The organism is Mesorhizobium sp. ISC15 (genome assembly GCF_037162615.1).
Lineage (GTDB): Bacteria > Pseudomonadota > Alphaproteobacteria > Rhizobiales > Rhizobiaceae > Mesorhizobium > Mesorhizobium mediterraneum.
Genome location: NZ_JAVSPX010000001.1, coordinates 1 through 229,698 on the forward strand (window position 1 = coordinate 1; position 229,698 = coordinate 229,698).

Here is a 229,698-nt window from a genome sequence, read left to right on the forward strand (position 1 = left end):
GAATGTGATCTCTCCGAACTCGCCGAAATACGCCACCTGGTCGTTCTTTGCGCTGACCTGATCGAAGGCTTCCACGAGCGAAGCTTCGTTCTCATATACCTGCTCAGGGCCCCTGAGCGCGTCCAGCATGGCGACCTCCGAGGGGCACAGGCAGGTCAGGGCGACAATCGGCTCAGCCGGCCTCTCGAAACAGGCAGCAATAAGGTGGCGAAGATTGGCGGCCATGCGAGCGATCAGGTCACTTGAAAAAATGTCTTCTGCATATGCCAGTTGCAGCGCAATCTCATCGCCCTGGTCTTGCGCATACAGGGTAAGGTCGAACTTCACATAGCCTGTGTCATATTCACGAAAGGTCAGATCCAAATCGCGTTCGGCCGTTGGCTCTTGGGGTTCGGAGTACATGTTGAACATGACTTGGAAGATCGGTGACCGACCGGCTTCGCGGTACAATCGAGCGTCCCTCACCATCCAACTGAATGGATACGCCGAGTTCGCGATGGCATCGCTGACAAGGGCTTGCACATGAGTTACGTGAGCCACAAAGGACTTATTGACATCAATCGTGGTTCGAATTGGTAGCATATTGAGGAAAAATCCAACAATTTCCTCGGTGCCTGTTTTGTCGCGAACGACGTGCGGTATACCGACAATGACATCGTCCTGGCCGCTATACATCCGCAACAGGAGCTTAAAGGATGCCAACAGGATCGTGGATGTGGTGCACCTGTGCCGACGTGCAAAACCCCTCACTTGATCGGACAGTTCTTCACCAAGGGGAACCGCATGCGAGGCCCCACGGTAGGAATTCCCTTTCGGCCGGGGTCGATCACTCGCTAGCAAAAGCGCGGGTGGATTGTCGCCAATCTGCCCACGCCAGTAGCGCCGCTGCTCAACCAGCAAGTCCGGTGTAACATGTACACTTTCCCAGAGCGCATAAGCCGAGAGTGACACACGATGCCCTGGAGAGAACGGGGCAGCATTGGAGTATCTCGTTCGCAAGTCTCTGAGCAGGATGGAGATCGACCAAGCATCTATGATGATTTCGTGTGCGGTTATCAGTATTAGGTGGTCATCCGCGGCAAGGCGGATCATGCGCGCACGAAACAAATGGCCATGGCTGAGATCAAAGGCGTCGTTGAGCTCGGTCTGCCGCATCTCCGCCACAAGCTCCTCAGCGTCCTGTTGCGTAAGGTGAGTGGTGTCAACCAACTCTAAACTGGCGGAGTGCGGATCATCAAAAATCTGGACCGGCCCGTTTTCATCGCTGAAACGTGCCGAAAGCGCGTCGTGGGCCCCGACAACATCGATCCAAGCTTCATTGAAAGCAGTCAGATCCATTGTCCCTCGTATACGCAGGCCGCCCTGAATGATGTAGTTCTTCGCATCCGGATCGAGCTGCCAGAGGAACCACAGGTGTTCCTGTACCCGTGTCAGCGTTGATCGTCCGTGCTTCCGGCCCGCTGGAAGCACGTTCTGTGTCGTTCCGGATTGGCTTGATAGCGATGCCGCCAGCGACCTGACCGTCCCATTTAGCACCAGCCTGAAATCCACCTTCGCCCTGAGCTGCCTCTGCAGCTGGGCTAATATAAGCATCGCCCGGAGCGAGTCCCCACCAAGGTCCATGAACTGGTCGTTCACGCCGATACTTTTGATGCGAAGAACGCTGGACCAGATATCGCGCAGCTTTTGTTCGAGTTCCGTCTTTGGTTCCTCGAACGGATTCAGCAGCTGAGGGCGAATGGTCGTCGGGTCCGGCAAAGCCGCAAAGTCTACTTTGCCGTTTCTGGTAATTGGAATGGCATCGATATGAATGATTCGCTCCGGGACCATGTATGCAGGAAGCGTTTCGGCAACAAAGCTTGGAGTCCACTTTCCAAGACGTCGGGAGGGGCCGATACATAGGCCACTATCCGTCTTGGCCTGAACCCTCCGTCGGCCTTGGTTATTTCTCTTGCTGTGAGCTTCACGCCTTCATTGACGGGTGCTACGGCGACGGCGCCACTTACCGAAGGATGGGTGCAGAGCCGAGACTCAATCTCTCCAAGCTCGACTCGGTGCCCCCGGATCTTGACCTGACGGTCTCGCCTGCCAAGACATTCCAGGAGGCCGTCAGCTCTGAAGCGTCCGAGATCGCCTGTCTTGTAGAGGCGCCGATGGGAGGGATGGTTGGAGAACGGGTTTGGAAAAAAAGCATCTTTGGTACGCGAGCTATCATTGATATAGCCAGCAGCGACACCGACTCCGCTGACACAGATCTCGCCCACTTCACCCGTCGTGCACAGCCGCCATCCATCGGCGACATAGACCTCAAGATTGGAGATCGGCCGGCCGATCGGCACATAGGCTTCAGATGCACTAGGCGGGACAGAAATCACATGGTGGGTAACCCCATCCGCACATTCTGTCGGGCCATAGTGATTAAGAATCGGGACTTGGGGATACAGTGCCAGCCAGGCGCGCGCCAGGGCAGGCGTCAGCGGCTCGCCGACCGTGGAGATCATGCGCAAGGCGATGAGAAGCCGCTCATCGGCCGCGAGTGTCTGCAGATACTCAACAAATATGGCAAGCACCGATGGGACGAATTGGACAATTGTGACGCCTTGTCCCTGCAGCGCCTTAAGAAGAGCGATCGGAGATTTAAGCGTGGCATCGTCTATAATCGCGACGCGGCTTCCAACGCATAGCCCTGCCAAGAGCTGCCACAGCGAGATGTCAAAGCAATGCGATGCAGTTTGAGCGATGCAGTCCTTCTCGGTCAACTCAAGCGCATCGATCTTGGCTATCAAATGGTTGTTTAGTCCGGCACGCTCGACCGTCGCACCCTTGGGCGACCCTGTCGACCCGGACGTAAACAAGATGTAAGCGGGACCGCACTCAGCCGAAGAGGGCATCGCAGGAGAGGCACGGTCCCCAATCAACGCGGTCTGCACCGTCATGAATTCCCGATTGCCGTGACGGTTTTCTTGAAGCAGACCAAGGGCTTCCGGTCGCTCTTGCCCGATAATCAGAGTGCATCCGCTCTGCTCGACCATGAATGAAATGCGTAAGGCCGGTGAAGATGGGTCGAGCGGCAAATATGTTGAGCCCCCCTTCAGAATTGCGATTACTGTAGCGGCCCAATTGGGATTTCGTGCACCACAATAGCTCACTACCGCTCCCACCGCGCAGCGCTCTCGTAGAGTGCTCGCGATTCTAGCCGACATGACTCGCAGTTCACCATATGTGAGTTCCGTCGTGCCATGCGTAATCGCGATTCTGTCCGGAAACGATGCCCCGATTTCATCGATAGCCGCGATCACATCGGTGAGCCGACGTCCGACCAGCTTGTGCTTCTCACGTGAATCTTCGTTAAACATGCGCATCCAGCTCTGCGCCGCTAGCTCCGCGACACTCGAAACCTACAATTTTTGGGGCAGGCCCCGTTCTAGAGTCCAAGTTGCGCCGGCCGTCGGTGACCACGAACGAGGTCGGAATTCGGACAGAAAAGCTGGGATCCATCCAAGCTTGTTCATTTCGCCTGTTGCGACTCCGATAACCCAAGTCCGCTCTTCTTGTATTGATGCAGCTGGACCAGATGGGGCATGGCCGCGACACATGTTCCGCACCAAGTTGCCCAAAATTCGTCGACGCCAGCCTGGAAGCTCGTGAGGGGCTCGCCAGGCGACCAGGTCTCCACCTTTGATCGAAGGATCCGAGGCTCCATCTGCAAGACCATGTTGCTCTCCAAAGGTTGCGCCACTCTATGCGCGAGGTTGTCTTCCTCTTAGAGATGAGGCAGCCCTCACCCAATGTTGCCGCATCTCAATCAGCAAAGGCCGTGCCAGCGCGCTCAGCGCACGGGAGCGCATGATTGCGCATTGAAAACCACTACAGTGCCCAAGATGGCAGGTTGTAATGAACCTGACATGTTTTCTGATGCTGTCAGGTTTTGGACACGCATCACGCGCTTTCGCGCCGCCAGAAAAGCGTGGCCAGCTACGACGCGACCGCGCGGACCTCACCGTCTTTGACCTCGAGATCAATGTCGCTCAGCGCCTTGACGCCGCCAAAGGAAATGCCGACCCGCTCAGGGCCAGCATCGCATTAGCCTTTTGCCGATTGGCGCGCCTGGCGCGTGTCCTCGTCATTGTATTGCACGAGATCCTCGAAGGAGGATTTCGCCCAATTGCCTTCGCCTTCCGGCGAGGCCTTGCCGGCATTCTTGACCTGATCGGCAAAGCCCTGCACCGCCTCCGGATTCGCCTTGGCGATGATCTCGTCGAGCACGGCGCGCGCTTCCTGCTCGCTCTCGCGGGCGATGGCGAAAGCGTTGACGCCGATCCTAACCTTGTGGCCGTTGGCTTTCGCCTTGGTGCGGATGTCGTCGACCTGCTTCCGGATCTCCTCCGTCGTGTTGCCGTTGGTGAAATACCAGTCGGAGACACGAGACGCCATGTCGCGCGCCGCGCGCGACGAGCCGCCCTGGAAGCGGGCAAGGGCTCGATCGGCTTGGGCTTCATCGAATAGTTGGTGAAGCGGTAGAAATCGCCCTTTCGCGTGAAACTGTCCTCCGTCCAGATGCCACGCAGCGCTCGGATAAATTCTCTCACAGAACTTGGTTGCAACATGATCCCAGATTCATTGGCGATCGTGCCCTAGGACATCCATTCCGACCCTGCCGACGCGTCAATGATCGCAACTTCACCCCAAGAATTCGGATGAACTGTCCACGTCTCGAAGTGGGCTACGCGTGCTGCTACTTGGTCTAACCCAACAGAAGGCGCCGCATCCAGGCGAGAAATCCTCCCTTGCGCGGCTGCTCCGGATTGGATTCCTGCATGGACGTTTTCCGCAGGCGGTCGCGCTGAGCGTCTGCGGGGTACTCGGCGAGCCCGCGGTCAACAAGCTTGCGTGCGGCACGCGCCACGTTCCACGGAATCTCGTTGAGCTCTTCCGCGATCTCGTGCGTGGATCTGAATCTGACGGCGTCCAGAGCCGCCAAGACGTCGGCCTCAAGAGCTGCATCATAGGCCGGCTCTTGGTTGCCCATTTCAAAGCGGTCGCACCAGATAATCCGGCTTTGCCACACGATGAAGTGGCTCTTGCAGCCGCCATCGCGCCAAACGGATGGCGAGAGGCTGATCGCGTTGCCTTTGCGGTAAAGACGCCAAGCCTTTCCCGCCCGCGGATCGAGGTTGACGGAAAGAGACCCGCCACAGCCGTCCGGGCAGGCAATGAGCAGTGAACGGGGCTTTCCCCGGTGCACGAGAACGGCATCACCGGGTTCCCGCAGCAACGGATCGCCGTCGTGCCGGTGCTTTGCCAAGCACGAGACCGTGAAACATTCCAGTGGTGAGTATGTTCGCGACGCCGTCCACGTCAATTCGGTGGAGGGCTTCAACGCCCGCGTCCGCCGTACCATCGCCGGCATCTTTCATCATATCAGCCCGCAACATGCCGACCTGTATTTCCACGAGATTGGCTTCCGATGTTCGCAGCGCGTGGTGTCTGGGAGCGCCGTTCGGAAAAACCGGCATGGTCGAGAAGTCTTGAGAACCATCTGGTCGCGCGTGCGCCGGCGCTGCAACTACTGAGCGTCTTTCGCGCCGCCACGGGGCGTCAGATGCGCCGAAGCCCGGACGGCGGAATCATCATCAAATCAACCGTAGCTGCCTTTGGTTGATAAAGGCCACGTACGATTTCGCACTGCTCTTGTTCCTACCCCATGACGGCGTGAAGCGGCTGATGACCATTTCTGGTGTCGACAAGACCGTCGCGTTGGCGACGAAGGGGGTGATCGGCAGCGCGTCCCGCTTCGACGAGCCACAGAAGCTTGTAAGCTAGCTCGGGCTGAATCCCAGCGTCAGGCAGTGCGTGCCAGGGCTCGCCTGTCAGGGGCGGATCAGGAAATAGGGCCGTGGACAGCCCGCGGCATGCTCGTCGAAGCGGCTCGGGCGGCAGCACGCGCGCCGGCGCCATTCCGTGATTTCGCTTGACATACTGAAGGCGACCGACCGGTGCCGACCACATGGTGTTTCACTCCTACAAACAATACTGTCGCTATTGACCCAAACTGTCGACTATCGAACAGACGCAGCATAGCGAAACGTGTTGCATTTCGTGCGCTGCCCTCAACGCGAGAAGAAGGAAGAGCGCGACGCGAAGGTGCGCCGGCCCAACTTGAGTATCAGCGCGCGCAGCTACGTCCTCAGGATGGCACCTCACTTGCACATCAACTTTGGGAAGCCGTTGTAACGGCTTTGTCCCCAACCAAAGGAGATGACATGGCAATTGGCCCAGAAGTACTGAATTGCCCTTTCGCAGCGGCTGGTGGGGATTCTCGGCACTGTTGTTGATGCCCTAGCGCGCGGTGCTCGCCATTCGGCATGACCTGCCGTTTCTCCGCTCCACGGGAACGCAGCTTGGCAGTGATGATGCTTTGCTGCCAGGCAGTCCTGATCGACAGCCCGCCACAACCAAAGTTTCTTCCCGGGATGGTGATGAGGACTTCGTCCAGGTGCCAAACATCATTGGGGCTGGGCAGCTTTGCGCGTAGTCGTCGAACGCACTCGGGGCCGAACTTCTTCCTCCAGCGGCGGATCGTTTCACAGGAGACGACGATCCCGCGCTCCAGAATTTCCTCGACCAGGCGCAGGCCCAAAGGGACCGCTAATAAAGCCACACCGCATGGGGGACAAGCTCGGCGGTAGAGCGCTGGCGTTTGTAGCTGGTGTGCATGAACCTGCGTCTACTCAGCGCCTCCCCACGAGAAGTTACCGCGACAACGCCCCAAATTATAAAGACCCGGGTGGGACATTTTGGACAATGCACTTAAAAAATATCTTTCTGCCGAACTCGCCCGCGGAACCATTTCGGTTGAAATCGATCGCAGCCTAATGCCCCCCGATGCAATGTTCGGGTTCGCGGAGCGCATCAATCCCAAACGGTCTTTCCTGTTCGCTTCCAAGCTGCTTGGACGTCACAGTCCCGTTCGGCCTTCGCTGATGCGAAAGACGTACAAACTTCTGGCCGACCAAATTTCACCCGATCTCGAAGGGCCAATCCTGTTCATAGGCATGGCCGAAACTGCTGTCGGGCTGGGAGCGGGCGTGCACCAGCAATATTCAGAACAATATGACCGGGACGACACCGTTTACATTTGCACTACCAGGCACGCACTAGGTTTGCCCCTAATCTGTGAGTTCCAGGAGGAGCACAGTCACGCCCCAGGACATCTCGTACACTGGCCGCTCGTGCCGGGCCTGGTCTCGATGGTCAAGAACGCCCGGACGCTTGTTTTAATTGACGATGAAGCGTCGACCGGAAAAACATTCGGTAATCTGTTCGCAGCTCTGCCTGCTAGCATCAGGTCGAACCTTCGCAGTACGGTGCTCGTCACCCTTACGGATTGGTCAGATGGTGCTGCCGAACAGATGATCGCAGCCAACGTGAAGCGCGCGTCAATCCTTTCCGGGCGGTATCGCTGGGATGCAAACGGTTTGAACATCAACGCGCCAGAAGTGCCGTCTGTTGAGACAAAAAGGGGTAAAGTCATTTCGCCCGACAAGGATATCGACTGGGCTCGGCTGGGTGTCTCCCGGCACCGCCTTCAACTGGATGGTGAGGCGGCATCGTCGGGCGCTACGCTGGTACTTGGTACAGGAGAAAACGTTTGGCAGCCGTTCCTGCTTGCGGAAAAATTGGAGACGGAAGGAGCTGACGTCCACTACTCATCGGTTACCCGATCACCGATTTCAGTGGGTCACGCGATTGTAAAGAAAATCTCATTTGAGGACAATTACGGCGGGCATGTGTTCAATTATCTGTACAATGTCGCCCCGTCAGAATACGTGAAAATTCTCCTGTGCTCCGAGACGAATGAAGCGGAGATAAGTCCTATACTTATGCACTTCTTGGAACGGGCAACCGTAGTAATTCCCCAGTAAGTGTTTTCTCATTGAGACTCCTTATCGTACCAACATTCCACGTGGTGTTGCAGTCGTACGCCTGAAGTTCCGGTAAGTGGCGGAGGAAGGGAAGACTTTGTTGAAGACGCAAAGTAAATTCATTTCGGGTACGTATCGCAGTACGGACGTCACGTTTCTTTTGAAGATCGTTACTTTGGAGGCAATCGCCAACGCTTCGAAGGAAGCGGCGATACAGTCCGGCCTACGCCATTATTCGGAAATGATTTCTTTCGAAAGCGTGCCCGAAGCCGCCTACATGGCGATATTCTATGAAGCGATGTCAGTTGGCGCTGCGAGAATGGGACGCGAGGTAGCAGCTCTCGCGCGGTCTATCTCAAATCAAATTAAAGGCCCGATCACGTTGGCGAGCCTCGTTCGGGCCGGGGTGCCTTTGGGTGTTCTCCTCAAGCGTGCGTTGTCGCGCATGGGAAAGGACGTCCAACACTTTGGCATTTCGGTCATCCGGGACCGCGGAATTGACAGCAATGCAATGCGCCACATCATTGAGCGGCGGCCCATTGAAGGCCTGCTGTTTGTTGATGGCTGGACCGGCAAAGGCGCTATCGCCACCGAGCTGGAACGGAGCTTCCATTCATTTTCTGCACAACCGCCAAAGCTGGTGGTTCTGTCTGACCCCTGTGGCCGGGCGTGGCTTGCGGCGTCGGGCGAAGACTGGCTCATTCCATCGGGAATACTCGGAAGCACCGTGTCCGGGCTGATCAGCCGTTCGATACTGAACGAGGAGGTCACAGGTCCGGAAGATTGTCACGGTACAGTCAGATGGGATCACTTGATGTCCCACGACATCTCAGCTGCTTTCGTGGACAGTGTATGGACACATGCCGTCACCGCATTGGACCGAAATATTGATCTCGCGCAGTGGACGATCAACGACCGCTCAAGCCATCAGAGACGATCGCGGCAGGCAATCAATCGAGTTGCTGCAGAGTTTGCCGTTGAGAATACCAATCGGATCAAGCCAGGAATTGCGGAAGCCACAAGGGCAATTCTGCGCCGCATGCCTCAAATTGTCCTCCTGTCTTCCGGTGAAGACGCTGAGCTGGCAGCGCTGCGGCATTTGATTCGGGAGAAAAATGTCCACTTCCAAGTCGTTCCGAAAAAAATCCAGCCATATCGCGCCATTACCTTGATCCGAAAGGTTTGAAAAAGTTGATCACAAATACATCGCCGTTTGAGCCAAATTTCCGCACTGTTTCAACCAGGATCGAGCGCGGGGCCGGCGTTCGATTCATGCGGCTTGCTGATCGGCGTCGTGACTGCAATTCTTGTTAGCGGACAGAATGTCACTTTTGCGATTAAAACAGGGCTGGCCGTCGCTTTGAGGGAAGCGGTTGGCCTAGCTGTGAACGCAAAACAAAAGTCATCTGCCCGGGATCTTTCCGAGTTGACGAAAAACGGATTCCGAACATGTATGACGGATCAAGTGCAATGTCTGATCAACCCGCCAAATTCGCAGATCATGCCATGCAGCCAATCGTCTTTGCCGATCTGGATGATACATTGTTCCAAACGCGCGCAAAGTGTCCGAAAGGCAGCCAGCATAAACTAGCGCTAGCTGCGATCTCCTCGAACGGACATCATTCCATGATGACCCCGCGGCAGGTTGCGATAATCGATTGGCTGCTGAGTACGTCACAAGTCATTCCCGTCACGGCACGTGGCACAACGGCCTACGGGAACGTCAAGATCGCGTTCAACAGCTATGCAATTGTTGCCAACGGCGCTGTCATCCTTAAACCGGACGGTGCGCATCTGAAGGAATGGCACGATGTCATTTCTAAGGAACTGATCCCTCACAGGGAGGCACTGAACAAGGTACTTGAAATAGGTCGGCAAGGAGCCGAAGCTGGCAAAATGTCTGTTCGTTCGTGGATCGTTGAAGAAATGGAGATGGCCACATACGCAGTCTTCAAGGAAAACAACGGTGATGGCAAGAGGCTGGCGGAACTGAAATTTGAGTTCGACGATGCGGGTTGGATACGGCATCACAACGGAAACAACTTCGCGCTCATTCCCCCGCCGGTTTCAAAGCGCCGGGCAGTAGAATTCCTCTTGAAGAAACTCCGCTCGGAGTCCGGAGATAGGCCAGCGATCGGATTCGGTGACAGCGCAAGCGATCTCGGGTATCTCAATTTGTGCGACTGGTGGGGTGCGCCATCGCGCTCGCAGATTTCGGCGATGCTGAACGTGCCATCGAAGACTTTTTTTGCGGGCCTTGCTTGAACGACGGGAAAATGTGCACTGCGTGGCCCCGCGCCGCGCGATTCGCCTTGACGCAACTCGCCGACCAGATCGAGGTGACCGGCCAATTATTACCGCTGTGGTTTTGCTTTGATAGCCGAGGCCGCCTGATGGCTACGATCACCTACGTTTCCACCATCAACCGCGTCGCGAAAAAGCTTGGAGAATATCCTGAGCTCCTTCAGGCGATCGTCAGCAACGACGACAACCTCTACGGCAGTGTCATCAGGGCGCCGGAAAGAGCAGCAGCTCGAGGCCTTTGTCATCCATCCCTTCAGGCAGCCGCCAGCTCAGCCCAGCAAGACGGGCGCGCCGCAGATAACATCCACGATGCTATTGGGTTCTGTCGCAAATCGTGCTTTTGGTCACAACGGCACGCTTTCGCGCCGATGATCATGCTGCAAGGATTTCGAACTGCGCTGCGATCGAGCGACGTGGATTATCAGCGAACCTCGCCTGCCGTTTGGTAAGCGCGTAGCTGATGCCGTTTAGCGCTGGTATTTCCAAGGCATGAGCGCCTCGATGTCGCTGTTTGGCCAGCCATTGGCGATACGCTCGAGGGTCTGGGTGAGCCAGGCGTGCGGATCGACCTGGTTCATCTTGGCGGTTTATGCCGACCGCCGAACTATGCCGAGCGCCTCTTCCGATCATGGCGGTATGAAGCGCTTTGCCCGCCATTTCGACCAAGAACCGGTCGTTGACACTCGGCATAGTTCTCATGCTTAAAGGGCGTTCAGGAACGCGAGAAGCCGGTCGTTTGGTCGAAATCGTTCGGCCTTTGCGCGTTCGTATGGCTTCAGCTTGGCAAGTGCGGAGACTGCGACGGAGACCTGCCAAGGCGTGTCTGCGCGAACGCAAACAGGAGCCGGAAGGTGTCGCGATAGGAGGCGATGGTGTTGGAGCTTACGCCTCGATGTCGCATGAGCCGATCGGTGAACCACCGCTCGATCAGCACGGCCAGATCGTTCGAGGCGCTCATGAGCGAACCTCCCACCGCTTATCCAGCAGTCGCGCGGCATGGGTCATTAGCTCCGGCGCGGCGGATAGATACCAGTAGGTGTCGCGAACATTGGCGTGGCCGAGAAAGGTCGAGAGGACCGGCAGTTCCCGCTCGACATCTTCGCCCGCACGATACCAGTTGGTCAGGGCCTGGACGGCGAAACGGTGACGAAGATCGTGAATCCGCGGACCATTGCGCTGCCCCCGCTGCCGCAGACCGATCTGTCGCGACAGCTGCCAGAACACCCGGTGCACGTATTGGTGCAGCAATCTGCCGCCCTGCTCGGCGACAAAGAAATAGGCGCTACGAGGCGCGACGAGATGCGCGTCGCGTCGCGCGGCATAGTCAGACAGCACGGCGACCGTCGTGGCATGGAGCGGGACCAGCCGCGACTTGCCGAACTTCGTCTCACGAATGGTGAGGATACCTTGGTCGAGATCGACGTCGTCCCGGCGCAGGTCGAGCGCTTCGGAAAGGGGTAGCCCGGCGACCGCTATCAATCCGAACAGGCAATGATATGTCCAGCGACGCAGGGCGTTGGCCGGCGGCAGCGAGAGTGCCGCCGCCACAAGCGCCGTGATCTCAGCATCGGTATAGATGTAGGGCTTTGCCCGCCGCGCCGGCGGCACAGCGTCTTGAGGGAGCACTTCCGTCATGGGACCGAAATGAGCGAGATGCTGAGCGAAGCAGCGCACATCGGTTAGGCGGATGGACCAACTCGGTTGTCGGCCGATCAACGTCACCCACTTCATTGCCAGCGCCGTGGTGACGGTCTCGGTGCCGCGAGCCTCCATGAAGGTGACGAAATCCGACAACCGTCGAGCGGGGCCATGATACTTGTACCCCAATCCCTGGCGCATGCCCACATAGCGCTCGAGCGCTGTTCGAAGACGGCTCATTGGACACCTCCCGGCCGGGGCAGGCTCAGTTCGCGCAGCTTCTTGGCATAGATCCTTGTGCTGTCGACGCTCCGGTGACGAAGCAACTGGCCGATCTCGGCAAAGCTGGCCCCCGACCGCAGCAGGTCGGTCGCAAGGCTGTGGCGGAAGAGGTGCGCGCCGTGGTGCGCATAGCCGTGAATACCCGCCCGCTCGAGGGCCTCCTTCGCGATCATCGTGATGGCGCAGCCTGAGGCAAAGCCGACGTGCGGAGCAAGCATTCGCAGAAATAACCGGCGACACGGTGAAGCCGGTCGCCCATGCCGGATGTAGGCGACGATAGCCACACCGACGTCGTGGCGTAGCGGCATCATCGCTTGCCGCCGCCCCTTGCCATGGACGAGGACACTGCCCGACTGCCAATCGATATCGTCAAGACTGAGCGCGGCAACCTCGCTGGCGCGCAAGCCCAGCTTGGCCAGCGCCATCAAAACCGCATAGTCGCGAAGCCCCATTGCCGTGGTCCGATCGCAGGCATCGAGAACCACCTGAACCTTCTGTGGTGGCAGGAAGGTTGGTAGGCCAGCAAGCCGCCAGCGACGGATCGACGGCACACAATCGGCCAAGGCCACCGAAATGAAGCCCTTCAGATGCAAATAGCGCAGGAAGGCGCGCACCATCCCGCACATCGCCTTGCCGCTGTCGGCGGAGCCATCGAGAGCATGTCGCTCGACATAACCGATGACGATCTCCGGGGTGAGCGCCGCAAACCCATCTGCGCCAGCCGGACAAACCTCCTGCAGAAATCGGCGTGAGAGCAGCTTGTGGCTTTCCACCGTCGAGGCGGCGAGCCCTCTCGCATTCGTGAGGTAAGCCGCGACCACATCAACAATCTGCTCCTACTCCGTGCGCTCAATCGGAAGGGCGGTTGGTATCAAACCTTCTTGCCGTAACGCGGCAAGCAAGCGCCGAAGCGCCGATCGGTCGCCCGAATCGATGCTCCGGTATTTGGAACGGTGCTCCAGAACCGCTCAACATGAAGTTCGCTTAAATCCCGGAGATCGTGCCAGTTGCCGACATGCCAGTCTCTCAGCTCACGAAATAGGCCTAGCGATCGCCAGGTGCATTGCCGACCGAAGCCTTTGCCCGACAATCTGCCCGCATAAACGCATGCAAACTCGCCATATGGCCCGTGGATCAGCTTCCGATACAGTGTGCTGCGTTGCAGAAGTCACTTGCGTTCATGTTTCCTCTCCTTCGCGTCTATTGCGACGGAGAGAGCCTTGCCGATCCAGCTACCGCTACGTTGAGGAAAGTGTTGGTAAAAACTCGCTCACTTGGCATAGTTCGGCGGTCGGCATAAACCTGCAAGCTCAACGGCGTGAGCCGCTGGGCTATCTCGACGATGTCCTCACCAGGATCGTCAATAGCATCTGGTCAGATATCGTGCTCGACCGTCTGCCATCAAGCATTCCCGCAGCCATCAGGTTGACGAGCTGCTCATTGTAAAATTCGGCAATGTTCTCGATACTGATACCATGCTTCGAAGGCTCAGACTGATGGATTGCGCGAGGCGCTCCATCTCGTCCCGATTGTCGAGTAATACCAAAGGCTCTGAGGGCTGACTCTCTAGGGGTTCCCGCCTCGACTGATCCGTGATTCCTTGTTGCGAGGAGGATTCGGGCGATGGGATCAGCGGTGAAAATGCGGACGGACTATTCGGCTGTGGCGCTTCGGCGACTGGCGAAGGCGGCGAAGGACGTGAACCAGAGGCAGACGCTTGTTGTCACTGGCTGGGATCATGGACGGGATGAGCCGGGAAGATGCTGCACGGATCGGCGGCATGGACCGCCAGACGCTGCGCGACTGGGTGCATCGCTTCAACGAGGATGGCCCTGACGGACTGAAGGATGCCTGGTATGGCGGCCCCATGCCGCGCCTGTCGCCGGAACAGAAGGCCGAACTGGCGCAAATCGTCGAGACGGGACCGGACCTGGCGGTTGACGGCGTGGTGCGCTGGCGGCGCATCGATCTGCAGCGCGTCATCGAGGATCGTTTCGGCGTCGCCTATCACGAGCGCTACGTGGGTAAGCTGAAGGAACTCGGCTTCTCGCACATGAGCGCGCGGCCGCGCCATCCGGCGCAGGATGCCTGGATCGTGGAAGAGTTCAAAAAACTTTCCGCGCACGCTAGACGCCCACCTCGCCGATCTGCCGAAGGGCAAGCCCGTCGAGGTGTGGTTTCAAGATGAAGCCAGAATTGGCCAGAAGAACGGTGTCGTGCGGCAATGGGCGCGCCGTGGCACGCGGCCCAGGCAGCCCGCCGACCAGCGCTATCAAAGCGCATACCTGTTCGGCGCCATCTGCCCGGCGCGCGGCAAGGGAGCAGCCATGGCGCTGCCGTTTGCCGACACCGCGGCCATGCAGCTTCACCTCGACGAGATCAGCCGCCATGTGGCGCGCGGTGCGCACGCCGTGCTGCTGCTCTACCGGGCAGGCTGGCACACGACCGCCAAGCTGAAGGTGCCGAAAAACATCACGCAGGTGCTGCTGCCGTCGCGAGCCCCGGAACTCAACCCGGTCGAGAACGTCTGGCAATATCTGCGCGCCAACTGGCTCTCCAACCGCGTCTTCGGCGGCCACGATGCCATCATCGACGCCGCCTGCGAGGCTTGGCAGAAGCTCATCGCCCAACCCGAAACAATCACATCAATCGGAATGCGAGAGTGGGCTCACGTCGGTCGAGCTTCATGACCCTTGGTATGACTCGGGCGGACCGTCGCCATGAACGATTTGATTTCGAACAAGATAAGTACTGCGAACGGCATCGTAGATTTCATTCGCGATGTCTATTTCGCCCCAGCAGCCTGCCCAGGCCGAGTGCAAAGCCAGACCGTGGGCTTTGTCCTCGCGAGGCAGTAAAGCCAAGGCCTCAAAAGCCGAAATGAGCCGAACCAAGCGGATTCGATCATGTGGCTCGCTGTAGGCTTCCGCAATCAAGGCGCTGGCATATCGCAGCCTCTCCAGGATCGGGGAGCGCCAGCAATCAGACGTCAGCTAAACCCTACCGGGACACCAAACCCTGCCGGTCAACTGTCGGCCCCAAGAAAGCGCAATTCATAGCCAAATCGTCTTGCGCTTCCCGCCGTTCTCGTCCCAAAACGTTTGAACGGCTGCCATGAAGGTGTTGAAGTTGGCGACCGACCAACAAATCTGCGCACCATCGCGCACGAGCCAATGAATGCCATTGGCGCACATAAGATGCTCTCGGTTCGACTGTCTAAGGTGGTTCATGCAGGCATTGAACATCTCCTGGAGCGTGCCGCTGAAGCAGTAGTCGGCGGCGTTCGAAAGCAGCCCCTCAATATAGTATGATGGCGCTATCCCGTCTTCGAGATAACCATCATCTATCATCTTGTTTCGCATGTTCTTGAACATACGGACCGCTGGCTTGAATCTGTGGTTGGTGGCCTGGTGCTTTGTGGTGCAATTGGCTGAATGCTGCTTTGGAAAATTGACGATCTTGGTGCCGTCGGTCTTCCAAAAGACGATACCTTTCGCCACGCTTGGATTGGCAGCATCTTTGAAGCCGAAGTAGTGGCGGAACTCGGCAGCGGGTAGAACGTCGGAATCCCGCCGATTGCCATTGCCTTCGATGAATATGGCTTTCGTGCCCGGTTTAACGGACGAACCAAACTTCGAAGTAAGCCAAGCCGTAACCTCTTTTTTGAAATCGGCATAGGAGTAGGTGTCGGCGGCTGGGAAGCTGGCGTGGAACTTTCCCTTTTCAACTTCTGGCAGCGCGTCGATATCGAAATAAAACATCGAGCCGGTGGCCAAGACGATGTCGACATCGCTATCCGCCCAGATGTTCGTGTCGTTTCCGTATGAGCCCTGCACATAGCTTTCAGCGGATCTGTTTGCATAAGAAGACTCTCGGTGATCGAGCGCGGCCTTGACGGTGGCGTAGGTCGCAGCGGACTGTTGGATAGAGCCTTGCGCTGTCCGGGTCTGGTGTCGCTTGGCAGTTAATTATGAGAATCCCGTGTCAATGATTTCCGTGACTTAGCCGTGCACTAAAATTGAGAATGAGCACTTAAATTGAGATTCCGTCGCGATTTTTTGCAGTTAAATCGAGAACGAGCTGGCAGGATATTTTCTGTATTTCTGTGTGCTAGATCAAGGGATTTGCCTTAGAAAGAGGCCGATAACTTCCCTACGATTTCAATGCCATAGTGTGTCGGCGTCGGGGTGTGTGTGGTTCACGCTTTTGCATCTTATTTGAGAACCGACGCGCTGAGATTCTTAAGTTAAGTGCCACCGCCCGCACAAACTGCCGCATTCTTACGTTTAAGTGCCAAGCGACACCTGGGAAGAGCAACTTGGTGACGTCCTCGGGGAGGCCGAGGGCCTTGCCGATATCGCGGACAGCGCCCTTGGTGTGATAGCGCACGACCGTCGAGCAAAGCGCGCTGTGATCGCGGCCATAGGTCTCATAGACCCACTGCATGACGATTTCGCGCCGCTCATGCTCGAAGTCGACATCGATATCCGGGGGTTCCTTGCGCTCCTGCGAGACGAAGCGCTCGAAGAGGAGATTGTTGCGCTCGGGATCGATGCTGGTGATGCCCAGCACATAGCAGACGGCGGAATTGGCGGCCGAGCCTCGGCCTTGGCACAGGATGTCCTTGCTGCGCGCGAACTGCACGATGGCATTCACGGTCAGGAAGTATGGCGCGTACTGCAGGATTTCGATCAGGCGCAGTTCGTGCTTGATGAGCGCCACGACCTTGTCAGGCACGCCTTCGGGATAGCGCCGCTCCGCGCCTTCCCAGGTGAGTTGTGCGAGCGCCTGCTGCGCCGTAAGCCCGGGCAGCATCTTCTCTTCGGGATACTGGTAGGCGAGTTCGTCGAGGGAGAAGCGGCACTGGCGCGCAATTTCGACTGTGCGCTCGAGCGCTCCGGGTAGCGTGAAAATAGTCGCGCCATTTCCTCGGGGGGCTTGAGGTAGCGGTCGGCATGGCGCTCGCGCCGAAACCCCAACTTGTCGATGGTGATGTTGTGGCGAATGGCAGTCACCACATCCTGCAGGATCCGCCTGCCGGGTTCGTGAAACAGAACGTCGTTCGTGACCACCGTCGGCACCACATTTGGGTCGCGAGGTTGGAAAGTTCGTGCAGCCGAACCTGGTCGTTGGGCCGGCGACGCAAGGTCAGGGCCAGATAGGCGCGATCGCTGAAAGTCTCCCGCAGGCGACGCAGTTGCAGGGCGCAGGTTTCATCGGCGCGGTCGGGCACGAGAACGGCGATGAGACCCTCCGCATAGTCGGCCAGGTCGCTCCACTCGAGATGGCATTGCGCCTTGCCGCCGCGTTTCTTGCCCAGGGTCAGCAGCCGGCACAGCCGGGAATAGGCGGCTCGATCGGTGGGATAGACGAGTAGGGACATGCCGTCGACGAGATCAAGGCGACAGCCGACGATGAGGCGGATGCCGGTGTCCTTGGCAGCCTGATGTGCCCGCACGATACCGGACAGCGAATTGCGATCGACGACAGCCAGGGCCTCGATGCCGAGCGCCGCCGCCTGCGCGAACAACTCGTCGCAAGAGCTCGCGCCGCGCAGGAAGGAAAAATGGCTGGTCACCTGCAATTCGGCATAGCGCGGGGTGGTCATGCGAAGACCCCATGCAGGAACCATTTGTGGGAACCGGTCCCGGGATCCTCGCCGTCGCCGGCGCGGTAGATCCAGAAGCGCTCGCCGGACTCGTCCTCCACCTGGAAATAGTCGCGCACCGCGATAAGTTCGGCATCGCGCTGCCACCATTCGCCATAAACCCGTTCGGGACCATCGGCGCGCGCCACGCGGCGGCGGGTGCCGCGCCAACTGAACCAGACTGGAGGATGGTCGGGCAGCAGCGCCATGGTCTCGATCGGCTCGGGATGGGCCAGCAGCCGCGGCGGCCGCGGCCAGTCGCCCGGCCAATTCGTCCCGTCGTCCGGCGCATTCGGGGCGATGCGGCGGACTGAGCGTTCGGGCACGTCACTCTCGACCGGGGCAAAGCGGTAGAGCCGTTGCTCGCCAATACGGTTGGCAAGCACATCGATGAGATCGGTAATATCGGGCTCCGGCTCCTCGACCAGTGAGGAGATGATCTGCTTGGCTCCGAAGGGCTCGGCGAGCGTCGCGGCAAGGGTCATCACCTCAATGCCGAAACCGGGATCGACAGTCTCGATCCGGTCGGTCAGGAGACGGGTCAGCCGTTTGACATCGCGCACGGGCACGGCAGTGCCGACGCGTATGGCCTCGACGCGGTTGTCGACGCGATGAAACAGGAGGTCGAGCCGGCGTGCGCCGAGCCCCTTGACCTCAAGCGCCGCGCATAGGGTTACGACGAGCTTGCCGGTATAACGGGCTATGGTCTCGGCGGCGCCGATCGGCTCGCCGAAGGCCCGACGAACCTCGATGAGTTCGGGAGAGCGGGCGGGCTCGAAGGGTTCGCTACGCCGCCCCATGGCCTGGTCCAGGCGACGGCCGAGTTCGGGCCCGAAGCGCAGGGCTAGAGAGGCGCGCGGCGCGGCCTCGACTTCGCTCACCCGCTCGAAGCCGAGCGTGAGCAGGCCTTCGATGATATCGTTGGGAAGCCGCAGGGCGCTGATCGGAAGATCACGCATGATCGCCGGGGCTTGCCCTACCGGGGCGACGAAGGTCGGCCGGGCGAGGAACCGCGCGCAGGCATGAGCGGCGCCCCAAGTGTCTGCGACGGCGGCACGTGCGTTGATGCCGGAGGCTGCCGTGCGCGACACCAGCCCCTCGAGCATCGCGTCCTCGCCGCCATGCAAATGGTCGGCACTCCGTGGTGTCGATGATAAGCCCATCGGGCGGATCGGTCGCGACGATCGGGGCATAGCGCAGCGACCAGAGCGCCATTCTCTCGAGCGCCTCGGCATCGGCGGCTGCATCCAGGTCGAAGCTCTGCAGGTTGGGCACCAGCACCTGAGCCTTGCTCGCCGGCATGCCCACGCGCAGGCCGGCCGCGCGTGCCGCCGCATCGGCGGCCAGCACGAGCCTCCGGTTTCCCTGCCGGCCGAGCATGACGATCGGGGTTTCAGCCGATGGCGCGGACTGGCCCATGGCGCGCCGCAGGCGATCGGTCGGCCAGGCCGGAAAAAAGAGCGAGACGACCCTTGGCATCGCAGGCTTCCACTTCAAAATCGGCGCTTTCTCCCGCCCGGGCGCGGATCAGTTCGAGCCGCCAGCGGGCGCGGCCGATACCGGGGACCGGTAGGGGGCGGGAGGGGAGCGCGGAGACGCGCCAGCGGGTGACCGCGGCGGTCGGTTGTCCAAATCGGTCGCTTCGGTCTGCCGACGCCAGCGGCGGATGGCGATGCCGATGGCGCCGGAGCTTTCGGCGGCCAGTTGCAGTCGGCGATGCGCGGTCATCGAGAGCCGGGCCAGTTCAGCAACGACCGCACCTAAACCGCAATGGCGAAGCCCTTCCTCAAAACAGGCGAGCACGGAAGCTTCGTCGCCGGCCTCGACATAGACGACGCGGCCGGGCAGCAGCCCGGCCTGGGCGAGGGCAAGGGCGAAGAGATCCTGCCGGGTGACGCACCAGAGAACCTTCCCTTTGGCGCGGGCAGCAATCCCGGCGGCAAAGAGCGCCGCCGCGGCGCCATCGATCGCCCCGTTGCGGCCGCCCGCAACCTCATGCAGCGCCCCGAGCGCCAGCCCGCCTCCCGGCAAGACCTTGTCGATCCTGGGAACACCGAAGGGCAGTGTCGCACGGTTGCGCGCCGGGCCGCCTTCGAGGCGTGCGATTCGCTCCCGAAGCGCAGCGATAGCAGGGCTGGCGGCCGGCTGACCCATGAACGAAACACTCTCAAACTGTCTTCCCAATGGATTTCGGGGCTGATATGTTCCTTATTTGTTCTCTTGGTGTCCGAGAGTCACTCGGACTCGTTGCGCCGCTTCGAGAGTTGATCCCAGATGCCCTCGATCGAGATGCGGTCTATCTTGATATGCCGCAGGTGATGCAGAGACGGCGAAGTGGGTGAGCGAAGCGACAAGGGCCAAGAAGCTGATGCACCGCGGGAAGGAACGGCCATCCTTCGCAAGATCATCCATGTCGACATGGATGCCTTCTTCGCCTCGGTCGAACAGCGCGACAATCCGGACCTGCGCGGCAAGCCTGTGGCGGTCGGTGGCTCGGCCGCGCGCGGTGTGGTGGCCGCTGCCAGCTACGAGGCCAGGAAGTTCGGGGTGCGATCTGCCATGCCCTCGATCACGGCGAAGCGCAAATGCCCCGAGCTGATCTTCGTGCCGCCGCGCTTTGACGCTTATCGCGCCGTCTCCCAGCAGATCCACGCGATCTTTGCCAAGCACACGTCACTCATCGAACCGCTCTCGCTCGACGAGGCCTATCTCGACGTCACCGACAATCTGCAGGGCATTCCAGTCGCCACGACGATCGCGGAAATGATCCGCGCGAAGATCAAGGCCCAGACCGGCCTGACGGCTTCGGCTGGCGTCAGCTACAACAAATTCCTGGCCAAGCTCGCCTCCGGCCAGAACAAGCCCGATGGCCTATTCGTTATCACTCCGAAGCAGGGGCCCGCCTTTGTCGAGGCCTTGCCCGTACGAAAATTTCATGGTGTCGGCCCGGCGACCGCTGACAAGATGGCTCGGCTCGGCATCGAGACCGGCGCCGACCTGCGGGCACAGAGCCTCGCGTTCCTCGAGGAGAAGTTCGGGAAGGCGGGTCCGTACTATTACTGGATCGCCCGGGGCATCGACGAACGCCCGGTGCGGGCCGACCGCGAGCGCAAGTCGGTGGGAGCTGAGGATACCTTCGCGAGCGATTTGTTCGATCTCGAAAGTGCTCGCAAGGAACTGGCGCCCTTGGTCGGCAAGGTCTGGCGCTATTGCGAGGAGCGATCGATCCAGGGCCGTACCGTGACGCTCAAGGTCAAGTTCGCCGACTTTCAGCAGATCACCCGCAGCCGCACGATCGGTGGGGTCGTCGAGGCGGAGACCGACCTCGCGACTTTAGCGGGCACCCTCCTCGAACAGGTGTTTCCCGTCACCAAGGGAATACGCTTGCTGGGCGTGACGCTTTCGAATTTGAGCGGAACGCGGACCGAGGCCGACCGGCAGATGTCGCTTACGATCTAGGACTCGCTGCTGCTATCGGACCGCTTTTCGGATGCGGGCTGTCAGCGTTTGTTCGACATCGAAATAGCCTTCCCACGCATCGGTCCCCTGAGCCCGTGCGGCGGCAGCGAAAACGTCGAAGGCGCTGGCACTTTTGAAGGTCGGCAACTCATCCCAGGTGACTGGCACGGCGCACGACGCACCAGACCGCGCCCGGGTCGACCAGGGGCATATTGCCGTGGCGCCTTGGCCGTTGCGGAGATAGTCAAGGAACATCCGGCCCTTGCGCCTCGCCTTGCTCATATTCGCGACGAAGCGGTACGGATCCGTGCGGGCCAGCAGTTCGGCGAAGTCCTGACAGAAGCTCTTGACCGCTTCCCAGTCAGCCTCGGGAAGGAGTGGCACGACCACGTGGACGCCCTTGCCACCTGATAACAGCGGCCAGGATTGGAGGCCGAGTGCCTCGAGAACGCCGCGGATGTCCAGCGCGGCCTGCTTGACGTCACCAAAGCCCAGGGCCTCGTCGGGGTCGATGTCGAAGATTATCCTGTGCGGCAAGTCTGGCTGCTGGCGAAGGCTTCCCCAGACGTGGAATTCAAGCACGTTCATCTGGACGCCGGCGATGAGGCCCGCCAGGTCATCGACCCACAGGATGCGGCTCTCCTTGCCGGACATCTTCTCCAACTGGCCGTCATGGATGGCCTTGGGCATGCCAGGCAGCTTGTGCTTCTGAAAAAAGGTCTGTTGCAGGTCGCCGTTGGTGTCGCGCACCAGCGATAGCGGCCGATCCTGGATATGCGGCAACATCTTCTCGGCGACCGCGGCGTAGTAGGCGACGAGCGTTGCCTTGGTTACCTCTGTACCCGGATACATGACCTTGTCGGGGTGCGTCAGGGTCACGCCGACGGCGCGGGCAATCTCCTTGGCCATATGAGGATCCAGATTGGCCGTGGTGGCGGTCGCGGCAGTCGTGGGCGTTTCCATCACCACCTGGTCGGCGCGCTTGTCTTCGCGCATGCCTTCAAAGCTCGGGTGACGCAGGCTGCCGTCGGGCGTCACCTCCGAATAGGTGACCTCGGCAACGAGTTCGGGCTTCACCCACCTGGCACGCCGCGCGATGTCGCGCGGCACGGATGAGAAGGCGGGTTTGTCCAGAGGTCGCTTCTCCAACTGCGCCAGAATGGATTTGCGCATCGCGTCGGTGAACCCGGTGCCGACGCGGCCGCGGTAGATCAGCTTGCCGTTCTCGTAGGTACCCAGGATCAGCGAGGCCATTCCCCGGCCGGTGTCGCTTGGGCGGTAGCCGCCGACGACAAATTCCTGACGTTTCGTGCACTTGATCTTGAGCCAACTCGCGGTGCGGTCGCCGACATAGCGACTGTCGGCGCGCTTGGCGATGATGCCTTCATGGCCGCCGGCGCACATGGTATCGAAGACCTTCTCGCCATTGTCGGCGATATGGCTGGAAAACTGCAGGCGGTCGTCCGGGTCCCTCTCGCCCAGAAGTTCAGCAAGCCGTTCCTTGCGCTCGAGCAGAGGCCGGCCGGCCAGGTCGTCGCCGTTCAATTCCAGCAGATCGAAGGCGTAAAACTTGAGCGGCATGCCGGCGGCGATGCCGGTTTTCAGCATGGAAAAGTTGGTGCGGCCCTTGCTGTCAATCGCCACGATCTCGCCGTCGATCAGAGCTGAGCCCTTGGTGAGCGCCTGAAGTGGCGGCAGGATCACCTTGAACTGGCGGGTCCAGTCATGGCCGTTGCGCGTGTAGACGACGACCTCCGATCCCGAGATCGCGAGTTGTGCGCGATAGCCGTCGAACTTCATTTCAAAGAGCCAATTGGGGCCAACCGGTATGTCGTCGGTCAGCGTGCAGAGTTGGAACGGACGAAACTGCGGTAGGGGGTATTTCGGGGTAGATTCTGAGTCCCTGCGCCGTGCGCGCTTTTTGGGGAGGCCAGCCTCTACGGCCGACATGGAGAGCCCGAATACATAGTACGATTCAATACTCTGCCCTGGGTTTCAGTTCCACACTGCGCGCCGATGAATTGAACCGGAAGAGTCCGGCCGCGTTGTTGGGAAATTGAAACGCAATCCTTGGAGGAAGAAATGGCTACGACTCAAACAACTCGCGGGCGCAGCCAGGACCGCGCGAAGGTCGCTGGTGGGCAGGATCACGAAGTGAAGTACGAGGCGGGCAAGACTGGCGCCAGCAAGGCGGACGTCAAGTCGGCCGTGAAATCGGTCGGCAACAGTCGCAAGAAGGTTGAGGACAAGCTCGCAAGAAGTGAGCCGCGGCCGCAGGGCAGATGGTCCGCATCGCCACCTTCAATGTGAACGGCGTCAATGGCCGGCTGCCCGTGCTCCTCAAGTGGCTCACGGCGACCACGTACGACATCGTCTGCCTCCAGGAACTGAAAACGTCCGATGAGAAGTTTCCGGCCGAGGCCATTCGCGAGGCAGGATACGGCGCGATCTGGCATGGCCAGAAATCCTACAACGGAGTGGCCATTTTATCTCGCGGGACGGACCCGGTCGAACGCCGGCGCGGTCTGCCAGGCGATCCAGATGATAGCCACAGCCGCTACATCGAGGCCGGCGTGGACGGGCTCGTCGTCGGCTGCCTTTACCTGCCAAATGGTAATCCAGCACCTGGTCCCAAGTTCGACTATAAGCTGCGCTGGTTCGACCGACTGATCAGCTACGGCCAAGACCTGCTCAAAGCGGGCGCGCCGACTGTGCTGTGCGGAGACTACAATGTCGTTCCGACTCCAATTGATGCGGTCGCGCCGCGACGATGGCTTGGGGATGCGGTTTACTTCCCCGAAAGCCGGCAAGCCTATGCCGGGATGCTTGAGGATGGGTGGATCGATGCGGTCCGGCGCATCCATCCGGAGAAGGGCGTCTACACCTATTGGAATTTCTCCTTCGGCGGCGGCTACGACAGGAGTTCTGGCTTGCGAATGGACCATCTGCTTGTCAGTCCCTCGTTGTCGCCCCGCCTCCGCAATGCCGGGGTGGATGTTGAGACGCGAGGGTGGGAGAAGCCGAGCGATCATGCACCGGCATGGATCGATCTCGATTGAGCATCGACGAATACCCGCGAAGAGGGATTAAGCACTGACCAAAGTTTGAATACAAATTCTGGTCGTAACAAGGTTGTCGATTGCTACTGACCAATTTTTATATATAATCTTCGGTCAGAAAGGCGGCCCAGATGCCAGACCCGACGTCCGACACGCTCGATCGCATTCACGACCGGATCATCCAGGCGGCGCCGGCCGGCGTATGGTCGCGCGCCGACTTTCTCGACATCGGCACACCGAATGCCGTTGAGAAGGCGCTGCAACGGCTCACCCTGCGGGGCGACATTCGCCGGCCCCATCGCGGACTCTATGACAAGCCCAGCGTCAGCAAGCTCACCGGCAAGATGGTGTTTCCGCCCCGGTCCTCGTTCGTCGACGCCATTGCCCGGCGCGACAAGCTGCGCGTCCTCGTCGACGGAATGACCGCCGCGAACGACCTCGGCCTGACGACAGCCGTCCCGGCGCGCTCAACGATCTATGCCGACACCTATCCGCGAACAATCGAGATCGAGGCAAGCGCCGGCGATCCGAAGGCGGTCCGGCCTGTCATCTACAAGCTTGATTTCAAGCGCATCGCGGCCAAGACGGCGTTTTGGGCTGGCCGGCCGGCCATGCGCGTGGTCCAAGCGCTCACATGGTTTCGGGACGAACGATCGAGCTTCGACGCGGCCATCAACGGGATCGTCCGGGATCTGTCACGCAATCCCGATCGGGACAAGATCGCACAGGACCTCCGCGACAACATTCATGCGGTCCCCGCGTGGATGTATCCACTGGTCGAGACAATCACGCGCAGAATCGCCGAGGATCAAACCGAAGGCGCGCCGGAGCCAGAACGCGCGAAGGGCGATCATGCAGAAGACGTTCATTGAGATCCTGCACTCGAGCATCGACGAACGCCGTACGCTCTTCGAGACAGTCGCCGCCCACTTGGGCACCCAGGCGGCAAATATCGAAAAGGACCTTTACGTCTGCTGGGTGCTCGACTTTCTGTTCAACCGCCGGCCGAACGATCCGGTTGGTCTGTATTTCAAGGGCGGCACCAGCCTGAGCAAGGCGTATGGGCTGGTCCGCCGATTTTCAGAGGATATCGACATCGGCATTTACAAAGCCGATCTGAACGTCCCGCTTGAAGCCGACATCGCCGCCCTGCCCTCCGTCAATCGCCAGCAACGCGCGCTCGCCGAGAAAGTCGACGAGGCCGCGCGGCAATATATCTCCGGACCGCTCAGAGAACTGCTGATGAAGGAGCTCGCCGTCGTGGAACAGGCGGCCGAGCGTCCTGGTCATTTCTCGCTGGGCTTCGGCTTTGATCTTTACCGCAACAAAGAAGCGCTCGACATCCTGGTGCTTGGCTACAAAGAGCGTCTTCGAGGCCGAAGGCAGCTATGTGCAGGCGGCCGTTCGCATCGAAGGCGGCGCGCGACCCGATCCCGAACCCGCCGAGCCGCGCGAGATCGTGCCCTATATCGCTGCCGAGATGCCGGAAGGGCCGAGCCTCACCGTTCAGAACGTGACGACGGTGAGGCCTGAGCGCACGTTCTGGGAAAAGGTGCTGATCTTGCATGCGATGACCGAGATGACGGAGAAGCGGCGTCACGATGCCAATCCGGAACGGCCCGTGCCCGATCTCAATCGGTACTCGCGTCACTACTACGACGTCCATCAGATCTGGACGCACCCCGACTACGGTGTCGCAACGGCATCCATGCGCGAACTTGCCGAGGCGTGCCGACAGCACAAGGAGTTGATGTTTCGCGCGCCCGATCATCGTTACGATCGCGCGATACCGGGCCGCTATCGCCTCATTCCGACGGAAGACATGCGAACCAAGCTTGCAGCGGACTACCGGCGGATGTCCGCGATGATTTTCGGAACGCCGCCAGCTTTCGCCGAAGTCATGGCGAGCATCGAGGCGCTCGAGCAATATCTCAACGTCGCGACTACCAATGGCGGGGCACCATGAGCGCCGCGCCCTTTGCCCGCGTGGAACCTCCTGCGCCATGTAAAGCGCATCGCGTTGAAAGCCCGCTAAACAACGCCAAGTGAAAGGCCTAATGAATACAAGAGGTTAGCGGCGGCATCCATACAGCTCATGTTTCTGAACAGGACCAGCCGGCGTCACACTGATCTGCGACGGACGCCTCAAGGATGCTAAAGAGAGCGGCCCGTTCCGTGTTCGTTCGACCTTATCGTTGCTGAGCGTACTTTCGACGCTGTGCCCTCAAATACGCATGCAGCGCGTCGAGATGGCCTTGCCGCGGCTGCGATTGACTTCATTCCTCCAAATCGGTGCCGGATTGGTACAATCTCAGGCGCTGCTCCCAATGATCCGGTAGATCTCCGCCATTGCTCTGATGGATAATTCGCTTGAGTTCGCGAATGCCCTCCTGGATCAGCGCCCGGCCAGCAGAGGTATCCAGGCTCTTCATTGTCCAGGGCCGCTCCCAGAAGGCAGCCGGTATGCCTTGCACGAGGTTAGCCGCAGTGACGCCCGCCTTCTCGCCATTGTCTGCCATCACGGGGTCGTTCGAGAATGCTGGGTCATAATCCGACTTCAGCTTTTCAACGACCATCTCGGAGATCGTCTGGATGGTCGCTTTGAGCATCAGGTTTGGGAAGCCGGCAGCTGTTGCGGCAGTGATACCGTACTGACCGAAAACCGCCCGCCAGATAGCATAGAGTACGGCGAGCGCATCGGACTCGTCCTCCCGGGTTTCCGGAAAGGCACGCACGATGGCGCGCAGCGAGTTCTCGAGCGCGGTCGGCGGAACGAGGAGGGCGGCGTCTTCGAAGCGGTTGTTCACCCAGTCGACCAGCTTGTTGAATGGGCTCTCCGAATCTTCATTGAGCACGTCGACTGCTGTCGAATAATGCGGAGCGGTAATGGATGCCTGTGAGCCGGCTCCGCAGATTCGCTTCGATCTTCGAAATTCGCCAGCAGCGCCTTCAGGTTGCCAGTCGGAACCTTGTGTGACTTGTTGTTGATAGTCACGAACTGAAAGGCGCGCTCCACCTTCGGCAAGGACAAGAAAAGGCAGATTGGGACTTTCACATCATAGTCGAGCATGGACATGCCCTTGAGGCGATGCTGCCCGTCGATGATGAACGCAGCCCCCCTGATCCGCTCTGGATCGAAGGTGATCTTGGTCATGCCGTTCGCTGTGTCTTCGAGCACAAAGCCGGCTGCGTTTGCGAGGTCCTCCACCGATTCGGCTTGGGGGATGGATTCATCCAGCGCGATCGTCACGCTGGTAGGGATCACGTTGTTTGGCGACGCGTTGAAGAATTTGCGGATCTGCCTCCAGCGCGATTCCACCAGCTCGCGCTGAACGTTGCCCCGGTCAAGCTTGATGTTGTCGGCTTCTGCCCAACCGACCACCTCCTTGGCATCTGCCACGAAGACGAGGAACTTGACCTGCGCACCGGGGCGCTGCTCGACGAGAATACCAGTATAGCTAATCACGTATCTTGATCCCTCTTCCTCCGCTCCCGCGTGCAGATCTCCGCAAGCGCCGCAGCCTATCTCGACGTTCAGGAAATGGTAGACGTCGCCCTGGTTCTTCCTGAACAAGAAAAGACGCTCGTCGGGCGCATCATAGAATTTTATCGAGCATCGGGCACACTCGCCTTTCTGTCGCCACAGGACTAGGAAACGCGCTCTGGCGTGGAACGCTCTTGCCACCTTCACGCTATCCATCGACGCCGTGATGAAGGCTTCAACCGCCTCATCAGCGAATCATAGCTTCACATCCTTGAACTTGTTGCAGGACTCACAACACCCCGCGAGGTTCGCCCGCGACCTGCTGCCACCCCGCTTCTGGGGGAACATGTGGTCCAATTCGAACGAACGATAATTCGCGTTCTTCATCTCGGCGTCGGGGTGCGGGCGATCCGCGTAATGCAGACCACGACCGCAGATATAGCATCGGTGGCCGTTGCCAGAGGCGAAGTCCTCGACCTCTCGCCGCTGCGTGGTTGTCAGGACTGCCCCCTTTCTCCGAATCCGAGCGCTGATTCTCGACAGCAGCCAGGCAATCTCCTGCCGCTGTTCCTCGCCGAGCGAGAGGACTTCCTCGACCGTGTCTGCCAGTCGATCCTGCCTCGCATCCTCCGGGAAGGTGGCCATCTCCAGATCAATCTGGCGTGCTCGGGTGACCAAGCGGGCGTGGATGTAGCTGATCATCCTGTCCCTGACGAACCCATAAGTCTCCCGATCGACCAAAACGACGGGCGGCTCAAAGTCGATTGCGGAGCTTATCAATGACCAAAGGCGGGGACCCCAGTCCTCCTTCTTGCCGTCAACGTCATCCCAAAACGCGTAAGTACGCGGTAAATCTATCCGATAGGGTTCCAATCAGAACCCCCGTTCTGCGGCACACTAAGACTCATCTTTCCTCCCTGATGCTGCGCAAGCGGCAGCATAATATAAGCCTGATATGCACTCCAACCCATTGTTTCCCAGTCGCCCTATTCGGCCGCAGCCTTCATTGCGGCATGAAGGCGATCTGTCACCGCCTTCATGCGTTCGTACGCAGGCAACAAGAAATCGCTCCGATACCGGACGGGGTCTTTTTCGTTTAGAGCGTCGATCGATTTGAGACCAAGATAGACGTCGACCTGGCTGCCCCCGTTCGTTGACGAGTGCGCAAAAGCGCCCAACACCTGATCGGGGCGGATCAATCCTTGCTCCGCGCACCGATCAAGCGCGGCGAGAGGCGTAGGACCAAGGCCAACATAAAGCGCATCAGGGTTCAGCATCGAAAGCGACGGCACAAAATCTCTTTCGAAACTCTCCCGGAAGACCGGAGTTCGCAGAACGTCGTCAAAACTGCCAGCAAAGGGCTTTCCCCTCCGGAATGCCGCATGGGGGACTATGGAGGTTGCATGCAGTAGATCACTTCGATGCGCCCATAGATCCTCTTCTCTTTCAATTCCCAGGAGTTCGGAGAAGCCGAAATGTCGCATCATTTGCAGCAGTTTGGGTCGCATCGTCGGACCGCCGAATGCTCCATGTTTCTTCGCTTCGGCGAGAATTTTCTCGTTAGTCAGCCCAACCTTGATCTTACTGCTGACTGTCCGGTATGCGAGCGCGATCTGGTCTGGGCCGGGAGTGATCCCGACGACCACCAGGCGAGCGGCCGAATTCACGTGTTCGAACGGAATATAAAAGAGTTCGTCTCGTCCATCGACATCGAGGAGCGTCTCTGGTGTTCGAGCTGCCGCTTCACCACGCCGATTGATGACGTCGCGATAACGATCAAAAAAAATTGGTACTGCCATGAAGTCCCCGACCCTCGGACCTTATACCGCGACGACGCGAATATCCAGTCCGCTCGTCGCCAATACCTGCGGTGACCACTGAGACGGCTCCGGCTAGATGTCGCATCGCAAACTTCAGTGGGATCCGGGTTTCAACCAGTGGAATGCGTTCAGTGAGTGTCATCTGGATAGCGAAGCCGCGCGTAAAGCGAGATGCGAAGATTAAGCCGGCAAGAGCCGCTACAGGGAGTATGTTCCCGAGACCGAGGAATACGGTATGCGCTCCTTCGTCTATCGCGAGCGGCGGCCGTTCGATCCGATGAGACTAAAGGCCTTGGTCGGCAGAGCATGGCCGGGCGTGGTGAGGACAAAGGGCTTCTTCTGGCTGGCGACACGGCCCCACCATGTCGGCGAGATCAGCCAGGCCGGCGCGCTGGTCAGGACCGGGAAGCGCGGCGTGTGGTGGGCATCGGTGCCGAGGCACCAATGGGCAGACCAACCAAATAGCGCGCCGCCATGAAGTCCTATCTCGATCCAGTCTGGAGCGACCGGTGGCAGGAGATCGTCCTCATCGGCTGCGACCCGATAGACGAGGCGGGATCCGCTCCGAGCTCGACGCCTGCCTCGTTCCAGAGCGCGACTTCATGCCCGACCGCTGGCGCGACCTTCCCGATCTTTCCGAGCTGGGAAACGCGGGCGGCATCAACATCAAGTCCCTTGTGGCGCTGTCGCGTCCGCAGCCGCATCGCAACTACAAGTGTCATTCCCGACTTCCCGACTGCACTATCGTCCAACCCTGCATAATGGGTAGCCGGCAACCTCCTGAAGAGGCGGAAGAGCCGCGGCAATCGCATCGAGACCGTCCGTAAAAGGAGCCGGCCCTGACTGCAGGATAAGCGGCGACTTGATCTCGACGATGCGGTTGTTGTCTGACCACTGGAATCGCTGCCCGACCGGGCGGCTCCTGATCCTGTCCGACCACGACCTTCTTGACGCACAAGGAGGCAAGAATGATATCGGGTGCGGCCGCGATGAGGCGCGATTTCGACGGTGACCAGATCGGCTCGCATGAGGCCTGATCGACAAAATTGCCTGAAGACAGGGGGCCGCCGAAAGGTCAGCGGCCAGCGCCGAGCCGTTCCATCTCGTCTTGAACCCTGCTGATCAGGTGACCGGTTTCGGCGTGGAGCAGTTTGAGCCGGCGTAGCTTGGAATTCAAAGATTCAGCCATTTCACCCCTTTCCGGTTCGGACGGCGCTGTGCCGACGCCGTGGAGGATCCACGAAATGCTGACATTGAGAATCCCGGACAAATTTGCAAGCCGATGCGATCCGGGCTGTGATCGATCGCTTTCCCATGCGTTGATAGTCGCCATTTTCACGCCGATCCGCCACGCAAGCTGTTTGACGCTCAAGCCGCTTGCCTCCCGCGCTCGGGAAAGGCGCCCGCCGCTCGTATCAAGATCCGGCATTTCCTCGTAAATATTCGTGGTGTCGGTCACCCGATTTGCCTCCAATTTTCATGAATCCACCGCCGTCGGCTGGCGCGCGACTTCTACGACAATGAAGCAGCGCGGACGGTATCACAAGCCGATGCGGGCTATACCCCTATTGAGACAGTTAGGCTGAATTCTTCAAAACCGGAACATCAGAGCTGCGATCTTTCCGGTAGCGCCGTTTCGACCGGCAGCAGATTGCCGTTGAGGCCCCGTGGGCCAGGATCGTCTGCAGGCGCCGTTGCTGAGCTTCTGGGTAGGTATCCGCTGCTGCAAAGCGGCGCTTGCCAGCAATGCCACTACTTTCTGTGCCGCGACAGGGAATTTTTCTCCCGTATGGGTTCACTTCTCGAAGCTTATGGGCTAAATAGTACCCTTCATCCGGAAAATAATGTCTTTGCGCACATTTTGTGCGGAGGCATGAATTTGTGATATAAGAAACGGAGTCGGTATATTGGAAAATATTAGCTACGATGCGACCGGCAAGATAAACTTAGACAATATTTATAACAATTCGGAGCCGACAGCTTACTTTTCCACTTTGTCTCGCCTTAGCTATCGGATTCCTCAGGAAGCAAAACCTCAATTCCAACGATTGATCGAAGCACGGCGGAGCGCCACCGAATCCGAACCGGCCAAGGTGATCGATCTTGGTTGCTCTTATGGGATCAACGGCGCGCTTCTTAAGCACGGACGTTCGATGGATGAACTCTACCGGCTCTACGGAGTGGCGGCCGACGATCTCGAGGCGCTTCTCAAGCGGGACCGTGACCTCTATGCCAAACCGACGGATGCCGCGCTCGAAATTGTCGGTGTCGACCCAGCAGATCGCGCGATATCCTATGCGGTCGATGCGGGCATGCTCGACGCAGGCGTTGCGACCGATCTCGAAAAAAGAGACCCGACGCCAGAAGACACGGCCGCGATCGAAAACGCCGACCTCATCATTTCGACCGGCTGCGTCGGCTACGTTACTGAGACTTCGTTGGAACGGCTCCTGGAGACGAGCCTCGACAGTCGTCCGTGGATGGCGCATTTCGTGCTGCGCATGTTCGATTTCGGAGGCCCGGAAGAAATGTTGGGCCGGCACGGCTATGTCACGGAGAAGCTGGAAGGACTGTTTCGACAGCGGCGTTTTGCTTCCGTCGAGGAACGGCAGCATGTGCTCGACAATCTCCGCCAGCTGGGGGTCGATGCCGCCGGCGCGGAGGAGAACGGTTGGTACCTCGCCGAACTGCATGTCGCACGACCGGAAGAGGTCGCGAAATCTATGCCCCTCGGCGAGATTCTAAACGGCAGTGCAAGGCAGATTCTATAGATTTAGGAGTCGCGAGACATCGTCACAAACTTGGGTTTGAATTGCACGGCCGAGTTTTGGAAGGCAGAGGCAAGAGGTTGAGGAAGACAAGCGTCATTGACGTGCTCAGGGCGATGGCTAGATTGCCTTCGCGCGGGTGAAGATTGCCCGCCTTAAACGCTTGGTTGCTGTGTTGGCGTAGATCAAGAACGCAACGGCACGCGCCTATTGCTGCGTTTGAGTTTGAATTCCTCCTCAGCCCGCCACGCAGATCCGGGCCAATGCAACCTTGAGCCGGGCATTTTGTCCTTCGCCGAGACGCTCACGTTCGGCGGCGACCACATCCGGATTCGCATTGGCAACGAACTTTTCGTTCGAAAGCTTGCCGGCAATAAGAGCGATCTCCTGCTCGGTTTTTGCAATCGCCTTCTCCAGGCGAGCCTTTTCGGCAGACAAGTCGATAAGACTGCCGAGAGGCAGGCAGACCGTTGCCTTGCCGACGACGATTTGGGCGCTCCCTTGGCGCGGTGTCGAGGAGCGAAATCGCCTCGACGCGCGCCACTTTGCCAAAACGCCCGAGGGGATCGCACGCCCAAAACTCTGCTCAGGGAAGTGCCGGCATTGGACGGACGGACCTCATTTCTTCAGTCAACGTGGCCCTTTCAAGCCTGGGGCAGCCGACCGTCGTTGACATGCCGGCGCAAAACCATCAACCCATAATGTTCCAAATTAAACTGGCTCGACGAAAGAGCCGTCTCCGTTGCTCCGGTCTCGGTGTTGAGTTCTCTCTGGGCAAGGAAACGGCGCGAGAGGGGGGTTTGATGGTGCAAGATCCAGCGCCGGATCAGGAAGGCCATCGCGGAAGCAACGGATTGGACGCCTGGACCAATCTGCTGCTGAGGAGCGCGGGTGTTGCCGCCCATTCTCCATTATCCCGCGAACAATTCTTTGTACCCTGTCGTCACCATCCAGTTCGCCCGATCGAGATGGCTTCGCGCGGCTTTGCGGGCACGCTCCGGTTCCTGACGCGGATCGATGCCGAGGATCTCCTGCGCCATCTCCCTCATAGCTGGCATCATCAGCGGCCGCATCCAGGAACCTCAGGTACAGCGTGTGGTGCTGCTTATCGTACGTGGTCAGGCTGTCGGACCATGGCACTTCTTCCTGGATTGCCGGTTTCGTTCCGACTTTCATGGCAGTTCGGTACTCCATCATTATTTCAGTGGGATATTCCTTCGACAGGTTAGCCAAAGCGGATGGGAATCCTAGTCCTAAATGACAATCCCCGATCTCTCTGCAAATGTCCCGCCGCGGTTATTCTGCCGCCGCCTCGACCCAGTCCGGGCTCAACGGCGGCAGATCCTCGAGTTCCCCTCCACGGACTGCGGGCGCGCGAGGCGCGGCAATCTTGCAGCGTTGCGGAGATGAACGAAATTCATGAGCGCGGTCCAAGCTCTCAGTCGCTGCGCAGAATCTTTGCTTCGAGCGCGGCTGCCACAAAAGCACGCCGAGCGACTGGTGGATGAGCCTCCCTCGCAACACCTGCAGACAGGCGTCCATTGCTGCCTTGCGCTTCGCGGTCTGACGATGGAGATGCCGCAGCAGGATGTTGGACGCGTCATTGACATCGAACACGACACGCTCCGAGCTATGACGGCTGACTTGAACAACAACTGGCCTTTCAAATCTGCTCGAGCCGGTTATCACTCCCCCCAGCGGCGACAGCCTCGCTCGCATTTATTTCCTTAGCCGAAACATTCGGCTGCACCCTCGCAGCTAAACTTGATCGCTGGCGTCCAAGCGGTGGTCACGAGCGCAGTCTGTTCATGTCCGGTGGCGCGGGATTTGGCTAGCTCAATCTCGACACTGTCGCCTTGCGCCAGTGTCGCACAGTTTGTGGAAAGCCTATGCCTGCACTTTTCCGCTGCCCGCCTTGCACGCAGCGAGCCACTGCATAGCGGAGGATGGGTCCTCCAATATGGCAACTCGCTTCGCAAAGCCGATAAAGGCATTGCTGGCAGCGCCTACCGGTATGTGCCCAGCATATGCGTCACAACACGCCCTCAGGGCGGTCTCATAGGTCAGGTCTCTGCGATCCTCGGGCCACTCATTGAGAAACTCGATAGCGTCCGCAGGACTGGCAATCTCTTGCACGATATAGCTGGCGCGCTTCACGAAAATGGGGCTGCTGAAAGCCTCAGCGTTCATTCGTTCCCTCCCACCTGCTCCATAGCCAATGGCGACGGGCCGCATCGATGCCCGCCGATCATTGCAGCAATGTGCTGTCAGGGCGATGACGATTCAAGAGGAAGAAGATGCGTGATCTGCATCCTCGGTAAGCAGTTCGGCTGCGCATCACCGCGAAGTCCGGCGAAGCCTGCTCAGGCATCTATCTTCCTTCCTGGCCTGATCTGTCGTCATTCTCTAATGGCGGATGAACGACACAATTTGAAAGGCCCATTTAACTGCCGAGCCACAATATGACCGCCTGCGAAGTGAGCGCCCGCATGGACTCTCCGACCGGCGACGCAACCTCGCGGCTTCGTGAGATCAGGGCTGGCTGACACTATTTCCCAAGACATTCCTGATGCGGCGGCTATGCACGGAACTGGGCATCTGTTCAGGGCCATGGGCGTGCTATACGGCTCTGATGGCTATTGGTTCGATGTTGCGCCGGCGCTGGCTGCCGGAAAAGAGCTTTCCATCCTACGCGTATCTGCCGGGCAGGCAACCGCATCCCGTGCGCGACCCCGCGGGACATAGCTACAATAGCGAAGCCATGCCGTTGGCGGCAGAGGCGTCGCTGGACTCAGACATATTCCTCTGGGGTCTCGACCTCTTCAACCATGGTTATTACTGGGAAGCCCATGAGGCGTGGGAGGGTCTGTGGCAAGTTGCAGACCGAGGCGCTCCGCTTCGGACGCTCTTCAAGGGATTGATCCTGTTATCGGCGGCCGGCGTGAAGATCCGCGAGGGCAAGCAGGCGGCGGCGATGCGTCATGCCGGACGCGCCGCGGCGCTCCTTCGTCGGCTGAACACGGCGGATCATACCTTCGAGCGCGCGCTCGGCATGTCACCCGCAGCGCTCGCCGAACGCGCAGAAGCCGCGGCACGGATCCCGGCAGCCTTGCAGGCGACAGCGCTCGGTCAGCCCCAACCCGTGTTTGACTTCATTCTCGGACCAAGCTCCGGCGAAAGGCCGATCAGCTCGCAAAAACAAACAGTCATCCGTAGAAGTCGCCGGGAATAGACACGTCACTGACGAACGACGAATGCCAGGTTTCGTTCACCTGGCCGTATTTTCGTGTAGCGCGGAATTTCGTCACGTTGTTTTCGGAATATAAAGCTCAAGACGGCATGGCTGCATATCGGTTCCGGCGCCTGGCAGCCGAAACGATTTCCGGGGCGAACGCCTATTAGCAATCGCTTATGGCGATACTTATGCTGCCGAGACATTTATTGCCTTCGGCCACAACCATCACTATGTAGCAAGACTTCGCCTGCTGTCTTTCCAGCCACCCGGAGAATTTCATGACGGAAGAAGCCGATCACAATCTCGACGCCCTCATCAAGCTTACCGCCGAGGTCGTCTCAGCCTATGTCTCGAACAATCCGGTCCCAGTGGGCGATCTTCCCGCCCTGATCGGCCAAGTACATGCGGCACTGAAAGGAACGGCGGGCAGCGTTTCCGCAGAACAGCCGCAGGCTCTCAAGCCTGCTGTCCCTATCAAGAAGTCGGTGATGGCGGACTACATCATCTGCCTTGAGGATGGAAAGAACTTCAAATCGCTAAAGCGCCATCTGTCGACCCACTATGGCCTCACGCCGGACGAATATCGCGCCAAATGGAGCCTGCCGGCGGACTATCCCATGGTCGCGCCGAATTACGCCGCTGCGCGCTCGGCCTTGGCCAAGACCATGGGTCTCGGCCGCAAACCGAAAGAGTCGGAAACGCCGACGCCGGCGAAGCGGACCGGCAAGAAGGTCGCAGTCTGATTTTATCTCTCGAGGGTCGTGCGGGAGCGCGCGGCTGCTACCGGCACGATCTGCGCAGAATAGGGAAAGGCGGGGGACCAAACCACGCCTTACCTCGCGCCCATTCGCTCTTGCCGGGACGCAGGAGAAAATTTCAGCCAGTCATCGCACAACCCACGCATCTACAAGCATCGCATCGTTGGCGACTACGCAGTCAATGGCACGCCACCACATATCAGTGGCGGATCGGCCGCAGCCCGGCATGAAGCTGCAAGCAAGGCTAATCGGTTCCGTCACAGCGTACTCCAGCTGAATATCGAGATCATGTGCGCCGACAGCCCGCAGGCCAAGGGCTGCCTCGAACGCGCCAACCTGACGCCGCCGTCTTGTGAAGAAGCTACCCTGGCAACATCAGCACGATGGACGCGGCGAACGCCTACGCGGCCGAGTTCGATATCCCTTCGCCTCCCTCAATCCGCGCCATCGCGTCCGCCGCGTCTCGGCCAAAGCCGCAATCGTCAGCGGCCTCTCGCGCGGGAGGCCGAGAAGGGCATGTTCCGGCTTCTTGTTCGCGTCAGGCTTAGCTGCAGTGCGGCCAATCGATGCCCGCACGCTTTTTCGGGAGGCCAAAGGCAGCGCATCGGCCTTGCCGCGCGCGCGCTCATGCTGCAGCCGGAGCTGCTTGTCGCCGACGAGCGCCGGCGCTCGACGTGATCTGCCCTCGTTGCGACAACGCAAAGGAGAGCAAATGACCAGCACCATTAATCTCTACAGCCGCCAGCTATGGCAACGATTTTGAGAGTGGATCTTTCGAGACCATGTCGATGCTTACACCCAGGTCACGCTTTCGCATATGCGATATGCAATTTGTGCATTGCAATATATGCGGCGATCGATATGATCCTGTTGTCGGCCATCTACTCCTCACAGATGCGATGCCGACGCTGAATGCGGTGCACCTCCTCCCGCGCTGCATTTCAAATCGAGCCCACTGCCACCTCCTCCGGCAGTGGGCTTTTTCTTTGTATGAGCGCCAATTTCGCCCTTGGCCGACGTATTGGCTTCTAGGCGAGGCGAACTACGCCAGCCCCGTTTGGAGCGGGAGGTGACCTGGAGGCCCTCCGCAACAGTTCAAATGAACCTTGTTATTGTGCAGTGACGATACTGCTGCATCCGCGTTCTGCGTAGCGTCGTGGCCATCTTAACGGCCGACCACAAGGAATACTGATTTGCGAAAAATCTCCGACACCATCACCCGCCTCGCCGCATTCCGCGCCGGGCCGGGTTTTCAGACCAAAGGCCAATGCCGCGATCGGTTATCGGATCTGGGCGATTTCGGGTCCAATCCGGGTGCCTTGCGTGCGAGGATCTACGTTCCGGATGATCTGCCCGAAGCCGCGCCTCTCGTCGTGGTGCTGCATGGCTGCACGCAGACCGCGGCCGGTTACGACGATGGTTCTGGCTGGTCGCAACTGGCCGATCAGGAAGGTTTTTCACTGCTGCTTCCCGAGCAGCAACCCGCGAACAACCCCAACCTCTGCTTCAACTGGTTCGTGCCCGGCGATACAAAGCGGAACCGCGGAGAGGCCCTTTCCATCCGCCAGATGATCGGGGCGGTTGTCGTCGAATATGGCCTCGACCGTAAGCGCACCTTTGTCACCCGGAGGCGCCATGACATCGGTGATGCTGGCTTGCTACCCGGAGGTTTTTGCAGGCGGCGCGATCATCGCGGGGCTGCCCTATGGGAGCGCAAAGACAATCCCTGAGGCCTTCGACCGCATGCGCGGTCATGGCATGCCCTCGGAACGGCAATTGCAGAAAGCCCTGCGCGATGCCTCACTGCATAAAGGTCCTTGGCCTACGATATCGGTCTGGCACGGCTCGGCCGATCAAACCGTAGCATCTTCCAACGCTGATGCCATCGTCGAGCAATGGCGGGCCATTCACGGACTCGATGCACGTTCGACCCGATCCGAAATGGTGGATGGTCATTCACGGCGCGTCTGGTGCAATGCTCAAGGACAGGAGCTGATCGAGGAATACCGCATTGCCGGAATGGGCCACGGGACGCCACTTGACACAGCCGGCGACGCCGCGCTGGGCGTTGGGGGTCCGTTCATGCTGGACGTCGGTATCTCCTCTACCCGGCATATCGCGCGGTTCTGGGGAATAGCGAAGCCGTGCGTAAAGCGAGATGGGATGACCAAGCCGGCAAGAGCCACCAGCGAGGCGCTCGCGCCCGGTTGCGCGCGCGCTTTCTCGATGCCCAAGGTTGGGATTCCCAATGTCCCTCACTCCGCGAAACGGGCAAACATCCCGCCTTCTCAGAAGCTCAACTCCGCCGCGGGGATACGAAAAGTCATAGAGGATGCCCTGCGATCGGCAGGCTTGATGCACTAGCGTCTTGCCGCAACACCACCACTTTAGCACCTCCGCACGTCAGCAATAATTCGATATCCGGCCAACCCTGTACTGCCTGGATTTCGTCCCGGTTCGACAGGTGCCAGCAAGACCTTTGTTGCCTTTTCGAGAATGATCGGCATTCTCGCCACAGATTCGGCAAGCCGGGCTTGGTCGGACCATCCGCACGATTCTTTCAAGACCGCTGGTGAACTGAGGGAAGCTCCTGGCGGGCGATTTGGATGCGAAGCGTTGGAAGAGCGATGTCCGTGTGGAACTGGGCGGACGCGACAATAGGATCAATATCCCTTCCACCCGAGCGGCGGCCGAATGTCTTCTCCGCATCTGGCCGACGGACTGGGGGCCGCGCCACAAGAAGGCCCGCGAAGTCTGCATCGCGGTCCTGAAGGGCGAGCAGCCGCCCCGTTTTGCGCGGCAGGCTTTCGTCGAGGCCGCCCGCGAGGCCGAAATACTGGTCGTGGGCGTTTTTCCCGGCTGACGCGGTCCAACGAAGCGATCGCGAGGCGACGGAATGGCTGCTCTACCAATGGCCGTCGATGACGTCGGCGACAGGTCGGCAGGATCATGTCGGGGTATTTCTAAGAGTTGCGGCAATGACATGGGATACAAAAACGGTCGACGTCAACTGCTCTGTCTCGAGTTTTAGGAATTGCGACAGCTAGTACGCAACAAGCGGCCGGCAGACTCGGGAAGTCCGGCTATCGCCCAACGGCAAACGCTGAACAGTCGAAGGTATTCACATAATAGCGGAATGCGGCCTGCGCCTTGGACTGGTTCGTCAGGTTGGGGAAGATCAGCATCATTTCATAGGGCGGAATTTCCCAGCCGGGTAGCAGTTCCACAAGGCGGCCGACCGCGACGGACGGCTGGCACACATAAGCGGGAAGGAGTGCGACCCCGCCGCCTGCGATACAGGATTGCAGCAGAAAGCCCATAGAGTCCGAAGTCGCGGCCGCAGGCGGACGCATGACGATCGGTGTATCGTCTGACGAGAACACCCATTCAGGCTGCGCATCATGCACCAGGCAGCGGTGATGCAGAAGATCGGTCGGTTCCCGCAGAGGACTGCCAGCCGCCAGATAGGCCGGGGCGGAGACGAGAACCCGTTTGATCGATGAGACACGCCTCACGATCAGGTCCTGACCTGTGGTCGTGCCAACGCGAAAAGCGAAATCAATCCGCTCGCTGATGATGTCGAGATGCCGGTTTGTGGCGATCAGCTCGACCGCGATCCGAGGAAACTGCGTGGTAAATCCGTGTAGGAAGGTCGGCATGAAATAGCTGGCTGTTACTTCCGGGCAGGTGATCTTCAGCGTCCCGACGAGCTGTTCCTTTAGATTGGTCATCGCCATGTCCGCAGCCGAGACCTCTGCGCGAACGCGGCGGCAGTATTCCAGGTAGACCTGGCCGCTGCCGGTAAGACTTACGTGCCGGGTGGAACGGTTGAGGAGCCGCAGTCCCAGGCGTGCCTCAAGCTGGGGCGATTCGCTGGCTGACTGTGGATTTGGGCATCCCGAGCCGCCCTCCGGCACGGGTAAAGCTGCCCGTTTCGGCGACTTCGGCCAAAAGGATCATGTCATTCACGCCGTCCAAAGCGCCGCATCCTCTTTCGTGTCGCTGCCATTGTGCAATAGCACGGACAAAATGTCCGTATAATCAGAATTGTTGGAACGTTCTCGGCTCGGTAACCTCGGCGCACGAAGAAGGGGAGGCGGAAATGTCGATCAGTGAGATGGCCCCAAAGGCTGACAGGGTGGGCATCGCCGTTGCGGCCATGATTTTCACTGACCTGACGCTTTCCATCGCGGACGCGATCATCAAGGTCACGATCTCGGCCATGCCGCTGTCGCAGTTCATTTTCCTGCGGTCCTGCGTCACGCTGCCTTTGTTGATCTCGATCCTGAAATGGCGCTTTCCGCAGGTATCGTTGCGCCCAGCCTATCCTGGCTGGGCCATCATGCGAAGCAGCCTGCTTCTGTCGAGCCTACTGATCTACTACGCTTCGCCGGACTTGCTGAGGCTGGGAAAAGGCGAAACATCGAGAAATAGACCAGCCCATATAGGGCTGCTGCGGCCATCAGGCTGGTCGTATTGGGGTGGAAGCACGAAGACAACAACACAGCGAGGAAGGGGATCGTGAGTGCTGTCCGGATGCCGGCGCGGTCGGCCATGAAGCCGATTGCGAAGCTGCCTCACATGCCGACAAAGCCGATTGCCGACCACTCACCGCCAAACTCATTGGCGCAGCGACGTTCCTATCGGGTCAGGCGAAGCTTCTTGAATATGCCGCTCATCTCGTTGCCATGGCACGGTCAATCGCCCTCTCAGTCTCGCCATTGACGGACTTGCTCTTCAAGCGTGCGCCGGCGAACTCGAGGAGCGCGTAGGTGATCTCTTGCTCGGTCCAGCCGGATTCCGCTGCGCGCTCAGCCAATTAGTGGAAGGCCGGTTCCAAGGCGAGCTGGCATTGAAGGCCGCGATCCGGATGGTCGGCTGGGCAGCTTGGTCCCACGATCGCCACGCTTGATCGCTTCATTGCAGGCCATGGGCTCTCGCCCCTCTCCTTTTGCCACACGAGGCGCGCCAGCTCACGGTGTTGTTGTTCGTGTGCGCCCCGGCAACCGTTTCATCTTGTCAACCAGCTGCTCCAGCGATCCCGCGCGTTCCAACTCCGCAAAGAAATGATGCGGCGTGACGCTACCCAGCCGGTGCCTCTCGTCCAGTTTCCACACATAGGGATAGTCGACCACGAAATCGGATCGAGGCGAGGCCTTGGACGGTTCAGCCTTGGTCAGGATGCCGCCGCCCACGAGCCGATCAGCCTTCTCGATGATTTGGCGCACCCTCGATTTCGACAGGCCATGTTCCTGCGCCAGGTCGGCGAAACTCTTGCCCTTCAGAAAGCCTTCGACCAGGGCGACATTCCTATCGACGGTCGGGCTAAACGCCCAATAGGCACGCAGTTTTTCCAGTATCATTCCGTTCGTTCATCCGGTTGTTCGCCCCCCTTGCAAACCTTACCCAGCCAAATCGGCGCTTGGAAGACACGACTCTCATCATGGCGTACGTTGCTGCGAAAACGGCCAACTGACATAAACGATCAGCGACTTCTGGTCTGATCTCGGCACCGATGCGGCCGACTGTGGTCGACGCGCCGGGGCCTTCAGGCATGTACGCGCTACCAGCATGTCCCGTCATGATCGTGCGCTAATGTAATGAACAAACGGTGAATGATCGCTATCGCAGGGGGAAATGGGCAGAGCGGCACAAGACGGCCGTTCGCGTCGGTCAAATGCCAACCCTTAGCAAAACCGGCGCATTCTTACGTTTAACTGCCAAGCGACAGGAGACGTAGATTGCGCCTGATGCCGCTTGTGGCAGTGGCTGCATCATCTGTGTTTTCAAAGAGGCCGAAAGTGAGGCCATTTTGCCTCTGACGTTGATGGGGCTCCAATCGCCAGCGGGCTGCTGCTTTGCGATCCGCGGCAACGTACTTCGCGACTAGAGTTGATCCGCGCGCTCTAGGCGCGCGAATAAAGAGTGAAATTCTCGTTGAATGAGCTTCCTGCCCGGCTCGTCTCGCCGCCTGGTCCTACAATTGCTCAAAGGAAAGATCGGAGCTGCGGTCGGTGGCGCCGGTGGGCTCTTGGCCGGTCTGGGAGCATTCGCCATACCCGGCATCGGGCCTGTAGTTGGCGCCGGCTGGCTTGTCGCAACTTTGGTTGGCGCGGCGGCTGGTGGCGTTGCCGGCGGTCTGCTCGGCATGTTGACCGACGCGTCAACGAGCGTGACGCCCATATTTACGCGGAGGGGGTGCGTCGAGGTGGATCATTGGTCAGCGCCGGTGTGGATGACCGACAGGTCGATGCAGCCACTGCCATACTGCCGCAGTCAGGTTCGGTCGATATCGGGGATCGCCGGAATGAATAGAAGCCGGCAGGTGGTCGGCGTTCGACGAGGGCGCCGGACCCTGGAACCCTGCGGACAGCGACACACGGCCCACCATCATTCCCCCTCCGCCACGTTAACCTGGAAGGTAACAATACTTCTGCGGCTTGGGATGAGGCACACATGGACGACCGATTTGCCCTTGGCGAGTAGCGGAGACGCTTGCGCGCCTCCGCTCTCTCAGAACCGTGCGTGAACCTCTCAGCTCACACGGCTCCCATCAGGCAAACGTGCCGATCAGACCGAGTTGCCAGTGCACGAAGAGATCGGTGCGCTGCTCGACGATCCGTTGTAAGAACCGACTTGCCCGCGCCTTACCCCTGCCAAAGCGCTTGAACTTCCGCCTTGCCCACGCAAGCACCGTCTGATTGACGTAGCGAAGTATGGGCTGCAGCCCCGTTGGCGCATACCGTCCATAATAGCTGATCCACCCCCTGAGGAGCGGATTGGTCAGCCGGGCGATGTCGTTCAACGAGAGCTGCGTCTGTCGGCGGATGTGCAAGTCCCTGATCTTTTCCCGCATCGCTTTCAGCGCCGAGGAACTGACCGCTGGTGTGAAGCCGCAAAACAGTCGCCCGCTTTGCGTTCCCCATACCGCGCGAGGTCGGAAACAATATCCGAGGAAGTCGAACGTCACGTTCGGATGTTGCCCTCTGCGTTTGGAGTCTCTGCAGTAGATGATCTTGGTCTTCGTCGGGTGCAGTTCCAGTTGGCATTCCGCCAACCTCGCCTGAAGCGCAGCCTTGACGGCTTCTGCCTCCTGCTCGGTCCGGCAGTGCACCAGCCCGTCATCCGCATACCGACACCATGGGAGGTCGGGATGTGTCCGTTTCATCCACAGATCAAACGCATAGTGCAGAAAAAGATTTGAAAGAATCGGCGAAACTACGCCCCCTTGCGGAGTTCCGCAGTTCCGTTCAATCCTCTGTCCATCCTTCTCCATGGGCGCTGTCAGCCATCTCTCGATGTATAGTAATGCCCATTTGCTCTTTACGTGCCTGCGAACTGCCGTGAGCAAAAGCTCGTGCGAGATGTTGTCAAACAGACCCTTGATGTCGAATTCCAGAACCCAGTCATATTTCCAGCACCGCTGACGCGTGATCCCCACGGCATCCAAGGCCGATTTTCTCGGTCTATAGCCATAAGAATCTGACAGGAAAATCTGATCGAGCTCCGGTTCGATGAGCTGCTTGACCACCATCTGCGCGATCCTGTCGCTCACGGTGGGCACACCCAAAATCCGCTGGCCCCCAGTCTTTTTCGGAATGGGGACGGCACGCACCGGTGGCGGAAAATAGCTTCCCGAGCTCATCCTGTTCCAGATCCTGTAGAGATTCCTCCCCAGGTTGGCTTCGAATGCCTCGATCGTCTGCCCGTCCACGCCAGCCGCACCACCATTGGATTTGACCGCTTTGTAGGCTTCGTACACCAGCCGCTTATCGATCATAAACGGCTTGTCTGCCATATTCGCCGTCGTCATCCTGTTTTCCAGTTGTTCCGAAGAATACGACCACCTGATCCGACCCCTTCGCTCCAGCCCCATTACAGGACCTTCGTCACTACTACGGGTCGATCCGCCCCAACTTCCTGCATCGGTACTCTCGCCTCACGGTGGTGTGCCGCTTGTGCTTCTCCCTTGGCATCAGAAAGCTGGTTCCTGCAGTTCCGCGCAAAAGCCTGCATCCGGCTCATGCCCCCTATACGCCGTCCACTGTCCGCCCAGTCATCAGGCTCCCGACGGACTTGTCCCGAGAGATCCATACGCCCTCGGTTTTAGTGGTGTTAAAGAGTTCTAACGACGCGTCATCGAAGGGTTTGCTTGCGCTCATCTTCCGGATGCCTACCTGCCCCGGATCATGTCCGCGGCTTTTGACCCAACGCTAACCACCATGGCTCTTCTACCACAGCAGCTTGGGCTGGTTTGAGACCCGCTCCTGAAAGCCGATCCCGAGGGGCCTACCCTCATCTTTCACGCAGCTTCTCAGCATGTTGTCAGTTCACCATCGAACCTCCCTCTGCTTGCTGCAGCACACTATGGACGGACACTAGCTAGCCTGAAAAATTCATGGGGGGGAGTTGGCGGATGTGGTGCAAGCCGTTGAAAGGACGTAGGATTTGGTTGCTTACGCCGATCCGCGCCATTTCCCAGAGACCACACCCGCCATGAATGATCCTACGCTGCCGCTGACCGGTTTGTCATCTGTTCGTGGCAAGTCCGTCGTCGCGCGTTTCGACGGCGGCATGCTGTCGTCCAACAGTGGGGTTCTGGCTCTGGCCGAGGTGGAAAAGCGGCTGCGCGTGGCTGACCGTCTGGCGCGCTGCATCGATGATCCGCGCTGCCCGGACCAGGTCATCCATAGCCTGGCCGATATGATCGGCTTCCGCATGAAGACGATTGCCGCCGGTTATGAGGATGGCAACGATGCCAACCGGCTGCGCTCCGATCCGACCTTCAAGATGGCCCAGGATGCGCCGGGTCGGGATCTGGCGTCCCAGTCGACGATGTGCCGGCTGGAAAACCTGCCTGGCGTGCGGGAACTGGTCGCTATGGGCCGTGCGATGGTCGACCTTTATTGCGCTTCCTTCCGCCAGGTTCCGAAGCGGATCGTGCTCGACATTGACGACACCTTTGATGCCGTGCATGGCGGCCAGCAATCGCGGCTGTTCAATGCCCATTACGACGAATACGGCTTCCAGCCGATCGTGGTGTTCGATGGCGCGGGACGGTTCGTCAGCGCGATCCTGCGACCGGCCAAGCGGCCGAGTGGGGCAGAAATCCGCCCCCACCTGCGCCGCCTGGTGCGGGCGATCCGGAGCAATTGGCCGAACACCCGGATCCTGATCCGGGCCGACAGCCATTATTGCAGTCCGCAGGTCATCGACTGGTGCCGCGCCAACGATATCGATTTCATCCTCGGCCTGGCGCTCACCACGACCTTGCGCAAGCATGTCGCGGATCTGGAGGCCAGCACGACGGCGCGCTTCGAAGCGTCGGCGAAGAGGGGCAAGGTCCGCAGGTTCAAGGAGTTCGTTGACGGCGCCGCCAGCTGGAGCCGCGTCGAGCGCATCATCGCGCGCGTCGAGGTCGGCGCCCAAGGTTGAGAACAACATCAAGTCGTGGAAGACGCATCTCGCCGCCGACCGCACCTCCTGCACAAGAGCGACGGCCAACCAGTTCCGGCTGTTCCTGCATGCCGGCGCCTACTGGCTTATGTGGGGCCTGCGCGCCGCGATGCCGAAACGCTTGAGCGTTGCAGCCGCCCAATTCGACACGCTGCGACTGCGCCTCATCAAGATCGCCGCGCGCGTGGTCGAGATGAAAACCCAAATCCGCCTGCACCTGCCGACATCCTGCCCGGACCAGCGCATCCTGCGCATCGTCCTCAGTCGCATCCCGCAACTCGCGACATAAACAATGGGGCGCAGACGTCCCGAAACAAACCCGCTGACCTCAACCCGCAAACCCCGCCTTCATCACGACGGATCACCGCCGGCGCCTGATGAGCCTTGGCCAAAGTTGCTGACCCAGGAGGTAGTGTTCAGCGTCAAAAACTGGCTGGCTTTTGATTGGAACGGTGGCCGGCTTCAAATCGGAACGGTGGCCGGTCTTTGATCAGAATGGCGGCCGGCTTCACGTCGGAATCCGCATCTTTCAATAGCGTAACGAGATGGCATTCTGACAGGGACCAGGCGTGGTGACGGCGATGTCCTTCCGCCATACCAGTGATGACCGTCCCGTTTCCGAAGCGCCGCATCAGTTGGCGCCTATCTGGGCCTAACGCCGCGGCAAGCAGTCGGCCGAGACGGATGCCACAGGCCATATCTCTGGACGGGCGATCCCCTACTGCGAACCTATCTCTTCGAGGCGGCCAGTGGCTGCTACATCGAACGAGGCGCTGGTGTGCGCTGAAGGCCTGGGGGCTGCCTCGCCTGGTCCGGGGCCGACACCGCCTTGAACGCCGGCCTCCTGGTGATCTCGCCCTTTGTGGCGCCAACGATTATGGCGGCATCCGCGGCGCTGAGATCGGAATGGGCCGCCTTCAGCGCGTCCGCCCAGGCTCCGTTGCTCTGCCCCGGCTGCCGCGGCGTCGCCGCCGCGATCGCGGCCAGCCTCGCCTGGTCCGGGGCCGACACCGTCTGGAACGCCGCCCTCCCTACGATATTGTTCTTTGTGTCGCCAACGATCACGGCGGCATCCGCGGCGCTGAGATCGGGATGGGCCGCCTTCAGCGCGTCCGCCCAGGCTCCGTTGCTCTGCCGCGGCTGCCGCGGCGTCGCCGCCGCGATCGCGGCCAGCCTCGCCTGGTCCGGGGCCGACACCGTCTGGAACGCCGCCCTCCCTACGATATTGTTCTTTGTGTCGCCAACGATCATGGCGGCATCCGCGGCGCTGAGATCGGGATGGGCCGCCTTCAGCGCGTCCGCCCAGGCTCCGTTGCTCTGCCGCGGCTGCCGCGGCGTCGCCGCCGCGATCTCGGCCAGTCTCGCCTGGTCCTGGGCCGACACCGTCTTGAACGCCGCCCTCCTGGCGATATCGCTTGTCTTTGTGGCGCCAACGATTATGGCAGCATCCGCGGCGCTGAGATCGGGATGGGCCGCCTTCAGCGCGTCCGCCCAGGCTCCGTTGCTCTGCCCCGGCTGCCGCGGCGTCGCCGCCGCGATCTCGGCCAGCCTCGCCTGGTCCTGGGCCGACACCGCCTTGAACGCCGCCCTCCTGGCGATATCGCTTGTCTTTGTGGCGCCAACGATTATGGCAGCATCCGCGGCGCTGAGATCGGGATGGGCCGCCTTCAGCGCGTCCGCCCAGGCTCCGTTGCTCTGCCCCGGCTGCCGCGGCGTCGCCGCCGCGATCTCGGCCAGCCTCGCCTGGTCCTGGGCCGACACCGCCTTGAACGCCGCCCTCCCTACGATCTCGCTTGTCTTTGTGTCGCCGACGATTATGGCGGCATCCGCGGCGCTGAGATCGGAATGGGCCGCCTTCAGCGCGTCCGCCCAGGCTCCGTTGCTCTGCCCCGGCTGCCGCGGCGTCGCCGCCGCGATCGCGGCCAGCCTCGCCTGGTCCGGGGCCGACACCGCCTTGAACGCCGGCCTCCTGGTGATCTCGCCCTTTGTGGCGCCAACGATTATGGCGGCATCCGCGGCGCTGAGATCGGAATGGGCCGCCTTCAGCGCGTCCGCCCAGGCTCCGTTGCTCTGCCCCGGCTGCCGCGGCGTCGCCGCCGCGATCGCGGCCAGCCTCGCCTGGTCCGGGGCCGACACCGCCTTGAACGCCGCCCTCCCTACGATCTCGCCCTTTGTGGCGCCGACGATTATGGCGGCATCCGCGGCGCTGAGATCGGAATGGGCCGCCTTCAGCGCGTCCGCCCAGGCTCCGTTGCTCTGCCGCGGCTGCCGCGGCGTCGCCGCCGCGATCGCGGCCAGCCTCGCCTGGTCCGGGGCCGACACCGCCTTGAACGCCGCCCTCTCGGCGATCTGGCTCTTTGTGGCGCCAACGATTATGGCGGCATCCGCGGCGCTGAGATCGGAATGGGCCGCCTTCAGCGCGTCCGCCCAGGCTCCGTTGCTCTGCCCCGGCTGCCGCGGCGTCGCCGCCGCGATCGCGGCCAGCCTCGCCTGGTCCGCGGCCGACACCGCCTTGAACGCCGCCCTCCTGGCGATATGGCGCTTTGTGGCGCCGACGATTATGGCGGCATCCGCGGCGCTGAGATCGGGATGGGCCGCCTTCAGCGCGTCCGCCCAGGCTCCGTTGCTCTGCCCCGGCTGCCGCGGCGTCGCCGCCGCGATCGCGGCCAGCCTCGCCTGGTCCGGGGCCGACACCGCCTGGAACGCTGCCCTCTCGGCGATATGGCCCTTTGTGGCGCCGACGATTATGGCGGCATCCGCGGCGCTGAGATCGGAATGGGCCGCCTTCAGCGCGTCCGCCCAGGCTGCGTTGCTCTGCCTCGGCTGCCGCGGCGTCGCCGCCGCGATCGCGGCCAGGTCGGGTCCGCCCTCCATCTTCTCATCGGAGGGATCCAGCTCTATGTCTTCATCCCTCGCCAATTCGCCAAAGTTTTTCCCGCGCTTCGGTTTCAAGTTCGACGCCGTATCACGCTGCTCCAAGACGATTGCCGGTCGCGCCCCGTGCCGCGCCAGTAACGCCGTACGATCGGCGACAACGCTTCGAAGATCCAGCGATGCGCCCTCTGGCGGCTGGCTGTTCGCCAGCCTGCTCACCAGTTCGCGCGTGGCCTCAAGCACGGAAACACCGCAGTCATATCCGTTGCCCTGCGGCGCCATCTGCCCTTCCTGGTACCATGTCTCCTCCCCCAGCTTGCGAGCGAGGTTGCGTGCAATAACGCCCTGCCCAGAGCCCGTCAGTGAATTGTAATGAACGGCCTGCTGCCCCTGGGGATGTTTTCGGTCGACGAACAGGAGCGACCAGTGCGTCCCGGCGGTAGCACTATTGGCATTGTTCACCCAAAACAGGAACCGTGGCTCTTGCCCAGCATCGTTGACATAAAGCCCTCGCAGCGTGTCCTGCAGATTATCTGCCTCGGCATTGACCAGCATGTGGACAACCGCGGGCGGCACAAAACTGGTCTGGGCAGCGAACTCTGGGTAGGTCTGTCTCATATCCCTGGCAAGACGATTGTAGTCCGCATGAATGTGCTCGTCGCCCAGCCATTCGGTGGGGCCGAGCGCCATACGCTGCGGCACTTCCACTTGCCGCCGTTGAGCCGCCGTGCCGTCTTGCTCATGTTCGGCGGCCGGCCTCCCGCGCTTGGCACCCGCCCGATCGCGTGCCTCCATAATCTCGTTCGGGATGGCAGGTTGCTCGGGGGGCAGCCCCGAAACCGTCGGATCGGCCCCGGCAGAGATTTGAGGGAAATCGGCGTGAGTGAGCGCATCGAGTTGGTCCGGACTCGCTGGAAAACCGTCTCGCCCGAACTGCTCGACCATCTGTCCGGAATAGTCCTCCGCTCTCTCAGTCGCTCCCCCGTCCACGGCAGGAAACCCAGGAGTGCTGTCGCTTGGCCCGGCAAGGGGCTGCGGCGAAAGCTCCACAAACTGCTGAACCTCCTCCATAGCGTCCGAGGGGAGAGCTTGCCGCGGATGCGCGTCGGTTTGCGGATATGTTCCGCTGGCCACGTCCTCATCCGCCGGCAGAACAAGGCTGCCGGCGCGAGTAGGCGCATCGTGTTCGACCCGGCTCGCTGGGTCTCCCCGGAACTGCTCGACCATCCGCCATGCCTGTCCGGAAGCCTCCTCCTCCAAGGCGAGCCAAGACTCCGCCACACTCCACTTCGCCTCCGGCAACTGTTCCCTGAGGATGCCCAGGGCGTGCTCGTAGTCCTCCGCTCTCTCAGTCGCTCCCCCGTCCACGGCAGGAAACCCAGGAGTGCTGTCGCTTGGCCCGGCAAGGGGCTGCGGCGAAAGCTCCACAAACTGCTGAACCTCCTCCATAGCGTCCGAGGGGAGAGCTTGCCGCGGATGCGCGTCGGTTTGCGGATATGTTCCGCTGGCCACGTCCTCATCCGCCGGCAGAACAAGGCTGCCGGCGCGAGTAGGCGCATCGTGTTCGACCCGGCTCGCTGGGTCTCCCCGGAACTGCTCGACCATCCGCCATGCCTGTCCGGAAGCCTCCTCCTCCAAGGCGAGCCAAGACTCCGCCACACTCCACTTCGCCTCCGGCAACTGTTCCCTGAGGATGCCCAGGGCGTGCTCGTAGTCCTCCGCTCTCTCAGTCGCTCCCCCGTCCACGGCAGGAAACCCAGGAGTGCTTCTGAAGGAAGCCATCAGGTCCGCTCGGGCTTGATCGGAGGCTTGGCCGATGGACGTCGTGGTTGCTTCGCTCGGCTGCCGCCCCATGGCGAGGCTTTGCGGATTTTCTGTCCTCTGCCTCTTCGCTGGTCTCAACAGTGCTGTGTAATGTTCAGTGTTGATGATGACGCCCCCGCTGTTCACGCAGTTGCTCCTGTCAAGTGTACCCGTCAGCTCGTCGTGGGCCTCGCGCGACTTGCTCAAGTGCTGGTCAAACGGCGCTGGCGCGACTTGTCGGGCTTGCTGCTCTTGCAACACGGCTTGTTGCGACCCGGCTGCTCCAAAAGCTTCCGCGGGGATTGCGGCAAGCTCGTGCGGCAAGCGGCCCTGCCTCAGTCGGTTTTGCAGCGCCTGCCGATCGGCGACGAGGTCGTCGAGGTGCAGCGGCCGCTGCCGTTCCGGCCACTCTTGGTTCGCCAATCTCTGAACCAGCGCGCGCGTGCCGTCCACCACGAAGACGCCGCAATCAACACCGTTGTTCTGCCGGGCCATGTCGGGTGTCACCACGGTGGTCGCGTCCAGTCTTGCTGCGAGCTCTCGTGCAGGCGCGTCATTGTATCCCCGTCCATCGCGCTGATGGATGGAGTCGTAGTGATAGGCGACCGCTCTTTCCGGGTCGCGGCGATCAACGAGCAGCAGCGACCAATGCTCGTTGCGTCCATCAGTCGCCACCGTAGCCATGGGATCGCCACTGTTCACTGGCAGGAACACGAATTCGGCTGCGACGTCGTTGTGATGATAGATGGACAGCAATGTAGGTTGCGGGTCCCGGTCGTGACGGCGCAGTTGCTGGGAGACCAAGGAATCCACCAGCCGCGTTCGGGCGGCGAGCGCTGGGTGGTCCACCTGCAGGCTCTGCTCCAGCAACTGGTAATCCCTGCTGATATGGGCGTCATCCAGCAGGTCGGGGCCGAGCACCGCCCCCCGGGGGAGGTTGGACGAACCTGACCGAAGAGCTGCGATCTGTGCATCGGAGGAGAGCATCGCGTCTGGGACGGCGAAAACGTTTATAGAGTCCTCGATCGCAGCGGGGGGTGCCTCAGACCTTGCGGAGGGCGCGGCCTCCGCATGCAGCCTTCCGATGTGTTCGGACCCAGTCCCTTGAACCGGTCCCCCTTCCAATGGCAATTCACCCAACTGCTGCATGGGCGGCTGCATCGGCACGCGGCCGCCTGAATTGCCGATTTCGCTCAGCGGCTGCTGAATGGCGGCGGCTCGCGGGGCGGCGGCCTGAACTCCGGCGTGCCCAGAGCCGGCCGCCGCCAAAGCGTCGGCCACGATGCTGTTGAGGTCACGCGGTCCAGCGGGCATCCCTGGGTCGCCGAAAAAAGACGAGGCTTGATCATCCTGCCGTCGCTGAAGCACTTCGCGGAACCCCTGTTCCAGTCGCAGAAGCTCCTCTGGATTGGTTGGCGACTCGTCAGCTTGATCATCGAACAGCGGCCGGAGCGCCTCGGGGACCCCGTCACGAACCTGTCGCAACGCGGAGGGATAGCGGTTGCCTGGAAACAACCTCTCGGCGAATTTGATCCGTGAATCGTGATCCAGCCCAGCGATCGTCAGGCCCCGACTCTCAAGCGCCTCAGAAAATCTGCGAAGATTACGACCATAGATAACACGGGTGCTTGAGGCCAACCTGCTTTCACTGGCCACTTGTTCTAAGATACGCGCGTCTGCCTTTGAGGGCACTGGCCGCCGGGCAGTCGCCGAATAGCCCGGCTCATGATACGCACGCAGGACGTTCAACGCCGCCTTTATTTCATCGTTTAGCGGAAAAAAAGCATCGACGTGATCGACCAGGGATTGGTGATTTTTTAGATCAGTCGCTTGGCCACGAGCGCCGAGATCATTCGCCAATCGGCGAAGTGCATACGTGTATGTTTGGACCGTGCTCACGCTATATTTTTGCTGAGCCGCAGCGTGGGCGATCGCCTGATCAATAAGGTCCCGGTGTTCGTCGGACAGATGGGGATAGCCGGTAGCACGGGCGCCACTCGCGACAGGATCGGCTCGGCGCGGCTCGGCCACGTGCTGCTCAAAGCCCGCTTGCCGCGCCTGGCCCGCATCCGGCAAGGGGTCATGGCGGTCCAAGAAAGAGAGCGTCGCGTCTGGGACGCGTTGAGTCCCATGGGAGAAGCCTTTGGGGACGGCGAATGAGACGTTTATGGAGTTCTCGATCGCAGCGGGGGGTGCCTCAGACCTTGCGGAGGGCGCGGCCTCCGCATGCAGCCTTCCGATGTGTTCGGACCCAGTCCCTTGAACGGGTACCCCTTCCAATGGCAATTCACCCAACTGCTGCATGGGGGGCTGCATCGGCACGGGGTCGCCTGAATTGCCGATTTCACTCAGCGGCTGCTGAATGGCGGCGGCTTGCGGCGTATTCAGGGCCCTCTGCCTCTCCGCTGGCCACAACAGCGCTGTGGAATGTTCATTGTTGATGATGACCCGCTCGGGTGGCAGGTGGTTGCCCTGGTCAAGCGCATCCGGCCAGGGCCGGATCTGCTGTTGGCTGGCAGCTAAAGCTGGCGGGGCGGCGGCCTCAACTCCGGCGTGCCCAGAGCCGGCCGCTGCGAAAGCGGCGGCCACAATGCTGTTGAGGTCACCCGGTCCAGCGGGCATCCCTGGGTCGCCGAAAAAAGACGAGGCGGCTTGATCATCCTGCCGTCGCTGAAGCACTTCGCTCAACCCCTGTTCCAGTCGCAGAAGCTCCTCTGGATTGGTTGGCGACTCGTCAGCTTGATCGAACAGCCTCCGGGCCTCGGCAAGGTGCTGCTCATAGCCCACTTGCCGGGCCTGGTCCGTTTGCCCCTCTTCCAAGCCGGCGTCCTGCACCTGCGACAAAGCTGTTACACGGGATGTACTACTATTTAGCGGGTCCATGCTAGCCTCACATCAAACTGTATCGTCAAAGTCCTGCGCCAATCCACGCAGCGGCTCATCGGGTTGAGATTCTGCCGAGAGCCCCTCGTCTGCTTTCATCAAACGCGCCGGCTCCGGGAGGGCGCCTGTCTGGTTTTCAAAGATGCGTTTCAGAATGCGATCCGAAAAATATCGCACCTTCCTCAATTGCAATGGTGGCAGACCTTTGACGAGAACGATCTCGTACTCGTCATTGAGCAGCCGCACCTGTTCGGGACGTAACAGCGGTGCACCCTGATGTGAATTCTGGATGTTCCAATCGAACGTTCGCGCCTGGCTGTAGGAAATCGATTGGGCTTGAAATGTGTATTCACCGATAGCTTTGGAAATGTAGTTCGGAGTCTCGTCATCGGCAGTGGCCATGAACACTTGCAGTCCGGTATTGCTGAGAAAATTCTGCTTGCCAGCCGCCTCGCCATAGGCCCCCGTCAGAGCCGAAAGGCTTTGGATGATGAACATGAAGCGACCCTTGTAGCCCGCGATGGTCGTAATTGCGGTCTCGATCGCCTCCAAACAGAACTTCATATTTTTCATCCCGGCGAGGCAGCGACCGCTGTAGAATTGAAACGACTTGCTGAAAGAACAGGCGTATCACAGACGCGACCACCTCAAGATCGTTCGGACCAACGCAAAGATAGATGCACGTTCTGCGACGGCGAAGATCATAGACCGAAAAATCTGAGCGACTTGTCGCCGCCTTTACAGCGGGATCGGCCCACAAATTGAGCCCGCCATCGCCAAGGACGGACGTGTAGGAGGTTAGGATTTTTGTATCGTTCCCCGCCATGTCGTCGAAGATGCGTTGTGCCTCTTTGTTCCGGGTCTCCATGGCGAGTCGCGCGAAGAGCTTAAACTTCTCCCCCGGCTGGGCGAAGAGATCATAGACGGCGCCGATTGTTGGCGTGCCCCGCTCGATGCAGGCGAGGATGCCAGCGACAAAGAGATCTCGCGCACCGCTGACGAAACCTTCCGCGCCCTCCCCCTTCGCCGTAATTAGGTTTGCCGCCAAGCGGCGGGCCTCGGTGAATTGCTGTTGTGGAGACAGCGCTATAAGGTCCAACAGCGGATTATAGCAATTCGTGCGCCGCTCCGAATCCAGCGGCGCAAATTTGAACACCTCGTCGCCGGCGGCCTGGCGCGCCCTCGAGGTGAGCTCAAAGAGCTCCCCCTTGACGTCGAGAGCTATCACTGAGCCTTTGAATGTAAGTAGCGTTGGAATGACTATGCCGACGCCCTTACCAGCAAAGCACGCGATGCTAAGAGCTATGGTGGGGGCGTCGTTTTTGTTGAAGCCATCGTTCGGTAGCTAACGCTGCGCTTGCTTTCAGACACCGAACCGTCAACGGTAGCAAAGCTCTTGAGCCAAATCATCCCAATGTCCCGCCAAGCTCCCTCCGTCACCAAACGTCACCGACAGTATCGCAGTTGCCACCGTACTCGCCTGACTTTCCGGTGAGCGTGGTCAGCGGACGACTTCTCCTCAGTCTGTGCGTCCTTTTGGAGGACTACGCATGCAGCGTGCCAAAGAACATCTTGCCCTTCGGGGCATTGTGGCCGCGATGGCCGGTATCGGCGACGATCCTGGCGAGGTTGGCGCCGATCGAGTTCTCGATGCGGGAAGGATGGTGGCCAGCGTGTGGCCGCCGTAGGGATTGCCGGGCAGCGCCGTGATATGGGCGACGAACTGACCACCGCGGCCGTGATTGGCGACCGAGACCTTGACGCCGCATTCATAGGGCTTGTGGGCCTTGCCTTCGCCGATGCATTCGACCTCGGGAGCATGCAGGGAGTAGACCTTCCTGCCGCTTTCACGCTGGCGCAGGTCCCTGACGCGGCGGGCCAGCGACAGCGGCAGACCGAAGGGCGCCATAAGTTCCGGCCGCCCGGCGATCTTGCAAGTGATGTCGCGGATCACCGCACCCAGCATGGTGCGCAGCCGCTTGAGCTGCCGGTTGGCCCGCTTGCACTGCTTGGCGTGAGCATAACGCTGATACTTGATCAGCGCGATCTTGCCGACCCGCGCATAGGACTGGCGTAAGCGAATGCCGTGCTTCCTGGCCAGCTTGACAGCCGCTCGCCGCGATGCATCAGCTTGGCGTCGGTCAGAAAGGTGATCGCCTTCTCCTGCACGGTGGTCTCGACGATCACCGCGGAAGTCGGCCGGCTTGGCCGCTTCAGCCGAGTCGCCGCCGCCAGGCTCTCCTGCAGCAGCGCCGTCAGCCGCTCATCGCCCATGCGCAGGCGCGCGATGCAAAAATGCGGCAAGGACTCAATGAGCACGGAACCTGTTCCATTCCGTCGGTCAGGAATTGGTGGCGATCCGTTTCCGACGCTTGGTCGAAATAAAGAACGGCGGGTTATCCGGAGAGACGAAAGCCCAAGCGCTCCCGTCCGTTTCACTCTCCTCATCGATTTCGCCCACCGGCAGTTTCCGGCGCTGCGGGCGCTCCGCAGCGTCGAGGACAGCAGCCCCACGCGACACACCCAAGGCTTGCCTCAGCTTCCTCAATCGAAAACACACACGCCTGGCAGAAAGGAGGCTGGCCAAATATGTTGTTAGGGCGGAGCGTTGATCGTGAACCATGTCCGATTATGCGCTTTTAGTGCGGAATACCACAAATCCGTTGACATTCGCCTGTCTGCTTTCGGACAGAGATACCATCAGGATTCCGCGAGCTCACCGGATGTTTTCGGCACAAGTTCATCAGCAGCGGCCTTGCACACAATAAGGGCGTTGAAGTGGCGCATTATTTGCACATCAGGATATGCCTGCCACAAACCACGCACCCGATGGGCCGTGGTGTCGCTTGGCAGTTAATTATGAGAATCCCGTGTCAATGATTTCCGTGACTTAGCCGTGCACTAAAATTGAGAATGAGCACTTAAATTGAGATTCCGTCGCGATTTTTTGCAGTTAAATCGAGAACGAGCTGGCAGAATATTTTCTGTATTTCTGTGTGCTAGATCAAGGGATTTGCCTTAGAAAGAGGCCGATAACTTCCCTACGATTTCAATGCCATAGTGTGTCGGCGTCGGGGTGTGTGTGGTTCACGCTTTTGCATCTTATTTGAGAACCGACGCGCTGAGATTCTTAAGTTAAGTGCCACCGCCCGCACAAACTGCCGCATTCTTACGTTTAAGTGCCAAGCGACAGCATTGCATCGAAATAGTCGGCGGTGATCGAGGGAGCAGCAAGAGCGCGAACCCCTCCGAGACGCCTCACTGCCAACGCAAGAGCATCTCTTGTAGCGGTCGCAATGACGACGATGTCTTCCGGGAACTCGAGCCGATCCGCACCCACGGCGACCTCATACTCGGGAGCGCTTCCGACAAACGCCGCCGCCTGCGTCTTGTCCAGCCACAACTCCCACGGAACGGCTCCATCGCCATCCGGGAACCTCGCAGCCGGGCTCCGCCACAAAGCGCGAAGCCCCGCCTCAACAATGGCGCCAATGCTTTGCACAAGATCCGCATGGTAGGGACGCCCTTCCGTGCCATCCTTCTTCGTGCGGTTCTTCTGTGCGAAATCCTCAATTTTACGGCGTAGCTTGGCCACACCGTCGCCAGTCGCAAAGACAGTTGCTCGCGGCGGTTGGTTGGCAGCGGTTTGGGCAGGCTCGAAACGCAGAAGCGTCAGATCGCTGGCGTTGAGGCCGGTGGTGACCATGATCTCGCCGGCTCGGCCAGCCACATCGAGATAGACGCCTGCGGTTCCTTCAGCTTTCACATCGGGAAGATGGTCGATGGCCTGTAGCAGCGCCTGAGCATGACCGGCACGATCAGCAACGTCACTTGGATGCTTTGTTGACGGCTGGCCTTTTGGTTTGAACTTTTCGGACTTTGACAGCCCGTTGAGAATGAAGTGTCGTCGATCCCTCGGCATACGTTCCCGCCCCTATGCTATGCAGCGACCGGCGGCGTTCGAGGGACGCGACCACGGCAGAAGTCCTGATCTCGCTTGAGTTGCCCAAAACCGCCCGTCTCGCGGCATCCTCCCCTGCAGCAACGACGTCCGCCGTGGACAGCCCCCCGGCGTGTTGCACCACATCATTCCAGTCGACAGCGCCGACATCAAAGCCTCGCAGCCGACGGCGCATTGCTTTTTCGATCGCCTCCGCATCCGGCAGTTGATAAGGGAGTACAAGATCGAAGCGGCGCAGAACGGCCCGGTCAAGAATCTCGGGAAGATTCGTGGTCGCGATCACGATCGACGGGCCAGTGTTCTCATCGAGGAATTGCAGGAACGAATTCAAGATTCGACGCGCCTCACCAATGTCGTTGTCCGCGCCTCGCGAAGCCGCTAGCGCGTCAATCTCGTCGAACAGATAAACGCCTCGGTTTGTCCGCACCGCATCGAAAATCATCCGCAGCTTCTGTGCGGTTTCCCCCATGAATTTCGTAATCAGACCGTGAAGGAGGACGGTGAACAGCGGAAACTTCAACTCGCCAGCGAGTGCTTCCGCGGTCAGCGTCTTTCCTGTGCCGGGTGGACCAGCCAGAAGCAAGCGTCGGCGCGGACGCAGACCTTTTTCTTCCAACTTTTGCGTCATTCGAGTTTCAGTGACGATCTGGGAGAGCTCGTCCGCCAGATGCACCGGCAGGATCAGGTCGTTCAACCGGGTTGTGGGATAGCTTGCGCTGAGAAAGGCCGCTAAGTCCCCACGCGGAGCCGCGATTGGCGTGGGCGCGGCACGTGCAGACCTCGGAGGCTGCTGACCCGCCTCAGCCCACTGGCGCAATTGCTCGGCCAAGCGGGCATGCCCCTTTTGTTCCTCGGCTGCAGCAAGCTGCATCGCAAGGTCGAAGAACCGCCCTTCGTCCCCCTCAGCGTGGCTCTTCACGAGCCCGATCAGTTGTTGAGCCGATGCCATTGTATGACCTTCCCGAACCCCCAGCAGCGCGACCATGGCAAATCACCGCCTGTCGCACTCTATAATCAAAATTCCTTAATGGACCAGCACTTCGGAACCCAGTGACGAATGGTCCACTTGTAATTCATCATCTCTACTGCCGGTTCCCGACAGGGGGATGCAACACGATGCCCCAGAAATACGGTTTCGGTGAGTCCGTCCTACACAATCCCCCACGCCCGGTAGCTCCCCCTGCCCGTCATCTCGCGCAGGTTGAGTGCGCCGACGAGGTCCAGCGCGCCCTGCCGGGAAACTTCGAGCGTGTCCTGGATCATGCTGGTCGACACCAGCGGACGTGAGAGGACCAGATCGAGCAATGCGGGCAACCTCGAGCTGGCGCGGCGGCCGCGCAGCACACGCTCCATCTGGCCCTTGGCAAGCAGCAGACGGTCATGCTCCTTCAGCCCAACGCTCGCCGCTTCGTATATTGCGTCGATCCAGGCAAGCAAGCGATCGGTTCGGCCGCGGGCACGACGTCGCTCCCGCGGAATGTTCTTGGCGCCGAGATGCAGGCACGGCAGATGATGGGCGGCCAGACCTTCCTGTCGCTTGGCAGTTAAATATGAGAATCGCTCTTCAACGATTTCAGTAACTTAGCCGTTCACTTAATTCGAGAATGTGACAGTTAAATTGAGAATCAATATCACAGATCGGCACTTAATTTGATAATCGCGGCGAACAACGTGGTGCCGTCGCATTGCAGACAACGGTGCACGATATTCAACGAATCCAACATCTTAGAGACAATGTGGCTACAGTAATTTGAGACTCCAAACTATTCCATTCTCGTATTTAAGTAGCCCGCAATGACCAGAACGGTCGCATTCTTGTAATTAACAGCCAAGCGACAGGTGGAAGCTGGACTGGGCCGTGGACATCGCGACTTTCGCGCGATCCGCCTGCACACCCTGCCGGCCTCGAGGCCGGCGTCGCAGATCTGGCGCGGCGCGCAGGCCGACGACCATGTTGAGGACCGCCCTGCATACCGAGGTCTGCTCACGAGCGGTGCGCTCGATCGATGCGGCGTCACTCTGCTCGCTGGCAAGGCCGTCGGCGCGCCATTCGTTGGCGCCGCGGCCGCAGCCCTCGCCCTAAGCGAAGTGCTGCGTCTTCTGCACGGCGGCGCCGTGCACGAGCTCATCGATCTCGATATCAAGGCGCCGGAATACCGCAGCACGGTACCAACACAACAAGACTTCAGCACGCTCAATCCCGGTTACGTCATGACCGGCGAAACGGCATAAATGAAGGCCGGTCCAACGCCAAGTGGCTAGCCTAGAGTGCGCGCGAGTGCCTCATGCACGGATGCGAGGCTTAGTTCGGCCGCGACGCGGGCCAGATATTTTGCAGCCTATTTCGGTCGAATGAGATCGGAAAAGTGGATTCGAATGGAACCGTTCCTGCGGTGCTTGCAACGGCGGGTCCACTTGGCCCGCGCACCTTGGAGAGAGGTTTATACGGGATTATCGTTCATTCCTGCCCGTGGGCTTCGCCAATGTGGACGGCAAGGCCGGATCAGCCATGCCCCAGCATAGGCGATTTGAATCGATCGGCAAGTTCAGCGAAGTCAATAGCCCGCCGAAGGGGACGTCCCACCCTCTTCCGGACGATGCTATGGGACGTTTTGAGCGGACGGACCTGTCAGCCCAAACCTTTCTTTCATCTCCTCGGTGCGAACCCAGGTGTCGCCGGCGATCTTTGCAACCAGCCCCTCGAAGACGCGCTCGAAAGCCTCTTTGGTGGCGTCGTCCGACAAAACCTCCGCCTGCGCCGGCGGCAGCAATGGCCGCATATCAGTCAAGAGCCGGGGATTTGCCAGTTTGGCGAACATCCGTTCCTCGGCCTGGGCCCGGGATATCGATTGGCCAGCAAACTGAAGATAGCGGCTGAACAGTTCGATGACTCGCGCAACATCAAGCCCTTCAAAAACATTCAGAGCATGGGAAAGATCATAGAGATCACGTCCCTTGTCGCGCTGCAGGAGAGCCCGCAGCTTGGTGGCGAGCATTTCCTCCCGAGAGAAGGTCGGAATGGCGGCTTCGCCGGTAAACCAGGGATTGTCTATCCGAAACGGCAGCGCTTGCGGCGCATCGTAAGCTTCGATTTCGCGTGTATTGATTTCGACTTTGAGGCGAATGGGAACGTCGCTTCCGTCTTCGGCATCCACACGGAAGCGAAATTTCGGCGCAACCGGGCTTTGATCGAATTGCGCCCGGCCACGGCTCGAGGACGACACGCAGTTGATCCAGAATCGATCCGATGGGTCCTGCGGTCGTTCGGACGAGATGTAGAGTAGGTGGCGAGCGCGGTGCCGCCTTGCAGCGGTCCGTTTCTCACCACCCCTCGCAGAACCGGACGTGCACCTTTCGTTATGCATCCGGCTCGCCAGAAGACGTGGCGAAGTTTGGCGTTCCCATCCACGCCAGACGAAACCGGCAGACGAGAGTCCATGCGAGCATATATTGCTCGACGGACCCATCGCGCCACAGTCTCACCGTCGGACGGCGACTGCTACGCTGTCGGCCTTTTGCGATTTCGCTCGCGTTGGCGTTTGGGCGAACTTTCCGTTGCCAGCGCCAGAGCCGATCCCCGGTGTACCAGTCGAGGCTGGTAAACACGTTGCTGGCTCCGTAGCAAAAGCGGAAGTAATTCGCCCATCCGCGCAGGATGGGATTAAGCTCCTGAAGCTTTGCACCAAGGGTGCCTCTCGCGCTGTCACGCCCAGTGCACTCCTTGACTTTGTGACGGAGATCGAGGGACTTGGCCTTGGGGATTTGTACGCGTGCACAATATCCGTAGCGCCCGTCCCATTCCATGACGAAGCGGAATCCGAGGAACTCGAACCCGTCCGTCATTGCGGTGATCTTCGTCTTTTCCGGTGACAACTCAAGGCCCGTTGTTTCCCGCAGGTATTTTGCCAGCGCGGATTTCTCCTCGATGGCCTGTTCCTGCGTGCCGGAAACCAGCACCACGAAGTCGTCTGCATAGCGCACAGGGAAGCACACGCAGTGCCCTGCTTTGCGATCCCACATACGTCTACCCGATGCCGCCGAGAGTATCGATTGTCGTGAAGACCTCCCCGTCAGATCAGGATGCACCCACCGTTTATATCTCTCCTCAATCGCGCTGAGCGCAATGTTGGCGAGCAGCGGTGATATGATCCCACCTTGCGGGGTTCCGGCTTCCGTGCGGAAGAACTGCTCCTCCGCCAGCACGCCGGCTTTCAGGAACTGCCCGACCAACCGTACCACCCGCTGGTCGGCGACGCGTTTGCGTAGCCGTTCCATCAGATAGTGATGGTTGATGTTGTCAAAGCAGCCCTTGATGTCTCCCTCGATGACCCACGGATATGGCATCCCGTGCCTCCGGGTATCCCCGCCGCGTTTATGCGACTGAGCAGCCCGTCGGATATGCTCCAAGGCGCCGTGCGTGCTCCGTCCGGGCCTGAACCCATAGGAAACATGCCAGAACTGCGCCTCGAAGATTGGCTCCAGAAGTGTTTTGACCGCGCTTTGTACGACGCGGTCCTTGACCGTGGGAATGCCCAGGGGCCGGAACTGCCCCGGTTTACCGGCTTTGGGGATGAGCTTGCGCCTCGCCGGGCTCGGTCTGTACGCGCAAGAGCGCAGTTCAGCCTGAAGCCTGTCGAGAAAGCGTAGCTCTCCTCTCTTCCGGATGCGTCCTACGGTCATCCCGTCGACCCCGGCCGTGCGCCCGCCCTTATTGGTGGACACGCGACGCCAAGCGTGACGAAGCATGCGCGAGTCTGTCAGCCAGCCCCACATGTCCCGCCACTGTTCGTCGGGATTCGCCTTACTCCACTGATACAGTTTGCGCTGAACGCCGAGTACCCAAGCTTCATCAGCCTGATGATCCATGTCCACAGATCACTCCTCCGTCATGCCAACCGATCGTCTTCCTGCCTCCCTTCGCCATGTGCCCAGCTTTCCTGGACTCGGACTACTACGGAGGCTCCGCCCCTGAACACGCCCGTCTCCGGTCGTCGCGGCTAGCCCGGTTCCTGCCGGGCAGACGGTTCAGGTTCCCGTGTTCCGATTTTCAACCTTCGTGCCTGTAGGTGGTGCGCTATACCCCTGGCGATACGGAGAGTGGGTTGAAGGAACTCGCCCACCCCGAGTGCGTATTTCTCGCACCCCTCAGCAGGGAACATTGAGCCCTGCCATGTCTGATCGCTCTGTTTGTCTCCCCCGCCATCACGGTTGGGAAACTTCTCGGATATTCAGAGGCTTCAGTCACGCACTTCGTTGTCTCACCATGAGCACTGCGGTAGCCCGGCCCGGTAGTGATGGCTTCCGTCCGGTACAGTTCAGACCGATCTGCTTATGGCACCGAACCGGCGACACCCGGTCCAGCTTTTCGGTCCCCTTCCTTTCGTTGTTCCCACGAAAGGGACGGCATTGCAGCCGTCGGTCGAAAATCAGCAAAGCTAGGAGGGTTCTAACTATGTCATACTACCCTCCCGCGCCGTCACGGCGCACCAATGTCTTCCGAATAGCGCAGCGGTTCGGGGAAGTGCAGCTTGTTAAGCGCCGTGCCGCCGCGAAAACGCAGTTCGGCGGACAGGAGATCGTCATTGAAGATGTCGACAAGCGCGCGGCTGATGATGAGGTCCTGCTCGATCTGACGCTGATCAGCCCACGGAACGACGTTGCCCCAGGCGACGATGTTCTGAGCGGGAATCATTCATCGACCTCCGGCCGACGGCGCACGATCACACGCCAATGGTCGTCGTGCTCCTGCGGAGCCGGCGTGAAATCTGGATCGCGCGTCTCATGCCGGTCGAGCTCCGTCCACGGCGCCGCGCCGCGCGCCATCAGCGCCGCGTGCATCGGATCGGCGCGATTCGAATGCCCCAGACGCTCCAGCAGGTGACCGAGACGTTGGACGACGGGCCGCTCGGCCTCATCGGACAGTGCGGCGAGCTGGGAAGGATCGACCTTTTCGGCAAGGTCCGTGAGAACCGTCGCGACATTGTCGATCCCGCCCGCCGCCTGCGGGTAGCGCAGGAGGTCCAGCGCCGTGAGGGCGGGGGAGGAAATTTTCATTCTGCCTGTATCCGTCTTCCGGTCCTCGATGCCCGACTCCACTGCTGCGATGTCTTTGCGGTAATAGAAGACGATGAGATTACGGCCGGCTTTGATTTTCGGCATGCGCTTGGCTGTGATAATCTGGAATTCCATCACGGCCTGGTGCGTGGCCCCGTGGAGTTCCGCTGCCTTCAGCAAGCCGACATAGTAGGGCTGCTGTTCGTGGCGCATAAGCGCATCGATGTACCATGAAGGCGGCGGCGCACCCCAGGAGGCAAACTGCGGGGGCACCGCGACATAGAACCCTTGCCGCGGCCGGATCAGCGCCTTGCGGCGTTGAAGGCGCTCAGCCGCATCGAGGAATGCACCGCGTCCGACACCGAGCGCCTGTTCGGCTTGCTCGCTCGTAAAGACCACCTGACCTGCGGAGAGCAGGCCTGTGATATGAGTTGCCAGCGCGGAGCGTTGATCGTGAACCATGCGTCATTATCCGCTCTTAGCGCGGATTTTTCAACATAACGCGAAGGGGTTGAACAAATCGTTTTCGGTTCTCCGCGCCAACGCCGGCTTTTTGAACATGATTTGGGGTAAAAGAGCACCGCTTAGTTGGATGAGCCATCCGCCGAAAACAGGGTCGGTATCAACCCCTCGCGAGCATGGGGGCCGGAGACGCCGGTTGACATGCGTACGAAACGCGGCTTTTCGGCTTGGGCTTGCTGCGGGTGCGCCTCTGCAGAACTCTTTGAAGAACAGACGTTGGTGATGGGCAAGTGCTGATAACTGAAAGATCTTGATAGAATGGTGGGGAAGATGCAGACGCGTGGTGATGCAATAGTCAACGATGCAGAGACGGTTTTGGACCGCATGAGAGCCTTAGGCCACGAGACATTCTCACGGTCAGACTTGGCGGAACTGATCGAGCCATTCACGTCCCGGATGGAATTCTTCCTGAAAGCCGTAGTTTTTCCAACCGCCAGTCGCCGGACGAACTTGTATCAGTTGATCGACAATCTCGCCGGTTTCGGTGCGCAGTCGTCGACTGTTGCCGCCCTCCATCACCTGCGAGAGCTCTATAACGACTCCAAACATGATCCGGACAAGGAGCTGAAATGGCGCAGATGCGTCGACAGGCTTTCGGGCGCTGTTGATGCGCTGAAAGACCTCGCTGGGCTCAAGCTCGCGACTGTGGATGCCGTGTTCGAGCCAGATCTCAGCTCGGTTGTCTATGTCGGCTTCTGGGACCATTATACTGGCGGCGAAACGGAAGTCGGGCTCTTTTTGCCTAGCGATCACTGGCTCGGAACGTCCCCGACGATCAGCACATTTCATCTGCCTATCTCGTCTTGGGAGAAGGTGAAGCCACTGCTTGCCGGTCACCCCCGTTACGCACGCGGCGAAGAAGCCTTGGGGCAAGTCCTCTGGAAATCATTTTCGGACGAAGATGATTTTCTGGATGCGGGTGTCTGGGAGGGGGATGTCCGCGAGTTGCTGACGCTTTTGTCTTCCTTCAACGACGAGTCGCTAGAGATGGCCGTCATTCCGTTTCTGGCACGCCGGAATGATCTGCTTTCCGTTGGCGTTGCTCTCGTGTCTGCCGCCGTAGACGTCGCCCGCGGTGATCCGAACCTTGCCGGCCCGGCATTAAAAATGCGCGTTTCGGATAGAGCAAAGTCGGAGTACGCCGCCGAGACGGGAACGCCGCACGGCCAGGCAGTTCTCGATAGGGTCGTTGAGCTCCTTGAGCGCGTTCCGGCTGGGCAGCGCGTTTCTATGGTAGGCCCGGCATTTCGACGGGCAAGAAACGAACCGACGGTTCAAAATGGCGTTCCGGTGCTATTGGAGGGGACGACATTCATCTGGCTGATCGCTTGAAGGCCCAAGCAATCCCGGCAGATGACGTGCGGTGATGCTGTTGTTCAGAAGGTCGAGATGATGCGTCTTGCTCATGTACGTCGGTCACCGGCGGTTTGCGCGAGCCAGTAAGATTGCCAGCGACTAGTCCAACATGCTTGCCGCCCGACAATTTATCAAGCTGCGCGCTTTGTCCGCCTTGTGAGCCGCACGAGCTCTGGCTACGAGAGATTCTTCGCGGAGACCGAGTTCATCTATCCGATGCGGGGGAATGAGATGCGCGTATTGTTCAGCCAACGTTACCTGCGGGCAATCGAAAGCAATGCCCTTTCCATTGAGATTCCCCAGGCCGCGCGCCGCAAGGTCTGGACCCAGCTCTCCGCGTTCAATGCGCCGATGCACATTCAGCGGGACCCCTATGACAACTGGATTTCACGTTCGTCGGTGCTCGAGGAAACCGAGAGCGACCTCCTCACCGAGAATGGCTGGCAGCGCGTTCCGGTGACGCCATATCCGGACGACACCCAATATCACGAGGCGCTGCGTCTCCTCGTGCTGACTGGCGAAGGCGCCTATGTGTTCGACACGATTGAAATCGCTTCCAGCTACATGGATGCGGCGGAAAAGGACGCGTTACGCCAGAAGGTCAACCAGATCTTCGAACTCCACGATTGCCCCTGGCGCATGTCGGATGGCGAGTTTTTCAAACTCGACGCCGATTTCGTTGGCGCCAGGCTTGCGGCCAATGCCCACGACTCTCTTGCCGCAAACCAGTTTACGGGTGCGGCGAACGAATACGCTAAGGCACGCCAGTATCTGGGTACCGGCCACGTCCGTGAGGCGATCTTTTTTGCCGGCCACAGCTTCGAGAGTGTCATGAACGTGTTGACGAAGCTCGAGCATGCCAATGGAGACAGGCTGATCAAGGAACTCGGTGCCCAAGGCTATTTCGACGACTTGCCCGAAAACGTCCGCGCCGGCTTCATGGATCAAGTCTTGCGAGCCCTGCCCTTCCTACGGAACAAGCTGGGCGGTCACGGCCAGGGCAAAGACATCGTCGCCATCCCACCCTCCTACGGTGATCTTGCGATTCAGATAGCGGCCGCCTTTCACAACTTCCTCATCACCAAACATCTCGAACGCTCGCCGCCGCCGAAGTCGGACTCCGAGCCGTCGATGCCAGCGGAGCTCACTGCCGATGACGACATTCCCTTCTGACGGATCACCTTCGCCAGTGCCGAACAAGCGCGTGATGATCTACCGGGAGTCCGGCTCTAATGGGGAAGAGGGCCGAGAAGTGCAGTTAGCGGATCTCACATTCGAGCCCTTGGACTACGAGGTCCTGGCGAATGCCAAGCTCGATCAACCGATGGTCATTCCCCTTGCCGGCCGCGGGACAATCATCGGCGGCGACGTCGGCCCCACTGAAATAGGGCAAATCGGAAGCTTCCGGGCGGAGCTACAAAGTCGCTTTGCATCGAAATCCATCGGCCTTGTCAAAGGAGGATGGCTGCCCTCGGCCATCGCGCTCGAGGACAATTCTATCGTGTTACCGGACCGGTGCGTGGTCGCCGAGTTGGATCGGCGGCTGCGGGGTGGGGTGGCCAAGAATGGAACCCGCGGCGACTTCATCGATCTGTTCGCGGACAGCCCAATATGCATCAACCCCGCGTTGTTCGCTCTCGAAGGTGACGCCAAGGAACACCCGACGGCAGAATCTGCACAACGAAGTCTCGATGAGGCGACGAGAAAACTGCGTTCGGCGCTCCCAAAAGCCATCCTAATCGCTGCCGACGCCAATGGTCTGAAGGGAATCCTGGGACTCATCGAAGACACCCGCGACGGCATAGGCAGCAAGCAGGATTTCCTAGTTCGCCTCAATCCCGCGCTTCAAGCACCGGTCGGCAAAAGGCGGGTGCAGGCGGTGTGCGATGAGATTGTCGCGACCGCGAATTCTTTCGGTCTTCCGGCTCGCTCGCTCGTGGTACTCGCGGCCCTCAGCGCTGCCTTGGTTCCAAACGGGAAAAGTCCGGCTAAAGGCGTTTTGAAATTCAAATCCGGCTATGGGAGCCGCCAAGCCTACAACGCACTGGCCGATCTACGGTCGCTCGAGCTCTTGATGCACATCTTTGCCATCTGGCCGGATCAGCCCGTCATGCTATGCACCGCCGACAAGGACCTGGCTTTGTTCTGGGCGGGTTTGCGTGCTTCAAAGTTCGTGCACCGTGCCGGCAGCATGACCTTCGAAATGGACCCGGCGCCTCTGGTCCCTGGAATTAGCAGGGAGCAGTGGCTAGCGTGGCTTAAGGGGTAGAGCCTGTCTGAGGGTTCAGCCGAGCAGAATGGCTATGCACCGATCTTTGGCTTTCAGTGGTCCACACCTCGCGCCACCCACGGGCACGTCTCGCCGCTGTAGCGGTTAGCAACTGGACTCTACATGGGCAGCACGGCGACGAAGTCGCCGCGACAGAAGCCGGCGTGCTCCGCCAAGGAGCGCAGTAGCACGGGCTGCCAATGGTTGAGATGAAACCTGGCGCTTTCCACGTCCGCCTGCGCAAGAAGGTAATTGCGAACACCATCGGCGCCACGCCACATTCTAAGCGCTGTCACCTGGCTCGTCAGATAGATATTGATCTCTCTCGAATAGCGTTCATTGAGCTTCAGGCGTTCGAGGACAAATGCCAGGCGCGATCTCACAAGGGAGTCGATCGCCGTGGGCCATAGCGCCCGTAGAGACCAGCATAGCCACAGCAGCCAGCAATGACGCCGCGTACCGATTCCATGGGTTCAAGGCACCGATCCTTCTCAACATTTCGCTTCGTCGAGAAAGTGTCACTTTGCAGTTAATGATGAGAATGGCTTGTCAACGATTTCAGTATGTTAGCCATACACCTAATTTGAGAATGTGCACTTAATTTGATAATCGAGCCCGGCCATTGGCATTTAATGTGAAAATCAACGTCAACACCTTACCGGCCTCGTATTTCTCGAAGACGGCGTATGGAATTCAATGGATGCGCGGCCTTTAGGCCGAGACGATTGCATTTAATTTGAGAACCCGAACTTCCAGATTCTCAAATTAAATGCCAATCCTGACCGAAACGACTGCATCCTTACAGTTAACTGCCAAGCGACACCAATCCTGATGGTTCGCTTGCGCACGGTGGCATGCGTCTCGGTCGGCTTAACGGGCAGGAATTCGGCAAGCACTCTCGCAGCCTGCCGGTACGGCATCATGCTCCCCAGCCGCGCCGTCAGTTCCATCAGCTCGGATGTCGCTCGATCCGGGCAGATCTCCCGCAGCGGCGCAAAGGCATCGACCATGCCTGGGTAACAGTCCCGACACAGCATCCAACGAGGATCGCGCACCTCCACGATGCCAAAGACAGTCCGGATCCGTCGCGTCGTGTAGTCCTTGACCGGCCGTAACCTGTGGCAATCCGGGCAGACCCGACGAAAGACGGAATACGTCTCCGCCTCATGGTTCACGACCGCGCTCTGCAGCGCCGCCATGATGGTCTTGCTGTCCTCGATCGACAGGCCGAGGTCGCCGTCAAACAGACGTTCCCAGCTCTTGTCGATGCGGACCGCCTTCCGGCAAACGTCACCGAACTCGTTCCTGCCCTCTGATCGTGATCGTCCATTCCACCGCCATCGCTTTCCCTCCGAACAAAGCGGCGCCCATGGACTACGGGCCTAACAACCTGTATTCGGCCCCAGAGAAATTACCGGTCTCCGACGCGGTTTCGTATCTGGCAGCTTGGCGCCGCATTGAGATGGAGCGGATAGTGCGCTCCGAGCGGCAACGCTTCCTGGAATCCTTTCTTGGCGGTGTTGCGGATCGGCTTCGCCCGGAACGGTCGCGCTGATGGACGAAACGCGCAAACCCATACATCCACTTCCTATTCCAAGAGTGAATTCTCAGGCGACGACGCCATACCGGTCAATCCGTTCCGGCAACGTTCCACAACTTGGCCAAAATCGCAGCTTCGGGCCGATTAGGCCTATGGAGCAGCCAGGCGACAGGTGATGCCGGACGTTGAGCATCGGTCGCATAAGGGATTGAACAACCGGGCGGAGAATGCACATGTGCCGCTGCGAAAACGGGAGCGGATGATGCAAGGCTTCCGATCACCAGGAGCACTGCAACGCTTCGTTTCGATCTTCTCGGCTCTGCGCAATCTCTTCGTCCCGCCTCGCTCAAAACGCGGCGCTCTCGCGACACATATTCACCGCCTGCAGGCCATGGCGGAATGGAAAGCCGTGGCCATGGTCAGCTGACATCAGCGGCCGCAGGTCTCAACGCGTGTATATGCAGACAACGTGACATCGCCGTCGTACCAGATCGACAGCAGCATCGCCTCAAACAGCGCAAGTGGCGGCCAGGCGGGCTCGCCTTGGCCGCGCAGGACTGTTAGGCCTCGATGCAGAGTCGAAATCGCCCCGAACACCGTCATGGCTGTTCTCGGTTTCAGTTTGAACTTGGTCGGGAGGAGCCAATACTGTGTTCAGCATCGGAGCCCTGATGAGCAACATTCTGACGACGACACCGCGAACCTCGGACACGTGCTCCCCGACATCGCAGAAGGCTTTCGAATCCTCGCTTTCCACGGCTAAGGGAAAGAGCCGGCAGTCGGCGGACAGCTCGTCCGCGACAGCGGCTTCCCCGCAGTCTCCGCCGCATTCGGGTGAGGCGGCGAAGCCGAGATCGGCGGGCGAGCGGGCGAGCCTTCACGGCCGCGACTCTCAGGAGGGGTCCAGCGGCGCCGGACAACATTCGGGCGACGCCAACACGGACATGCCGGGTCGGACCCAGCTTTCGGTCGGGCACGGCGGGACCGACGTCCCTTCCGGCTCCGCGCTTCAGCTCGGTGTATCGAAGACGGACGATCGGGCGCTTCCCGGTCACGACGATCGCTCCACCGCGCTGGCCGTGACGCCCCAAGGCGCCGAGGCGGCCGGGGTCGACGGCGCGAAATGGGGTCGCAATCACATGCCCCCGCCGAACTGGCCGGGGTGGCACAAGGGGCATGACTCCGCGGCGCCCCACCCCCGCGGCCATGCCCGGGCGTTTCAATACCCACCGTCCATGAGGCCGCATCCGCAGCCGGGCATGAAGGGTCCGGTGGGGCCTGGCCGGCCGAACCCGAGGGACCCCTTCGGGCGCGGGCCGATCGCGCCTCTTCCATTGACGACGAACGGCCCTCTGCCACCGCTCTCGGCGCTTTCCCCTAAATGGGACGGGCTCATGAAAGAGGTCGACGGACTTCAGAACGAGGTCCTGCTTGAGCAGATCGGTCGGATCGACAACCACTTCGAGTCTAATCCCGATTGCTTGTGGAGCAAAGGCGTCAATCTGACGCCGGCACAAAAGGTTCGTTACCTCTACGATCTCCAGTCGAGCCTCGGACGCTATGTCGGGCTCAAGGAAGAGGTCGCGCAGAAGAGTCCGAAGGCGGTCTTCACGAACGACAAGGAGACCTTACGATCGTTCCATATGCGGATCGATCGGTTACAGAACGACCCTGCCATTCAAAGCTGGATGCGAAACACCTTCGCTCCGGCCATGGCGCAGAAGATCTACGACACGCCCCCGATCCGGCAGATGCTTCTCGAAACCATGAAGTCCGATGTCGTGGACGGAGGCATTCTTAAGACCGCGACGGCGCATGGCGTCAAGGCAGGCGACGCCGTTCGGCTGCATATGCGCGAGTACGGGCTGCTGCAGAGCATGATGACGCCTGCGGATCTGAAGTATTATTCGCAAGGAGCCGCCGACGCGCTGGGACATTTCATCGATGGCTTCATGTCGCCGAACCATATCGATCGGCTGACCGCGACCCAGATGCAGGCGCATTATGGGATGGACTACAATAAGGGGCTCGGCTCGCTGGACATGACGGCCGATCCGGGCATTCGCTCGCTGGCCCAGGACACGCATCAAAGCGACGCCAAAGTTCGTGCGGATCTCGGCGCGCTCGTCAACGCGACTCTCGGATACGTCCGCAAGGGCCTCAAATACAGCGAAGCCCTCGACAAGGCGAAGATCTCGTCGGTCGAATGGCAACAAGTGCCGGCAGGGATTCGGGACGCCTACAGTAAGGGTCTTTTCCACCTTGCCAACATGGTGACGAGCGGCGGAGCCGTCGCGCTGAAGGTGCTTGCCGGGAAACCAGTATCCGACTTCGATCGGGCGGCATTGGCGTTCCAATGCATGGTCGTCGCGGGGCTGGGCTTCGATAGCGCCAGTAAGATGGGACCGGCCTATGCCGGGCTACCAAAGGATACAGGCCGTTTTAGCGGCGCCAATCTCGGCGGGGTGGGCTCGCTTTTGGGAGGGCTGGGAGGTGCCGTCGCCAGCTTCATGGGCTTGGTGAAAAGCGTCAAGAACGGGGACCCTGCCAGCGCCACCTTGGGCGCCATCGCGGGAGTTTCCGGCGCGCTCGGCTCCGCCGCGTCACTTGCGGAAGGGGCCATGTATTTCGCGGGCGTATCCAGGCTCGACGCTTTCGGCCCATTGAAGTCCGCTTTCTCCGCGATCAGCCGGGCTGTACCGATGAGCGCCTACGATTACGATAGCGCGGCCGCCCGCTTGGCCGCCCGCTACGAATGGAAGGGCCCGAGCCTCGTTCTCGAACGCGTGGGACTTGCCGCCATCGGCGAAGTTACGGCCGGTCTTTCCGATATCGTCGCTCTAGCCCTTGTCTTCTACGACACGTTCAAGGGCGAAATTGCAAGGTCCAGGCAGAATGCAGCCGTCTGGAACGATGTGAACGGGTCTCTGACCCGACTTTTTGGGTCCGGACGCAACATTCACGTCGATTATCCAAACTACAATCCAAAGCCGGGTCCAGGACATCCAAACTGAGCGCGCCCTCGGAGCGCCGATGCTGGGTCCGGCGCGCCACCGGACCTGCCATGACCTTGCAGGTGCCAAGACCTACGCGGCCATGGCCTGAACGACGCGCTCGAAGAAGCGGAGCTGGATGTAGCGGCCGGGAACGGCGGCGTCGAAAACCTCGTCCGCGAGCGGCGACTGCGTCATGATCGGAACGCAAAATCCGGCTCGGACGCGCTGCGTCCGGGCCGCGCCCTCGAGCAGGGCAAGGACCACCGGCACGGAGGTCATGCCGGCGCCGTAGTAGAGCCCGACGAGCCGGGTGCCGGAATCCAGCCAGAAGGTCGGCTCCGCCTCGCTCGACAGATCCTGCGGCGGCATGTCGCCGAGATCGTGCGCGAAGCTCTTGCGGCCCTTCCTCAGCTCCGGACTGCCGAACTCCTCCTTCTGTTCGCGCTTGAATTCGGTCTGCGTCATGCGCTGGTCGTGGCGGAACAGAGCACGGCTGATGCCGAGATCCACGAAACCGGCCAGGATCAGCGTCGCGCATCCGATCAGGGGTGATGGCACCGAAGAGATGCAGGCCGGTCCGCAGGACGCAGGCGTCCCCGCAAAGCGGCGCCCAAATCGCCGTATTGAAGAGAAACATCCCGATCAGGACCCCGCTGCCGCCGACGATCGCCACCTTGATCAGCGATTTCAGGAGTTCGGACAGCGCCTTGATCTCGAAGAACCGCTTCAGGCCCTTGATCGGATCGAGCCGCGTGAAGTTGGGCGCGACGCGCATGGGCGGAGGCGGGACCACGGCAGGGGAATGCCCGTCAGACCCGCGCGCCTTCCTTGCGACTGCCCACATGAAGCCGACCAGTTCACGGGCGATCGCGGTGCAGACGACCGTTGTCCGTTTGCCTCGAGCGCTCAGGATGCGGTAGCGGGCTGTCAGGCGGGACTGCGCCTTCCAGGCGATCTCACACACCTTCGGTGACGCCTGCTCCAATCGGTATACGCTTCGCCTTCCCGACCTTGGGCGGATGTCGATAGGTCCAGGCGCTCTCGACCAACATGTGGCGAACCCGCCCGTTGCCTGCCTTTGTGATGCCGCCGCGCCGGACAGTCTCCCCCGGTTGAGCGCTCGCCGGGAACCAGACCGAGATATCCCAAAGCTGACGCGGGCTTTCGAACCGGCTGGCGTCGCCGACTTCGGTGACGAACGTGACGGCGACAATCAGGTTGTGATTTTTCGTGGAATGAGGGCTCTGACGCACTCTCGCTGCGGCCACAGCCTAAGTTGCACCGACGAGGCGCGCCTGGAGCAGATCAATCTTGGCGCGGCCGTACATTTGCCGCTTGATGAGTTTGAGCTTGGTGATCTGGCCTTCGGTCTGGCCATTCGACCACGGAGAGATAATGGCGTTGCGCACTGCGGCGATGTCCTTCTCGACCCCGTTTGCAAAGGAGCCGACGAGGCTTGCTTTCGCGCCCTCGAGCCAAGCGCTCAGTTTTGCGACCGCCTTTGATCGGATCATCTGCTGAAAGTCGTCGATCAGCGTTCGCGCGGTGACGAGGTCAGGAACATTGCTCTCGATTGCCGCGATCAGTACAGCGTCCGATTTGGACAGGTCGTCACGCGCCAGCGTCATGAGCCTGGCGATGCTTCGTGCCGAAGGCGTGCGGGCAAGTGCGCTTTGATCGGCCCTTTCAGCAAGGCGTCTGCGCCGCGCCCATTCAGAGACGACGCCGATCTGGCCACGAAAGCCTTTCTTGCGCATTTCGCGCCAGAGCGCCGAAGCATTGCGCGCGCCTTGGTCCCAGCGGCCGTCAAGCCAGGGAAGCCATTCCTCGAGCGAACTCTGCCGGACGCGGAACATGTCGGAGCGCTGACCGCGCAGGACGCTGCGGACGAGCTTGCGGCTATGTCCGGTACGTTTGACGATCTGCTTGATCGGCACACCCTGCTTCGACAATTCCAGAATGGCCTCGTTTGTCTCCTGGCGACGCAGATATCCTTCATATTGCAGCCGTTCGGCATAGGTGAGAAGCTTTGGATCGATGATGGTGCTGCCGACGGTCTTTCGGATCTGCCGCATGGACTTGCTGACTGCATCAAGGAAAGCGCGGCTGGCGTTTTCCATCAGATGCCAGCGGTCGGCCACCTGATCGGCATGAGGCAAGGCCTTAGCGATCGCCTCGCCGTATCCGCCACCCCGATCGCGAGCGACAGTCATAATGGAAGATGGTTCGCCAGCCAAGCCTGCGATGTCGCCTGTTCGCGATCAGGCAGCAATGTCACTGGCCTGCGGCGCTCAAGATCGCAGACAATCGTTCCGTATCGTTGGCCGCGCCGGAACAGTCGTCGATGCCGATGATGGCGAGCTTATCGCGCGGCTGTTCGGTCCGCCGGCGCACGACACGCAACAGGGTATCATTGCTCACCGGCATCATCAGGCGATCGGCAAAGGCGGCTGCAGGCCTGCCGCCCAGCGCCAGTCCCAAGTGGTGAACGATGGTCTCAAGGCGTCCGGTTCTTCGCGACAACGGCCCAAGGCGCCAAACCGTTCGGCAAAAATGCGGCGGCGGCAAAGAACGGCGTCGCACCAGAAACGGCGAACCGTTACCCGCAAGACCACCCGCCGGCCAGCGATGGGCAGATCGGCGGCTTGCCGCATATATCGGCTCTGGGTCCGGCGTGAACTCGTCCCGCAGCACGGGCACGTTGCCGAAAGCGCCGTAGCGCGCACGTCAAGAAATACACAGTCCGTGTTGATTTCGGCATCCTCGACGAGCAACCCCGCCGGCGCCAGTCTCGTCGACCCAAATCTCTGTTCCATCGCGCTGATTCCCTCTTGTCACTTTGCAGTTAATGATGAGAATGTCTTGTCAACGATTTCAGTATGTTAGCCATACACCTAATTTGAGAATGTGCACTTAATTTGATAATCGAGCCCGGCCATTGGCATTTAATGTGAAAATCAACGTCAACACCTTACCGGCCTCGTATTTCTCGAAGACGGCGTATGGAATTCAAATGAGAACCCGAACTTCCAGATTCTCAAATTAAATGCCAATCCTGACCGAAACGACTGCATCCTTACAGTTAACTGCCAAGCGACACCGTAGCATTGAAGCGCCCCGTCGCAGGATCAACAACCCCAATTCTCCCGAACCAGAATTGAGCATCCAGAGTCGCCCCTAGCAAGAACAGGGTGCTCGGCTCGTCCTTCTCGACGAGACCCGTCACGCGATCAGGAACGGATCGTCGTGATAGATGAAGACGTCGGTGAGAGGGACTTGCGCATCAGGGACCGCGAACAAGCCTTCGGCCCCCTCCTGCCGAGAGGCGTAGGAATACTGATCAGCATCGGGGATGGCCGGATCGTTGTCCACCCCGAGACCGCTATAGTACCCGGAGGACCGGAAAAAATTCCAGTTTACGACAACCCCTTCCGTGCCCACTTCGGGCTGGTTCACGTAGGCGATCTTGTCGATGCCCGGTTCGTACCCATTGATCACGGCCGAATTGGACTCAGCCCCGGGAGACACCTCGGTGAATTCCATCACGAAGATGTCTGTCTGCCCCGGCGTCCCGAAGAGATTGTCGAAGGCGACGGTCGGATCCTGTCGAACGACATTCCCTTCAGGAACTGCGGGTTCCGATGGGATGATGGCGCTGATTTCAGTTGGGAACGGGTCATCGCTGAATACCAGGACATCGGTCGGCTGGACCTCCGCTTCATAAACGGATGCCGCAGCGGTACGAGAGATGTCAGTATCCGAACTCAAAGAGACATCACTATCAGTGATCCCTGGATCACCTCCAAAGTCGCCGTGGCCGACGCCCCTGCTCGTTGCAGTTGGAGCCGTCTCCACGTTCACAAAGGCAATCTTATCCAGACGGGTTCGAATCCTACTACGTCGGCGACCGTAATCTGACCATCGACGGTTACGCTGGACAGATCGAACACGAAAATATCCTGCTCCCCTGGCGTCCCGGTTAGAACGTCCCGCCAGACGGTAGGATCGTCCCGGAGGACGTTCGCCGCCGGTTCATTGTCGAAATTTATCGTGGCAGTGGCAATGCCGGTGTCACTTCCGCCACTCGAGATGCCATCACCGTCCTTGACTGTGACCGTCACGACGACGGTGAGATGCTGACCGAGATGTCGCGATCCTGGGTTGGGTCGCGGATCGCGCGCCGGAGCTCGCGCCGCACGGTGTGCTTCGTGATCGCCGTGGCCGCGATCGCTGGTCACAGGCCGTCGCGATAGTTGTGATTGCCGCCGTTGTCGGTTCGTAATTCTTCATACGAATTTCCCCGATGTGCGTGACGATGACGGAGGCGACGATTACGACACCACGCGCCTCTAGGCTGCCGCCGTTGCGGCGGTTTGTTTGGTTTTATGGATTTTGATAGGGGAGAGTTAGGCCGTCGTCTTATTTGACGCCGATCGCAATGAGACGGGGCAGACGCAATCGAAATAGTCGGACGGCAGCAGAAGTCACCCTCCAGTAAACTCGTGCTATTTCTCGGGACACCAAAGAAATGGAAAGGCTACGCTTCGCCTTGTTGGGCCGGGCAATCACCGATGGAAACCGTGGATTGGCAGTAAAGCGGTCCTGTTCACATAATGCTGGGCCAATTTTGTAGAACTTAAGGCCAGGGATGTCATTGAACAGGCTTTGGTCGAAATCCCGTCTTATTTCCGTGAAGGTTGCATATAGGTTTGCGGCGCAATCGCGCGAAATGATATAGCCTGCGGTCCCGCAGAAATTTGAGATTGCTCGGTAGAGATTCCGCCCAAAAACTTTCTGCCCAGCGTCGATGCCCCAGAAACGCTTACCCAACTTTTCGATATGAACAATGTCGGCATCAGCCGGGATCCATGATGAGTCAACCAAGAATGCCGATAAGTCCGCACTGAGATGCGCGTCGTCCTCAAAAATGGCCACATACTCATCAGGGCCGCTGGCGATTTCATTCCAGACGGCGCGATGGCTGTAGAAGCATGCGACAGTGGACTTTGATACCCCGAAACGAAGGGCCACACTCTCTTCAATCGCATCGCTAGCAATCGCGTCGAACCGCTCGATATTCAGCCCTAACCGTACCGCTTGCGCGTCGAACCAGTCCCGACGATCGGTCGAAGATGCCAAATTGATATAGAGTGCCCGCATTCAGGCGATTTATCCCAAATGCGGGCGATTTGGAACTACTTTATCTGACTCTGTCCACCAAGGCTCCATCCACGACGACTGCATCGCTGCGGCGATCGTGCCTGTCTGAGCCGGATTGCCAAGTAGCGGGTCGCCAGGCAAGGAAAGAATCTCGGCTGATCTCGAGGCGCTCACCTTGAAGCATGAGTTCTTTTCCGAGTTTGACCTGCTTGGCACCCGGAATGTCTTCTGTGGATAGCTCCCGCGTTGCAAGAGGTAATTCGACATTTTGGCGCATTGGTCGGGTGCAGTCTTCTGTCCGGCCTGTTGATGCAGCTAGATGGAGCTGCTGGCCCTGATGGGGTCGGCGAACTGGGTCCCAATCTGCTTATCAGGCTATGACGCCTCGGACATTCGACGGGTTGTCCCTGTTCCCGGCCTGACCGGTCTCGCCATCACATCGCGTCGCTCTCACAACCTCGTGGAGCGTTTGATCGGCTCGAACTGTTTTCTGCCTTAAGAACTGTCTTCTTGACGACCTTACCCGCCAGGTTTGGGGCATGGCGAGCTTGATAGGTCTCGCCGCGTACCATGATCGCCCAGACAACACGGGCCATCTTGTTCGCCATGGCCACACTGGCCAAGCGCACGGGTTTCCTGGCGAGCAACGCGACAAGCCGAGGATCCGCTCTCTCCGGTTTGTATCTCGCCCGACGGATTAACGATGTCGCGCCGACCACCAACAGCATTCTCAGATACACCGGTCGCCCATCTTGGTGATGCGGCCGAGCCGATCCTTGCCGCCGCTCGAGTTTTGTGAAGGTGTCAGCCCGAGCCAGGCAGCAAACTCTCGACCCGAGCGGAACTGTCCCGGATCGGCAACGGATCGTCGACAAGCGTCGTGCCACGTCGTCACCTCGTTGCAGAGCGCTGATCGCACGGTCGATCGGCTGGAGACGGCATGAGTGTCGAGCACCTGTTCGCACAAGAGGCCGAGGACCTGCGTCGCCTTGGCCGGGACTTCCGGCACCGCTTCACCGGCGTTGATCTGGCGCGCCAGCCCGAGCGCCCGCTCCAATCCTTGGGAATGTCGATGCCGAACTCTGCCAGCAGCCCGCGGATCATGTTCACCAGTTGCGTCCGCTGCTTGACCAGAAGACTGCGTGTGTGGTGAAGCGACAAGGCCGCCTGTTGCTCGGCCCTCGTTGCCACGAAGCGCATGGTCGGGCGTGTCACCGCTTCGCAGATCGCCTCCGCGTCCACCGCATCGTTCTTGCCGCGCTTCACATAGGGTTCACATGAGGAGGATTGGATCAATATGGAATTTCAGGTCATCGTTTTCTCCTCTGGTGTTTCGGATCCAAGGTCCGAACCCTTCATTGGAACGCGGGTCGCAGTCGACCTGCGCGCTCAAGCTCACATGCGGTCGCCGAAATAACGGCTGCACCAGAATTCCGCATCCTGCGGACAGGGCTCGGGAGGACGGGACCATTCTTAACTACGGCGTGCGAGGCCAAACCCTACGCCGGTTCGTCCCCCCGGATCCGCCGGAACTGATCGGGTTCCGGTGGAATTGGTTTCAGTTTTCCGGGTGGCGGTCAGGCGGCCTTCATTCTGGCGCCCTCGATCACGACACCGCCGGTGACGTACTTCCACAGAGCGACAAGCAGTTTGCGCGCCAGAGCGACGATCGTGACTTTCCTGGTGCGTGGGCCGAACCGGCGGACCCTCTCGTGATACCAGCATGCAAGCGCCGAACCCGGCTGATGCCGCAGCCAGAGCCAGGCCATTTCCACGGCAGTGGCGCGCAAACGGGGATTGCCCGCCTTCGAGACACCCTGTTCGTGGTTGATCGTGCCACTCTTCCAGGGCGTGGGCGCAAGACCGGCATAGGCCGCGACCTGGCGCCTGTTCGCGAAGTTCCGGAACAGGCCTTCGGACCACAAGGCGCCGGCAAAACCGGGGCCAATGCCCTTGAGCTCGAGCAACATCCGAACCGGCTCCAGTGCGGAACCGGCGGCCGGAGCCTCCTCCAAGAGCGCATCACGCTCCGCCTTCACGGCCTCGATCTGCCGGTTCAGCAGCTCGATGACTTCCAGCTCGCGCAGGGCCAGCGTCTTGAGATGTTTCGGAAGCGGCCGCCCGTCTCCGGTGCGCAGAGCCTCCAGGCGTTCCCGGCGGTCCTTGTTCCGAGGCTCGTACCCGCCGATCCCTTGCGCGAAGAACAGACCCTTCAACCGGTTTACATGACGGATACGCTCTCCGATCAGAGTCTTCAGTTCCCGGCAAAGGCGCCGACGATCCTCTTCTTCCGGTGTCGGTACGCAAACCATCGAACAGACCCGCGGTTCGCCCCTTTTCCACGCCATGAGTGTGCGAACAAGCGCCTCCCCGTCGATCCGATCTGTCTTGGCGCGGCGATGCCGGCGCGAAACCGCGATCGAAGCTGGGTCAACGACGTGGCTCTCGATCCCTTCCGCGACCAGGGCGCGGTGAATCCAGAACCCGTCCAGTCCGGCTTCCTGGATCACGATCACTGGGACAATCCGGCCGGTCCGGCGGTGGACATGGCGTTGCAGATCCGAAAACCGCTCCAGCAGCCCCGGCATATCCCCACCCCGCACCTGATGCCTCGACAGCTTGGACCCCACGGGGGCCGCAAGGGTGGTCACCAGCCACGTCGAGCGGCTGAGCTCCAGAGAAACGAAAATCGCGCCGCACTCAACGGTCGCAATCGTATGTGTGGTGGTCATTCTGGCAGTCTGCATGGCAAAGGTCTCCATCGAGAAAGTGAGCGACCCAACTCTTCCAGAGCTAGGCGCGCGCGTCTCCTCCTCATGGAATCTTCACGTAGCTCGGCGGCATCAAGCGGACCTCATGGCCGAGCTCCGTCAGTTCTCGAGCCCAATAGTGTGATGTTCCGCAGGCCTCCATGCCGATCAGGCAGGACGGCAACTTGGTGAAGAACGGCAGCACCTGCGACCGTCGCTGTGCTTTGCGAACGACAACGCTCCCAGACGCGTCGACGGCATGAACTTGAAAAATGCGCTTGGCCAGATCAAGGCCCACGGTGGTAATCTGCATGGCGGATGGCTCCTTTGCTCGGGTTGCCTGACAGCAAACCCACTGTGGCACTCAGGTGCCGGAAGCGGGAGCCATCCACCTCATCTGCTTTCGGACAACAGCAAAGCTTGCCCCTGCGGCTGACACGTGGCGCAAAGCTGCCATTGAAGTCGCGTTGCGACGTGCGGATCGGACGCAAGGACTGCTTCGTCGATACTGGCGGGGTCGATCTTATGATGTTCCGCCCACGCATTCAGATTGGGTTTCAGTAATCCAGATTGGCGCGTCATCGTTCGGATACCGATGCACCGATGGTCTCGTTAATTCTCGACGTTGTCTGCTAAGTGCCAAGCACACATATCGCTCGGGTAACCTTGCCATCCTCCTCGCGATGGGGGGGACTCGCCGGTGAGTTCGGTCTTCTGGCCGCTTCTGGCTTGGCCTTGACAACGCCCGCACCCTGGCGGCAACTGCATCGGCTTGGAAAGGGAAAACGGCGGGAAAACAATGCGAGTGACGCTCATTCTGAGAGGCGTGATACCCTGTCGGGGTTACGGCGGAATTCAACGTCAGGTCGATTGGCTGGCAACAGAGTTGGTCCGTCTTGGGCATCATGTTGTGCTGATAGCCGGAGCTGGGTCCAGTCATCCGCTGTGCGAGGTCCGCCACGCCTCGACTGACGTCGAATGCCGGGCGGCTATTCCGCGCGACACGCAAATCGTCCATACGCACAGTTGGCCCGTAGAGGTGCCATTCCCAACTCTGAATTCGCAACGCGGCTTCTTGCCGGATCTGGCCATGCCGCTTCCGAACTGGAGCTTTCTCAGTGGCAGCCACGCCGCCCAACATGGACGGAAAACGTTTGTCTACAATGGCTTCCCTGTTGACGATTATCATCTGTCGACTTCGAAGAACCGTCGCCTTCTGTTTCTCGCCGGCATCGCGCGGTCGAGCAAGGGCCTCAACCGCGCCGTGGATCTCGCCAAGCGGTTCGATTTCGGGCTCGATATTGCTGGCGGCTCGCGTTGGAAGCTATTGGGTCGCAGCCAGACCCGCCGAGATGGCGTGTTTTTCAAGAGCCTTGGCCGCCGATACTGCTTTCACGGTATCGTCGATGGTGAGCCCAAGCTTCGTCTTCTTGGAGAGGCGCGCGCCTTTCTCAACCCGATCGCCTGGGAAGAGCCGTTCGGCAATGCGCCAGTCGAAGCCATGCTGTGCGGCACCCCGGTATTGACGACGCCACGGGGAGCGCTGCCCGAGACAGTCGATGCCGACAGCGGGCGTTTCTTTGAGACTGACGAAGAATTTGCGGCCGCACTTGAGGCCATCGAGGAACTTACACCTCAACAGTGCCGCGAATCTGCTGCGACGAGGTTTCCAATCCAAAAGACGGCACGGGGCTACCTGGACCTCTACGCCCGAATCCTTGATGGTGAAGCGCTTCCTTGACAAAAGACGTCGGTCTTCATTTGTTGTGGCCAAATCGGCTCAAGCCTGCTTGTCAAACATGGTGCCCAAAGGTGAGAAACAAACACACGCTGGCTCGGAGGAGCAGGATTTTTTACCTTGCGATCCCCGCAACGCGCTCGGGATATTGCGCAGCCATCATGCACCGATCCGCATGGTCGGCAAAAACCGAGCTGACCTGTTCGGCGTCAAACCGGGATCTTCGTTTGCGCTTCTCGTCATTGATGAGGAAGCCGGTGATGGCATCGAGCTTTCGGGTGATGCTTTTGAGGGCGAATCGCGGCTGCCGGGCGAAATGGCCGGCCCAAGGCGTATCCTTTGCGAGTTGGCGATAGATGGCCAAGGCTTCGGGCTCGACGCCGATTGAACGCTGCGACCAGGGTTTACCCCGGGTGAAGTGGCGCGCAAACGACTTGCTGAACGATATCTGACTGCTGAAATTCGTCATGACGTTCCAGTAGGGGTGCATCGTCTGCCATCTGTCTTCAAAGGCAACGTTGAGTGCACCTTGGTCCATGCCGTAGGTATGCTGCGAAGAGAGCTCCCGAGTCCTCGCCAATAATCCCTCTCGCCGCACCAGCGGCATGTTGAATACCAGCACGCCCGCATTGAATTTCGGTGCGCCCGGCTTCATCGGCAGGTGCTTCCGGTACTTCGCGTCGAAGTAGCTCTGTTCGTCGTGAGCGGCCAGCAACGGCGCGTGCAGTTGCGTGTGGGCGAGATCGGCTATCGATCGATTGAAGAGCACGTCGCTGTCGGCATAGACGATGCGATCGTATGGCTCGAACTCAGGCAATTGATCTGCGAACAGCCTGATATAGGTTGCCAAGGTCAGGTGGCCCGGATTGAAGTCCATCGCTTCCATGAATTTTGACACATCTAGGATGGTGACTCTATCGCCTAGCAGACGGTTGCCAGCCTCCAAATCGTTGTTCCTGACACCAGTCTGAAGGACAAAGCCCTTGATAGGGCCGGATACGTCCAATGCTCGGCGCGCAGCCAAGCAGGCGTACGGGAAATAGTTTTGATCGGCAGCGAAAAAGAAACACGGATTTTGCGGCATATATAGACTCACCTCGGAGCGTATGCTCATCAACTGCTTTGCTTGCTGTCGCGGGTGCGGAAAGCTGTAACGTAGCTCTCTTGACTTCTCATGGCTGAAAGAAGGCGAGCACCGGCAGATCGGTGATACGGCGACTGCCGCCACCGCATCAGCCGATAGAACTCGAAAACGAGCCGATCAGGAGCGCACGAACCGAACCGGCCCAGTTTGCGGATTCGTCTCATGCCGCCATCCACGACGACTGCATCGCTGCGGCGATCGTGCCTGTCTGAGCCGGATTGCCAAGTAGCGGGTCGCCAGGCTGGATGCCCGTCCCTGACGGAGACGTTGCTGGATGGAACCCGGCCATGGCGGCGACAAGGGTTGCCACGTCGGAGTGGTTGAGTACCTTTCCATCGCCGGACTTTATCGTCTCGACGACGTTTCCGGGACCGGCGAACCAGTTGCTGATCGTCACTTTGTCGGTTGTTCCCAGCACCGACACGACGAGGTTGTTGCCCTGCTGGCTGAACCACAATTCGTTCGCGTCGATGCCGGCCCCGAAATCAGCACGCGTCTGGCGAGCATTGACTCCGAGGATTAGCCCGCTCGAACTGGCGCTCCCGGCGCCCGTGCTCGGGTGCGACCAGACAGACGACGCTTTCGTGCAGGCTGTCGGAGGCTCTGCAACCGCCTGCACGAACAAGACGCACGGACGGTGAAGCGAAAAGCGAATATTTCTTACCTCGCGCCGGATATGCACTCTGCAGTTGGCGCATCGAGTGCACATCGAGAATCACCTGAGATTGAATGTCAGTAACAAGGGTCCGGCTTTTCAGGCCGGATTCCACACTGCAATCTTATTGCGACTTTGATCCTGCCCCAGGTCGGTCAACCCGGTTCCGAAACAGCACAATGCGCCAGAAGCAGTCGTTTGATCCTTATAGCCAAGAGGCTGCTTAGCTGGTTAGCGGATGTCCGTCGCGCCGTACGCTTACATCGGGGAATTGCCGCACAATCCACATGAGCCGGAATTCTTCGTCCTCTGGCGAGTTTGACCCCAACCAGTCTACCTGCATTTGGCCCCTCAGGAATGATTGCGCCTAGCAAGACGTCACGGCGACGTTCGCTCTATTTGGATAAGACTGTCTTCTGGCATCAAAGGCGTGGGCATCCCTCAAATGCGCGCTATTCACGCTACGGAGTTCTTATAAATAGAGCGGAGCATGTGTTGGCGGACAATGGCAATGGTACGTGTCTCACACCCAGATAGCTCACAGGATCATTGAGTGCTGCGCTGGTAACGAGGAGGTAGCGGGCACGCCAGCGCTGGATGTTGTTTTCGGCGTGGCTCGCCTCCGCCACGTCGCTGCGGCTGATCGCGATGAAAATCCGGTCATGCCCTGCGCTCTCAAGGGCCGGAGCGAGCTGATCGTTCCAGGGACGGCTATCCGGCTCAAACTTGAAGCGCCCCCAAGGATCTTCAATGTCGTAGAGCACCGGGGGCACCGTCGTGTCGGTCCGCAGCTGATCCGGGCCATGGGTGATGTGGACGCGCTTGAGATCAGGGATGCCGCCCTTGAGGTGAAGTGATCCTGATAATGGAATGGAACAACAGAAGCAGGCGCGATCTCATCTGGCGTGGCATGAGATGATGGGCGAGAGATGATGACACTGAAGGAGCCGGGGAAGCTTACGGCGTCAATTTCTATGTCTGCGCCTATGTCTGATGACAGAAGTCTGCATGTTCTGAGGCGGCTCCGAACCGGCTGGACCGACGATGACGTCGGCACCGTCGACATGATCCGGCAGGCCGGCAAGTCCAAGAGCTGCATGTGGCGTTGGCAGAGCGCTTCGCCGCCGAAGGCTTCAAGGGCTGTTGCGACAAGACGCGGCCCTCGCGTATTGCGGCGCTCGGGCCCGAAGCCCTGCCGAGCGCGGTTCTGATACGCCATGAGAGGAATGGGATGACGGGCCAGAATTGTGAAATATATTGCGGAATTATGCGATTTTAGACATTTCCGTAACAAATAAAGTTAACATTCTTTCACTTGAATTTTGGGGCTTGTTATTCAATTAACTAGGACGCCCGAACCCGGCAAGATCAAGCGGGTTAGTCGAAATCCAATTTTGCTGGTTCTTGTTGAGGGATGAGACGTTACGCATCTTGCGCGAAGCTGCAAATGATTTTGTAATTTTATACATAATGGTTCTTTAAGGAGTTGTTGGCATGCGCGTAGAAAACGATCATTGCGATGTGATCGGTGTGTCGGTCGCTCCCACGCAACTTGATAGTCTGTCTGCTGCGATTCTGCAGCAGGGGGGGATGGCGCGAGTGTCGCTGCCAGGCAATGTGGTGACCTGGGCGGCAGGCCGTCACCAGACGCTCAGGCGGATGCTTTCCGACCAGCGTTTCAACAGGGACTGGCGACAGTGGCGGGCGCTGCAGGACGGCGAGATTCCCGAGGATCATCCGCTGATCGGGATGTGCAAAGTGGACAACATGGTCACGGCGCATGGCGCCGATCACCGGCGCTTGCGCGGCCTGCTGTCCAGGAGCTTCGCGCCCAGTCGTATCGCCTTGCTGGCGCCACGGATCGAACAATGCGTCGATCGACTCCTGGCCGAGATGGCGCAGCGCGGCGGCAGTGCCGATCTGATGTGCGAGTTCGCCGTTCCGCTGCCCACCAACGTGATCGCCGAACTGTTCGGTTTGCCGGACGAACAGCGCGAGGAGATCGTCGCGCTCACCTACAGCCGGGCCAACACCTCCGCCACAGCCGCAGAGGTGCGACAGACGCGGCAGCGCATCCCGGAGTTCTTCCGTCGCCTGATCGCGCTCAAGCGGGGCCAGCTCGGCGACGATCTGGCTTCGGCCCTGATCGTCGCGCGCGACAACGGCGAGCTCGTTTCGGACACCGAGCTCATCGACATGCTGTTCATGGTGCTCTCTGCGGGCTTCGTGACCACCACCGGCGTCATCGGCAATGGCGTGCTGGCATTGCTGACCCATCCGCAGCAACTGCACCTGGTGCGCAGCGGCCAAGTTCCGTGGTCACAGGCGATCGAGGAGATCCTGCGCTGGGGCAGCGCAGTGGCCAATCTGCCTTTCCGCTATGCCACCCAGGACGTGGAGATCGACGGATGCATGGTCCGCCGCGGCGACGCCGTCCTGATGGCGTTCCATGCGGCGAACCGGGACGAAAAGGCCTTCGGTCCCGGCGCCGACAGGTTCGATGTTACCCGGCGGCATAACCCTCATCTGTCGTTCGGCGAGGGGCCGCATTCCTGCCTGGGCGCTGAGCTGGCGCGCCTGGAATTGCGCTACGCCTTCCCCGCGCTGTTCGGGCGGCTGGAGGATCTGGCGCTGACCATCGCCGCGGAGGACGTCATCTACATGCCGTCTTACGTCATTCGCTGCCCGCAGCGCCTGCCGGTCACCTTCCGCCCGTCCATCGCTTAGAGAGTGAAGTGCCACCATGTGCGAACAACCCCTGCCGACGCTGCCGATGTGGCGCGTCGATCACATCGAGCCCTCGCCCGAGATGTTGGCGCTACGCGCCAACGGTCCGATCCACCGCGTGCGCTTCCCGTCCGGGCACGAAGGCTGGTGGGTGACAGGCTATGACGAGGCCAAGGCGGTGCTGTCCGACGCGGCGTTCCGGCCCGCGGGAATGCCGCCGCCGGCATTCACCCCGGATTCGGTGATTCTCGGTTCGCCGGGGTGGCTGGTCTCGCACGAGGGGGGCGAGCATGCCCGGTTACGCACGATCGTGGCGCCGGCCTTCAGCAACCGCAGGGTCAAGCTGCTCGCGCAGCAGATCGAGGCGATCGCCGCGCAGTTGTTCGAGACGCTGGCGACCCAGCCCCAGCCCGCCGACCTGCGGCGCCACCTCTCCTTTCCGCTTCCGGGCATGGTCATCAGCGCGCTGATGGGCGTGCTCTACGAGGATCACGCCTTTTTCGCCGGACTGTCCGACGAGGTGATGACGCACCAGCATGAAAGCGGCCCGCGCAGCGCGTCGCGCCTGGCCTGGGAAGAACTGCTCGCCTACATTCGCGACAAGATGCGGGACAAGCGCCAGGATCCGGGCGACAACCTGCTGACGGATCTGCTCGCGGCGGTCGACCAGGGCAACGCGATCGAGGAAGAGGCGATCGGCCTGGCGGCGGGCATGCTGGTGGCGGGGCACGAGAGCACCGTGGCGCAGATCGAATTCGGCCTGCTGGCCATGTTCCGCCATCCGCAACAGCGCGAACGCCTGGTCGGCGATCCTTCCCTGGTGGACAAGGCGGTGGAGGAAATCCTGCGCATGTACCCGCCGGGCGCGGGCTGGGACGGCATCATGCGCTATCCGAGGACCGACGTGACCATCGCAGGCGTGCATATTCCCGCGGAGAGCAAGGTGCTGGTTGGCCTGCCGGCGACCTCGTTCGATCCGCGCCATTTCGACGAACCGAAAATCTTCGACATCGGACGCGAGGAAAAGCCGCATCTGGCGTTCTCCTACGGGCCGCACTACTGCATCGGCGCGGCGCTGGCCAGGCTGGAACTCAAGGTGGTGTTCGGTTCGATCTTCCAGCGCTTTCCCGCGCTGCGCCTGGCCGTGGCGCCCGAAGAACTGAAGTTGCGCAAGGAGATCATCACTGGCGGGTTCAAGGAGTTCCCGGTGCTCTGGTGATGCGCGGACGCCGCCGGGAATCGCGATCTTCTCCGCAATTTGCCGGCGCGCCTGGCGCGCGGCCGGTCAGATCAGCCAGCCAACAGGTAACCAAGATGGACGTGCAAGAAACCACGGCAGCATGCCGGGACGCTTTCGCCGAACTGGCGTCGCCAGCGTGCATCCACGACCCGTATCCGTTCATGCGGTGGTTGCGCGAGCACGATCCGGTGCATCGCGCGGCGTCGGGCCTCTTTTTATTGAGCCGCCACGCCGACATTTACTGGGCGCTCAAGGCCACGGGCGATGCGTTTCGAGGACCGGCGCCGGGCGAACTGGCGCGCTATTTCCCGCGTGCGGCAACCAGCCTGTCGCTCAATCTGCTGGCGTCCACGCTCGCGATGAAGGAACCACCGACGCATACGCGTCTGCGCCGGCTGATCTCGCGCGATTTCACCATGCGCCAGATCGACAACCTGCGGCCGAGTATCGCGCGCATCGTCGCAGCGCGCCTGGACGGCATGGCGCCCGCGCTGGAGCGCGGGGAGGCGGTGGACCTGCATCGGGAATTCGCGCTGGCCTTGCCCATGCTGGTCTTCGCCGAACTGTTCGGCATGCCCCAGGACGACATGTTCGGGCTCGCCGACGGCATCGGCGCCATTCTGGAAGGCCTTAGCCCGCACGCCAGCGATCCCCAGCTCGCCGCGGCGGACGCGGCCAGCGCCAGGGTGCAGGCCTACTTCGGCGACCTCATACAGCGCAAGCGCACCGATCCCCGCCACGACATCGTGTCGATGCTGGTCGGCGCACATGACGATGATGCCGACACGCTGTCGGATGCGGAGTTGATCAGCATGCTGTGGGGCATGCTGCTGGGCGGCTTCGCCACCACTGCTGCGACCATCGACCATGCGGTCCTGGCGATGCTGGCGTATCCCGAACAGCGGCACTGGCTGAAGGGAGACGCCGTGGGGGTGAAGGCATTCGTCGAAGAAGTCCTGCGCTGCGACGCGCCCGCCATGTTCAGCTCCATTCCGCGTATCGCCGTGCGCGACATCGAACTGGGCGGCGTGGTGATCCCGAAGAACGCGGATGTGCGCGTGCTGATCGCGGCCGGCAATCGCGACCCGGACGCCTTCGCCGATCCAGACCGCTTCGATCCCGCGCGGTTCTACAGCACCAGTCCTGGCATGTCGACTGACGGGAAGATCATGCTGAGCTTCGGCCACGGCATGCACTTCTGCCTCGGTGCGCAACTGGCCCGGGTGCAGTTGGCCGAGAGCCTGCCGCGGATCCAGGCGCGCTTCCCCACGCTGGCATTGGCCGAGCAGCCGACCCGGGAGCCCTCCGCGTTCCTTAGGACGTTCCGCGCGCTGTCGGTGCGGCTGCATGCTCAGGGCGGGGCTGAGATGCGCGTCGTGGTCGACCAGGATCTGTGCGGAACTACCGGGCAGTGCGTGCTGACGCTGCCGGGCACCTTTCGCCAGCGCGAACCGGACGGCGTGGCTGAACTGTGCGTGGCGACGGTCCCGCAGGCACTGCACGCCGCCGTGCGGCTCGCGGCCAGCCAGTGCCCGGTCGCCGCCATTCGGGTCATCGAAAGCGACTCTGGCGATGGCGAGCGCGCCAGCGCCGACCCTGCGCCTTCTCCAGCGGAGGCCTGGCGGCATGCCGCGGACACGATGGGACGGTTTGAAGGCAAGGTGGCCCTGGTGACCGGCGCCGGCGCCGGCATCGGCAAGGCATGCGCCCTCGCCATCGCGCGCGAGGGCGGCAGAGTGGTTGTGGCCGACATTGATGGCTCGGCGGCCATCGCCTGCACCGCGCAGATCGCGGCCGAAGCGGGCCATGCGCTGGCCCTGGCCATGGACATTGCCGATGCGCAGGCGGTGGCAGCGCTGTTCGAGACGGCGGAGCGGCACTTCGGTGGTGTCGACCTGCTGGTGAACAACGCGAGCGCCATGCATCTGACCCCGCGCGACCACGCGATCCTCGACCTGGACCTGGCGGTCTGGGATCAGATCATGGCGACCAATCTGCGCGGCACGCTGCTCTGCTGCCGGCAGGCCATCCCACGGATGATCGCCCGCGGCGGTGGCGCGATCGTCAACATGTCGTCGTGCCAGGGGCTCAGCGGTGACACCGCGCAGACGTCCTACGCCGCGTCGAAGGCGGCGATGAACATGCTGTCGGCCTCGCTCGCCACCCAGTACGGTCACGCGCAGATCCGCTGCAACGCGGTTGCGCCGGGTCTCATCATGACCGAGCGTCTCCTCGCCAAGCTGGACGAGTGCATGCAACGGCATCTGCGCCGGCACCAGCTCCTGCCGCGCGTCGGCCGCCCCGAGGACGTGGCCGCGCTGGTGGCTTTCCTGCTCTCCGACGATGCTGCGTTCATCACTGGCCAGGTCGTGTGCATCGACGGCGGCATGCTGGCGCATGTGCCGACATACGCCGACGGTGGCAACAGCCGCGCCGCGCGGCCTGCCGGCGACATCGCCGAAGCGGCCGCGGCGCCGCGCTGCTGATGGACATGCTGCTCAACCCGCTGGACCGTCGGCACCGGCTGCGGTACGACATCCCGGTCGTGCCCGGCGCTTTCCCCCTCGTCGGGCATCTTCCCGCCATCGTCTGCGACCTGCCGCGCCTGCTGCGGCGCGCGGAACGGACGCTGGGCAGCCACTTCTGGCTCGATTTCGGCCCTGCCGGCCACCTGATGACCTGCGTGGATCTGGATGCGTTCGCACTGCTCCGGCACAAGGACGTGTCCTCGGCGCTGATGGAAGAGATCGCGCCCGAATTGCTTGGCGGAACGTTGGTCGCCCAGGACGGCGGCGCGCACCGGCAGGCGCGCGATGCGATCAAGGCGGCGTTCCTGCCCAAGGGGCTGACCCAGGCCGGCATCGGCGACCTGTTCGCGCCCATCATCCTGGCGCGGGTGCAGGCGTGGCGCGACCGCGGCGGCGTAACTATCCTGCGCGAAACCGGCGACCTGACGCTCAAGCTCATCTTCAGCCTCATGGGACTCCCCGCGCACGACCTGCCGGGATGGCATCTCAAGTACCGGCAACTGCTGCAGTTGATCGTCGCGCCCCCGATTGACCTGCCCGGACTGCCCTTGCGGCGCGGCCGCGCCGCCCGCGACTGGATCGACGCGCAGTTGCGCCAGTTCGTCCGCGACGCGCGCGCGCATGCCGCGCGAACCGGGTTGATCAACGACATGGTGAGCGCCTTCGATCGCAGCGACGATGCGCTCTCCGATGACGTCTTGGTCGCCAATATCCGCTTGCTGCTGCTTGGCGGTCACGACACCACCGCCTCGACGATGGCCTGGATGGTGATCGAGCTGGCGCGGCAGCCTGTGCTGTGGGACGCCCTGGTCGAGGAGGCGCAACGCGTGGGCGCGGTGCCGACCCGACACGCGGACCTGGCGCAGTGTCCGGTCGCCGAGGCGCTGTTCCGCGAGACGCTGCGCGTGCATCCGGCGACCACGCTCCTGCCGCGTCGCGCGCTGCAGGAATTGCAACTCGGCCAACGACGCATTCCCGCGGGCACCCATCTGTGCATTCCGCTCCTGCATTTCTCCACCTCGTCGCTCCTGCACGAAGCCCCTGATCAGTTCCGCCTGGAGCGGTGGCTGCAACGCACGGAGCCGATCCGGCCGGTGGACATGCTGCAGTTCGGTACCGGCCCACACGTCTGCATCGGCTATCACCTGGTATGGCTGGAACTGGTGCAGTTCTGCATCGCGTTGGCGCTGACCATGCACAAGGCCGGGGTGCGGCCACGGTTGCTGAACGACGCCGAAAAAGGCCGGCGCTATTACCCGACCGCACATCCGTCCGTGACAATCCGCATCGGATTCTCATGAGCTGGCTTCGCCCGCCCCCGGTGGCGAGGCAGCGGCGCCGGCGACGCGCGGCATTGCTGCACTCGGCGCGCGCGCTCGGTGCGACGCCGGCAACACCGCGGCGGCTCGCCGCTCGCCGTGGCCGTCTCCTGTCAGGTACAAGGACATGAACAACATGCAGACCGGTTCCACGCTACACGACGACCGAACTGGCTTTTCCGCGCTCGGCGGATTGGGCGCGCAGGCGCGCGGCGCATCCGGCAGGCTGCTGCCGGAGATCTGGATGCAGGACGGCGTTAAGCGGGTCGAACAGGCGCTGGCGCGTCTCCTCTGCGCGGAAGACGACGGTGAGACCGAGCTGATGGCGGCGATGCGCTACGCCACCTTGCATGGCGGAAAGCGCACCCGCGCCTTGCTCTGTCTGGCTGCCGGCGCACTGGCCGACACGCCGGCGCACATGCTCGACCACGTCGGCGCCGCCATCGAGATGATGCACGCCTGTACCCTGGTCCACGACGACCTGCCCGCGATGGACGACGACGTGCTTCGCCGCGGCCTTGCGACCGTGCACGTCAAGTTCGGCGAAGCCACTGCGATCCTGGTCGGCGATGCGCTGCAGGCGCACGCCTTCCTGACCCTGGCGAGCCTGGATGCGCCGGGCGACAACCGTATCGCGCTCGTGCGCGAACTGGCGCAGGCGGTGTCCGCCGAGGGTGCCGCAGGCGGGCAAGCCATGGATCTGTCGCTGGTCGGAAAGCACGTCAAGCTAGACAAGATCGTGGCGATGCACCGGATGAAGAGCGGAGCGCTAGTGCGCGCGTCCGTTCGCATGGGCGCGCTAGGCGCCATCGCGGAGGATTCCGCGCACGCTGCGCTGTACGATGCGCTCGATCGCTACAGCGCCTGTTTCGGCCTGGCGTTGCAGGTAGTCGACGACATTCTCGACGCGACAGCGGATACCGCGACGCTGGGCAAGACCCCCGGCAAGGACGCGGCGGCGCAGAAGCCGACCTGCGCGTCGATCATGGGGCTGCAGGCAGCGCGCCAGTTCGCGCTGGATCTGTTGAGCGACGCCGGGGAGGCCATCGCCCCGCTGGGGCCGCGTGCGGAACGATTGGCGCAGATGCTGCAGCGGGCCAACGCGTATCTGTTCAACGACGCGCCCTGCGCATGAGCGCGCGCGTCCGATGGAGCCGCCCCTGTGCCGCTGCGATCGGCTGGCGGCAGCGGCGCATGCTGCACTGTGTTCCGAGTCGGCGGCGCCGATCGCAGCGGTTGCCCAGCACGGCCGCGGCGCACGCGTCGGACCGGCGCCAGCATCGGGGCGCGTCGTCGAGCCGCAGCAGGGCGGCCGTCCGGCGCTGCCCGTGGCCAGGCCGCGACGGGCCTGCGGCGACGCGCGCGGCGTCTGCCCGATCCTGGTTCTCGTCAACCGTCTGCAGAGGAATATCCCACGTGAACGCGCTGTCCGAACAGATCCTTTCCGAATTGCGCCACCTGCTGAGCGAGATGAGCGACGGCGGCAGCGTCGGTCCGTCCGTCTATGACACGGCGCGAGCTCTGCAGTTCCACGGCACCGTCACCGGTCGGCAGGACGCATACGCGTGGCTCATCGCGCAGCAACAGGCCGATGGCGGATGGGGAAGCGCGGACTTCCCGCTGTTTCGCCATGCGCCCACGTGGGCGGCGTTGCTGGCATTGCAACGTGCCGATCCTCTTCCCGGCGCTGCCGACGCAGTCCAGGCTGCAACCCGGTTCCTCGAGCGCCAGCCCGATCCCTACGCGCAAGCGGTGCCGGAAGACGCGCCGATCGGCGCGGAGCTGATCCTACCGCAGTTGTGCGGCGAGGCCGCATCCTTGCTGGGCGGCGTGGCGTTTCCGCGCCACCCGGCGCTGTTGCCATTGCGGCAAGCGTGCCTGGTCAAGCTGGGGGCGGTGGCGACGTTGCCGAGCGGCCATCCGTTGCTGCACTCCTGGGAAGCCTGGGGCACGTCGCCGACCACCGCATGCCCGGATGACAACGGCAGCATCGGCATCAGTCCGGCGGCCACCGCAGCGTGGCGTGCGCACGCCGTGACACAGGGGAGCATGCCGCAGGTCGGGCGCGCCGACGCGTATCTGCAGGCGGCATCGCGGGCGACGCGCAGCGGCATCGAAGGCGTCGTTCCCAACGTCTGGCCGATCAATGTGTTCGAGCCATGCTGGTCGCTGTACACCCTGCATCTGGCCGGGCTGTTCGCGCATCCCGCGCTCGCCGAGGCGGTGCGCGTGATCGTCGCGCAGCTCGACGCCCGCCTGGGCGTGCGCGGTCTGGGCCCGGCCTTGCACTTCGCGGCCGATGCGGACGACACCGCCGTTGCGTTGTGCGTCCTGCGACTTGCAGGCCGCGACCCGGCGGACGATGCGTTGCGCCATTTCGAAATCGGCGAGCTGTTCGTCACCTTCCCCGGCGAGCGCAATGCCTCGGTGTCGACCAACATCCATGCCCTGCATGCGTTGCGACTGTTGGGAAAGCCCTCCGCCGGCACCAGCGCCTACGTGGAGGCCAATCGCAACCCGCACGGTCTATGGGACAACGAAAAATGGCACGCTTCTTGGCTGTATCCCACAGCGCATGCGGTCGCTGCGCTGGCGCAAGGCAAGCCCCAGTGGCGCGACGAGCGCGCGCTGGCGGCGCTGCTGCAGGCGCAGCGCGACGACGGCGGCTGGGGCGCCGGTCGCGCGTCCACATTCGAGGAAACCGCCTATGCGCTGTTCGCGTTGCACGTGATGGACGGGAGCGAAGAGCCGACAGGACGCCGGCGCATCGCGCAGGCGGTGGCGCGTGCGCTGGAGTGGATGCTGGCCCGCCACGCGGTGCATGCATTGCCGCAGACGCCGCTGTGGATCGGCAAGGAACTGTATTGCCCCACCCGGGTCGTGCGCGTGGCCGAACTCGCCGGGTTGTGGCTGGCTCTTCGTTGGGGGCGGCGCGTCCTGGCCGAGAGAGCAGGAGCGGCGCCATGATCCAGACCGAACGCGCGCTGCAGCAGGTGCTGGAGTGGGGGCGTTCCCTGACCGGGTTCGCCGACGGGCATGCCGCGGAGGCGGTTAGGGGCGGCCAGTACATCCTGCAGCGCATCCACCCGAGCCTGCGCGACACCAGCGCCCGCACCGGCCGCGATCCGCAGGACGAAACGCTGATCGTGGCGTTCTATCGCGAACTGGCGCTGCTGTTCTGGCTCGACGATTGCAACGACCTTGGCCTGATCGCGCCGGAGCAGCTCGCCGCCGTGGAGCAGGCGCTGGCGCAGGGCGTGCCGTGCGCGCTCCCCGGATTCGAGGGCTGCGCTGTGCTTCGCGCTTCGCTGGCCGCGCTCGCCTACGATCGTCGCGACTATGCTCGGCTTCTCGAAGATACCCGGTGCTACTGCGCGGCGCTGCGCGCCGGACACGCGCAGGAGGCAGGGGCGGAACGCTGGTCCTACGCCGAGTACCTGCACAATGGCATCGATTCGATCGCTTACGCGAACGTGTTCTGTTGCCTGTCGTTGCTGTGGGGGCTGGACATGGCAACCTTGCGCGCGCGTCCGGCGTTTCGCCAAGTCCTGCGGCTCATCTCCGCGATAGGGCGCCTGCAGAACGATCTGCATGGACGCGACAAGGACAGGTCGGCCGGCGGGGCCGACAACGCGGCGATCCTGCTGCTGCAGCGCTATCCGGCTATGCCTGTGGTGGAGTTCCTCAACGACGAGCTGGCCGGCCATACGCGCATGCTGCACCGGGTGATGGCGCAAGAACGCTTTCCCGCGCCGTGGGGACCGTTGATCGAGGCCATGGCGGCCATCCGCGCGCAGTACTACCAGACCTCGACCAGCCGCTACCGCAGCGACGCTGCGGGGGGAGGCCAGCGTGCGCCGGCCTGAACGCGCGGGAGGCGGCGGCGTGCGCGCGCTGCCGTCGGTCCGATCCGACGCAACGCCGTCGCCCGATGCGACGGATGGAGCGAGCATGAGCGACACCGCCCTGAGCCGGCGAAAGGACGAACATCTGGACATCGTGCTGGATCGGCGAACGGCGCCGGCCACGGTGGCCGCCGGCTGGGAGTACATCCGTTTCGAACACTGCGCACTGCCCGAGTTGGACCTGACGCAGATCGACCTGCGCGCCTCGCTGCTGGGCAAGACCATGCGCGCGCCGCTGCTGATCAGCTCCATGACCGGCGGCATGCCACGCGCCGAGGCCATCAACCGGCATCTGAGCGAGGCAGCGCAAGCCTTGGGGATCGCCATGTGCGTCGGTTCGCAGCGCGTGAGCCTGCAATCCCGCAACTCCCAGGGGCTGACGCGCGCGCTGCGCCGCCTGGCGCCAGACATTCCCTTGCTGGCCAATATCGGCGCCGCGCAACTGCGCGAGGCCGACGGCCTGGACCTGGCGCGCCGGGCGGTGGATGCGCTGGAGGCCGATGGACTCATCGTCCATCTCAATCCGCTGCAGGAAGCGGTACAGCCGGAGGGCGACCGCGACTGGCGCGGCGTCCTGGCGCTGATCGCTGGCGCCGCGCGCATCGTGGGCGTGCCGATCGTGGCCAAGGAGGTGGGGTCGGGCCTGTCCGCCACGGTGGCCTGTGCGCTCGTCGAGGCGGGCGTGGCGGTGATCGATGTCGCCGGCGCCGGCGGCACCAGTTGGGCCGCGGTGGAGGGCGAGCGCGCCCGCAATGCCGCCGACCGTGCAGTGGCGATGGCGTTCGCCGATTGGGGGATTCCGACCCCGGCCAGCGTGCAGGCGGTACGTCGGGCACTGCCCACGGTGAAGCTGATCGCGTCGGGCGGAATCCGCGACGGCGTCGACGTGGCCAAGGCCATCCGCCTGGGCGCGGACATCGCCGGGCAGGCGGCCAGCGTGCTGGGCGCGGCGACAGTGTCCACCGAGGCGGTTGTCGCGCATTTCGAGATCGTCATCCGCCAGTTGGCCGTCGCCTGCTTCTGCACCGGCTCGGCTGATCTGGCGGCGTTGCGTCAGGCGCGCTTGCTTGAGCCGGGCAAACCCTCAAGCACATTGGACCGCCTCCGCGCTCCGGACGCAGTTGACGTGGGCTCAGCCAGAGGCGTACCGGCATTCTGGAGGCCGAATAGGTCTTAGCGGAAACTCTGCTACGGTTCACGAATATGGAGCGTTTGGCAGAGCAGCGCAGCCAGCTAGCTCGGGTAGGAAGACGCCAGTGATATCATTCAAAGGCGCGATCAATGTTCTTCTCCGGATGCTCGGACTGTCGAAGTCCGAACCAGTGGAACCTCTGGGCGGGTGGCGGCCGGTCATCGGATTAGAGTGTTGGAAGAATGCTGGACGGCCGCCCCCTCTTATGTGGAAGGCATGTAACGCGCGGACGCGCGCCACCTTCAAAGCAGAGCTCCTGTTCGAACGGTCATGGAGTGTCACTGCGTAGACACTCGATTGCTGCGGATGGAAGGGTGTTGCCGAGTGTCGTATGCCTGGCGCCTGGTTGCAGCTTCCACGATTTCGTACGGCTCAACGGCTGGTCGGCAGGCGCTCTGTGACTTTGCTTAGGCTGCGGCGAGAACGTCGTCTTCGCCTGCCAGCGCCGACGCCTCGATACGAACTCCCTCATTATCGAAGGCATAAAGGATCGAGATGCGCTTCCCGTCCCACACGTAGCGAAAGTGCACCGTCTGCCGAGATCGCTCCAAGACGTCTCCCGTCACTATGGCGAGGCAAATGCCGGCCGGCCGCTCGACGGGACGGAAGAGGATGCCCTGGGCGCCCTCCGGCATCTTGGCCCCGATCTCGCGCCGCCGCTTCTCGTCCAGCCCAGCAGGCAACCCTTCAATATCGCGAAGATCCCACAAGGTGCCGTTGACTGGGGTGCATAGCATCCGCATGTCAAGCCCGATTGACGCCTCCTCAGTCGCCTTTAGGAAGGTTTCCCGCTTTGCGACGGATACCGCCAAAGCCGTTTGCCGCTCAAATGCGATCTCAAGGCACGGCCGGTCCTCACCAAAGAACGTAGTGCCATCGGGGTTACCGTATGCGAACGGCGCAAGGTTCCAATTCTGGAGCCGCGGGTCCGCACTGGCGTCGCCCTGCGTCGCCTGTTTCAGCCGGGCGAGGGAGCGAAGTCTGGGGTTGGTGAGGTTCTCAAGAGAGACGATCTCGTCCTGCCGATCACTGTTGATCAACCCCTCATAGACGTTGACTGGAGGAAAGCGGGACGGGATGAGCCGGAACGCGTCTCCGGACCACTTCACCAAAGGAGCGTTCTCAAGCGCCACGCTGGGCATCGAGGTATCTCCTTACGCGAATGATGCCCGACATGCCCTCAAGCATAACGTCGAGAGCGCTAGCGCCGTCAAAGTACCGGTTCTTTGCACGCACCCAAGCCTCACCACGCTCGTCCTGCGTGAAAAGGATGCGCAAAGATTTCCAGATCCCGAGCATGTGGGAGACTCGCTCCCGGGTGTCGGGGGGCGGCGTTCCGCCCTCCTTCTTCCACTTGAAGAAGGTCGATCTCCCCGGGGATCCGAGTAAGGTGATCTGTTCTTCGGTCGAAAGGTGCCACTTCTCTGCGACGGCGAAAAACGCCTCTAGCTCGACCGGAATCGTAGGTTGCCCAGCGCCCTGCCGGGCGGCGGGTGCTTCAACATGCATCAAACTCCTCCTGTCTAAAAATGGACTTGACTGGCAGACCGGTCCCGATATAGACCAGTCCACATCGGGACTCGAATCAAAGAATAGTCCAAACAAGTCTGACGTCAAGAGTCTGGCTGCAAGAGCCCCGGCCATACGGAGAATAGCGATGAACAAAGTAGTGGAAATGGAAGGCCGCACTCGCGGCGTTAACTACCCGGTCAATGGAATCGACGTGGAGTTCTCGGACAACGTCATTACCGGCCGCGAAGCACTCACGCATTCGGGCAACGTGCCCGCGAGCGAGCACCAACTCATCTTGGTCCGCGATCGCCGAACCCATCTGATCGGCACCGACGACGACATTGACCTCAAGAAGGAAAGGGGCGGCATCCTGCGCGCCTTCCTATCGGACCGCACCTATGGCTTCACCGTCGATGAAGTTGGTCAGGTATGGGGCACCGACGATATCGAGGTTGATGAATTCCTGTCGATCTGGCCTCCCCTCGACGGGCACCATTGGGTTCTCGAGCGCGAGGAGGAGCCGGACACGGTGCTTCGCCACGGCGGGTTGCTGTCGTTCGGTGAAAACGGCGTCGAGGATGTCGTCTCCCGCAAAGACGCGCATCCCGACAAGGTGCTCGTAACGGTAGTTACCACGGCGGGCACCTTCCCCGCCGAGGGAGCTAAGCGCTACCCGGCCTCAACTCCGATCACTCAGGTGCTCGCCGATGCGGCGCGCAAACTCCATCTCACCGGCACTGAGGGTTGGGTCGTCACAGTCGCCGGTCACGACGTAAGCCCGACGCAGACCCTCGCCGAGGCTGGTTTGGTCGGGCAGGTCGCGCTTGAATGGGGTGCGCGCGAGGGAGGCGGCGGTGCTTGAAGCGCTTTCCCGTGCGGCGTTCGACCGCGACATAGGGCGCATCGATCCACGATCCGCCCAAATGTACCGCTGGTCGATTCTTGAGTCGAGCTTCCCAATCCTGGACGTTCTTTTTGACCATAACACGGCCGCGCCGCTGAGGCTCCGCCTGAACTGTACCGAATGGGACGAGCTTCCCCCCGCAATCGAGCTTCTCGACAGCAAGGGAAGGCACTTGGATACGGCACCGCCGAATGGTGGTGGCGTATTCAACGGAGGCCCACATCCGAATACCGGGCGGCCGTTTGTCTGCATGCGGGGTGCGCGCGAGTATCACGTGCACTCCAGCCACACGACCGACCTCTGGGACAACTACCGCGGTGTGTCCGGAATGGACCTCGGCGGCATCGTGCTCCAGCTCTGGCGGGCATGGAAGAGGAGCGTCGGATGAGCGCCGTAATATGCACGCGCGAGATGTTGCGTACGACCATCGACATTCTCAGGCGCGGCGGAGAATGCCGCCATGAGCGAGTTGTACTGTGGCTATCGACCGCTGCCGTGCGCACGCCGGCTTCTATCATCGAGGTATACGAACCTGAGCAGATTGCGGACATCGACTACTTCAAACTGCCGCCGGCCTCTATGCAGGCCCTCATGGATCATCTCAGGTCTACTCGGCGACGGATCGTAGCGCAGATCCACACCCATCCAGGTCGCGCCTACCATTCCGATGTCGACGCCAAGTGGGCGATCATCCGGCACGTGGGTGCGCTTTCGCTCGTCCTCCCCCACTTTGCCGCAACGACCACCCCGGAGAACTTCCTGACGGAGGTCATGACGTACGAGTACTCGCCGGCCGGAGGTTGGGACCACTGCTCGAACTCGGGCCTCGATGCTCGTCTGATGGTAACGGCATGAGCACCGCCGCTCAGCAGAACGCACTAATGCTGGCCGCCCACATAGGCGTCAACGAGGTCGAAGCCAGCGAGCGGCTGAAGCGTACTGTACTCGTAACCACCGAACCCGGGTGGAAGTCGGCTTGGGCTTATGAGGTCGGTCAGCTCCTTGGGCGCACGGTCGAGGCCAAGTTCGATCTCGATGACACGGCGCCCGATTTGGAGTTGATCATAGGCTCTAGCGCTCCTCGCACAGGAGCCAGGCGCCTTTACGCGGACCTTGGCGCAATCGATGCAGCCATCTCCCTTTTGCCCACGGAGCGGCATTTCGATAAGCCTCATGGTCTCCATGCCGCGGCTGCTGCCTGTGCGGCTGCTGCGGCTGCGGTGTATGTCGTTATCGACGATACCGCGCTACCCGCAGTACGGCTGCCTATGCGCCTCGATTATGCGCAACTTGGGATTCCAAAGGGGGCGCTGTCTGGGTCGATTGAGCTGCAGGACGCAGTCATGGCCGGCGCTGGCGCTGTAGCGCACGGGTTCCTTCGCGCCGCGCGGCATCTGAACGTCCGTGGCGATTTGGCAATCGTCGACCCCAAAGTGGTTCAGGCCGGCATTTTGAATCGCTGCATGTACCTTCGGGACGAGGACGTAGGGAGGGACAAGGCCGTGGCGCTCGCTGAGCGCGCCCAGTCCGAGTTTTCCAATCTGGCAATTCGGCCGTACGTAACCGATTTCAAGGCACTTGTCCGCGATCTTCGTCATCCCCCGCAAACGGCCTTCGTAACTGTCGACAGTCGGCTCGCGCGTCGGTCAATCCAACTTGAGGTGCCTCACCGCATTATCGACGCCTCTACCACCGATGTGCGTGGTGTGGTGGTCCACTCGAACGTCCTGCCAACAGATCACGCATGCCTGGCCTGCATCTACCGGCATGTCCCAGAGGAGTTTGCGCGCGAACGGTCAATCGCGGAGGGTCTTGGGGTCGATATCGCGGATGTGCGTGTCGGTCTGATTACCGAGGACATCGCGCATCGGATAGTGAGAACGCATCCCTCATTCACCGCGGCGGAGCTAATCGGCATCGCGTTCGACACCTTGTTTCGCCAGATCTGTGCCGAGCAGGCGCTGGCGACACCCGAAGGCCGGCAGGTGCTAGCACCGTTTGCGTTCGTCTCCGCCTGGGCCGGCGTACTGATGGCAGTTGAGATGCTCAGGTCGTTTGCGGGAGCAGCCACCACGAACTATTGGTCGATCGATCCATGGAACCTGCCAATCGCACGGGGACGAACGCTGCGCCCGCGGCACCCCGACTGCCAATTCTGTTCAAGGCCAGAGTACGAACCGGTCATTCGGAAGCTTTGGGGTGAGCTGGGCTGAAGTGCGTTGGTCGTTTGCCATTGTGGCTGCCTGCGCTTCGCACAGCCTAAGGCCAATGGGCGAGCATTGGCGGGAAAAGATAATCGCACCTAGAAGGCCACCGTAATCCTGTGATCCGCGGCTTCTTGAAGGACTTGTTTGTTAACGAGGTCGCTAATCCCACGTTCGACCGATTCTTCTTGGTACTCTCCCTTCAGGCTTTCAACGATCATACGTCGGTCTGGAATAACGGGTCCTATGGCCTCTTCGTATCGGCCTTCCTCCAAAGCTACCGGGTCGTTGACCCTTGTCTTTGCAGCCAGGACGCAAACCTGTTGAAAAACAGCCTTTTCCACGGGGTCATGTATCTTAACGAAATGTGCCGATAGCCTCCGCACGAGTTCCGCAACTGAAATCGCCAGGCCTCCGCCTAGCAGCGCGGCGGATGGGGCGCTCGCAACTAAGACCGCAATGCCTGCAACACCAAACATGCTGTCTAAAATCGCGGGTGAGACGCGAAAAACTGCGTTATGACTAATCCGCACATGCATCAGCAGACGGCCGTTGAAGCGGGTTGGAGCTTCCTGGAGCGCCTTCGACTCGAAATTTTCTGTCAGGGTCTCATGGAAGCCGACCATCGCTTCTAAAACTCGTGGCCCATGAGGAACCTGAGCCGTTGCGAAAGAGGGATCGGCCCGCACGAGCTTCGCGTGGGCTTCGCCAGGCAACCGGTGTAAATCGGTATCGAACTGCCAATCGTTGGTCGCCACCAACTGCAAGACATCCGCGTAGGCGATAATTGGACGCCGATCAGTAAAGTGGTTTTCCATATCCCGCCCCAGTTGAGATCTAGGATAATGCCATAGGCACCAATCCTCGCAAGGCTCGGGGGTTCACCGGACGCAACTCTAATCCCCCAAATCATCAGCAGATGTAGCCTGTTGAACCGGTCACCGAAGGGTTTTGGCAGCGCTTCCTCAACATGCAGCCACCAAATGAGTGTCAGGCACCAAGCAAGTGCTTGGAGATTAAGACTCGGGCTACCCTTATCTAAACGAATCAAGCACATAATGGTCACGGCAAGCTATGAAGTCGTTTGTCGCGATTTGGGTGGGTGATTGCTTGGGATCAAAATCCGCCAGAAGTTCTGAAAGCACTGAGAGAGACGCGATACTTTTTGGGAATTCTTGACGCATGCGCTTTGTGCATGCCCCAACTGGGCACTGAAAAGTCGACGTTTTTCTAGTTCATTGCGGGCAGGGGCATGACTATGGGCAAATTTGCAACTGCAGCTATCGCAGCGTCTTGGGTCCGAGAGCTAGTGGCTCCGGCCGAGGTCTATGACCTTGCCGCGCGCGGTGTTGCAAAAATTTCGCCTTCGAGCGCCCCATCAACGTTTGCAAGGCGAGGTAAGGCTATGGTGTGCGATTTGCAGCAAGGACTCGCGTACGTTTGGGTCGGAGGACACGGTTTTGCTTGAGTTCCGTACCGCACCCGCCCTTGAGGAGTTTGCTGCCGTTGTTTCGGCAGCGCTGTCCACCCACCAGCCGAATAGGAGGCAACGGGATGCAATTGAGGCTGGGCCCCGCGTGCCCCTGTTGGTCGTAGCAGGGCCAGGCACGGGAAAGACGACTACACTCGTGCTGCGCGCCCTGCGGTTCACTTTCGTGGATGGCATCGCGCCCGAGGACATCTTGATCACGACTTTCACTGAGAAGGCCGGGCGAGAGATACGCTCCCGATTAATTGAATGGGGGACTAGTTTGCGCGCCTACCTGATCGCAAAGGCGCGAGACGCGGGCGACGGGGAGCATGTGCGCCACCTCACCAAGGTAGATGTGAACCGATACATAGCCGGCACGCTGGACAGCATCTGCGAGGATGCGGTGCGGGACATGCGCGAGCCAAACGAGGCCCCGCCTGTCATCCTCGAACCATCGGCCGCTCGAGCAGTCCTTTATCGCAGAGGCGAAGTTTGGTCGGAACTCCAGAAGCTAGGGGACCCCTTTAAGGCTTATCTCGGACGCTACGGGTTCTCCGGCGACCCCACGCGGAACAACGGCGAAGCGACTGAGATCGTCCGGACGATAATCGATCGCCTAGTGCAAGACCGAGTGAACCTGAGCAGCTATGCCGCTCCCCACACCGACAAAGTGTTCAGACAGGCCATTCTCCGAATTAAACAGCGTTACGAAGCACATCTATCGAGGACGAACCAAATGGACTTCGCGCTGCTCGAGCAGCGCTTCCTGGATCGTCTGGTCGCAGGCAGGCTTCCCCGCAGCATGCAGTCACTTCACATGCTTCTGGTCGACGAGTACCAAGATACCAACCCGTTACAAGAGGCGATTTATTTCGAGTTGGTGCGCCGCACAGGTTGCTCGATGACCGTTGTGGGTGATGACGACCAGTCGCTGTATCGCTTCCGAGGCGCCACTATCGAACTGTTCCGCGACTTTCGGGAGCGAGCCAGCGCCGAATTGGGATGCGGGGAACCGCTACTTGTGTGTTTGGAAGAGAACTATCGGTCGTCCCAGCAGATCGTGGAATTCTTCTCCCAGCATATCGGGAACGATCCGGACTTTGAGCCGGCACGGGTCATTCTTCCGTCCCCGCTTCAGCGGCGGGTAGTGTCAACTTCCGGCCATGCCGGTATTGGTGTGATTGGCATGTTTCGAGACGATCCGGCGACGCTCGCAGCGGATCTAGCCGACTTTTTGCACCGGGTCTTCCGACAGGGTGGTCGCATACCGCTCTCCAACGAAGACACGCTCCTTGAGCCAATCCTACCCGCAGATCCGGGTGGCGACCTGGGCGATGCTGTCTTGCTCGCCTCAACTGTGAATGAGCGGGGACGCCCCTTCCGAGGGCAGCCAGGGAAGGAACGCTTACCACTCCACCTTCGCCAAGAGCTTGAGAGGCGCGGGCTGAAGGTCTTCAACCCTCGTGGGCTGGCCCTTCGCGATATTCCCATTGTGCAGCAATTCCTCGGCTTGGTGCTCGAATGCATAGATCCAGCCCCGAGCCCCGGATCCCGCGGCGTCGTGCAGCAGTCTGCGTTCCTCACCAATGACGCCCACGATTTTATGGACCAATGGCGCGTCGCCGCTCAGAGTATGCTGACCTTCAACTCGCGGGGTCCTCGTGGGGATTTGCTGTCAGACAAAGTTGATCGCTGGCGCCGCTTTGCAGTGCACGGTCGCGACAATGAATCCGAATGGCCTGTGCTGGATATCTGCTACTCCTTCCTCCCCTGGTTCTCTCGTTTCCAAGACGACCCAGAAGCGCAGGTCTACTTGGAGGCGATCACTCGAACGGTGGCCGCAGCATCGACTTTCTCTGGTTACAAAGCGGCAATCCAGCGCGACGAGCCGCATCGCACTCGCTCAATAAACGGCGCGATACGCGACGTTCTCAACCCTATAGCTGAAAATCTCGTGGCGGTGGATGAGGAGATCATGCCGAGTGTGCCTCGAGACCGGCTCAACATCATGACCATCCATCAAGCGAAGGGGCTTGAGTTTCCCTTGGTGATCGTCGACGTATCGTCGGACTTCAAGACCAATCACCGTACGCAACGTTTTAAACGATTTCCCGATGAAGAAAGTTCTGTCGTTCTGTTGGAAGACGACCTCGCCGCCGTAACCCCGGTGGGGCCTGCTCGTCAACGCAGAAGCGGAATGCAACGAACCTTCGAGGACCTCATCCGGCTCTACTACGTAGCTTATAGTCGACCGCAGAGCCTCCTTATGTTGGTTGGTTGTCAGCAGGGCTTACAATTCCGAACCAGCATAAAAAATGTTGCCAACTTCTGGCGGCGCGACGAGAGTTGGGCTTGGGTAAGCGATCCACGGCTTCGACCGCCGCCCGTCGATGCCGATCTTCTTCCATTCATCAGGATTTGACATGCATCTCGCGCGCAAGCGTCCAGACCGGATCGTTCCGGAGTACTCACTGACGGGCGATCTCCTCTCGTTCCGTAGGTGTGCCCGGCAGTACCGCTATCAGAATGGGAGTGCGCTCCCACCCTCTCGGCCTGTGCAGCTCTGGTATGGCGAGTTCATGCACGGTCTATTGGAGAACGTGTACCGGCTTTGGGAGAGCCGGGGTGGCCTACCCTTCCCCATCCCCTACACCCAGCTGGCGCTGAGTGACCCCATCGAGCCGCCGAAGCCGGGCTTGCCCGATTTCGATTTGCGATACCTCGGTTGGCCGGTTGAGGAGTCGCTGTTCAATCAGAATAAGCGTGCCCGCAGTAGAAAAGCGCGGCTCGCCGCGTATCGGCGCGCCGAGGCTGCCGTCAACATGCTTGGACCCCACCTCTTTCCACTCATCGCCGAAGCTGAGGAGCGAGTCATTGGCACACGGGACATTCCCGGCTCACTCACCAGCCAACAGCGCGCCGCAAAATACGCTCTCACCGGCGTCATTGACGTGCTTACCGAGCTCGAACTCGGTACCGCAAACTCCGACAATTTGATACGTCGCGCGGTTCAAGCTGCATGCCCTGATCTGAACGGCGAGTTCGAGGTCATCGTCGACTACAAGGGCACTCGCAGGCCGGATACCGGAACGGCCGAATGGACCGACGGCGAGTGGCAGGTGCAGACCTATGCCTGGCTTCGCCACGAACAGCGGCGGAGCCGAAGAGTCGCAGCTGGTATTCTCGTCTACATCAACGAGCTTGCGCCGGGCGAAGGCGATATCCTGGCACTGCGGGCAGCCCTCCGTGCAAGTCGAACGGATGTCGCCGCAGTCCGCGATAGCGACAAGCGCATGCTGGAAAATTGGCGACCTGGCGCTCGAGCTGATTTCAGTCCCGAGTTCCTTTTCAGCCGCGCCGTCCGGGTAATTCCTGTCAACGATGCGAGCATCACCGTCGCCACCGGGGCGTTCGACCAAACGGTCGCCAGCATTGAGACGTGCGTTCAACTGGAAGAGACGGCGGTCAGCATCCTTCAGACCTGGGTAGATGACTGCAAGGACGCAAAGACGTGTGCTGCATGTGACTTCCGTTATTTTTGCGAAGGCTATCAGCGCACAGGCAACAAGATCGGTGAAGAAGACACCGTGCAGGATGAGATTTGAGCGCAGGTCAGCAGTGGCCCGAGCTGTCACTCACGCAAAGCGTGCGTGAAGCTATTTCCTATGGCCGGCCTAGGCTAGAGCCTGCTTGCTGATTGGTGGCCAGAATGATGTCTGCCCCTTGGTCAAACTGCTCGACGCGGTAGTCCGGTCCAACCGCGGCTTCATCAGGTTCCCATTGCGGTCGAAAACGGCTTGGAATGTAGATGGTGACAAGCCCCGCAGCCTTCGCGGGCGCGATGTCGCGCTGGAGTTGATCGCCGATCATGAACGCCGGCAATCGCACGCGCGCAAGTTTCTGAACACGTTGAAACAATCGTTCGGACTTAGGCGCCTCGATTATCCTATCGAAAAACTGGTTTAATCCGTGCTGATCTGCCGTCTGGATGATGCGGTTCCTAGCACCTTCCGTTAGTACCAGGATCAGCACCCCCCCATCAAATAGACGCTGGAGACCGTTGCGTACCCCCGGAAGAAGGTCCGGCATTCGTCGGATGTACTGAACAAATTCTCGTTCAATCTGTTCAACCAAAGAGGGATCAATGCCGCTCGACGTCGACCGTTCTGCCCAAGCTCTCTTGGCCGCGGTGCCAGCTTCGTCGCCTCGAAGGGCGAAAGCGATCGCAATCGCCAGCAGGCGGGGCGGATAGCGAAGGCCCAAATGATGTTGTTCCGCTAGTGCCTGATCGACTCCGCGCACAAACGAGAGGCGATCCGAGCGAGCCGTGGAGTGCCCAACAGCTCTCTCGACGCTTTCCAGCAATTTCAACTGCGCCACAGCAAATACGCCGTCGGTATCCCACAGCGTATTGTCTGCGTCGACGAACGCGATACGTCGTCCGTCACGCTTCTCCTCGATCACTGCGTTTAGCCCGGTTTTTCCGGCGTCGGCGTAAGGATTGGAGTCGCTGTCTTATCCAACGGTGGCACCAGCGCAAAGGTGGTCGCGTACGCCAAGAGCCAGAACAAGAGCACCCGCGTTGCTATAGCCAGTATCGCCTGGGCGGGCACAAGGTATCGCACTTTGTCAGCGACTTTTGCGGCGATCAGGTAGCTCTCCACGACGTAATTCTGAAAGTAGCGAAGCTTGACGTTGCCGGCTAACTTGGTCCGATCGTCGGTGGCGACGAACGAGCTTGCCCACTCATCCGGCAGAACCCCCAGTATTCCAGTGTAAAACAAGAACGACTTCGCGCGACCACCCTGTGATGTCTTGGGGTAGCGAAACCGAGCGCGGATGGCGTGAAATGTAACCATAGCTCCACAGATCGACGACAATGCGAAGGCGGCGAAGCCGAGATAGGCGACACAAACGAGCGCCAGGTGCCACCAAGGGACCTCAGGTTTCGCCAGTAACGACTGAAGCGGATACAGGTCGACCAACTTCCCGAAGAGAACGCCGGACATCGCGCTCAGAAATGTAATAATGGTGAGCAAGCGTGTGGCTTTGCCGTCTTGGTAGTCGGTGAGCGCCTTGACTTCGTCAAGACTCTCACGCGCACGGCTGAGTAGGCCGTCCAAATCGTCACTGTTGGGCGCGAGATCCGTGAGCGCGGTCGTTGCCTTCTGGATCAACTCGGCGTCGCCAACTGTCGTCCACGAACCATCGGCTTGTGGTACGCGGGGAAAGTAGGCGATAGATCGTCTGGTGAGCGCATGCCAGATCGCACACCACGCACTGATTTCTGTTTCCTCGCCGGCCGTCGTCTCCCATGGAGGCTGAAGTCCCAGTTGCCGGTCACGAGCGCGTAAGCAAGCGAGGACAGGAACTGAAATCAGCACCATCAACGTCTTGCCTACGATCTGTCCGGGCAAAAATTGTAGGGACCCGAACGCCAACGTAAGAAAAACAACGCTATCTACTACCAGGCCAACAACGCTACTGGCGACGACCGCCCGTATAAGGCCACGACGCTGCAGCGGTGTGAACACCAGCAAATCAGCTGTTTCCGACAACAGAAAAGCGGCAACGGAAGCCACTACGAGCGCCGGTGGCGCGAAGGTCGCTGAAAGCGCCGCGCCGGCAACGATAGCCGCCACCGCCCACCACACCCCCAGACGCCTTTGAACCAAATCCCGGAGCACCAGGGCGAGCCCGACGAATAGAACGCCGCTCGGGGCAGTCAGGCCCGGTGCGACGGGTATGACGCACGGACCGCCTGGGACGCACTCGGTACCAACATGGCCGATAAAGTAGTTGGCCAACGGAATGCAGGCCGCGAAGCCAGCTAGGAACAGTCCACCCTCAACGTACCGTCTTTGAGCTGTCACTTGGGTATCCCCCTCTCACTCTCAACTTGCTCAGCCTTGAACCGATCGAAGCCGTTTGCCCGTAGCTCGCAGGCCGGACAACTTCCACAGCCATAGCCCCAGGGATGACGATGATTGCGCGCTCCGAGGTAGCATGTGTGACTCTCCTCGAGGATCAACTCGACCAATCCGTTGCCGCCCAACTCTGCTGATAACCGCCACGTCGCAGCCTTATCGATCCACATGAGCGGTGTCTCGAGAACGAAGCGCCGTTCCATACCAAGGTTGAGCGCAACTTGCAGAGCTTTGATGGTGTCATCGCGACAGTCGGGATAACCCGAATAGTCCGTCTCACACATGCCGCCCACGATGTGCTTGAGGCCTCGCCGGTACGCCAATGCAGCCGCAAACGTAATGAAGACGATATTCCGGCCGGGAACGAAGGTGTTCGGCAAGCTCGAAGCTGTGACTTCGATCGACATCTCCCGAGTCAATGCCGTTTCGGAGACTTGGCCGAGCACCGACAGGTCGAGCGTGTGATCGTCGCCGAGCCGTTCTGCCCACACCGGGTTTAGCGCCTTAATGCCCCTGCGTAGCTGCACCCTCTGGTCTAATTCGACACGGTGACGTTGGCCGTAGTCGAAGCCGAGCGTCTCGACACGCGCAAAGCGATCGAGCGCCCAAGCAAGGCAGGTAGTCGAATCCTGTCCACCGGAGAACAGAACAAGTGCGCCTTCGTCGGTTGATGACTTCATGATCCGTCGTACTCCGCCCAGCAAAATGGCGTCTCGAACACCTTAACTTGTGTGAGATTTCCCAAACCCGGTTTCAGTCTGTCCCAAATCCACACGGAGATCAGCTCCGCGGTCGGGTTTTCGAGATCTTTCACCTCGTTGAGCGTGTGGTGATCCAATTGCCGTAGCACCGGCTCAAAAGCCGCCTCGACATCGAAGAAATCGACTACGAATCCAGTCACAGGATCGACGGGTCCTTGCAGCGTCAGTTCAACGCGATACGAATGGCCATGCATGCGATGGCAGCGATGGGTTGACGGCACGTTGGGCAGCCGGTGTGCGGCCTCGAAGGTGAAGCCCTGAACAATTTTCATACGATCTCTCTTTACGGGATGCCGAGCAATTTGTGGGTCTGCAGACTCAGGCGCCACTGGGGATGTGCGAGACAATAGGCGATCGCCGCCTGGACATTTGCATCTCTCTTTGCTCCGTCCATGGCCTGCAGAAAGAAATGACTGAATGCGAGCCCCGAGAAGACCTCAGGGTCAAGTCCGTCTTGGGGATAGACAAGCTTCAACTCGTCACCGCCGACGAGCGTGAGCGGCGCGCCGGCCTTCGGACTTACACAAACCCAGTCCAGCGACGAAGGCAGCTGCAACGTGCCATTGGTCTCGAGAGCTATCTCAAATCCCTGTCGGCGCACGGCTTCCACCAACGCTGCATCCAACTGCAGCAGCGGTTCGCCGCCCGTAAACACGACATACCGGTGAAGCTCTCCGGGCCCCCACGTATTCGCAATCGCACGTGCCAACTCTTCCGCATCGACGAACCGGCCGCCGCCAAGGCCATCCATACCGACAAAATCGGTATCGCAAAATCGGCAGACCGCAGATGCTCGGTCTCGTTCACGTCCCGACCACAGATTGCATCCAGCGAATCGGCAGAATACGGCTGCGCGCCCCGTTCTCGCTCCCTCCCCTTGGAGGGTCATGAACATCTCTTTGATAGCGTATGTCATGGCACTAACCGGTCGTCTCGATCAGACCGATGACATTGGTTGGAGAGCTCCTGCGTATTTTTACGTCGGAACGAACAATGCCGATGAGGTACTGCGCGAGAGTAACGATGTCGCGGTTGACATTCTGAATTGCCTTCCAATGTCGTCGATCTCCGCCGCCGAAGTCCCATTCGCCGGATGTCCAAGCGGTTTTCCCCACCAAACATCGGAGACCTTTCGAGAAGTCTTCCCCAGTTCGTGCACCGTCCAAAAGCGCCAACACCTCCATTACATAGCCCATCGCCATAATGCCTGCGCCATGGATCAGGCGGGAGGATTTGGGTGCGTGCCCACGCCATTCGTCCCGGAAGACGGCCTGCACGGCGCGGTAAAACTCGCTGATCAGATCGAAACACTGATCATGCCCGTTCTTTCGACTTAAAAGTTCGCGCATCACACCATCGCTAGCCGAATTGATAACCACGCGCTGGATTGCCGTATCGCGAATTATTCCGTCGGGATTCGTATGCTGATGTATCAACCCGCGCAGAGAGGATCGCTCGTCATAGTTCAACCGAGCAGCGAGGTCCGCGGCCAAAGAACGATCGCTAAGGCGACGCGGCAAACCCTCGACCGTCGGCAGCAGTTCATAAATCAGCGACTTCGGGAGCGGGCGAGTATTGTTGATAAGCACGAACTGCCGGCGGAGCTCCTCGTCGTCGGCGCAGACGACGGCCGAGACAAGGACGTGAAAGTCCTTACCTTCAACCTGGGACAACGCAGTCAGGCGCTGTTGACCGTCCACGACCAGTCCGAGCGGGCCATGGTCAATGTCAATCTCAACGGTACAAGGTCCCTCTTCGAGAGGACCGTTGACGGTGATGCCGCTTGTGAAGGCAACGACTATTGGATTCGGGAGGATCGCGTCAGCCTTCTCCAAGTAGTCGCGGATTTCCCTAATATGACCTGCAATTTGTGGACGTTGGAACCCGCGCAACTGCCCAGTGGCGTCCCGCGCCACCCGGTCGATCGTTGCAAATTGCATTAGTTCGGACGCCCTCGCGGCGAAGGAAAGCACCGTGTGCGTCTCGCTCTGACGTGCTCTGATGGCCGGGTAGGTTAGGACGGTCATTGAATTCGCTCATTGATGGGAAGGCGTGCAACCAACTGCTCGTAAACCCCCAGGTTGTGAATGCCGCGCCGCTTGTTTCGATTGCTGGCTCGAAAGATGATGACTTCAATGGACAGCGCCTGACAGATCGGACAGGCGCAACGCGTCCAGGGCCGATCAGTCAAGGTTCGGCGATATCGCGCTCGTAGTTGGTCAATGGACTGCACGCCCGGCAATTGCTCCAAAGGGGCACCCATTACGGATGGCACCGCGTAGGCGAGTACAGCCTCCAGAACCTCGTCCAGCGCGGCCTCTTCCCGGTCGAAAGCCCGGAGTGCTGCGAGTGCAGTCCGCTCCATCGTGACGAGACGCTCCTGGTTCAGTGCCCCGCGCTTCGCCAATCGCTGGAGCTTGGGGTTCTCCACGGCCTGGGGGACGCGAATAGCAGTATAGTAGGTTAGCTTTCCGTCTGATCCGGGAAGGTAGTAGTTCACCTTCGCGTCCTTAAATGCCCGGATCAGCGGCGACGTGGTATCGAAGCTGGTGACCCCGAACGGCACGAACGTTTCGATCTCATCGGCCTTGGCGAAACCTAAGATATGCAAGCGCACGGTAGCAGGGATTGCTTCTCGAATTTCGCGCAGGCATGCCTTGATCTGAGCTGACTTAAGAGGAACGGTTCCCCCCACCGCCAGATAGTCATAACCCATCGCCACGAGGCGACGGGCAGCATCTGCCATACTGCCGGGCGACCACCCTTGGATCACCCCGAGCGCGGTAAACCGATTGGAAATCTGTCGCGTCGCTCGAAGAAAGGCTTCGGCATTCTCTAAGGTAATGTCGAGCCGTCTCCGCGCCTCCTCAGTCCCGCCGGACGTGCCGACAAGGTCCTGGTCGAAATCGAAGATGATGTGATCGACCGAGCAGCCATGCGTAAATCTTCCATCATCGTAAAATTCAGCAGTGTCCTCTGGCGTGTAAGGTGGCAACTCTTCCTTGTGATAGGTGAAGGCGCCGCAATCACCAAAAATCGGCAAATGAGCGAATTCAGGCGTGTCCAATCGAAGGAACGTTCGCGCGCCTACCCGACGGAAACGCATGGCCTGCGCCTCGGTGTATTTCCCGCCAACCGCAGCTCCACCGACGATGCCGCGTGAAACCAATACCCCGTCGTAAGGGGCATATCCCATGATCTCGTGCGGATAAACATCGTCCCAATACGGTGTGCGGCCTGCAGCATAGCGATCGCGGATGAAGTCATATCGCGGATCGACGTGGTCGAGGCTGTCTGCAAAGATGAATTTCATCGCGACGGCCGGGACAGCTCTCGATCCTTTCGGATCAGGTAATCCGCGAGCTTCGCGATGTGTTGCGGCGTGCCTTGCACCTCATTCCAGCGCCAACCAAGCTCTTCCCAAACCCCCTCTGTCCAGCAACAGTATGGCGCCAGCCGGCGCAGCGACTCGCGGACCTCCACCTCAGGCGTTGCCGAACTGTCGGCGCGCAACATGATGGGGTCCATTAAGGCCCCCATCACCCGTATGCCGGCAGAGTGCATAAGCCGGCTCTCAGTTGACGGTCGCCCCCAGGCTTCCGGGAAAATTTCGCGAACAGCCGTCCAATAGAGGACTAACGCGTTAAACATCGCATCCGGCTCGCTATCTTCGCCACCGCGTTTGTATGGGCTGAGTGCGCCCATGGGCGGCTTTAGGTTCTGCTTTATGGCGTCGACTATTGCTGTGTCAGTCACGACCGCGGCTGTGCCTTCAAGGTCCGAAGGGCGCTTGATCAGGCGAAGGAAAGGCGACTTCTGCTGCCTGTTCAATAGATTGCAAAGTTCACTCGGGAGCTTGTTCGCGGCGAGATCTCGAGGCAACAGCGTCCCAACTTCAGGGAGCAGTTCGTTAATTAGACGCGGATCGAGCGGTTTAACCTTGTTGACGAGAATGAATTGTTCGCGATGCAATTGAACGTCCCTCGATACAAATCCAACAACAGGCACGGGGATGCGGCTATTCTTAGCTTGCGCCAGCGCCAGTGAGCGTTGCTGCCCATCGACGATCCAAGCCGCACGATCGCCTTCCTCTCGGACCGGGATCGACAGGGTGCCGGTGTTGGCGAGTTCGATCAGACCCTTCGGCTTCGGTCCGCGAGACGGCTCGAATTCTACGTCAAGCGATAGTGCAAGAGTGATCGCGTTGGGAAACAAGACGGGGCCACCACTGTCGAGGAACTCGACAATCTCTTTGACGTGAGCGCGGATCTCTTTGCGTTGGAAGCCCTTCAACTCGTTCTCATCGCGGCGGATGCGGCTAATGTCTGCCACGCGCGACAAATCTGATCCGTACAGGAAGAAGGCGTACACATCGATACCCTCGCCCTGCTGAGTCTTTACGGCGCGCACCACGAGCGACTCTACGCGGTCCATCATGGTGCCTCCTGCTCACTCTTAACCTCGGCGACCAATCGAGCGAACCGCCCCTGCTCGCAGGCGATACCGACTTCGTCGCGCAACAGTCGAAGCAGCCGCGTGGATTGTCCGCGAGTGCTGGCCCAGTGAAGACGTAGCAGCATCGCAATCTCTTTGTCCGACACTCGCGCTCGAAGTGGCCGCGGTCGCGGCAGACTTCCAGCGAGCCGCCGCTCTACATCCGCCTGGTGTTCGAATGCGGAACCATACGGTCGTGCCTTCAGCACCACCTCGATAAAGTGGCGCGCAGCCCGAGAGGCAAAGTCTGCGCGCGTTCCTGGGTTCGGACTGTTACGGCCATCGAACCGATCGTCATAGGGCATTTGGGCGGCAGCTATATCGTCAGAAACGCCGCTTACATCAGAACCGCTAATGATCCGGATCCGGGGCTTGAGCGCACTGGGGAGTGCGGTCAGATCATCCGCTATCATCGTCAGATATGCCCTGGGCAACGCTATCACGACCAGCCCTGTTTCGGCGCGAAGGCGGTCAAACAGCGAGCGTCGCCCCTCAACTAAATGCATCCACCAAGCTTTGGCGCTTGCGCGTGGATCCGACTTTGCAGTGACATCGTCAGGCGAACCCGCCGTGATGGTTAAGTTATAGGACGGCAGTAAGTCGTCGCCGTCGACGACGCCCAACCCGGCCGATACAATCACGGGCGCCGCCCCGATCACACGGGCTGCCTGCATGGCTTCCTGAAAGCCTCGTCCGCAATAGAGCCGCGAAGCAGGCGCCATTGGAGCGGCACTCCGGACACGCCGAAGCCACTCGTTGCTCACTTCCCTTATCCGTCCCGGCCTAAGGTCGCGCGCGCAAAGCTGAGCGAGCGGGGCAATCCGCTTCCGCAGCGTGCAGGCGGTCACAATAAGGGTCATTAGATTGCGGTACCAAGTTGCTGGACGACGTCTGACTCGCCTTATTGCGACCCCGCTCGCCAAGCCGTATTAATAACTGCGGAATCTACATCGACGCAAGTAGAGAAACTGCACCGGTTAAAAAAAGGCTTCCACAGTATCCAGGTGCACGATCGCTGGCGGGCCAGGCAGTGCGCTGGAACGGCCCCTGGCTCTGTTCACTTGCTATGCTAGAAATGTGCATATATTGTGCGTATGAGAGAGGTCGGAGATTTGTCATGACCCAGGCACAGCTCGCACATTCCACTGTGATCTCAGGCTTTGTCGACAGCCTGCAGGAGCCGCGCACACCTTATATCTCACCGAAGCGCCTGTCGCAGGCGCTTGGCGTGAAGGTGGCCAACCTGGCGCAATTGACTGGCGTCCACCGCAACACGCTCCGCAACCCGTCATCGGAGCGCCTGCAGGGCCGGCTGCGCGAGATGGTCAAGGTGATCTCGGCGGCGACGGAGCTCACCGGCGACGTCGACAAGGCAATCTACTGGTATCGCAATGAGCCGATCGCCGACTATGGCCATCGCACCGCGGCCGAACTCGTCGCCGACGGCCAAGTCGAAGCAGTCCTGGCCTTCATCCGGGATCTCGAGAACGGGGCGCGCGGGTGAAGGTCACCCGCGTCGGGCCGGACGAGATCTTCCATCGCTATCTGACACCCAAATGGGCCTTCCTGCCCACCAGCGGTGCAGGCGCAGCGATCGACGGCGGTCGTTTCAACCGGCCAGGCGTCGAAGCGCTTTACTTATCCCTCGCCCCTCAGACAGCGTTGGAGGAATACAAGCAGGGCGCCAGCATCACCCCGCCGGCCACCCTTGCCGCCTACAAGATCACGCTTTCCGAGGTCGCCGATCTTTCGCAGGGATTCGACCCAAATGCCTGGGATAGTGCCTGGAAGGAATGGGATTGTGCCTGGCGCCAGATCACTCGCATCGACAGGAAGATACCTTCATCGTGGAAGCTGCGGACCTGGTCATCACGACCGGGCTTCGCGGTATCCTGTTTCCGTCGCTGCGCCACGCCGGCGGCACTAATCTGGTGATCTTTCCGGCCAACCTTGTCGAAGGCGATCACGTCGCGGTCCATGATCCAGATCGGCGGCTTCCGCACGGCCAGTCATCCTGGCCGTAAACCTCCGACCGGAGCGTGGCAACGCGCCAATCCATTTAGGCCGTCTCGTCTCCAACGACATCGACCCTTTCTTCTTCCTCTTCGCCGTCCGCTTCCCTGCTTGCCAGCCCAACCGGAATATCGCCGGCCAGCAGCTTTCCTTCGACAGCAGCCCGGCGTCCTCGAGCGCCTCGAAATCCGGCAGCTGGCGTAGCGTATCGAGCCCGAACTGCGACAGAAATGCGTGTTTCGGTAAGTCCCGGACACCCTTTTCCGGTAAGTCCCGGACAGTGATGGAGTGCACCCCTCGACTGAGACAAATAAATAGGGGACAGTTTCTGGATTGCAGGAACTGGAAATGGTTGGAAGAAAGCCGAGATTTAGCGAACAAGAGAAGCTCTCCATGCTCTTGCGGATGCGAAACGGGGAGAACGTCAGCCGATTAGCTGATGAACTGGGTATTCACCGCCAACGCTTATATGCCTGGCGTGAGCAGCTGCGGACGTGTGGCAATCTAATGCCGAGCCGCCCGGGGCGCCCAAAGAAGCGGCCTCCCGAGGCACCGCCAGATCGGCAAGCCTTGGCGGCAGGTTTTGCACTGTCGGCTGAACAGCGTCGTGCCGATGCATTGGCGAAAGCCCGCCGCCGCATTGTCGAACTTGAACGCAAGATTGGGCAGCAACAGGTTGAACTTGATTTTTTTCAAGAAGCCTTGCGGCATGTCAGGGGCAATCAACAGCAGAAAGACGCACCTGGCGGTGCAGCGTCTTCGAGGTCATTCAAAAAATGACAGCCCATGTGCCGCAAGGGTCTCCAGGAATTGAACAGATGTGCCGTCTCGCCGGCGTCAGCAGGGCTGGATACTACCGGCACTGGCGGCAGTCGGCGCCGCGGCAGGAAGAAACTGGTCTGCGAGATGTCATTCAAAGGCTGGCCTTGGCCAACCGGCACTATGGCTATCGCCGGATCGGCGCCCTTCTTGGCCGCGAGGGTTGGCAGGTAAATCACAAACGTGTGTTGCGGGTAATGGGGGAGGATAATCTCTTATGCTTGCGCACTCGGCCATTCGTGCCGCGCACTACAGATTCCCGGCACAGCTGGCGGGTGGTGCCGAACCTTGCCCGAGGCATGGAACTGACAGGCGTCAACCAGCTTTGGGTCGCCGACATCACGTATTTGCACCTTGCCGAGCAGTTCGCCTATCTGGCGGTTGTGCTCGATGCATTCAGTCGCAAGGTCATCGGATGGGCGCTCGAACTACACTTGCGGGCCAGCCTTGCTGTCGATGCCCTAAAAATGGCGATCTCCGCACGTGTTCCGGTTCCCGGCAGTTTGATCCATCATTCCGACAGGGGAGCGGCAGGGGCCGCTGCCAGCCCAGGCGTTGCGCCAGTACCAGGTCGGCCAGCCACAGGCAAAAAGCTCGGAGTCGGGGCGCATGGCGACGACTTCAGCGGCGATCGCTGCGGCGTCGAACGGCGCCGACCGATGGGATACCACGAGTTTCTCGATCTGCGTGCACAGGTCGGCGAGCGCGTCGCCGTCCCAATGGAGGCCAAGCTGGTCGAGTATCTTCTCGAGCCGGTCGGGCGAAGCGGCGGGCGGCTGCCCGGCCAACTGCCGCCAGGCGCCAAAGACGGCGCCGGCGGGACCGGGATCAGAACCTGGGGGACGCAAATGCCAGGCATCGCGCAAGCCCGCCGCGTCCTCGGCCCGGCCGGCGAGCCGCATGCTGGCGGCGGCACAGCGGAGCGCCAGCCGCTGCCGCCAAGCCCCGGCCCAGAAAGGCTGCGCGCGCGCGAGCGTATCGAGGGCACCCAGGGCGGCGCCGGCCCGGAAGGCGGCGTCGCCGTCGCTCGGCGCGCCGGCGGTTGTGATCGCCCAAGCCGGAACGGAGGGCGGCGGCGGCGACACTGCCTCCGACTGCGTCGGTACCGCCTTCCGCCAGGGCGCGGTGCGCGTCACCCAGCTCGACATCCGGCCGCAGCCGCCGGAAAAGGAAGACAAGCTGTCGGTCTGGCCCTATTGGGCGACCAAGATGCGCACGTCATCCTCGCAGGCCGAAGGCGCCGAGCGCGAATTCCAGGTGGCGACGCTTGAATTCATCGGCGAGGACGGCCAGTTGACCGGGGTCAAATGCTGCGAGGTCGACGAAAAGCGCAAGCCGATCGCCGGCACCGAATTCGTCATCCGCGCCGATCTCGCGTTCATCGCCATCGGCTTTGCCGGGCCAGCCGCTCGCGGGCCGGTGTCGGAACTGGCCGGCCAGATGAAGATCGCCATTGACAGCCGCCGCTCGAAGAATGTCGAGGCCAATGACCGGGACTACAGGACCAGCGTCGAAAAGCTCTATGCCGCGGGCGACGTGCGGCGCGGCCCTCGCTGGTCGTCTGGGCGATCCGCGAGGGCCGCCAGGCGGCGCGCGCCATCGATGAGGCGCTGATGGGATCGAGCGTGCTGCCGCGCTGAGTCCGTCTCGAGACCCTACTTGTGCGGCCACCTGAAGGCGCTTTCCGCCCTTCCGCTGCCCCGGGCAGCTTACGGACTGATCGCCGTGGTCGTTTCGGTGGCCCCGGCCGCAGGCTGCCGCCTTGGCGGCCAAGAAAAATCGTCGGCGCGGCCGGGCGAAGCAGCGGGCGCCTTGCCCTCGACGACGAATTTTTCACCGGGCCCGTCCGGCTTGGCCGGCGCTGCGGCACCGAGAATTTCCGAACCGCCGTCGAGTGCCGGTGATTGCGAGTCGGCGTCGGTAGCCGGGTCGGCGGCCTCAGTCTTTTCGTTCGAGGGTGGACTACGCTACTGGCCCAGTACCGGCAAAGCATCGAAGGAACTTTATAATCATAAAGGTACGTCACTGGTCTCGCGGGCTCACCTATGACGATCTAGACGCGCATTCGAGTGAAGTCTTCTTCAACGCGATCCACAATCCGACTGGCATTTTCGTAAAGGCCTCCTCGGTGCGGGCGGCATCAGGGAGGGTTTTCTCATGACGAGGACTTCTTACGGAAATGGGGGGCTACTCAAACACATTCAGTGATCAGCGCGGGGGCGGCGTCAGCTATTTCACCGCCGATCTTGGATATAATTTCTTGAACTCGCCGCGCTACCGCATCGGTGCTTTTGTTGGCAACAATTTCTGGCACGAGAGCTACGACGCTTTCGGTTGCACGCAGCAGGCGACCAACTGGGGAACCTGTGTGCCAACCGTCCCGACCTACGTCAACCTCATCAGCCAGGACAACGATTGGCATTCGCTGCGACTCGGCTTGGCCGGGCAGACGCAACTCACCGAGCGACTCAGCCTTTCTGGTGACGTGGCGTTCCTCTTCACGCGGCTCGACGGCAAAGATCAGCACCACATGCGCCCCAAGATCAAGCTAATTCCCGAAGACGGCGATGGGCATGGCGTCCAGCTCGAGGCGGTGTTGGGCCGTGGCGAATAACGGCACCGCTCATTTCGAAGAGGCAATGGGCGGTCGTGGTTCCCCGCAGGCCGACGATTGGAAGGCAAAGCGCTACGGCGTGTTCGTGCAGGCTAGCATCAAGTTCAACTGAGAGAGCAAGAACCGAGGAGAGCGGCGATGCCACTCCAGCTCATTACGATCATTGGATCAACAGAAGGAAGTTTTCCGAAGAGTTCTGCAGGCGTGCGCAAAGTCGCCAGACAAAGTTCTCTCGGTCCATAGTGTACGTGCCGTCACGCCCGTTCTCGACATGGTTGAATGATACGTCCCGCGCGATCGATCAAAGTCGCTTTTCATTGGTTTTCCGGAAATCGCGGGGAGCACAGCGTGCTGTGACCCTCGGCTGCTGGTTTTCTGTCAACGCGCAGATGAGGGAGAATGAGCGTACAGCAAAAATCATCAGTGCTGTCGCTTTCGCCAAAGCCCGCCGCAGCTAAACGGGGCCCCACGCCCGGTAGCGCCCCCTGCCGGTCACCTCACGGATGCCGAGTTCGGCACCAGCCCGAGCGCAGCGCGCTGGCTAATTTTCAGCTCGGCCGCGACCAGACCTGCCGACACCAGCGGCCGCGCCAATCAGCGCCGGCAGGCTCGAGTTTTTGCGCCGGTTCCTGAGCCGGCGCTCCATCTGGCTTTTGGCCAGCGCCTGGATGATTGCAAGGCTGAAACAGTCGATGGAACGCCCCTCCAGCGAAGCCGAACCGGACGAGGCGCGCGCGCCAGGTCCTTCGGCTGCCATCGGCACGCTGGGTTTAAGTGCTTGGGGTGACACGGCGTGATCTCCGCCGTTGGCGGGAACAGGGCAGTGCAATAGTACTGCCCTGTTCCTTTTGATCAGAGGCCAGTGCGGATTTCTTCGGCAAGCGCCCTCAACGTCGTCTCGACGTCATCGCCGTTTACCATCTTCTGCATCGCCACGGCCCATGCGTTCATGGCTTCGCCGAAGCCGACACGCGGTGTGAAAGCCAGCGCGGCGTGGTCCTGTATCTTTTTGAAGCTGTCAACGAAGTTGTTGAACTCGGGCTGCGAAGCGTACTTAGTCCAGGTGTCGTCCTGCCAGGTCGACGTGCGCGGCGGATTGACGAGCTGGCCGGCAAGGGCACCCTTGAGCGCCACCTGCTTGGAGGTGGCCCACGGGATGAACAGCCAGGCCGTGCCCTTCTTTTCGGAAGCCGCGTTCATGGCGAGAGCCCAGATCCAGATGTCAGAATCCAAGCTCGTGGCGCTCGGTGCGTGCAGCGGCGGAGCGAAGGCGATCTTGCCGGATGCCGGCTTCCCCGCAACATCGTTCCAGAAGCCGAACATATTTGAGTCGATCGTCATCGCGGTGCGGCCGGACGAGATGCCGTCCACGACCTGGTACCAGTTATCATTGGCGAAGGAAGGAGCCGCGCACTTCTTGATCATGTCCACGTAATGTAGTCGTATCCAGCATCGGTAAGCTTCGGATCGCTCAGGTATTTGTCCAGCGGCTCCAGGGCGCCACTCGGAGCGAGGTCCTACGCGGGCTGAATGCCAGTGCCGAACACATCCCATGCTGGCGACTTCGTCGTCAGTTGGATCGTCATCTTGTTCCAGTAAGAATCGTCTGGGTAGAGTTCCGGCGTGACCTTGATGCCGGGTCAGCTTCTCGAACTCCGGAAGTTGCGCAGCGAGAGCATCCGCATAGGGGTGGATGTCGTAGGCCCAAGTTATGCTGGTCCCTTCGAATTGACGCCAGTTCACGGTATCGGCAGCGGCCGAATTAGTGAGCGATGCCGAGACGGCAAAAAACGCCAAGTCAAAAGCAAGCTGTTTGCGTAGCGACGCGCACCTGTAACGAGTACGGGGAATGAGCGACCCATGTAATCCTCCCTGGGGCATTTTGCCAATTTTTGGGTCCACTCCTCCATCCCGAGTTCGCCCATAGCCACAATAAGCGGTTTCCAACGACCTCGCTCTGAATGCACCAGGCCAACTGGGTAAAAACGGGTAACCGGCACTTAAAGGCGTTGTAGTATCGCCACCAGAAATACTGCTCCGTGGTGCTGGCCTTTGCCTGGGGGCGCAACACGGCAACTACCCGCTCAAAACGGTTGGTCCTCTACCTCTTATTCACCGTCGCTTTCCTCGCGGCCTAACCCGGCCGGAATATCCGTTGCCAGAAAAAGGCCTCGCGGCCGGTTCGAGGCGCATCCCTCCTCCGAAGCAGCACGCTCAAGTATCGTCACAAGCCGCGAGCGCTTCGCGTTCGGCGATGTCCAAATTCCGACAATGTCGGATACAGTCAGATCTACTGGATTGCGTTTGAATGGTTTTCTCATTTGGCACAGTACATGCGGGTCATCCGCAAAACACGTGACCGACCAACAAGAATTCGCATGATCACCTTACCACAACATACAGCCGCCGCGGAACAATCACTTGGCCCCTTATCGCCCGCCCCGGCACCACAACCGGAGTCATCGATGTTCTGACAGGCTGCCCAAGGATACCTGCTGCAACAGGGCTTGCCCTGGTGACGACCACTCCGGCTCCGCCGGTTACCGACGAGGGCAAAGTGACGGATTTCCTGCTTTTCAACGGCATGGAGGTGGCTGTCATTCCCGACCACCGCGCCGGTCGTCACCCATATGGTCTGGTGCAGGATCGGCAGCGCGGATGAGCCGCCGGGGATATCTGCATGTCTTCGAGCATCTGATGCTCAAGGCGCCTCATGACGAGCACGGCTCCGTCGCCTGGAGAGATTGAACCCAAAGGGAGATTCAGATGTCTGAAGCGAATCAGGAAAAGTTGGACGCATTCTTGGGGAAAATGGTCGGCGATCTCGGTGCGATCGCAACGGGCGCGGGAGTCCTGCTGGGGGACAGACTCGGCCTGTTCAAGGCATTGCGCGAAGGCGGCAAGATGACGGCCGCCGAACTTTCGACACGCACCGGCACCCAGGAACGCCTCGTAAGGGAATGGCTTTCCGGGCAGGCGGCGGCGGGCTACGTCGACTACGACGAAGCGAGCGACAAATTCTATCTCAACGCCGAGCAAGAGCTGGTGTTCGCCGATGAAGACAGCCCGGCCTTCATGGCAGGCGCATTCGAGTTCCTGTCCGCGCTGTGGCTCGATGAAGAAAAGGTGAGGCAGGCATTCCAGTCCGGCAATGGCGTCGGGTGGCACGATCATAGCGCGTGTCTGTTTCGCGGTACGGAACGGTTCTTCCGTCCAGGCTACAATGCCAATCTGATCGACTCCTGGCTGCCGGCCTTGGAGGGCGTCGTCGAGAAGCTCGAACGCGGCGTGGACGTCGCGGATGTTGGATGCGGTCATGGTGCATCGACCGTGCTCATGGCACAGGCCTTCCCCAATTCGCGCTTCGTCGGCTTCGACTATCATGCCCCTTCGATTGAGCGCGCCCGCAAGGCGGCCGAGGTAGCCGGCGTCGGCGTCAACACGCGGTTCGACGTCGCGGCCGCCAAGAGCTATCCCGGAACCTACGACCTCGTCACATTCTTCGATTGCCTTCACGACATGGGCGACCCGACGGGCGCCGCCACCCATGTCCACGGATCGCTCAAGCCGGATGGCACGTGGATGATCGTCGAGCCGTTCGCGCATGATCATCTGGCGGCGAACCTCAATCCCGTCGGACGCGTTTACTATGCCGCTTCCACGTTCGTGTGCACGCCCGCGTCCGTGTCGCAGGAAGTCGGGCTCGCGCTTGGAGCCCAGGCCGGTGAGGCGAGGCTGCGCAAGGTGGTGACCGGCGGCGGCTTCAAGCGATTGCGTCGCGCCGCGGAGACACCGTTCAACATGGTGCTGGAGGCCCGCCATTAGCGTGGCCGTCGCCAGAAATTGCAGCTCATCGCATTTGATGAAGATCACCGCCAAAAATCCGGACGCATCGGGCTTTTCAAGGCGTCTGGGTTCACGCAGAGGTCGCTGCCGAGCCGCCTTCTCTAAACCACTGAAGTCGATGTCCGGCGGCAGATTCTTTCCCTCTCTGCGGCCATAAGGCGAGCAGCCTCGCTGTAGGCGTCTTCCCGCCCAGTGCTTTCTCGACCCGCCGCGGTGGGCTGATCGTCTCGGATCGTCATCAAAGCGGTGGACGCCGGTGCGAAGTCTGGGCATGGAGATCGGCACCTCCGAGGTCGAGCGGATCTGCTAAAAGCGCCAGGAGCGGCACGCGACCAGTGGCCTATTTACGACACGATGGGCTTCCACCTTCGCAATACGCTCGGTGACGTGTCATCTGGATAGCCTCATCGTGTTTGCAGCTTCACGACGCCTTACGACGCAACGCCGTTTGGTATCCAAGCCATTGGTGGATTTCAGCGGCTATACGCTCGGCATGCGCGGTGACTTCGGGAATTCCCATCAATTCGCCAACGCTGCCGCGCGCCAGCGGCCCGCTGACGAAAATGCTGTCGGTCGGTCGGCCGGAAGTGCTGAGCGCACGGCCTTGGCTGTCGGTCGCCAGGCCAAGGCCAATCGGGTCTAGCCGGACCAGTCCCATTCGCCCGAGATCGGCAATTGCTGTGTTGGTCCGGAAAATATCGGCATGCGCCGGCCCGGTCGTGACGACCACCCTGTCGAACGTCTCGGTTGTCTGAGTGGGTTGGCGCCTTGGCCGCATCGTGACGCGAATGCGCCCGTCGACCTGCTCGGCGCCGACGATCGATGCGGCGCGATAGGCGAGCATGCCTTCGGCAACGCGGCGATCGAGCACGTCCGCGACCTGTGGCGCGATGCGGAAGCGATGCACATCCCACAGCGTGCGCAAATGGCGCACGAGGCGGCGTTGCTCGTCGAGCGGCAGGGCCTGCCAGATGATTTGTCCCTGACGTCGGACGGCATCGAGCACCGGGTGCCAGTCTTCGCCCCGACGCTTGGCATCTAGGATCGTGGCCCGGATGCGTCTGAGCATCACTGTTGCGCTGCGTGAAGGCAGACTGATGAAATCACCAATCGGGTCGACCGGGAGCACCGCGTGGCTGCGCGAACGATAACCATGACGTGACAGCGCGACGATGCGGCTACGATGCCCATTGCGGTCCAGCGTGGCAATGATGTCCGCCGACGTCAGTCCAGTGCCGACTACGAGCACATGGTCGTCGCGGCCGATCGCTTGCAGCCCTCCGAGATCATAGGGATTGGCCAACAGCCGGGCTGCAGCAGCCACGGACCGCAGGGCCGATGGCAAGGCGGGTGGCGGATGCGTCGCCGCAATCACTAGGGCGTCGGCTGCGAGCGTCCTTCCATCAGCGAGAATCAGGATGTAGCCCTGGCCACTGAGCTCGACTGACGCGACGGCGGACCTGACATGACGGATCACTTTGCCGAAGAGAAAGGGTTGGAGATAAGATTCCACGTAGCGCCCGAAAACGCGTCGCTGTGGGTAGAGTGCTCCATTTGCGGCAATAGCCTCGGCATCGTCGAGAATCGCGCCGGTCTGCTCCAGCCAATCGGCAAAGTGGCTGTCCTGGCCGGAGATCAGCGTCATTCTCGACGCCGGCACGTTGATGCGGTGTGAAGGATCGGCCGTCGAGTAGGCCAGACCATAGCCGAGCCCGTCTCTGGGCTCGACGACCACGATATCGGCAGCACCGGCGGGCAGCAGCCGCGCAAGATGAAACGCGGTCGCCGCACCGGAAAAGCCGCCACCGATGATGGCTACGACCGGTCCCCTGCCCAAGTCTCTGGCGCTCAAGACTGACTCGCGCGCGGTGCCGAAGGCCGATGGTCGCCGGCCACCGTTTCGCCGAACGGTCCCATGTTCACGGCCGTCGGGCGGGTCGAGATTTCATGATCGAGCGGCAACAACGGCAACACCAGTTCGCCGAACCGATAGGCCTCCTCCAGATGCGGATAGCCGGACAGGATAAAGCTATCGATGCCAATGCGCCGGTATTCGTCGATCCGTTCCGCAACTGTCGCCGCATCGCCGACCAGGGCGGTGCCGGCGCCGCCGCGCACCAGGCCAACGCCAGCCCACAGGTTCGGACTGATTTCGAGCTTGTCGCGGCGGCCGCCATGAAGCCGGTTCATGCGCGACTGGCCGACGGAATCCATGCGCGCGAAAACCTTCTGCGCCTCGGTTATCGTGTTGTCGTCCAGGCGGCTGATCAGGCGGTCGGCATCGGCCCAGGCCTCATCATTGGTCTCGCGGACGATGACATGCAGCCTGATGCCGAAAGTCACCTGGCGCCCGGCTTTCTCGGCAAGACCGCGCACATGGGCAATCTTTGCCGCGACGTCCGCCGGCGGTTCGCCCCAGGTCAAATATTTGTCGATCTGTTCGGCGGCGACCGCGTTACCGGCATCGGACGAGCCGCCGAAATAGAGCGGCGGATGTGGCGTCTGCACGGGCGGAAACAGTAGGCGACCGTCCTCGATACGGAAGTGCTTGCCTGCGAACGCTACGGTCTCGCCGCGAAGCACCGCCTTGTAGATGTCGAGGAATTCCCGCGTCACCTCATAGCGCTCGTCATGGCTGAGGAAGATGCCGTCGCCCTTGTTCTCGACCGGATCGCCGCCAGTGACCACATTGATCAGCAGTCGTCCGCCGGAAATGCGGTCGAGCGTCGAGGTCATGCGGGCGGCGAGCGTCGGCGATTGCAGGCCCGGCCGGACGGCGACAAGGAAGCGAAGCCGCTGGGTCAGCGGCGCCAGTGCCGACGCCACGACCCAGCTGTCCTCGCAGCTACGGCCGGTCGGCAGCAGCGCGCCATAGTAGCCGATGGCATCGGCCGCCTTGGCGACCTGGGTGAGATAGGGCAGATCGACCGCCCTGCCCCCCTCGGAGGTGCCGAGATAGCGGCTGTCGCCATGAGTCGGCAGAAACCACAGGACCTTGATCCTGTCGGGAGTGGCAATGCTCATGAATGGTCCTCTGTGATTTGGAGGCGCTCACTAGCTCCAGGCATGGAGTGGCGGATTTACGTCGTTGAGGTAGTAGTTGCCGAGGATCGCGTATTTCCAGCGCACCGGATCGTGCAGCGTGTGGGTGCGGGCGTTGCGCCAGTGCCGGTCGAGATTGTGCTCGGCCAGCGTCGAGCGTGTGCCGGCGAGCTCGAACAGCTTGTTCGTGGCAATGATGGCGATCTCTGTGGTGAGAATCTTGGATTCGGCAACCGCGATCTGCGCTTCCGCGACGGTCTTCTCGTTCGGGTCGGCCACGGCGCGATCGACCGCAAGCCCGGCCCTTTCCAGAACCGCCTCTGCCGCGTTGGCACGCAGGCGAAGGTCGCCAATCGCCTGGATCGTATAAGGATCCTGCCAGGCATGATCGACGCCGCTGTCGATCCAGGCGCGCGACTTGGTGCGCACGAAGCCGACAGTCTCGTCGATCGCCGCCTTGGCGATGCCGAGATCGACCGCGGCCTGGATGATCTGGAAGATGGCGCCGTCGGCCGTCGGCCTGTCGTAGCCCTTATAGCCGGGGACGAGATGCGTTTTGGGCACCTTGACATTGTCGAGCAGGACCGTGCCGGACAAAGTCGTCTTCTGTCCGAAGCTCGACCAGTCGTCGATGACCGTCAGCCCGGGCGCGCCGCGATCGGCGATGGCATACCAGGCACGCCCCTCGTCATCGAGGGCCACGATCGGCACCAGATGGGCAAGCAGAGCACCGCTCGAATAGAATTTCTGGCCGTTGACCACGACATGGTCGCCGGCGTCGACGAACTTTGTCTCGAAGTCGGCCGCGCGCTTGGAGCCGAACTCGGAGAACGCGTTGCCGAAGCGCGTGCCGGACAGCACCTCAGCGAAAAGCAGCTTCTTCTGCGCCTCGTCGGAGACGGTGCGGATAGCGGCGACGACGCCAAGATGGTTCTGCGGAATCTGGCCGAGCGACGGATCGGCCGCCGAGATGATGGTGATCACCTTCGACAGGGTCACATAGGAGAGCTCCGGCCCGCCATAGGCTTTCGGCACGTTGATCGACCACAGGCCGCTCTGCGAAAACGCATCGAGCTCTTCCTTCGGCCAGATGCGTTCACGATCCCGCTTGGAGGCATTCCTGGCGAATTCGGCGGCGAGTTTTTCGGCGACAGCGATTGCCTCGGCATCGGCCTTGATCACATGCGCCTTGGCAGAGGGTCGTTCGACCGGCGGGACGGCACTGCGGCTATCCGACGCCTGCCTGGATTGGATGGTCATGCTGCTGTCTCCTTGGGAAAATGTTGCGGTGGAAGCGGCGCGCCGCCGAGGTAGTAGGTTTTGATATCGGTGCGCTGGCGCAAGTCGGCAGCCGATCCTTCCAGCACGCTGACGCCGTTCTCGAGCACGGTGGCGCGGTCGGCGTATTTCAGCGCGACCGCCGAATTCTGTTCGGCAACGAGGATCGAAAGGCCTTCGTCGCGGTTGAGCCATTTCAGGGCGCTGAAGATCTCGTCGACGATCAGCGGTGCCAGCCCCATCGACGGCTCGTCCAGAACAAAGAGTTTCGGCCGCGACATCAGACCCCGGCCGATAGCCGTCATCTGCTGCTCGCCCCCGGAAGTGAGGCCGGACCGGGTTCGCCGCTTCTCGGCGAGCCTTGGGAAAAGTGAATAGACACGATCGAGGTCGGCCTTGACGCCAGTGCGAGAGGACGAGCGTCCGAGCGCGCCGGTGAAGAGGTTCTCTTCGACCGTCAGCGAGCGGAAGCAATGCCGGCCCTCGAGGACTTGGACAAGGCCGCTGCGGACTAGGTGCGAGGGGCTTGCCCTTGAAACATCCTCGCCACCGAAGGTGATCCGACCGGCGGTAATGGCGCCGCGCTCAGCCTGAAGGAGATTGGATACGGCGCGCAGCAGTGTCGTCTTGCCGGCACCGTTGGAGCCGAGCAGCGCGACGATCTCGCCCCTGCCAACCAACAAGTCGACGCCGTGTAGGGCGGCGATGGCGCCGTTGTAGACAGCTTCCACGCTGCTAACTGACAGTATCGGGTATTCCGGGATGGACATCGATGACTCCGCTCGGGAAGGTGGATGGCGCGGCCGGCCAGATTTGTCGGCCGCGCCATACCAAATTCAGTTGCTGACCACCGCGTCGGCGTCCTCGGCCGTGCGGATCTTGATGCCCTTTTCCTTGGCATAGGCCTCGGACGACTTCTCGATGATCGGACGCAGCAGCTTCCAGTCGGGAGCGATCCAGTCGGAGACGACATTCCACTTCTTGCCGTCCCATTGCTGGAAGGTCACGTAGCCGTCACCCTCGTGATTGTCCCAGGAGACGTTGATCGAGTGGAACAGGTCCTTGGCGCCGAGTGCCTCGACGCGCGCCGGATCGAGCTTGAGATGCTCGAAGCCCCAACGCACTTCGTCGCCGGTCAGCGTGCGGTTGCCGAACTTCGCCTGTGCGATGCGGACCGCCTCGACATTAAGGATGCCATTGACGATGCCGAGATTATGGTAGACCGAGCCGATGCGGCTCTTGTCCTCGAGATTGCCCTTGCCGGCGCCGTAGACGGTTTTGACGATCTCCTGGACCACCGGATACTGCTCGCCCGAGGCCTGGGTGGTGATGGCGGTGTAGCCCTTAGCGGCATCGCCGGCGGGGATGACGTCTTCCTCGGAGTTGGACCAGACGTTTCCGACGATATGGTCGGCCGGGAAGCCGGTCTTCTGGGCGGTTTTCAGGGCAACGGGGTTCATCACCCCCCAGCCGCGCAGCACCACGTAATCCGGATGCTCGCGCCGGATCGTCAGCCATTGCGCCTGCTGCTCGTTGCCGGGATGCGGCACCTCGATCTGCGACAGCTCGAAGCCGTATTTCTGCGAAAGCAATTCATAGATCGGGATCGTCTCCTTGCCGTAGGGCGAGCCGTGATAGAGCACCACGATCTTCTTGCCTTTGAGCTTGTCGAGGCCGCCTTCCTTGGAGGCGATGTAGTTCACGATGCCGGAGGTCTCGCTGTAGGGATTGAGCAGCAGCGGGAAGACGTAAGGGAACACGCGCCCATCTGTCGTGTCGGTGCGGCCGTGGTTGATGGTTATCAGTGGAACCTTGTCATCGGTGATGCGGTCGATCATGGCGTATGCGATGCCTACGGAAAGCGGGTTCCAGGCGGCGATGCCGGGATTGCTCTTCAATCGTTCGTAGACCTCGACGCCCTTCTCGACCTCATACTGCGTCTCGCCTTCGCTCCAGGTCAGCTTGACGCCGTTGACGCCTCCGTCTCGGATGTTGATCAGGTTGAGATAGTCGATGAAGCCGCCGAAGAAGCCGGTGCCGCCGGCGGCATAGGGGCCGACGCGGTAGCTCTGCAGAGGAAAATACTGTTCGTCGGCGTGAACCGCCGTCGCGCCGAAGACGAAGGCCGTGGCGATCGCCGCCTTTCGTAGGTGACTGAAGAAGGTCATGGGTTGCATCTCCTGAGGTTGTGGTCCGTGAGAGGATGTCGAGCGGCGCTCAGCTGGACCTCGAGCCGATCCGTCGTTTCAGGCGGTCGAAGAGGGCCGACAGCCCGTTCGGTTCCGCGATGAGGAAGATGATGATGAGCGCGCCAAGCACGATGCGCTGGCTCATGTCGAGCACACCTGAATCGAACAGGCCGCCGAACACGAAGGCGCCGAGCCGGGACAGAAAGAGCGGGAAGACGACGATGAACGCCGCGCCCAGAAAGGCGCCGCGTATCGAAGCCAGCCCGCCGATGATGATGATGAACAGGATCTGGAACGAGCGGTCGAGGTTGAACCCGGCCGGCTCGACGGTGCGCAGATAGGTGAAGGCCCACAGCACGCCGGCAACGCCGATGATGAAGGACGACAGCGCGAAGGCGAGCAGCTTGGTCTTGAGCACCGGAACGCCGATGACCCGTGCCGCGGTCTCGTTGTCGCGCACGGCGATGAAGTTGCGGCCGGTGGCGCTGTTGACCAGCCTCGACACGAGCACTGTGATCAGGATCACCGTCGTCACCGAAAGCAAATAGCGGCCGGTCGCGCTGTCGAGCGAAAGACCGGCGACGGCCAGGTGCGGCGCCGAGACCACCCCGGACGGGTTGTCGTTGGAGAACCAGCCGAACTTGGTTAGCGCCCATTGCACGAAGAACTGGGCGGCGAGCGTCGAGACGGCGAGGTAGAAGCCGCGCAGCCTGAGACTGGGCAGGCCGAACACGACGCCGAAGCCGGCGGCGGAAATTCCGGCCAGGATCATGGTCACCGCCAGCGGCAGGGCTTCGACCCTAAGGTTGAAATTGTAGGCGCCGAACGCGCCCACCGCCATGAAGGCGGAAGAGCCAAGCGAGAGCTGGCCGCAATAGCCGGTCAGCAAATTGAGGCCGACCGCCGCCAGGCTGAGCGCCAGGAATGGCAGCAGGATCGCCTCGACCAGATAGCCCGAAGCATAGGCAGGGACCACGCCGTAGGCGACGACGAACAGGGCGGTCGGCAATGCCAGCTTCTGAACGAGTTTCGCCCAGTCGACTGGAAGCCTTGCGGCGTCGAGAGCTTGCACGGCCATGGTTCAGACCCTTTCGACGGTTTTCTGGCCAAACAGGCCGGAGGGGCGCACCAAAAGCACCACCAGCGCCAGCGCATAGGCGAACCAGCCCTCGATGCCGCCGCCGACGAACGGGCCGAGATAGACCTCGGCCAGCTTCTCGCTGGCGCCGATGATGAGGCCGCCAACGATGGCGCCGAGGATGGAATCGAAGCCGCCAAGCACCAGCACCGGCAGCGCCTTCAGCACGATCAGCGACAGCGAGAACTGGACGCCGAGACGCGCGCCCCACAACAGCCCGGCGACCAGCGCGACGAAGCCGGCCGCCGTCCACACGGTGCCCCAGATGCGAGGCAGCCGCAGCCCGACGGCGAGGGCCGCGAACTGATCGTCGGCGACGGCGCGAAACGCAAGGCCGATCCGCGTCCAATAGAAGAAGGCGCTGAGGCCTACGACCATGGCGGCGGCGATCGCCGCCGCCAGCAGGTCGAAGGACGAGATCAGTACGCCGCCGACCTCGAAGGGGGTGTCGTCGATGCCGAGGTCGAGCCCGTGCACCTGCGTGCCCCAGATAAGCTGGGCGGCACCTTCGATGATGTAGGAGAGGCCCAGCGTCGCCATGAACAGCGTCATCGGCGAGCGGTTGACCAGCGGCCTGAGCACGGTCCGCTCGATGGTGAAGCCGAGCGCGACCATGACCGCGAAGGTGATGAGCAGCGAAAGCGCGAAAGGGACGCGGCGTTCGACCAGGCTGACGAAAGTGAGTGCTGCAAACAGCACCATCGAGCCTTGCGCGAAGTTCAGCACGCCCGAGGTCTTGTAGATCAGCACGAATCCGATGGCGACGAGCGAGTACATGACGCCCGACAGCAGGCCTCCGACCAGCACCTCGATGACGAAGAGGAAATCATAGTAGCTCATCAGATGCCCTCGCCGTCTTCGCCCTCGGCGGTGCCGAGATAGGCCCGGATCACCGCAGGATCGGCGCGCACCTCGGCCGGCGTGCCGTCGGCGATCTTGCGGCCGTAGTCGAGCACGGCGACGCGGGCGGAGAGGCCCATGACGACGCCGATGTCGTGCTCGATCAGGATGATGGTGACGCCGTGCCGGTCGCGCGCGGCGCGCACGAAGCCGGCCATCTCGGCCTTCTCGGTCGCCGTCATGCCGGCCATCGGCTCGTCGAGCAGCAGCAGCTTCGGCTCGGCGACCAGCGCGCGCGCCAGCTCGACCCGCTTCTGCAGGCCGTAAGGCAAGGTGGCGACGAGGCGGTCGGCGACGCTTTCGAGATGCAGGAAGGCGACTATCTGATCGGTCTTTTCGGCGATCATGGCATCCTCGCGCCGGGCGCGTGGCAGGCCTGCAATGTGTTCGACAAAACTGGCGCGCCTGGTGTGGACGCGGCCGGACGCGATGTTGTCACGCACCGAAAGCCCGCCGAACAGCGCCAGGTTTTGGAAGGTTCGTGCAACGCCCAGTCGCGCCAGACGGTTCGCCGGCACCCGGGCAAATGGCTGTCCGTCGATCGTGATCGTGCCGTGGTCGGCGTGGTAGAGGCCGCTGATGATGTTGATCAGCGAGGATTTGCCGGCGCCGTTGGGGCCGATCACCGCGCGGATCTCGCCGCTCTTGACCTCAAGGTCGACATCGCTCAATGCCGTGACGCCGCCAAAGGAAATACCGATCCCATTCAGCGTCAGGATCGCATCAGCCTTTGCCGACAGGCGCGCCCGGCGCGTGTCCTCCACGGGGCCAACACCAGCAAGAATGCGGGAAATTTCGGGCGCGCGCTCGTATGCGGCGGCTCCCAGCGAAGCACCAATCATGAAACGTCCCTGTTTTTGAAGGAGAGCTGGCGGCGGCCCGAAGGCCGCGCCTGACCTATTCCGCGGCGACAAGCTCCCTGTCGCGAGCTGCTTCCAGTTCGCGCACCAATGGGATGACGCGCTTGCCGAAGAACTCGACCTCTTCCTGGAAATGCAGGAAGCCGAGCAGGATCAGGTCGGCGCCGGCATCCTTGAGCTTCAGGATGCGTTCGGCGATCTGTTCAGGCGTGCCGATGAGATTGCTGCGGAAGCCGTCATTGTATTGCACGAGATCCTCGAAGGAGGATTTCGCCCAATTGCCTTCGCCTTCCGGCGAGGCCTTGCCGGCATTCTTGACCTGATCGGCAAAGCCCTGCACCGCCTCCGGATTCGCCTTGGCGATGATCTCGTCGAGCACGGCGCGCGCTTCCTGCTCGCTCTCGCGGGCGATGGCGAAAGCGTTGACGCCGATCCTAACCTTGTGGCCGTTGGCTTTCGCCTTGGTGCGGATGTCGTCGACCTGCTTCCGGATCTCCTCCGGGGTATTGCCGTTGGTGAAATACCAATCGGAGACACGAGACGCCATGTCGCGAGCGGCTCGCGACGAGCCGCCTTGGAATATCTCGGGCAAGGGCTCGATCGGCTTCGGCTTCATGGAATAGTTGGTGAAGCGGTAGAAATCGCCCTTCAGCGTGAAACTGTCTTCCGTCCAGATGCCGCGCAACGCTCGGATAAATTCCTCCGACCGGCGATAGCGCTCGTCATGATCGAGCCAGAGTTCGCCAATCGCGGCGAACTCGCCTCGGAACCAGCCGCTGACGACATTGACGGAGACGCGGCCATTGGTCAGGTGGTTGATGGTAGCGATCTGCTTGGCCGCCAGCGCAGGGTTCCACGGGCCGGGCAGGATCGCTGCGATAACCTTCAGCGTTGTGGTCGCGGCAAGCAAGGCATGGCTGAACGAGACTGATTCGTGCTGGTTGTCGGCCCCATAGCCGGCCGTGAAACGGATCTGGCTCAGCGCATAGTCGAACCCGTTGGCCTCGGCAATCTGGGCGAGCTTGCGGTTGTAGTCGATATCCCAACCTGTCCGCTGCTCAATGTTGGAGATCACCAGGCCGCCGGAAACATTCGGGACCCAGTAGGCGAATTTGATGGCGTCGGAATGCGAACTCATGTCGTCGTTTCCCCTGTTGATTGGCTCAGCCGACGCGGGTGGCGACGGCAGCATTTGCGTGACTGGAGTTGAGCAAGGAGACCGCGTCGGTGGCAGCCCTTGCAATGCGCTCGATGATGGCTGCGCCGACGATTTCGCCATCGACGAAATCGTCGGGCGCGCCGTAGACGCCCGTAGGGACGGTGACAGCGCCAAAAAAGCCGAACAATGGCCGGAGCTGATGTTCGAGGACCAGGCCATGGTATGGGCTCCCGCCGGTCGCGGCGAGAAGCACGGTCTTGCCCGTCAACGCGCGATAATCGACCAGGTCGAACAGGTGCTTGAGGGCGCCAGTGTAGGAAGCCCTATAGACAGGCGTTCCGACCACGAGCAAATCGGCCTTCTCGACACGCTGGATAATCGCTTCTCCAGATGCGCCAAGTGCGCCGCGGGATAGTCCGGCGAAAAGTGAGGGTGCCGCCTCCGTGATCTCGATCAGACCGGTGTCTGCAGGCACGCGCAACGCGACCGCCTTGACCAGCGCATTGACCACCGCCGTGGTGCGGGACGGGTTGCTTACGCCGCCCGATATTCCGAGAACCGATAATCGTGCCAAGTCATCAATCTCCCACACTTTGCATGCGCGCTAGGCCGCACCAAACCAAATCAAACGATATTCTATTAAATCTGTAGAGCTAAGGTACTTTGTTCTGATGTTTTGACGTCAATGGGAAAAACGGCGCTGTTACCCACATGGCAAAGGGGTGGAATCTTTAACGATCGGCTAAAACCCACAGTTACGACAATCAAGCTGCCGGTACCCATCGCGGTCCGTCTCTCATAAATTCACTGCAGATATCGTGGAGCTTGAGACTTTAATCGCAGATCCAAAGTGACGCCGCAGAGGCAGCTCGACCGCAGATGAGACCAAAGAAGTGACTTCGCGCCAAGCCAGAGAGCACCTGAGCACAGTAATAACTGACTGACGTACACGTCTCCTTCGCCTACCGTTTTCCAAGGACGCCAAGCTCGCAACTTGAGGCGCTTGCTACCGAAGGGTGTCGCTTCATTGTTTGATTAGACCCGCTTCTCTTTATGCGTACCGAAGATCCCGACGTTCGGCGGAGATTTGAACAGCATCACGCGCCGGCGGTCGGCTGCTGCGCGGCAGCGAGCAGCTAATCCTCGATCTCGACGTCGGCGTTGTAGTGATGGGAGGAAAAGCCGGGCACTATGGCGCCCTCCAGCAGCTTCCCCTTCGACAGAAGTCCAGCATCCTCGAGCGCCTCGAAATCCGGCAGGTCGCGCAGCGTGTCGAGCCCGAACTCCACCAGGAACTCTTTTGTCGTCACGTCGGTGTAGGGCGCGCCTGGGGTCGGGCTGCGTGGACCGGAGGCGATGAGCTTCGCACCACGCAGATGGCCGACCAGGTCGCGGCTGATCTCCTTGCCGAAGAATGGCGATAGCTCTCCACGGGTGATCGGTTGGAAATAGGCGATGCACATCAACACCAGCACGTCCGACTGGGTCAGGTCTAGGTCTACACCACGCACGCTGTCTCCGACGGCCTTGCCAAATGCACTGCGGATGGCGTCGGCATAGGCCGGGCGGGTCAGGTGTTTCCAGCCGCCGGCGACGGAGACCAAATCATAGGGGCCGGCCGCGCAACTCTTCGCGGATATCGTCGATTAGCAGATCGATGCTGCAGTTCTTGCCGACGATCCGCGCCAGCGTCGCACGGCCAACGGGCTCGCTGGCTGCAAAGATCGTCGCCTCGACGCGCTGCATCCATTCGCGCCACCGCGCCTCCGGCGGCAGATGATCCAGCTCCCGATCAAACAGCTGGTCAGCTGATCGACGGTCGTAACCCGACCAAACCCACCACTAACGTGTATGCAGCGTCCTGCGCACATATTTTACTTACGCGTAGTGGCGCGGCGTCGGAGGCCGACTGCTAGGAAGCGGTCGAGCATTGCATTCACCTGGTCAGCCACTTCGATGGTGTTGAAATGGCCAGCTAACAACGTCTTGGCCAGGATGAGCTGCGAACAACGAGCCTTTAGCCAGTCGAGATCCCGGGTAGCGTTCACTAACGGCACAGTATCAATCGGTCCTGAGTCTCGGCAAAATAGGAACCGACTGATGCTGAAACACGATGGTCTGTAAGAGGCACCAAGTGGGGATAAATGTCGACTTGGCCCGGTGCAGAAGCATCGGCGGATGACGTGGATGCGTAAAGCCAGTCGGCAAGATGCCGACGCGGCCGAAGGTGAACTTGAAGGATCTAAATGTCTGAGCAGGATCGGACCGCCAGTATCAAAGCGGCGATCAGACAACGCGCCTATTTGCCACCATAGCCTCCAATTCGTCAACGAGACCGGAGGCGGCCATTTCATCTTTCATGGCACCGCCCAAGCGTCGGGCCGCATCCCGGGCGCGACCAAAACAAGGGCACGAATTGCGACTCTGGCAATGGCCTGTCTACCTGCAACCCCCGACTTCGGCGCCTTGCGACCGGTAATCAGGAGAATCGAAAAAACAGCCAATACGGCAAACAGGGCGGACGACCGCCCATGGGTTAGTTCCATCAGAAACCCGACTAGTCCTCCTTCGCCGGGGTCGGGACCGAGATGGGCGGCACACATCCCGAAGACAGCCAGGCCCCGAGCGAGGTCGATGCCGACCAGCCGATCTACCACCGACCCATGGCTCGCGCCGGCCATCGGGGAGTTCTCGGCTGGCGGTGCCTGTGCTATGCTGGGCTCCTTCCTTGGTTATGTCGATCGCGGGGTCCGCGACAGGAGAGCCGGTCGGCTGCTGCCGTCGTCTCACCCTCAAGGGTGCAAATCTCGTTCCAATCTGACGGATCGAGCCGGCGACAGAAGTTTATGCTTGCTGTTCAGCTCTTTAGCCGACGGCAAACAACACATCGGCTTACCAAGCCTGTGGCGCGGACCTGACAAACCCCACACAGCGTGTCGCGGGGCCGCCATCTTGAGGCAATGGCGGTGAACCGGCGAGATGCCAATCAGCGTGAGCGTACCTGGTATGTGGCCTGCATACGGGTGCGAGATATTCTGATTGTCCCCCACACCCTCAGGCGTCAAAAGACTCCTGGTTCAGCTCTATCGATCTGCGTCAGTATGAAATTCCCGAGCTGGAGCTTCGTCCTTTGCGCGTCGGGAAACGCAGCCGCTGGCCTCCCGGCCGAACGAGCAGTCTTCCGACATGTTTGCCGCCGAACAGCGGTGCATTGAGGAAAGTGCCCCACCGGTCGTCTGGCGCCGGCCCAGTTGGCACGACGCTGATCGGCTGGGCGACCCTCTCGATGGGGTCGTGACCTCAGAGAGCCACGTTGAGCATCCGGAGGTGGTCGGTGCCGGAGCGCGTCGGGGCGTCATCCTTCAGAAGCTGATGGAGGAGCTTCTCACGGGCGAGCTCGCGGGAGAGACTGGACGCAAGCGCGTCCCGCGCGCGCGAACTGCTCGATCAACTGATCTCAGACGACGACGATTCTCGGCCAGATTCCAAAGAGAGGCCGCGGCGGCGCTTCGCGGGCTCGCGTTACCACAGATCGCAGAACTGTGATCTCGCCTTGTGCCCGAGATCGCAATCTGAGCTCGCGACGAAGCATATCGCCGGACGGGCCGATGCCTTCGCGATCATCAAAGGACGGGTCGACGCCGCGATCAATTGGAAATCGGACGTGAATCCCACGCCTACGTCCGCGAGGCGCATGTGCAGCAATTGCGCGATTACCTTTCTGCGACGGGCGCCGGACGCGGAGCGAGCGGCGAGGTCACCTGGATCCAACGGCGGACGCATTGGGCGCTCGCGATCAATAGTATCCTCAGGATCGATTGCAGCGCTTCCGAAGTAAGTACCGCCAATTAAAAGTCGGTTGCCTTTTTCCACCGCCGCCTCACACATCGTGTTGGAGCTGAAGAGCTACCTGCAAATCCTCGCAGCGGGCGCGGCCACATCCCTGATTTTACAAATTAACACGTCTTGATTTTTAGAAAATGCCACGTGCGATGATGGCGCCGCCAAAAAACAATGTCACGCGAGATGATCATGCCTGAGGTAAATGGTCCGCCAAAGTTTGGAACGGGTACACCAGGCCGGATAAGGGCTTCGGGTTCCGGACGACGAAACTAATCGACGGATACGCGCTGCGCTTGAGGGAAACTGCATGCGCGTTACGGTTATGACTATCCAGGGATGCCGGACATGATCTTGAATAGTGACATTGCAGGCCAAAGAGCGGCCGAGGAGCTAGCAGAGGGCCTGAAATCGCAGGGCAAGCAGCAATACGAAGACAGGTCGAGGGAACGCGAACGAGATATGTCTCGTTAGGTCGCACGTTGCAGCAAGGGTGCCGTCGGAAGGCAATCCGCCGTGTCCTGAACGAGGTAACCTGCACTTTTCGAGAATTGCCACGGCGGTACCTTATTTTCGGCTGTGAAGCACACGAGACCCGCGACGTGAGACCCAGTTGCTCAATGCCCAGTTGCTCAATGAGCTTTCTTACGAATAAGGGAGAATTTCCGCGGCCGGACTATCTCTGGGTGAGCGTGCATGACTGCCAACGGAAGGTCTTGCACGCACCCTTGCGATCTTGAGCAATGGTCGCCATGACTTTCTTCTTGCAGGCTTTTGAGTGGCCCAGCCTGCGATCACCAGACCCCACCGACTCTAAAGAGCGTGGCAGACGGGATAGTCGAGGTTGCCCGGGCACAACACGCTCAAGGCTTGCGCCGCCCAGAGGACACGCTGAAAAGGCAGCATGGGCGCGCAAGCACGCCATTCACGAGAGATTCGACATGAAGACCATGCAAGAAAAAGACATTCCGGCATTCGTGCAATCAGTTGTGGACGCCGGCTGCAACATTTGCGCGATTGGCAACTTGGGATACGTCTTTGGCGATGCTGATTTGACGCCGGCGCAACGGAGGGCCGTCGAGCACAGCTGCGTAGGATTGCTGAAATCTACGGCTAACGCGATCATCTCATGGACGAGATAGCTGTATATCTGCGGTCGATCGGACGCCATGTCGAGGTTGAGCCGAAGACAGGTGTTTCCTGATGGCCGCGATCGCGTTCCGTAGTCGCCATTTCTATTGGGTAACGAGAAGCCGTCTTCCAACCTCTGAATCAAAAAGGAGGTGACCCCCAAAGGCCGCTCTCGAGACCGCAAGTCTGAGCCGCTGACGCATGGCGATAACCAGACTGTCCGAACTGGGCGGCGATATTCTTCGCGTCGATGCCTTCCTCGACCAGGCCGCGGTAGGCGGCGATCTCATCTACCGCATGCATAGCCAAGCCAGGGAAGTTTTCGGCAGCGGAATTCTCGGTCGCTTCCTCTTTGATGACTGGAGGGCGCGGCCGATCCGGCCGCCGACGACCCCGCAGGGATTGCCATGAGGCGGACCAATACTCGGATAATGGCGGCCGGATATGTAGCGATCGATCGCCGCACCAACATATCAATGCAATAGCTTAGTTGCTTTCAAAGGCGGTCGTACAAACTGCAAGCAAGCTAAACGATTTCGTCAACTCTTCCTCGCAGAGCGAAAACTCCGCGGCCTACCGCGATTTCTCTGCTGGAACAGCGGCACATCCTCAGCGCCAGGACACGGCCGCCGCCGTCGGGTTTTACGAAGCCGGTGATTGCATAAGTTGCCCGCAAGATATCATTGGTATCGGGAACGCCGCCGATGCTGCATCCTGAATCGAGCAGCCGCCGGCACCTGCCAGCCCGACGACCAGATCATTATCTGCAACTCCATCTACCTGGACGAGGTGCAAATCACCTCGCTGAAGCCGCGAATCGTCACCTTCGACCAGGATAACCACACCCGTGACCGCCTGAGCTACTCGGTCGATCTCGACGCACATGGCCGATACAGTTTCTCCATCCTTCACGAAGGGAAAGAGGCTTTGGCCATTCCAGCCCTGGTCTCCGGGGCGTGACTTGTCCCCGATGCATGCGCGAGCTCTCCGCCCGGTTTTGACAGGCCGCCGGTCATCGCCACCGGCCGAAGGCGCCCGAATGCGCTTGACAAGATAGCGTCGGCCCGTTCAACTCCAAGCATTCACCAGGGGAGTCCCGGCAAGGGGCTGAGATACTGCTTGCTTTCGCGGCGCAGTGACCCGTTGAACCTGATCCAGTTCATACTGGCGTAGGGACGGTGCAAGCGCTTTGCGGGAGTTTATGCCCGAGGTCCTGTTTCGGCAGGTCGACAGAAGCGTCTTTTCATCCTTCCGGCACAGAACTGGGTCTCCAATGCATGAGCAAAGGAGCATCAAGATGAATGCCCTCACCCCCGCCGTGTCGACGGGACCACTGCCCGCCTCGCGGAAAATCCACAAGCCCGGCCTCCTCCACCCCCAGATCAGGGTGCCGATGCGCGAAATCTCTGTTCATCCGACTGCCGGCGAGCCACCCGTCACCGTCTACGATCCGTCCGGCCCCTATACAGACCCGACTGTCGAAACCAGCATGGAAAGGGGCCTTGCCCGGCTTCGCCACGAATGGATCACGGCTCGCGGCGATGTCGAGGCCTATGACGGCCGCCATGTCCGGCCGGAAGACAATGGATTCGTCACGGGCGAGCGCCTGACGCCGGAATTCCCCATTCGCAACCGGCCTCTCAGGGCCAAGGCCGGCAAGGCGGTGACTCAGCTTGCCTATGCGCGCGCCGGCATCATTACGCCTGAAATGGAGTCCGTGGCTATCCGCGAGAACCTTGGACGCGAGATCGTGCGCGGCAAGCTTGAGCGCGACGGTGAGAGCTTCGGCGCCGCGATCCCCGACTTCGTCACGCCCGAATTCGTCCGCGACGAAGTGGCGCGCGGGCGGGCGATCATTCCCGCCAACATCAATCATCCAGAGAGCGAACCGATGATCATCGGGCGAAATTTCCTGGTCAAGATCAACGCCAACATCGGTAACTCGGCTGTCACATCGTCAATGGCCGAAGAGGTCGAAAAAATGGTCTGGGCGATCCGCTGGGGCGCCGACACGGTGATGGACCTGTCGACCGGCCGCAATATCCGCAACATCCGCGAATGGATCGTGCGCAATTCGCCGGTGCCGATCGGCACGGTGCCGCTCTACCAGGCTCTCGAAAAGGTCAACGGCATTGCCGAGGACCTGACTTGGGAGGTCTACCGCGACACGCTGATCGAGCAGGCCGAACAGGGTGTCGACTATTTCACCATCCACGCCGGCGTGCGGCTGCACTACATCCCGCTGACCGTAGACCGGGTCACGGGCATCGTCTCGCGCGGCGGATCGATCATGGCCAAATGGTGCCTGCACCATCACCGGGAGAGCTTCCTCTACGAGCATTTCGCGGAAATCTGCGACATCTGCCGCGCCTATGATGTGTCCTTTTCACTCGGCGACGGGCTTCGTCCAGGCTCGATCGCCGACGCCAATGACGCAGCGCAATTCGCCGAATTGGAAACGCTCGGCGAGCTGACGCAGGTCGCCTGGGCGAAGGACTGCCAGGTGATGATCGAAGGCCCGGGCCACGTGCCGATGCACAAGATCAAGGAGAACATGGACAAGCAGCTCGCCGTCTGCGGAGAGGCGCCGTTCTATACGCTTGGACCGCTGACGACCGATATCGCGCCTGGCTATGACCACATCACCTCAGGGATCGGCGCCGCCATGATAGGCTGGTTCGGCACCGCAATGCTTTGCTACGTCACGCCGAAGGAGCATCTCGGCCTTCCCGACCGCAACGACGTCAAGGTAGGCGTCATCACCTACAAGATAGCCGCCCATGCGGCCGATCTGGCGAAGGGGCATCCGGCGGCGAAAATCAGGGACAATGCCCTTTCCCGCGCGCGCTTCGAGTTCCGCTGGGAGGACCAGTTCAACCTGTCGCTCGACCCCGAAACAGCACGCTCCTTCCACGACCAGACCTTGCCCAAGGAAGCGCACAAAGTGGCGCATTTCTGCTCGATGTGCGGGCCGAAATTCTGCTCCATGCGCATCTCCCACGACATCCGTGCCGAGGCCCAGAAAGAGGGCATGGCGGCCATGGCGGCAAAATATCGCGAAGGTGGCGATCTCTACATGCCAGCGGACGAGGCCGGCGTACCGCTCATGCCAGAGGCGCCGGAACCGTCATGAGGGTGCTGGTCAAAGGGGCAGGCGTTGCCGGCCTTGCCGCGGCCTTCGAACTCGCCATCCGAGGCGCGACGGTCACAGTCGCCGAGATCCGGCACGGCATCGGCGGCAATGCATCGTGGTTCGCCGGCGGCATGCTGGCGCCGTGGTGCGAGTGCGAAAGCGCCGAGCAGCCGGTGCTCGATCTCGGACGCGATGCCGCCGACTGGTGGGATGCGGCGACGCCAGGCCAGGTCACACGGGCCGGCACGCTGCTCGTGGCCGCACCGCGCGATGCGGGCGAACTCGACCGGTTCGCCAGCCGCACCTCGGGTCATCGGCGTGTCGATGAGGATGAAATCGTGTTGCTCGAGCCCGACCTCGCCGGCCGCTTCCGCCGCGGACTGCTCTTCCCCGACGAAGCCCATCTCGACCCGCGTCAGGCGATGGCAGCACTTCATGATGGGCTGGCGGCGATGGGCGTCGAGTTCCACTTCGGCGCCGACGCTTCGGCTGGTGCCGGTTTCGATCGCCAGATCGAATGCACGGGAATGGCCGCGGGCGATGGCCGACTGCGCGGCGTTCGCGGCGAGATGCTGATCCTGAATACGCCTGATGTCTCGCTGTCGCGCCCAGTCAGGCTGCTTCATCCGCGCTTTCCGCTCTACGTGGTGCCACGCACCGACCACCGTTTCATGATCGGCGCGACGATGATTGAAAGCCAGTCCGTCGGACCGGTCACGGCGCGATCGATGATGGAGCTGCTGGGTGCCGCCTACGCCCTCCATCCGGCCTTTGGCGAGGCCGAGATCGTTGAAACCGGTGTCGGCGTCCGTCCAGCCTTTCCCGACAACCTGCCGCGCGTAGAAACGAACGGCGAGATCATAGCCATCAACGGGCTCTATCGTCACGGCTTTCTCCTCGCCCCAGCCATGGCGCGCCAGGCTGCCGACCTGGTTTTCAATCAAGACGGAACCAAGGAGCTTGCTCATGAAATTGATGGTCAACGGCGAAGCGCATGAGGTGGCCGCCACCACGCTGGCCGAACTGCTTGCCGCGCTCGACTATGGGGGCGATTGGCTGGCGACCGCCGTCAACAGCGACCTGGTGCACAAAGCCAACCGGGCGGAGTTCCGATTGAGCGACGGTGACCGGATCGAAATCCTCTCGCCGATGCAGGGAGGCTAGCATGTTCGAGCTTTTTGGGGCGACGCTTGCGTCTCGCCTGCTTCTCGGCACGGCTCAATACCCTTCGCCTGCCATCCTTGCCGATGCGGTCAAGGTGTCGAACGCGTCGGTGGTGACCGTCTCCTTGCGGCGTGAGATGGCAGGCGGCAGGGAAGGCGAAAAATTCTGGTCGCTGATCCGCTCGCTTGGCACGAGAGTCCTTCCCAACACGGCAGGCTGCCACTCCGTCAAGGAAGCGGTCACAACCGCGAAAATGGCGCGCGAGGTGTTCGGGACGAGCTGGATCAAGCTCGAAGTGATCGGCAACCACGACACACTGCAGCCTGACGTGTTCGGCCTGGTCGAAGCCGCCCGCATCCTGTCCGAGGACGGCTTTTCGGTATTTCCCTATACCACCGACGATCTTGTCGTCGCCGAGCGGCTGCTGGAAGCGGGCTGCAAGGTCCTGATGCCGTGGTGCGCACCGATCGGTTCCGCCATCGGGCCGATCAACATCATGGCGCTACGCTCGATGCGCAGACATTTCCCCGACGTTCCCATGATCGTGGATGCCGGGCTCGGACGGCCGTCGCACGCGGCGACCGTCATGGAACTCGGCTTTGACGCCGTGCTCCTGAACACGGCGGTCGCCAAGGCGGCCGATCCGGTCGGCATGGCGCGTGCTTTCGGCAAGGCGGTCGAAGCCGGCCGCGAAGCCTTTTGCTCGGGAATGCTCGAACCGCGCGAGGTCGCGATGCCGTCAACGCCGACGATCGGCAGGGCGGTTTTTTCATGAAGCTCGATCCCTTCTATCTGATCGTCGATAGTGCAGCCTGGATCGAGCGGCTGGTGCCGCTCGGCGTCAAGCTGGTGCAGCTTCGCATCAAGACCATGGACGAAACCGGGCTGCGCGCGGAGATCCGCAAGTCGAAGGCCTTGTGTGTCCAATACAAAAGCCAGCTCATCGTCAACGATCATTGGCGCCTGGCAATCGAGGAGGGCTGCGATTTCGTGCATCTCGGCCAGGAGGATCTGCAAACCGCCGACCTCTCGAGGATACGGTCAGCCGGTGTCAGGCTCGGGTTGAGCACGCATGATCATGTCGAGCTGGAAACGGCCATGTTTGCTGAGCCCGACTATGTCGCGCTCGGTCCGATCTATCCCACCGTCTTGAAGAAGATGAAGTGGGCGCCACAAGGGCTAGAGCGGATCAGCGAGTGGAACCGGCGAGTGACGCCGATCCCATTGGTCGCCATCGGCGGCCTCAACCCCGACCGCCTCGACGGCGTCTTTGAGGCCGGAGCCAACAGCGCGGCAGTGGTCACCGACATCACGTTGAGCTCCGACCCCGAAGCGCGCACGCGAGAATGGATCGAAAAGACGGACCGATGGCGATGAGACAAGAACCGCATGTGCTTGTCGTTGGCGGATCAGATTCCAGCGGGGGTGCTGGAATAGCACGCGATATCGAGACGATCTCTGCCATTGGCGTGCGCACCTGTCTGGCCGTCACAGCGCTAACGGTGCAAACGCACGACGCCGTGATCGAAATCCATCATTCGCCACCCAGCCTGGTGGCCAATCAGATGTGCGGCGCGCTGCAGGCCAACGACGTGGCCACGATCAAGATCGGCATGCTGGGGACTGCCAAGATCATTGTTGCCGTTGCCGCAGTGCTGCGCAAATTTCCGCATGTCCCCGCAGTACTCGACCCTGTGCTGGCCTCCACCTCAGGCCGCGCACTTCTGGAAGCAGGCGCTATCGCTGCCATGAAGCGCGATCTGATGCCGCTTTGCTGCATTGTCACGCCCAACCTCCCTGAACTGGCGCTCCTTATTGGTTCCGAACTGGCACCGAATGAGGACGGAGCGCTCCAACAAGGAAAAAGGCTGCTAGCTGCCGGCGCTCAAGCCCTGCTGATCAAGGGTGGGCACGCGTCGGGCCCCCGATCGACCGATATTCTGTTACGCTCCGATCATGAACCCATCCACTTCGACACGCCGCGCCTTGCTATATCGATGCGCGGAACAGGTTGCATGCTGGCCAGCGCGATTGCGGCGCATCTGGCGAAGGCGAAGCCGCTCGAAGATAGCGTGCGCGAAGGCAAGCGGCTTGTGTTCGAGAAGCTTCAGAAATGCCGGCTGAATAACCACAACGTTCTGCGTCCAGCCAAGCAGACCCATTTTCCAGAATTTTTCCCGTAGCGAGACTAGAGAAGGGGCTACTGCTTCTCCATGCCGTCCTTACAACGCTGTGTTCCACACTGCCAATTATACGACTTTCGAGGCACAGACCATGAACATGGGATGAGGGTATTTGACTAAACTCCCCACCTGAAGACTAGCAGGGTCCTTCGAGTGACTGACGACCCCATAGCGCTACCCAGACTACCCTGAAACCGCGGCAACATTGGCTGCGGTTGATCGAATGCCAATCGCAACCGCTCCGATTCGGGGCGACTGTGTTCGCGGGCAGCAAGGATCTGGGCTCTTGTCTGCTTGAACTGCTCTAAGCCGAGGACCAAAGCGCGCTGCAGCCGCTTGCGGTCACCGAGAATGTCTTGGTCAATCTGTGCGATGTCGCGTGGATCGATTGCTCGCGACGGGTCAAACACAAAACGCGCTTCAACCGACCTTCGCCAATTCAACAACTTCTGCGACGTTTTGGGCCCAAACAAGGGGGCTGTTCTCCCGCCCGCATAGAATGCCGACTTGGCGGGGTTCGCGCGCGATACTGGCTTTCGTGGCGGCGAGAATATCTACGTTGCCACCGCCTGCGCTGAGTAGCCACGGCGCAACACTGGCTTCCAGTGGATCGGCAACTGCGTCGAGCGGTGTAGCCACCGCGGCAATTCGACCGGTGAACCGCTGGTGGAGTCCAGCCAGCGCATGGGCGGGCGGTCAGCGAGCCCCCAGATCCGATGGCAAGAAGGGAGGAAAGGCCGGCCGTGCGCACGGCTTTGCGAAGCGGGGCAATATCGACTGCGGCCGACCAAGCAAAGGTCTCAGCGAGTTTTTCCATTTCCGCGGCATAAGGCTTTGCCATCTTGGTTTCCCGGCTCGTCAAGAGCCTCTAGTATTCCATTTTGCCTGCGGATTCGGCGATTATACCGTTGACAAACCAGAACATAGAAGGTACAAACTTCCTACAACCTAGGAACCTTCCGCCATGTCGGTCCTGTCCCGCCCTCACTTCCGCGACGAAGCCGCAGCTTTCGAACACGTCGAGGGTATGCTTTGGCCGCATGGTCCGGTCTGCCATCACTGCGGCTCGATGGGGAAGCATTACAAGCTGGTCGGCGTTCGTTCGAAGCCTTCGAAGAAGAATCCGAACGGTGTAGAGCGTCATGGCCTGTACAAGTGCCGCGACTGCCATGGACAGTTCACTGTCCGCATGGGCACTGTCTTGGAAGATAGCCACCTGCCGCTCACGACATGGCTACAGGCTATCCATCTAATGTGCTCGTCCAAGAAGGGTATTAGCGCTCATCAGCTGCACCGCACTTTGGAAATCGGCTACAAGGCGGCTTGGTTTCTGGCGCACCGCATTCGCGAGGCTATGCGCTCGGATGACTTCACGCCTATGGGCGGCGCTGGCAAGTTCGTTGAGGTTGACGAAACCTACATTGGCCGTCTAGTCGGTGTTCCGAAGCAGACAAGCGGCGCGGCACACAAGAACACGTGCTTACCCTTGTGGAGCGCGGCGGCATCGCCCGCTCGTTCCATATCGACAGCGCTTCAGTTGCCCGCGTCCTGCCGATCGTCAACGCAAATATCCACAAGGAAAGCGTTTTCATGTCGGACGAGGCCCGCGTTTACGACAACATCGGCCCTGAGTTCGCGGCGCATGGCAAGATCAATCACGGTCGCGAGGAATACGTTCGCGGCGTGATCCATACCAATACCGTGGAAGGCTACTATTCGATCTTCAAGCGCCGCATGAAGGGCGTTTACCAGCATTGCGCCGAACACCATCTGCACCGCTATTTGGCCGAGTTCGATTTCCGTTATTCGAACCGTTCGGCCATGGGCATCGAGGATAATGTTCGCTCGCTCATTGCCTTGAAGGGTGCCAAAGGCAAGCGCCTCACGTATCGACAAGCTTATTGACGCCAAGAAGGATCACTACCGCAAACCGGTGCAGTTGAAGCTCCCTCTTTGGAAGGGAGAACCGTTTCGGAAACGGAATAAACGTTAATTCTTAAGGAAGATTCGCTTATATTAGGGTGACCTTGCGGGTCCGAAGTTTCACCAGTTTGGTGTGCCAGCCTCGTCTGGACGGCTAACCGCCTAGGCCCGCAGGCCTACCTTTGAGCTCCCAAATTACGAAGTGTTTGGATGGTCGTGGCGAACTGCGAAGCAGATCACTAACGGGGCATTCCAGCTTGAATCTCTGCGCTACAATGTCCTTCGGCGAGCCTGCTGTGTAACCCTTGCGCTTGTTCCAATGAGCGCCAAGGCAGCCAATCAACAGGTCGGCGAGCTGCATCGGCAGGCTGCGCTTTACCTCCAAGTTTTTGACCACCACATAGGGAACGAAAACGCGCCCGAACTTCAACGCAAAGGCCTTGTTGTTCAGCATCTCGCGAAGGTTCGCGATTGGATAGGGCGAGTCGCGGTTACCATGAAAGCACCGAACTTTGGTGCAGCCGGAGTACCGTTTATGGACAGCGAAAAGGCTCTGGAAATGCGTGTTTCGGTAATTCCCGGACACGCTTTTCGCTAAATCCCGGACAGTGATTTCAGTAATTCGCGGACAGCGATGAAGTGCACCCCTATTGTGAGACAGAGAAATTGCGAGACAATTCCCTGCTCGTGAGTTCAAGTGCGGCATTTTCCGACGGTGTCGACAAGGTCTTTTCGTATTCCTCCGGGGTGAGATAGTCGAGTGCTGAATGCAGCCTTTGCCGATTGTAAACATCTTCAATGAAGCTCGCGATACGCCGCCGCGCATCTGGTGCATCGCGATAGGCCAATCCTGCGACTTCTTCCTGCTTCAAGGTTTTCATGAAGCTTTCAGCGCGTGCGTTATCATAAGGGTTCCCCACCCGGCTCATGCTCGGCTGGATCCCATGCCCATGGAGGATATCAGAATAGGTGGTGCAAGCGTATTGAACGCCCCTGTCGGAATGATGAATTAAACTGCCGGGAACCGGAACACGTGCGGAGATCGCCATTTTTAGGGCATCGACAGCAAGGCTGGCCCGCAAGTGTAGTTCGAGCGCCCATCCGATGACCTTGCGACTGAATGCATCGAGCACAACCGCCAGATAGGCGAACTGCTCGGCAAGGTGCAAATACGTGATGTCGGCGACCCAAAGCTGGTTGACGCCTGTCAGTTCCATGCCTCGGGCAAGGTTCGGCACCACCCGCCAGCTGTGCCGGGAATCTGTAGTGCGCGGCACGAATGGCCGAGTGCGCAAGCATAAGAGATTATCCTCCCCCATTACCCGCAACACACGTTTGTGATTTACCTGCCAACCCTCCCGGCCAAGAAGGGCGCCGATCCGGCGATAGCCATAGTGCCGGTTGGCCAAGGCCAGCCTTTGAATGACATCGCGCAGACCAGTTTCTTCCTGCCGCGGCGCCGACTGCCGCCAGTGCCGGTAGTATCCAGCCCTGCTGACGCCGACGAGACGGCACATCTGTTCAATTCCTGGAGAGCCTTGCGGCACATGGGCTGTCATTTTTTGAATGACCTCGAAGACGCTGCACCGCCAGGTGCGTCTTTCTGCTGTTGATTGCCCCTGACATGCCGCAAGGCTTCTTGAAAAAAATCAAGTTCAACCTGTTGCTGCCCAATCTTGCGTTCAAGTTCGACAATGCGGCGGCGGGCTTTCGCCAATGCATCGGCACGACGCTGTTCAGCCGACAGTGCAAAACCTGCCGCCAAGGCTTGCCGATCTGGCGGTGCCTCGGGAGGCCGCTTCTTTGGGCGCCCCGGGCGGCTCGGCATTAGATTGCCACACGTCCGCAGCTGCTCACGCCAGGCATATAAGCGTTGGCGGTGAATACCCAGTTCATCAGCTAATCGGCTGACGTTCTCCCCGTTTTGCATCCGCAAAAGCATGGAGAGTTTCTCTTGTTCGCTAAATCTCGGCTTTCTTCCAACCATTTCCAGTTCCTGCAATCCAGAAACTGTCCCCTATTTATTTGTCTCAGTCGAGGGGTGCACTCCACCACGTCCGGGAATTAGCGGAACCCCTGTCCGGCTTTTGCGAAATACGCACTGGAAAAGCATCTTGTCGAAGCTGACTTCCCGGTCCCCATCGTTGTAGGTGAAGTGGTCGAACTTATGCATGTCCACGACAAGGCCGTGAAAATCCACAAGGTGCTCGCGGTTCAGTTCAAAAAACTCGTTAATCAGATCTTCGAAAACGTGTCGGTTGTGTTTTGTGATACACTTCCATTCGAGGCGCCCGTGGAACGGCATTCGCTCCTGGTATCGAGCGAGAATCGAAAAATGAATCGGGAAGGAACGCCGTCCCGCACGTAATGCCGCCAATAGTCATATACCGGGCAGTGAGATCGGTTTCATCGGTGAAGCACGAATAGCCACCAAGCCCAACCCCCGCCAAGGAGCCGCTATGCAACACAAGAACTCTGAAAAGTCCGAAGCGAAGGACAGACAGTATCAGAAATTTGTAGAGAAGGCGCGCGAACTGGAAACCGACGAGTCCGAGGAAAACTTTGACCGCGTGTTGAAGAAGGTGGTGAAGTCGCCTCTTCCTAAGGATAGCGACAAGAAAGCTACCAAGTAGCGGCTACCCTTTTCGCCGAGCGCTCTTTCGTGGCGGTCTATCTTGCTGAGGAATCAGGAGGGGGTCATCCAATGCCATCGCCTGTTGTGCGTCCTGCGCTCTCCCGCCCGATATTGGATACTTGAAAGAGGGTTGCGCGCGGATTTGTTCCGGCGTCACAGGTGGCGGCACGCGACGAGCAGATAGGCGCCGGGCGGCAGCGGCGGCCGAGATGATATCATGCACGGGCGGCAAATCGGGTTTTTGTCCCGCAAATAATTGTTCAATCGTGCGAATTTGGACGCGAGGTCTAAGCTTGTTGAAGGCTTCTACAGAACCTGCTTCCCTTGCAGCTTTCATCATAGCCGAAGTGGGCTCATTCAGCGTGATAAAGACGCCCAGTTCTGCATCCTGACTGTGCATCGTGCCGATTAGGTCGCGAATGTGGTCTGCATGAATGTTCCTACCGCCCTTCACTGAGACGATCGCCGGAAGAATCGTCTTGCCGTCATGCTGGTAGTAGATGAGGCCATCAACACCCTTGTCCGCGCCCTTTTTCCCGCCTTCTCTCGGCTGGCCATCAACCATTGTTAAGGCCCATAGCTGGAAATCGTGGGGATCTTCCTCGAATAGGCGATGTGCGCCATCCACGTCCCTTGGAATGCCCTCGACCTCGTAATGAATTTTGTTTTGAACTTTCATCTTGCGGAGTCGGCGCTCCACAACGTCGATTGCCAGCACGGTTACGTCGATCCCAATCCATTTCCGGCCAAGCCGTTGAGCGGCCTCAATTGCCGTTCCGCAGCCACAGAATGGGTCAAGAACTACATCGATTTGTACTCAGCCTGATTATGCGCTCCAGAAGTGGCAGCGGCTTTTGAGTTGGATATCCGAGCCTTTCCGCTGCCTGTGAGTTTATGGGAGGAATGTCAGTCCAAACATCGTCCAGTGGCATTCCGCGCTGCTTGTCCAGAAAGCGCTTGAAGCTAGGTACCCGACCGGACGAATTTTGGACGATAAGACCGGCTTCGTAGGCCGCTTGCATTCTCTCTCGCGTCCACCGCCAAACGCGCGTCACGCCGAGAAATTCATAGGTCAGGTTTGGCCGATTTGAGTTTGGATTGATAAGATTGTCTAAGCGGTAGCGACGCCTTGATCGTCGACGTACCGATATTTTGTTTTGATCGTCTCGGGGAGATTGTCGGGATCATAGGGGGCAAACCCCTCATCCGCGTTCCATGCGCTGTCACCGCCAGAATAAAGCAAGATCGAATCATGATTCGTCGGCAATCGGCGCGTCATCAGGGACTTACCTGTGGACCTCCGCCAGATGATTTCGTTTTGAAATCCGCCTTCGCTAAAAATCTGATCAAGGATGATTTTTAGATAGTGGCTAGCGCTGGAGTCACAGTGCAGAAAAATACTACCGGTTGGCTTCAAGACACGCTTCATTGCCAACAGCCTAGCGGTCATCATGGTGAGATACGCCATGAGATCGCTTTTCTGCATGAAGTTATTCAGAGCCGTGAGAATGCCATATGCCGGAGATTGGCTATTTCGAACCAAGGCAAATGCATAGTCGGCGGCTGGCCCCCATTGCCAAGAGTCCTCAAAAGCTTGGTACTGAGCCCCTCCGTCTTTGCCACTTGGGGACTTGTATAGAATGTTATAGGTAGCCTGCGAGTTGAACGGCGGATCAAGATAAATTAGATGTTCAATCTTCGGCAGCCAATCGAGATTGTCACCAAATACAGCTTATTCATCGCCGTAGCTCCTCGCCGCGCCGGCTAGAGTGGATGAATATGGTTAAGGAAGGTTTCGACTAGCCGGTTAACGCTTAATTTACTTATGAAGGCCGGAAAATACTGGAATTGATACGAAGTGGCCGCCATTCCCCTAGGCTGGGGTAGCGCGGCTTAGCCATTTTCACAGCCTATCCCGTCGTGATCGCGGTCGAGATTATAGATATCTGCACCGACGACATTGACCGGTCCGCTCACATAAGCTGGGCCATTGCCGGACCCGGATGAGCAATCAACATCGCTGGCTATGGGGACGCAACTGCCTGTGTAGTTTGGATCGCAGGCTTGCTGGGCATGGGCGCAACTAATGAGCGATGCAACGCCAAGAGCGACAACGCATTGACGACGAATGGCCATGCCCGCCCCGCTCAAAGACCAAGAAGACTTTAGAGGCCCCGGTCAATTCTCGCAAGGCGCGGAAAATATTGCACTGCACTTTACACCGAATTGCATCATAAGCCTGCATTACTGACCAATTTCTAAAAATAATGGAAAGGAATAAATCCAGAACAGACTCTTCGGCTTCTTTTCTGATAAATGTCGTGGCGTTAGAAAACCATCGATTCGGAGAAAGCCAATGTCAAAAGTTTCAGCCTTCCACTCAAAACTTTCCGGTACTAGCGTGCACCACGACAACAATCAGTGCACGGAAGGGAATAACATCGAAACGAAGAACCGAGTTTCCGGCACCGGCGGCTTGCCGAAGTGCGATCATTGCAAACGCTTGTCGTGATCAGGACTGGGCCTTTTTGGCGAAGACCATCTCCCAGAGAGGCCCAGTTAACTCCCATCATCAACGGTCCAGATACGCCGCAGCGACAGCACCGGCAGGCCATGAGCCGCCGCCACGGCAAAGTTCCTGAAGCCTTCCGTTTTACCGCCGAAAAAGCGAATAGTAGGCTTGGGAATACGTGACCGCTCCCGCCCTCGCAGGATTCCGAGGTCTCAATCCCTTCCCCGCGCAAGACATGCACGTACGGAGCAATCCCCGCGTCCATAGGCATGGCCATGCGAGCTTCGTAGACTATGGGTGCCTTGGTCCATCCGCTCCAACGCGGACGATTGAACGCGGTTCCTTGGTGCGGGTTGAGTTGCCGGCCTGTCAAGGACCATATTTCTATCTCGCCATTGGTTTGTCAACGATATAACCCCCTTTACAAGAACATATCACGAACATACTCGGCAGCGTTCCGCTAATGCGCCATAGCAGGTCCTGTCTGAAAAGCGCAGCATCGTCAACAAGCGGCGATTTGCCTTTTCGCCTCCAGATGCCAAATGAGGTATGTCGGCAATTCGAGTCACCAATCAGCCAAGCCAAAAGCCGAGAATGGCCTCATTGATGCCAGCTGGGCGATTATCCGTCCTGGGAAGTCTCTACCGGCTTCCTCTTAATTATGGTTGCTACACTCCAAGTGACCCGTGTCGCAATGGCGACCAGGCAGCTAGTCCTGTCGGCGGCGCCGCCAGCAAGGTGACATTAGTTACCTTCTCTTTTTCCGGCGCTTGTCCCTCCCGCGGATTGCTTTTTCGCGCTGAGATCTTGGCTGTGGCTCACGACGCGCTTTCAAACGCTGCGCCATTTTCTCGATTTCAGTCTCAGCAAGCGCAATCGCGCCGGCAGAAAGGAAGTGGCCGGTTATCCATCCGTTGATGTAGTCTTTGACGGGCTGGGCGCTTCCTCTTTTGATGAACGCTAGCGTTAGCGCCCACCCGTTGGCGCGATGCCTGATCATGCGTTCGAGCAGAATGCTGGTAGCCTGCTGGGATCTCAGATCGTAGTGCCCAAGCCCACTCCAAAGCTTGTTGAGAAATTCAATGGATACTTTGAGATGGGACCTCATGTCGGCGTTCGCCGTACCCATGAAATTCGATAAGGCGCGGAAGTTTGCGAGATCGTCGGTCTGGTCCTGTCGAAGAGATGTGAGCATCACGTCGGCTTCCAAGGAAAGATGCCCATGGCGACGCCACGCCAGCTTCACGACGAGATCGACGTACCGGGATTGATCGATCGTTCCGACGTCTTGGGCAAACGAAAAAACGGTCTGTAGCCAAACACCCCTGGTCGAGCACGCCGCTTCACCGTACTGGCGGAAATGCATGTCCTCCGAAACGAGCACATGCTCCGTTCCCGCCAAATTGGCGGCGTCGAGCACATGACTACCGAAGGATTGGTGGATCATCGCCGCCAGTTCGGACGGATTGTCGGCGACAATAACGGGGCGGACCTCGCAGGCCGCCTCGATCCTAGAAAGCTGCTCTTGGATATAGGCACGCCGTGCAGCGGCGTCCTCGGCGGTGTGCTCCTGTTTGATGTATTCGCCGTTATGCCAAGTGACGGTCATCGAGCGTTCGGCCGTGAGATCCTGCTCGTCTCTCAGCGTTCGCAGCTCATCAATGACGGATTGCGCAACGATGACCGATCCGAATATCGATTTCAGAACATCGAAGGCATCCATCGTCGAGACGGTCCAGGCGGTGTAGGTATCGAGGACGGCGCCAGAACTTCTATGCCGCTCGATGATCTGGCGAGCGGCGACGCGTTCGGCGTCCGTGCCGACGCAGGTTCGGATGTCGAAATCGAGGGAGCGAACGTACTCGACAAACCGGATGGTATCGCCGCCGCGTTTGGAGACGACCAGGCTGAGCGGGCAATTGTTCCGCAGGTAGAGATCGGCGAGCTTGCGATTGCTCTCAGACACGCGCCTCACCTGATCCAGCGCAGGCTGAATATCCCCCTCTTCCATTGTGATTTTGTAGAAGCCCTCCGCGTCGGGGAACCTTTTTTCGAAGTTCTCCATCACGTCGTGAAGAGCATGCAGATATTTGTGCTTGATCTCGGCGACCCGCCATTTGCGAACTTCGCCGAAGACCGCCGGCATTTCGAATTCATCTCCGACGCTCAAGCCCAGAGCAGCGGCCGCGGTCGCATGTGTCGGGCTTAAAACACCCTCCGCAGGCCGGTCCTCCCCCTCTTCGATGAGAAAGGCGTGCACCTCACGACGATCGCTCTCCAGACGGACCCAGGTATCGACGGCCACGGTTTCCGCAGACGGAATAAACCCGTCCTCCGGATCCATCATGATCAGGCCGAAATAGCGGAGAGCCGCCTCGTGATCGTTCCTGGCGGATTGAAGAACGGCGTAGGCGTATTCGAGCGCCTTGGCTCCCTCCCCCACTTTGCGCATAACCTGTGCCAAAGACTCTGGCCAGGCGTCCCCACCACCTCATCGAGATCAATTCCCTCGATGACCGCCTTCACCTCGGCGCCTCGGTCGAGACGATGCAGGACCGAGAACAGCGCCAGGTAGGTGTCGAGCTCCGGTTGCGTCGCGATGGCTTTCCTCAGCGCCGCTTCCGCCTCGGGAAGCGCACCGCGGTTGAAATGCAGCAGGCCCTCGGCATGGAGGAAGAATGGAAGCCCCCGCACCTCCGCAGGAAGGCGCTCGAAGAAGGACAGTGCTCGTTGCCGGATGGGGCTGTCGTTGACAAAGGCGCGAGCCAGCACCCGCAACTCGTTGTTGTCGTGATCTTCCGCGACGTGGCCATCCAACAAATCCGCAACGATCGAAGAATCGCCACGGCGAGCTGCATGATGCGCGACCATCAGCCTGTCTGCAGCGTGACTTCCAATCGCGATATGACCTAGGGCGGCTTTGAAGGCGCGGTCTGCGATTTCTTCGAAACCTTCCCGGCGGGCAAAATCGGCGACAACGACGCTTGCGCGCGGGTTGCTGGCCGCTTCCACCGCGACAGCGGAAATCTCCCGCCGACGCGCTTCCTCCTCACTGCCGCCGATCTTGACCGCTGCCAGCTTGTCGGTCGTCGAAATGATCGGCGCTTCCACCGGCGGGATCAAAGAGGCATCTTCCTCAACGAGACGTGCGACCTCGCCCCAATCGGCCCGGGATGCGTGGAAGCGGAACTTCAGGACGGTCGCATTGGAGTTCCGAGGCAGTTTGGCGAGGAACTCGTGCGCCAAGGCCTCATCATCGGCGTCTAGAGCGACAACGGCCGCTCGGGTGATGATTTCGACATCATCGGGCGCAAGCGAAAGACCCTGGCGCGCGACCTCGAGCGCCTTGGGCAGATCGCCGAGCGCATGCAGTCCAACCAGGACATTGCCACACAGCGCGGCATCCTCAGGCCGTAAGGCGCCCTCCGTCACCCGCTCGCGATCCCATTGCGATACCAGCGTTGCCGTAGCGGCTTCCAGTCTGGCCCGCTCCGCAGGCGACAAAACACGCGTGCGCTGAAAGCCCTCACTCGTCAGAATCTGGTCGAGCTCGGCCTCCGCCGCAAACTGGACCGCGTGGGGTTCGGACGGGTGTGCTTCGAGTACCTCTTTGGCGACGGGCCACCACTCGCCCGGCTGTCCACGGCGCCGGATAAAATCCACCCGACCGATTTGCACAGCCGCAGTGTGATGAAGCTGTTCGGGAATGATGCTAAGCGGATCGCTGACGGAAGAATCGAACCGGGCGGCCTGCACCAGATAGCCCGCAAGGCCGTCGTTTCCCGGGTCCGCGTCAAGCTTCGCTCCGCCAAAGGCGAGAAGTTCCCGCCATTCTCCTCGCAACAGCAGCCCAAAAGCCTTGTTGGCGACGGCTTTCGGTTCGTCCGGCGCATGGTCATAGGACGACAGCAGCATCGCTGAGGCTTCGTCGTCCTTACCGAGCGCAAGCAGGCAATGGCCAATATTCGCCTTGACGCGAAAGAGGATGCGGCCAGAGGCCGTGCTCCGGACACGCTCGAGCAGCTTTTCCAGAAGCGGTAACGCCGTCAGCGTCTTTCCGCTGTTGTTGAGCTCCCGGTACTCGTCGATCTCCGCGTCGAGATGCGCCTCGAACCCGCTCAAAGCCACCGTTGCGTCACCTGGCGGAACAGCCAGCCGCGCGCTCACCTCCGTGAGCATCGCTTCCATGCGAGAGAAACCCGCACCCATTTCGGCACGGGTCTCGGTCTGGGCGATGGTGATCTGGCGGGTTTCGTCGAGAATATGCTCGCTGAACGGGCCGTAGGTCGGATCGAATGCCTTGCGGGCCCCCGCGTCCTCGCTGATTTTTTCCTCTAGGGTGTTCCATCCCCAGACGAACACGCGGAGCTTACGTCCCGTTTTCGCCAGCTCGGCCGTGATCCCGCGTGCAAGCTCCTGCATCGCGACGTCGTCCGGCGCAGTGGTCGTGACGTAGTATTCCTTGAGAGGCGGCTTGAAGGTCAGGGCCTTTCGGACTTCCTCCCGAACCTCATCCTCGGTGAGGAAATGCCCTTCGCTCTTCAGCTTGCATTGAATGCCAACGTGCCAATCCGCGTCATCGTCACGGATCCCGAAAAGGTCGACGCCGTTCTGCCGTTGGCCGCGCCGACCATTCCGCTGCATCGACCGATCATTGAGCAAGCCTCGCCACAGCACGACAGAGGCGCGCTCGAAGGCTTGCTCGTCGGCAGGCTTTGGAATCTGGGTGGCGGCGAGAAGCGACATAAAAAGCGGTCAACCCCCGATGCCCAAGTCGCCGAGTAGCCGAGAAACGACATCGTTCACCGTGCGCTGCCGCAGTGCACGCTGCTCGCGAATGTCGGGATCCCCATCATCGCCCTCGATCTCGAATCGCGCGACCGCAACCGGTCCCTCGCGAAGGTAGCCTTCATCCGCTTTGGGGTCGCAAAATCGCTTCTGAAGGATAGCCAGCGTGTCGCCGATGATTCCGGCGTGCTTGCTAGTCAGGGCATCCTTGAATTTAGCGATAGCGCCGTACAGCCCGCCCTCGCCATGCTCGAGACAATAGACAAGGTCATGGGCGTCCTTGCCCTCGCGACGATGGTCGAAGGCGAACGCCTTCAGGCAGCTGAACGATACGATGTTCGCGTAAGGTATCGTTTCGGTCGCTCACCCTTTCTGACCAAGGAGATCGGCTGTCACCTCCATACGATGATGGAAATCGAAAACGAGCGATGCGTGAGGAATGTTGACGGCCGAGATGTTTCCCTCGGTCGGCAGCTCTTGCAGCGCACCGCCTTTCACTTTCGGGTCGTCGGCCAGGAATTCGAGAATGACCGTGACCCCGTGGTCGGTCTTGGTCTTCCAGCGCCAATTGACCTTCACGCCTTTGTCGTTTTCCGCGCGCTCGAACCCCATCGGCTTGAGGTTCTCCTCAAGCGTACGATAGGCTTCGGTGTCCGCGAGAACGGCAAGATCAACGACGACGTCGATATCACCCGTGCCGGCATGGGCCGGAACGGCCGGCGGCCGCGCCGTCACCAGATAGCGCGGCGTCAGACCGCCGACCAGGAACACCGAATTTCGCCACGGTCCGAGACCGCTGAAGAGCGTGACAAGCACACGCTCGCAGTCCCGCGTGACCTCCTGGCTGTAGTCGACGAGAAACTGCGGCTTGGACATCATGCCTCCAGTTTCTCGGCACGAAGATGCTGCGCCAGTTCCTTGGCCCGGCCTCCCGCTTGCAGCAAGTCAAGATAGGTTTGGAGCGGATCGGCAACCCACAGATCATCGATCCTCTGGCGAAATCGCAGTTCGTCGTCGGACTTCAACTCGTGAACGCCAAAATTCCAGCCGTCCCGGACGGGACGTGCCTCGATAGCGTCCAGCACGGCATGCATCGCCCGACCAGCAGGAATGCGACAGGAAACCTGGGACGCGCTCGACAGGTAAGGAGCATGGATTTGCCCGGCTGAGATGCCGGTGAGCTCGTAAGGAACGCCTTCGACCTGGCATGCATGATCAAGCCGACGTTGCAGGTCCGGAGGCGTCGTCGAACGGACGTAGTAGTGCCGCACGGCGTTCGGTTTAACTGAGCCTTGATAGGTCGACCAGGCGTCCAGCAGAGCACGGGGGTTGACCAACCGGCGCTCTTTCGAGGGACCAGCGCCGCGCACCTCGACCCACTCCCGGCGCTCGACAGCGATCAAGGTTTCCGACGCCGTCGCGGGCGACACACCGGCCCGCTCCGCGAGTTCATGGACGCCGAACCAATCCGATTTGGCGACCCAGACAGCGTGCAGGACCTGGGCACGTCGGCCAGCGAACAGGTTGTTCAGTGAGCGGGACTGTTTCCTCGATGCCGGCTTGTCGACACGCAGGTAAAGCCCCCTCGCTGCGATGAACAGACTCCCGCTGGAGTCGAAATAGCCAATTCGTTCCTTGCGGAGCAGCTGACGGGCGCCTGGCGAAATAGTCTCGGCCATAAGAACGGGCACAACCGGATCGGCACCGACATCGTGGTGGGCGAGATAGTTCCTGAGCTGCCAGATTGCCTCACGGGCATCCCGAGGAAAGAGCGATAGCTTGGCCTCGACAATGAGCCGATAGGGCTCGCCGTCCGGGCTCATTTCCATCATGAAGTCCGGTCGATACGAGCCTCGCGCGCCCTCCGGCTCCCGCAGAATGTGGGGCGCGGCACCGGCGATTTCGGTCAGGGCCTCGGCAAAATTCTCAATGAGTGCTTCGACCGTCTGTTCTTCCATCGTCATTTTCTGCGCAGCGAATAACATGAAATTATCGCATATTCGACGTCAAGTCAATATTTGCTGCGCAGTGAAATTGTTCATCGGAAAGAGCTGAGACCCCTTCCGCCCTTCGTACAGGTCGCATCAGGCAGGCGTGATCGGCTTTTCCGGCACGCTCGCAGAACGAACAGGCGGACACCTCCACACGGGATCAGTACGCGAAGAATGGATCATTCTTCTGATCCGCGCGGCAAGTCTCGAACTTCGTTGATTTCGTCCAACGGCTCTCTGGCGCCTTGTTCTTGTCCGACCCTATGGACCAGGTGGGAATCGCTGCAATAAACCGCTTTTCGAGGACGATCTTGCGACCGACAGCCTTTTCGGCAGCGGACAGAGCTTTGTCGAAGGCGGCTGTGGCAGCATCGGTGTCGGAAAACACGCCCCATAGGGTCGTGTTTGTCAAACGGAAGAGCTTTGACGTGGCATGAAACACGTAAAGCAGCCCTTCCGCCTCAGCACAGTCGACGAACTCTTCCCATTGCTTGCTAGCTCCGTCCTTGAAGTCATAAGTAACAAGATAGTCTGCCAAAATACGCCCTCCCCGGTTAATCGTTGCATATGGTGTTGCGATTCGTGCGATCCAAGAGCGGTCGATCAATTTCAACGCAATCGCTAGCAAGGAGGAGCCTCGACACCATGGACGGCCCGCTCGCACTGGAAATCTTCGAAGACGGTGGCGTCTTCCGGCACGGCGAGAACCACGAAGAGGTCGTCGAAAAACTGGATGAAGCTCTCGAGCAGCGCGAGGCTGGACGGATCACGCCGGCGAAATATCTCAAGACACTCAAAACGCCTGGTCGAGCATTAGCCGCACTTCATTGACGGCTACGCCCATCTCGGAAGCGCCTTGATGGAAGAGGGCAAGCCGAAGCTCGCGCTTCAGGCGCGCTTGCGCGGCCTCGAAGTAGGCGAAAGCGCCATTCCTTCGGGTTTCACGGGGCCAATCGAATGGGGGATTCTGGAGAACCGTCCCTTTCTCCGTGCCGCCCAGGGCTCAATGTTGTGCCAACTTCGGCTTGGTCAACGTCGTAAGGCGCTAGCGCTCATGGAAAAGATCCTCGCATGGAATCCCAACGACAATCAGGGCATTCGCCACCTGATCGGCTCGGAATATCTGCGCGCTGGTGAGCTAGAGAAAGCCGACCGCATCTTTGCGGATGAGGCTGCCCACTATCCACCCTATCATTATGAGCGCGCCTTGCTGCAGCTCCGTGCCGGACAACCCGTCTCCGCCGCGACCAGCCTGCGTCACGGCTTTGTTGCGAACGGCTATATCGCCGAAATCCTATGTGGCAATCCCGACCCGATGCCGCTCGCGATCTGGCACGGCTCGAACCTCGCCGCACCAGAAATCGCCCGCGAATATCTGGAGCATTACGGCGGCCTCTGGCAGCAAACGCCGGGGGCCATTGCCTTTGCGCGCTGGATGCACGCGCACCGAAAGTGTTGATCGAGCGCGCCGGCATCCTGGAATGTCAGGGGGCGCTACTGTGGGAGTTTGACCCCATCCGCCGCCGCAAGATCCTCGATCGCGAGAATGCTGGGCGAATTCGGATTAACAACGCCCTGTCGAAAGAGATCGTCCAGAGCCGCGCCGACCGCCACGGTCGACAGGTCGCACCGTGGCTCCATCAAGCGGCGCACCGGCCGCACCGCTGACGCCTCCTTTGGAACGTTGCCTAACCGCCGTCCAGCGAGTCGCCATCGGGGTCGTTTTCCGCGTTGTTGGCAAAAGTTGTCGGCATCTGTCCGGCTAACAGCTTCTCCTTAGAGAGCAGGCCGGCATCCTCGAGCGCCTCGAAATCTGCGCAGCGTGTCGAGCCCAAACTCCAGCAAGAACGCTTTCGTGGTGACGTAGGTGTAAGGAGCGCCGGGCGACGGACTGCGCGGACCGGACGCGATCAGACCGGCACCGCGCAGATGACCAATAAAATCGCGACTGATCTCCTTGCCGAAGAAAGACGACAACTCGGCGTGGGTGATCGGCTGGAAGTACGCCACACATCAGCACGAGCACCTCTGACTGCGTGAGGTCGGCAGCGCGCTCGTTACCCCCGATTGCACTGCGGATGGCGTCGGCATACGCCGCCCTGGTCAGATGTTTCCAGCCGCCGGCGACAGCGACCTGGTCATAGGGTCACCCTCTGACCAGGCTTCCAAATTACACACGCGGGAGTGTCTACAACAACTCAATACTGAGAGCTTCGCGCGATTGTGAATCGTCTTGCAGCCGCGTAACAAACGGTGTAACAAAGAGCGCGAAAAGTCGAATGTTTTCATGGGGATAGGCGTGAAATCGAAAGACGCCGGTCCGCCAAACCATTCTGGGCCTAGTTTATCGGCCAGAACCAGAGCACCTAGAGGGCCGAACATCTAGGGGCTCCTAACGCCTATTGCTCCACCGTGCCATGATTCTCCGACGCCTACCAGCCGTTGGCTTCCTTCGAGATCGGGCGAAGACATCAGCGACCACCCGAGTTTCTGTTGCGGCGGGAAGCACACGTCAAAACCCGAGTGGTCGTCTCATCCGGGCTCGCGTTCCGTGGCGGACACCAGCCCTCACGCCCAAACTGACTCGGTTGGATGGGGAACCGCTGTCGCTGGGAAGGCGTACCCCATTGAGCATTTCTGCACGACAACAAGCAACACGGCCGGCTTTGGCGTCGCCGTTAGCTCCGGCGAATCCGAACTCTATAGCGTCGATGTTTGGAGGACGCTGTGAATCGTTCAGGCGGGGCTCGAAAGAGCGCACGAAGACGCGGGATAATGATCCTGGCCGACGAGGCTACGTTCATCTTGCCCACGATGGCAAATCTATCCTAGTGGAAGTCAATCTTTTTTGGCAGTTGCGCGGTGTGGCTTTTCAGACTGATCAGCGCAGGCGTGTCGATTTTCGACGCTATGCGCCGGGCGAGTTCCCGCAGTTCGAAAAAGCCGTCAATACTCATCAGGCTCAACGGTGTGCCCGACGAAGTGTCCCACCGCAAAGGTTCTTTGTCTTGCCTGTACGAAGATCCGTTCATCTCGCAAATGGCGTCATAAATCGCCTGTGCGATCGACATTTCGGCACGGATACGCTCTGCGTCTTTTTGGCTATTCACGAGAATTTTCCCCCAAACCCGCGATCCCCCTTAGCCGGTTTCATTGGGCACCGCTAGATCACGCGGATGTGACACGTCGGATAAAATCGATTGTATGGCGGAGGGAGCCACGCCAGACTTGCGGGGTTGAATGGGCACTATTGCCACCACGCGCCGTGATTGATTGTTTGATTTCTGATTGATTATTTTTCAAAGGAATCTGTGGGGCAAGAATGAAACAAACACCCAAGGTCCTCTTATCCGCAGACGGCAAGCGACGCGTAGTCTTCTATGAAAACGATAATGGTCTTTTTCAATGGAGAGAACAGGGGTTCATTCCTCCAGACCCAGACCTCGGTCACCCGGACCCCGAATGGGGACCCACCAACCATATCCCATCTGGATATTTTGCGCGGCTCGACGTGGCTGAGGGAGAAGCACGCAAGATCGTCGGTTGGCCACGCGATGCCGACACAATCGGCAAACCAGTCGAATATGCCCATGTCGCGACTTATTATTTGCGTGCCCTGCAGGATCTCGATCCCGGCGCCGGTAAGGGCGAGAAAAATTATCAGTCTTGCCCTGCGCTCTGGCCAACCGAGCCGATGGCCGTCAACACGACGAATGCTGCGGCGTGATTGAGCTTGTCATCATGAGAGGTGAAGCCGAAACCAAAATTCTGCAGAAGCCACACCGGTGAGAGCGCGAGCACGAGGACACCGGCCAGTGTGACCAGAAAAGCAGCCCTTGCCGCGATGGGAAAAGATCTCGCACGCAACAAATGGGGTCACTCCTTTTATCAGAACCTAGAAGGCCGGTACTTCGAACATAGCGATCCGCATGTAGCGGCACATTGGGGAACAGAGTCCGTTGCCGCAGAGGGCCGGGCAAAAGCAAAATTGGGATCTAGCTAGCCCTCCGCGTTCAGGCGTCAACCACTCGATAGCTGAGCCGCTCACGTGCGATGGCGGCGCCTTTCTCTCGGTGTCTTCGCCTTTCTTAGCGAGGTCTCTACGCTGTGCGATCAACAGACGGATCCATCGGCGCACGGGTGCGCATCGCCTCTCTTTGCGCAGATCGGAAACCCGGCCGGCAATGCTCCGGATACGTTGATTGCCTCGCCGGGTCAGCCCATGCCCCACCAGACCAATTGCCAGGACCGGCTGTTCGCGCAACTCGCCGCGGCCGGCGGCACGGCAGAAGTCGATTTCGGTAATCTTGCGAAAAAATCCGGCCATTCCGCCATCAAGGAATTTGCCAGCCGCATGGTCGACGATCACTCAGCGGCAAACGAGAAACTGAAATCGCTTGCCGAAGCCGACAAGATCCCACTGCCGCAGGGGCTCGACGACGAGCACAAGCAGCTGCGCGCCAAGCTTGAAAAGCTCGAAGGGGCTGCGTTCGACCTCGCCTATATCAGCGGCCAGATCACCGATCACCAGAGGACCGCGCAGCTGCTCGAATGGGAGATTGGTTCGGGCCAGGATACCGACCTCCAGCATTTCGCCTCAGATACTTTGCCGATTGTGCTCGAGCATCTGCGGATGGCGCGCGACATCAAAGCAAAACTCGCAAGCCAAGCGCTCGCCGACGCCGCTTCGGGGCCGCCAAGAAGGTGAATGGGTTAGCGCGCGCCACGTAAAACGGCGGACCCAGTGCTTAAATTGCCCACGGGCCGGCCATGCAGTTTTGTCGCCTTGATGATGGAAACCTTCGCTCGCTCGCAGCTCATTCCCCACGAATTCCGGCTCAATGTCCCCGAAGATTCCCTTCAGTTCACGCCGCTGGAAGCTGCGCTTGCTTTGCAGAAGCCAGCACTAAATATCAGAGCCCAGCCCCGTGGCATTGCTGAGCTTGCATTCGGTGCCGAGCCAACGTCTTCCACCCAACACGTGCCGCTGGACAGCCCAGAGAGACCAACAGGCACGGGACAACAAAGCGGAGATCGCAGGAACAGCAACTTGATGCTGCCGACTGAAAGCTCGCGACCAACGAGGCCATAGCGGCCCATGGGGCCAGAGAAGTAGTCAAGGCGCTTCTCGTCGCCAACGCTGCCCTGGGCTGGCTCTAGCGGCCGCTACTTTGAGTCATGAGTTTAGCAGGGGATGGCACCGCCGAAGATGGTTCCAGCGACACCGAACAGGTTCGCGGCAGAGGAAGGCAGTCAGCATGCGAGAGAGCTCCTGCCGCAGCAGAAGGCTCCCAATTCATTGTGGTCACCGCCTTCGACGCCGACGAGACCGGGCACCTTCAGGCTGTCTTCGGTCCAGCAGAGCAGCAGTCGGAAGATCGGGCAGTAAGGACCGCGAACGCTCTTGCGAGCAAACATGCCGCGGCTATTGCGTGGTCCCATGATGCTAACTCGGCGGGGCGAATACGGCGAGCCGACGACCCTCTTTGTTCGAGGCGACGTGCCCGACTGGAGTGACGGGCTGCGCGTCCGACGCCAGGCACCGCTCAGCCAAGTGCAGCAGATCAGCGCTTGGCAGAGTCGCTGTCCGTTTCGGCCCTCGCGAGGAACTCCTCGGTTGTCGACGGAAGATGGTCTTTCAACCATTCCGCCATGGCGACCTCCTCTCGCAGGTTCTCTTCGCAAGCCCGCACGACCTCGGTTTCGCCCAGCGATTCAGCGGCGGCAATGAGGATCGTGTAGGAGGCGATTTCCATGTGTTCGAACGTGTAGCTCGCAAGGGAGCCCTTCATCACCTCGTCGCCTGCGAAGACGCCACTCAAGGATTGCGCCAGGGCAGTCAACTTTCCGCCAGCATCCTTCATAGTGGATGAACCCTCATCCATCCCGTCGAGACAGGCTTTCAGCCGAGCAGCCTGTTCCCTCGTTTCATCAAGGTGCAGACGCATTCGATCGCTGAGTTCCGGATAGTTCTCAATACGGCTTAGCTGCCCGTTCAACATTGTTTCGGCCTGCTCTTCCATGGCATGAGCGTCCCGAAGCCATTGCACCAGCCATTCTCGCGACTCTGACATTTGAAATCTCCTTTGTGACAAAAGAGAACTGCCGAACTGTGAGATTGTTCCTAGTTAAGCGGGCCTAGGTCTTCTCGCCCTTGAAATGCTTCACACAGCCTTGACGCACGGCTGAACGGCCCTGCGAAGCTACGCGTTTTTTGATGTCCTTAGATGCCGGTCTGACATGCTCCTGACGCCCTTCCAGTGATTGGGCCGGCAGTCGGAAACAAACCCGGAGCGCTACTCACGGGACCGTAGCACCCCCTCCTCCTTGGCAGCAGCCTCGAAGGCCTGACGGATATCCATCGGGGTCGCCCGGTTCTCAAACGCGTCAACGCAGGCCTGGACCGCCTCCTCCACTTAGGTCCACGCTTGGACCACTTCATGAGTTCCTCGGCTGCACCCTCTAGGTGGTTTACTCCGTAGGCCCGGTCGGTCTTGACGTACACCGGCGGGGAGAACCAATAGGTAACCATTAGGGGAATGTAGGGCGGCTATAGAGCTTCGTCGCCTCTGGCCTTACCAATCGCCTCGAGTAATTAAGCTAGGGTTGGCTTAGCTCTGTGTCGACTGGCCCAAACAGCTTCTGTACATGACGACGATTGTCTTCGGTTCCGATCAACTCCCGAACGGCGTCTGCAAGGGACTTATGCCCAGCTATGTCGCGCTTTATCATGTCGGCCGAGGTTCCCCGCCTTTGGCGTAACCCGCAGATCAGGGAATGGTTGCATTAGGGGAACAAATGCAGGTCCACGTCGGTTAAAGACTTGCAGCGGTCGATCCGTCTCGGTGCAGCCACTGTCGAGGTCCGTCGCCAATTCCTCTCGGTGGCGGACCTCCAATGATAGTTATAGCGGGACTAAAAAGTAGGCCCAATCTCGCGCTCCAGGGCGACGCGGGCCTTCCGTAACGAGACGAGCAGCCGCTCCAGTAGGCCTTTCCAATTCGGATACTAGGCCGAAACGCTCAACGATCCGGTCCTGTATCGACACTACGGTTTCATAACGAGCTACAAGGCTCGTGAGGACTTCCTGATGATCGGAGGTCATACGCTGCCCGTTCTGGGCAGGGAGCGGGCATCAAGCTTAAGGCGTTCATGAAGAACGGTCTCATCGAACTCGCCGTCCGAGAACAGTGCCATTACGCTCACGCTCAGGCGCTCCGCCTGCATGCTACTAACGGAGATACCTGCCTCGGCGCAGACACGATCAAAGACCTGCTTCAACAAAGCCAGGTCGCTGGGATAGTCAATGCCACTCATTGAGCTGGTGTTACTGACCATAGCTGTTCCTCCCATTAGGGCGGAAGCGTGGCCGTCGCTCAACGGCGATGCCCATGATGTAAATCGCCGATGGAAGCAGACTACTCCGATTCATGCGGAGAGTCTGGGAAAGGGCTGCTAGAGTTCTGCTCACCGAAGTCGCGCCTCCCGAGACAGAACCCAAGCAGCGATCCTTGGGTCAATTCCTAAAGAAATCAAGAGTTGGAAACGTACCAAACAGAGGATGGGGATGTTTGGTAGTCAGTGAGGCGCTTTCTATGGACACGCTCAAGTGGCTTCTCAGCTGCTGAACTGCGGCATGCACTAAATCGCCACCTGTGTTCCGATCTCGACCACACGTCCGGTCGGGATCTGGAAATACTCCGTCGCGTCGGCGGCCGTGCGCGCCAAGCCGATGAACAGCTTGTCCTGCCACACCGGCATGCCGGAATTGGGCGACGCCTTGAGCGAGCGACGCGACAGGAAGAAAGAGGTCGTCATGATGTCGAACTTCCAGCCCTGCTTGCGGCAGATCGCCAGCGCACGCGGAATGTTGGGCTGTTCCATGTAGCCGAAGGTCAGCGTCACCCGCATGAACAGCTCATTGATCGTTTCCATCTTGACGCGGTCACTGTCGGGCACGACGGGCTGCGGCGCCGTCACCACCGAGAGGATGACATTCTGTTCATGCAGCACCTTGTAGTGCTTCAGGCTGTGCATCAACGCGGTCGGCGCGCTGGCGGGATCGCTGGTCAGGAACACGGCCGTACCGGACATCAGCTGCGGTTTCCTCTTCAACAGATTGCCTGCAAGGAAATCCAGCGGGATCTCGTTCCGGCGGGTCTTTTCGAACAAATAGCGGGTGCCGCGGATCCAGGTCCACATGGTCAGCACAATAACCGCGGCAATGGCAAGCGAGGACCAGCCCCCTTCAAACACCTTGACGATGTTGGCTGCAAAGAAGCCGGTATCGACGAAGGCGAACACCGCCATCAGGGCGACCGCGACGCCGAGCGGCCATTTCCAGATGCGCGTCATGACGACATAAAGCAGTATGTTCGTCACCAGCATGTTGCCTGTCACCGAAATGCCGTAGGCCGAGGCAAGCTTGCTGGATTCGCCAAAGCCGACCACCAGCAGCATCACCACGAGCGCCAGCATCAGGTTGATGCGCGGCAGATAGATCTGGCCCGACTGTTTTTCCGACGTATGCAGGATTTCCAGGCGCGGCAGCATGTTGAGCTGCACTGCTTGCCTGGTCAGCGAGAAAGCGCCGGAGATTACCGCCTGGCTGGCGATCACGGTCGCCGCCGTCGCCAGCACCACCATCGGGATAAGCATCCAGCCTTCGTTCATCTCGAAGAAGGGATGACCGACGACACCGCCATTCGCCAGCACGAAGGCGCCTTGCCCGACATAGTTGAGCAACAGGCAAGGAAACACGATGGCCAGCCAGGCAAGCACGATCGGCTTGCGCCCGAAATGGCCAAGGTCGGCATAGAGCGCCTCAGCGCCGGTGACGGCGAGAAAAACCGCACCAACCGTGACGAAGGCGACTTCGGGCGAGTTGATCAGGAATGACACGATATAATGCGGGCTGATTGCCAGCAGGATTTCCGGGTCGTCCATGATGTGGTTGAGGCCGGAAAGGCCGATGGCCAGGAACCACAGCGCGGTAACGGGCCCGAACACCAATCCTACGCCGCCGGTGCCAAACCGCTGTACCGCAAACACGACCGCCAGAATGGCCAGTGTCAGCGGCACCACATAGGGCTGGAATGTCGGCGTGACGACATTCATACCTTCGACCGCCGACAGCACCGAGATCGCCGGCGTAATGACTGCGTCGCCGAAAAAAAGCGCCGCGCCGACAATGCCGATGCCGAGGATCACCGCCGAGCGCGTCGGGAAACTGTTGCGCGCCAGCGCCATCAGCGACAGCACCCCGCCCTCGCCGCGATTGTCGGCACGGAGCACGAACATGATGTATTTGATGGTGACGGTGATCGTCAGCGACCAGATGATCAGCGAGAGTACGCCGAGGATGTCGCCACGGTTGGCGACGTTGCCACCGGCCGATGCGTGCAACGCCTCTCGGAATGCATAGATCGGGCTGGTGCCGATATCGCCGTAAACCACGCCCAACGCGCCCAGCATCAGCACCTTGGTGCTGTGCTGCTCGACCTCAGAATGGCTCGATTGTTCGACAGGTTCTGCCTCGTTACCAGCATTGGTAAGGGCCATGGACGACACTCCGATAAGCGGGCGGTGCTCTACGCTTGCTGCACTGCAATATCAAGTGCCGTCACGTAATGTCTGCGTCTCGGTATTGCCTATCGCTCGTCGGCTTCGCAGACTCGTCAGCGCCGAAGCGGCTTGGGAATTTTTGCGAGACTATGCTGAAGCTCCGGGAGCAACGCTGCCCCGAGCCAGTATCGGATTTTTGAGACTGCCCGCATAGTGGAATAGTTTGGCTGCCCTTCGCCGCAAACCTACTCGAGCTCCGCGCAGCCGGTATCGCTCGGTCGTGTTATAGCGCGGCCGACGGGCACCTTTTCAGTCTTTTGCCTGAGCTGGCGGAACTCTGAGACATTGACGTCGGTGGAATCGCCCCAGACCTCGCTCAATAGAAATTGGTGGGTGAGAACCTTGCCGGCTTGCTGTACCAGGCTGAGCGGTGCGGCGGAGCGCCAGTTCCCTACGCCCTCAGGTTACCCCGCGAGAAGTAATTCTTGATGGCGCGGTGGCGGTGCTGGGGATATTGACCTTGCCTTCCTCGAGCCGCTTGATTAGGTCGATGCTCGGGCGCGCGAGCTCAGATGCCGAGAGCTTAAATTAACGCTGTAGCCGTGTAACAGACTGTGTAACAAATGCCGCGAAAAGCTCAATATTTTCAAGGACGTAAGCGTCAAGTCGAAAGACGCTCTCTCCGCCATTGTCCCCAGAGCTTTCTTGACTGCCTGATTCCGCTGGCTTTCTTGGAGCTGGCCGAGTTGCCTGTGCCACACGCTGGTGCCCCAGCCCCGATAAGAAATCTTCTCATTCTTGCCTGCACAGAGGTGGAGATGCACTGGCGCGGTGTGCTTGAGGCAAATGGACTATCGGGCAAATTCACCACGCTAAATTATGTCGCCCTTCAAAGTGCAATGCGGCTGGGTGAGTTTGGAATTTTGCTTCCATACTATCCATGGATGAAGGAGGTGAGATCCTTTGAGGGTTGGGACAGCGCCCGCCCAACGGAGTCGCTACCTTGGTATCGGGCATACAACGCAGTGAAACATGATCGTGAAGGAAGTTTTGAAGAGGGGACTCTGTCTCACGCTGTCGATGCTGTCGTTGCCTGCGCCGTCATGCTGATCGCCCAATTTGGACAGATGGAAGCATTTCGTTGGCGGTCAGAGTTTGGCTACTTCTTTCAAGTAGCATCTAAGCCGAACTGGAAGATCTCGGAATCGTACATCCACCCTTATGACGGTCATTCGACAGGACTGACGCCTGTCCTGTACCCATTCTCAGAATCGGCCGTTCGCTCTAGGCAGCGAAGCACTTTTGGACCGGATTACCGAGCAAACCGGAAAAGCCGTGAAATCGGGAAAACGCGGCAGGCGGGGAAAAGAAAAAGGTGCACTGTCACCGTAATTGCGAGCAGGTTTGATCCCTGTGTCGCATACTAGTTCATTGGCCATACGACGATCAAGCGGCTGCTCAAACGCTCTTGTACCAAGCTAATTCGGTAACTGGCGGCTACGCGGCCGGGATAAACGCATATCCCTGCCCTTCCTTAGCTATTCTACCGAGGCCTGGTCGACCTAGGTGAGCGCCGGCTAGCCAAGTATTTGCATCCGCTGCGTCTTGGAGCAACTTGATCCGGCTAGCCCTCGCTATGGACTCGTCATCGTCATAGGCCTAAGTAAGCTCGGGACGGGCAAACTGTGCAGCAGGAACGTGGATCAGGTCGCCGCAGAACAAGATATCGTCCTCGCCAGTGCTGAGGAGATAACCCATATGGCCCGGAGCATGCCCAGGTATTGCCACCGCCAGCAAATGATCGGCCAGCCGGTCTCCTCCGTTAATTGGGGCAAGGAGTGGACGAAACTCCGCTAGTTTTGGCTCGGCAAGAAACCCCTCAACGGCGTCCTCCCCAATCATGATCTTGCTCAGGTTGTTAAATGCTCGTCGGCCGTCAGGCGTAAGAAGACCATTGATGTGGTCGCCATGAGCGTGGGTAAGGGCGACCATAGTGATCGATGACGTGTCGATATCTGCCTCCGCCATCGCTTCCTCAAGGTGACCCATGGACGGGTCCCAACTCCCTCCCGCTCCACAATCAATCAAAATGCGGTCGATGCCAGAGTGATCGAATAGGAAGCAGTTTACCGACAATCGAACGAGCGAACCTTCCCGCTGAGGCCATTCGGTCTGCCTACATATTCTGTTGTTCGGATATCTGAGGGATTCGGCGGGCAGGTCGACATATCCGTCAGAGAGTGACCAAATCTTCCATGATCCCGAAACGCAGCCCAAGGTATTGGCGCTTTGTGATAGAAATTCCACGGACAACCTGCCAAGCGGGTGATTCAATTTTGTAAAGCGGACACTGAAGCCACTACGTTTTCGAAGTCATCACTTTCTGAACGATCTTCCAGGTCCCGTTAACCTTTAAACATGACAACATGTCTGTGAAGTAACGTGGCGGAATTTGCAATTAGACGCAAATTTCTCAGCATCCATTTCATAGGCAGCGTCGAAATATGTATGCGCTAGGGAGCGCAAGGCACGAACATCGGTATCCATAGCCGTCCCGAAAAAGTTGTTACACCGAACCGATTCAGGCGCCCAGCTATCCCGTGCCGAGCGTCAAGCAGGTCGAAACGTGCGGAAAGTTCCTCACGTCTCCTTGTTGGCCAAACCTAGAACAAAGCGGCTTAGGAGACTAGGCGTGTTGCATGGGATGGGGTCATGAGTGATATTCATAAATCATGAGACACGAACTGAACGAACTCGCTACGTTTGCAGTCGTCGCCAGCGAACGAAGCTTTACGCGGGCCGCGGTAAAGCTAGGTGTGTCCCAGTCTGCCCTGAGCCACACGATCCGGGGACTTGAACAACGACTCGAGTTGCAACTCCTTGCTCGAACAACCAAGAGCGTTGCGCCAACCGCCGCAGGGGCAGCTCTTTTGGAAGACTTGTCTCCGGCACTTGAGCAAATTGCTCGTGCCCTAAACAAAGCCCGAAGCGTTCGCCACCGACCTGCGGGGCGCCTTCGAATTGTAATGTCACGGTCGGCGGCGGTGATGGTATTGCTGCCGAGGCTGACGGCATTCGCTGAGGCCTATCCTGACATCGTTCTTGACGTTGTTACTGTCACTGGCCCTGTAGACCTCGTTGCGGGCGAGTTCGATGCCGGTATTCAACTCGGCGAGTACGTTCAAAAGGATATGATCGCGGTGCGCGTCACGCAGGAGCTGCGATTGGCGGTGGTCGGATCGCCTGGCTATTTTGCGTCACGAAACATTCCTCAGAAGCCCAAGGATCTAAATGACCATCGATGCATAGGCCTGCGTCTTCCGGGCGGTCCGTATCGTTGGGAGTTCGAGCAAGGACGAAAGGCGGTTACGATCGGCGTCAACGGCCCGCTCATAATCGATGATACCAACCTAGTGATTCAGGCGGCGCTCGCTGGAGTCGGCCTCGGACTCGCATTTGAAGACCAGGTCGCAGAGTATGTTGCGAATCACCGCCTTGTTCGTGTGCTGGGGGACTGGACGCCGCCAATTCCCGGCTTCTTCATGTATTACCCCAGTCGCCGGCATCAGCCTGCTGCGCTGTCTGCACTAGTGAACGCGCTGCGACTCTCTTAACAAGAGTCAGCGCGCGAAGACCGGTAATCGTGGCGATCGGAACTGGCGTGTGGAGTGCGCAAGTCATCGCGCGGGCTTTACGCGTGAACTCCAGAATTACGGTGACAGTGCTGCCATGTTTGCTCGGCTGTCGCTGTGTGTAAATTGAACGCATGGCTCGACTTGCATTGCCGCGCCGCCGATGTCGGCATTTGCTTGGCCGATCGGCAGCGAAGCACTTCTGGACCGGATTGCCGAGCAAACCAGAAAAGCCGTGACATCGGGAAAACGCGGCAGGCGGGCGGCCCGGCAGCCTATTGGGGGTGACCGGCCGGCTACCGGGCCTAACCGGCTTGCGCCGGCTGATGAAAACATGCGCTAACGCTAATATAATTGCAACATCGAGATGCCGGTGCGTCCAGCGAGGTTGACGATCTGGACTCCTGCCCCAAAAGGATGGTGGGCTGGTTGGCGCCGCCTCCATGTAGAACATGCGCGTCCGCGCCGAAACGCGCTAACGAAGACGCCGTAGGTGATCGACAAGCGCGCGCAGCTTCGGCGCCACGTTGCGACGGCTCGGATAATAGAGGTAGAAGCCGGCAAAGCGCGGGCAATAGTCCTCGAGAACCGGTACCAGCTCGCCTCGATCGATCCACGGGCGAAAGCTCTCCTCCATGCCGAAGGTGATGCCGGCGCCGGCGATGGCGAGCTTAATCATCAGCGCCATGTCGTTGGTCGTGATCTCCGGCGCAACGGCAACGCTGAACTCCTTGCCGTTCTCGGCGAATTCCCAGCGATAGGGTGCGACCTTCGGTGCACGGCGCCAGCCGATGCAGCGATGGCCCGCGAGCTCCCTCGGATGCGAAGGCGCCCCAAACCGATCGCGATAGGCCGGCGCACAGACGGCCAGCTGCCGCTCGTCACCGGCGACAGACACCGCGATCATGTCCTGCTCTATCACTTCGCCGAGCCTGACGCCGGCATCGTATCCCTCTGCCACGATATCGAATTCCTCGTCCGTTACCGTGATGTCGATCTGAACCTCCGGATTGCCTTCGGCAAAGGTCGCCAGGAACGACCCTGAAAGAAAGCGCTCGGCGATCGACGAGACGGCAAGCCGCAGCTGCCCGCGCGGGCGCTCGCGCAGGTTCCCGGTGGTCTCGATTGCCGCGCGCATGTCGGCAATGGCGGGCGCTATCTCGGCGTAGAGGCGTTCGCCGGCCTCGGTCAGGCTGACGCTTCGCGTCGTGCGCCGGACAAGCGCAATACCAAGCGTCTCTTCCAGCCGCTTCATCGTCTGGCTCACCGCCGAGCGGGTGACGCCCATGCGGTCCGCAGCCCCGCGAAAGCTCCGCTCCTCGGCGACGAGGGCGAAGACGGCGAGCGCATTGAGATCCGGCTGCATTGGTTAGCTGTGCTTTCCACACTGGGAAGGAATGGCCGTCTTATCGCAACAATGAAACAGATCCATCTTCGTGGCAACCGCTGCATGGCGGTTCGCAGATCAACCAGACGGAGACGAAACATGTCCCTCAACAAAGTTGTGCTCATCACCGGAGCTTCGAGCGGCATTGGCGCCGCCATCGGCCGGGAGCTCGGTGCTGTCGGAGCAAAGGTCATGCTCGGTGCGCGCCGCACCGATCGGCTGGACGCGCTCGCGGAAGAGATCAGGGCCAACGGCGGGGAGGCAATGACACGCCGCCTCGACGTGGCGGACCGTGCCGATGTCGCCGCCTTTGCCGAGGCGGCGCGCCGGGCTTGGGGATGCGTCGACGTGATCGTCAACAATGCCGGCGTCATGCCGTTGTCGCTGATGGCCTCGATGAAGGTGGACGAGTGGGATCGAATGGTCGACGTCAACATCAAGGGCGTGCTCTACGGCATCGCAGCGGTGCTGCCGGAGATGACGGCCAGAGGCTCCGGCCATGTTATCAACATCGCCTCGATCGGCGCGCTTTCGGTGTCGCCGACAGCCGCTGTCTATTGCGCAACCAAATACGCGGTCCGCGCCATCTCCGATGGCTTGCGGCAGGAGCACGACAATATCCGCGTCACCTGCATCCATCCCGGCGTGGTCGAGAGCGAGCTTGCCGACACGATCACCGATCCGGTGGCGGCGGAAGCGATGAAGACCTATCGCGCCATTGCGCTGCAGCCCGATGCGATCGGCCGTGCCGTGCGCTTTGCCATCGAACAGCCGGACGATGTCGATGTGAGCGAGATCGTCGTCCGGCCGACAGCCAACAAATAGGGAGGCAAAAATGGATTTTCGTATTCACGGCTCGTACATCGTGATTGCCGCCGGGTTGCTGCTCGGCGCGGTTCTATGCACTGAATATCGGCGTGTCCGAGGGGAACTGACGGAAGTCATCTACATGGTGACGGTTCCGGCCGGATTCCCCCGCGCGATCACAGCATCCCAAGCGCTCTCCAAGCTGTTTGCCGAGCGTCGCGCCGCTCCCGGCAAACAACCCTGAGGAGCTGTCCCATGAAGCCGATTTCAATACTTGCCGCTGCCGTGCTTCTCGCCGGCGCAGCCATCTTACCCATACAGAAAGGCCTCGCCCAGATGAATATCGAGCAAACCGCTACCCAGGTTCCGGAAAGCCACCCGTATGTCGGGATGTGGGTCACAGCCGATGGCCATATCCGCCACAACTTGCTTCCAAACGGTCGCTATGACGAAGCGCGCGGAAACCGTGAGAGCGCATACCAGGGGCGCTATGAGATCCGAGCCAATCATATCGATTACTGGGACGACACCGGCTTCACAGCCGATGGCGAATTTATCGACGGCGTGCTGCACCATGCAGGCATGATCTTGTATCAGGAGAAGTAGGTGACGTTCGTCGAATCTCGATAAAAAGGTTACCGCTGCACCATATGGCATTATGTCATTTGGTGCGAAGCCAGAAACAGGGGGCTCACCTTGCCGACCGAACCGCGTTCTCCACGGCTTGCAGTGCTGATCGACGCAGACAATGCCTCGGCCAAGATTGCCGACGGGTTGTTCGAGGAAATCGCAAAGATCGGCGAGGCAAGCGTTCGTCGCATCTATGGCGATTTCTCCAGCACCCGTTCGAAGGCGTGGGCGGATGTGCTGTCGAAGCACGCGATCATCCCGCAGCAGCAGTTCGCTTACACCACCGGCAAGAACGCATCCGACATCACGCTCGTCATCGACGCGATGGACCTTCTTCACAGCGGACGGTTCGAAGGCTTCTGTCTGGTGTCCTCCGACAGCGATTTCACCCGCCTTGCCGCTCGCATCAGGGAGCATGGGATCGACGTTTATGGGTTTGGCGAGCAGAAGACACCGGAGAGTTTTCGGCAGGCATGCCGCCGGTTCGTGTATACCGAGAACCTGCTTCCGACCGCGCCAGCCAACGCTCAGGATGCGACGCCGACGAAATCTTTGCAGCCGCCCAGCGCCGCGACGCCGGTTATCACCAAGGTCATCTCGCAGATGGAAACCGAGGACGGCTGGGTGCCGCTCGGCATTGTAGGCAATCAGCTCGCCAATCTGGCATCGGACTTCGATCCCAGAACCTTCGGCTTCCGCAAGCTGAGCGATCTCGTGCGGAAGACCAATGCCTTTGAGATCGATCATCCCGAGGGTGGAGCGATGCGCATAAGGATCAAACCGGCTGCGAGGAGCCGAGAGAAATCGAAATCGGCCACGTCGCGTTAAGCCCCCACGAAAGGTGACCGTTCCCGGTCCGATTTGGCCCCTGGTCGGACCACTATTTCGCTGGCGGAAACCACCATTCGGCGTATCATTCTCGTCGAAGAGGGCTCGTGGTGGAGAGGCCGATGAACGTCGTTTCGAGAGCGTCTGTCGTTGACTTGACGGCCCAGGAACTAGTTTCGTCTGCGCTTTCAAAATTCCGCGCAGGCGACACCATATCGACCAGAGCCGCAATAGATGCCATCCGCCGAGCAGACCCAACTTGTGAGGACAGCGACGACCATCTGGTCGAGCTTGTCGTCATGACCGCAATTGGTAGGACCATGGGGGTCGTGTTCGACCATCGGTCCCGCTAATGCCTGTCGCCCTGCCCGCAACGAGCTTGCTCACGATCTAAACTACACCGGCGACAGGAACGACTCTGGAATCATGAGTTTGTGACCGGATGGATCACGCCATTCGTCATCGGAACGAATATCCCGTTGCGCCGTTCTCTCGTTGGAGTTGAGGAGTGGCGTTAATGCGTGATGAACAATTCGACGTTCCCGTGACAATCGAGAGCGAAGGGATCGGACATTCCCTCTCTGTGACGAGGACGGTCCAGGCGGCCTCGCTTCTGGTCGACAAGTGGCCAGACGAAAAGCGCGGGCCGAAATATCGCGCGGCCTTGAAAGCCATGATGGATGCGCTGGAGCAGCGACGGGCGGTTGGCAGTGCGCGGCGGGCATTCACGGCCGCCGCCAAGGAAGCCCATGTGTTTGTGCGCGAAGGACGGCACTAAGGAACCTCACGAAATCTCCGTCGTTATGCTCAAGGTCGAAACGAGGAGAACTGCCATGGCCGACGACAAGACCAAGACCGACAACCGCGATCGCTCACAAGTTGCCGGCGACGAAGACTATGAGGTGAGGCATCTCGCCGAGGAAGCCGGCATCACTCCCGACCAGGCACGCACGCTGATCAAGCGTCACGGCACCGACCGCAAGGTGCTGAACGAAATCGCCGAGAGCATAAAGGCGTTGTGATGGCTGACAAGAAGACCGCAATGGCCGATCGGAAGAAACGCGAGCCGGACGACAAGGAGGCCCTGCGCCTGGCCGAGACCACCGACGTTTCTCCCAACCAAGCGAAGGATCTGATGCGCAAGCACGGCAAGGACAGCGCCAAGATCGAGAAGGAAGCCAAGAACTTCAAGGCCGAAGGCTGAACCGCCGATTGGTGGAACATCCGCCTTTCGCCGCGTCCCTTGCATCACTGTCGCACGCGGCCGGCCAGCCGCACGCTCCGGCATGGCGTCGTGGCCAGCTTCTCGCGCCGGGCGCACGACTGTCCCAGCCACCTTGTCCTGAAACGCCGTACTTCTGTTGAGGTCGCGACGGCGAAATCCTTATAGGATTTTTATTTCTTTCCCCTCTGCCACGTCTCGAACCTTGATGGTGTTTCGAGCCATATTCTACCGGGAATACACATCTCGGTCATTCTGCCGTTGTGGCGGAACGCTTCCGCATGATTCGGCCTGCCGCCAGCAGGAGAAGCGAAAACAAACGAAAATAAGGAACATGCACGATGGACATCATCGTTCTCGGAATAGGGGTTTTGTTCTTCGCCCTTTCTTTCGCCTACATCAAAGCCTGCGACAATCTTTAAGCGGAAGGATCGCAACATGCTTCTCGACTATGTCCTCGGTGGCGGCGTGACTTTGTTCCTCATCGCCTATCTCACCTACGCCCTCGTTCGCCCAGAACGCTTCTGACAACAACTGGCGCCAGGCACGGAAAGATATATTTCAATGACTCTCAACGGATGGATGCAGATCCTCGTCTATTGCGGGATCGTCATTTTGCTCGTGAAGCCGCTCGGCGGCTACATGTATCGCGTTTTCAGCGGCAAACGCACATTCCTCTCGCCGATTTTAGGTCCTCTCGAGCGGAGCCTTTATCGCATCTCGGGAACCAACGAGCGCGAGGAGCAGCACTGGACCTCCTATGCGGCAGCCTTGCTGTTCTTCAATCTGGCCGGCTTCCTGGTGCTTTACTTCCTGCAACGGCTGCAAGGCAGCCTGCCTTACAATCCGGCCGGCATGACCGCCGTCGAACCCGGGCTCGCCTTCAACACCGCGGCCAGCTTCATGACCAACACCAACTGGCAGAACTACGGCGGCGAAAGCACGATGTCCTATCTCGTGCAGATGGCCGGCCTCACCGTGCAGAACTTCCTGTCCGCGGCAACCGGTATCGCCATCGCCGTCGCGCTGATCCGCGGCTTCGCCAAGGCTTCCGGCAAATCGATCGGCAATTTCTGGGTCGATATGACCCGGTCCACCCTTTACCTGCTGTTGCCGCTCTGCGTCCTGCTGACGCTGGTTTATGTCTATCTCGGCATGCCGCAGACGCTCGGCGCCTATATCAACGCAACGACGCTGGAAGGCGCGCAGCAAACGATCGCAGTCGGGCCTGTCGCCTCGCAGATCGCCATCAAGATGCTTGGCACCAATGGCGGCGGCTTCTTCAACGCCAATGCCGCGCATCCCTTCGAAAATCCCAATGCGATCTCGAACCTGATCCAGATGGTGACGATCTTCGCCATCGGCGCGGCACTGACCAACGTCTTCGGCCGCATGGTCGGCAACCAGCGCCAGGGTTGGGCGATCTTGACCGCGATGGGCGTCCTGTTCATCGCCGACGTCGCCGTCTGCTACTGGGCGGAAGCCGCAGGCAATCCGCTGGTTCACGCGCTGGGCATCGACGGCGGCAATATGGAAGGCAAGGAAACCCGTTTCGGTATCGCTTTATCGGCGCTGTTTGCGGTCATCACCACGGCCGCGTCCTGCGGCGCCGTCAACGCCATGCATGACAGCTTCACCGCGCTCGGCGGCATGATCCCGATCATCAATATGCAACTCGGCGAGGTCATTGTCGGCGGTGTCGGCGCCGGTCTCTACGGCATCCTCATGTACATCGTAATCGCCGTCTTCGTCGCCGGGCTGATGGTCGGACGCACGCCCGAATATCTCGGCAAGAAAATCGAGGCCAAGGAGATCAAGATGGCAATGCTGGCCATCCTCTGCCTGCCGCTGGCGATGCTGATCTTCACCGCCATCGCGGTGGTGCTGCCGACAGGCGTCGCCTCCATCGCCAATGCCGGCCCGCACGGCTTCTCCGAGGTTCTCTATGCCTACACCTCGGCTGCCGCCAACAACGGCTCGGCCTTTGGCGGCCTGACCGGCAACACGCCCTGGTACAACATCACGCTCGGCATCGGCATGCTGATGGGCCGCTTCCTGGTCATCATCCCGGCTCTGGCAATCGCCGGTTCGCTGGTCGCCAAGAAGACGGCCCCCGCCTCCGCCGGCACCTTCCCGACCGACGGGCCGCTGTTCGTCGGGCTGTTGGTGGGCGTCATCCTGATCGTCGGCGGCCTCACCTTCTTCCCGGCGCTGGCGGTCGGACCGATCGTCGAGCACCTGGCTGGCATCCACGGGCAGACATTCTGAAACCGCCCCACCTTGGATCCCCGCCTTGGATCAATGTCATGTCCTGGTTCGAAACCATTCGTCGCAAGATCCGGCATCGAGCCGATCGGAAGGGGGAGGCAACCCCTCCTCCTTTCCCGACCATGTCCACCTTCCTTGGCATCGCGGCAGTCATGATCGTGATCTGGTTGCTGGCCTACGGGCTTCCGCATCTGCTTTCGGCATCCGATCGATCGGTGCCGTCCAACAACATCGACACTGGAGCCACTAAATGAGCCAGTCCAAATCCGCTGTTATCATGGATGCCCGCATCCTGCTGCCCGCCATCGGCGGCGCCTTCAGGAAGCTGAACCCGCGCACCTTGATGCGGAATCCGGTGATGTTCGTCGTCGCCGTCGTCTCGGCGCTCACGTCAGTCCTGTTCGTCAAGGATCTTGTCACCGGCGGCGGCGATCTCGGCTTCTCCCTGCAGATCATTATCTGGCTGTGGTTCACCGTGCTTTTCGCCAACTTCGCCGAAGCGGTCGCCGAGGGCCGAGGCAAGGCGCAGGCCGATTCGCTGCGCAAGGCGCGCACCGAGACCCAGGCCAAGCTGTTGACCGGCGACGACCGCACCAAGTTCAAGCTGGTGCCCGGCACCAGCCTCAAGGTCGGCGACGCGGTGCTCGTCGAGGCCGGAGACATCATTCCGTCGGACGGCGAGGTGATCGAAGGCGTCGCTTCGGTCAACGAGGCGGCGATCACCGGCGAATCCGCCCCGGTCATTCGAGAATCCGGCGGCGATCGTTCTGCGGTGACCGGCGGCACGCAGGTGTTGTCCGACTGGATCCGCGTGCGCATCACCGCCGCCTCCGGCCATACGTTCCTCGACCGCATGATTTCGCTGGTCGAAGGCGCCGAGCGCCAGAAGACACCCAACGAGATCGCGCTCAACATCCTGCTGGTCGGCATGACGTTGATCTTCGTGCTGGCGACGGCGACGATCCCGAGTTTCGCCTCCTATTCGGGCGGCTACATCTCGGTGACCGTGCTCGTCGCCCTGTTCGTGACCTTGATCCCGACGACGATCGGTGCGCTGCTTTCAGCCATCGGCATCGCCGGCATGGATCGCCTGGTGCGGTTCAATGTATTGGCCATGTCGGGTCGCGCCGTCGAGGCGGCGGGCGATGTCGACACACTGTTGCTCGACAAGACCGGAACGATCACGCTCGGCAATCGCCAGGCGACGGAATTTCGTCCGGTCAAAGGCGTCACCGAGCAGGAATTGGCCGACGCGGCGCAGCTCGCTTCGCTCGCTGACGAGACGCCGGAAGGCCGCTCCATCGTCGTGCTGGCCAAGGAGAAATACGCCATCCGCGCCCGCGACATGGCAACACTGCATGCCACTTTCGTGCCCTTCACCGCACAAACCCGCATGAGCGGCGTCGACATCGATGGCTCATCGGTTCGCAAGGGCGCGGTCGATTCCGTGCTCGCCCATGTCAATCAGTCGACCGTCGCCACCCATGCCACGCGCCCCAGCAGCGACACCGTCCGCGACCTGCAGGCAATCGCCGACGACATCGCCAAATCCGGTGGCACGCCGCTGGCGGTCGAGCGCGACGGACGCCTGCTCGGCGTCGTCCATCTCAAGGACATCGTCAAGGGCGGCATCAGGGAACGGTTCGCCGAACTGCGCAAGATGGGCATCCGAACGGTGATGATCACCGGCGACAATCCGATGACGGCGGCGGCGATCGCGGCGGAAGCCGGCGTCGACGACTTCCTTGCCCAGGCGACGCCCGAGGATAAGCTGAAGCTGATCCGCGACGAACAGGCCAAGGGCAAGCTCGTCGCCATGTGCGGCGACGGCACCAATGATGCGCCCGCCCTTGCCCAGGCCGATGTCGGCGTTGCCATGAACACCGGCACGGTCGCCGCGCGCGAAGCCGGCAACATGGTCGACCTCGATAGCGATCCGACCAAGCTGATCGAGATCGTCGAAATCGGCAAGGCGCTGCTGATGACGCGCGGCTCGCTGACGACCTTCTCGATCGCCAACGACGTGGCCAAATACTTCGCCATCATCCCGGCCATCTTCGCCGTCTTCTACATCGCGCCGGGGCAGACGTCAGGCCCGCTGCAGGCGCTCAACATCATGCATCTGGCAACGCCGCAGAGCGCCATTCTCTCGGCCATCATCTTCAACGCGCTGATCATCATCGCGCTGATCCCGCTGTCGCTGAGAGGCGTCAAGTATCGCGCCATCGGCGCCGGCGCGCTGCTCAGCCGCAACCTTCTTGTCTATGGCCTCGGCGGTATCATTGTCCCCTTCGTCGGCATCAAGGCGATCGACATGGCCATCACCGCGCTTGGCCTCGCATAAGGAATTACGTCCATGCTCAAGCAAATCAGACCCGCGATCGTCATGATTGTCTTCTTCACCGTGCTAACCGGCCTGGTCTATCCGATCGGCATGACCGGCATTGCTCAAGCTGTGTTCCCGCGCCAGGCCAATGGCAGTCTGATCGAGAAAGACGGCAAGGTCATCGGTTCCGAACTGATCGGCCAGGCTTTTGCCAGCGACCGCTATTTCCACGGTCGCCTATCGGCCGCCGGCGACGGCTACAATGCCAGCGCTTCGAGCGGTTCGAATCTCGGTCCGACCAATCCCAAGCTGATCGACCGCATCAAGGGCGACGCCGACAGGCTGAAGGCAGAAAATCCGGACCAGCCGGTACCGATGGATCTGGTCACGACTTCAGGCAGCGGCCTCGATCCGCATATCAGCCCAGAAGCCGCCTATTTCCAGGTCGCCAGGGTAGCCAAGGCCAGGGGGATGGATGAAGCCGGGATCAAATCCCTCGTCGACAGCCATGTCGAGAACCGCGAGCTCGGTTTCATGGGAGAGCCGGTGGTCAATGTGCTGACGCTCAATCTGGCACTGGACGAGGCCACCAAGCAATGAATGGTGGGCCGGGGATCGACACCATCCCCGGCGCCATTCATGATCGATTCTGATGCCGGACGACAGCCGCAACGAAACCAGACCCTCACCCGACGCGCTGCTTGATCATGCGGAGCGGGAGGCGCGCGGTCGCCTGCGAATATTCCTGGGCGCAGCGCCCGGTGTCGGCAAGACCTATGAAATGCTGATGTCGGGCCGTGCAAGATTGGCCGACGGGGTCGACGTGGTGATCGGCGTCGTCGAAACGCACGGCCGCAAAGAAACCCAGGCGCTGGTCGACGGCTATGAGCTGATTCCCCGTCGTCAGGTCGACTACAAGGGGCGCATCCTCGAGGAGATGGACCTCGATGCCATCCTTGCCCGGCGTCCAGCGCTGGTCCTCGTCGATGAGCTTGCCCATACCAACGCGCAGGGCAGCCGCCATCCCAAGCGCTATCTCGACGTTCAGGAAATCCTGACGCACGGCATCGACGTCTATACGACGCTCAACATCCAGCATGTCGAAAGCCTGAACGATGTGGTGGCGCAGATCACCCGCGTCAGGGTACGCGAGACGGTCCCAGACTCTATCATAGACCAGGCTGACGACATCGAGATCATCGATCTCACTCCCGACGACCTGATCAAGCGGCTCGAGGAAGGCAAGGTCTATATCCCCAGCACCGCCCAGCGCGCCATCGAGAACTATTTCTCGCCGGGCAATCTGACGGCGCTTCGGGAACTGGCGCTCCGCCGCACCGCCCAGCGCGTCGACGAGCAGTTGCTGATCCACATGCAGGCCCACGCGATACCGGGGCCCTGGGCGGCCAGCGAACGTGTCCTGGTCTGGGTCGACGAGGATCCGCGCAGCGCGTCCCTTGTGCGCTATGCTCGCCGCCAGGCCGAGCGGCTGCGCGCACCATGGCTCGCGCTCTACGTCGAGACGCCGCGTTCGACGGGCCTGTCCGAGCAGGATCGCGACAGGCTAGCATCGACGCTTCGCCTTGCCGAACAATTGGGCGGCGCTGCCGTCACCATACCCGGCCAGGACGTCGCCGCCGACATTCTGCGCTACGCGGCCGCGAACAACGTCACCCACATCATCACTGGCAAGCCGCGCAAGCCGCGCTGGCGGCAATTGTTTGACGGCGCCGTCACCTATGATTTGATACGCGACGCGGGAAAGATCAGTGTCCATGTCGTCTCCGGCGACGTCCAGGCACAAGCGCAGCCGTCGCGCGGTATCACCCCGACCCACCCGGCGCGTTTCGACATCAAGCCCTATTTGATCGTTACCGGCTACGTCGTCGCGGGGCTACTTTTCGGGCTGCTCTTGTCGCGTGTGCTCGACGTGCGAAACATCGCCCTAGTCTTCCTCATGGCGGTGCTGGTATCTGCGGTCACCGCGGGTCTGTGGCCTGCGATATTCGCTTCTGTTCTCAGCACCTTGGCCTTCAATTTCTTCTTTCTCGACCCGCTTTACACCTTCAACATCAGCGACACGGAAAGTGTCGTCGCGCTCGGCTTCCTCTTCTGCGTCGCGATCATCGCCAGCAATTTGACGGCACGAGTGCAGCGCCAGGCCGTGGCGGCACAGTCTCGCGCTCGCACCACCGAGGACCTTTATCTGTTCTCAAAGAAGTTAGCGGGAACTGCCACGCTCGATGACGTGCTTTGGGCGACTGCCTTCCAGATCGCCTCCATGCTGAAGCTGCGGGTCGTGCTGCTTCTGCCCGAAAACGGCTCGATCACCGTCAAGGCCGGCTATCCGCCCGACGACACGCTGGCCGAGGCCGACATCGCGGCCGCCCGTTGGGCCTGGGAACACAACCGCGCCGCGGGACGCGGCGCCGACACGCTGCCAGGGGCAAAACGCCTCTATCTCCCGCTGCGGACGGGGCGCACCGCCGTCGGTGTCGTCGGCCTCGACAACGACAAGCAAGGCCCGCTGCTGACGCCCGAGCAGCAGCGCCTGCTCGATGCGCTCGCCGACCAGGCGGCGGTCGCCATCGAGCGCATCCAGCTTGTCGCCGACGTCGACCGGGCCAAGCTCGCCGCCGAGGCGGACAGGCTGCGCTCTGCGCTGCTCACCTCCATTTCCCATGATTTGAAAACACCGCTTGCCGCCATCATGGGCGCGGCCGGCACGCTAAGGGAATTCGCGCCGGCACTTCCCGAACAGGACCGTGCGGACCTGCTTTCGACCGTGCTCGACGAATCGGAAAGGCTAAACCGCTTCATCGCCAATCTGCTCGACATGACCAAGATCGAATCCGGAGCGATGGAGCCGAACTACGCGTTCCACTATGTCGGCGATATTGTCGGCTCCGCGCTGTACCGAGCCAGGAAAATCATCGGCGAACACAAGACCGACATAGACATTCCCGCTGACCTGCCGATGCTGAGGCTTGACCCCGTCCTGTTCGAGCAGGTGCTGTTCAACCTCCTCGACAATGCCGCAAAATATGCGCCGCCTGGTTCGACGATCCGCTTGCAGGGCTGGCTCGACAATGGCTTCGTCATCCTGCAGATCATGGACGAGGGGCCGGGCATTCCGCCGGCCGATCTGCAACGCGTTTTCGACACATTCTACCGGGTGCGCAAGGGCGATCAGGTCCGTGCCGGCACCGGGCTCGGGCTGTCGATCTGCCGCGGCTTCATCGAAGCGATGGGCGGGACAATTTCGGCGGCCAGCAGGACCGACCGCTCGGGTGCGGTTTTCACCATCAGAATGCCGGTGCCGACGGAATTGCCCGCCGTGGACGACCCCAACGGCGATGACCAAAATGTGGGCGGCCCCGATCTGGATGATTTGGCATGACGAATCTGGACGTCAGGATATTGGTCGTCGATGACGAACCGCCGATCCGCAAGCTGCTTCGCGTCGGCCTTGGCAGCCAGGGCTATGCGATCAGCGAGGCGCCGAACGCCAAGGCGGCGATCGAGCTCATGGAGACGGAAAAACCGGACTTGATCCTGCTCGATCTCGGCCTGCCCGGCATGGGCGGCCACGAATTGCTGAGCAAATGGCGAGATGATGGCCTTGACGTCCCCGTGGTCATCCTCTCCAGCCGCACCGATGAGGCCGGCATCGTCTCGGCACTTGAACTGGGCGCCGACGACTATGTCACCAAGCCGTTCGGCATGAACGAGCTTGTCGCGCGCATTCGCGTGGCGCTTCGCCACAAATTACAGCAGCAGGGCGAGAAGCCTGTTTTCCACACTGGCGATCTCACGGTCGATCTGGTGAAACGGATCGTCACCGTCGAGGGCAGGGAGATAAAGCTCTCGCCGAAGGAATATGACATCCTCCGCATCCTCGTCCAGCATGCCGGCAGGGTTCTTACCCACCGGTTTCTGCTGAACCAGGTCTGGGGCGATTCGACCGACGTGCAGTATCTCAGGGTTTATGTGCGGCAGCTCCGGCAGAAGATCGAGAAAACGCCCGACCAGCCGCGCTACATCACCACCGAAACCGGCGTCGGATACCGCTTGCGAGAAGTTGACTGAATACAATCCGGGTGGACAACGCTCAGTCTGCCGAGAGTTCCGCAGTTCGGGCAAGCGCGCCGCTGAAGCCGGCCAACGAGATGGGAAAGCTGATCGGCTGGCCCGTATCGACCGTGACCGCGTTGATCTTCAAAATGGTGGCGGCCTTGAGCAGCGGCGTGATTTTCGCGTCGAATGTCACGGGAACCAGGCAACCGACGGCCTGACAGGTGCTGAACTGCAGGATGCCCTGCAGCTTCTTGTCGTCAACTTCGAGATTGATGCCCTTGGCCAGGGCCAGCCCGAACGGCAGCGCCAAGGTGCCGTTGGCTTGCTCTGCGGCCTTGGTCGCCAATTCTATCGCCAGAAGGCGCTGGCCGTTCTGCTTGTTGAACTGCTGATGCGACAGGCTGCATGCCTTGGTTTTGCCAATGATCTGGCAATTGACCGTCCAGTCGCCATGCGTCTCGGACAAGGCCGACGCGCCACCGGGCAGTTGCGGCGGCTTGGCCACGTCGGCCGGCACGGCTTTGTCGGTCTTGGTCTGGGCCAAGGCCATTGCCGCCGGCAGGCCGGCGATGAAGGCGATGCCCAGCACAGCTGCGAAATACGCCCGCTTTCTCATGAAGACCCCCTCTTGCCCTCCACCTCAAGCCAGCTAGAAGCTGACCTTGAGGGACGCGCTGACCGCGTTCTGTTTTACTGTTTCCCCGAAGGCGCCATTGTACCTGACAGCCATGCCGACGCCGTTCACGCCATTGAGTTCGAGGCCGGCACCGACGCGATAGAGCGGCGAATCGACCTCCTGTGTCAAGTGCAGCGCCGGATTGCCGGGCAGATCTTCCGCGGCCGCGAATTGGCCCTCGATCTCCCACTTCTTGTTCGAGAACTCCACGCCTGCCTTTCCGTAGACGCGAAGGCTGGCGATGTCGCTAAGCGCGATGTCGGTGCCGAGCTCGAGGCCTGGCGTCGCGGAATAATAGGTGTTGGAACTGTCGTCGAAATTGAAGGCGGCAACCGAACCCTCTTCCTTGCCGGAGACGCGAAGCCAGCGTGCATCGAATTGCAAGGTCGGCTGCAGGTAGAACGCGCCCATCTGCTGGGTCACGCCGAACCGTGCCGAGCCGCCGAACTGGGCGGTCCTTTGCGTATAGGTGACGCTGTTGCCGATGCCCTCGAGCAGCAGCTCCGGCAGATAGACGCCTTCGAGCGTTTCGCCGGGAATATAGCCGACCTGGTCGACATGCGTGTCGCGTTGGCCGTCGAACATGCCGGTGCCGCCGCCAACGGCGAAGTCGACGAAATAGTTCTTGTTCTCGTATTTCGCCAACGCGTAGGCCTGCCAGGATTCACCCTGAGTGGTCGACAGCAGATCCTGGTTGAAATGGATCTCGGAATCGAACTCTGTCCGCCCGATCGTGCCGCCCAGCGACCAGTTCTGGTTGACCTCGCCAATGGCGCCGAACGACATCGTCTTCAACACATCGTCGCGGCTGGTCGTTCCCGCCCCGGCGTCCCGGCTGTAGTCGGCCTGCGGGCTGATCACGCCCCAGACGCAGCGCCCGTCGGGATTGCTGTATGCGGGAACGCCGGTGCATTCGCGCGCCGTTTCCAGCATGATGTCGGCCGAGCGGTTGACCATCTCGAACGCATGCACCGCGTAATGCGGCGTCAGTCGCGTCAGCGCTGCGCCGAGTGACGCCTCATCCGGCAGGAACCGCAGCATATTGATCAGCCGCGCCATCGGATTGTCCGGGCTCGACGACGCCTCGACATCGTCGAGATACTGCGCCATCTCGAACACGCCCGGGTCGTTGGTGCCGGAGTTGGGATCCTGCGCCAGTTCCAGGAAGGTCGGATTGTCGGCGTAGAGAACGAGATCGGTGCCGTCGTCCACCCTGGTCAGGAAATTGAAGCCGACCGCCGGATGCAAGGTCGTCGGCGTGATGCCGGAATCGACCATCGAGGAGCCCTTCGCCAGCAGATATTCGGTAAACAGCTTGTCGATCGACAGGAAGTTGAGCGGCGCCTCGCCGTTGAAGTCGCCGGCGCCGGTCAAGGCAAGGGCGTCGGTGATCTGATTGTTGAGATCGACGTCGGTGACGAAATCGCCGGTGGCCATTTGGGTGAAGCCGCCGGTCACATCAACTGTCTCCACGACCGCGATACCCTTGTTGGTCATCAGGCCGTCGTTGAGGAAGGTGCCGCCGCCGAGGTCGATGGTCTTGAGGCCGACCATCGAGGAATTGGCGAAGTTGTGGAAACCGTTTATGCCGCCGCCGAGATCGATATTGCCGATAACGCGGCCAAGCGTGCTGGCTGTCCTTTGATTGTTGACCAGATCGTTGCCCGAGGTGCCGGTGATCGACAACGGGCTGAAATCGTCCAGCAGCGATTCCAGGATCGCCTTCTTCGGGGCAACGGGTCCACCGGCCGCAAGCTCCTGGAGGTATTCGGCCAGGTCTGCCTCATTCTGGAAAGAAAAGGATCCCGTCAGCCCCATCGCATAAGTCAGGCTGTTATTGTTCAGCGTATTGTTCTGACCGCCGACCAGCATCGCCGCCACGCCGGTGCCGCCGCCGCCTATCGCATATTGGCCTTTCAGGTCCAAGCTGATGTTGCCCTTCAATCCGCTGGCCGTGCTTTCGGCATAGGCCGCGACCGAGTCGGCACCCTGCGCGAACAGGCTGCCCTCTGCGATCAAATCGACGGCGCCGGAATTGCCCTGGCCCGTGGCGCTCTGCCCGAACAGCGCGTAGGAGCTTGCGCCCTTGACCCAGACCTGGCTCATCGCCGTCGCAGCGGCAGCGGCTGCGTCGCCGATGCCGCCCTGAGAACCGGCAGCCGATTGGCCCATCGCCAGTGAGGCCATGCCACCAGCGCCACCACCGCCGCCGACGGCTTGCGCGATAATACCATGGGCGCGGTCGCCGTCCGTCTCGATCTCACCGTCCTGGATGATGGTGACCTTGCCGCCGGTGCCCTTGGTGCCGCCAGGGGTGTTGAAGCCGATGGCGTTCGGGCCGCCGCCATCGTCGTCGGCGCCGAAACGGCCAAAGCCGGCGCCACCGAAGCCGCCGCCGCCGCCGACCGATTGCGCGATGATGGCAATCGAATCCTTGCCCGTCGTCGTGATCGTGCCGGTGCGGATCACGGTGACGTCGCCACCATCGCCGCCATTGCCGCCGAGCCCGCCAATGGCGAGCGCATTCGAGCTCTTGCCCTTGGCGTCGCCACCATAGCCGCCACCGCCACCGACCGATTGCGCGACGACACCATGCGCGCGCTCACCATGGGTGATGATCGCACCGGAGATGGTGACGTCCATCTCGCCGCCATTGCCGCCGAAGCCGCCAAGTTGCAGCGCAATCGAGTTGTCCCCGGCCGTGTCTGCCGACACGGTGCCGCCATAGCCGCCGCCGCCGCCGATCGACTGCGCGAAGATGCCGATCGCGCCGTCCTTGGTGGTTTCGATGATGCCGTCATTGTTGACGATGACATGGCCGCCATTAGCGCCGTCGCCGCTCGGCAGCGAAACCGCGCCGCCGATCGACATGTCTGCTGTCGAGGCGCTGGCCGCGGCGCCCGACGCGCCGCCGCCGCCGCCGACCGACTGGGCGAAGATGCCGTGCGACAGATAGCCGGTGGTCTGGATCAAGCCATGATTGTCGACCGTCACGTCGCCGCCGCGATTGCCGTCACCGCCGATGCCGCCGATCGACAGGTTGACCGCCACCTGCTCGGCCTCGCCGGTTTCGGTCGAGCCGCCACCGGCCGCGCCACCGCCGCCGCCGATCGATTGAGCGAAAACGCCATACGAATTGTCGCCCTGGGTGATGATGGTTCCGGTCGCATTGTTGGTGACATGGACGAACTGGCCGAGGCCGCCATCGCCGCCGAGGCCGCCGAGAGCCGCCGAAATGGAAACCGAGGCGTCGGCGGAGGTCGAACCCGCAGCGCCACCGACACCGCCGCTGCCGCCGATCGACTGCGCCATGATGCCGTGCGAATTGGCCTTGTCCGTCAGGACAATTCCGCTGTTGGTGACATGGACCTCGCCGCCGTCGCCGCCGCCAGCGCCAAGACCGCCCATCGAGAATTTGACATCGACGGTGCCGCCGTCGCTGCCCGTGCTCTTGCCGGCGCCGCCGGCGCCGCCGCCGCCGCCGATCGACTGCGCAAAGATGCCGATCGAATTTTCCTGCTTGGTCCAGATCAGGCCGCTGGCCTGGTTGATGACCTCGACCCGCTTGCCGTCGCCTGCGCTGCCGCCAAAGCCGGCTATGGCGCCGCCGATCGCGTATTCGGCTTTGGCACCGGCCGACGCAGAGCCGCCGACGCCGCCGCCGCCGCCGATGGAGCTGGCGCTGATGCCGTAGGAGAACGCGCCATCGGTGATGGTCCAATTGCTGTTGGTGACCGACACTTCGCCGCCGTCGCCGGCCGTGCCACCCGGGAGAGACAGGGCCACGCCGATCGAAACGGTCGTCTCGCCGTTGTCGCCGGCGCCACCGCCGACGTCCTCGTCGGAAGCTGAAGCCGCGCCAGACGCGCCGCCGCCGCCGCCGACCGCCATCGCCATGATGCCGGACGAACCGAAGCCCTGCGTGGTGATGAGGCCGGAATTGATGACGGTCACCTTTCTGGCTTCGCTGGCGCCGCCACCATGTCCAGCCAAGCCCATATTCACATTGACGCTGGTCTGGCTGCTGCCGCCGATATTGTAGGACTTGGCGGTGCTGGAGCCGCCAATGCCGCCGCCGCCGCCGATCGATTGGGCGATGATGCCCGACGAGAAAGCGCCGGTCGTGGTCAGCGTGCCCGAATTGATGACGTCGACAGTGTTGCCGTAGCTGCCCGTGCCGCCGCCGCCGCCCATGGCGAAATTTGCCGCGACGTTGACGCCGCTGCCGCCGCCGACATTGGCCGACCGCCAGTGCTGGTGCCGCCATTGCCACCACCGCCACCAATCGACTGCGCAACGATCGCGCTGCTCGAATCGCCAGTGGTCTTTACCGACATCGCATTGGTCACATGGACGTCACCGGCGAAATCGCCATTGCCGCCGCCGCCGCCGATATTGACGGTGGCGCTCACCGTCACATTGTTGCCGTAGCCGCCGGCGCCACCGAACGTATCGCCGGCATTGCCGCCGCCGCCGCCGATCGACTGGGCCATGATGCCAACGGCCTGGAAGCCTTGGGTTTCGATCCTGCCGCCGCCGACAAGCCCGATCTCGACCCGGACTGTCTTGCCCTCGCCGCCGCCACCGCCGCCGCCGCCCACGCCGACGCCGAGATTGACCGCCACGCCATTACTGACGGCGCCTGCGATCGAAGTGGTCCGGCCGCCATTGCCGCCGCCGCCGCCGATCGATTGCGCCACGATGCCGCCCGAACCCGTCTCATCCGTCAGGGAAAGAAGATTGCCATCCGCTTTGAGCGTGACAGCGCCGCCCGAGCCGCCATTACCACCGCCGCCGCCGACGCTGACCGCTACGGCGGCGGACGCATAGAGACCGGCACTGAACGCGCCGGAGAACGCTTTGCCGCCGTTGCCACCGCCGCCGCCGATCGCCTGTGCTAGAATAGCCTTGGACTCCGCGCCGCTGACCGCGATATCGCCGGCATGCGTGACGTTGACCGCCATCGCGTCCCTGCCAACGCCGCCGTCGCCGCCGACCGCCACGCCGACGCCCACAAAGGCGCCGACGGACACCGCTCCGGCGCTGCCGCCATTGCCACCGCCACCGCCGACCGACTGGGCGAGAATGCCGTGCGACAGGTCCCCTATGGTGGTGATCCTGGCAGTGTTGATAACCTCGACCTCGCCGCCATTGCCGCCGCCGCCGCCATGTCCGCCGACACCAACCGCGGTGAATAGGCCGCCGGCTCCGGCAAAACCACCATCGCCACCGCCGCCGCCGATCGACTGCGCCAGCAGGCCGACCGAGAGGTCGTCTGCGGTGGAAAGCTCGCCATTGTTGTGAACCGTGACCTTCTGGCTCAACCCTCCAGCGTCACCCGCTCCGCCAACCGCCAGCGACGGGCCACCGATGGCAATCGAGAAGCCACCCGATCCGCCGCCGCCGCCGATCGACTGCGCCTGGATGCCATGAGACTGCACGCCCTCGGTGGTGATCCTGGCGCCATTGGTCACATCGACCGTCTTGCCGCCACCGCCGCCGGCGCCCGAGCCGGCTATGCTGACATTGAGCGCAAAGCTGCCGGCAACGCTGCCGCCGCCAGTGCCGCCGCCGCCGCCGACCGACTGCGCGATAATGCCCGTCGAACGGTCCTCGACAGTATGGATAGAGCCGCTGTCAACAGCGACCTTGACCGTGCTGGCTTCGCCGGCTGCACCACCCTTGCCGCCTATGCCAACCGCGGCGCCGGCCGAAAGGTTGAAGGAAAAGCCGCCATTGCCGCCGCCGCCGCCGATCGACTGGACGACAAGCCCGACGGAATCGACCTGATGGGTTGTGATGGTGGTTGTCGTGGATCTGTATTCAGCCGAGCCGGCATCGCCGCCGCCGGCACCATTGCCGCCGATGCCGACCGTGAGCCCAAGGCCGACGCCGATGACGCCGCCGCCATTGCCGCCACCGCCGCCGATCGACTGGACGATGATGCCGGCCGAGCGCTGCTCGAAGGTTACGACCGACCCGTTATAGATCGCGTCGACCGCCAGCCCCCTGCCCGCCGCCCCGGCGCCGCCGCCGATGCCAAGATTAGCGATAGCGCCAAACGTTCCGACAAATCCGCCGTTGCCGCCGCCGCCGCCCACCGACTGCACGATCAGACCGGCGGAATCGGCGCCATGCGTGATGATGGATTGGCCGCCGCCAGCGGTGCGGAAGAACACCTGACCGCCGTCACCGCCCCCGCTGCCCTTGCCGCCGACGCCGACGCTCACCCCCAGGCTGCCTGCAACGACGAAGCCGCCATTGCCGCCGCCGCCGCCAAGCGACTGCGCGACGATGCCGGCCGAACGAGCCTGGCTGGTTTCGACCGTGCCGCCGGTCGTCATATCGACCTTCTTGCCGATGCCGCCAGCAGCGCCTTCACCGCCGACGCCGACCGCAACGACGCCCGCGCCGCCCAGCGCGAAGCCGCCGTTGCCGCCGCCACCGCCGACCGACTGTACCAGGATGCCGATCGAATCGGTGCCGTTTGTCGTGACATGCGAATTGCCGACGTTGTAATTGACCTCGTCGCCGTCGCCCGCCGCACTACCGCCACCGCCGATCGAAACCGAAGCGATGCCGCCGGCGGCAAAGCTGCCGCCGCCATTGCCGCCGCCACCTCCGATGGATTGAGCGAGGATACCGATAGCCGAACTGCCATGCGTGCTGACTGTCGCGCCGGCGCCAGCCTGATTGACGTTGACGACGCCGCCATTGCCGCCGGTGCCGCCGCCGCCGCCGATGGCAACCGCCGCGATTGGCCCGGCTGAGAGCGCGAAGCCGCCATTGCCGCCACCGCCGCCGACCGACTGGGCGAGCACGCCATGCGCGCCGTCGCCACTGCCGTCGAAGCCGGTGATTATCTCACCGCCGACATTGGCGGTCACCGTTCCCGCAGTGCCGCCGCCAGCGCCAATGCCGCCAACAGACACGATGCCGGCTGCGCCACCGCCGTCGCCGCCACCACCCCCGATCGATTCCACCAACATGCCGATCGCACCAATGCCGTTGGTCGTGATCCTGTTGGTATTGGTCGCCGTGGCGTTTCCACCGTTGTTGCCATCGGCGCCAGCTCCACCACCGCCGAACAGACCGAAAGCACCGCCACCACTGCCGCCGGCGCCGCCGACGAACTGCACGACCAGCCCGGAGGCGAAGTCCCCATGGGTCGTTATCTCACCGGAATTTTCACCCGAAGCATTGCCGCCGCTGGTGGGTGAGCCGCCATTGCTGCCGGATCCGACAAAATCGAAGACGATTGATTTCCGTCGCCGCCGCGGCCACCGGCGGAGCGGACAATCATGCCATATGAAAATCGACCGCCTGTGATGATCTGCCCGGCGTTGCTGCCGTTCGCGGTGCCGGCACTGCCGCCATTGCCCCCTTCGCCGGCATTTGCATAGCCGGCGGAGACGGCGTTACCACCAGTGCCGCCATTGCCACCGCTGGCGTCTACGATGATGCCGAACGAGTTTTCGCCGGTCGTTTCGATAATGCTCGAGGCTGTGGCGGTTGCACTGGCGTTGCCGCCGGCGCCGCCATGCCCAGCGTCACCTTCATCCGCGAAAACAAGACCGCCGCTGCCGCCGCCATCACCGCCCTGACCGCCGGTGGCTGTCGCAACCATGCCGTGATGAAAATTGCCCTCCGTGAACAGGCTGGCGGTATAGGTGGCGCTGGCGCTTCCGGCGTTGCCGCCATTGCCGCCTTCGCCACCATTGCCTACGAGCAACAGAAAGCCATATCCGCCATTGCCGCCATTGCCGCCGTCGGCCGTGACATCGTAGGCGCTAACGAGGGGCAGAGCCGGCGCAGGCACGCTCTGGTCGATGTTGTTGACATGCACCGCGTTGCCACCCGCGCCGCCATTGCCGCCATCGCCGTCATAACCGCTGCCGTTGCCTCCGTTGCCCCCATTTTGGTTGATGAGGACTTGAGCATGAACGATGTCCGGCGAAAGCGGAATGAGCCCGGCCAGCGCCGTCGCGCCAAGCAGCAGCGCCAGGCGATTTGGCAGAATGGCCCGGCCGGGCAAAATGCGCCGGTTCTCGCCGCGCGCGGCTTCCGGCGCGGGTCCGGCTTTCTTGCTCGATCTGATATCGACAGGGCGTTCCGTCGAAACGGCCTTATTGCCGATGACGGTCCGCCGCACGGAATCCGACACGGAGAGCCTTGAGAACAAAGCCATGCACTACCCCCTAGAGTGCGACGTTCCCAATCCCTACTTGGATCCGCCGCTGCCGCCACATCTACTCAGGCAGTAAAAAATGCTGGACATTCGTAATAGAACTCAACGCATTAAGGCCAGCGCTCCCAATTCGTTGTGAAGCGCTGGCTTGATTAGAATACATTAACTTCTGCCCAATGGAATTCGAATTGTTGAACTTGCGCTTGATGGAATCGAAGTGTTGCGTGAAGGACACTGGCCAAAACGTCTGACGTTTCATAGTCGTCATATGACGGCAATGCTTCAATCGGCCTGCCGAAATATTAGAGATTACGAATATAATGTCCTGGCGGCAGGCGCATCGATTCCACTACGATCGGGGCCTTGGCGATGGCATCGCCACGCAGACATCCTATATTAGGAGGGTGTCTCCTCCGCGCGGGAATGAACGGATGTCGCAGTCTCGTCTTTCAACGATTTTCACGTCGGCATTGCTGGCAACAGCGATCTTGCCGGGCGCAAGTCCGGCCGCCTTGGCACAGGTCCTCAACCCCGCCGACCGCAACGCGCTGGTCCGGCAAAACGAATTGCAGGTGCTCGAGAACAGGCTGCGGCGCCAGCAATATCAGCAGCAGCAACAGCAGTTCCGTGCCCAGGATCGCGAGGTCGCGCCGCAACGGCCAGATGTGCAGCAGATGCAGCCTACGTGCCAGTTGCGACGGTCGGGCAGCCGCTTTATCAGCACCTGCCGCTGATGAGCCGGTACTTTTCATTTATTTAGCCGACTTATAGCCTTGAACACCGCTCTACTTGAAGTAGCATCGAAGGCGGTTTTGATTTCGCAACGTGCCTTTGTGCTTGGGCACTGCCCTGATTGGATCGTCGGGAATGGCAGCCACCAAGAAGAAGGCCGTACGCAAGGCAAGGAAGGGGGAGCGGGTCCGTCAGGTCGCGGCTATTCCTTTTCGGCTGAGCGAGCATGGGGACGTCGAGGTGATGCTGGTCACCTCGATATCGACAAGGCGCTTTATCGTGCCTAAGGGATGGCCGATGAAGGGCAAGAGTGGGCGCAAGGCAGCCACCATCGAAGCGCAGGAGGAAGCCGGCGTCCTCGGCAAGACGCTGAAGCAGCCAGCCGGCACCTATTCCTACTGGAAGCGGCTGACGAACCGCTTCGTCCGCGTCGATGTCACCGTCTATCTGCTGGCGGTGACCGAGGAGCTGCCCAACTGGCAGGAAGCCAACAGACGGCAGCGGGCATGGCTGACGCCGGAAGACGCAGCAGTGCTTATCGACGAGCCCGACCTTTCAACGCTGCTGAAGAACTTGAAGGTTCCCCAACCTGCGCCCGCTGGCGAGCTTGAACCGGGGCCTCATTCGGAATCGTCGTCTCCCTGAGGGAAAGGCCGTACCGGCGTGCCGGCATAGGCCCACAACCATTCGCGCGGCAGCGGCCCCTTGTTGCGGTCGCTCTGCTGCGACTGCTCCCACGCATGCGCCAATATGCCGACCGAGCGCGACAGCACGAAAAGGCCGCGCGTCAGCGGCGGCGGAAAGCCGAGCTCGCCATAGATGACGGCGGTGGCGCCGTCGATGTTGAGCGGGATTTTCTTGCCCTTGCGCCGCTCAACCTCGGCCTCAACAGCCTCGGCGATGTCGGCGAAACGGCCGCCGACGATGCCGCGCGCGGCAAAATCGCGGGTCAGCTCGATGAGGCGCGGCGCCCGCGGATCGACCGGATGGAAGCGATGGCCGAGCCCCGGCACATAGGATTTTTCCTCGGCAAAGAAGCGATCGAGCCGCGCCGTGACAGCGTCGGCAAGCGTCATGCCTCCGTCCAGTGCCGCGGCGATGTCGCCGTAGAAGGCAAGCGCCTGCTCGCCAGCGCCGCCATGCACGTCGCCAAGGACGTTGATGGCTGAGGCCATGGCGCTATTGATGCCGACGCCGCAGGTAGCCGCCATCCGGGCAATGGCGATTGACGGCGCCTGCGGGCCGTGGTCGACGGCGGCACCGAGCGCGATGCCGAGCAACGCCGCCTGCTCCTCACTAGGCAGTTCGCCGCGCAGCATCAGCCAGATCATCGCCGGAAAGCTGACGCGGCCGATCAGATCCTGGATCTCGTAGCCGCGCAGCCGAATCACGCCGGGGCGCATTTCGATGATATCGGTCTGCCACCATTCCTCGCCGCGCTCGCGGCCGGTTTTTTTCCCAACGTTGCTCATGGTCTCGCGTCGCTCATGCCCGCGCTCTCGTTTTTGCCCGGGGCGGCAAGCCGGCAAACACCTCGTCCGTATGCTCGCCCAGCGTTGGCGGCGGCTTGGTCGGCAAGGGTGCTGTGCCATCGACCATGAACCCGCCGCGCACGACGGTCAGCGGCCGGTCGATGTTCGGCATGCCATCGAAACGGGTGGTCATGTCGCGCCCGATCACTTGCTGCTCCGCGAGCACCTGCGGGATCGTCAGCACCCTGCCCGCCGGCACGCCTTCGCGATTGAGCGTCTCCTCCCAGGCCGCGGCCGAGCCGCTCGCCAGGGCATCCTCGATCAGCGCCTTCAAGGCGATGCGGTTGCGCTTGCGCGTCTCGCGCTCGGCAAAGCGCGGGTCCGACGCCAGATCGGGCAGCCCGATCAGCCGGCAGAGCGCCACGAATTGCTCCTGCTTGTTGGCAGCGATGTTGAGCAAGCCATCGCCGGTGCGAAACGTTCCAGAAGGTGCCGCCGTCATGTTCTCATTGCCCATCGGCTGCGGCTCAACATCAGCCGTCAGATAGTTGGAGACCGGCCAGCCCAGTGCGGAAAGCGTGCATTCGAGCATCGACACGTCGAGAAAAGCGCCTTCGCCTGTCGTCTTCTGCTTCACAAGTGCAGCAGTGATGGCAAAGGCACCAACCAGCCCGCCCAACGTGTCGGCAACGGGATAGCCGACACGCAGCGGCGCGGTCTCCGGCGTGCCGGTGATACTCATGATGCCGGACAGTCCCTGTATGATCTGGTCGTAGGCCGGATTGTCGCGCATCGGCCCGGTCTGTCCAAAACCCGAAATCGCGCAATATACCAGGCTGGGGCGGACCTCTTTCAGCTTCTTGTAGCCAAGCCCCAGCCGGTCCATCACGCCGGGGCGGAAATTCTCGACCAGAGCGTCGGCGGAGGCGACCAGATCGAGGAAGCGTTCGCGATCGGCCTCTTTTTTGAGATCAAGCACCACCGATCGTTTGCCCGCGTTCTGCGCCAGGAACGAAGCGCCCATTCCGGCACTGTTGAGCTCCGGCGAGCCGCCGAGCTGGCGCGCCAGATCGCCGCCTTGCGGCGCCTCGACCTTGATCACGTCCGCCCCGAGCAGCGCGAGCTGATAGGCGCAGTAAGGACCTGCCAGAACATTGGTCAGGTCGAGGACGCGGACACCGGACAGCAGATCGGTCATGATGTCACAAACAGGTCAGGCATCGCCCGGCACATGCTCCGGCCCACGCGTGCGCCTGCGCTCGACGTAGGCCCAGATATGCGGCCCAATCAGCCCGATGAACGCCAGGGTCAGCAGTGTCAGCGACAGCGGATGCTTGTAGAACACCGACCAGTCGCCATTCGAGATGGTCATCGCCCGGCGGAACTGCGCTTCGGCGAGCGGCCAGAGGATCATGCCGATGATGACCGGCGCCGTCGGGAAATCGAAGCGCCGCATCAGGAATCCGGCCCCGCCGAGCAGATAGAGGATGACGAGGTCGGTCGGCGACTGAGAAATGCCGTAGGTGCCGACCGTGGCGAACACCAGGATGCCGGCATAGAGCTGCGGCGCCGGGATTTTCAGCAGCCGCACCCACAGACCGATCAGCGGCAGGTTGAGGATGACGAGGATGACATTGGCGATGAACAGGCTGGCGATCAGCCCCCAGACCAGATTGGCCTGCGTCATGAACAGCATCGGCCCGGGATTGATGCCATAGCTCTGGAAGGCCGACAGCATGATCGCGGCCGTCGCCGAGGTCGGCAGGCCGAGCGTCAGCATCGGCACCAGCACGCCGGCAGCCGATGCGTTGTTGGCGGCTTCCGGTCCGGCAACGCCTTCGATGGCGCCGACCGTGCCGAACTCCTCCTTGTGTTTGGAGAGCTTCTTCTCGATCGCATAGGACAGGAACGTCGGGATCTCGGCGCCGCCGGCCGGCAAGGCGCCGATCGGGAAACCGAGCAGGGTGCCGCGCAGCCAAGCCTTCCACGAGCGTGCCCATTCGGCGGCGGTCATGTAGAGCGATCCCCTCAGCGGCACGATCTCGTCCTTGCCGGCATAGCGGCGCGAGGCCATGTAGAGCGTCTCGCCGACCGCAAAGAGGCCGACGGCGACGACGATCACGTCGACGCCGTCGAGCAACTGGCTCATGCCGAAGGTGAAGCGCGGCTGGCCGGTCTGCAGGTCGACGCCGACTAGGCCGATGACGAAGCCGACGAACAGGCTCGTGAGGCCACGCACCGACGACGAGCCGAGCACCGCCGAAACCGTGATGAACGCCAACACCATCAGCGAAAAATATTCGGCCGGGCCGAAAGACAGCGCGAATTTGACCACGACCGGGGCCAGGAAGGCGACGCCCAGCGTGCCGAGCGTGCCGGCGACGAAGGAGCCGATCGCCGAGGTGGCAAGCGCAGCGCCGCCGCGGCCGGAACGGGCCATCCTGTTGCCTTCCAGCGCGGTGACGATGGTAGCACTTTCGCCCGGCGTGTTGAGCAGGATCGATGTCGTCGAACCGCCATACATGGCGCCGTAATAGATGCCGGCAAACAGGATGAAGGACGCTTCCGGCGCCACCTGATAGGTGATCGGCAAAAGCAGGGCGATGGTCAGCGCCGGTCCGAGGCCGGGCAGCACGCCGATCGCGGTCCCCAGCGTCGTGCCGAGCAGGCACCACATGAGATTGACCGGCGTAAAAGCGACCGAAAATCCATGCGCGAGATGGCCAAGCGTTTCCATGGCGTCACGCCCTCAACAAACGGATAGCCGAATCGAGAACCGTGTTCAGCTGGTTCTCGATGAAGCCGGCGCCGATATTGACGCCGAGAGCCCTGGCGAAGCCGAAATAGGCGGCAAGCGCCAGGATAAGGCCGAGCATCACATCACGCAGCGGATGTCTGCTGCCGAACCCATGGCAGATGAGAACGAACATGATCACCGAGGCCGCGGTAAAGCCAAGCGGCTGGATCAGCACAAGGTTCGCGACCAGCCCGACGGCGACGATGCCCATCGCCTTCCAGTCGGTCGGCGTTTCCTTTTCTTCGTCCGGTTGCCAGCCGCCCCGCAGGGCGGCGACAATCAGCAAGAGGGAGAGGATCGTCATGCCAACCATGGTGATGTAGGGAAAGACGGTCGGGCCGACCTTGGAGTAGAGCGGCGACACAGGAATCGATAGCGTCTGCCAGGCTACCGCGCCGGCGCAAGCGAGAAGCCCGATGCCGATCAGCAATTCGGGCGCGGCAAGGCGCGGCCGCGCCGCCTGCTGGTCGCTGGTGCTCATGATCGTCCTCCCTGGATAGCCGGTCTCCCACAGCCGACCTCACCGCAGTTTCACCCGCGCTGGATCGTATGTCCATGCGGCTGGCGAACATCGGAAAGGGGCAGCGCAGGCCACCCCTTTCCGAGGGCATCAGGCAAGGCCGAGATCCTTGAGGATGGCCGCGATCCTGGTCGTGTCTTCGGCGAGAAATTTCGCATAGTCGTCGCCAGTGAGCAGAATTTGCGTCCAGTTGCGGTTTTTGCATTCGGTGGCCCAGGCATCGCTTTTGGCCATGGTCTCGACCAGCGTGATCATCGCCGCCTTATCGGCGTCGGAAACGCCCGGCGGTGCGAAGACGCCGCGCCAGTTGAACAGTTCGACATCGATGCCGGCTTCCTTCAGCGTCGGTGCGTCGATGCCTTCCTGTGGCTTGTCCGCGGAAATGGCGAGCAGCCGAAGCGCGCCTGCCTTGACCTGTTCGGAGAACTCACCATAGCCGGAGATACCGGCCGCGACCTGGTTGCCGAGAAGCGCCGACAGCGCCTCGCCGCCGCCGGCGAACGGCACATAGGAGAGGTTGGCTGCCGGAACACCGGCCGTCTTCGCGATAAGGCCGAACAATATGTGGTCCGAGCCGCCGGCCGAACCGCCAGCCACCGGGACCTTGGTCGGATCGGCTTTGAGGGCGGCGACGAAATCCGCTGCTGTCTTGAACGGCGAGGCCGCCGGCACCACAAGCGCCTCGAACTCGCCGGTGAGGCGGGCGATCGGCGTGACTTCGGTGAGATTATTGGCCGATTTGTTGGCGATGATGGCGCCAACCATGACCATGCCGGCAACCATCAGCGAATTGCCCTTGCCGTTCCACTGGCTGATGAACTGCGGAAGGCCGACCGTGCCGCCGGCGCCGCCGACATTGGTGATCTGCGAGCCGGAGATCAGCTTCTCACTGCGCAGCACCTGGTCCATCGTGCGCGCCGTCTGGTCCCAGCCGCCGCCGGGGGCTGCCGGCACGAAGATCTGGATCTGCGGTGCATCCTGCGCGAAAGCGGGCGAGAGATGCAACGCCGCGAAACCGGCGGCGCCGGCAGCTGCGGTGCTCATTAAAAATCTGCGTCTGTTCAGCATGGGGATTCCTCCAATCACGACACCTCCTCCGGTGCCTGCCAGCAAAGTAGCCTGAATTCAGACCCGCTCGACAAAAATTCATGCAGTCTTTGACTAGTTCTGTCAACAGGAACGGCGTTCTACTGGACAGAACTGATTACGTGCGGCACAATTGCTCCGATCGGCCCCTTCTGTCCAACGGGAACGGAACGACGTGGTCAAGCAGATGACCGTAACACAATCCAAGCCTGCCTCGACCGCCGGCGTTGCCGCGCTCGATCGTGCGATCGCTATCCTCGATGCTTTCGCCACTGCCGACCGGTCGCTCAGCCTAGCCGAAATCGCGGCGCGGACCGGCCTCTATAAGAGCACCATCCTGAGGTTGGCGAAATCGTTGCTGCGCGGGCAGTTGTTGGAGCGTCTCGACGACGGCCGCTACCGCGTCGGCCCTGCCACCTTCCGGCTGGGCGCGCTATACCAGCGTTCGGTCGTGGCGATCGACATCCTGCTGCCAATCATGCGCGATCTGGCTGAGCGAAGCTGGGAAAGCGTCGCTTTCTATGTCCGCTCGGGCGACGTGCGGACCTGTCTCTACCGCGTCGAGTCCAAGCATCCCATCCGCTACACCATACGGGAGGGCGACGTGCTGCCCTTGCTGGCCGGTTCGGGCGGCCGTGTCCTTGCCGCGTTTTCCGGTCAGCAGGACGAGCCTTACGAGACGATCCGCAAGACCTACCACTGTTTGTCGGTCGGCGATCGCGACCCCGAGACGGCGGGCGTCTCGGCACCGGTGTTCGGGCCAGGGCATACCTTGCTCGGTGCATTGACGCTTTCCGGCCCGAGCACGCGCGTCGACGCGGCCTTTCTCCAGCGCATGAAAAAACCTTTGCTCGAGGCGGCCGCGCGCGCCACCCGCGCTTTCGGCGAAGACGCCTCGATGCTCGAACAGGCGGCCCGCAAGGCCGAAGCGGAGGGCTCAGAAAGCCTCGATTCTGCCTGATCAGAACCACAGGATGATAGGCAGCAACCCTCAAGGCCGCCGTTCGAGCAGGATCGTCGCATTGTCGTGATAGGTGGTCCGAAAAACTTCCCTGTAGCCGCATTTTGCGGCGACGTTCAGCGAACCGGTGTTTTCCGGATCGATGATGCAGACGGTCCTTGCGCGCCGGAATGCTTCATCGCCCCAGGCGAGAACCCGTCCGACGACTTCGCTGGCGAACCCTTGGCCATGTGCGCTCGAAGCCAGCGCCCAGCCGGCCTCCGGAACGCCCTCGATCGACGGCACGATATCGCGCTTCAGATCGTGAAAGCCGGCCTCGCCGATGAAGCGGCCGGATGCTTTGTCCTCGATCGCCCAAAAGCCGTAGCCCAAGAGCGACCACAGGCCGGCATGACGCAGGAAGCGCATCCAGCTTTCTTCCCGTGTGCGCGGCTTGCCGCCGATGAAGCGGGTGACGGCCGGATCGGCCCACATGGCGACATAGGCGTCGAAATCGTCGAGCCGGTGCGGCCGCAGCACCGTGCGCGGGGTTTCGATGACGGGAGCGACGAGCGCCTGCAGATTACCCATGTGTCATGCCTTCGGTTGCGGTTGCCTGTGTGCTTAGTGCATGTCGCCCAAGACTGCTCGGCGGTTTTGGGGATAACGACATGCGACAGAGATCCAAATCGCCTGCACCAAACAAGAGCCAAAGCCTGTGCAGATCATCTTCCAGCCCAATGTGAATCCTGCCCAGCGGTGCTACTTTTCACCAGCAGCTGATTCAGCGTCCGCTGTGCCATCCGACGGAGGGAAAAGGGCATGGATACCACCGACCTTCTGCTTGCCATCTTTCATCATCTGCTGGTGTTTTCACTGGCAGGCATCATCGGCGCCGAATTTGTCCTGATCCGCGGCGATCTGCCCGCCGCGACGCTCCGGCGGCTTGTCGGCATCGATCGCCACTATGGCATCATCGCCATGCTGATCATCATCGTCGGCATCGCCCGCGTCATCTACGGCCTGAAGGGTTGGGAGTTTTACGTCTACAACTGGGTGTTCTGGGCAAAGATCGCGACCTTCGTCATCGTCGGCCTGTTGTCGATCGTCCCGACGGTCCGCTTCGGCTCCTGGAGCAGGCAGGCCTCGGCCAGCCCCGGCTTCCAGGTGCCTGCTGCGCAACTTGCATCCGTTCGAACTTATGTCCGCGCCGAAGCGTTCATCTTCCTGCTGATCCCGGTCTTCGCGGCGGCGATGGCGCGCGGCTACGGCTACTGAATTTCGCCTACCGGTTCGAGTGGGGCGATCTCGACCAGCGGCGCCGGCACATCGGTCGTCTTTTCCTCGGCCTTGCAGATGTCGGCGATGACACAGACCGGACAATCCGGCTTGCGCGCCTTGCAGACATAGCGGCCATGCAGGATCAGCCAGTGATGCGCGTGGCGCATGTATTCGTCCGGGATGATCCTCAACAGCCCCTGCTCGACCTGTTCCGGCGTCTTGCCGGGCGCCAGCCCGAGCCGGTTGCCAATGCGCAGGATATGCGTATCCACCGCCATCGTATGCTGGCCGAAGGCCATGTTGAGCACGACGTTGGCGGTCTTGCGGCCGACGCCCGGCAGCTTGACCAGTTGGTCGCGGTCGTCAGGCACCTCGCCGTGATGGTCGCGGATCAGCGCTTCCGACAGCGCAATGACGTTCTTGGCCTTGTTGCGCCAAAGCCCAATGGTGCGGATATAATCGCCGACCTTGGCCTCGCCGAGCGCCAGCATCTTTTGCGGCGTGTCGGCGACCTTGAACAGCGCCCGCGTCGCCTTGTTGACGCCGACATCGGTCGCCTGTGCCGAAAGCACCACTGCCACCAGCAGCGTGAAGGCGTTGATGTGTTCGAGCTCGCCCTTCGGCTCGGGCCGCTGAACGGAAAAGCGTCGGAAAATCTCGTGCACCTCGGCCGGGCTGTAAAGCGAATGGGACCGCACCGGCCGGGCACGCGGCTTGGCGTTCGAGCCGTCGCGTCGGCCGGGGGGCAGTTGATTTTCGAGCGTGGAGGAATTTTTGGACTTGGGGTTCGTCATCCCCTTCCTATAATATCCCGCCATGAGCGACACAAACGCCTCATTTCAGGCCGACGAGCCATTCTTCGAGGCGTTGCTGATACCGCATCGGTCGCTCGGCAAAACCGGCTTTGCCATCCTGATGGGCGCTCTGCTGTTCGGCTCGTTGGTCACCGGAGCGTTTTTCCTGTCGCGCGGCGCTTGGCCGGTGTTCGGCTTCCTCGGTCTCGACGTCATCGCCGTCTACATCGCCTTTCGCGCCAATTATCGTGCCGCCCGCGCCCGCGAGGAGGTGTCGGTCTCGCGCACCAGTCTCGATATCCGCAAGACGGCGCCGTCAGGTAAATCGGAAGCGCATCGCTTCAATCCGTTCTGGGCGCGTTTTTCGGTCGCCCGGCACGCCGAGATCGGCATCACCAGGATGGCGGTGGAAGCACAAGGCCAGAATGTGCCGATCGGCGGCTTCCTCAATCCCGACGACCGGGAGAGCTTTGCGTCAGCCTTTTCACGTGCTCTGGCGACTGCGAAGGCGCGCTAGATGCGGCGAACCGCCTCGTCCGCGAAATGATCTTTCAGCAGTGATTGAGGCAACCGGCTCTCCAACGCCTTGCCATACACGGTAATCAGCAGCGTCTCCTTCTCCTTGGTGAGATGCACCTTTTCGCCAGCCATCATCGGCTCCTTTCCCGAAGCCAACTCTATCTGGGGATGTGCGGAAAGAAGGCAAGTTTCGGGTGGTGATCGGCGCCGCGAAGGACGATATTCGCGTCAAGGAGACAGTCCTATGAACGCACAGACCGCTATTCTGAAGAAAGACATCACGCCCGAAGGCGGTGACTACGAAGTTGTTCGGCGCGCGATCGAGAAGATCAGCCTTGACTACCGTGACCAGCCGTCGCTCGAAATACTGGCCGAGGAGGTTGGCGAGACGCCGACCGGACTGCAGAAGCTGTTCACCCGCTGGGCCGGCCTGTCGCCCAAGGCCTTCTTGCAGGCCGTCACGCTCGACCATGCGCGCAAACTGCTCGATTCCGGCATGCCGCTGCTTGAAGCTTCTTTCGAGGTCGGCATGTCAGGTCCCGGACGGTTGCACGACCTTTTCGTCACCCACGAGGCGATGTCGCCGGGCGACTACAAGACGCGCGGCGCCGGGCTGACGATCCGCTACGGCTATCATATCTCGCCATTCGGCATCGCCCTGATCATGGTCACCGACCGCGGGCTTGCCGGCCTCGCCTTCAACGATGCCGGCGGCGAGCGTGCGGCCTTCGCCGACATGTCCAGCCGCTGGCCGAACGCAAACTATGTCGAGGACATGGCTGCGACGGCGCCCTATGCCGCGCGCGTCTTCGATCCGGCGCTGTGGCGCGCCGACCAGCCGCTGCGCGTCGTCATGATCGGCACCGACTTCCAGGTTCGCGTCTGGGAAGCCCTGCTGCGCATCCCGATGGGCAAGGCCTGCACCTATTCCTCGATCGCCGCCCGCATCGGCGCACCGAGCGCCAGCCGGGCGGTGGGTGCCGCGGTCGGTGCCAATCCGATGTCGTTCGTGGTGCCGTGCCACCGGGCTCTCGGCAAGTCCGGCGCGCTCACCGGCTACCACTGGGGCCTGACCCGCAAACGCGCCATCCTTGGCTGGGAAGCGGGACAGGTCGCGCCTTGAAATAGTTCACGGCCTCGTGCGCTGATACCCAAACAGACCTTGCGACACCGGCGAGACGCTTTCGCCGGTGTTTTTCGTTAACCCGCGAAATGACTGCCCGCTCTGGAAAGCAGCTGTCTTCCGGGCTAGCTTCCCGCGCAGTCAGCAGGGAGGCACCACTTGATAATCGTTGTCGGCTCGATCAACCTCGACCTTATCGCCAATGTCGACCGCTTGCCCGCACCGGGTGAGACGGTTCGGGGCTCCGGCTTCACCACCGCACCTGGCGGCAAGGGCGCCAACCAGGCGCTGGCCGCCGCACGCGCCGGCGCCAAGGTGCGCATGGTCGGCGCCGTCGGCAAGGACAACTTCGCCACTGAAGCGCTGGCGCTGCTGCGGGACGGCAAGATCGACCTGTCTGGTGTCGGTGAAACATTCGCCTCGACCGGCACGGCATTGATCATGGTCGCCGACGACGGCGAGAACGCCATTGCCGTGGTGCCGGGCGCCAATGATTCGGTCGTGACGGGCGATCTTTCCAAGGCTTTCATGAAAAAGGGCGATGTCGTGCTCTTGCAGCAGGAGATCCCGCTGCACACCGTCGATGCCGCACTGGACGCGGCACGGGCGGCAGGCGCGATCACCGTGCTCAACACGGCACCCTTCCGTGCAGAGGCGACCGCCTTCCTCGGCAAGGCCGACTATGTCGTCGCCAACGAAACCGAATTCGATCTCTATGGCGAGGCGCTGTCGCTGAGCGGTCGCGATCGCCCGGCGCGGATGCGCGATTACGCCGGGAAGACCGGCCGCACAATCGTCGTCACGCTCGGCGGTGACGGCGTTCTGGCTGCCACGCCAGCCGATCTTCTGATGGTTCCGGCGCTGAAGATCACTCCGGTCGACACGGTCGGCGCCGGCGACACGTTTTGCGGCTATTTCGCCGCCGGCCTGTCGTCCGGCCTGCTGCTCGAACAGGCGCTCGCCCGTGCTGCAGCCGCTGGTTCGCTCGCTTGCCTGAAGCCCGGCGCCCAGCCGTCGATCCCGCAGGCGAAGGAAGTCGACGCGGCGCTACAAAAATCCGCCAGCTAGGTGAGAGCCATGCGTCCTGCCACAAAACACGCCGTGCCGCCTGCCGGCGATATCTGCCGCCTGTCCGCCGTGGACCTTGCCGGCGCGATCCGGCGCCGTCAGCTTTCCGTCCGCGAGGTGGTGACGGCATTCCTCGACCGGATCGACGCAGTGAATCCGCTGGTCAACGCCATCGTCTCGCTGCGCGACCGTGCCGACATCTTGCGCGAGGCCGATCAGGCAGACGCCCATCTGGCGCATGCAGGGCATTCCGGCCCCCTGTTCGGCCTGCCAATCGCCATCAAGGATCTCGCGCAGACCAAGGGCCTCAGGACCAGCTTCGGCTCGCCGATCTTCGCCGATTTCGTGCCGCAAGAGGATGATTTCTTCGTCGAACGCGTCCGCAAGGCCGGCGCCATCGTCATTGGCAAGACCAATGTTCCCGAATTCGGGCTTGGCTCCAACACTTACAACGCCGTGTTCGGCCCGACGCTCAACGCTTTCGACCCAGCCTTGACCGCCGGCGGTTCGAGCGGCGGCGCGGCGGTCGCGCTGGCGCTCGACATGGTGCCTGTCGCCGACGGCAGCGACTTTGGCGGCTCGCTGCGCAACCCGGCCGCCTACAACAATGTCTTTGGCTTTCGCCCGTCGCAAGGACTGGTCCCGGCGGGCCCGGACCTCGACGTCTTTCACGCACAGATGGGCGTCGAAGGGCCGATGGGCCGCAGCGTGCGCGACATGGCGCTGCTGCTAGACGAGCAGGCCGGCTACGACCCTCGCGCGCCGCTCTCACATCACAAGCACGGCTCGTTCCTCGAAGGGCTGCAAACGGCGGCGGCCGGCGGCCGCATCGCCTGGTTCGGCGATCTTGGCGGCCATCTGCCGGTTGAACCCGGCATCCTTGATCTTTGCGAGGCCGCTCTCGGCCGCTTCGCCAACATATCCTTTCAGACCGAAGCGCTGGTGCCGGATTTCGACTTCGAAGCGCTATGGCAGGCCTTTGTGACGCTGCGCCAGGCGAGCAGCGGTTGTGCGCTCAAGGCGCATTACGACGATCCCTTGAAACGCAGTCTTCTGAAGCCGGAGGCCGTGTGGGAGGTGGAACATGCGCTGCGCCTCACGGCGCCGCAGATCCACGCTGCCACGGTGAGGCGCTCGTCGTGGCACAAAACCCTGCTGTCGCTCTTCGACCGCTTCGACCTCATTGCGCTGCCGACCGCGCAGGTCTTCCCCTTCGAAGTCTCCACCCACTGGCCGACACAAGTGGCCGGGCGTGCCATGGACAGCTATCACCGCTGGATGCAGGTTTCAGCGCTCGCCACGCTGGGCGGCTGCCCTGCGGTCAACGTACCGGCGGGCTTCGATGCCAGAGGCAGGCCGATGGGCATGCAATTGATCGGGCGGCCGCGCGGCGACATGGCCGTGCTGAGAGCAGCGGCGGCCTACGAGGTGACGCTGCCGTGGCCGGCCGGAGCCTAAATCCAGGTCAAGGCTGCCAGCGACATATGCTGCCGGCTTGCACCGTCGTTGCTGTCATGCATTGATCACGGTCGGCCGCGTCGCAAAGCCGTATATTGTCGAGGAAAACCATGTCGCTGGAACTCTACGCTACCTATGTCGTTGCCTGCATCGTCATTGTCCTGGTGCCTGGACCGACGGTCACGCTGATCATCGCCAACAGCATCCGCCACGGCTCCCGCGCCGGCCTCGCCAACGTCGCCGGCACCCAGGCCGGGCTGGCCATCATGATCGCCATTGTCGGCATCGGATTGACTTCGCTGATCGCAGGCATGGGCCATTGGTTCGAGTGGGTCAGGCTGATCGGCGCCGCCTATCTGATCTGGATGGGCGTGCAGATGTTCCGCTCCAAGGGCAAGCTGAACGCCGACGGATCGGCGAAGACACCGCGCGGCGGCTTCTTCCTGCAGGGCCTGCTGGTGGCGATCAGCAATCCCAAGACGCTGGTATTCTTCGGCGCCTTCTTTCCGCAGTTCATCACCCCTGAAGGCAATTACGCGCTGCAGATCGGCGTCATGGGTCTCACTGCCATGATCTTCGCCGCCGTGTCGGATTCGACCTACGCGCTGGCCGCCGGTCGTGCCGGACGCCTGCTCTCGGCCGGCCGCGTCAAGCTGCTGTCGAGGATCAGCGGCAGCTTCCTGGTCGGCGGCGGCCTGTGGCTGGCGTTTTCCAAGGCGAAGTAACGGCGGCCGAGAGCCGGGACGCAAACAACAATCTCCTGGAACGGGAGGGCCGATTGAAAGTCGGCCTTCTGTGCACCACATGAATCGATAGTTGGGGATTCATGTCGGTGCCATGGACTTTTGCGGATGTGAAAAGGCACGCGATCGGCGTGATCTTGATCGTTGCTTTGTTTGCGGCGGTGTTGGCCCTCAATCCGCTCAAGTGGACGAATAAAGCCAGCCCGATCCGGTCGGTCGACACCGTCGACGCAATGGTCAGAAGTGTCCAGTGGAACCGCGTCGGCATCTATCTGGTCTCTATCGAGAACGGTCCGTCTGTTCTCATCAAGGACAAACGCCCGCATCTGATCGGCGCGCGAGCAACCATAGAGCGCGTCACGCGCGACAACGGTTCGATCTTCTACCGGTTTGCAAGTTGAACCATATGGCAAGAGCGCGGCTGGCCCTCACCTTGCTGATACTGCGGGAAAACCTCCGAGGCATCATCATCACTGCCCTTGTGGTGGGCATCTGCATTCTGGCAATCGGCGCACTAATTGCCAGGCGGAGCAGCCCCATCGTCGATGTCGCACGCCTGACAGGCGCTGTGGTCAACGTCCTCAATGCTTCTCCAAATCCCGAAGGCGCGATCGGCGGCAGACCCCGCTACCTGTACGGAATCCGCCTCGACGAAAATAACCTCCTGGTGTTTGTGCATGGCGACGCAAGCGCACCGCGAGCCATCGGCTCGCAAGTCTCGATCGAGCGACAGCACCGTCAAAACGGTACTGAGACCTATCGACTGCTCCGCGAGTGAGCGGCCCTAGAGCCGCCCCAGCCGTTCCAGCAGCAGCGCGAAAAACGCATCATGGTCGATGTCGCGCATCACCATGGCGTTCTTCGGCCGCTTGGTCACGCCCCACCAGTCGATCACGGTCATGCCCATGGTGAGATCCGAGGCGGTTTCCACGGTGACGTTGCAGTTGCGGCCGCTGAACAGCCCCGGCTTCAACAGATAGGCGATGACGCAGGGGTCGTGCAGCGGTCCGCCATCGGTGCCGTATTTCTCCTCGTCGAAGCGCTCGAAGAACTCCAGCATCTCCGCCGTGGCCGTGCCGACCCTGGTGCCGAGCTTGCGGAAGGCCTCGGTGCGCTTGGCCGTGGTCAACGCCTTGTGGGTGACGTCGAGCGGCATCATGACGATCGGAATGCCTGATTTGAACACGACATCGGCGGCATGCGGGTCGACATAGATGTTGAATTCGGCGGTCGGGGTGACATTGCCGCCTTCGAAGAAGCCGCCGCCCATCAGCACGATTTCCTTGATGCGCGGCGCGATCTTCGGCTCGCGGATCAGCGCCAGCGCGATGTTGGTGAGCGGTCCGAGCGCGCAGAGCGTGATCGTGCCGCTCTCTTCCTTCATCAGCGTCTCGACGATGAAATCGACCGCATACTGGTCCTGCAGCTTCATTGTCGGCTCGGGCAATTGCGGTCCGTTGAGGCCGGTCTCGCCATGCACCTCCTCGGCGGTGACCAGTTCGCGCGCCAGCGGCCGGATGGCGCCCGCATAGACCTTGATGTCAGGCCTGCCGGCCAGTTCGCAGATCTTGCGTGCATTCTTTTCGGTGAGCCTCAGCGGCACGTTGCCGGCAACGGCGGTCATACCGACGATCTCCAGCTCGGCGCTGCCGAGTGCCAGCAATATGGCGACGGCGTCATCCTGGCCGGGATCCGTGTCGATGATGATCTTGCGGGATTGGGGCATTTCAATTCCTTGTTTGGGGAGTCTTTTTGGGCGGGGCTTTCGACGGCTTGAACTTGACCGCGGGGCGGACCATATCAAGACCATCGGGAAAAATGCCATCCGGGTTTTTCCGCTTTATGTCGCTCTTGAGAGGACAGTGTAACATGAGCCGAATGACGCCTTTCTCCAGCCCGCTTCTTCTGGGTTTCGACGCCATGGAAAAGACCCTGGAACGTCTGGCGAAGTCAGGTGACAGCTACCCTCCCTATAACATCGAGCGCCTCAGCGGTGCCGACGGCAAGGCCGAAAGGCTGCGTATCACGCTCGCTGTCGCCGGTTTCGCTGAAAACGATCTCGATGTGACCACGGAGGAAAACCAGTTGGTCGTGCGCGGCCGTCAGAACGACGATACCGAGCGCGAATTTCTTCATCGCGGCATTGCCGCGCGCCAGTTCCAGCGCTGTTTCGTGCTGGCCGACGGCATGCGGGTGATCGCGGCGGAGCTGAAGAACGGCCTTTTGTCGATCGATCTCGATCGGCCCGAGTCCGAACGGCTGGTACGGAAAATAAACATATCGGTGAAAGACTGATCTTCACCGATGGCTCTCATGCGAGGCGGCCTTGAGCGGCGTCCTCGCGCCAAGGAGGCTTAAATGACCAGAACTGACGAAAATCTCATCATGACCAGCGGCGAATTCGCCCATCTCGGCGAAGGCACGGTCGCCTATCTCAGGAAAGTGTCGAGCGACGATCTGCGCGGCCGTTTCCCGGGCCTCGGCGAAATCGCGCCCGGCCTGGAACTGTGGGCCCTGTTTGCCGCCAATGGCCAGCCGATCCTGCTTTCGGACGCTCGCGACCGGGCGCTGGCCGGCGCCCTGGAAAACGACCTGACCCCCGTCGCCATCCACTAAATTAACAATACGGCATAGCGATCTGGTTGGAACGGACAGGGCCGCCCACGGCGGCCCTTCAACGGATCTGATCAAAAAAAGCTCAGGCCGCGTGCGAGGCTTGTGTGTCCGATAAAAGCGCATGGATCGCGGCGGCGTCGCGGGTGCCCCTGATCTTGGCCACCGTGTCAGCGTCGCGCAGCACCCGCGCGATACGCGACAGCGCCTTGAGGTGATCGGCGCCGGCGCCTTCGGGCGCCAAAAGCAGGAACACCAGATCGACCGGCTGGTCGTCCAGCGCCTCGAAATCGACCGGCGTCTCCAGCCGGGCGAAAACGCCGGCGATCCGCTTCACCCCGGCCAGCTTGCCATGCGGAATGGCGATGCCGTTGCCGACACCGGTCGAGCCCAGCCGTTCACGCTGCAGGATGGTGTCGAACACCTCCCGTTCCGGAATGCCGGAAATCGCCGCCGCCCTTTCGGACAGCATTTGCAGCAGTTGCTTCTTGGAGTTCGCCTTCAACGCCGGCAAAATCGCCGGAACGTTGATAAGATCGCTCAGATCCATACTTGAAATCCCTTGTTCGCCTGCCGTCGCCAGTCCTCACTCTCGCGTGCGGCTGGTTCCCTATCCCAGTGCGGCCTTGGCCGTCATCTCTGTGCGATCCTGGGTCGTCATCTCTGTGCGACCCTGGGTCGTCATCTCTGTGTGACCCTGGGTCGTCATCTCTGTGTGACCCTGGGTCGTCATCCCTGCGCGACTTTGGTCGTAGATGGGTCGATCCAGCCGATATTTCCGTCCGGCCGACGATAGACGATATTGAGATGCTCGTTTCCGGCATTGCGAAAGACGAGGACCGGGGTGTCCTTGGTGTCGAGCTCGATCACGGCTGACGCCACCGACATGGTCCGCAGCGTCATGGTTGATTCGGCAACGATGGCTGGCGCGAAATTCTCCGGTATTTCCTCATCGTCGTCGGCAAGCGGCGCCATCACCGTATAGGCGATGTCGGTGAGCTCGCCATTGGCATTGCCTAAATTATGTGACTTCAGCCGACGCTTGTAGCGCCGAAGGCGGGTTTCAAGGCGATCCGCCGAGGCCTCGAAAGCGAGCGTCGGGTCCTGGGCTTCACCGGTCGCCTGCAGCGAAGCGCCGGAATCCAGCCGGATCATGCAATCGGCCGTGTAGCGCGATCCCGATTTGACGACTACGATTTGACCTGAAAAGCCCCGATCGAAATATTTCCCGATCACTTCCCCGACACGGTCGTTGATGCGCGTACGGAACGCATCGCCGATATCCATGTGTTTTCCTGATATGCGCAGTGTCATCTGAAAACTGACCTTCCTTGCTCAGGCTTCAAACTGTCCCGAGTTTATACCCGTGATCTGTGCGCACAAGCTTTGCGGCGTCACTTGCGCCGATTTTAAATCCGAACTTTCCGGTTGATCACAAGCCGCCTTCTTTGACCGTCCCGTGGCCAACGTCGTGACGGACCATCCGCATGCGGGCAGTAGCCCGTCTCATGCGGGCGGGCTTCTAGCCACTTCGTTGCGGCTTGTCAATGAAGCGCAAAAGCTGTGGAAATTCCGTCGGAGATCACCGCCCGGCGCTGGCCAAGGCGCGTTTTTCACGCCGCCTCTGCACCGACGAGGGAATATTCATGCCCTCCCGATACTTGGCGACCGTGCGCCTGGCGATATCGACGCCGCTTTCCCGCAACATATCCACAATCGCGTCGTCGGAAAGCACGTCGACGGTTTTCTCCTCGTCGATCAACTGCTTGATGCGGTCGCGCACCGCCTCCGACGAATGCGCGTCGCCGCCACCCGACGAAGCGATCGAGGCGGTGAAGAAATAGCGCAGTTCGAACACGCCGCGCGGCGTCAGCATGTATTTGTTGGCGGTGACCCGGCTGACGGTCGATTCGTGCATGCCGATGGCATCGGCCACCGTGCGCAGGTTGAGCGGCTTCAGGTGACGCACGCCATGGACGAGGAAAGCGTCTTGCTGGCGCACGATTTCCGAGGCGACCTTGAGGATGGTCTTCGCCCGCTGGTCGAGGCTACGCGTCAGCCAATTGGCATTCTGCAGGCATTCCGCCAGGAAATCCTTTTCCGTCTGGTTCTTCGCATGCGGTGAAACTTGGGCGAAATAGATATGGTCGACCAGCACGCGCGGCAGCGTTTCAGAGTTGAGTTCGATCACCCAGCTCCCGTCATTGGCCGCCCGCACTTCGACATCGGCGACGATCGCGTCGCTGGCGCCGCCCGAAAACGCCATCCCTGGGCGCGGATCGAGCGCACGTATCTCGGCCAGCATGTCGAGCAGATCCTCCTCGTCGACCCCACAAATCCGTTTCAGGGTCTGGAAATCGCGCCGCGCCAGGAGTTCGAGATTGGCAATCAAAGCCTTCATCGCCGGGTCGAGCCGGTCGCGCACGGCGAGCTGCAGCGACAGGCATTCGGCGAGGTCGCGGGCAAAGATGCCGGCCGGCTCGAACGTTTGGCAGACAGCGAGCGCATTCGTCACTGCTGTTTTGTCGGTGCCGAGACGGGCGGCGATCTCGGCCATGTCGGCGCGCATATAGCCGGCCTCGTCGAGACCATCGGCCAGTTCGCTGGCGATCAGTCGTGCTGCCGGGTCAGCGAAGGCAAGCGCGACCTGTTCGCCGACATGCTCGCGCAGCGTGATGGCGGCGGCCGCCATGTCTGCGACGTCGAAGCCGTCGGACGAGGACGCGGAACCATTGCCGGAGGCCGACTTCCATTGGGCCGTCAGGTCGGGACCGAGCCGCTCGCTGGTGCCGGGGTCGTCGGGAAACAGGTTTTCCAGCGAAGTATCGAGCTTTTCCGAGATCGCCTCGGCACTCCACGCCGTTTCCGTCTCGAACCAGTCGCCGCCGGGAGCCGTTTCCGGCGCGACGTCGACCTTCTGCGCCTGGTCGCTTACGGCATCGTCCTGCGGCTCGGCGCGCTCGAGCAGAGGATTGCGCTCGATCTCGTCGTCGATGAAGCGTTCCAGCTCGATGTGGGTGAACTGCAGCAGTCGTATCGACTGCATGAGTTGCGGCGTCATCACCAGCGACTGGGACTGTCGTAGCTGTAGTTTTGCCGCCAACGCCATGGTTCGGTTTCAAACGCCCTGTCTACGCATCCGGACTGCCGGAAGGAGTTGGGCATAGAAACTGGCCCGGCTTTTGCTTGTCAAGGCGATGGCGATCAAAACTCGCCTATCGTCGCGTTATTCGGACGAGAAATCGGAGAAAAAGGCCTGTCTCGCGTCAAAAAACGCGTTTGGACAGAAATATTCACGCTTAGAGTGTAAATCCCTCACCGAGATAAAGCCGCCGCACATCCGGGTTTGCGACAACTTCGTCGGCCCGACCGTGGGTCAACACCTGGCCGGCATGGATAATGTAGGCGCGGTCGATCAGGCCGAGCGTCTCGCGGACATTGTGATCGGTGATGAGCACGCCGATGCCCCGCGCCGTCAGATGGCGCACGAGTTGCTGGATATCGGCGACGGCGATCGGATCGATGCCGGCGAAAGGTTCGTCGAGCAGCATGTATGCGGGTCGGGTCGCCAGTGCGCGCGCGATTTCTAGGCGCCGCCGCTCGCCGCCGGAAAGCGACAGCGACGGGGCCTTGCGCAGATGGCTGATGTGAAACTCCTCGAGCAATTCGTCGAGACTGCGTTCGCGCTCCTTGCGGCTCTTTTCGACCACTTCGAGCACGGCACGGATGTTTTGCTCGACGGTCAGGCCGCGAAAGATCGATGCTTCCTGCGGAAGGTAGCCGATGCCGAGGCGGGCACGGCGGTACATCGGCATCGAGGTGACATCGAAGCCGTCGATTTCGATCGTGCCTTCGTCGACCGGCACCAGGCCGGTGACCATGTAGAAGCAGGTCGTCTTGCCGGCGCCGTTGGGGCCGAGCAACCCGACCGCCTCACCGGCGCGCACGCCGATCGTCACGCCGCTGACGACTTTGCGGCCCTTGTAGCTCTTGGTCAGGCCCTTCGCGATCAAGGTTCCCTTGAACTTTACCGCGTCGACGGTGACCGTGGCCGGCGCCGCAAGTTTGCCGGCGGCGCGTCCTGAGAGACGCGCCATCAGCGATGCTACGTCGGCCATCAGGGCTTCGCCGCTCCCGACTTCGGCGGCGTGATCGACATCATGACGCGGCCCCCGCAGGCGTCGACCTGGGCCAAGCCGCTCTTCATCTGCACGGTGAGCTTGCAGCCGACCAGCACATTGTCGCCTTGCGAAAGCACGACCTTGCTGCCTGAAAGCACCAGCACTTCAGTCTTCATGTCGAAAGTGCCGCGGTCGCCGGTGGCGACCTGGTCATCCGATTTGATATAGACCTTGTTGGCGACCTCCAGGCGGTCGATGTTGGCCGAGCCGGTCATCGCGGCACCGGCGGCCTCCGTCCCCTTGGCGGCAGCGCCGGCATCCTTGACGTAATAGACCGTCATCTTGCCGGCCTTGAGCACGGTCGGACCCTGGACGACGCTTACATTGCCTGTAAACACGGCGACGCTGTCCGCCTGGCGAACCTCGAGCTTGTCGCTTTCGATCTGAATGGGCTTGTCGCCGGACAGTTTGAGGCCCGATAGCTGGCTGGTGGCCTTGGACTGCGCCAGAGCCGGCGTCATCCCCAAGCCCAGCCCCAAAACCAGCGCAAGGGCCGGCAACGCCGAAGCCGCGGCCACGAGCCGTGCCGAACTACTGAACCGCATTGGATGCTCCGCTCATTGCCTCTGCCGCCTTCAAGCTGGCGGGGTCGATGTTGACACGCACTCTGTTCTCGAAAACCACGATCTTGCCGTTGTCCTGGATCGACATCGAATCTGCGGTAATCCGCGACCCGCCACGGCTGACGTCGACCGGATCACTCGTCTTCATAGTGCCTTTGCCCATGTCGAGAAAGACCGATTTGAACTTTGCCTCCAAGCCGTCGGTGGTGGTTATGGTGACATCGCTGGTCAGGCTCATCGTGTTGCCATCGCGATTGTAGGTGCCGCGCGAGGCATTGACGGCCGCCACATTGTCGGCCGAGATCGGCAGCTTGGCGTCGATGCCCTCCAGATCGATGATGCCTTGTTTGCTCACGTCCTGTATGGCGCGCAAGGCGGTCATGGAATAGGGCAGTTTCTGCTTGGTGAACCCGTTGAGCTTGGGGTTGGCCATCACCAGCTTGCCATCGGCGAAGGCGCTGCCGTCGGCCTGGACCTGGATCGAGACAGGCGCCGCGAGATACGAATAGACCGGGAAGGCGACCGCGATCACTGCAGCGACCAGCGGCACCGCCAGCTTCAAGATACGCACGCGGCGCGAATGGCGCTGGGCAATGCCGAATGCGTCGACCCGTGCCGGGCCTACGTTCGGGGGGGGCAACTCCGTCTCGGTGTTGGTCGGTTCGATCGGTCGCGCTAACATAACTGCTTTCTTTTAAACCCCTGCCGCCAAGCACCCTATAGGTGGGATGCCGGCGCCCTCAAGCAAGCACAAGCGGAGGAAAACCGCAAAAGTGTGACGGTTGCTGTGGCACAAACGAAAATGAAACCGCCACAACTTGCACGTCATACCAGATACAGCGGGACAGCGTTAGGGCCTGTGGATTGGTCTTGATGTCACTTGAAACGCCGGCTCGCGAACGTCGACACCCTGTCTTTGGCGCGAGCTCGTCAGGAATCGGTAGCCGGGCGCGGATGGTTGCTTTAAAAGCATCTGCTCCCACCGACTATGAGGCTGACCATGGCACTGAGAGCCGACGACCTGATCGACCGCCGCCGCTTGCGCCGCAAGTTGACATTCTGGCGCGTCGCAGCGCTTGTTGTCGCAGCGGCCGGGCTGATTGCCCTTTCGACCTGGATCTACGGTGACGACTTCACCGGCACGGCGGTCGACCACATCGCCAAGGTCAAGATCGAGGGCACCATCACCGAAGACGAAGACCTGATCAAACGGCTGGATGACATCCGTCAATCATCGAGGGTGAAAGCTGTGATCCTGTCGATCGATTCACCGGGCGGCACCACCGTCGGGGGCGAATCGATTTACGAGGAAGTGCGCAAGCTGGCCGCCGAGAAGCCGGTCGTGGCCGAAGTCGGCACGCTGGCCGCATCGGCGGGCTATATGATCGCCACCGGAGCCGATCATATCGTCGCGCGCAAATCGTCGATCGTCGGCTCGATCGGCGTGCTGATCCAGTATCCGGACGTCAGCGGCCTTATGGACAAGCTCGGCATCAAGCTCGAGGAAGTGAAATCGTCGCCGTTGAAAGCCTCGCCATCGCCCTTCAAGCCGACCAATGACGACGAGCGCACAATGGTCCGCAAGCTCATCCTGGACAGCTACGACTGGTTCGTCGGCATCGTCGCCGAACGCCGCAACATGACCAAGCCGGAGGCGCTGGCGCTGGCCGACGGCTCGATCTTCACCGGCCGGCAGGCTCTTGCCAATAAATTGATCGACGCGGTCGGCGGCGAGACCGAAGCGATCGACTGGCTCGCAACCAAGGGCGTCGATGCCAAGCTCAAGGTGGTGGAGTGGAAGGATACCGAAAGCGGCGGCTTCCTGTTCTCCAAGGCGATGGCGCGAACCATCGGCAGTGCGCTCGGCCTGCCCGACTATGGCGGCGACATCATTCACGAACTTGGTGCCGACCGCTTGTTTCTTGACGGTCTCGTTTCCGTCTGGCACCCTTGAGACGAGTGAAAAAGCAAATAAAATCATCCTCATAATTTTGACCACAGTGTTTTCACGGGGAGCCTTCTCATGATCAAATCCGAACTTGTGCAGATCATCGCCACACGCAACCCGCACCTTTTTCTGCGCGACGTCGAAAACATTGTCGGCGCGATTTTCGACGAGATCACCGACGCGCTTGCCGAAGGCAACCGGGTCGAGCTGCGCGGTTTCGGCGCTTTCTCAGTGAAAAACCGCCCCGCCCGCACCGGCCGCAATCCGCGCACCGGCGAATCCGTCGAGGTCGAGGAGAAATGGGTGCCGTTCTTCAAGACCGGCAAGGAATTGCGTGAAAGGCTGAACAGCGGCAAATAGTCGCCGCGCGGGCTCACGCGCCGGCCTTTTCAGTAGGGCCCGGCCCTCGGTAGAACCCGCCTTCGACAGGAAATTCCATGTTCAATCGCTTCATGCTCATCGTGGTCTTCGTGCCGCTGGCCGTCATCCTGATTGCGCTGGCGGTCGCCAACCGCGATCCGGTTGCCTTCACCCTGGACCCGTTCAACCCCGGCAATCCGGCACTGACGATGACACTGCCGCTTTTCATCTTCCTGTTCCTGGCTCTCGCCATCGGCATGGTCGTCGGCAGCCTGGCGACCTGGGTCAAGCAGGGCCGCTATCGCAAGCTGGCGCGCCAGCGCGGCGTCGAAGCCGAGAACTTGCGCCAGGCGGTCAGCCGCGCACCGGCTGCACCACAGGGCCCGGCCTTGCCGAAGCCGACGAGCTGAGCCAATGAAGCGCCGCGTCTTTTTTGGACGCGCAAAGGGCGCTGTACCATTTTGATTTACGCATGATCCTTCCGAAAAATCGGTTCCGATTTTCGAGATCATGCCGAGGCGCATTTCTCTCTACGGAGTTTCCCCATGCTGACCATCTCGGCGGCCGAGGTCGATCATGCACTGACCTTTCCCGGACTGGTCGAGACGCTGCGCGCGGCCTTTCGCGATGGCGCGGTGCAACCGGTCAGGCATCATCATACAGTCGAACGGCCCGACGGCGCGGCCTCGACCCTGCTCCTGATGCCGGCCTGGACCGACTTCAATGCGGCCGGCACTTCGGCAGACGGCCATATTGGCGTCAAGATCGTCACGGTGTCGCCCGACAACAACACCATAGGCAAACCCGCGGTTATGGGGCTTTACCTCCTGCTCGACGGCGCGACAGGCGAGCCCGAGGCAATGATCGACGGCCAGCGGCTGACGCAGTGGCGCACGGCCTGCGCCTCGGCGCTGGCCGCCTCCTATCTGGCCCGCGAGGACGCTTCACGGCTGCTGGTGGTCGGCGCCGGCGCGCTGTCGCCGTTCCTCGCCAAGGCGCATTCGGCGGTGCGGCCGATCACGACGATCCGCATCTGGAACCGCACGCCGGCCAATGCCGAAAAGGTCGCGGCGAAATTGCGCGCCGAGGGTTTTGCCGCCGCCGCAGCAAGCGATCTCGACGCCGAACTCGGCCTGGCCGACATCATTTCGTCGGCGACGATCACGACCACGCCGCTGATCAAGGGCGCGCTGTTGAAGCCGGGAACCCATGTCGATCTGGTCGGCGGCTTCACGCCTGATATGCGCGAGAGCGACGACGATGCGATTGCGCGTGCCCGCGTCTATGTCGATACCCGGGCCGGCGCCACCAAGGAAGCAGGCGACATCGTCCAGCCGCTGGCCTCGGGCGTGCTGAAGGCGCAAGCCATCGTCGCCGATCTGCATGAACTGGCGCGCGGCCAGAAGAAGGGCCGGCAGAGCCCCGGTGAGATCACGCTGTTCAAATCGGTCGGCGCGGCCCTTGAAGACCTCGCCGCCGGCATTGCCGTGTACAAGGCGCTCAAGAGTAGGGGAGTAGGGGAGTAGGGGAGTAGGGGAGTAGGGAGCCATACCAACCGTACGGCTTCGTGCTAGTCATACTTTCCCTATTCCATTACTCGCTTATTCCCTTATTCCCTTATTCCCCTACTCCCTTATTCCCCTACTCCCTTATTCCCCTACTCCCCTACTCCCCTACTCCCCTACTCCCTTATTCCCCTACTCCCCTACTCCCCTACTCCCCTACTCCCCTACTCCCTTATTCCCCTATTCCCCTACTCCCGTTCGGACGGGAACGTCTCCGGCGTCACGCCGTTGTTCGGACGTTATGGAGATACGCGGATTCCTGTTGTTCTGGTCCATCTTGGCCGCTGTCGTCGCGGCGCTCAGCCTTGGACCATCCTTCGCCCATGTCCTGGAATCGGCTCCTCGGCTGAAGTGGCCGCCTTCTCTCTGGCGCGAGACGACTGTCTTCAACGCCCAGTTCCAGCTGTTTGCCGTGATTGGCGCGCCGCTTGATGTGGCAGCGATCGCCTGCCCGGCACTTCTCGCATGGATGCTGCGCAACGACCGTCCGGCGTTCTGGTTCGCCTTGGCCGCCGCCGTGCTCTTTGCTGTGTCTCTTGCGACGTGGTCCGCTCTCGTCAAACCGGCTAACGATGTTTTAGCCACCTGGGTGCCTGGACCGATCCCGGAAAACTTCGAAGCGATCCGGCTGCGCTGGGAAACCGGCCATATGGTCGTCGCCGGCTTCAAGGCCGTCGGTTTCGTATCGTTGGTTATCGCCCTGCTTTGGATCAAGCGCGGCTGATCGTTTCGGAAATCTCCAGCGACCGCGTTTGTTGCACCGGTGAATGTGCTGTGGCAGAAGCGGGCCAAGTCGCCCCGGAGATGCTCTTTTTGAAACCTTTTCGCGACAAACGCCGCGACAGCCGCTCGCATCAGCCCGCAAAGGGCGGGGCGGAACAGCCGCGCGGAACCGGCACAAAACCGGACGACCGGTCTGTTCCGAAGCCCACGCCGCGCGTCCTTTCGCGCCGCGACGGCGCCCTGCCGGTCGAACACCTGCCGCTGATCCTCGAAGTGGCGCCCAACGCCGATTATGCGCTGCTCGACAGCGGCGCCGGGCAAAAGCTCGAGCAGTACGGGCCCTATCGCATCGTTCGGCCCGAAGGCCAGGCGATCTGGCAAAAAGCGTTGCCGGCCAGAGACTGGGACCGCGCCGACGCCATTTTCACCGGCGACACCGACGAGGAAGGCATCGGCCGCTGGCGTTTCCCGAGGACGCCGCTCGGCGAAACCTGGCCGATGAAGCATGACGGCATCGATTATCTCGGCCGCTTCACCTCGTTTCGCCATGTCGGCGTGTTCCCCGAGCAGGCCTCGCACTGGGACCACATGGCCGGGCTGATCGCGGCGGCGAAGCGACCGGTCAAGGTGCTGAATCTGTTCGGCTATACCGGCCTTGCCTCACTGGTGGCGGCGCGTGCCGGCGCCGAGGTGACCCATGTCGATGCGTCCAAGAAGGCGATCGGCTGGGCCAGGGAGAACCAGGAGATGGCGGGCCTGTCGCAAAAGCCGATCCGCTGGATCGTCGACGATGCCATGAAATTCGCTGAGCGAGAGGAGCGCCGCGGCAGCCGCTACGACATCGTCCTGTTCGATCCGCCCGCCTATGGCCGTGGCCCCAAGGGCGAGGTCTGGCAATTGTTCGAGGATCTGCCTGATCTGACCGACCTCTGCCGCTCGATCCTGACGCCGAAGCCGATTGCTGTTGTGCTGACCGCCTATTCGATCCGCGCTTCCTTCTTCGCCATCCATGCCTTGATGCGCGACACTTTCGCAGGCATGGGCGGCACGGTCGAATCCGGCGAGCTGATCATCCGCGAGAAATCCGCCGGCCGGGCGCTGTCGACCTCGCTGTTCTCGCGCTGGGTGGCCTGACAATGAGCGAGCGGCATGCAGGCGCGCCCGGACAGGTGAAAGAGGTCACGAGCCTCGCCAACCCGCTGGTCAAGGACATCAAGGCGCTGGCGCTGAAGAAATTCCGCGACCAGCAGAACGCCTTCATGGCCGAGGGGCTGAAGCTGGTCATCGACGCGCTCGACCTCGGCTGGTCGATCCGGACGCTGGTCTTCGCCAAGGCCGGGCGCGGCAATGCGGCGGTCGAAAAGGTCGCGGCGCGCACCGTCGCCGCCGGCGGCACCGTGCTCGAAGTTTCGGAAAAAGTGCTCGTCGCCATCACCCGTCGCGACAACCCGCAAATGGTGGTCGGCGTCTTTTCGCAGAAGTTCCTGCCGCTGAAAGACATCCGCGCTCAAGACAGCGATGTCTGGGTGGCGCTCGATCGCGTGCGCGATCCCGGCAATCTCGGCACCGTCATCCGCACCGTCGATGCCGTCGGCGCCAAGGGCATCATCCTGGTCGGCGAGACCACCGATCCTTTTTCCGTCGAAACCGTGCGCGCCACCATGGGCTCGATCTTCGCGGTGCCGGTCGCCAAGGCGACGCCGGAAACCTTCCTCGCGTGGCGAAAAAGCTTTCCTGGCCTCGTTGCCGGCACGCATCTGAAGGGTGCCGTTGACTACCGTTCAGTCGATTTTTCCAAAGGCCCGGTGCTGCTGATGATGGGCAACGAACAGCAGGGCCTGCCCGACGGCCTAGCCGAAAGCTGCGACAGGTTGCTGCGGATTCCACAGGCCGGCCGCGCCGATTCGCTCAATCTCGCGGTGGCCACCGGCATTATGCTGTTCGAGATCCGGCGCGGCGCGCTGAAACTTGCCCCGGAGGACGCCAAACCGTGACATCCCAAATGGTGACATCCCAAACGGCAAAATCATGGCTCCCCTACGTCCTGCTGGTCGCCGCCGCGGTAGCGCTCGACCAGTGGGTGAAATACCTGGTCGAGACCGGTCTCGCCTTTCAGGAAAAGGTCGATCTTGTGCCGTTCCTGGCATTGTATCGCACCTACAACACCGGCATTGCCTTCTCGATGTTTTCGTCCTTCGGCGACACCGGCCTGGTGGTCATCGCCACTTTCGTCGTCGCTTTCGTGCTCTATCTCGCGGCCCGCACTCCGCCCGGCCACGTGCTGACCCGCATCGGCTTTGCGCTGATCGTCGGCGGCGCGCTCGGCAATCTGTTCGACCGCGCTACCTATGGTCACGTGATCGACTACATCCTGTTCCACACCCCGGTATGGTCCTTCGCCATCTTCAACCTCGCCGACGCCTTCATCGCAGTCGGCGCGGTGCTGGTCGTCTTCGACGAACTCATCGGTTGGCGGCGCGAGGCCAAGCCCTCAAGCGATTGACCTGGCCTTCTGCCGCCATACAGTGCCCATTCGAAAAGCCCGAGGAGAAGACATGCCCGAAACCTTCAAAGCCATCCTCGTTTCGCGCGACGCCGAGAAGAAACAGTCGGTCGCGGTGACCGACCTCACCGAAGCCGACCTGATGGAAGGGGATGTCACCGTCGCCGTCGAGGCGACGACGGTGAACTACAAGGACGGCCTCGCCATATCAGGCAAGGCGCCGGTGATCCGCCGCTGGCCGCTGGTGCCGGGCATTGATTTCGCCGGCACCGTCATCTCGTCTTCCCATGCCGACTGGCGCAAGGGGGACAAGGTCATATTGAACGGCTGGGGCGTCGGCGAAACGCATTTTGGCGCCTATGCCGAGCGCGCCCGTGTCAAGGGCGACTGGCTGGTGCCGCTGCCTCAGGGCATGAGCCCGCATGATGCCATGGCGATCGGCACCGCCGGCTACACCGCCATGCTTTGCGTCATCGCTCTGGAACGGCACGGCATCGTGCCCGATCGCGGCCCGGTGGTGGTGACGGGCGCGGTCGGCGGCGTCGGTTCGGTCGCGGTCTCGATCCTGTCCAGCCTCGGCTATCACGTTATCGCCTCGACCGGCCGCAGCGCTGAAAGCCCCTATCTGATCGACCTGGGTGCTGCGGAAGTGATTTCGCGCGAAGAGCTTGCCCAGCCGGCAAAGCCGCTCGCCAAGGAACGCTGGGCCGGCGGCGTCGATGCGGTCGGCAGTCATACGCTGGCCAACGTCCTTTCGATGACCTCCTATGGCGGCGCCGTCGCCGCCTGCGGCCTGGCCGGCGGCATGGATCTGCCGGCGAGCGTCGCCCCGTTCATCCTGCGCGGCGTTTGTCTGCTCGGCATCGATTCGGTGATGGCGCCAAAAGCGGTCCGCATGGAGGCGTGGCGCCGCATCGGCACTGACCTCGACCTCCAGAAACTCGCCAGCCTGTCCACGACCATTGGCTTCGACGGCATCATCGACGCCGCGCACGACATTGTCGACGGCAAGATCCGTGGCCGCGTGGTGGTGGACATGTGAGTTCCGTCGTCTGCCGTTTTTGCAAGAAAGGAGGGCAAAAACCGCGCGACCGATAAAATTCGAACGAACGGCCGCAATTTTCCATAATCTCTGTCTGGCAAGGATTTCGCATGGTCACGGAATCCGGCATCAGAGAAACGGAGAGCGCCGAAAGCGTCGATGGGATCGGCCCGGAGGCGCCAAGGCGGCAGCATATTGCAGCGCCGCCACTAGCGCCCGAACTGCCCGCTGCCAATCGTGAAGGCCTGCCGTTCCTGACGCTCGTCGCCATCGTCGTGCTGGCAGGCCTGTCGCATCTGACCGGAGCGCCGATCTTCATCACCGTCGGGCTTTTGGCGACTGGCATGGCCGGTCTTGCCGTGCATTTGCGTGCCAGGCGCACGGATCGTCGCGCCGTTGCCCTCCTTGGCGAGACCGCAGCTCGCAGCCGCGCCGAGGTCGAGACCCTGGCCGACCGCATGTGGGAGATGCAGGAGAGCGAGGAACGCTTTCGCGGGCTGATCGACGCGCTTGGCGATCTCGTCGTCCACCGCGACCGTGACGGCCACATCGTCTATGCCAACAAGGTTTTCGCCGATCTTGTCGGAAGCGACCAGCGCGACCTTGCCGGCAGGACTCTGGCCGAGCTCGGCATCGACGTCGGCATCGTTCCCGATGCCGCCTTTTCCGACCACGACTGCCTGAGTTCCACCGACGTCGCCATTAACATGCCGAGCGGCCCGCGCTGGTTCTCATGGATCGAACTGTCCGTGCGCGACAAGGAGAGCGGCGCCGTCTCGCATCGCGCCATCGCCCGCGACATTACCGCCCGCAAGCACGCAGAATCGTCGCTGATCACCGCCCGTGAGCGAGCCGAATATGCGAGCCAGGCCAAATCGCGCTTCCTCGCCACCGTCAGCCACGAGATCCGCACGCCGATGAACGGCATCATGGGCATGGCCAGGCTGCTGGCGGACACCAATCTCTCGCCTGAACAACGGACCTATGTCGGCGCCGTATCGACCTCGGCCAGCGCGCTGCTGGCGCTGATCGAGGATCTGCTCGACTATTCCAAGATCGAGGCTGGCCGCTTCGATCCCGAACCGCAGCCAATGTCCGTGCGCGAGATCGCCGACAACATCATCGAGCTCCTAGCGGCGCGCGCCTTCGCCAAGAATATCGGCGTTGGCTGCCATGTCGAGCCCGACGTGCCGCAAATGATATCAGCCGATCCGGGAAGAGTCAGGCAGGTGCTGCTCAACCTGATCGGCAATGCCATCAAGTTCACCGACAGCGGCGGCGTGCTGGTGACCGTCGCCCGTGCCCGCACCGAAACCACCGATCGCATGCGCTTCAGCGTCACCGACACCGGTCCCGGCCTCGGCGAGGACGACCTGGAGCGCATTTTCGAGGAATTCGAACAGGTCGATGGCTCGTCAACCCGCGCGCATGGTGGCGCCGGTCTCGGTCTTGCCATCTCCAAGCGCCTGGTGACCGCCATGGGCGGCACGATTTCGGTGTCGAGCCGGCTCGGCCAAGGTTCCGAATTCGTTTTCGAAATCCCCGTAATATCGGCCATCGAAGCACCGCAGATGCGCCAGAATGCGCTGTCTGGCCGGCGCGCCGTGATCCTGTCGAAGAACGCCATCGAGGCCGACGCCATCGCTCGCACCATCCGCGCCAATGGCGGCATGGTCGATCTGGCCGCGACCGCCGCCCAGGCAGAACCCTTCGCCGAAGGCTGCGACGTGCTTCTGGTCGACGCGGCCATGGAGGACAGCGACGGCAGGTTGCTCAAGCGCCTTCGCCAGAGCGGCTTTGCCGATTGCGAGGCGATCACGCTGATCGCACCGACCGATCGCGGCATCTTGGGCGAGTTCCGCGCCAGCGGCTACTCCACCTTCCTGGCAAGGCCGGTGCGTGGCGAGACGTTGCTGCGCGTGCTTTTGACCAGCAGCGTACCCGCCCTCACCCAGCCACAGGCGGAAAAGCGCGGCGCGCCATCCGTCCGCGCCATCGCCGGCCGCCGGCAGGGCCTGTCCGTGCTGATCGCCGAGGACAACGACATCAACGCCATGCTTGCCCGGGCCACGCTGCTGAAGGCCGGGCACCGCGTGAAAGTGGTCGGCAACGGCAAGGCCGCCGTCGAGGCCGTCACTGGCACCGGCCACAAGCACCGCTTCGACGTGGTGCTGATGGACCTGCACATGCCTGTCATGGACGGGCTGGACGCCATCGCCGCAATCCGCCGCCACGAGGAGGAAACCGCCGTGCCGCCGGTTCCGATCATGGTGCTGTCGGCGGATAGTCAGGAAAAGACCCGCCACGCCGTGCTTGCCCATGGCGCCAGCGGCTTCGTCACCAAGCCGCTCGACCCCGACGCGCTTGTCCATGCGGTCGAAGGCCAGGTGGCGGCATGATCCGCCGAGCTGTCCTACCAAGTTTCCCGGCGTAACATAGCCGGTTGAAGGATTACCCAGCCGACGAAGTATTGCCGGCAACGCCGTATCACGGTACTGTCACAATCCTGTTGCACCTACACCGTATCCCCGTGCCAAGAGGGATGGCTCGAAGGAGAATCACTCGTGCATACAGTTATGCCGGAATGTGACGCTCGGCCGAACGCCAGCGGTGCTTTGCTCACCGGGCGGAACGTCGATGCCGTCATAAAAGGCGAAGCGCTCGGCCGCATAGGCAACCTCGAAGTGCGGCTCGCCCGCAACGAGGCCGAGGTCGCTGCCGCGCAGGAAGTGCGCTACCGGGTTTTCTACGACGAGCTTGGCGCCAGGAAGAACCTGTTCCAGGCGCAGGACTGCCGCGATGCTGATCATTTCGATCCGCTTTGTGATCATTTGCTCGTCTTCGACACCTCGCTGTCGGGTCCCGAGCACCGCCGCATTGTCGGCACGTACCGCCTGCTGCGGCAGGAAATCGCGGCAGCGGCCGGCGGCTTCTATTCCGAGGGCGAATTCGAGCTGACCAATCTTATCGCCCGTCACCCCGGCCAGCGTTTCCTCGAGCTCGGTCGCTCCTGCGTCTTGCCGGAATACCGCTCGAAGCGCACCATCGAGGCGCTCTGGCAAGGCATTTGGGCCTATATCAACCATTACGGCATCGGCGTGATGACCGGTTGCGCCTCATTCCAAGGCACCGTGCCGGCGGCGCACGCCGAAGCGCTGACCTATCTCGCCCATCATTGCCGGACGAACTCGGCCTGGGACGTGCGCGCGGTCGCCGGCCGCTACTGTTCCATGGATTTAATGCCGATCGAGGCGGTCAACGCCAAGGCCGCGATCGCGGCTATGCCACCGCTGGTCAAGGGCTATCTGCGCGTCGGAGCGCGCATCGGCGACGGCTGCGTCATCGACCGCGAATTCTCGACGGTCGACGTGTTCGTGGTGATGCCGGTCAAGGAGATCGGCGCCCGCTACGTCAGCTATTATGGCGGGGAAGCCCAACGCTTCGCGGCCTGAGTAGGGCAGTAGGAGAATAAGGCAGTAGGGGAGTAGGGGGAGAGAAGGCAACGGCCGGAGTAGGCAATTGCTCTACTTTGCCGTGCGTAGCGTTATTCCCTACTCCCGTACTGCCCTATTCCCCTACTCCCCTAGTCTAATTTAAGCATCCTTCTCAGCCTGCTCATTCACCGGCCCTGGCTCGACCGGCGCTTCACCAGCCACATGCTTGGGGCCGCCCTTGGCAACGCCGACCATGGCCGGCCGCAGCACCCGCTCACCGATCGAATAGCCTGGCTGCACGACTTGGACCACCGTGTTGGCCGGCACCTCTGGATTGGGCACCTCGAACATCGCCTGGTGGAAATTCGGGTCGAATTTCTCGCCTTCCGGCTCGAGCTTCTTCACGCCGTGCCGCTCCAGCGCCGACAGCATGGCGCGCTCGGTGAGCTCGACGCCCTCGATCAGCGCCTTGAAGCCGGCATCGCCCGACGCCTTGGTCTCAGCTGGGATCGCGTCCAGCGCGCGGCGCAGATTGTCCGATACCGACAGCATGTCACGGGCGAAATTGGCAACGGCATAGGCACGCGCGTCGTGCACGTCGCGGGCGGTACGGCGGCGCAGATTCTCCATCTCGGCCGCGACGCGGAGCGCGCGGTCCTTCAACTCGTCGTTTTCCTTCAACAGCCGCACAAGCGCTTCGTAGTCGCCGTCGACGCTGCCTTCCGTGTGTTCGGTGGCAGCCCCGACCGTCTCGGCTTCATCGGGCGCGCGTTCGTCTTTTGCCTGGTCGCTCATCGCCGTTTCCCGTCATTTCGAATGATGTGGATTTTGTGCCCGATATCGAGGTTTGGCGGCCAAAAATCAAGGGGCAAGCGATACTGGAGAGGCCGCTCGCGCTTTGACGACGCATCATGAAGACCTTTCGATATTAATTCAAATTTTACTGTAACCGCTAGCTTTGCTTGCCAAGATGCTGCGATGGGGGAACCATTCGTCTGCTGGAAGAGTTTCGAAGCCGACACAGGATTTTGAGATGACGACCCGCAACAACGGCGACCGCAACAAGAATGGCGACCGCAATAATGATGAAAGACGTGAAAGGCTCGCGGCCGGCATCAGGCGCCAGTTCGGCACCGAGGCAACGATGGGCTTTCTGCGTGCGTTGCCGGCGTTTCGGATGGAGAACGATATTCCCGATCGTTTCAAGGAATTGCTCGACCGCCTGGACGGTATCGAGAGCAGCGTAGCCGCCGGTGGCCGCCGGCGGTAGACGAGCACATTCGCCTGTCGTCGCGTGCCGTCGGAACCAAGCATGCCCTTCCACATGCAGCCTCTTGCGCGTCGCGCGACAATTACGCGCAGTAACTTGGCGTGATCCCTGCCTTGCGGCGACGGTATGGTCCGTCTATGCTTCCTGATGAACATGATTTCCCCCGAAGCTGTGGCGAACAGCAAACGTGCCTGGTTGAAGATCCTGGCGCGCTACAAGACGCCTGACAGGCGGCGCAGCGCCGTCGAACTTGCCATCACACTTATCCCCTTTGCCACGCTGTGGGCCCTGTCCACGGCTGCCTATGCCCATGGTCATTGGTGGGGTCTGATCCTCATCCTACCGGCCGCCGGCTTTCTGGTGCGGATCTTCATGATCCAGCATGATTGCGGCCACGGCTCCTTCTTCGCCAACCGCACTGCCGACGACTGGATCGGCCGCGGGCTGGGCATCCTGACCTTGACCCCCTACGATTG

Annotated in this window: 202 protein-coding genes, 37 pseudogenes and 1 riboswitch (1 of these 240 only partly in view); of the genes and pseudogenes, 116 read left to right on the plus strand and 123 right to left on the minus strand. The window is 61.0% G+C overall.

Annotated elements, in window-relative coordinates:
• From RPG13_RS00005 to RPG13_RS00020, 4 genes are all read right to left on the minus strand, one after another.
• Positions 1–1,830, minus strand: a 1,830-nt coding sequence (locus RPG13_RS00005) for a condensation domain-containing protein (RefSeq protein WP_337124132.1), incomplete at its 3' end; no start/stop codon positions are given.
• Positions 1,770–3,362, minus strand: coding sequence for an amino acid adenylation domain-containing protein (locus RPG13_RS00010; RefSeq protein ID WP_337124133.1), 1,593 nt, complete (start codon positions 3,360–3,362; stop codon positions 1,770–1,772). The genes RPG13_RS00005 and RPG13_RS00010, both read right to left, overlap by 61 nt.
• A gap of 721 nt (positions 3,363–4,083) precedes the next feature.
• Positions 4,084–4,617, minus strand: coding sequence for an LLM class flavin-dependent oxidoreductase (locus tag RPG13_RS00015; protein WP_337126961.1), 534 nt, complete (start codon positions 4,615–4,617; stop codon positions 4,084–4,086).
• 127 nt (positions 4,618–4,744) lie between these two features.
• Positions 4,745–5,410 carry a DUF6527 family protein gene (locus RPG13_RS00020; RefSeq protein WP_337124134.1) on the minus strand — a complete coding sequence of 222 codons (666 nt, stop codon included), beginning with the start codon at positions 5,408–5,410 and terminating at the stop codon, positions 4,745–4,747.
• On the opposite strand from RPG13_RS00020, the pseudogene RPG13_RS00025 reads away from it, so the two are divergent.
• A pseudogene (locus RPG13_RS00025) lies at positions 5,298–5,662 on the plus strand (transposase); the annotation flags it as partial. The gene RPG13_RS00020 and the pseudogene RPG13_RS00025 overlap by 113 nt on opposite strands.
• Positions 5,659–5,823: a hypothetical protein gene (locus tag RPG13_RS00030; protein WP_164759513.1), complete on the plus strand. Its 165-nt coding sequence runs from the start codon at positions 5,659–5,661 to the stop codon at positions 5,821–5,823. The pseudogene RPG13_RS00025 and the gene RPG13_RS00030, both read left to right, overlap by 4 nt.
• Before the next feature lie 471 nt (positions 5,824–6,294).
• On the opposite strand, the pseudogene RPG13_RS00035 reads toward RPG13_RS00030, so the two are convergent.
• Positions 6,295–6,717 (minus strand): annotated as a pseudogene (locus RPG13_RS00035) (IS6 family transposase); the annotation flags it as partial.
• An 80-nt stretch (positions 6,718–6,797) separates the two neighbouring features.
• Here RPG13_RS00035 and RPG13_RS00040 point away from each other — a divergent pair.
• The 4 genes from RPG13_RS00040 to RPG13_RS00055 all read left to right on the plus strand — a co-directional run bounded on the left by RPG13_RS00040 (position 6,798) and on the right by RPG13_RS00055 (position 10,678).
• Positions 6,798–7,925, plus strand: a complete 1,128-nt coding sequence (locus RPG13_RS00040; RefSeq protein WP_245485625.1) for a phosphoribosyltransferase domain-containing protein — start codon at positions 6,798–6,800, stop codon at positions 7,923–7,925.
• Between the two features lie 97 nt (positions 7,926–8,022).
• A complete protein-coding gene (locus RPG13_RS00045) occupies positions 8,023–9,111 on the plus strand; it encodes a cysteine protease StiP domain-containing protein (RefSeq protein ID WP_337124135.1) in 1,089 nt (362 codons plus the stop codon).
• Between the two features lie 263 nt (positions 9,112–9,374).
• Complete coding sequence (locus RPG13_RS00050; RefSeq protein ID WP_287068448.1) at positions 9,375–10,190, plus strand: hypothetical protein; 816 nt, start codon at positions 9,375–9,377, stop codon at positions 10,188–10,190.
• A 47-nt stretch (positions 10,191–10,237) separates the two neighbouring features.
• On the plus strand, positions 10,238–10,678 hold the full coding sequence (locus tag RPG13_RS00055) for a hypothetical protein (RefSeq protein ID WP_337127095.1): 441 nt from the start codon (positions 10,238–10,240) through the stop codon (positions 10,676–10,678).
• 18 nt (positions 10,679–10,696) lie between these two features.
• On the opposite strand, the pseudogene RPG13_RS00060 reads toward RPG13_RS00055, so the two are convergent.
• The 4 genes and pseudogenes from RPG13_RS00060 to RPG13_RS00075 all read right to left on the minus strand — a co-directional run.
• A pseudogene (locus tag RPG13_RS00060) lies at positions 10,697–10,816 on the minus strand (transposase domain-containing protein); the annotation flags it as partial.
• A 188-nt stretch (positions 10,817–11,004) separates the two neighbouring features.
• Positions 11,005–11,187, minus strand: a complete 183-nt coding sequence (locus RPG13_RS00065; RefSeq protein ID WP_442921319.1) for a hypothetical protein — start codon at positions 11,185–11,187, stop codon at positions 11,005–11,007.
• The gene (locus RPG13_RS00070; RefSeq protein ID WP_337124136.1) at positions 11,184–12,107 is read right to left on the minus strand and encodes a tyrosine-type recombinase/integrase; all 924 of its coding nucleotides are present in this window, start codon (positions 12,105–12,107) and stop codon (positions 11,184–11,186) included. The genes RPG13_RS00065 and RPG13_RS00070 overlap by 4 nt, the downstream gene beginning before the upstream one ends.
• Positions 12,104–12,970, minus strand: coding sequence for a site-specific integrase (locus tag RPG13_RS00075; RefSeq protein ID WP_337124137.1), 867 nt, complete (start codon positions 12,968–12,970; stop codon positions 12,104–12,106). Before RPG13_RS00075 ends, RPG13_RS00070 begins: the two co-directional genes overlap by 4 nt.
• Before the next feature lie 802 nt (positions 12,971–13,772).
• Here RPG13_RS00075 and RPG13_RS00080 point away from each other — a divergent pair.
• Positions 13,773–14,839, plus strand: a pseudogene (locus tag RPG13_RS00080) (IS630 family transposase).
• A 363-nt stretch (positions 14,840–15,202) separates the two neighbouring features.
• Here RPG13_RS00080 and RPG13_RS00085 read toward each other — a convergent pair.
• The 4 genes and pseudogenes from RPG13_RS00085 to RPG13_RS00100 form a co-directional block, all read right to left on the minus strand.
• Positions 15,203–15,985, minus strand: a complete 783-nt coding sequence (locus RPG13_RS00085) for a nucleotidyltransferase domain-containing protein (RefSeq protein WP_337124138.1) — start codon at positions 15,983–15,985, stop codon at positions 15,203–15,205.
• A 409-nt stretch (positions 15,986–16,394) separates the two neighbouring features.
• A pseudogene (locus RPG13_RS00090) lies at positions 16,395–17,757 on the minus strand (PHP domain-containing protein); the annotation flags it as partial.
• A pseudogene (locus RPG13_RS00095) lies at positions 17,754–19,275 on the minus strand (Y-family DNA polymerase). The pseudogenes RPG13_RS00090 and RPG13_RS00095, both read right to left, overlap by 4 nt.
• Positions 19,190–19,950, minus strand: a pseudogene (locus RPG13_RS00100) (ImuA family protein). Before RPG13_RS00100 ends, RPG13_RS00095 begins: the two co-directional pseudogenes overlap by 86 nt.
• A 264-nt stretch (positions 19,951–20,214) precedes the next feature.
• Between RPG13_RS00100 and dinB the strand changes: the two are divergent.
• Positions 20,215–21,255 (plus strand): DNA polymerase IV, encoded by a 1,041-nt coding sequence (dinB, locus tag RPG13_RS00105; RefSeq protein WP_337126962.1) that lies wholly within the window; start codon positions 20,215–20,217, stop codon positions 21,253–21,255.
• A 12-nt stretch (positions 21,256–21,267) separates the two neighbouring features.
• Here the strand turns inward: dinB and ligD are convergent, their stop codons facing one another.
• Positions 21,268–23,205 carry a DNA ligase D gene (ligD, locus tag RPG13_RS00110; RefSeq protein ID WP_337124139.1) on the minus strand — a complete coding sequence of 646 codons (1,938 nt, stop codon included), beginning with the start codon at positions 23,203–23,205 and terminating at the stop codon, positions 21,268–21,270.
• 132 nt (positions 23,206–23,337) lie between these two features.
• Between ligD and RPG13_RS00115 the strand changes: the two genes are divergently transcribed.
• From RPG13_RS00115 to RPG13_RS00130, 4 genes and pseudogenes are all read left to right on the plus strand, one after another.
• Positions 23,338–23,565 carry a DUF3606 domain-containing protein gene (locus RPG13_RS00115; RefSeq protein WP_337124140.1) on the plus strand — a complete coding sequence of 76 codons (228 nt, stop codon included), beginning with the start codon at positions 23,338–23,340 and terminating at the stop codon, positions 23,563–23,565.
• Positions 23,538–24,314 (plus strand): exodeoxyribonuclease III, encoded by a 777-nt coding sequence (gene xth, locus RPG13_RS00120; protein WP_127210560.1) that lies wholly within the window; start codon positions 23,538–23,540, stop codon positions 24,312–24,314. Before RPG13_RS00115 ends, xth begins: the two co-directional genes overlap by 28 nt.
• 131 nt (positions 24,315–24,445) lie before the next feature.
• Positions 24,446–25,186: a DUF6088 family protein gene (locus tag RPG13_RS00125; protein WP_128248433.1), complete on the plus strand. Its 741-nt coding sequence runs from the start codon at positions 24,446–24,448 to the stop codon at positions 25,184–25,186.
• Positions 25,167–26,280: pseudogene (locus RPG13_RS00130) on the plus strand (nucleotidyl transferase AbiEii/AbiGii toxin family protein). The gene RPG13_RS00125 and the pseudogene RPG13_RS00130 overlap by 20 nt, the downstream one beginning before the upstream one ends.
• A 310-nt stretch (positions 26,281–26,590) precedes the next feature.
• On the opposite strand, the gene RPG13_RS00135 reads toward RPG13_RS00130, so the two are convergent.
• From RPG13_RS00135 to RPG13_RS00150, 4 genes are all read right to left on the minus strand, one after another.
• Positions 26,591–27,169: a hypothetical protein gene (locus tag RPG13_RS00135; RefSeq protein ID WP_337124141.1), complete on the minus strand. Its 579-nt coding sequence runs from the start codon at positions 27,167–27,169 to the stop codon at positions 26,591–26,593.
• A complete protein-coding gene (locus RPG13_RS00140; protein WP_337124142.1) occupies positions 27,118–27,888 on the minus strand; it encodes a DGQHR domain-containing protein in 771 nt (256 codons plus the stop codon). The genes RPG13_RS00135 and RPG13_RS00140 overlap by 52 nt, the downstream gene beginning before the upstream one ends.
• A 165-nt stretch (positions 27,889–28,053) precedes the next feature.
• Complete coding sequence (locus RPG13_RS00145) at positions 28,054–28,500, minus strand: HNH endonuclease (RefSeq protein WP_337124143.1); 447 nt, start codon at positions 28,498–28,500, stop codon at positions 28,054–28,056.
• 284 nt (positions 28,501–28,784) lie between these two features.
• Positions 28,785–29,597: a hypothetical protein gene (locus RPG13_RS00150; RefSeq protein WP_127208243.1), complete on the minus strand. Its 813-nt coding sequence runs from the start codon at positions 29,595–29,597 to the stop codon at positions 28,785–28,787.
• Positions 29,598–29,817: 220 nt separating this feature from the next.
• Between RPG13_RS00150 and RPG13_RS00155 the strand changes: the two are divergent.
• Positions 29,818–30,278, plus strand: a pseudogene (locus tag RPG13_RS00155) (GTP-binding protein); the annotation flags it as partial.
• Between the two features lie 81 nt (positions 30,279–30,359).
• On the opposite strand, the pseudogene RPG13_RS00160 reads toward RPG13_RS00155, so the two are convergent.
• Both RPG13_RS00160 and RPG13_RS00165 read right to left on the minus strand, forming a co-directional pair.
• Positions 30,360–30,615: pseudogene (locus RPG13_RS00160) on the minus strand (cobalamin-binding protein); the annotation flags it as partial.
• A 78-nt stretch (positions 30,616–30,693) separates the two neighbouring features.
• Complete coding sequence (locus tag RPG13_RS00165; RefSeq protein ID WP_337124144.1) at positions 30,694–31,077, minus strand: helix-turn-helix domain-containing protein; 384 nt, start codon at positions 31,075–31,077, stop codon at positions 30,694–30,696.
• A 448-nt stretch (positions 31,078–31,525) separates the two neighbouring features.
• On the opposite strand from RPG13_RS00165, the gene RPG13_RS00170 reads away from it, so the two are divergent.
• On the plus strand, positions 31,526–32,389 hold the full coding sequence (locus RPG13_RS00170) for a class I SAM-dependent methyltransferase (protein ID WP_337124145.1): 864 nt from the start codon (positions 31,526–31,528) through the stop codon (positions 32,387–32,389).
• Between the two features lie 234 nt (positions 32,390–32,623).
• Here the strand turns inward: RPG13_RS00170 and RPG13_RS00175 are convergent.
• From RPG13_RS00175 to RPG13_RS00190, 4 genes and pseudogenes are all read right to left on the minus strand, one after another.
• Positions 32,624–32,933: pseudogene (locus tag RPG13_RS00175) on the minus strand (valine--tRNA ligase); the annotation flags it as partial.
• Positions 32,934–33,030: 97 nt separating this feature from the next.
• A complete protein-coding gene (locus RPG13_RS00180) occupies positions 33,031–33,291 on the minus strand; it encodes a hypothetical protein (protein WP_337124146.1) in 261 nt (86 codons plus the stop codon).
• A 6-nt stretch (positions 33,292–33,297) separates the two neighbouring features.
• Positions 33,298–33,580, minus strand: a pseudogene (locus RPG13_RS00185) (DNA -binding domain-containing protein).
• Positions 33,581–34,273: 693 nt separating this feature from the next.
• A complete protein-coding gene (locus RPG13_RS00190) occupies positions 34,274–34,576 on the minus strand; it encodes a DUF982 domain-containing protein (RefSeq protein WP_337124147.1) in 303 nt (100 codons plus the stop codon).
• 577 nt (positions 34,577–35,153) lie between these two features.
• On the opposite strand from RPG13_RS00190, the gene RPG13_RS00195 reads away from it, so the two are divergent.
• The 5 genes and pseudogenes from RPG13_RS00195 to RPG13_RS00215 all read left to right on the plus strand — a co-directional run bounded on the left by RPG13_RS00195 (position 35,154) and on the right by RPG13_RS00215 (position 39,242).
• Positions 35,154–35,618: a DUF309 domain-containing protein gene (locus RPG13_RS00195; RefSeq protein ID WP_442921320.1), complete on the plus strand. Its 465-nt coding sequence runs from the start codon at positions 35,154–35,156 to the stop codon at positions 35,616–35,618.
• A 281-nt stretch (positions 35,619–35,899) separates the two neighbouring features.
• Entirely contained in the window at positions 35,900–36,364 is a 465-nt protein-coding gene (locus RPG13_RS00200; RefSeq protein WP_337124148.1) for a MucR family transcriptional regulator, read from the plus strand.
• A gap of 531 nt (positions 36,365–36,895) precedes the next feature.
• Positions 36,896–37,057 carry an ATP-binding cassette domain-containing protein gene (locus RPG13_RS00205; protein WP_337124149.1) on the plus strand — a complete coding sequence of 54 codons (162 nt, stop codon included), beginning with the start codon at positions 36,896–36,898 and terminating at the stop codon, positions 37,055–37,057.
• Positions 37,058–37,572: 515 nt separating this feature from the next.
• Positions 37,573–38,743, plus strand: a pseudogene (locus RPG13_RS00210) (extracellular catalytic domain type 1 short-chain-length polyhydroxyalkanoate depolymerase).
• A 238-nt stretch (positions 38,744–38,981) separates the two neighbouring features.
• Positions 38,982–39,242, plus strand: a complete 261-nt coding sequence (locus RPG13_RS00215) for a DUF982 domain-containing protein (RefSeq protein ID WP_337124150.1) — start codon at positions 38,982–38,984, stop codon at positions 39,240–39,242.
• Between the two features lie 220 nt (positions 39,243–39,462).
• Here RPG13_RS00215 and RPG13_RS00220 read toward each other — a convergent pair whose 3' ends face one another.
• Positions 39,463–40,110 carry a substrate binding domain-containing protein gene (locus RPG13_RS00220; RefSeq protein ID WP_337124151.1) on the minus strand — a complete coding sequence of 216 codons (648 nt, stop codon included), beginning with the start codon at positions 40,108–40,110 and terminating at the stop codon, positions 39,463–39,465.
• Positions 40,111–40,234: 124 nt separating this feature from the next.
• Positions 40,235–40,339: a helix-turn-helix domain-containing protein gene (locus RPG13_RS34870; protein WP_442921381.1), complete on the minus strand. Its 105-nt coding sequence runs from the start codon at positions 40,337–40,339 to the stop codon at positions 40,235–40,237.
• Between the two features lie 142 nt (positions 40,340–40,481).
• Between RPG13_RS34870 and RPG13_RS00225 the strand changes: the two genes are divergently transcribed.
• Positions 40,482–40,904 carry a hypothetical protein gene (locus tag RPG13_RS00225; protein WP_337124152.1) on the plus strand — a complete coding sequence of 141 codons (423 nt, stop codon included), beginning with the start codon at positions 40,482–40,484 and terminating at the stop codon, positions 40,902–40,904.
• Positions 40,905–41,352: 448 nt separating this feature from the next.
• On the opposite strand, the gene RPG13_RS00230 is transcribed toward RPG13_RS00225, so the two are convergent.
• Positions 41,353–41,742: a hypothetical protein gene (locus RPG13_RS00230; protein ID WP_337124153.1), complete on the minus strand. Its 390-nt coding sequence runs from the start codon at positions 41,740–41,742 to the stop codon at positions 41,353–41,355.
• A gap of 635 nt (positions 41,743–42,377) precedes the next feature.
• Between RPG13_RS00230 and RPG13_RS00235 the strand changes: the two are divergent.
• A pseudogene (locus RPG13_RS00235) lies at positions 42,378–42,792 on the plus strand (hypothetical protein); the annotation flags it as partial.
• A gap of 140 nt (positions 42,793–42,932) precedes the next feature.
• Here the strand turns inward: RPG13_RS00235 and ltrA (RPG13_RS00240) are convergent.
• Entirely contained in the window at positions 42,933–44,192 is a 1,260-nt protein-coding gene (ltrA, locus tag RPG13_RS00240) for a group II intron reverse transcriptase/maturase (RefSeq protein WP_337124154.1), read from the minus strand.
• Between the two features lie 683 nt (positions 44,193–44,875).
• On the opposite strand from ltrA (RPG13_RS00240), the pseudogene RPG13_RS00245 reads away from it, so the two are divergent.
• Positions 44,876–46,124 (plus strand): annotated as a pseudogene (locus tag RPG13_RS00245) (IS1380 family transposase).
• 133 nt (positions 46,125–46,257) lie between these two features.
• Here RPG13_RS00245 and RPG13_RS00250 read toward each other — a convergent pair.
• Positions 46,258–46,467 (minus strand): hypothetical protein, encoded by a 210-nt coding sequence (locus tag RPG13_RS00250; protein ID WP_337124155.1) that lies wholly within the window; start codon positions 46,465–46,467, stop codon positions 46,258–46,260.
• A 14-nt stretch (positions 46,468–46,481) separates the two neighbouring features.
• On the opposite strand from RPG13_RS00250, the gene RPG13_RS00255 reads away from it, so the two are divergent.
• The gene (locus RPG13_RS00255) at positions 46,482–46,622 is read left to right on the plus strand and encodes a hypothetical protein (RefSeq protein ID WP_287068744.1); all 141 of its coding nucleotides are present in this window, start codon (positions 46,482–46,484) and stop codon (positions 46,620–46,622) included.
• Here RPG13_RS00255 and RPG13_RS00260 read toward each other — a convergent pair.
• The gene (locus tag RPG13_RS00260; protein ID WP_337124156.1) at positions 46,592–51,826 is read right to left on the minus strand and encodes a hypothetical protein; all 5,235 of its coding nucleotides are present in this window, start codon (positions 51,824–51,826) and stop codon (positions 46,592–46,594) included. The two genes, RPG13_RS00255 and RPG13_RS00260, sit on opposite strands and share 31 nt — an antisense overlap.
• 27 nt (positions 51,827–51,853) lie before the next feature.
• Here RPG13_RS00260 and RPG13_RS00265 point away from each other — a divergent pair, with 27 nt between their 5' ends.
• Complete coding sequence (locus RPG13_RS00265; RefSeq protein WP_337124157.1) at positions 51,854–52,051, plus strand: hypothetical protein; 198 nt, start codon at positions 51,854–51,856, stop codon at positions 52,049–52,051.
• Between the two features lie 384 nt (positions 52,052–52,435).
• Entirely contained in the window at positions 52,436–52,672 is a 237-nt protein-coding gene (locus RPG13_RS00270) for a hypothetical protein (RefSeq protein ID WP_337124158.1), read from the plus strand.
• Between the two features lie 735 nt (positions 52,673–53,407).
• Here RPG13_RS00270 and virD4 read toward each other — a convergent pair.
• The 5 genes and pseudogenes from virD4 to RPG13_RS00295 form a co-directional block, all read right to left on the minus strand.
• A pseudogene (virD4, locus tag RPG13_RS00275) lies at positions 53,408–54,677 on the minus strand (type IV secretion system ATPase VirD4); the annotation flags it as partial.
• 295 nt (positions 54,678–54,972) lie between these two features.
• Positions 54,973–55,678 (minus strand): annotated as a pseudogene (locus tag RPG13_RS00280) (IS5/IS1182 family transposase); the annotation flags it as partial.
• 892 nt (positions 55,679–56,570) lie between these two features.
• Positions 56,571–57,161 (minus strand): hypothetical protein, encoded by a 591-nt coding sequence (locus tag RPG13_RS00285; protein ID WP_337124159.1) that lies wholly within the window; start codon positions 57,159–57,161, stop codon positions 56,571–56,573.
• Positions 57,162–57,222: 61 nt separating this feature from the next.
• On the minus strand, positions 57,223–58,341 hold the full coding sequence (locus RPG13_RS00290; protein WP_292338055.1) for an AAA family ATPase: 1,119 nt from the start codon (positions 58,339–58,341) through the stop codon (positions 57,223–57,225).
• Positions 58,342–58,505: 164 nt separating this feature from the next.
• Positions 58,506–58,928, minus strand: coding sequence for a helix-turn-helix domain-containing protein (locus RPG13_RS00295; RefSeq protein WP_337126964.1), 423 nt, complete (start codon positions 58,926–58,928; stop codon positions 58,506–58,508).
• Positions 58,929–59,195: 267 nt separating this feature from the next.
• On the opposite strand from RPG13_RS00295, the gene RPG13_RS00300 reads away from it, so the two are divergent.
• Positions 59,196–59,588, plus strand: a complete 393-nt coding sequence (locus tag RPG13_RS00300; RefSeq protein WP_287304244.1) for a hypothetical protein — start codon at positions 59,196–59,198, stop codon at positions 59,586–59,588.
• A gap of 368 nt (positions 59,589–59,956) precedes the next feature.
• Here RPG13_RS00300 and RPG13_RS00305 read toward each other — a convergent pair whose 3' ends face one another.
• From RPG13_RS00305 to RPG13_RS00320, 4 genes are all read right to left on the minus strand, one after another.
• Entirely contained in the window at positions 59,957–60,511 is a 555-nt protein-coding gene (locus RPG13_RS00305; protein WP_337124160.1) for a nucleotidyl transferase AbiEii/AbiGii toxin family protein, read from the minus strand.
• 202 nt (positions 60,512–60,713) lie between these two features.
• The gene (gene ltrA / locus RPG13_RS00310) at positions 60,714–62,222 is read right to left on the minus strand and encodes a group II intron reverse transcriptase/maturase (RefSeq protein WP_245475414.1); all 1,509 of its coding nucleotides are present in this window, start codon (positions 62,220–62,222) and stop codon (positions 60,714–60,716) included.
• Positions 62,223–62,832: 610 nt separating this feature from the next.
• Positions 62,833–63,048, minus strand: a complete 216-nt coding sequence (locus RPG13_RS00315; RefSeq protein ID WP_442921321.1) for a nucleotidyl transferase AbiEii/AbiGii toxin family protein — start codon at positions 63,046–63,048, stop codon at positions 62,833–62,835.
• A complete protein-coding gene (locus RPG13_RS00320) occupies positions 63,045–63,872 on the minus strand; it encodes a type IV toxin-antitoxin system AbiEi family antitoxin domain-containing protein (RefSeq protein ID WP_287304239.1) in 828 nt (275 codons plus the stop codon). Before RPG13_RS00320 ends, RPG13_RS00315 begins: the two co-directional genes overlap by 4 nt.
• A 330-nt stretch (positions 63,873–64,202) precedes the next feature.
• Here RPG13_RS00320 and RPG13_RS00325 point away from each other — a divergent pair, with 330 nt between their 5' ends.
• The 3 genes from RPG13_RS00325 to RPG13_RS00335 all read left to right on the plus strand — a co-directional run bounded on the left by RPG13_RS00325 (position 64,203) and on the right by RPG13_RS00335 (position 67,557).
• Complete coding sequence (locus RPG13_RS00325; protein ID WP_337124161.1) at positions 64,203–65,264, plus strand: hypothetical protein; 1,062 nt, start codon at positions 64,203–64,205, stop codon at positions 65,262–65,264.
• 255 nt (positions 65,265–65,519) lie between these two features.
• Complete coding sequence (locus RPG13_RS00330; RefSeq protein ID WP_337124162.1) at positions 65,520–66,461, plus strand: AbiJ-NTD4 domain-containing protein; 942 nt, start codon at positions 65,520–65,522, stop codon at positions 66,459–66,461.
• A complete protein-coding gene (locus RPG13_RS00335; protein WP_337124163.1) occupies positions 66,442–67,557 on the plus strand; it encodes a hypothetical protein in 1,116 nt (371 codons plus the stop codon). The genes RPG13_RS00330 and RPG13_RS00335 overlap by 20 nt, the downstream gene beginning before the upstream one ends.
• A gap of 119 nt (positions 67,558–67,676) precedes the next feature.
• On the opposite strand, the gene RPG13_RS00340 is transcribed toward RPG13_RS00335, so the two are convergent.
• Together RPG13_RS00340 and RPG13_RS00345 are read right to left on the minus strand one after the other, a co-directional pair.
• The gene (locus RPG13_RS00340; RefSeq protein ID WP_287304229.1) at positions 67,677–67,940 is read right to left on the minus strand and encodes a hypothetical protein; all 264 of its coding nucleotides are present in this window, start codon (positions 67,938–67,940) and stop codon (positions 67,677–67,679) included.
• Positions 67,941–68,288: 348 nt separating this feature from the next.
• On the minus strand, positions 68,289–68,756 hold the full coding sequence (locus RPG13_RS00345) for a hypothetical protein (protein ID WP_337124164.1): 468 nt from the start codon (positions 68,754–68,756) through the stop codon (positions 68,289–68,291).
• 489 nt (positions 68,757–69,245) lie between these two features.
• Here RPG13_RS00345 and RPG13_RS00350 point away from each other — a divergent pair.
• A pseudogene (locus RPG13_RS00350) lies at positions 69,246–69,524 on the plus strand (DDE-type integrase/transposase/recombinase); the annotation flags it as partial.
• 2 nt (positions 69,525–69,526) lie between these two features.
• On the opposite strand, the gene RPG13_RS00355 reads toward RPG13_RS00350, so the two are convergent.
• Positions 69,527–69,700: a hypothetical protein gene (locus RPG13_RS00355; protein ID WP_287304224.1), complete on the minus strand. Its 174-nt coding sequence runs from the start codon at positions 69,698–69,700 to the stop codon at positions 69,527–69,529.
• Between the two features lie 791 nt (positions 69,701–70,491).
• On the opposite strand from RPG13_RS00355, the gene RPG13_RS00360 reads away from it, so the two are divergent.
• Positions 70,492–72,111 (plus strand): hypothetical protein, encoded by a 1,620-nt coding sequence (locus RPG13_RS00360; RefSeq protein ID WP_292243082.1) that lies wholly within the window; start codon positions 70,492–70,494, stop codon positions 72,109–72,111.
• A 72-nt stretch (positions 72,112–72,183) separates the two neighbouring features.
• On the opposite strand, the gene RPG13_RS00365 is transcribed toward RPG13_RS00360, so the two are convergent.
• The 10 genes and pseudogenes from RPG13_RS00365 to RPG13_RS00405 form a co-directional block, all read right to left on the minus strand.
• On the minus strand, positions 72,184–72,651 hold the full coding sequence (locus tag RPG13_RS00365) for an EscU/YscU/HrcU family type III secretion system export apparatus switch protein (protein WP_337124165.1): 468 nt from the start codon (positions 72,649–72,651) through the stop codon (positions 72,184–72,186).
• A 94-nt stretch (positions 72,652–72,745) separates the two neighbouring features.
• Positions 72,746–72,937 (minus strand): annotated as a pseudogene (locus RPG13_RS34875) (EscU/YscU/HrcU family type III secretion system export apparatus switch protein); the annotation flags it as partial.
• 112 nt (positions 72,938–73,049) lie between these two features.
• Positions 73,050–73,346: a transposase gene (locus RPG13_RS00370; RefSeq protein WP_337124166.1), complete on the minus strand. Its 297-nt coding sequence runs from the start codon at positions 73,344–73,346 to the stop codon at positions 73,050–73,052.
• Positions 73,347–73,364: 18 nt separating this feature from the next.
• Positions 73,365–74,909, minus strand: a pseudogene (locus RPG13_RS00375) (ISL3 family transposase).
• Between the two features lie 406 nt (positions 74,910–75,315).
• On the minus strand, positions 75,316–75,954 hold the full coding sequence (locus RPG13_RS00380; protein WP_287068848.1) for a hypothetical protein: 639 nt from the start codon (positions 75,952–75,954) through the stop codon (positions 75,316–75,318).
• A complete protein-coding gene (locus RPG13_RS00385) occupies positions 75,951–76,331 on the minus strand; it encodes a hypothetical protein (RefSeq protein ID WP_337124167.1) in 381 nt (126 codons plus the stop codon). The genes RPG13_RS00380 and RPG13_RS00385 overlap by 4 nt, the downstream gene beginning before the upstream one ends.
• 181 nt (positions 76,332–76,512) lie before the next feature.
• On the minus strand, positions 76,513–77,253 hold the full coding sequence (locus tag RPG13_RS00390; RefSeq protein WP_337124168.1) for a glycosyltransferase family 25 protein: 741 nt from the start codon (positions 77,251–77,253) through the stop codon (positions 76,513–76,515).
• A 434-nt stretch (positions 77,254–77,687) separates the two neighbouring features.
• Positions 77,688–78,528: pseudogene (locus tag RPG13_RS00395) on the minus strand (IS110 family transposase); the annotation flags it as partial.
• 302 nt (positions 78,529–78,830) lie between these two features.
• A complete protein-coding gene (locus tag RPG13_RS00400) occupies positions 78,831–79,985 on the minus strand; it encodes an IS110 family transposase (RefSeq protein WP_337126965.1) in 1,155 nt (384 codons plus the stop codon).
• Between the two features lie 91 nt (positions 79,986–80,076).
• Positions 80,077–80,316 (minus strand): annotated as a pseudogene (locus RPG13_RS00405) (IS110 family transposase); the annotation flags it as partial.
• A gap of 486 nt (positions 80,317–80,802) precedes the next feature.
• Here RPG13_RS00405 and RPG13_RS00410 point away from each other — a divergent pair.
• Positions 80,803–81,744 (plus strand): glycosyltransferase, encoded by a 942-nt coding sequence (locus tag RPG13_RS00410; protein WP_337124169.1) that lies wholly within the window; start codon positions 80,803–80,805, stop codon positions 81,742–81,744.
• A gap of 112 nt (positions 81,745–81,856) precedes the next feature.
• Here the strand turns inward: RPG13_RS00410 and RPG13_RS00415 are convergent, their stop codons facing one another.
• From RPG13_RS00415 to RPG13_RS00425, 3 genes are all read right to left on the minus strand, one after another.
• A complete protein-coding gene (locus tag RPG13_RS00415; protein WP_337124170.1) occupies positions 81,857–82,855 on the minus strand; it encodes a glycosyltransferase family 8 protein in 999 nt (332 codons plus the stop codon).
• Positions 82,856–83,045: 190 nt separating this feature from the next.
• Positions 83,046–83,504, minus strand: coding sequence for a calcium-binding protein (locus RPG13_RS00420; protein ID WP_337126966.1), 459 nt, complete (start codon positions 83,502–83,504; stop codon positions 83,046–83,048).
• Between the two features lie 497 nt (positions 83,505–84,001).
• Complete coding sequence (locus RPG13_RS00425) at positions 84,002–84,304, minus strand: hypothetical protein (RefSeq protein WP_337124171.1); 303 nt, start codon at positions 84,302–84,304, stop codon at positions 84,002–84,004.
• A 730-nt stretch (positions 84,305–85,034) separates the two neighbouring features.
• Between RPG13_RS00425 and RPG13_RS00430 the strand changes: the two genes are divergently transcribed.
• The 10 genes and pseudogenes from RPG13_RS00430 (at position 85,035) to fni (ending at position 96,436) form a co-directional block, all read left to right on the plus strand.
• Entirely contained in the window at positions 85,035–86,267 is a 1,233-nt protein-coding gene (locus RPG13_RS00430; protein ID WP_337124172.1) for a cytochrome P450 family protein, read from the plus strand.
• A gap of 16 nt (positions 86,268–86,283) precedes the next feature.
• On the plus strand, positions 86,284–87,486 hold the full coding sequence (locus tag RPG13_RS00435; protein ID WP_337124173.1) for a cytochrome P450: 1,203 nt from the start codon (positions 86,284–86,286) through the stop codon (positions 87,484–87,486).
• 95 nt (positions 87,487–87,581) lie between these two features.
• Positions 87,582–88,868: pseudogene (locus tag RPG13_RS00440) on the plus strand (cytochrome P450); the annotation flags it as partial.
• Between the two features lie 6 nt (positions 88,869–88,874).
• Positions 88,875–89,048, plus strand: a pseudogene (locus RPG13_RS00445) (ferredoxin); the annotation flags it as partial.
• A 99-nt stretch (positions 89,049–89,147) separates the two neighbouring features.
• Positions 89,148–89,993 (plus strand): SDR family oxidoreductase, encoded by an 846-nt coding sequence (locus RPG13_RS00450; protein ID WP_337126967.1) that lies wholly within the window; start codon positions 89,148–89,150, stop codon positions 89,991–89,993.
• Positions 89,993–91,336 (plus strand): cytochrome P450, encoded by a 1,344-nt coding sequence (locus RPG13_RS00455; RefSeq protein WP_337124174.1) that lies wholly within the window; start codon positions 89,993–89,995, stop codon positions 91,334–91,336. Before RPG13_RS00450 ends, RPG13_RS00455 begins: the two co-directional genes overlap by 1 nt.
• Before the next feature lie 154 nt (positions 91,337–91,490).
• Complete coding sequence (locus RPG13_RS00460; protein WP_337126968.1) at positions 91,491–92,489, plus strand: polyprenyl synthetase family protein; 999 nt, start codon at positions 91,491–91,493, stop codon at positions 92,487–92,489.
• Between the two features lie 281 nt (positions 92,490–92,770).
• Complete coding sequence (locus tag RPG13_RS00465; protein WP_337124175.1) at positions 92,771–94,321, plus strand: hypothetical protein; 1,551 nt, start codon at positions 92,771–92,773, stop codon at positions 94,319–94,321.
• The gene (locus RPG13_RS00470; RefSeq protein ID WP_337124176.1) at positions 94,318–95,220 is read left to right on the plus strand and encodes a terpene synthase family protein; all 903 of its coding nucleotides are present in this window, start codon (positions 94,318–94,320) and stop codon (positions 95,218–95,220) included. The genes RPG13_RS00465 and RPG13_RS00470 overlap by 4 nt, the downstream gene beginning before the upstream one ends.
• A gap of 85 nt (positions 95,221–95,305) precedes the next feature.
• The gene (fni, locus tag RPG13_RS00475; RefSeq protein ID WP_337124177.1) at positions 95,306–96,436 is read left to right on the plus strand and encodes a type 2 isopentenyl-diphosphate Delta-isomerase; all 1,131 of its coding nucleotides are present in this window, start codon (positions 95,306–95,308) and stop codon (positions 96,434–96,436) included.
• Between the two features lie 422 nt (positions 96,437–96,858).
• Here the strand turns inward: fni and RPG13_RS00480 are convergent, their stop codons facing one another.
• On the minus strand, positions 96,859–97,593 hold the full coding sequence (locus tag RPG13_RS00480; RefSeq protein WP_337124178.1) for an RES family NAD+ phosphorylase: 735 nt from the start codon (positions 97,591–97,593) through the stop codon (positions 96,859–96,861).
• Entirely contained in the window at positions 97,574–97,960 is a 387-nt protein-coding gene (locus RPG13_RS00485) for an MbcA/ParS/Xre antitoxin family protein (protein ID WP_135933420.1), read from the minus strand. The genes RPG13_RS00480 and RPG13_RS00485 overlap by 20 nt, the downstream gene beginning before the upstream one ends.
• A gap of 148 nt (positions 97,961–98,108) precedes the next feature.
• Here RPG13_RS00485 and RPG13_RS00490 point away from each other — a divergent pair, with 148 nt between their 5' ends.
• The 4 genes from RPG13_RS00490 to RPG13_RS00505 are packed head-to-tail and all read left to right on the plus strand — an operon-like array spanning position 98,109 to position 101,080.
• Complete coding sequence (locus RPG13_RS00490; protein ID WP_127211020.1) at positions 98,109–98,825, plus strand: multiubiquitin domain-containing protein; 717 nt, start codon at positions 98,109–98,111, stop codon at positions 98,823–98,825.
• Positions 98,818–99,255 carry a putative metal-binding protein gene (locus tag RPG13_RS00495; RefSeq protein ID WP_127211021.1) on the plus strand — a complete coding sequence of 146 codons (438 nt, stop codon included), beginning with the start codon at positions 98,818–98,820 and terminating at the stop codon, positions 99,253–99,255. Before RPG13_RS00490 ends, RPG13_RS00495 begins: the two co-directional genes overlap by 8 nt.
• Positions 99,252–99,722: a Mov34/MPN/PAD-1 family protein gene (locus RPG13_RS00500; RefSeq protein ID WP_127211022.1), complete on the plus strand. Its 471-nt coding sequence runs from the start codon at positions 99,252–99,254 to the stop codon at positions 99,720–99,722. The genes RPG13_RS00495 and RPG13_RS00500 overlap by 4 nt, the downstream gene beginning before the upstream one ends.
• Complete coding sequence (locus RPG13_RS00505; protein WP_337124179.1) at positions 99,719–101,080, plus strand: ThiF family adenylyltransferase; 1,362 nt, start codon at positions 99,719–99,721, stop codon at positions 101,078–101,080. Before RPG13_RS00500 ends, RPG13_RS00505 begins: the two co-directional genes overlap by 4 nt.
• A gap of 89 nt (positions 101,081–101,169) precedes the next feature.
• On the opposite strand, the gene RPG13_RS00510 is transcribed toward RPG13_RS00505, so the two are convergent.
• A complete protein-coding gene (locus RPG13_RS00510) occupies positions 101,170–101,889 on the minus strand; it encodes a hypothetical protein (RefSeq protein ID WP_337124180.1) in 720 nt (239 codons plus the stop codon).
• A gap of 510 nt (positions 101,890–102,399) precedes the next feature.
• Here RPG13_RS00510 and RPG13_RS00515 point away from each other — a divergent pair.
• Together RPG13_RS00515 and RPG13_RS00520 are read left to right on the plus strand one after the other, a co-directional pair.
• A complete protein-coding gene (locus RPG13_RS00515; protein ID WP_337124181.1) occupies positions 102,400–104,964 on the plus strand; it encodes a UvrD-helicase domain-containing protein in 2,565 nt (854 codons plus the stop codon).
• A gap of 1 nt (position 104,965) precedes the next feature.
• A complete protein-coding gene (locus RPG13_RS00520; protein ID WP_337124182.1) occupies positions 104,966–106,147 on the plus strand; it encodes a PD-(D/E)XK nuclease family protein in 1,182 nt (393 codons plus the stop codon).
• Between the two features lie 58 nt (positions 106,148–106,205).
• Here RPG13_RS00520 and RPG13_RS00525 read toward each other — a convergent pair whose 3' ends face one another.
• From RPG13_RS00525 to RPG13_RS00565, 9 genes are all read right to left on the minus strand, one after another.
• Positions 106,206–107,006 carry an HAD family hydrolase gene (locus tag RPG13_RS00525; RefSeq protein ID WP_337124183.1) on the minus strand — a complete coding sequence of 267 codons (801 nt, stop codon included), beginning with the start codon at positions 107,004–107,006 and terminating at the stop codon, positions 106,206–106,208.
• A gap of 5 nt (positions 107,007–107,011) precedes the next feature.
• The gene (locus RPG13_RS00530) at positions 107,012–108,184 is read right to left on the minus strand and encodes a VUT family protein (protein ID WP_337124184.1); all 1,173 of its coding nucleotides are present in this window, start codon (positions 108,182–108,184) and stop codon (positions 107,012–107,014) included.
• A gap of 227 nt (positions 108,185–108,411) precedes the next feature.
• On the minus strand, positions 108,412–109,149 hold the full coding sequence (queC, locus tag RPG13_RS00535; RefSeq protein ID WP_337124185.1) for a 7-cyano-7-deazaguanine synthase QueC: 738 nt from the start codon (positions 109,147–109,149) through the stop codon (positions 108,412–108,414).
• Positions 109,146–109,502 (minus strand): 6-carboxytetrahydropterin synthase QueD, encoded by a 357-nt coding sequence (gene queD, locus RPG13_RS00540; RefSeq protein ID WP_337124186.1) that lies wholly within the window; start codon positions 109,500–109,502, stop codon positions 109,146–109,148. Before queD ends, queC begins: the two co-directional genes overlap by 4 nt.
• A gap of 11 nt (positions 109,503–109,513) precedes the next feature.
• Positions 109,514–110,146, minus strand: a complete 633-nt coding sequence (queE, locus tag RPG13_RS00545; RefSeq protein ID WP_337124187.1) for a 7-carboxy-7-deazaguanine synthase — start codon at positions 110,144–110,146, stop codon at positions 109,514–109,516.
• Positions 110,147–110,150: 4 nt separating this feature from the next.
• Positions 110,151–111,257, minus strand: a complete 1,107-nt coding sequence (gene dbpB, locus RPG13_RS00550) for a DGQHR domain-containing protein DpdB (protein ID WP_337124188.1) — start codon at positions 111,255–111,257, stop codon at positions 110,151–110,153.
• Positions 111,254–112,543 carry a tRNA-guanine transglycosylase DpdA gene (gene dpdA / locus RPG13_RS00555; protein ID WP_337124189.1) on the minus strand — a complete coding sequence of 430 codons (1,290 nt, stop codon included), beginning with the start codon at positions 112,541–112,543 and terminating at the stop codon, positions 111,254–111,256. Before dpdA ends, dbpB (RPG13_RS00550) begins: the two co-directional genes overlap by 4 nt.
• Positions 112,540–113,667: a DGQHR domain-containing protein DpdB gene (dbpB, locus tag RPG13_RS00560; protein WP_206523286.1), complete on the minus strand. Its 1,128-nt coding sequence runs from the start codon at positions 113,665–113,667 to the stop codon at positions 112,540–112,542. Before dbpB (RPG13_RS00560) ends, dpdA begins: the two co-directional genes overlap by 4 nt.
• Positions 113,664–114,446: a hypothetical protein gene (locus tag RPG13_RS00565; RefSeq protein WP_128177694.1), complete on the minus strand. Its 783-nt coding sequence runs from the start codon at positions 114,444–114,446 to the stop codon at positions 113,664–113,666. The genes dbpB (RPG13_RS00560) and RPG13_RS00565 overlap by 4 nt, the downstream gene beginning before the upstream one ends.
• A 395-nt stretch (positions 114,447–114,841) precedes the next feature.
• On the opposite strand from RPG13_RS00565, the gene RPG13_RS00570 reads away from it, so the two are divergent.
• From RPG13_RS00570 to RPG13_RS00580, 3 genes are read left to right on the plus strand one after another with little or no spacing between them, the layout of a single operon-like run.
• Complete coding sequence (locus RPG13_RS00570) at positions 114,842–115,228, plus strand: hypothetical protein (protein WP_127209555.1); 387 nt, start codon at positions 114,842–114,844, stop codon at positions 115,226–115,228.
• A complete protein-coding gene (locus RPG13_RS00575; protein WP_337124190.1) occupies positions 115,225–115,659 on the plus strand; it encodes an RES family NAD+ phosphorylase in 435 nt (144 codons plus the stop codon). The genes RPG13_RS00570 and RPG13_RS00575 overlap by 4 nt, the downstream gene beginning before the upstream one ends.
• Entirely contained in the window at positions 115,629–115,748 is a 120-nt protein-coding gene (locus tag RPG13_RS00580) for a hypothetical protein (protein ID WP_337126969.1), read from the plus strand. Before RPG13_RS00575 ends, RPG13_RS00580 begins: the two co-directional genes overlap by 31 nt.
• Before the next feature lie 35 nt (positions 115,749–115,783).
• Here RPG13_RS00580 and RPG13_RS00585 read toward each other — a convergent pair.
• A pseudogene (locus tag RPG13_RS00585) lies at positions 115,784–115,968 on the minus strand (SMC-Scp complex subunit ScpB); the annotation flags it as partial.
• Positions 115,969–116,070: 102 nt separating this feature from the next.
• Between RPG13_RS00585 and RPG13_RS00590 the strand changes: the two are divergent.
• Both RPG13_RS00590 and RPG13_RS34880 read left to right on the plus strand, forming a co-directional pair.
• Positions 116,071–116,517 (plus strand): transposase, encoded by a 447-nt coding sequence (locus tag RPG13_RS00590; protein WP_246684479.1) that lies wholly within the window; start codon positions 116,071–116,073, stop codon positions 116,515–116,517.
• 38 nt (positions 116,518–116,555) lie between these two features.
• Positions 116,556–117,035, plus strand: a pseudogene (locus RPG13_RS34880) (IS3 family transposase); the annotation flags it as partial.
• Here the strand turns inward: RPG13_RS34880 and RPG13_RS00595 are convergent.
• Positions 117,018–117,704 carry a DUF1403 family protein gene (locus RPG13_RS00595; RefSeq protein WP_337124191.1) on the minus strand — a complete coding sequence of 229 codons (687 nt, stop codon included), beginning with the start codon at positions 117,702–117,704 and terminating at the stop codon, positions 117,018–117,020. The pseudogene RPG13_RS34880 and the gene RPG13_RS00595 sit on opposite strands and share 18 nt — an antisense overlap.
• On the opposite strand from RPG13_RS00595, the pseudogene RPG13_RS00600 reads away from it, so the two are divergent.
• A pseudogene (locus RPG13_RS00600) lies at positions 117,628–118,196 on the plus strand (FAD-dependent oxidoreductase); the annotation flags it as partial. The gene RPG13_RS00595 and the pseudogene RPG13_RS00600 sit on opposite strands and share 77 nt — an antisense overlap.
• Positions 118,197–118,265: 69 nt before the next feature.
• Here the strand turns inward: RPG13_RS00600 and RPG13_RS00605 are convergent.
• Positions 118,266–118,457, minus strand: a pseudogene (locus RPG13_RS00605) (DUF459 domain-containing protein); the annotation flags it as partial.
• Between the two features lie 278 nt (positions 118,458–118,735).
• Between RPG13_RS00605 and RPG13_RS00610 the strand changes: the two are divergent.
• A complete protein-coding gene (locus RPG13_RS00610) occupies positions 118,736–119,170 on the plus strand; it encodes a hypothetical protein (RefSeq protein WP_337124192.1) in 435 nt (144 codons plus the stop codon).
• Positions 119,160–119,282 (plus strand): hypothetical protein, encoded by a 123-nt coding sequence (locus tag RPG13_RS00615; RefSeq protein ID WP_280953386.1) that lies wholly within the window; start codon positions 119,160–119,162, stop codon positions 119,280–119,282. Before RPG13_RS00610 ends, RPG13_RS00615 begins: the two co-directional genes overlap by 11 nt.
• A 342-nt stretch (positions 119,283–119,624) precedes the next feature.
• On the opposite strand, the pseudogene RPG13_RS34885 reads toward RPG13_RS00615, so the two are convergent.
• Together RPG13_RS34885 and RPG13_RS00625 are read right to left on the minus strand one after the other, a co-directional pair.
• Positions 119,625–119,834: pseudogene (locus RPG13_RS34885) on the minus strand (helix-turn-helix domain-containing protein); the annotation flags it as partial.
• A 188-nt stretch (positions 119,835–120,022) separates the two neighbouring features.
• Positions 120,023–121,072, minus strand: coding sequence for an extracellular solute-binding protein (locus tag RPG13_RS00625; protein WP_337124194.1), 1,050 nt, complete (start codon positions 121,070–121,072; stop codon positions 120,023–120,025).
• Positions 121,073–121,658: 586 nt separating this feature from the next.
• On the opposite strand from RPG13_RS00625, the pseudogene RPG13_RS00630 reads away from it, so the two are divergent.
• Positions 121,659–121,879: pseudogene (locus RPG13_RS00630) on the plus strand (insulinase family protein); the annotation flags it as partial.
• Positions 121,880–121,936: 57 nt separating this feature from the next.
• Positions 121,937–122,995, plus strand: a complete 1,059-nt coding sequence (locus RPG13_RS00635; protein ID WP_337124195.1) for a class I SAM-dependent methyltransferase — start codon at positions 121,937–121,939, stop codon at positions 122,993–122,995.
• Between the two features lie 442 nt (positions 122,996–123,437).
• Here the strand turns inward: RPG13_RS00635 and RPG13_RS00640 are convergent, their stop codons facing one another.
• From RPG13_RS00640 to scpB (RPG13_RS00690), 11 genes and pseudogenes are all read right to left on the minus strand, one after another.
• Complete coding sequence (locus tag RPG13_RS00640) at positions 123,438–124,868, minus strand: FAD/NAD(P)-binding protein (protein ID WP_126104953.1); 1,431 nt, start codon at positions 124,866–124,868, stop codon at positions 123,438–123,440.
• Positions 124,865–126,040, minus strand: a complete 1,176-nt coding sequence (gene ssuD / locus RPG13_RS00645) for an FMNH2-dependent alkanesulfonate monooxygenase (protein ID WP_337124196.1) — start codon at positions 126,038–126,040, stop codon at positions 124,865–124,867. Before ssuD ends, RPG13_RS00640 begins: the two co-directional genes overlap by 4 nt.
• Positions 126,041–126,070: 30 nt before the next feature.
• A complete protein-coding gene (locus RPG13_RS00650; protein ID WP_337124197.1) occupies positions 126,071–127,318 on the minus strand; it encodes an SfnB family sulfur acquisition oxidoreductase in 1,248 nt (415 codons plus the stop codon).
• Positions 127,315–128,106, minus strand: a complete 792-nt coding sequence (locus RPG13_RS00655) for an ABC transporter ATP-binding protein (RefSeq protein ID WP_127294301.1) — start codon at positions 128,104–128,106, stop codon at positions 127,315–127,317. The genes RPG13_RS00650 and RPG13_RS00655 overlap by 4 nt, the downstream gene beginning before the upstream one ends.
• A 66-nt stretch (positions 128,107–128,172) precedes the next feature.
• A complete protein-coding gene (locus tag RPG13_RS00660) occupies positions 128,173–129,504 on the minus strand; it encodes an ABC transporter substrate-binding protein (RefSeq protein WP_126104949.1) in 1,332 nt (443 codons plus the stop codon).
• Positions 129,505–129,553: 49 nt separating this feature from the next.
• A complete protein-coding gene (locus RPG13_RS00665; protein WP_337124198.1) occupies positions 129,554–130,603 on the minus strand; it encodes a branched-chain amino acid ABC transporter permease in 1,050 nt (349 codons plus the stop codon).
• Between the two features lie 3 nt (positions 130,604–130,606).
• Complete coding sequence (locus RPG13_RS00670) at positions 130,607–131,503, minus strand: branched-chain amino acid ABC transporter permease (protein ID WP_292227776.1); 897 nt, start codon at positions 131,501–131,503, stop codon at positions 130,607–130,609.
• Positions 131,503–132,405, minus strand: coding sequence for an ABC transporter ATP-binding protein (locus tag RPG13_RS00675; RefSeq protein WP_337124199.1), 903 nt, complete (start codon positions 132,403–132,405; stop codon positions 131,503–131,505). The genes RPG13_RS00670 and RPG13_RS00675 overlap by 1 nt, the downstream gene beginning before the upstream one ends.
• A gap of 55 nt (positions 132,406–132,460) precedes the next feature.
• Positions 132,461–133,561, minus strand: a complete 1,101-nt coding sequence (sfnG, locus tag RPG13_RS00680) for a dimethylsulfone monooxygenase SfnG (RefSeq protein ID WP_095487007.1) — start codon at positions 133,559–133,561, stop codon at positions 132,461–132,463.
• 25 nt (positions 133,562–133,586) lie between these two features.
• On the minus strand, positions 133,587–134,156 hold the full coding sequence (gene msuE / locus RPG13_RS00685; RefSeq protein ID WP_095487005.1) for an FMN reductase: 570 nt from the start codon (positions 134,154–134,156) through the stop codon (positions 133,587–133,589).
• Positions 134,157–134,718: 562 nt separating this feature from the next.
• Positions 134,719–135,328 (minus strand): annotated as a pseudogene (gene scpB, locus RPG13_RS00690) (SMC-Scp complex subunit ScpB).
• Between the two features lie 3,035 nt (positions 135,329–138,363).
• On the opposite strand from scpB (RPG13_RS00690), the gene RPG13_RS00695 reads away from it, so the two are divergent.
• The 11 genes and pseudogenes from RPG13_RS00695 to RPG13_RS00745 all read left to right on the plus strand — a co-directional run bounded on the left by RPG13_RS00695 (position 138,364) and on the right by RPG13_RS00745 (position 147,554).
• Positions 138,364–138,564 (plus strand): hypothetical protein, encoded by a 201-nt coding sequence (locus tag RPG13_RS00695; RefSeq protein ID WP_245493169.1) that lies wholly within the window; start codon positions 138,364–138,366, stop codon positions 138,562–138,564.
• Positions 138,565–138,754: 190 nt separating this feature from the next.
• A complete protein-coding gene (locus RPG13_RS00700; RefSeq protein ID WP_128243894.1) occupies positions 138,755–138,964 on the plus strand; it encodes a hypothetical protein in 210 nt (69 codons plus the stop codon).
• 291 nt (positions 138,965–139,255) lie between these two features.
• A pseudogene (locus RPG13_RS00705) lies at positions 139,256–139,513 on the plus strand (aspartate 1-decarboxylase); the annotation flags it as partial.
• A gap of 117 nt (positions 139,514–139,630) precedes the next feature.
• Positions 139,631–139,747, plus strand: a riboswitch (TPP riboswitch).
• A gap of 103 nt (positions 139,748–139,850) precedes the next feature.
• Positions 139,851–141,686 carry a phosphomethylpyrimidine synthase ThiC gene (thiC, locus tag RPG13_RS00710; RefSeq protein WP_337124200.1) on the plus strand — a complete coding sequence of 612 codons (1,836 nt, stop codon included), beginning with the start codon at positions 139,851–139,853 and terminating at the stop codon, positions 141,684–141,686.
• Positions 141,683–142,684, plus strand: a complete 1,002-nt coding sequence (gene thiO, locus RPG13_RS00715) for a glycine oxidase ThiO (protein WP_095486995.1) — start codon at positions 141,683–141,685, stop codon at positions 142,682–142,684. The genes thiC and thiO overlap by 4 nt, the downstream gene beginning before the upstream one ends.
• Entirely contained in the window at positions 142,653–142,850 is a 198-nt protein-coding gene (gene thiS, locus RPG13_RS00720) for a sulfur carrier protein ThiS (protein ID WP_292374872.1), read from the plus strand. Before thiO ends, thiS begins: the two co-directional genes overlap by 32 nt.
• Before the next feature lies 1 nt (position 142,851).
• Complete coding sequence (locus RPG13_RS00725) at positions 142,852–143,625, plus strand: thiazole synthase (RefSeq protein ID WP_292374874.1); 774 nt, start codon at positions 142,852–142,854, stop codon at positions 143,623–143,625.
• Positions 143,622–144,227 (plus strand): thiamine phosphate synthase, encoded by a 606-nt coding sequence (locus tag RPG13_RS00730; protein ID WP_127294285.1) that lies wholly within the window; start codon positions 143,622–143,624, stop codon positions 144,225–144,227. The genes RPG13_RS00725 and RPG13_RS00730 overlap by 4 nt, the downstream gene beginning before the upstream one ends.
• Positions 144,218–145,033 carry a hydroxymethylpyrimidine/phosphomethylpyrimidine kinase gene (locus RPG13_RS00735; RefSeq protein ID WP_337124201.1) on the plus strand — a complete coding sequence of 272 codons (816 nt, stop codon included), beginning with the start codon at positions 144,218–144,220 and terminating at the stop codon, positions 145,031–145,033. The genes RPG13_RS00730 and RPG13_RS00735 overlap by 10 nt, the downstream gene beginning before the upstream one ends.
• 964 nt (positions 145,034–145,997) lie before the next feature.
• Positions 145,998–146,938: pseudogene (locus RPG13_RS00740) on the plus strand (IS1595 family transposase).
• A gap of 337 nt (positions 146,939–147,275) precedes the next feature.
• Entirely contained in the window at positions 147,276–147,554 is a 279-nt protein-coding gene (locus RPG13_RS00745; RefSeq protein WP_337124202.1) for a hypothetical protein, read from the plus strand.
• Positions 147,555–147,603: 49 nt separating this feature from the next.
• Here RPG13_RS00745 and RPG13_RS00750 read toward each other — a convergent pair whose 3' ends face one another.
• Both RPG13_RS00750 and RPG13_RS00755 read right to left on the minus strand, forming a co-directional pair.
• Positions 147,604–148,515, minus strand: a complete 912-nt coding sequence (locus RPG13_RS00750; RefSeq protein WP_337124203.1) for an IS3 family transposase — start codon at positions 148,513–148,515, stop codon at positions 147,604–147,606.
• Positions 148,512–148,958 (minus strand): transposase, encoded by a 447-nt coding sequence (locus tag RPG13_RS00755; protein WP_337124204.1) that lies wholly within the window; start codon positions 148,956–148,958, stop codon positions 148,512–148,514. Before RPG13_RS00755 ends, RPG13_RS00750 begins: the two co-directional genes overlap by 4 nt.
• A gap of 457 nt (positions 148,959–149,415) precedes the next feature.
• On the opposite strand from RPG13_RS00755, the gene RPG13_RS00760 reads away from it, so the two are divergent.
• Positions 149,416–149,589 carry a DNA-binding protein gene (locus tag RPG13_RS00760; RefSeq protein WP_127294279.1) on the plus strand — a complete coding sequence of 58 codons (174 nt, stop codon included), beginning with the start codon at positions 149,416–149,418 and terminating at the stop codon, positions 149,587–149,589.
• Positions 149,590–149,592: 3 nt separating this feature from the next.
• Here RPG13_RS00760 and RPG13_RS00765 read toward each other — a convergent pair whose 3' ends face one another.
• The 9 genes and pseudogenes from RPG13_RS00765 to RPG13_RS00795 form a co-directional block, all read right to left on the minus strand.
• On the minus strand, positions 149,593–150,309 hold the full coding sequence (locus RPG13_RS00765) for a restriction endonuclease (protein WP_337124205.1): 717 nt from the start codon (positions 150,307–150,309) through the stop codon (positions 149,593–149,595).
• 15 nt (positions 150,310–150,324) lie between these two features.
• A pseudogene (locus RPG13_RS34890) lies at positions 150,325–150,402 on the minus strand (DNA methyltransferase); the annotation flags it as partial.
• Complete coding sequence (locus tag RPG13_RS34895; protein WP_442921322.1) at positions 150,386–150,613, minus strand: DNA methyltransferase; 228 nt, start codon at positions 150,611–150,613, stop codon at positions 150,386–150,388. The gene RPG13_RS34895 and the pseudogene RPG13_RS34890, both read right to left, overlap by 17 nt.
• Positions 150,614–150,702: 89 nt before the next feature.
• Positions 150,703–151,296 carry a DNA methyltransferase gene (locus RPG13_RS00770; protein WP_337126970.1) on the minus strand — a complete coding sequence of 198 codons (594 nt, stop codon included), beginning with the start codon at positions 151,294–151,296 and terminating at the stop codon, positions 150,703–150,705.
• Between the two features lie 1,555 nt (positions 151,297–152,851).
• Positions 152,852–154,555: a PIN domain-containing protein gene (locus RPG13_RS00775; protein WP_337124206.1), complete on the minus strand. Its 1,704-nt coding sequence runs from the start codon at positions 154,553–154,555 to the stop codon at positions 152,852–152,854.
• Positions 154,453–156,849: a hypothetical protein gene (locus tag RPG13_RS00780; protein WP_337124207.1), complete on the minus strand. Its 2,397-nt coding sequence runs from the start codon at positions 156,847–156,849 to the stop codon at positions 154,453–154,455. Before RPG13_RS00780 ends, RPG13_RS00775 begins: the two co-directional genes overlap by 103 nt.
• Before the next feature lie 405 nt (positions 156,850–157,254).
• Positions 157,255–157,767 (minus strand): hypothetical protein, encoded by a 513-nt coding sequence (locus RPG13_RS00785; protein WP_337124208.1) that lies wholly within the window; start codon positions 157,765–157,767, stop codon positions 157,255–157,257.
• Positions 157,767–158,849, minus strand: coding sequence for a hypothetical protein (locus tag RPG13_RS00790; RefSeq protein ID WP_127294329.1), 1,083 nt, complete (start codon positions 158,847–158,849; stop codon positions 157,767–157,769). The genes RPG13_RS00785 and RPG13_RS00790 overlap by 1 nt, the downstream gene beginning before the upstream one ends.
• A 193-nt stretch (positions 158,850–159,042) precedes the next feature.
• Complete coding sequence (locus RPG13_RS00795; protein WP_127294269.1) at positions 159,043–159,420, minus strand: hypothetical protein; 378 nt, start codon at positions 159,418–159,420, stop codon at positions 159,043–159,045.
• Positions 159,421–159,527: 107 nt separating this feature from the next.
• Between RPG13_RS00795 and RPG13_RS00800 the strand changes: the two genes are divergently transcribed.
• Genes RPG13_RS00800 through RPG13_RS00810 form a run of 3 tightly spaced genes read left to right on the plus strand, consistent with a single transcriptional unit; the run spans position 159,528 to position 160,550 of the window.
• Positions 159,528–159,713, plus strand: a complete 186-nt coding sequence (locus RPG13_RS00800) for a hypothetical protein (protein ID WP_210212096.1) — start codon at positions 159,528–159,530, stop codon at positions 159,711–159,713.
• A gap of 28 nt (positions 159,714–159,741) precedes the next feature.
• Complete coding sequence (locus RPG13_RS00805; RefSeq protein WP_210212095.1) at positions 159,742–160,341, plus strand: hypothetical protein; 600 nt, start codon at positions 159,742–159,744, stop codon at positions 160,339–160,341.
• Positions 160,338–160,550: a hypothetical protein gene (locus RPG13_RS00810; protein ID WP_292503781.1), complete on the plus strand. Its 213-nt coding sequence runs from the start codon at positions 160,338–160,340 to the stop codon at positions 160,548–160,550. Before RPG13_RS00805 ends, RPG13_RS00810 begins: the two co-directional genes overlap by 4 nt.
• A gap of 20 nt (positions 160,551–160,570) precedes the next feature.
• Here the strand turns inward: RPG13_RS00810 and scpB (RPG13_RS00815) are convergent.
• Together scpB (RPG13_RS00815) and RPG13_RS00820 are read right to left on the minus strand one after the other, a co-directional pair.
• Positions 160,571–161,028 (minus strand): annotated as a pseudogene (gene scpB / locus RPG13_RS00815) (SMC-Scp complex subunit ScpB); the annotation flags it as partial.
• 682 nt (positions 161,029–161,710) lie between these two features.
• A complete protein-coding gene (locus RPG13_RS00820; RefSeq protein WP_127294267.1) occupies positions 161,711–161,992 on the minus strand; it encodes a hypothetical protein in 282 nt (93 codons plus the stop codon).
• A gap of 212 nt (positions 161,993–162,204) precedes the next feature.
• On the opposite strand from RPG13_RS00820, the gene RPG13_RS00825 reads away from it, so the two are divergent.
• Positions 162,205–162,609 (plus strand): hypothetical protein, encoded by a 405-nt coding sequence (locus tag RPG13_RS00825; RefSeq protein ID WP_337124209.1) that lies wholly within the window; start codon positions 162,205–162,207, stop codon positions 162,607–162,609.
• 495 nt (positions 162,610–163,104) lie between these two features.
• Entirely contained in the window at positions 163,105–163,590 is a 486-nt protein-coding gene (locus RPG13_RS00830; RefSeq protein ID WP_337124210.1) for a DUF4142 domain-containing protein, read from the plus strand.
• Between the two features lie 856 nt (positions 163,591–164,446).
• On the opposite strand, the gene RPG13_RS00835 is transcribed toward RPG13_RS00830, so the two are convergent.
• The 6 genes and pseudogenes from RPG13_RS00835 to RPG13_RS00860 all read right to left on the minus strand — a co-directional run bounded on the left by RPG13_RS00835 (position 164,447) and on the right by RPG13_RS00860 (position 170,874).
• Entirely contained in the window at positions 164,447–164,956 is a 510-nt protein-coding gene (locus RPG13_RS00835; RefSeq protein ID WP_337124211.1) for a ferritin-like domain-containing protein, read from the minus strand.
• 1,027 nt (positions 164,957–165,983) lie between these two features.
• Complete coding sequence (locus RPG13_RS00840) at positions 165,984–166,220, minus strand: hypothetical protein (protein WP_127294263.1); 237 nt, start codon at positions 166,218–166,220, stop codon at positions 165,984–165,986.
• Between the two features lie 303 nt (positions 166,221–166,523).
• Entirely contained in the window at positions 166,524–168,443 is a 1,920-nt protein-coding gene (locus RPG13_RS00845) for a potassium transporter Kup (protein ID WP_337124212.1), read from the minus strand.
• Positions 168,444–168,704: 261 nt separating this feature from the next.
• Positions 168,705–168,868: pseudogene (locus tag RPG13_RS00850) on the minus strand (winged helix-turn-helix domain-containing protein); the annotation flags it as partial.
• Positions 168,869–170,105: 1,237 nt separating this feature from the next.
• A complete protein-coding gene (locus RPG13_RS00855; RefSeq protein ID WP_337124213.1) occupies positions 170,106–170,753 on the minus strand; it encodes an MBL fold metallo-hydrolase in 648 nt (215 codons plus the stop codon).
• Positions 170,754–170,805: 52 nt separating this feature from the next.
• Positions 170,806–170,874, minus strand: coding sequence for a hypothetical protein (locus tag RPG13_RS00860; protein ID WP_337126971.1), 69 nt, complete (start codon positions 170,872–170,874; stop codon positions 170,806–170,808).
• A 304-nt stretch (positions 170,875–171,178) separates the two neighbouring features.
• Here RPG13_RS00860 and RPG13_RS00865 point away from each other — a divergent pair, with 304 nt between their 5' ends.
• Positions 171,179–172,060 (plus strand): LysR substrate-binding domain-containing protein, encoded by an 882-nt coding sequence (locus RPG13_RS00865; protein ID WP_337124214.1) that lies wholly within the window; start codon positions 171,179–171,181, stop codon positions 172,058–172,060.
• 493 nt (positions 172,061–172,553) lie between these two features.
• On the opposite strand, the gene RPG13_RS00870 is transcribed toward RPG13_RS00865, so the two are convergent.
• Positions 172,554–173,444: a LysR family transcriptional regulator gene (locus RPG13_RS00870; RefSeq protein WP_337124215.1), complete on the minus strand. Its 891-nt coding sequence runs from the start codon at positions 173,442–173,444 to the stop codon at positions 172,554–172,556.
• Between the two features lie 120 nt (positions 173,445–173,564).
• Here RPG13_RS00870 and RPG13_RS00875 point away from each other — a divergent pair, with 120 nt between their 5' ends.
• The 14 genes and pseudogenes from RPG13_RS00875 to RPG13_RS00940 all read left to right on the plus strand — a co-directional run bounded on the left by RPG13_RS00875 (position 173,565) and on the right by RPG13_RS00940 (position 185,635).
• A complete protein-coding gene (locus RPG13_RS00875) occupies positions 173,565–174,290 on the plus strand; it encodes an SDR family oxidoreductase (protein WP_337124216.1) in 726 nt (241 codons plus the stop codon).
• Positions 174,291–174,364: 74 nt separating this feature from the next.
• A pseudogene (locus RPG13_RS00880) lies at positions 174,365–174,516 on the plus strand (carboxymuconolactone decarboxylase family protein); the annotation flags it as partial.
• Positions 174,517–174,608: 92 nt separating this feature from the next.
• The gene (locus tag RPG13_RS00885) at positions 174,609–174,878 is read left to right on the plus strand and encodes an Atu4866 domain-containing protein (RefSeq protein WP_442921382.1); all 270 of its coding nucleotides are present in this window, start codon (positions 174,609–174,611) and stop codon (positions 174,876–174,878) included.
• Positions 174,879–174,968: 90 nt separating this feature from the next.
• A complete protein-coding gene (locus RPG13_RS00890; protein WP_337124218.1) occupies positions 174,969–175,730 on the plus strand; it encodes an NYN domain-containing protein in 762 nt (253 codons plus the stop codon).
• Between the two features lie 517 nt (positions 175,731–176,247).
• Complete coding sequence (locus tag RPG13_RS00895; RefSeq protein WP_337124219.1) at positions 176,248–176,508, plus strand: DUF982 domain-containing protein; 261 nt, start codon at positions 176,248–176,250, stop codon at positions 176,506–176,508.
• Positions 176,509–176,563: 55 nt separating this feature from the next.
• Positions 176,564–176,752, plus strand: a complete 189-nt coding sequence (locus RPG13_RS00900) for a DUF3606 domain-containing protein (protein WP_095488451.1) — start codon at positions 176,564–176,566, stop codon at positions 176,750–176,752.
• Positions 176,752–176,934: a hypothetical protein gene (locus RPG13_RS00905; protein ID WP_337124220.1), complete on the plus strand. Its 183-nt coding sequence runs from the start codon at positions 176,752–176,754 to the stop codon at positions 176,932–176,934. Before RPG13_RS00900 ends, RPG13_RS00905 begins: the two co-directional genes overlap by 1 nt.
• Positions 176,935–177,390: 456 nt before the next feature.
• Positions 177,391–177,480, plus strand: coding sequence for a potassium-transporting ATPase subunit F (locus tag RPG13_RS00910; protein WP_337124221.1), 90 nt, complete (start codon positions 177,391–177,393; stop codon positions 177,478–177,480).
• A 36-nt stretch (positions 177,481–177,516) separates the two neighbouring features.
• Positions 177,517–179,220: a potassium-transporting ATPase subunit KdpA gene (kdpA, locus tag RPG13_RS00915; RefSeq protein WP_337124222.1), complete on the plus strand. Its 1,704-nt coding sequence runs from the start codon at positions 177,517–177,519 to the stop codon at positions 179,218–179,220.
• A 38-nt stretch (positions 179,221–179,258) separates the two neighbouring features.
• Entirely contained in the window at positions 179,259–179,474 is a 216-nt protein-coding gene (locus RPG13_RS00920; RefSeq protein ID WP_127206111.1) for a hypothetical protein, read from the plus strand.
• On the plus strand, positions 179,471–181,564 hold the full coding sequence (gene kdpB, locus RPG13_RS00925) for a potassium-transporting ATPase subunit KdpB (protein WP_126104904.1): 2,094 nt from the start codon (positions 179,471–179,473) through the stop codon (positions 181,562–181,564). The genes RPG13_RS00920 and kdpB overlap by 4 nt, the downstream gene beginning before the upstream one ends.
• Positions 181,565–181,576: 12 nt before the next feature.
• A complete protein-coding gene (gene kdpC / locus RPG13_RS00930; RefSeq protein ID WP_292675678.1) occupies positions 181,577–182,146 on the plus strand; it encodes a potassium-transporting ATPase subunit KdpC in 570 nt (189 codons plus the stop codon).
• Between the two features lie 52 nt (positions 182,147–182,198).
• Positions 182,199–184,946, plus strand: coding sequence for a sensor histidine kinase KdpD (locus RPG13_RS00935; RefSeq protein WP_337124223.1), 2,748 nt, complete (start codon positions 182,199–182,201; stop codon positions 184,944–184,946).
• A complete protein-coding gene (locus RPG13_RS00940) occupies positions 184,943–185,635 on the plus strand; it encodes a response regulator transcription factor (RefSeq protein WP_095488435.1) in 693 nt (230 codons plus the stop codon). Before RPG13_RS00935 ends, RPG13_RS00940 begins: the two co-directional genes overlap by 4 nt.
• 22 nt (positions 185,636–185,657) lie before the next feature.
• Here the strand turns inward: RPG13_RS00940 and RPG13_RS00945 are convergent, their stop codons facing one another.
• From RPG13_RS00945 to RPG13_RS00960, 4 genes are read right to left on the minus strand one after another with little or no spacing between them, the layout of a single operon-like run.
• Entirely contained in the window at positions 185,658–186,239 is a 582-nt protein-coding gene (locus tag RPG13_RS00945) for an invasion associated locus B family protein (RefSeq protein WP_337124224.1), read from the minus strand.
• A 33-nt stretch (positions 186,240–186,272) separates the two neighbouring features.
• The gene (locus RPG13_RS00950; RefSeq protein WP_337124225.1) at positions 186,273–190,493 is read right to left on the minus strand and encodes an autotransporter outer membrane beta-barrel domain-containing protein; all 4,221 of its coding nucleotides are present in this window, start codon (positions 190,491–190,493) and stop codon (positions 186,273–186,275) included.
• On the minus strand, positions 190,427–193,438 hold the full coding sequence (locus tag RPG13_RS00955) for a hypothetical protein (protein WP_337124226.1): 3,012 nt from the start codon (positions 193,436–193,438) through the stop codon (positions 190,427–190,429). Before RPG13_RS00955 ends, RPG13_RS00950 begins: the two co-directional genes overlap by 67 nt.
• A gap of 32 nt (positions 193,439–193,470) precedes the next feature.
• Positions 193,471–194,487: a hypothetical protein gene (locus RPG13_RS00960; protein ID WP_337124227.1), complete on the minus strand. Its 1,017-nt coding sequence runs from the start codon at positions 194,485–194,487 to the stop codon at positions 193,471–193,473.
• Between the two features lie 320 nt (positions 194,488–194,807).
• On the opposite strand from RPG13_RS00960, the gene RPG13_RS00965 reads away from it, so the two are divergent.
• Together RPG13_RS00965 and RPG13_RS00970 are read left to right on the plus strand one after the other, a co-directional pair.
• Positions 194,808–195,221, plus strand: coding sequence for a hypothetical protein (locus RPG13_RS00965; protein ID WP_337124228.1), 414 nt, complete (start codon positions 194,808–194,810; stop codon positions 195,219–195,221).
• A gap of 133 nt (positions 195,222–195,354) precedes the next feature.
• Positions 195,355–195,864, plus strand: a complete 510-nt coding sequence (locus tag RPG13_RS00970) for an NUDIX hydrolase (RefSeq protein ID WP_337124229.1) — start codon at positions 195,355–195,357, stop codon at positions 195,862–195,864.
• On the opposite strand, the gene RPG13_RS00975 is transcribed toward RPG13_RS00970, so the two are convergent.
• The 5 genes from RPG13_RS00975 to RPG13_RS00995 all read right to left on the minus strand — a co-directional run bounded on the left by RPG13_RS00975 (position 195,840) and on the right by RPG13_RS00995 (position 201,076).
• Entirely contained in the window at positions 195,840–196,691 is an 852-nt protein-coding gene (locus tag RPG13_RS00975) for a citryl-CoA lyase (RefSeq protein ID WP_337124230.1), read from the minus strand. The genes RPG13_RS00970 and RPG13_RS00975 overlap by 25 nt on opposite strands.
• Before the next feature lie 13 nt (positions 196,692–196,704).
• Positions 196,705–197,889, minus strand: a complete 1,185-nt coding sequence (locus RPG13_RS00980; protein ID WP_126104898.1) for a CaiB/BaiF CoA transferase family protein — start codon at positions 197,887–197,889, stop codon at positions 196,705–196,707.
• Between the two features lie 15 nt (positions 197,890–197,904).
• On the minus strand, positions 197,905–199,428 hold the full coding sequence (locus RPG13_RS00985) for a tripartite tricarboxylate transporter permease (protein WP_126104897.1): 1,524 nt from the start codon (positions 199,426–199,428) through the stop codon (positions 197,905–197,907).
• A 4-nt stretch (positions 199,429–199,432) separates the two neighbouring features.
• Entirely contained in the window at positions 199,433–199,969 is a 537-nt protein-coding gene (locus RPG13_RS00990) for a tripartite tricarboxylate transporter TctB family protein (RefSeq protein ID WP_126104896.1), read from the minus strand.
• A 129-nt stretch (positions 199,970–200,098) separates the two neighbouring features.
• Positions 200,099–201,076, minus strand: coding sequence for a Bug family tripartite tricarboxylate transporter substrate binding protein (locus RPG13_RS00995; RefSeq protein WP_095488421.1), 978 nt, complete (start codon positions 201,074–201,076; stop codon positions 200,099–200,101).
• 205 nt (positions 201,077–201,281) lie between these two features.
• Here RPG13_RS00995 and RPG13_RS01000 point away from each other — a divergent pair, with 205 nt between their 5' ends.
• Positions 201,282–202,055, plus strand: a complete 774-nt coding sequence (locus RPG13_RS01000) for an IclR family transcriptional regulator (RefSeq protein ID WP_337124231.1) — start codon at positions 201,282–201,284, stop codon at positions 202,053–202,055.
• Between the two features lie 30 nt (positions 202,056–202,085).
• Here the strand turns inward: RPG13_RS01000 and RPG13_RS01005 are convergent, their stop codons facing one another.
• The gene (locus RPG13_RS01005) at positions 202,086–202,625 is read right to left on the minus strand and encodes a GNAT family N-acetyltransferase (RefSeq protein WP_337124232.1); all 540 of its coding nucleotides are present in this window, start codon (positions 202,623–202,625) and stop codon (positions 202,086–202,088) included.
• Positions 202,626–202,856: 231 nt separating this feature from the next.
• On the opposite strand from RPG13_RS01005, the gene RPG13_RS01010 reads away from it, so the two are divergent.
• Positions 202,857–203,312, plus strand: coding sequence for a DUF2214 family protein (locus tag RPG13_RS01010; RefSeq protein WP_337124233.1), 456 nt, complete (start codon positions 202,857–202,859; stop codon positions 203,310–203,312).
• On the opposite strand, the gene nth is transcribed toward RPG13_RS01010, so the two are convergent.
• Positions 203,306–204,109, minus strand: a complete 804-nt coding sequence (gene nth / locus RPG13_RS01015) for an endonuclease III (protein ID WP_126104893.1) — start codon at positions 204,107–204,109, stop codon at positions 203,306–203,308. The two genes, RPG13_RS01010 and nth, sit on opposite strands and share 7 nt — an antisense overlap.
• Before the next feature lie 22 nt (positions 204,110–204,131).
• Here nth and RPG13_RS01020 point away from each other — a divergent pair, with 22 nt between their 5' ends.
• On the plus strand, positions 204,132–204,626 hold the full coding sequence (locus tag RPG13_RS01020; protein WP_337124234.1) for a DUF2244 domain-containing protein: 495 nt from the start codon (positions 204,132–204,134) through the stop codon (positions 204,624–204,626).
• On the opposite strand, the gene RPG13_RS01025 is transcribed toward RPG13_RS01020, so the two are convergent.
• Complete coding sequence (locus tag RPG13_RS01025; RefSeq protein ID WP_245492996.1) at positions 204,623–204,760, minus strand: hypothetical protein; 138 nt, start codon at positions 204,758–204,760, stop codon at positions 204,623–204,625. The two genes, RPG13_RS01020 and RPG13_RS01025, sit on opposite strands and share 4 nt — an antisense overlap.
• A gap of 112 nt (positions 204,761–204,872) precedes the next feature.
• On the opposite strand from RPG13_RS01025, the gene RPG13_RS01030 reads away from it, so the two are divergent.
• From RPG13_RS01030 to RPG13_RS01055, 6 genes are all read left to right on the plus strand, one after another.
• On the plus strand, positions 204,873–205,751 hold the full coding sequence (locus RPG13_RS01030; protein WP_095488413.1) for a methylated-DNA--[protein]-cysteine S-methyltransferase: 879 nt from the start codon (positions 204,873–204,875) through the stop codon (positions 205,749–205,751).
• Positions 205,752–205,910: 159 nt separating this feature from the next.
• Positions 205,911–206,819, plus strand: coding sequence for a ribokinase (locus RPG13_RS01035; RefSeq protein ID WP_337124235.1), 909 nt, complete (start codon positions 205,911–205,913; stop codon positions 206,817–206,819).
• Between the two features lie 9 nt (positions 206,820–206,828).
• Positions 206,829–208,277 carry an amidase gene (locus RPG13_RS01040; protein ID WP_337124236.1) on the plus strand — a complete coding sequence of 483 codons (1,449 nt, stop codon included), beginning with the start codon at positions 206,829–206,831 and terminating at the stop codon, positions 208,275–208,277.
• A gap of 110 nt (positions 208,278–208,387) precedes the next feature.
• Complete coding sequence (locus RPG13_RS01045) at positions 208,388–209,002, plus strand: LysE family translocator (protein ID WP_337124237.1); 615 nt, start codon at positions 208,388–208,390, stop codon at positions 209,000–209,002.
• A gap of 128 nt (positions 209,003–209,130) precedes the next feature.
• Positions 209,131–209,421 (plus strand): hypothetical protein, encoded by a 291-nt coding sequence (locus RPG13_RS01050; RefSeq protein WP_337124238.1) that lies wholly within the window; start codon positions 209,131–209,133, stop codon positions 209,419–209,421.
• The gene (locus tag RPG13_RS01055; RefSeq protein ID WP_292503374.1) at positions 209,418–209,798 is read left to right on the plus strand and encodes a hypothetical protein; all 381 of its coding nucleotides are present in this window, start codon (positions 209,418–209,420) and stop codon (positions 209,796–209,798) included. Before RPG13_RS01050 ends, RPG13_RS01055 begins: the two co-directional genes overlap by 4 nt.
• Before the next feature lie 6 nt (positions 209,799–209,804).
• On the opposite strand, the gene RPG13_RS01060 is transcribed toward RPG13_RS01055, so the two are convergent.
• Positions 209,805–210,746 carry a nucleoside hydrolase gene (locus RPG13_RS01060; RefSeq protein WP_337124239.1) on the minus strand — a complete coding sequence of 314 codons (942 nt, stop codon included), beginning with the start codon at positions 210,744–210,746 and terminating at the stop codon, positions 209,805–209,807.
• Positions 210,747–210,889: 143 nt separating this feature from the next.
• On the opposite strand from RPG13_RS01060, the gene RPG13_RS01065 reads away from it, so the two are divergent.
• Both RPG13_RS01065 and RPG13_RS01070 read left to right on the plus strand, forming a co-directional pair.
• On the plus strand, positions 210,890–211,315 hold the full coding sequence (locus RPG13_RS01065) for an Hsp20 family protein (RefSeq protein WP_023797450.1): 426 nt from the start codon (positions 210,890–210,892) through the stop codon (positions 211,313–211,315).
• Positions 211,316–211,378: 63 nt separating this feature from the next.
• Positions 211,379–211,636: a DUF1150 family protein gene (locus RPG13_RS01070; RefSeq protein WP_095488403.1), complete on the plus strand. Its 258-nt coding sequence runs from the start codon at positions 211,379–211,381 to the stop codon at positions 211,634–211,636.
• A gap of 82 nt (positions 211,637–211,718) precedes the next feature.
• Here RPG13_RS01070 and ptsN read toward each other — a convergent pair whose 3' ends face one another.
• The 6 genes from ptsN to lptC form a co-directional block, all read right to left on the minus strand.
• Positions 211,719–212,183: a PTS IIA-like nitrogen regulatory protein PtsN gene (gene ptsN / locus RPG13_RS01075; RefSeq protein ID WP_095488401.1), complete on the minus strand. Its 465-nt coding sequence runs from the start codon at positions 212,181–212,183 to the stop codon at positions 211,719–211,721.
• 179 nt (positions 212,184–212,362) lie between these two features.
• Positions 212,363–212,947 carry a ribosome hibernation-promoting factor, HPF/YfiA family gene (gene hpf / locus RPG13_RS01080; RefSeq protein ID WP_095488399.1) on the minus strand — a complete coding sequence of 195 codons (585 nt, stop codon included), beginning with the start codon at positions 212,945–212,947 and terminating at the stop codon, positions 212,363–212,365.
• Between the two features lie 268 nt (positions 212,948–213,215).
• Positions 213,216–214,742 (minus strand): RNA polymerase factor sigma-54, encoded by a 1,527-nt coding sequence (gene rpoN, locus RPG13_RS01085; RefSeq protein WP_128244238.1) that lies wholly within the window; start codon positions 214,740–214,742, stop codon positions 213,216–213,218.
• A gap of 190 nt (positions 214,743–214,932) precedes the next feature.
• Entirely contained in the window at positions 214,933–215,751 is an 819-nt protein-coding gene (gene lptB / locus RPG13_RS01090) for an LPS export ABC transporter ATP-binding protein (RefSeq protein WP_337124240.1), read from the minus strand.
• Complete coding sequence (locus RPG13_RS01095; protein ID WP_095488394.1) at positions 215,751–216,359, minus strand: LptA/OstA family protein; 609 nt, start codon at positions 216,357–216,359, stop codon at positions 215,751–215,753. The genes lptB and RPG13_RS01095 overlap by 1 nt, the downstream gene beginning before the upstream one ends.
• Positions 216,346–217,059: an LPS export ABC transporter periplasmic protein LptC gene (lptC, locus tag RPG13_RS01100; protein ID WP_337124241.1), complete on the minus strand. Its 714-nt coding sequence runs from the start codon at positions 217,057–217,059 to the stop codon at positions 216,346–216,348. Before lptC ends, RPG13_RS01095 begins: the two co-directional genes overlap by 14 nt.
• Positions 217,060–217,377: 318 nt before the next feature.
• On the opposite strand from lptC, the gene sppA reads away from it, so the two are divergent.
• The 11 genes from sppA (at position 217,378) to RPG13_RS01155 (ending at position 227,970) form a co-directional block, all read left to right on the plus strand.
• Positions 217,378–218,331: a signal peptide peptidase SppA gene (sppA, locus tag RPG13_RS01105; RefSeq protein WP_095488475.1), complete on the plus strand. Its 954-nt coding sequence runs from the start codon at positions 217,378–217,380 to the stop codon at positions 218,329–218,331.
• A gap of 69 nt (positions 218,332–218,400) precedes the next feature.
• Positions 218,401–218,685 (plus strand): integration host factor subunit beta, encoded by a 285-nt coding sequence (locus RPG13_RS01110; protein ID WP_023797441.1) that lies wholly within the window; start codon positions 218,401–218,403, stop codon positions 218,683–218,685.
• 77 nt (positions 218,686–218,762) lie between these two features.
• Positions 218,763–219,095, plus strand: a complete 333-nt coding sequence (locus tag RPG13_RS01115) for a lipopolysaccharide assembly protein LapA domain-containing protein (RefSeq protein ID WP_126104883.1) — start codon at positions 218,763–218,765, stop codon at positions 219,093–219,095.
• Positions 219,096–219,230: 135 nt separating this feature from the next.
• Entirely contained in the window at positions 219,231–220,211 is a 981-nt protein-coding gene (locus tag RPG13_RS01120) for an ornithine cyclodeaminase family protein (RefSeq protein WP_337124242.1), read from the plus strand.
• 280 nt (positions 220,212–220,491) lie between these two features.
• Positions 220,492–220,974: a DUF1772 domain-containing protein gene (locus tag RPG13_RS01125; protein WP_127292666.1), complete on the plus strand. Its 483-nt coding sequence runs from the start codon at positions 220,492–220,494 to the stop codon at positions 220,972–220,974.
• An 89-nt stretch (positions 220,975–221,063) separates the two neighbouring features.
• Complete coding sequence (locus RPG13_RS01130; protein WP_337124243.1) at positions 221,064–222,107, plus strand: class I SAM-dependent rRNA methyltransferase; 1,044 nt, start codon at positions 221,064–221,066, stop codon at positions 222,105–222,107.
• A gap of 2 nt (positions 222,108–222,109) precedes the next feature.
• Positions 222,110–222,967, plus strand: coding sequence for a TrmH family RNA methyltransferase (locus tag RPG13_RS01135; RefSeq protein ID WP_337124244.1), 858 nt, complete (start codon positions 222,110–222,112; stop codon positions 222,965–222,967).
• Positions 222,968–222,975: 8 nt separating this feature from the next.
• The gene (gene lspA / locus RPG13_RS01140; RefSeq protein WP_337124245.1) at positions 222,976–223,476 is read left to right on the plus strand and encodes a signal peptidase II; all 501 of its coding nucleotides are present in this window, start codon (positions 222,976–222,978) and stop codon (positions 223,474–223,476) included.
• A 52-nt stretch (positions 223,477–223,528) separates the two neighbouring features.
• Complete coding sequence (gene acuI / locus RPG13_RS01145) at positions 223,529–224,518, plus strand: acrylyl-CoA reductase (NADPH) (protein ID WP_337124246.1); 990 nt, start codon at positions 223,529–223,531, stop codon at positions 224,516–224,518.
• 110 nt (positions 224,519–224,628) lie between these two features.
• Positions 224,629–226,917 (plus strand): hybrid sensor histidine kinase/response regulator, encoded by a 2,289-nt coding sequence (locus tag RPG13_RS01150; protein ID WP_337124247.1) that lies wholly within the window; start codon positions 224,629–224,631, stop codon positions 226,915–226,917.
• Positions 226,918–227,094: 177 nt separating this feature from the next.
• Positions 227,095–227,970: a GNAT family N-acetyltransferase gene (locus tag RPG13_RS01155; protein WP_292224235.1), complete on the plus strand. Its 876-nt coding sequence runs from the start codon at positions 227,095–227,097 to the stop codon at positions 227,968–227,970.
• Between the two features lie 141 nt (positions 227,971–228,111).
• On the opposite strand, the gene grpE is transcribed toward RPG13_RS01155, so the two are convergent.
• Entirely contained in the window at positions 228,112–228,747 is a 636-nt protein-coding gene (gene grpE, locus RPG13_RS01160) for a nucleotide exchange factor GrpE (RefSeq protein WP_095488372.1), read from the minus strand.
• Between the two features lie 238 nt (positions 228,748–228,985).
• Between grpE and RPG13_RS01165 the strand changes: the two genes are divergently transcribed.
• Both RPG13_RS01165 and RPG13_RS01170 read left to right on the plus strand, forming a co-directional pair.
• Positions 228,986–229,222: a hypothetical protein gene (locus tag RPG13_RS01165; RefSeq protein WP_095488370.1), complete on the plus strand. Its 237-nt coding sequence runs from the start codon at positions 228,986–228,988 to the stop codon at positions 229,220–229,222.
• Positions 229,223–229,369: 147 nt separating this feature from the next.
• Positions 229,370–229,698 carry the start of a fatty acid desaturase gene (locus tag RPG13_RS01170; RefSeq protein WP_095488368.1) on the plus strand. Its footprint extends 694 nt past the window's final position, so the window shows 329 of its 1,023 coding nt (coding positions 1–329); the start codon lies at positions 229,370–229,372; the stop codon falls past the right edge of the window.

Excerpts from the sequence above, each read along its gene's own strand:
- RPG13_RS00660 (WP_126104949.1), bottom strand. The coding sequence starts at position 129,504 with ATGACCTTCTTCAGTCACCTACGAAAGGCGGCGATCGCCACGGCCTTC.
- RPG13_RS01165 (WP_095488370.1), top strand. The coding sequence starts at position 228,986 with ATGACGACCCGCAACAACGGCGACCGCAACAAGAATGGCGACCGCAAT.
- RPG13_RS00775 (WP_337124206.1), bottom strand. The coding sequence starts at position 154,555 with ATGCGCAAAGTGGGGGAGGGAGCCAAGGCGCTCGAATACGCCTACGCC.
- RPG13_RS00505 (WP_337124179.1), top strand. The coding sequence starts at position 99,719 with ATGAGCACCGCCGCTCAGCAGAACGCACTAATGCTGGCCGCCCACATA.
- RPG13_RS00145 (WP_337124143.1), bottom strand. The coding sequence starts at position 28,500 with ATGATCAGCTACATCCACGCCCGCTTGGTCACCCGAGCACGCCAGATT.
- RPG13_RS01040 (WP_337124236.1), top strand. The coding sequence starts at position 206,829 with ATGCGTCCTGCCACAAAACACGCCGTGCCGCCTGCCGGCGATATCTGC.
- thiS (WP_292374872.1), top strand. The coding sequence starts at position 142,653 with ATGAAATTGATGGTCAACGGCGAAGCGCATGAGGTGGCCGCCACCACG.
- RPG13_RS00800 (WP_210212096.1), top strand. The coding sequence starts at position 159,528 with ATGGACGGCCCGCTCGCACTGGAAATCTTCGAAGACGGTGGCGTCTTC.
- RPG13_RS00870 (WP_337124215.1), bottom strand. The coding sequence starts at position 173,444 with ATGCAGCCGGATCTCAATGCGCTCGCCGTCTTCGCCCTCGTCGCCGAG.
- RPG13_RS00250 (WP_337124155.1), bottom strand. The coding sequence starts at position 46,467 with ATGCGGCGCTTCGGAAACGGGACGGTCATCACTGGTATGGCGGAAGGA.
- sfnG (WP_095487007.1), bottom strand. The coding sequence starts at position 133,561 with ATGAGTTCGCATTCCGACGCCATCAAATTCGCCTACTGGGTCCCGAAT.
- RPG13_RS00950 (WP_337124225.1), bottom strand. The coding sequence starts at position 190,493 with ATGGGCGGCGGCGGCGGCACGGGCAGCTACGGCAACACTGTCGACGTC.
- RPG13_RS00190 (WP_337124147.1), bottom strand. The coding sequence starts at position 34,576 with ATGAACGCTGAGGCTTTCAGCAGCCCCATTTTCGTGAAGCGCGCCAGC.
- RPG13_RS00400 (WP_337126965.1), bottom strand. The coding sequence starts at position 79,985 with ATGACCACCACACATACGATTGCGACCGTTGAGTGCGGCGCGATTTTC.
- nth (WP_126104893.1), bottom strand. The coding sequence starts at position 204,109 with ATGACGAACCCCAAGTCCAAAAATTCCTCCACGCTCGAAAATCAACTG.
- RPG13_RS00020 (WP_337124134.1), bottom strand. The coding sequence starts at position 5,410 with ATGCCGGCGATGGTACGGCGGACGCGGGCGTTGAAGCCCTCCACCGAA.
- RPG13_RS00960 (WP_337124227.1), bottom strand. The coding sequence starts at position 194,487 with ATGGCTTTGTTCTCAAGGCTCTCCGTGTCGGATTCCGTGCGGCGGACC.
- RPG13_RS00725 (WP_292374874.1), top strand. The coding sequence starts at position 142,852 with ATGTTCGAGCTTTTTGGGGCGACGCTTGCGTCTCGCCTGCTTCTCGGC.
- RPG13_RS00315 (WP_442921321.1), bottom strand. The coding sequence starts at position 63,048 with ATGATTCCCGCTCAGAACATCGTCGCCTGGGGCAACGTCGTTCCGTGG.
- RPG13_RS00655 (WP_127294301.1), bottom strand. The coding sequence starts at position 128,106 with ATGTCCATCCCGGAATACCCGATACTGTCAGTTAGCAGCGTGGAAGCT.
- RPG13_RS00150 (WP_127208243.1), bottom strand. The coding sequence starts at position 29,597 with ATGGCAGTACCAATTTTTTTTGATCGTTATCGCGACGTCATCAATCGG.
- RPG13_RS00665 (WP_337124198.1), bottom strand. The coding sequence starts at position 130,603 with ATGGCCGTGCAAGCTCTCGACGCCGCAAGGCTTCCAGTCGACTGGGCG.
- RPG13_RS00980 (WP_126104898.1), bottom strand. The coding sequence starts at position 197,889 with ATGACCGATCTGCTGTCCGGTGTCCGCGTCCTCGACCTGACCAATGTT.
- RPG13_RS00675 (WP_337124199.1), bottom strand. The coding sequence starts at position 132,405 with ATGATTGGTGCTTCGCTGGGAGCCGCCGCATACGAGCGCGCGCCCGAA.
- RPG13_RS00345 (WP_337124164.1), bottom strand. The coding sequence starts at position 68,756 with ATGGCGGCGCTGCAGAGCGCGGTCGTGAACCATGAGGCGGAGACGTAT.
- RPG13_RS00200 (WP_337124148.1), top strand. The coding sequence starts at position 35,900 with ATGACGGAAGAAGCCGATCACAATCTCGACGCCCTCATCAAGCTTACC.
- RPG13_RS00805 (WP_210212095.1), top strand. The coding sequence starts at position 159,742 with ATGGAAGAGGGCAAGCCGAAGCTCGCGCTTCAGGCGCGCTTGCGCGGC.
- RPG13_RS00470 (WP_337124176.1), top strand. The coding sequence starts at position 94,318 with ATGATCCAGACCGAACGCGCGCTGCAGCAGGTGCTGGAGTGGGGGCGT.
- RPG13_RS00840 (WP_127294263.1), bottom strand. The coding sequence starts at position 166,220 with ATGGTCAGTAACACCAGCTCAATGAGTGGCATTGACTATCCCAGCGAC.
- RPG13_RS00050 (WP_287068448.1), top strand. The coding sequence starts at position 9,375 with ATGTATGACGGATCAAGTGCAATGTCTGATCAACCCGCCAAATTCGCA.
- RPG13_RS01060 (WP_337124239.1), bottom strand. The coding sequence starts at position 210,746 with ATGCCCCAATCCCGCAAGATCATCATCGACACGGATCCCGGCCAGGAT.
- RPG13_RS00875 (WP_337124216.1), top strand. The coding sequence starts at position 173,565 with ATGTCCCTCAACAAAGTTGTGCTCATCACCGGAGCTTCGAGCGGCATT.
- queD (WP_337124186.1), bottom strand. The coding sequence starts at position 109,502 with ATGAAAATTGTTCAGGGCTTCACCTTCGAGGCCGCACACCGGCTGCCC.
- RPG13_RS00065 (WP_442921319.1), bottom strand. The coding sequence starts at position 11,187 with ATGAGCGCCTCGAACGATCTGGCCGTGCTGATCGAGCGGTGGTTCACC.
- RPG13_RS00635 (WP_337124195.1), top strand. The coding sequence starts at position 121,937 with ATGTCTGAAGCGAATCAGGAAAAGTTGGACGCATTCTTGGGGAAAATG.
- RPG13_RS00565 (WP_128177694.1), bottom strand. The coding sequence starts at position 114,446 with ATGGCGCCTGCTTCGCGGCTCTATTGCGGACGAGGCTTTCAGGAAGCC.
- RPG13_RS00450 (WP_337126967.1), top strand. The coding sequence starts at position 89,148 with ATGGGACGGTTTGAAGGCAAGGTGGCCCTGGTGACCGGCGCCGGCGCC.
- RPG13_RS00910 (WP_337124221.1), top strand. The coding sequence starts at position 177,391 with ATGCTTCTCGACTATGTCCTCGGTGGCGGCGTGACTTTGTTCCTCATC.
- queE (WP_337124187.1), bottom strand. The coding sequence starts at position 110,146 with ATGACATACGCTATCAAAGAGATGTTCATGACCCTCCAAGGGGAGGGA.
- grpE (WP_095488372.1), bottom strand. The coding sequence starts at position 228,747 with ATGAGCGACCAGGCAAAAGACGAACGCGCGCCCGATGAAGCCGAGACG.
- RPG13_RS00895 (WP_337124219.1), top strand. The coding sequence starts at position 176,248 with ATGCGTGATGAACAATTCGACGTTCCCGTGACAATCGAGAGCGAAGGG.
- RPG13_RS01135 (WP_337124244.1), top strand. The coding sequence starts at position 222,110 with ATGAGCGAGCGGCATGCAGGCGCGCCCGGACAGGTGAAAGAGGTCACG.
- RPG13_RS00205 (WP_337124149.1), top strand. The coding sequence starts at position 36,896 with ATGTTCCGGCTTCTTGTTCGCGTCAGGCTTAGCTGCAGTGCGGCCAAT.
- RPG13_RS00485 (WP_135933420.1), bottom strand. The coding sequence starts at position 97,960 with ATGCATGTTGAAGCACCCGCCGCCCGGCAGGGCGCTGGGCAACCTACG.
- RPG13_RS00695 (WP_245493169.1), top strand. The coding sequence starts at position 138,364 with ATGAAGACCATGCAAGAAAAAGACATTCCGGCATTCGTGCAATCAGTT.
- RPG13_RS01070 (WP_095488403.1), top strand. The coding sequence starts at position 211,379 with ATGACCAGAACTGACGAAAATCTCATCATGACCAGCGGCGAATTCGCC.
- ptsN (WP_095488401.1), bottom strand. The coding sequence starts at position 212,183 with ATGGATCTGAGCGATCTTATCAACGTTCCGGCGATTTTGCCGGCGTTG.
- RPG13_RS00010 (WP_337124133.1), bottom strand. The coding sequence starts at position 3,362 with ATGCGCATGTTTAACGAAGATTCACGTGAGAAGCACAAGCTGGTCGGA.
- xth (WP_127210560.1), top strand. The coding sequence starts at position 23,538 with ATGGTCCGCATCGCCACCTTCAATGTGAACGGCGTCAATGGCCGGCTG.
- RPG13_RS01005 (WP_337124232.1), bottom strand. The coding sequence starts at position 202,625 with ATGGGTAATCTGCAGGCGCTCGTCGCTCCCGTCATCGAAACCCCGCGC.
- kdpB (WP_126104904.1), top strand. The coding sequence starts at position 179,471 with ATGAGCCAGTCCAAATCCGCTGTTATCATGGATGCCCGCATCCTGCTG.
- RPG13_RS00700 (WP_128243894.1), top strand. The coding sequence starts at position 138,755 with ATGGCGATAACCAGACTGTCCGAACTGGGCGGCGATATTCTTCGCGTC.
- RPG13_RS00520 (WP_337124182.1), top strand. The coding sequence starts at position 104,966 with ATGCATCTCGCGCGCAAGCGTCCAGACCGGATCGTTCCGGAGTACTCA.
- RPG13_RS00415 (WP_337124170.1), bottom strand. The coding sequence starts at position 82,855 with ATGAGCATACGCTCCGAGGTGAGTCTATATATGCCGCAAAATCCGTGT.
- RPG13_RS00335 (WP_337124163.1), top strand. The coding sequence starts at position 66,442 with ATGACGACATTCCCTTCTGACGGATCACCTTCGCCAGTGCCGAACAAG.
- RPG13_RS00430 (WP_337124172.1), top strand. The coding sequence starts at position 85,035 with ATGCGCGTAGAAAACGATCATTGCGATGTGATCGGTGTGTCGGTCGCT.
- RPG13_RS01155 (WP_292224235.1), top strand. The coding sequence starts at position 227,095 with ATGCCGGAATGTGACGCTCGGCCGAACGCCAGCGGTGCTTTGCTCACC.
- RPG13_RS00750 (WP_337124203.1), bottom strand. The coding sequence starts at position 148,515 with ATGACAGCCCATGTGCCGCAAGGCTCTCCAGGAATTGAACAGATGTGC.
- RPG13_RS00780 (WP_337124207.1), bottom strand. The coding sequence starts at position 156,849 with ATGTCGCTTCTCGCCGCCACCCAGATTCCAAAGCCTGCCGACGAGCAA.
- RPG13_RS00865 (WP_337124214.1), top strand. The coding sequence starts at position 171,179 with ATGAGACACGAACTGAACGAACTCGCTACGTTTGCAGTCGTCGCCAGC.
- RPG13_RS00730 (WP_127294285.1), top strand. The coding sequence starts at position 143,622 with ATGAAGCTCGATCCCTTCTATCTGATCGTCGATAGTGCAGCCTGGATC.
- RPG13_RS00610 (WP_337124192.1), top strand. The coding sequence starts at position 118,736 with ATGGGGGGCTACTCAAACACATTCAGTGATCAGCGCGGGGGCGGCGTC.
- fni (WP_337124177.1), top strand. The coding sequence starts at position 95,306 with ATGAGCGACACCGCCCTGAGCCGGCGAAAGGACGAACATCTGGACATC.
- RPG13_RS00230 (WP_337124153.1), bottom strand. The coding sequence starts at position 41,742 with ATGATACTGGAAAAACTGCGTGCCTATTGGGCGTTTAGCCCGACCGTC.
- RPG13_RS00260 (WP_337124156.1), bottom strand. The coding sequence starts at position 51,826 with ATGCCCGCTGGACCGCGTGACCTCAACAGCATCGTGGCCGACGCTTTG.
- RPG13_RS00480 (WP_337124178.1), bottom strand. The coding sequence starts at position 97,593 with ATGCCCAGCGTGGCGCTTGAGAACGCTCCTTTGGTGAAGTGGTCCGGA.
- RPG13_RS00500 (WP_127211022.1), top strand. The coding sequence starts at position 99,252 with ATGAGCGCCGTAATATGCACGCGCGAGATGTTGCGTACGACCATCGAC.
- RPG13_RS01065 (WP_023797450.1), top strand. The coding sequence starts at position 210,890 with ATGAGCCGAATGACGCCTTTCTCCAGCCCGCTTCTTCTGGGTTTCGAC.
- RPG13_RS00905 (WP_337124220.1), top strand. The coding sequence starts at position 176,752 with ATGGCTGACAAGAAGACCGCAATGGCCGATCGGAAGAAACGCGAGCCG.
- RPG13_RS00515 (WP_337124181.1), top strand. The coding sequence starts at position 102,400 with ATGACCTTGCCGCGCGCGGTGTTGCAAAAATTTCGCCTTCGAGCGCCC.
- RPG13_RS00570 (WP_127209555.1), top strand. The coding sequence starts at position 114,842 with ATGACCCAGGCACAGCTCGCACATTCCACTGTGATCTCAGGCTTTGTC.
- RPG13_RS00995 (WP_095488421.1), bottom strand. The coding sequence starts at position 201,076 with ATGCTGAACAGACGCAGATTTTTAATGAGCACCGCAGCTGCCGGCGCC.
- rpoN (WP_128244238.1), bottom strand. The coding sequence starts at position 214,742 with ATGGCGTTGGCGGCAAAACTACAGCTACGACAGTCCCAGTCGCTGGTG.
- RPG13_RS00885 (WP_442921382.1), top strand. The coding sequence starts at position 174,609 with ATGAATATCGAGCAAACCGCTACCCAGGTTCCGGAAAGCCACCCGTAT.
- lspA (WP_337124245.1), top strand. The coding sequence starts at position 222,976 with ATGGTGACATCCCAAACGGCAAAATCATGGCTCCCCTACGTCCTGCTG.
- RPG13_RS34870 (WP_442921381.1), bottom strand. The coding sequence starts at position 40,339 with ATGATCCTTTTGGCCGAAGTCGCCGAAACGGGCAGCTTTACCCGTGCC.
- RPG13_RS01030 (WP_095488413.1), top strand. The coding sequence starts at position 204,873 with ATGAACGCACAGACCGCTATTCTGAAGAAAGACATCACGCCCGAAGGC.
- RPG13_RS00510 (WP_337124180.1), bottom strand. The coding sequence starts at position 101,889 with ATGGAAAACCACTTTACTGATCGGCGTCCAATTATCGCCTACGCGGAT.
- RPG13_RS00975 (WP_337124230.1), bottom strand. The coding sequence starts at position 196,691 with ATGAGCAACGTTGGGAAAAAAACCGGCCGCGAGCGCGGCGAGGAATGG.
- RPG13_RS00825 (WP_337124209.1), top strand. The coding sequence starts at position 162,205 with ATGAAACAAACACCCAAGGTCCTCTTATCCGCAGACGGCAAGCGACGC.
- RPG13_RS00115 (WP_337124140.1), top strand. The coding sequence starts at position 23,338 with ATGGCTACGACTCAAACAACTCGCGGGCGCAGCCAGGACCGCGCGAAG.
- RPG13_RS00900 (WP_095488451.1), top strand. The coding sequence starts at position 176,564 with ATGGCCGACGACAAGACCAAGACCGACAACCGCGATCGCTCACAAGTT.
- RPG13_RS00830 (WP_337124210.1), top strand. The coding sequence starts at position 163,105 with ATGCCCCACCAGACCAATTGCCAGGACCGGCTGTTCGCGCAACTCGCC.
- RPG13_RS00360 (WP_292243082.1), top strand. The coding sequence starts at position 70,492 with ATGAAAGAGGTCGACGGACTTCAGAACGAGGTCCTGCTTGAGCAGATC.
- RPG13_RS00290 (WP_292338055.1), bottom strand. The coding sequence starts at position 58,341 with ATGGTCGCGCTGCTGGGGGTTCGGGAAGGTCATACAATGGCATCGGCT.
- dbpB (WP_206523286.1), bottom strand. The coding sequence starts at position 113,667 with ATGATGGACCGCGTAGAGTCGCTCGTGGTGCGCGCCGTAAAGACTCAG.
- RPG13_RS00940 (WP_095488435.1), top strand. The coding sequence starts at position 184,943 with ATGACGAATCTGGACGTCAGGATATTGGTCGTCGATGACGAACCGCCG.
- hpf (WP_095488399.1), bottom strand. The coding sequence starts at position 212,947 with ATGACACTGCGCATATCAGGAAAACACATGGATATCGGCGATGCGTTC.
- dbpB (WP_337124188.1), bottom strand. The coding sequence starts at position 111,257 with ATGACCGTCCTAACCTACCCGGCCATCAGAGCACGTCAGAGCGAGACG.
- RPG13_RS00835 (WP_337124211.1), bottom strand. The coding sequence starts at position 164,956 with ATGTCAGAGTCGCGAGAATGGCTGGTGCAATGGCTTCGGGACGCTCAT.
- RPG13_RS00435 (WP_337124173.1), top strand. The coding sequence starts at position 86,284 with ATGTGCGAACAACCCCTGCCGACGCTGCCGATGTGGCGCGTCGATCAC.
- RPG13_RS01000 (WP_337124231.1), top strand. The coding sequence starts at position 201,282 with ATGACCGTAACACAATCCAAGCCTGCCTCGACCGCCGGCGTTGCCGCG.
- RPG13_RS00790 (WP_127294329.1), bottom strand. The coding sequence starts at position 158,849 with ATGGAAGAACAGACGGTCGAAGCACTCATTGAGAATTTTGCCGAGGCC.
- RPG13_RS00455 (WP_337124174.1), top strand. The coding sequence starts at position 89,993 with ATGGACATGCTGCTCAACCCGCTGGACCGTCGGCACCGGCTGCGGTAC.
- RPG13_RS00845 (WP_337124212.1), bottom strand. The coding sequence starts at position 168,443 with ATGGCCCTTACCAATGCTGGTAACGAGGCAGAACCTGTCGAACAATCG.
- kdpA (WP_337124222.1), top strand. The coding sequence starts at position 177,517 with ATGACTCTCAACGGATGGATGCAGATCCTCGTCTATTGCGGGATCGTC.
- RPG13_RS00320 (WP_287304239.1), bottom strand. The coding sequence starts at position 63,872 with ATGGTTCACGATCAACGCTCCGCGCTGGCAACTCATATCACAGGCCTG.
- RPG13_RS01150 (WP_337124247.1), top strand. The coding sequence starts at position 224,629 with ATGGTCACGGAATCCGGCATCAGAGAAACGGAGAGCGCCGAAAGCGTC.
- acuI (WP_337124246.1), top strand. The coding sequence starts at position 223,529 with ATGCCCGAAACCTTCAAAGCCATCCTCGTTTCGCGCGACGCCGAGAAG.
- RPG13_RS01095 (WP_095488394.1), bottom strand. The coding sequence starts at position 216,359 with ATGCGGTTCAGTAGTTCGGCACGGCTCGTGGCCGCGGCTTCGGCGTTG.
- lptC (WP_337124241.1), bottom strand. The coding sequence starts at position 217,059 with ATGTTAGCGCGACCGATCGAACCGACCAACACCGAGACGGAGTTGCCC.
- RPG13_RS00650 (WP_337124197.1), bottom strand. The coding sequence starts at position 127,318 with ATGACCATCCAATCCAGGCAGGCGTCGGATAGCCGCAGTGCCGTCCCG.
- RPG13_RS00180 (WP_337124146.1), bottom strand. The coding sequence starts at position 33,291 with ATGGGCGGCAACACCCGCGCTCCTCAGCAGCAGATTGGTCCAGGCGTC.
- RPG13_RS00990 (WP_126104896.1), bottom strand. The coding sequence starts at position 199,969 with ATGAGCACCAGCGACCAGCAGGCGGCGCGGCCGCGCCTTGCCGCGCCC.
- ltrA (WP_337124154.1), bottom strand. The coding sequence starts at position 44,192 with ATGACGACGGCGAATATGGCAGACAAGCCGTTTATGATCGATAAGCGG.
- RPG13_RS00490 (WP_127211020.1), top strand. The coding sequence starts at position 98,109 with ATGAACAAAGTAGTGGAAATGGAAGGCCGCACTCGCGGCGTTAACTAC.
- ltrA (WP_245475414.1), bottom strand. The coding sequence starts at position 62,222 with ATGGATCATCAGGCTGATGAAGCTTGGGTACTCGGCGTTCAGCGCAAA.
- RPG13_RS00330 (WP_337124162.1), top strand. The coding sequence starts at position 65,520 with ATGCGCGTATTGTTCAGCCAACGTTACCTGCGGGCAATCGAAAGCAAT.
- RPG13_RS00760 (WP_127294279.1), top strand. The coding sequence starts at position 149,416 with ATGCAACACAAGAACTCTGAAAAGTCCGAAGCGAAGGACAGACAGTAT.
- ssuD (WP_337124196.1), bottom strand. The coding sequence starts at position 126,040 with ATGAGCATTGCCACTCCCGACAGGATCAAGGTCCTGTGGTTTCTGCCG.
- RPG13_RS00325 (WP_337124161.1), top strand. The coding sequence starts at position 64,203 with ATGCAGACGCGTGGTGATGCAATAGTCAACGATGCAGAGACGGTTTTG.
- RPG13_RS00460 (WP_337126968.1), top strand. The coding sequence starts at position 91,491 with ATGCAGACCGGTTCCACGCTACACGACGACCGAACTGGCTTTTCCGCG.
- thiO (WP_095486995.1), top strand. The coding sequence starts at position 141,683 with ATGAGGGTGCTGGTCAAAGGGGCAGGCGTTGCCGGCCTTGCCGCGGCC.
- lptB (WP_337124240.1), bottom strand. The coding sequence starts at position 215,751 with ATGGCCGACGTAGCATCGCTGATGGCGCGTCTCTCAGGACGCGCCGCC.
- dpdA (WP_337124189.1), bottom strand. The coding sequence starts at position 112,543 with ATGAAATTCATCTTTGCAGACAGCCTCGACCACGTCGATCCGCGATAT.
- RPG13_RS00070 (WP_337124136.1), bottom strand. The coding sequence starts at position 12,107 with ATGAGCCGTCTTCGAACAGCGCTCGAGCGCTATGTGGGCATGCGCCAG.
- RPG13_RS01020 (WP_337124234.1), top strand. The coding sequence starts at position 204,132 with ATGAGCGACACAAACGCCTCATTTCAGGCCGACGAGCCATTCTTCGAG.
- dinB (WP_337126962.1), top strand. The coding sequence starts at position 20,215 with ATGGATGCCTTCTTCGCCTCGGTCGAACAGCGCGACAATCCGGACCTG.
- RPG13_RS00670 (WP_292227776.1), bottom strand. The coding sequence starts at position 131,503 with ATGAGCTACTATGATTTCCTCTTCGTCATCGAGGTGCTGGTCGGAGGC.
- thiC (WP_337124200.1), top strand. The coding sequence starts at position 139,851 with ATGAATGCCCTCACCCCCGCCGTGTCGACGGGACCACTGCCCGCCTCG.
- sppA (WP_095488475.1), top strand. The coding sequence starts at position 217,378 with ATGGCACTGAGAGCCGACGACCTGATCGACCGCCGCCGCTTGCGCCGC.
- RPG13_RS00225 (WP_337124152.1), top strand. The coding sequence starts at position 40,482 with ATGTCGATCAGTGAGATGGCCCCAAAGGCTGACAGGGTGGGCATCGCC.
- RPG13_RS00985 (WP_126104897.1), bottom strand. The coding sequence starts at position 199,428 with ATGGAAACGCTTGGCCATCTCGCGCATGGATTTTCGGTCGCTTTTACG.
- RPG13_RS00735 (WP_337124201.1), top strand. The coding sequence starts at position 144,218 with ATGGCGATGAGACAAGAACCGCATGTGCTTGTCGTTGGCGGATCAGAT.
- RPG13_RS00125 (WP_128248433.1), top strand. The coding sequence starts at position 24,446 with ATGCCAGACCCGACGTCCGACACGCTCGATCGCATTCACGACCGGATC.
- RPG13_RS01125 (WP_127292666.1), top strand. The coding sequence starts at position 220,492 with ATGGAGATACGCGGATTCCTGTTGTTCTGGTCCATCTTGGCCGCTGTC.
- RPG13_RS00965 (WP_337124228.1), top strand. The coding sequence starts at position 194,808 with ATGTCCTGGCGGCAGGCGCATCGATTCCACTACGATCGGGGCCTTGGC.
- RPG13_RS00355 (WP_287304224.1), bottom strand. The coding sequence starts at position 69,700 with ATGACGGTGTTCGGGGCGATTTCGACTCTGCATCGAGGCCTAACAGTC.
- RPG13_RS00970 (WP_337124229.1), top strand. The coding sequence starts at position 195,355 with ATGGCAGCCACCAAGAAGAAGGCCGTACGCAAGGCAAGGAAGGGGGAG.
- RPG13_RS00785 (WP_337124208.1), bottom strand. The coding sequence starts at position 157,767 with ATGTCCAAGCCGCAGTTTCTCGTCGACTACAGCCAGGAGGTCACGCGG.
- RPG13_RS01045 (WP_337124237.1), top strand. The coding sequence starts at position 208,388 with ATGTCGCTGGAACTCTACGCTACCTATGTCGTTGCCTGCATCGTCATT.
- RPG13_RS01115 (WP_126104883.1), top strand. The coding sequence starts at position 218,763 with ATGTTCAATCGCTTCATGCTCATCGTGGTCTTCGTGCCGCTGGCCGTC.
- RPG13_RS34895 (WP_442921322.1), bottom strand. The coding sequence starts at position 150,613 with ATGCAAGCGGCCTACGAAGCCGGTCTTATCGTCCAAAATTCGTCCGGT.
- RPG13_RS00935 (WP_337124223.1), top strand. The coding sequence starts at position 182,199 with ATGCCGGACGACAGCCGCAACGAAACCAGACCCTCACCCGACGCGCTG.
- RPG13_RS01120 (WP_337124242.1), top strand. The coding sequence starts at position 219,231 with ATGCTGACCATCTCGGCGGCCGAGGTCGATCATGCACTGACCTTTCCC.
- RPG13_RS00945 (WP_337124224.1), bottom strand. The coding sequence starts at position 186,239 with ATGAGAAAGCGGGCGTATTTCGCAGCTGTGCTGGGCATCGCCTTCATC.
- RPG13_RS00410 (WP_337124169.1), top strand. The coding sequence starts at position 80,803 with ATGCGAGTGACGCTCATTCTGAGAGGCGTGATACCCTGTCGGGGTTAC.
- RPG13_RS00220 (WP_337124151.1), bottom strand. The coding sequence starts at position 40,110 with ATGACCAATCTAAAGGAACAGCTCGTCGGGACGCTGAAGATCACCTGC.
- RPG13_RS00745 (WP_337124202.1), top strand. The coding sequence starts at position 147,276 with ATGAGCGCCAAGGCAGCCAATCAACAGGTCGGCGAGCTGCATCGGCAG.
- RPG13_RS01110 (WP_023797441.1), top strand. The coding sequence starts at position 218,401 with ATGATCAAATCCGAACTTGTGCAGATCATCGCCACACGCAACCCGCAC.
- kdpC (WP_292675678.1), top strand. The coding sequence starts at position 181,577 with ATGCTCAAGCAAATCAGACCCGCGATCGTCATGATTGTCTTCTTCACC.
- RPG13_RS00595 (WP_337124191.1), bottom strand. The coding sequence starts at position 117,704 with ATGTCGAGCTGGGTGACGCGCACCGCGCCCTGGCGGAAGGCGGTACCG.
- RPG13_RS00390 (WP_337124168.1), bottom strand. The coding sequence starts at position 77,253 with ATGCGGGCACTCTATATCAATTTGGCATCTTCGACCGATCGTCGGGAC.
- RPG13_RS01010 (WP_337124233.1), top strand. The coding sequence starts at position 202,857 with ATGGATACCACCGACCTTCTGCTTGCCATCTTTCATCATCTGCTGGTG.
- RPG13_RS00920 (WP_127206111.1), top strand. The coding sequence starts at position 179,259 with ATGTCCTGGTTCGAAACCATTCGTCGCAAGATCCGGCATCGAGCCGAT.
- ligD (WP_337124139.1), bottom strand. The coding sequence starts at position 23,205 with ATGTCGGCCGTAGAGGCTGGCCTCCCCAAAAAGCGCGCACGGCGCAGG.
- RPG13_RS01025 (WP_245492996.1), bottom strand. The coding sequence starts at position 204,760 with ATGGCTGGCGAAAAGGTGCATCTCACCAAGGAGAAGGAGACGCTGCTG.
- queC (WP_337124185.1), bottom strand. The coding sequence starts at position 109,149 with ATGAAGTCATCAACCGACGAAGGCGCACTTGTTCTGTTCTCCGGTGGA.